Raw genomic sequence first — 225,838 nt, forward strand, 5'->3', positions numbered from 1 at the left:
ACAAATTTCGCACCGCCGGCGGTGATCCGAACCGTCGGTTTTTGCGGCGCCGTTTCGGTGTCATTCATGTCGGACATGACAATCCAGCCTCCAGCGATGACGCCAACAATCAAAATAAGAAACTGGGGATTCATGAACGGCTCCTGAAAATTGATGACCTCACATAAACGTTGAAAATTGACCATAAGTTGACAGCCGGCGTGCAAAGTCGTGACGAAACTCAAAGTAAAGTCGGCGGAATGCCGTCGCCGCGCGACGCAACGGTATCTGGACCTTGCGCGCAATTTGCGTCATATCGGGAGGCAAGCAATCGGGAGACCTCGATGGGTATCGGAAACTCAATTCTTCGCGTCTTTACATGGTGGAACGGGCAGACCCTGAACACCCAGATTTTCACATGGCGCAAAGGTGTGAAAGTCGGAGAAGATTCGCAAGGCAACGTGTTTTACAAGAACGCCGACGACAGCAAGCGTTGGGTGATTTTCAACGGCGAGGTCGAGGCGAGCCGGGTGGATCCGGATTGGCACGGATGGCTGCACCGGACGTGGGACGAACCGCCCACAAAGGCCCCCTTGGCGCATAAGCCTTGGGAAAAGCCGCATCACGAGAACCTGACCGGCACCGCGCTGGCCTATGCGCCTGCAGGATCGATCCGCCGGGCAGATCCGGTGGAACGAAGCGACTACGAGGCGTGGAGCCCCGAATAACAAAAAATGCGGAGCAGGCAGGATGTCCCATAATACGACAGAGGTAATAGTCGGGGGAGCCGTACTTGCGGCGGCCTGCGCTTTTGCCGTTTACGCAAGCCAGGCAACCGGTTTTGGCCGGGGATCGTCAGGTTATGAGTTGAGCGCCAGTTTCCGGTCACTTGAGGGGGTCACGGTTGGCACCGATGTGCGTCTGGCCGGGGTCAAGGTTGGCACCGTGACCGACATGGTCCTGAACCCCGAGACCTATCGCGCCGAAACGACCTTTACCGTGAACAAAAACATCGAAATTCCGGATGACAGCTCGGTGATCGTCTCCTCCGAGGGGCTGCTGGGCGGGAATTTCGTCGAAATCATGCCGGGTGGTTCGCCATTTTATTTCGAACCGGGCGATGTGATGGAAGACACGCAAGGCGCCGTCAGCCTGATTTCCTTGCTGATCAAATTCGTCGCCGGTGACGGAGAGCAGACCGAGTGATCCGCGCTTTTGCCACGTTCCTGCTGTGCCTGGTTGTCCCAGTGCCCCTGTCCGCTCAGGATCAGGTGGTTTCCGGGCAGGGGGCGGTGCTGCGGGGATTGGACAAGGTCAACGGCCAAACGGTTGATGTCGAAATTCTTTCCGGCGGCGGCCGGTCGGTCTTTGGGCTTGAGGTCGAACTGGCCGACTGCCGGTATCCCGTCAACAACCCGACAGGGGATGCGTTTGTCTATCTGACGATCCGTGAGAACGGTTCGGACGACATTCGCTTTCAGGGGTGGATGATCGCCACGGCCCCCGCTTTGAACGCCTTGGATCACAGCCGTTACGATGTCTGGGTCTTGCGCTGTATCACGTCCTGAGGGGACGGTGTCGCAGGCCGTGTGAAATCGGCCTGACGGGCGATGGCGCGCTCCAATTGCAGATGATAAGCGGCGCGGGTGATTTCCTGCCCCCCGAGCGAGGCAAGGTGCGGGGTCAGGAACTGGGTGTCAAACAGGGTAAACCCGCCCGCGATCAGTCGGTGCACCAGATAGGCCAAAGCGATTTTTGACGCGTTGGTGCGACGTGAAAACATGCTTTCACCAAAGAACGCCCCGCCCAGAACAACGCCGTAAACCCCGCCAACCAGGTCGGCGCCTTCCCACAGTTCAAGGGAATGCGCGCTGCCTTTGTGATGAAGGGTCAGGTAATGCGCGCGGATTTCGTCGTTGATCCAGGTTTCCGCGCGCTCGGCGCAGCCGTCCACCACGCCGGAAAAATCCGTATTGATATCAACGCGGAACGCATTGCGCCGGATGGCGCGTGCCAGCGATCTGGAAATGTGAAACCCGTCCAGCGGCATCACCCCGCGGCGTTTCGGGTCGACCCAGAAGATTTCGGAATCGTCACGATGCTCGGCCATCGGAAAGATGCCGATGGAATAGCCGTGCAACAATAGGTCTGGCGTCAAATTCATCACGAACCGGGCAAGATCACAGGATGCAGCGTAGCAGGCTGAATCCCCGGGTGAAGCCTCAGGATCAGGCTTCGCCCAGATTGGTTTCCAGCCAATGCTCCAGCCAGTGGATGTTATAGTCGCCGCTGAGAATGTCCTGTTCGTTCAGCAGGGCGTGGAACAGGGGCACCGTCGTGTCGACACCGTCCACGATCAGCTCGGACAAGGCGCGCTGCAGACGGGCCAGCGCCTCGGGTCGGTCGCGGCCATGCACGATCAACTTTCCGATCAGGCTGTCGTAATAGGGCGGGATGGAATAGCCGTCATACAGTGCCGAATCCATTCGCACGCCCAGACCGCCGGGGGCGTGATACTGGGTGATCTTGCCGGGGCAGGGCGAAAAATTCGGCAGTTTCTCGGCGTTGATCCGCACTTCGATCGCGTGACCGTTGATGGTCAGGTCGTCCTGGGTAAAGGACATCGGCAACCCTTCGGCAACGCGGATTTGTTCGCGCACCAGATCGACGCCGAAAATCGTCTCGGTCACCGGGTGTTCGACCTGCAGGCGGGTGTTCATTTCGATGAAATAGAATTCGCCGTTTTCGTACAGGAATTCGATCGTGCCCGCGCCGATATAATTGATCTTGGCCACGGCGTCGGCGCAGATCTTGCCGATGCGGGCGCGCTCCTCGGGGCTGATCGTGGGGCCGGGGGCCTCTTCGAAGACCTTCTGGTGGCGGCGCTGCAGGGAACAGTCGCGTTCGGCCAGATGCACGGCATTGCCCTTGCCATCGCCAAAGACCTGAACTTCGATGTGGCGCGGCGTGGTCAGGTATTTCTCGATATAGACTTCGTCGTTACCAAAGTTCGATTTGCCTTCGGCGCGGGCGGTCTGAAACGCTTTTTCCATATCGGCCGCGGTTTGGGCGACCTTCATCCCCTTGCCGCCGCCGCCGGCGGTGGCCTTGATGATGACCGGATACCCGATTTCCGCGCCGAGGCGCTGTGCGGTTTCAAGGTCCGGCACGCCACCGTCGCTTCCGGGAACGCAGGGGACGCCAAGGGCCTTCATGGTGTCCTTGGCGGTGATCTTGTCACCCATCATCCGGATGTGTTCGGCCGTCGGGCCGATAAAGGTGATGTCGTGATCCTCGACGATCTGAACGAAGTTGGCGTTTTCCGACAGGAATCCGTACCCGGGGTGGATGGCCTGTGCGCCGGTGATTTCGCAGGCCGAGATGATCGCCGGCACCGACAGATAGCTTTGCGGGCTGGGCGGCGGGCCGATACAGATTGATTCGTCTGCCATGCGCACATGCATCGCATCGCTGTCTGCGGTCGAGTGGACCGCGACCGTGGCAATGCCCATTTCACGCGCCGCGCGCACCACGCGCAAAGCGATCTCACCGCGATTGGCAATCAGGATTTTGTCAAACATCTGAATGCCTTATTCGATGATCACAAGGGGGGTGCCATATTCCACGGCGGCGCCGTCCTCGACCAGGATACGTTTGACCGTACCGGCGCGGGGGGCGGGGATGTGGTTCATCGTTTTCATCGCCTCGACGATTAGCAATGTATCGCCCTCGGCCACGGTGCTGCCAACGCTGATAAAGCTGGGCGCACTGGGTTCGGGCTGCATATAGACGGTGCCAACCATGGGCGAGGTCACTGCGCCGGGGTGGCTGGCGGGATCATCTGTGGCCACTGCTGCCGGTGCAGCGGCAGGCGCGACTGAAGGCGCGGCCGGGGCGGCGGCAATGGCAACGGGCGCTGCGGCGGCGACCGGGGCAGGGGCCATGCGGCTGACCCTGACATTCAGGCTGTCGTCTTCGCCGTATTCGCGTTTGACCTGAAGTTCCGTCAGATCGTTTTCACGCAGCAGTTCGGCCAGAGCCTTGATGAACGCCACGTCCGTGTCGTGTTTTTTTTCTGTCATGAGGTCCTCGACCGGTTCTGCTGTGCCCATCTAAGCGCGGGCTTACTCTGATTTCTGCTTATAGGCCATGGTTGGGCCTGTGAAAAGCGCCGTTGGGTGTCCTGTGACATGGGGGGGCGCGGAGATTTGCGAGGGGCAGGCGACTGCATGCGGTTGTGTCGCGCAAACTGGCCGCATTAGAGTGCCTCAGGGCAAAGGCCGGGGAGGGCCGAAGGAATGAATCTGGCGGTCTGGCTGCATCGGCAGGCACTGGCGAATCCGGAACGTCCGGCCTTGTATCTCGGGCGGGACATGGTGGCCGATTACGGAACCTTTCATCGGGGCGCCGGGGCGCTTGCGACGTGGTTGCAGGACCAGTGCATCGCGCCAGGGGATCGGGTGGCGATCTTCATGAAAAACTGCCCCGAATATCTGATGGCGGTCTATGGCATTTGGTACGCGGGGGCCGTGGCGGTGCCGGTCAACGCCAAATTGCATGGGCGCGAGGCGGCGTTCATCATTGAGAACTCTGGCGCGTTGATTGTGTTTGCTTCATCCGGGCTGGACGGATCGCTGCACGAGGCGGGCGTGACTGTTCGGGTGTGTTCGACACAGGGCGCCGACTTTGAGCAGGCCCTGCAATGTGATCCAGTGGCGGGTCCGGTGACGCGCGCGGGAGATGATCTGGCGTGGCTGTTTTACACGTCGGGCACGACAGGGCGGCCCAAGGGCGTGATGATCACGCACAGGATGCTGACGGTGATGTCGCTGGCCTATCTGTCGGACGTGGATCAGGTCAGCCCCCAAGACAGTATCCTTTACGCGGCCCCGATGAGCCACGGGGCTGGGATATACAACATGATCCATGTGCTGATGGGCGCGCGTCACGTGTGCCCGGTGTCTGGCGGATTTGACGAGGCCGAGATTTTTGATCTGTCACGCCATTTTGGGCGCGTGCAGATGTTTGCCGCGCCCACCATGGTCCGTCGCATGACCGATGTGGCGAAACAAACGGGCGAAACCGGCACAGGCCTGCGGACCGTGGTTTACGGCGGCGGGCCGATGTACGTGGCCGATATTGTCGACGCGGTGGATGTTTTCGGCCCCAGGTTCGTGCAGATTTACGGGCAGGGCGAATGCCCCATGGGAATCAGCGCCCTGTCGCGGGCCGAAGTGGCGGACCGCAACCACCCGCGGTGGCGCACGCGACTGGCAAGTGTGGGTCGGGCGCAGGCCCCGGTCGAGGTGCGCATTGGCGATGCGCAGGGGCAGGTTTTGCCGGCAGGTGAAATTGGCGAGATCATGGTGCGCGGCGATGTCGTCATGCCGGGGTACTGGCAGAACGACGAGGCAAACCGGAAAACGCTGATCGACGGCTGGCTGATGACGGGTGACATGGGGTTCATGGACGGTGAGGGCTATGTCACCATGCAGGACCGCTCCAAGGACATGATCATCTCGGGCGGATCAAACGTCTATCCGCGTGAGGTGGAGGAAGTCCTGTTGCAGCATCCCGAGGTAAGCGAAGTCTCGGTGGTCGGACGGCCTCACCCCGATTGGGGCGAAGAGGTTGTGGCCTTTGTCGTGGGTACGGCAGGCACAGCGGAACTTGATCAGCTGTGCAATGAGAATATTGCTCGCTTCAAACGACCCAAGCTATACCTGCATGTCGATGAATTGCCGAAGAACAATTACGGCAAGGTTCTGAAAACAAAGTTGAGACTAATGGTTCCGCCCACATAGTTTCCCGTTTCTAAAGAAAACAGAATGCCCCGAAATTGGATTGAGGCCATATGGCTCCCATAAAGCGATACTTGAATATGTCTGAGCCCGCTCTTCAGTTCGAATGTCCCCTCAGGGCGTCATTGCCGAGCTCAAATTGGCAGACTCCGCAGCCCCGGTTGACGTTGGTACGTTGGTCAGGACAGGACTGGCATCCCAATCCCGTGCTGAAACACGGATATAGTAGGTCGCACCGGAATTGGTGTTCAATGTGATTTCGGGTTTAGCCTGCAATGCGGTCATCAGGCCGACATTGAACAAATGAACGTAAGTTTCTGCCCTGATCTGTACGGGGCCTGCAGGGACATCAGCAACACGTTTGGTATTTATTCCCATGTGAGTGATCGGTGAACCGTTTACCGACACTGTGTAAAGATTTGCAGATCCTGCGAATTGTCCTGTGCGGTAAAGGACCAAACGTGCCTTGCCCGTTGAGATTTGAGCCGGCACGATTTGTTCAACTGTTTCAGTTTCGCATGCTGCTAACAGAAGACATGCTGAAAAGACGGCAATCACTTTTTTTAACATCAAACATCCTCCAAAAATCGATGGATAGGGTCCCAATGTGTGCAGGATACGGCATAGGAGCCTTATCGGAATTGACGCAAGTTAACGTCGCTTTGGCTTATCCACGTCGGCCCTTCGATGTTAAATGCCGTGAGAACGGGCTGGAGGTTCAGCTCATTTTTGCTTCCCGAGCCTGTTGCTCGAGAAGCTCCATGATCTTGATTTGCATCGCCGACGGCGGTGCCGTGTTTTGATCGTGAGGATGGTCGCGGTGTTGCGCATCGGATGTGTCGCTACTCGCAGCTGGCGGCGTGACCTGCTGCGTGGACGCGGCGGCCTGCGCGTCTGCGGGCAGGGCGGCGGGGTGCCCTGTGGTTTGGGGTGCCATGATCGGTACGCCGTATGTGATATGCATCGGAATGCTCCAAGTCTTGGTCGACGGAGCCCTCACCCGGCAATGAAGCTGCCGGGAAAGTGTTAACAAAAGAAAAAGGCGAGCCTTAGTGCCCGCCTTTTTGCGATTTGGATTTGCCTAAAACTGGCCGGATCAAATGGCCAGGTATTCGGCGCGCAGTTCCTCGTTCTCCAGAACTTCGGCGGCTGTGCCGTCAAAGACGATTCCACCGGTGTCCAGAATGACGGCGCGGTCGGCCAATTCCAGGGCCCGCACGGCGTTCTGTTCGACGATGACCGTGGTGATCCCCAGTTCCTTGATGGTGATCAGGGTCTTTTCGATCTCATCCACGATCACCGGCGCCAGACCTTCGTAAGGTTCATCCAGCAACAGCACCTTGATGTCCCGGCACAGGGCCCGCGCGATGGCAAGCATCTGCTGTTCACCGCCCGACAGGGTCACGCCTTCTTGCTTGCGGCGTTCGCCCAGACGCGGAAACAGTTCGTACACCCGTTCGATAGACCAGCCGATGGGCGGGGCGATCTGGGCCAGTTGCAGGTTTTCCTCGACCGTGAGGCCGGGGATGATGCGGCGATCTTCGGGCACCAGGCCCAGACCGGCGGCCGACGCCTCGTAGCTGGTCATATTGTGCAGCGGCTTGTGATCCAGCCAGATTTCACCGTGCTTCAGTTCGGGGTCGGCCAGACGGGCAATGGTCCGCAAGGTCGAGGTTTTTCCCGCGCCGTTCCGCCCCAGAAGGGCAAGGATTTCGCCTTCGTGGACGTTAAAGCTGATGCCCTGGACGATATAGCTTTCACCATAATAGGCATGCACATCCCAGATCGAAAGAAAGGCCGGGGCGGTGGTCGCCTGGTTTGCGTTCTTGGAAAAGTCCGGTTTGACGTTCATCTTGGTCTTCTCCCTTTATGCGCTTTCGCCAAGGTACGCTTCGCGCACTTTGGGATGGCCTTTGATGTTTTCGGGCGTGTCTTCCACCAGCGGAGTGCCCTGCGCCAGAACGGTGATCCGTTCGGCCAGCGAGAACACCACATGCATGTCGTGTTCGATGATGGCGATGGTGATGTCGCGCTCTTCCTTGATCTGTTTCAGCAGATCGATGGTGTTGTTGGTGTCGGCCCGCGCCATACCGGCGGTGGGTTCGTCCAGCAGCAACAGGCGTGGTTCCTGACTGAGGCACATGCCGATTTCCAGGCGACGTTTGTCACCGCGCGACATGGAGCCCGCGTGCATGTGACGCTTGTCAGCCATGTTCATGTCCACCAACATTTGTTCGGCGCGTTCGATGATGTCCTTCTGACCGGCCATCGAGGTCAGCGCGTTCATTTCGAACGACCCGTCCCGTTTGGCAAAGCAGGGGATCATCATGTTTTCCATCACCGTCAGATCGGTGAAGATTTCCGGCGTCTGGAAAACGCGCGAAATGCCCATCTGGTTGATCTCGTAAGGCGCACGTCCCAGAACGGACTGCCCGTCGAACATGACCGATCCGGTGTCCGGGATCAGCTTGCCCACAAGGCAGTTCAGCAGGGTGGATTTGCCCGCGCCGTTCGGACCGATGATGGCGTGCACGGTGTTTTCGGCAACCGAAAGGTTCACGTTGCCCAAGGCCTGCAAACCACCAAAGCGTTTATTGACGTTCTTGACTTCAAGGATACCCATCTGTCTGTCTCCTTATTCCGCAGGCTCGGTGGAACCGGCCGCTTTGTCATCGGAACCGGCGTTTTTGCGATTGCGCAACCAGTTGCCAATTCTCTGGCCACCTTCGACAAGGCCACCGGGCAGGAAGATCACGACCAGCATGAACAGCAGGCCCAGTGTCAGGTGCCAGCCTTTACCGATGAAGGGGTGGACGATGAACACCATGGCGTCTTCAAGTCCGTCGGGCATGAATGCGAACCACTGGTGCAGGACCGTGTCATTGATCTTGGAGAAGATGTTTTCGAAGTACTTGATGAACCCCGCGCCAAGGATCGGGCCGATCAGCGTACCGGCGCCGCCAAGGATGGTCATCAGAACAACCTCACCCGAGGCCGTCCACTGCATCCGTTCGGCACCGGCAAGCGGGTCCATCGAGGACAGCAGACCGCCGGCCAGACCGGCATACATGCCCGAAATCACGAACGCAGCCAGAGTGTAGGGGCGCGTGTTCAGGCCGGTATAGTTCATCCGCTGCTGGTTCGATTTGACCGCACGCAGCATCATGCCAAAGGGTGAGCGGAAGATGCGGATCGCAAGATAGAAGCTGGCCAGCATGATGATGGCGCAGACGTAGTAGCCCGCGTTGAAGGTGAACAGCCAGTTGCCCAGTTCCAGCTGGTAGCTGCTGCGCATCGCCATACCAAAGAGGTGGGGCACGTCAGGCGCATTGGCCGAGGCAAAGATTTGCGGGTCCGAGTTATAGACTTGAAGACCTGTTTCACCGTTGGTCAGGTTATAGCTGGAACTGGGGTTGCCCAGAACCGAATAGGCCAGATTGTAGGACATCTGCGCAAAGGCCAGTGTCAGGATCGAAAAGTAGATCCCCGAGCGACGCAGGCTGACAAAACCGATCAGCACCGAAAACAGCCCGGCAACGATGACCGACAGGATGATCGACGGGATCACGTTGTAGCTGAGCAGTTTGAACATCCACACCGCAGCGTAAGAGCCCACACCGAGAAAGGCCGCGTGACCAAAGCTGAGATAGCCGGTCAGGCCAAAGAGCAGATTGAACCCGATCGCCAGGATCCCGAAGATCACGAAGCGCTGCATCAGGTCGGGATAGCCCGCGTTGAACTGCGCCATGGCGCTGCCTTCGGGGAAGGGGTTGAGAATGAACGGCGCGAACAGTGCCAGCACGGCCACGATGATCAAAAGTGTAGTGTCTTTTTTGTCGAGTCCGAGCATCGCTTAGTCCTCCATCACGCCCTTGCGTCCCATCAGGCCACGGGGCCGGGTCAGCAAGATGACGATCGCAACAAGGTAGATAATGATCTGGTCAATGCCGGGCAGGATCGCTTTGATCTCGTTCATCGAAGCGAAGGCCTCGAGAATACCCAACATGAACCCGGCAAGTACGGCGCCCGGAAGGCTGCCCATTCCGCCGACAACAACCACCACGAAACTGAGCACGAGGAAATCCATGCCCATGTGATAGTTGGGTGAGTTGATTGGCGCATACATCACCCCGGCCAGACCCGCCACCGCGGCGGCGATGGCAAACATCAGTGTAAAGCGGCGGTCGATGTTGATGCCCAGCAGGCCAACGGTTTCGCGGTCGGCCATGCCGGCGCGCACCACCATACCGAAGGTCGTGAATTGCAGGAACGCAAAGACGGCACCGATGATGACAGCGGCAAATGCGAAATAGACCATACGCCAGTAGGGGTAGATGATCGCGTTCGGATCAAAGCCCAGCAGAACGCCAAAGTCGAAAGATCCTCGGAACGCGTCGGGGGCGCCGGTCGGGATCGGGTTGGCGCCGTAAAAATATTTCACGATTTCCTGCAGAACGATGGCCAGGCCAAAGGTCACGAGGATCTGATCAGCGTGCGGACGTTTGTAGAAGTGTTTGATCAACCCGCGTTCCATGACGTACCCGACCACCAGCATGACCGGAATGGCCAGAAGAATGGCCAGAGGCACGGACCAGTCGATGATGGCAGCGCCAGTCTCGGGGCCGAACCAGGCTTCGACATAGGGGGTTTTGACCTTCATCGCGTTGCCGAGAAAGTCTTTTTGCGTCTCATCAACGGTTTCAAAGCTGAGATTCAGCAAGCGCTGCATCGTCACGGCACAGAAGGCACCGACCATGAACAGCGCGCCATGCGCAAAGTTGACAACGCCAAGCGTGCCAAAGATGAGAGTCAGGCCCAACGCAATCAGCGCATAGGCCGAGCCCTTGTCGAGCCCGTTCAGAATTTGGAGGATAATCGCGTCCATCGGTCCCCACCTTTGGGTTGATCAGGGTGGAATTAGGTAAGAACCGGCCGGTGTTTTGTCACAAAGGCGTCCGGTTCAAGAGAGTGCCCGGCCACGCGTGCGGCGCGGCCGGGCCAAGTCCTGGGCGACTTAGGCGCCCGGGTTGCACTTGCCGAGTTCGCCACCGGCGAACATCGGGTGATCCGGTGCATATGTAACCTGAGCGGCAGGTGTCACTTCGACAACTTCCAGCAGGTCGAACTCGGACGTCGGGTTTTCTTTACCGCGCACGACCAGAACGTCCTTGAAGCACTGGTGGTCTTCGGCACGGTACAGTGTTTTGCCGTTGCCCAGACCGTCGAATTCGAAGCCTTCCAGCGCTTCGACGATACCACAGGGGTTGAAGGTGCCCGCGCGTGTCGCCGCGTCTGCATAGAGCAGGGTCTGGCAATACACGGTGTGAGCAGCCTGCGACGGCGGGAAGCCGTACTTGGTACCAAAGGATTTCACGAATGCTTTGGAGCCTTCGTCCTGCAGCGACCAGTGCCAGTTGGTCGAACCGTGAATGCCTTTCACGTTTTCGCCGGCACCTTTCGCCATCAGGCGCGAATAGAGCGGAACAACGATTTCGAAGTTCTTGCCGTTCACCTGCTTGTCGCGCAGACCGAACTGAACCGCATTGGTCAGCGAGTTGACCATGTTCCCGCCATAGTGGTTCAGAACCAGAACGTCAGCACCGGAGTTCAGAACCGGAGCGATATAGGACGAGAAGTCGGTCGCGGCCAGCGGCGTGCGCACGGCGTTCACGGTTTCCCAGCCCAGAGCTTCGGTCGATGCTTTGATCGACTCTTCCTGGGTCCAGCCCCAGGTGTAGTCGGCGGTCAGATGATAGGCTTTACGGTCGCTGCCATAAAGGCTCTGCAGAACCGGAGCCAGTGCGGCGCCCGACATGTATCCGTTAAAGAAGTGACGGAAGCCATTGGCTTTCTTGTCTTTACCGGTGGTGTCGTTCGAGTGGGTCAGACCCGCCATGAAGATAACGCCAGCCTCTTGGCAGAGACCCTGAACGGCGATCGCAACACCCGACGAGGAACCGCCGGTGATCATGACTGCGCCATCTTTTTCGATCATCGACTTGGCCGATGCGCGGGCTGCGTCCGATTTGGTTTGAGTGTCACCTGTAACGAATTCGACTTTCTTGCCCAGGATGCCGTTGCCCTGCAGTTCTTTCGAGCTGAAGGTGCTCAGCATGCCGCCGTCGCCGCCACCGTTCAGGTGCTCAACAGCCAGCTCATAGGCGCGCAGTTCGTCGGCGCCTTCGTCGGCATAAGGGCCGGTCTGGGGTACGTTGAAACCCAGCGTGACGGACGACCCTGTAGGTTCGTTCAGATAAGCGGCCGCGGATGACGCGGTGAAAATGGTCGGCAGAGCGACGCCGGCACCGGCAAGTGTACCGGTCTTCAGCACGCCACGACGTGTGACATCAGATTTGGACATTAAAATCCTCCCATTGCGTGAAACGCACTGCGCGGCTCCTCGTAATCGCGCAGTGCAGGCACGTTTGTGCAAATTCACTATGCGGCATTACCAGAAAACCACGCAATAAACCCCTTGATGGTCACAATATTTTTGTAAATAAATACACAAGCAGTGTGAGGGATCTGTAAATTGCATTATGTTGCAATGCAGAAACTCGTTGAAATAAAGTGAAAAAAGGGCCTGCCCGACATGGCGCGTGACACTCTGACCGGCAGCCGTATCCGGGAACGACGATCAATTGCGGGTTTGCGGCAAGCCGACCTTGCGCGACAAATTGGCATTTCAGCTTCCTACCTCAATCTGATCGAGCATAACCGCCGCAGAATCGGCGGAAAACTCTTGGTCGACATCGCCCGGGTTCTGGGGGTCGAGCCTTCGATGCTGACCGAAGGCGCCGAGGCTGCGTTGATCGCGACGCTGCGCGAGGCAGCCGCCGATGCCGGCGCGGTCGCGGCGGAAACCGACCGGGCCGACGAATTTGCCGGTCGCTTTCCGGGCTGGGCCGAGGTTCTGGCTCTGGGGCACCGCAGGATCGCATCGCTGGAACGCACGGTCGAAACTCTTTCCGACCGGTTGGCGCATGACCCGCATCTGGCGGGTTCCCTGCACGAGGTTCTGTCCACCGCCGCGGCAATCCGCTCGACCGCTTCGATTCTGGCGGAAACCGGCGAGCTGGAGCAGGAATGGCGCGACAGGTTTCACCGCAATCTGAACGAGGACAGCCGTCGGCTGGCCGAAAGTAGCAAGGCGCTGGTGACGTATCTGGACGATACGGACAACGGCGATGACCAACGTGGCATACCCCGCGAAGAAGCCGAAGCGTTTTTTGCGGCCCACGGATATCACTTTCCCGCTTTGGAGACGGGGGAAAGTGACCCTGATACATTGGTCAAGTCGGCACCGGGGTTGGCCTCGGGTGCGGCGCGCCACATCGCGCGCGAGTTGCTGGCGATATATGTCGCGGATTCGCGGGCCTTGCCCTATGAGCCGTTTCTGGAGGCGATCAACCGACTGGGGCCGGACCCGATGGCGCTCGCAACCGAGTTCGAAGCCGAGCTGCCGACGGTGTTGCGCCGGTTGGCAGCTATGCCCGAAGGAGCCTTGCCATTCGAGGCCGGGCTGGTGGTCTGTGACGCCTCTGGCAGCGTTCTTTTTCGGCGGCCCATCAACGGGTTCTCGGTTCCGCGCTTCGGATCACCCTGTCCGCTATGGCCGCTGTTTCAGGTGCTGAGTCGTCCCTTGGTTCCGGTGCGCCGCAGGATCGTGCAAATGGGGCGTACGGGGGCCCAGTTCGATTGTATGGCATTGGCCTGGCCGCAGCGCGTCACGAGCTTTGACGAGGAGCCGCTGTATCATGCGACCATGCTGATCCTGCCGGTCCAGCAAGCGGATGAAACCGAAGGCGACGTACGCGCAGTTGGGAGCAGTTGCCGCGTGTGCCCGCGCGTCGGATGTCACGCCCGCCGCGAGCCGTCCATTTTGCGGAAAGAATTTTGACAGGGATGCAACTGCGCGGCTAAGCTGATTGAAAGGCATCTGAAAAACGGTGCTGAGGCGTAGCGTGGACTGCGCCTTATGGGGGAGGAAGAGCGATCAATGAACCGGCATGTTCTGCTGATCGAGGATGAACCAAACATTATCGAGGCCATTCGTTTCCTGCTGACCCGTGACGGGTGGCATGTGGATACGCATGAAGACGGCAGTGACGCGGTTGAGGTGATACAGGCGGCAAAGCCTGATCTGGTGATTCTGGACATGATGTTGCCCGGCAAAAGCGGCATGGAAATCCTGCGCGAACTGCGGGATATTCAGGACCTGGCGGCTTTGCCGGTGCTGATGCTGACGGCGCGCGGTCAGTCCCGCGACCGGGACATGGCCGAAAGGGCTGGTGTCAGCCGGTTCATGACCAAACCGTTTTCAAACACCGAAGTGCTGACCGCCGTGCGGGATCTGGTGGCGCAGGCATCGCGCCCATGACCCAGGAGGGCAACGACCTGCCGGGTACCAAGCCCGGATCGCAGGCCCTGTTTCTTGAACGGCGTGGATACCGACGCCGCCGGTTGATGGATGCGGCGCGGCTTTTGCCTATTCTGGGGACAGTCCTGTTCATGATCCCCTTGTTGTGGCCCAGATCCGGCGGCGGGGATGACATCGCCGAACCGGGGGTCAGCACGTCCGGGGCCTATCTTTACGTCTTCGTTGCCTGGGGTGGCCTGATCGCCTGTGCCGCCGTGTTCGGATACATTCTCCGCCGCTGGGGCGAGGCAGACGGGCCACAAGGGCCGGGGCAGGGCTAATGGCGTCGCTCAACCTTCTGGTTCTGGTCTGTCTTGGGTATGTGGCCCTGTTGTTCGCAGTGGCCTTTCTGGCCGATCGGGTGGCGGCCCGTGGGCGCAGCACCTGGTTGCGCTCACCGCTCGTCTACACGTTTTCCCTGTCGATTTATTGCACGGCGTGGACGTTTTACGGCGCCGTTGGATACGCGGCGCGGTCCGGTCTTGAATTCGTGACGATCTACATCGGGCCGACGCTTGTGATGATCGGCTGGTGGTGGGGCCTGCGCAAACTGGTTCGGATCGGGCGCAGTCAGCGGGTGACCTCGATCGCGGACCTCATTTCGTCACGCTATGGCAAATCGAACACGCTGGCCGTCTGCGTGACCTTGCTCGCGGTGATCGGGATCACGCCTTATATTTCCCTTCAACTCCAGTCGATTACGCTGTCTTTTTCAATCTTTGCCGAAGCAGACCCCAACAGCGGATATGACGAAGGGGCCAGCGTGTTCTGGGTTGCGGCGGGACTGGCGGTCTTTGCCATTCTGTTCGGCACCCGGAACCTGGATGCGAACGAACGCCACCACGGTGTGGTCACCGCCATCGCGTTAGAAGCGGTGGTCAAGATGGTGGCCCTGCTTGCGGTGGGGATATTCGTCGTCTGGGGCATCGCGGGGGGCATTCCCGAAACGCTGGCGCGGATCGATGCATCCGAGATCGGACACTGGCAGGTCAATGGCGGGCGCTGGGCGGCGATCACTTTCCTGTCGGCGGCGGCCTTCGTCTGCCTTCCGCGGATGTTTCAGGTGATGGTCGTCGAAAACGACGACGAGCAGCATTTGCGCACCGCCGCTTGGGCCTTTCCGCTTTATCTGTTTCTGATGAGCCTGTTCGTGGTGCCTATCGCGGTTGTCGGCCTGGACCTTATGCCAGCCGGGGCAAACCCCGACCTTTTTGTTCTGACCGTTCCGCTGAGCCAGGGACGCGAAGGGTTGGCGATGCTCTCGTTCCTGGGCGGGTTCTCGTCGGCCACGTCCATGGTGATCGTGGCTGCAATGGCCCTGTCGACGATGGTTTCGAACCATATTGTCATGCCAATCTGGCTGTCGTCGCGGGGCACAGGGGCCTCGGTATCGGGCGATGTGCGCAACTTTGTCTTGCTGGCGCGGCGGATCTCGATCGGCGTGATCATGGCGCTGGGCTGTTTTTACTACGAACTGTCGGGCGGCGGGACGGCGCTGGCCTCGATCGGACTGATTGCTTTTGCAGGGATCGCCCAGATCCTGCCGGCGCTGGTCGGGGGATTGTTCTGGCGCGGGGCCACGCGGGTCGGGGCCTTGGCGGGTCTGATCACCGGGTTCGTGGTCTGGTTCTATGTTTTGCTGCTGCCGGGGCTGGGCACCGGCGTGATGCCGGAAACGATCATGCAGAACGGCCTGTTTGGCTGGTCGTGGCTGCGGCCACAGGCATTGTTCGGCATCTCAGGGCTGGATCCGATTGTGCATGCGGTGATGTGGAGCCTGTCGCTGAACACGCTGGCGTTCTGCGCCGCGTCGCTGATCAGTTTTCCCAATCCGGTCGAACGGCTGCAGGGGGCGCAGTTCGTCAATGTGTTCGACCATACCGCAGGTCTGCGCGGGTGGGCCGGTTCGGTTGCCCAGACCGAGGACCTGATGGTGATGACGCAGAGGATTTTGGGCTCGGAAGATGCGCGCGCCCTGTTCCATAGCGAGGCCGCGCGGCAGGGCGGGCACGGGGAATTGCCGGAACCGACGCCCGAATTCCTGGAAAAACTGGAACGGCAATTGGCCGGGTCGGTCGGCGCGGCCACGGCGCATGCGATGATTGGGCAGATCGTCGGAGGCAGTTCGGTGTCGGTTCAGGACCTGCTGGCTGTCGCCGACGAAAGCGCGCAGATGCTGGAGTATTCAAGCAAGCTTGAGGCACAGTCGGAAGAATTGACCCGGACCGCCGGGCAGTTGAGGGAAGCCAACGAGAAGCTGACCCAAATTTCGGTACAAAAGGATTCCTTTCTCAGCCAGGTCAGCCATGAACTGCGCACCCCCATGACGTCGATCCGCGCGTTTTCGGAAATCCTGCGTGATGCAAACGGGTTGGAGACACAGGAAAAGCGCCGCTATGCCACGATCATTCATGATGAGGCATTGCGGCTGACCCGTCTGCTGGATGATTTGCTGGACCTGAGCGTCCTTGAAAGCGGGCAGGTCAATCTGAACATGCGCAGCGGGTCGCTTGAACATGTGCTGGATCACGCGGTTTCCGCGGCATTGGCGGGGTCGCAGGGGCCTTTGCGGGTCAAGCGGCGGCGCCTGAACGAAACGGTACATCTCTATTCCGATCTCGACCGGTTGGCGCAGGTGTTCATAAACCTGATCGCGAATGCCCAGAAATATTGCGATGCGTCCGATCCCGAACTGTCAATTGACGTCCATCAGGACGGCGGCGTTCTGGTGGTGGATTTCATCGACAACGGTAGTGGTGTTCCAGTCGACGCGCAATCGATGGTATTTGAGAAATTTGCCCGCGTCAGTGCGGAAAAGGCCGGCGGCGCGGGGCTGGGGCTGGCGATCTGCCGCGAGATCATACAGCGGCTGGGCGGGAATGTCTCGTACCTCAGGGGGCAGGGCGGTGGCGCGTTTCGCGTAACCTTGCCAATGGCGCGGGAAATGGCAGCGCAATAGAAGTCTGTAAAGGCATTCGTAACCAACCTTGCATAGACCTGAGCCTGAAAGGGCCAATGTCAGCAGGTCGGAACCGCATGGAAGCCAAGGCATCAGACACCGCACTTCAGCGCAAGATGGCCGCCGGGCGCGACGGCACGCGCAAAACCGGTCGGTCGGCACTGCGCGCGCTCAGACTTGGCTTGGCGCGCAGCGCGGCAGATCTGTTCGACATGCCGCTGTCGGTGATCGGCGCGGTCCAGACGCGCAGTGCGCAGGACGCCCTGGCTGAGCATCTCAGGGATGATCGTCTGTTGCTTTTGCTTGACGGGCCGGACGGGCGCGTGGGCGGGGCCAGTGTGGATCGCGGCGCGCTGGCGGCGCTGATCCAGCAGCAGACCACCGGGCGCGTTCTGGGCGGCGATCCGGGGGAGCGTCCGTTTACCGCGACCGATGCGGCAATGGTTGCGCCGTTGATGGATGAAATGCTGGCCCGGGCCGGCGGCATCGCGGACAGCGCGTTGGACCGGAAATGTCTGGACGGATACCGCTTTGGGGCGCGGGCCGAGGATATGCGCAGCCTGATGCTTGCGGTCGAGGCTGAACGGTTTCGCGTATTTGACCTGACACTCGAATTTGAAGGTGGCCTGCTGCAGGGCGCGATCTGCCTTGTCCTGCCTGATATCGAGGCGGGGCAGGTGTCAGGTCAGACTGAAACGGTTGATGCCGGGCCTCGTCTGGAACAGTCCCTGTCGACGGCGCGGGCGAATCTGATGGCCGTGGTCGGGCGCCTGCGCCTCTCATTGTCCGATCTGGGCAAGATGCAAGCGGGTGACATCCTGCCGCTGAACCGACAGCGGCTGGACCAGGCAGAACTGATTGCGATCGATGGGCGCAGGGTCGCCGCGGCGTGTCTGGGGCAGTCGGGCGGCCTGTGGGCCGTTCGCCTGAACGAGGTCGCGGCAGTGCAGACTGCGCCGCAGACAGCAGGGCGGATGGAATTTCAGGCGCTGATCGACACCCCGGGCATCCCGGCGTCGGCACATGCGGATGATACAACTCACGACTTACCGCCAGCACGGCTGGAAGAGATATGGCCGACGCCCGATCCTGTCGGGGCGGCTGCGGATGTCGACGGGTTGACCGGACTACAGAATGAAGAGACCGAAAGCGATTTTCTCAACCTGAGCCCGGAAGATGCTGCCGCCGAAATTTCGGAACTGGCCGGGCTGTCCCTTGAAGACGAGGGGCAGGTCCCCGCATTTGACGATGTCAACTGACCGCTGAACGAAAAACGCGCCGGGCTGGACCCGGCGCGCATCATGACTTTCGTTTTATCTCAACCCTGTGACCGGGCCAGTTGCTCCAACGTAGGGCGCAACCCGTCCAGCTGATATCCGGCGTTTGCAGTCGCGGCCAGGATATCGTCGGTCGCCATGTCGCCTGCCTGACCCAGCGCCCAGACCACTGAACACCGCGTGCCCGAGGCGCAATAGGCCAGCACCGGACCGTCGGCAGTGTCGATCAGTGCCCGCTGCCTGGCCACGTTTTCCGGGGTCATGGTCTGATGTGTCAGTTCCAGAACCTCGAATGTCAGACCCGCAGCCCGCGCCGCCGCGCCAATGGCGTCTGCCCGATGGCTTGGCGGGACTTCGGCATCCGGGCGGTTGCAGATGATGGTGGTAATCCCTTCAGCTGCAATTGCGGGGATATCCTCGACCGCGATTTGCGGCGAGACCTGATAGCGGGGGGACAGTTGACGTGCTTGCATGGCGCACCCTTACGCCGCCACGGCAAGCCTGTCCAGCGTCCGGCCCACTGCTGGCGCCGCGCCCATGCCAACCAGCATCGCGGCCATGAACACAAGACCACCCGCACCACCATAGCTGAGCGATGCAACTGCGGGTCCCGGGCACAATCCGGCCAGTCCCCAGCCCATGCCAAAGATCACCGATCCGGTGACCAGACGGCGGTCAAGCTCGGGGCGGGGCAGGGCAGGAAACTCTCCCCCGGCGGCAGGTTTGCGGCCATGGGTCAGGCGCCATGCGATGAACATCGGTATGATCGCGCCGCCCATCACAAAGGCAAGCGTCGGGTCCCAGTCGCCGAACACGTCCAGCCATCCCTGAACCTTGGTCGTGTCGGTCATACCGGACATGAAGAGACCGGCGCCAAACAGGCTGCCGGAAAGAAGCGAAAAAATAATCCGCATCAGATCAGCCCCCAGACATGGCGCAGCAGCGCCAGGGTCAGACCACCGGCGAGGATATAAAAGACGGTCGCGACCATGCCGCGCAACGAGAGCCGCGAAATGCCGCACACGCCGTGGCCCGACGTACAGCCATTGGCAATCCGCGATCCCACCCCGACCAGCAGGCCGGCAACAATGATGACCGCGTAATTGCTGGTCACGTGCGTTGCGATGTCGACATTGTAAAGCGGTGTCATGATGATCGGCAGTACAATCACACCTGCCAGAAAGGCCAGGCGTTCAAGGGCGGTGTTCCATCCCGTTCCATCGACGAGCCCGCCGATGATACCGCTTGCTCCCATGATGCGGCCGTTCCCCAACAGGTAAACGGCCCCCGCAAGGCCGATGACGAAACCGCCAACCAAGCCCCATATCCAATCCTGTTCCATCAGGTCTGTCCTTCAGTTGTTCGCGCTTTTTTTGTTTGTGAGTGGTGATCTTAGTGATCAGATCTTGTTTACGGGCAGCTTCAAAAATACGTCGCCCTGATCGTCCGGATCGGGCATGTTGCCGGCCCGCATGTTCACCTGCAGCGAAGGCAGGATCAGGCGCGGCATCGGCAGCGTGGCATCCCGTGTGTCGCGCATCCGGGTAAATTCCTCGATGCTGCGACCCTGGCCAATGTGGATATTCAGGGCTTTCTGTTCGCCCACGGTGGTTTCCCATGCATAGTCGTCCCGACCGGGGGCCTTATAGTCATGGCCTACGAAAATGCGGGTTCCATCCGGCAGGGCCAGAATCTTCTGGATGGATTTGAAAAGCGTCTCGGACGATCCGCCGGGAAAGTCGCAGCGCGCCGTGCCGAAATCGGGCATGAACAGCGTGTCGCCGACAAAGGCCGCATCGCCGATGACATAGGTCAGGCAGGCCGGGGTATGACCCGGGGTGTGCAGCACGTCTCCGCGCAGCTGACCGATGTGGAAACTGTCGCCTTCCTTGAACAGCGCGTCGAACTGTGACCCGTCGCGCTGGAATTCGGTGCCTTCGTTGAACACTTTGCCGAACGTGTCCTGCACGATCGTGATCCTATCACCGATCCCGATCTGGCCACCCAGCGCCTGTTGCAGGAAGGGGGCCGCCGACAGGTGGTCGGCATGGACGTGGGTTTCGAGAATCCATTCGACGCTCAGCTTTTCAGCGCGCACATATTCGATGATCCGGTCAGCCGAGGACGTGTCTGTCCGCCCCGATGCGTGATCGAAATCCAGAACGCTGTCGATGATGGCGCAGGCGCTGCCCTGGGGATCGCGAACGACGTAGGAAACCGTGTTGGTCGCCTCGTCAAAAAAAGCTTTGACCGTGGGTGTCATGGAAGGGTCTCCTTCTGCTTGGCAAGACATATATTGTTTTATGCATATGTTGCAAGCATCATTTCGTTCCCGGATTGACGTGAATCAAGGTTTGGATTGGTGAATCATGCGACTCTTGCGCTAAATTCGCCAATTGAATGAGCAGTTCGGCGCAAATCCGCGTTGTCCGGGCTGCTTCTGGGGCAGATTCGAGAAAACGTCATATGCCTGTGGTACAAAGTGAATCGACAGGAGAGCATAAAATAATGGGAGACCCTGATGGACGATAAGATGCTGCTGAAAGCCGCCGAAAAACTTGCAAACGAGGTTTCGACCGCCAGCCCCAAGAAACGCCTTGAGTTGCAGCCCGAGTTGAATCGGGTCGTTGAACACATGATCGCGCAGGGCATGCATGTTCCGCCGCGCGTGCGTGATCTGAACACCGTTCTTTTGGAAGAAGCTATCGAAGACCGGTTTGACAATATGCCGGTCTGATCAGCCGAGGATCACACCCACAACCACCAGCATCAGGCCAATGGCCGACAAAAGGAATGCGCCCAGATTGATGGGCAGCACCGAAGCAACCGCAGCGCGCAGGTCCTCATCACTCAGGCCTGCGCGTTTTGCCTTTGTCACCTTGAGAATGCACCAGAGCACACCAACCAGCCCGATAACCGACATCGCGGCACCGCCCCAGATCATCATTTCGAACATGTGATACCTCGTTCCGGGTCATTCAGGGCGCCTTTCGTGGCGCGGGACGGCGAGCTGGCGCACGGCCACGGCCCGGTCCGGGCCTTAGCGGATCGGTTCGTCCGGTGCAAGACCGGGGCAGGGGGGCTTTCCCACCTTGCGGCGCGGACTTGGGGGCGGTATCCGGGAGGCCGCAAGCCAATCACCATTCAGACGGAGCCCTTTCATGAGCGATACCAACACCGACGCCAGCTATCGTGTGACCGCAGACGAACTGCGCCAGTTCATCGAACGGATCGAACGGCTGGAAAGTGAGAAAAAGGACCTCGCCGAGCAGCAGAAAGAGGTGATGGCCGAGGCCAAGGCGCGTGGCTATGATACCAAGGTGATGCGCAAGGTCGTGGCTCTGCGCAAGCGCGACAAGGACGACATCGCCGAAGAAGAAGCGATCCTGGAGATGTACAAGGAAGCGCTGGGCATGTGACCCGCGGGCGGCTTTCGGGCCGCCTCAGCCCGTCCCGACATCGGTGCGGGCGACAGAGACCGATTTGATCACTGCAAAAACCGATTTTCCGGGCGCCAGGTCAAGCGCATCCGCAGATCTGCGGGTGATCCGCGCCAGCAATCTATCCTCGCCACATTGCATCTGAGCCACCACGCCGGGCCCGCTGCCTTCGCGCAGGACGATGATCTGGACGGGCAAGATGTTCAGGGCCGACAGGCCCTCGGGGGAGGTGCGTGACAGGATCACGTCATGGGCCAGAATGCGTACCCGGGTACGCGTGCCTACCGCGTTTTCCATCCGGGGCAGAAACAGCCGTCCGCCGGAAATTGCCAGTTCCGTCAATCCGTCGGCATGGTGTTTGGCGATGCGGGCCGGCAGAACTGCCCCTGCCTCGCGCACGCCCAGTTGGCGCACCATGTCCGGATCGGACAGCACCTGTTCGGCCGGACCTGACCGGGCAACGCGCCCGTCTTCAAGCACGACAACCGTCGTTGCCAGACGCGCAACCTCGGAAACCGAGTGGCTGACATACAGGATCGGAAGATCGGTATGATCGCGCAACCGCTCCAGGTAGGGCAGGATTTCGGCCTTGCGGGCCGCATCCAGCGCGGCCAGCGGTTCGTCCATAAGCAACAGGCGCGGACGCGACAGCAGCGCCCGCCCGATGGCGACCCTCTGTTTCTCGCCCCCGGACAGGGCGGCGGGTTTGCGGTCGAGCAGGTTCGTGATGCCCAGCAGGTCGGCGACGTCATCAAGGGTGGGGCCCGTGGCGTCGGCCGGGGCGAATTTCTGACCATAGATCATGTTGCGCCGCACCGTCATATGCGGAAACAGGCGGCCATCCTGAAAAACATACCCCATGCGGCGCTGCCACGGGGGCAGGCACAGGTCCTTAGCGCTGTCGAACAGGGGTTTGCCCGCCAGCATGATCCGTCCGGTATCGGGGCGCAACAGCCCTGCCAGCGCATTGACGACGGTGGTCTTGCCGGTTCCGGAGCGGCCAAAAAGGGCGGTGATCCCGCCCGGGGCCTCAAAAGCCACGTCCAGCGTGAAATCGCCCTGGTTGTGGGTGATGTCGAGTGACAGGGTCATGTCCCGGAAATCCGTTTTGCCGCACGGCGCGCCAGCAGTTCGGACGCCAGCAAGGCCACCATGGCCACCACGACCGACACGATGACAAGCCGCGCAGCCGGGCCTTCGCCGCCCGGCACCTGCAGAAAGGTATAGATGGCCGAAGGCAGCGTTTGGGTCTGGCCGGGAATGTTGGAGACAAAGGTAATGGTCGCGCCAAATTCACCCATTGCCTTGGCAAAAGCCAGAACCGCGCCGGTGATCAAGGCGGGCAGGATGAGGGGCAGGGTGACGGTGAAAAACACTGCGGAACGGCGCGCGCCAAGGGTCGCGGCGGCCTGTTCAAGCTTTGGGTCGACGGCCTCGACCCCCAGCCGGATCGCCCGCACCATCAGTGGAAACGCCATGATTGCCGCCGCCAGAACTGCGCCTGTCCAGCGAAAGGCAAGGACCAGGCCAAAGGTCTCTTCCAGCCAATGGCCCACCATGCCGCGCCGCCCGAATGTCAGCAGCAACAGGTAGCCCGTGACCACCGGCGGCAGGATCAGCGGCAGATGGACCAGTCCGTTCAACAGCTGTTTGCCGCGAAACTGCCAGCGTGCAAGCGCATAGGCCACCAGGATACCCGGTGGCAGCGCCAGCAGCGTCGCCCAGAACGCCACTTTCAGCGAGAGGGCAACCGCCTGCCATTCCTCGGGGCCCAGCCAAGTCGTCATTCACCGGCTCCGATCACGCCAAACCCGTGTGCGCGAAATATCCCGGCCGCCGCAGGCCCTGTGAGAAAGTCAAAGAAATCGCGCGTTTCGGCTGTGTCGCCATCGCGCAAGATCGCCGCCGGATAGCGGATTGGCGGGTGGGTTTCAGGTGCAAAACTGTCGATGACGTGCACGCGCGGATCGGCAAGCGCGTCGGTGGCATAGACAATGCCAAGCGGCGCTTCGCCCATCGCGACAAGCCGCAAGGTGGCGCGCACATTGTCGGACTGGGCAATGCGTGTGCGCACGTCCTCCCACAGACCAAGGAATTCCAACGCCGCTCGTCCATAAATGCCAGCAGGAACCGCATCGACCAGCGCCATCGCCAAACGCCCGTCCTGACCCAGCGCAGCCGCCAGATCCGGATGCGCCGACAGTCTGAGCGTTGTATCAGTGCCGGGGGCCGCGATCAGAACCAGCCTGTTGGTCAGCAGATTGACGCGGGTGTCATCGACAAGAGCACCATCTGCCTCAAGGGTATCCATCCATGCCGCATTGGCCGAAATGAACACCTGCGCCGGAGCCCCATACTGAATCTGGCGTGCCAGTGCGGAACTGCCCCCATACGAGATTTGCACCTGGTTCGGGCTGTCCGCAAGGTAGCGGTCGGCCACGTCATCCAGCGCGGTCTTGAGGCTGGCGGCCGCAAACACTGTCACGGTCGGCTGCGCATCAACCGCAGACCCAAACAACGCCAGGCACAGCACAAGAGGCTGAAGAAACCGGCGAAATCCGGGACTGGTCATTCTGGGGCACCTCACGATCTGTCCGCACATAGGTATCGCAAGGGCCCGAACCCGGATGCAAGCGGTTTCGGGTCGCAGGTCAGGGGGCGATCATCTGTATGTCGGACATCTGCAGTATCCGTTCGACATCGGCGTCATAAAGCTCGGTCATCATCTCGATCAGTTCGTCCGTCCAGCCCGGGAGGTCCAGTTCCTCGACGATGGCGTCTTCGATGGCGTATTTGTCCAGAAAGGTGGCGATCACTTCGCGTTTCTGAATTTCATCCAGATTTCGGTGCGTGTGCAGATAGGTGCGGAATCGGCGCATGCCTTCTTGGGTCATGATCGTGCTTAAAAGATCAAAGCCGCCAATGATTTTTTCACCATCCCCAAGACCGGCCATCTGGCGAATGATCTGGGCCCAGATCATCGGCGTGTCTTCGTTGCACCAGACCGTGATCGGCATGTCCGGCACGGCCTCCCTGATCCGCTCGAGCATTTTGGACCAGCGCAGCTTTTGCAGGTTCAGCCCGGACAGGAGGCTGCTGATATGCATTTCCGGGGCTTTGCCCAGAACATTGGGAATGAAGGTGGCCGGGTTGCATATGGCAAAATACAGCTCGATCTGATCGCCCTCGAACAGCTGGTCGATCTGCTGCAATCGCAGGGGGGCCAGTGGATAGAACTGATCCTGCCCCAGGGCAAATCGCGGAGACCCGAAGAAATGAGCGTTCGACAGGATCATCCGGTCTGCGGTTTCATCGTCCAGGATCGCGTCAATCAGAACGTCACGGGCACCCGGGGCGGCATCCGCGGATTCCAGCGCGCTGAACGTGTCCTTCAGAAGGGTTCGGTATTTGCCAGGACCAGGGACCGAAACACCCCTGCCGGAAAAATCTTCCTTGTTGCGCAAAAGGCATTTCAAAAGGCGGTCATCATCAGTGTGATGCGCGCCGGGATGAATGATGACCTTCATGCCTGCCGGATTTTACCCTAAGCCCAGTGTGAACCTTGGGGTTAGCGTTTTGGCGCAGGGCAGTCAAACGGCTTGGCCCGGCTCCTGGTCCGCGGCGGGATCGACGTTGAGACACCGGGCCATGATGCGGAGCTGCAAAATTCGGTCTTGCAGCCGCGCGCCGAAGCTATTAATCGGACGCTAAGGCCCCTATAGCTCAGCTGGTAGAGCAACTGATTTGTAATCAGTAGGTCCGCGGTTCGAGTCCGTGTGGGGGCACCATTCATTATTTTTTCAAGGGTATGCATCCCTAGCGAAAAGCATCCGCCCGAACTTTGCCTTTTGCTTGGTGTCGATGGTTTATGGGAAATTGTTCGCGGATGTTGCTACCTAATACTCGAAAACAGCCTGTTCAACGAGCCAAGGAGTTTGTTTAAACGACTGCTGTCTAACCCAACCGTCCTTGTTGTCATTGGATGGAAACGAGCTCCCAACCGCTACGAGACAGGCTCAACAAATTACACGATGCCCTTGCGCGGAAGAGTAGTCGAACGACGGGGCGACTGTCGACCGCGCTATTATGACAAATGAATTGAATACCCACAGATCACATTCAGCATTGGGAAATCTGATCCAACTCGAATTTGCTGAGGAAACTACCACGGGCATGCCGGCCGCGTAACGTCATAGGCCCGTGGCGCAGACGGGCAAGTGTGACAAAGGTTGGCTTTTGTCGATTTCCCAGCCAATTATTTGTGGTCAACATGAAAGCAAGAGGCCAGATCCGGTCGTGCACTCAGCCTACGTGCATCTGATCGGGGCGCCATGCTTCAACAAGGGAAAACGACAATGACGCGACACGGTGGTCAACTTCTGGTCGAAAGCCTCGTCGCGCTGGGCGCGCGAAAAAGCTTTGGTGTGCCGGGCGAGAGTTATCTTGCGGTGCTTGATGCGCTGCACGATACGCAGGGCAAGCTGGATTTCGTGCTGTGCCGGAACGAGGGTGGCGCGTCTTTCATGGCTGCGGCCTATGGCAAGCTGACAGGTATTCCCGGCGTCTGCCTTGTGACCCGCGGGCCCGGCGTCACCAATGCCTCGATCGGCATTCACACCGCGACGCAGGACAGTTCGCCAATGCTGGTCTTCGTGGGGCAGGTCGGCACGGACATGAAGGGGCGCGAGGCGTTTCAGGAAATCGATTACCGCGCGATGTTTGGTACGGTCGCGAAATGGGCCGTCGAGATCGACGATGTTGACCGGATCCCTGAAATCCTTGCGCGCGCTTGGAAGACGGCGACGACGGGTCGCCCCGGCCCGGTGGTCATCGCGCTGCCCGAAGACATGTTGACCAGCCATACTGACGCGGCGCCCCTGCGGGGCCCGGCGGTGTATCCCGAACCCGAACCCGCCGCGCAGGCGGTGTCACAGGCGCGCGATATGCTGTCAGGGGCCGCGCGCCCGCTGATCCTTTATGGCGGGTGCAACTGGACGGCTGAGGGTAGTGCCGACATGCAAAAATTTGCAGAAGCTTCGGATATCCCCGTGGTTTCGGTGTTCCGCTATCAGGATCAATACGACAACTTTTCGCCCACCTTCTGTGGCGAGGCGGGTGTCGGCATGGTGCCGTCGGTCAAGAAGCTTATCGCCGACGCGGACGTTATCCTGGCCGTGAACAACCGGTTCGGAGAGAATTCCACAGATGGATATACCTTGCTTGACGTGCCGCTGCCGAAACAACGACTGATCCATGTTCACGGGTCGGATTTGGAACTGGGCAAGGTCTATCAGCCCGACCTGGGTATTCAGGCAGGGCCAAACGCGTTTGCCAGCGCGCTGGCTGCGGCACCGGTATCGGGGGATTGGGCGGCGTGGCGTGCCGAAGGGCACGCGGCCTACGAAGCCGGGTTTGATCTGGGCGATCTTCCGTCGCCAGTGGACATGGGCAAGGTCACGGCGCATCTGCGCGACGTGCTGCCCGAGGATGTGATCCTGACAAACGGCGCGGGAAATTTCACCGTCTGGCCCAATAAATTCTTCAAGTTCGGGCCCAAAGCGCGCCTTCTTGCGCCGCAATCGGGCGCGATGGGGTACGGCCTGCCCGCCGCCGTGGCCGCAAAGGTGGCCCACCCGGACAGGACAGTCGTCTGCTTTGCGGGGGATGGCGATTTTCAGATGAACTGTCAGGAGCTGGCCACCGCCGCGCAGGCAGGCGCGCAGCCCATCATCCTGATCCTGAACAACGGAATCTATGGCACGATCCGCGCGCATCAGGAACGCCACTACCCGGAGCGGGTATCAGGAACCGACATGGTGAACCCGGATTTCGCGACGCTGGCCAAGGCATATGGATTTCACGGCGAACGGGTTGAGACTACCGATGATTTCGCCGCTGCCTTCGCGCGGGCGCAGGCCTCAAAGACGGGCGCGGTGCTTGATCTCAACATTTCTCCCGAGGCGCTGACGCCGCGGGTCACGCTGTCTCAGATGCGCCAGGCAGCGTTGAAAGCGAAAGAAAAGGTATGACTCTGTCTCGGGGCATCCGCCTTGGTGCTGACATCGGCGGCACTTTTACCGACATTGCGCTAGATGTGCGCGGGGTCATGCATTCGGCGAAAGTGCTGACGGATTACACGGCCCCTGAACAGTCGATCCTTGACGGAATCGCCATCGTGACCGAACAGGCGGGCGTCAGCCTGCCCGAGGTCGACATCATCATTCACGGCACAACACTGGCCACCAATGCGCTGATCCAGCGGCGCGGGGCACGGACGGCGCTGATCACGACGGACGGGTTCCGCGATGTGATCGAGATGCGGACCGAGAACCGCTTTGCCCAGTACGATCTGGACATCCAGTTGCCGCCGCCGCTGATCCCGCGCGAGGACCGGTTTGCGGTCAAGGGGCGGATCGGTGCGCAGGGGCAGGAATTGCAGCCCCTGGACGAAACGGCATTGGAAAAGCTTGCCGAAAAGATCAAGACCGAAGGGTTCGGGGCCGTCGCCATTGGGTTTATCCATTCCTACCTGAACGGTGCGCACGAACAGCGGGCGCGCGAGATTCTGGAGGCCAAGCTCGACCTGCCGATCTCGATCTCGTCCGAGGTCAGCCCGCAGATGCGCGAGTTCGAGCGGTTCAACACGGTCTGCGCCAACGCCTATGTGCGCCCACAAATGGAATCCTACCTTGCGCGGCTTCAGGTCCGGCTCAAGGAGATGGGCGCGACCTGTCCGGTCTTCATGATCCATTCCGGCGGCGGGTTGATCTCGGTTGAAACAGCCTCGGCCTTTCCGGTGCGCCTGATCGAATCCGGCCCTGCGGGCGGTGCCATCTTTGCGGCCGACGTGGCGCAGCGTTTCGGGCTGGACAAGGTCGTCAGCTATGACATGGGGGGCACCACCGCCAAGATATGCCTGATCGAGGATTTTCAGCCCCAGACCGCCCGCAGTTTCGAGGTGGCACGCACCTATCGTTTTGCCAAGGGATCGGGCATGCCGATCTCCATTCCGGTGATCGAGATGATCGAGATCGGGGCAGGGGGCGGGTCGATCGCCTGGGTCGATGCCATGGGACGTATCCAGACCGGACCAGAATCCGCCGGGTCCGAACCGGGCCCCGCCTGTTACCAGCGCGGCGGCCACCGTCCCGCGATCACTGACGCCGATCTGGTTCTGGGCAAGATTGACCCGGACGATTTCGCGGGTGGAAAGATCAAGCTGTCGGTGGATGCAGCCCGCATAGCCATCGCCGGCGGCTTCGGTGACAAACTGGGCCTTGATCCGCTGGCCGCAGCCTTTGGCATCGCCGAGGTGGTGGACGAGAACATGGCCAACGCCGCCCGTGTGCACGCCGTCGAGAACGGTAAGAATATCGGCGATAACGTGATGATCGCATTCGGGGGTGCCGCCCCGCTACACGCCGCACGGCTGTGTGAAAAGCTGTCCATCGACATGTGCCTGATCCCGCAGGGTGCCGGCGTCGGCTCGGCCATCGGGTTTCTCAAGGCACCGTTCGGGTACGAGGCGCTTGCCTCGCGCATTGCGGGGTTGAGCGGGTTTGATCCGCAAGGCACCAACACGATGCTGGACGCGTTGAAAGCCACCGCTGAAAGCTTTGTAAGGGCAGGGACCGACGGCAAGATCGAGCGCGAGGTCACGGCCTTCATGCGCTATGCCGGGCAGGGCTGGGAAATTCCCGTGCCGTTGCCGGATCGTGCCTTTACCGCCGCGGACAAGGACGTGATCGAACAGGCGTTTCGCGCGCGCTATGCGCAGTTTTTCGGCCGCGCGGTCGAAGGGCCGGAGATCGAGTTCGTCACATGGTCGGTCAAGGCGCAGGACATTCGCCCGGCACCAGAAAAGGTGACGCTGACCAAAGATGGCGCAGGGGGCGACGTTGCCTTGACCCGCGCGGTGTTCGATCCGGCGACCGGAACCGAACTGGCCACGACGATTGTCGAACGTGACGCCCTGACACCTGGCGCACGGATATCTGGGCCCGCCGTGATCGTGGAAAGCGAAACCTCGACCGTCGTCACCTCGCCCTTCGATGCCGTGATCCAGCCCGACGGCACGATCCTGTTGATCCGGAAAGGACGCTGAGATGTCTCATGTCGATGAAATCCGCATGCAAGTGATGTGGAACCGCCTGATTTCCGTGGTCGAGGAACAGGCGATGACGCTGCTGCGCACGGCCTTTTCCACCAGCGTGCGCGAGGCGGGCGATTTGTCTGCCGGGGTTTACAACGCCAAGGGTGCGATGCTGGCCCAAGCGGTGACCGGCACGCCGGGACACGTGAACACGATGGCCGAGGCGGTCGGCAACTTTCTGGAGGCGATCCCGCGTCAGAACATGTTCCCGGGCGACACCTATGTCACCAACGACCCGTGGCTGGGGACGGGGCACCTGCATGACATCACGATGGTCACGCCGGTTTTCAACGGAGATGAATTGATCGGGTTCTTCGCCTGCACGGCCCATGTGGTCGATGTGGGCGGGCGCGGCTTCGGGGCGGATGGTAAATCGGTCTACGAGGAAGGCATCCAGATCCCGATCATGAAATTCGCCGAACGCGGCGAGGTGAACGAGGTTCTGGTCAGTCTGTTGCGCGCCAATGTGCGCGAGCCGAACCAGGTGGTCGGCGATTTCTACTCACTTGCGGCCTGCAACGACGTTGGGCTGAAACGTCTGCTGGAAATGCTGGATGAAATCGGCCTGCCAAATCTCGACAAGCTGGGCGATTTCATCCTGTCGCGGACCCGTGCGGCAGTGATGGAGCGGATTGCGGACCTGCCTAGGGGCAGTTGGTCAAACGAGATGCTGACCGACGGTTACGATGAGCCGATCAAACTGGTGGCCAAGGTGACCATAGAAGACACCCGCGTGCACGTTGATTTCGACGGCTCCTCACCGACAAGCCGCTGGGGCATCAACTGTCCGATGATCTACGCCAAGGCCTATGCCTGTTACGCGATCAAATGCGTGGTCGCGCCGGACATCCCGAACAATGCGGCATCGCTCGCAGCGTTCGAGGTTTCGTCGCCGGTGAATGTCGTGAATGCCGAGCGGCCCGCGCCGGTGAGTCTACGCCATGTCATCGGCCACATGGTGCCCGACGTGGTCCTGGGCGCGCTGGCGCAGGCCCTGCCGGGGCAGATCCAGGCCGAAGGGGCAGGTGCGCTGTGGAACATCCACATCTCTGCGCGGCCCGCGCCGGGGCAGCAGGGGCGCCGGTCCGAGGTGCTGATGTTCAACTCGGGCGGCATGGGCGCGCGGCCGGGCCTTGACGGGCTGAGTGCGACCGCCTTCCCCTCGGGGGTGCACACGATGCCCATCGAGGCGACCGAACATACCGGCCCCATTGTGATCTGGCGCAAGGAGCTGCGCCCGGATTCGGGCGGCGACGGCGAATTCCGCGGCGGTTTGGGCCAGACGATCGAAATCGCTCCGGCGGCGGACCACGAGTTCGAATTTTCGGCCATGTTCGACCGGGTTGGAACACCGCCACTTGGGCGGGATGGCGGACAGCCGGGGGCCACGGGCAGCGTTGCGCTGGATGACGGGACCCGGCTGCGCCCGAAGGGCTGGCAATTCGTGCCCGCGGGGAAACGCCTTATCCTCAATGCGCCCGGCGGCGGTGGCTTTGGGGACCCGGCCAAACGCACGGCGCAAAGCCGGGCCGAGGATCTGCGCAAAGGTTACGTCACAGACGGCGGAAAGTGACCTTCGCCGCGTCTGAGGCCGAACTGACGGACACCGTCCCCCGGATCGCCCAAGGGTTTCGGAAACGAGAAGTGCCCGCTGAGCAGAGCCTTCAAGCGGCTGCTGATCGTGAAATGACGCACCCACTATGGGCCAGGCACACTTGCAAGCTGGATCGATTCAGGCGATGACCCAGCGGATTGCATAGGCGAGGGCGGTCGGCGCCAGAACGCTGGCCGGCCATATCCCGATAATCCACAGGACCCGCATCCAGATCGTTGACGGTGCCATCAGTGATACCCTTGGGACGGATCGACCTTTCCGCGGAAAGCCTAATAGGCATAAGCATGATGATTGCATAGGCCAGGGGGAAGACGGAAAACCGTCCGCCGCCCTCGAGAACCAGCCAGGGTCTCAGCTGTGAATCCGTCAGGCATCGCTCAGCGACCCAATAAGATATATTTTGTGTATAATTAAATAATCCTGAAGTTAAAATGTAGCTCGAAAATGCACTGTTGTTTGTAGTGTTCTGTCGCGGCGGCGCAGTAGCACCACTACTGAGTTGAATACGACGGTCTCGCGGAGGCTCGGTATCAAAAGGCGACTTCGTTCCTCTTGTTAAAAGCGCTAATTAATTTATAGCTTTTTGGCTAGGAAAGGGGACGCATGTGAAGCTGACCAGTTACACGAATTTCGCGCTCAGGACATTGCAGCTCGCGGCGCTGCGCGCCCCTGATCTGGTGCGGGTCGATGATGTCGTGCAGGTCCACGGACTGGCACGGCCGCACATCGTCAAGATCGTTCACGATCTTGGAAAGGCCGAGTATCTGGATACGGTGCGGGGAAGGGGCGGCGGTTTCCGGCTTGCACGACCCCCCGAAGACATTCGTGTCGGCGATGTTGTCAGAATGACCGAGGGGCCGCTGGACCTTGTCGAATGTTTCAATCCGGAAAAGAACACTTGCCCGCTGGTTGGGGTGTGTCGTCTTTCAAAAGCGTTGCAGCAAGCCACACGCGCCTTCATGGCTGTGCTGGATGACCTGACCATTGCCGACATTGCTTCGAACAAGGGCGATTTGCTTGCCAGAATTCAGCCTCTGCAGGATGGGATCGTTGCACCTAAGAGAAGCCGAACATGACGGATACCGCATGGATCGAACGTTTTCAGGGCCTGAATGCGCTGCGGGACGACATCAAGAAAACTCTGGTCAAGGAGAGCAAGATTGTCACGGTGCCGGCTGGCACGACAATTTTCGGACCGGGTGCTGTTCCTGACAATCTCCTGTTGTTGCTGGACGGAGTCGTAAGGGTGCAGCAAACCTCGGAAAGTGGTCGCGATATCGTTCTCTACCGGGTTGAAGCGGGGCAAAGCTGTGTTCTGACGACCGCCTGCCTTTTGGCCCACGAGGCGTATTCCGCCGAAGGTATATCGGAAACCGAAGTTCGGGCAGTTGCCATTCCGCGCAAGGTTTTTGACCGTTTGGTGTCGGCATCCGACGATTTTCGGGATTTCGTGTTTGCGGCCTATGCGCGCCGCATCACCGATCTTTTACGTGTTATCGACGATGTCGCCTTTGGCAAGATCGATGTGCGATTGGCCGAACGTCTGCTGTCGCTCTCGGGGGCGTCCGACCATGTACGGGCGACGCATCAGCAACTGGCCACGGAACTCGGGACTGCGCGAGAGGTGATTTCGCGCCAGTTGCTGGATTTTCAGAAACGCGACCTGATCGCGCAGTCGCGCGGGCAGATCGAAATCCTAAACCGTGGCAAGCTGAGCGCGCTTGCTGCCAACTCATAGGTCGGTCTGTTGAGGGGGGCAGGGTTGACCGATGAGTAAACACCGCCAGCCAGTGGCGACCACGACATGGTCCCCGCGCGACCGGGACGGCATGCATCAGGCCCGTACCCGAGCGGTATTTCGGCAGGTCATCGCCCAATCTGGGGCGGTGAGAACTCTCTTGGTGACTTTGTCACTGAGCGGCAGGATTTAAAGTTATACATGACATCCATCTTTTGATTCTCGATGACCAGCGCGATCAATATTTCGACCTGTCCGCCCCGGTTTTGCCTGCGGCGGTCCTTGTGACGGAAAGGAAACGCCTGGTCATGCGTGGCGCAGACAGTTTTGCCCACGGTCGTAACACCGGCGGTCCTGCCGCCAGAGCAGCAAAGGCGATCTGCGTCATGGGAATGCAGGTCGCCGCCCAACACAAATTAGGAGATCACGATGACATCCTACCCGGTCAACATGGACATCAAACCCGAAGTGAGTGCCTTTTTCGATGAGGCGACGAACACGATCAGCTATGTGGTGAAAGACCCAAGCTCGAACTCTTGCGCCATCATCGACAGCGTCATGGACATCAACTATGCGGCGGGCCGGATCACCTATGATCACGCCGATGCGCTTGTCGATCATGTCCAGAAGAACGGCCTGAACCTTGAGTGGATCATCGAAACGCACGTGCATGCGGACCACCTGTCGGCGGCCCCCTACATTCAGCAAAAACTGGGCGGCAAGATCGGGATCGGGTCCAAGATCATGGTCGTGCAGGACACGTTCGGCAAGATTTTCAACGAAGGCACTGAATTCCAGCGTGACGGCAGCCAATTCGACGCATTGTTCGAGGATGGCGACACTTACATGGTCGGCAACATGCAAGCCTTTGCCATGTACACGCCCGGCCACACGCCCGCCTGCATGGTGCATGTGATGGGCAATGCCGCCTTTGTCGGAGATACGCTTTTCATGCCGGATGGTGGTTCGGCGCGCGCGGATTTCCCGGGCGGGGACGCCGCGACGCTGTATGACTCGATTCAAAAAGTGCTGAGCCTGCCCGACGACATGCGGCTCTTCATGTGCCATGACTATGGTCCGAACGGGCGCGACATTCAGTGGGAAACCACTGTGGGCGACGAGAAAGCCCACAACATCCACGTTGGCGCTGGCAAGACCAAAGAGGATTTTGTCAAGTTCCGTACCGAACGCGATGCGCAACTGGACATGCCCAAACTCATCATCCCATCGCTGCAGGTCAACATGCGCGCCGGAGAAGTGCCGACCGACAAGGACGGCAAGCCAATGTTGAAAGTTCCGTTGAACGGACTGTGATTCAAGGTAGGAACCCCAATGGAACTCAAGCGTATCTCACCTGACCTGACGGTCAGCCCGCAAATTCATGCAGACGACGTGGCCCAGCTGAAAGCAGACGGTTTTCGGTCGATCATCTGTAACCGGCCAGACGGAGAAGGCGCGGATCAACCCAATTTCGAAGAAATCGAACGGGCGGCCCAGGCGGCGGGTCTCGAAGCGCGATACTTGCCGATTGAATCGGGGCTGGTGCGCGACGAAGATGCGGATGATTTCGGGGTCGCCATGCGTGAACTGCCCGGCCCGGTTCTTGCTTATTGCCGCACCGGTACGCGCTCGACCACGCTGTGGTCGCTGAGCCAGTCCAAGATCAAACCGATGGCCGAAATCCTGGCGGCGACAAAGGCCGCCGGATACGATATGAGCGGTGTGGCCCGTCGCATTGCAAACGGCGGCAAGACACCGACCGACACCGGCGATGCCAAATTCGACATTGTCATCGTTGGCGCGGGGGCCGGTGGCATTTCGGTCGCCGCAAGCCTGCAGTCACGCAAATCCGACCTGAGCATCGCCATCATCGATCCGGCGGATATCCATTACTATCAGCCAGGCTGGACAATGGTGGGCGGCGGTATTTTCGATGCCCAGGATACCGCCAAGACGATGGGGTCGCTGATCCCGCGCGGGGTAAAATGGATCAAGGCCGCCGTCGCCGCGTTTGAACCGAAAAATGACGCCGTGATCCTGGATGGCTGTCGGGTGCTCAAATATGACCGCCTGGTTGTCTGCCCGGGACTCAAGCTGGACTGGGACAAGGTCGAAGGTCTGGAAGAGACCCTTGGCCGCAATGGCGTGACGTCGAATTATCGTTATGATTTAGCGCCTTACACTTGGCAGCTCGTGCAGGATATGAAGAGCGGCCGCGCGATCTTTACGCAGCCGCCGATGCCGATCAAATGCGCCGGCGCCCCGCAAAAGGCGCTTTACCTTTCGGCCGATGCCTGGAACCGAAACGGGGCGCTGCAGAATATCGACATTCATTTCAACAATGCCGGTGGGGTGCTGTTCGGGGTCAAGGATTATGTGCCCGCCCTTGAGCAGTACATCGATAAATACGGCGTGACGCTAAACTTCTTCCATGATCTCGTGTCGGTCGATGGTGCTGCCAAAAAGGCCGTATTCGAGGTCAAGAAACCGGATGCCGAGCCGACAAAGGTTGAAATGGAATTTGACATGATGCATGTCTGTCCGCCTCAGACGGCCCCTGATTTCATCCGCGTTTCGCCGCTTGCGGATGCGGCGGGGTGGGTCGATGTCGATCAATCGACGCTGCGCCACAAGACCTTTGAAAACATCTGGTCCCTCGGGGACGTGATGAACGCACCGAACGCCAAGACAGCCGCTGCTGCCCGCAAGCAGGCACCGGTGGTCGCCGACAACATCGTTGCCGACATCGAAGGCGGCTCGGTCGTTGCACAATACGACGGCTACGGGTCATGCCCGCTGACCGTCGAACGCGGCAAGATCGTTCTGGCCGAATTCGGATATGGCGGAGCGCTCAAGCCAAGCTTTCCCAAGTTCCTGATTGACGGAACCAAACCCACCCGGGCCGCCTGGTTCCTGAAGGAAAAGCTGCTTCCGCCGATCTATTGGAAGGCCATGCTGCGCGGTAAGGAATGGATGGCAAAACCCGAACCCCTCAAGGTCGCATCCAAATAATCCGCAAGACCCTTTCCGGTTCCGGGAACAACATTTGGCGGACGAGACCTGCGTGTCTGGTCCGCCAACTCTTTTTTCGAAGATGAGACCATGATCGCAAAACTCCGCAAATATGCCCCCGTATTCGAATGGGGTCGGCAATACGACCGAAACGCCTTTTCGAATGACATGATTGCCGCCGTCATCGTGACGATCATGCTGATTCCGCAATCTCTGGCCTATGCCTTGCTTGCAGGTCTGCCGCCCGAGGCGGGTATCTATGCGTCGATCGCTCCGATCATTCTCTACGCGATCTTCGGGACCAGCCGCGCGCTGGCGGTCGGGCCGGTTGCGGTGGTGTCCTTGCTGACCGCGTCGGCGGTGGGGCAGGTGGCCGAACAGGGGACCGCGGGCTATGCCATTGCGGCCCTGACCCTTGCCTTCCTGTCGGGTGGTTTCCTGTTGCTTCTCGGTGTTCTGCGGCTTGGCTTTCTGGCCAATTTCCTCAGCCATCCGGTGATTGCGGGGTTCATCACGGCCTCGGGCATCCTGATCGCGACCAGTCAGCTCAAGCACATACTGGGGGTAAGTGCGAAAGGTCATAACCTGATCGAAATGGTGGGGTCGATCTTTGCCCATCTTGGCGAGACGTCCTTTATCACGGTTATCATCGGAGTCGTGGCGACCGCGTTTTTGTTCTGGGTGCGCAAGGGCCTGAAACCCATGTTGAAGGACATGGGGGTCAAGCCGCTCATGGCGGATATCGCCACCAAGGCGGGACCTGTCCTTGCCGTGGTCGTGACCACGCTTGTGGTCTGGGTCCTGGGTTTGGACAAACATGGCGTGAAGATTGTCGGTGAGGTCCCTCAGAGCCTGCCGCCCCTGACCATGCCGGGCCTGTCCCCCGATCTTCTTGGGTCGCTTCTGGTTCCGGCGATCCTGATCTCGATCATCGGTTTTGTTGAATCGGTGTCGGTGGCCCAGACACTGGCCGCGAAAAAGCGCCAGCGCATCGATCCCAATCAGGAACTGATCGGCCTTGGCGCGGCCAACCTGGGGGCCGCGTTCACTGGTGGCTATCCGGTGACCGGCGGGTTCGCGCGGTCAGTCGTGAATTTCGACGCCGGGTCGGAAACACCAGCCGCCGGTGCGTTCACGGCCATCGGTCTGGCCATCGCGGCCGTGGCCCTGACGCCGCTGGTCTATTATCTGCCCAATGCGACGCTGGCCGCGACCATCATTGTCGCTGTCCTCAGCCTTGTTGATTTTTCGATCCTGAAGAACACCTGGGCCTATTCGAAATCCGACTTTGCCGCTGTTACGGCCACCATTCTGCTGACGCTGGGCATGGGGGTCGAGATCGGTGTCGCCTCGGGCGTGATCCTGTCGGTTCTGTTGCACCTCTACAAAACTTCGCGGCCCCATGTGGCCGAGGTGGGTCTGGTGCCCGGAACGCAGCATTTCCGAAACATCAACCGGCACAATGTCGAAACCGATCCCAGCATTCTGACGCTGCGCGTCGATGAAAGCCTCTATTTCGTGAATGCCCGCTTTCTCGAGGATCTGGTGCAGAGCCGGGTCACTGAAGGTTGCGAAATCAAGGACGTCGTTCTGATGTTCTCGGCCGTGAACGAGGTGGACTTTTCTGCGCTCGAAAGCCTTGAGGCGATCAGCCATCGACTGAAGGACATGGGCGTTCGCCTGCACCTGTCCGAGGTCAAAGGCCCTGTGATGGACCGGCTCAGGGCATCGCATTTCATCCGTGAACTGAACGGCAAGGTGTTCCTGTCGCAATATGACGCCTGGATGAAACTGCGACCGATGGGCGACGCCAAACACGCGGGCGAGTGACGGGGGTCCGCATTGCAGGGGGATCACCGCCTGCAATGCGCCCAAGCCCGGGGCAAGAGCCCTTCGTCCAACCGGATCACGTGTCGAACAGCCTGGAGTTTGTGTTGAGAAAGAACTGCGCGAAAATCGGGCCGCTGGCCGCTCCGATTGCACGCGCCTCAGCGCCGATCACGCCCTCTTCTATGCGCGGCAGGATCAGGCCGCGGCTGTCTTCGATGGGCAGTTTTTCGCGGATGCTGGCCACCAGACGCTGGCGCACATCACCGGGGAAAGCGCCATCTATCACAATCGCCTCAAAATCGATCACGGCACAGGTCGACAGACAGGCCTGCGCGATCTCGATGGCGGTCGCGTCGATCCAATCGGTGACATAGCGCTCGATCTCGGACCAGTCCTGGGGTTGCTGCCACAAGATACGCGGGTCGAGCCCGGCGTTCTGCAGCCGGGTTTCAAGCAGGTGAATGGAGGCGACATCGATCAACTGACGTGTTCGCCCCTGATCGTCGCCCACACGAATAGAGCCGAGCGCACCGGCGTTGCCCCGGTTGCCTTCGTAGACGGATTGATTGATGACGATGCCGCCGCCAATGAAGGTTGAAACAAAGAAATACGCGTAGTCGCGAAACTCCTTGCCGCGGCCATACGCATGTTCGGCCCAGCAGGCGCTGGTTGCGTCGTTGACCATGAAGACGGGAAGGTCGGTGAATTTTGCAATTTCCCGTTCGAAATCGACATCCTTCCAGGACAGGAATTCCTCGATGGAATTGCTGTCGGATGCCCCCCATTTCCATATTTCGAACGGCAGTGCGACGCCAATCCCGCAGAGCTTTTTCAACCCGGCGGCACCAAGGGTTTTGGCGGCGTCTTGAAATCCCTGTCGTATGAAACGGAACACCATGTCGGGAATGGCGACATCGTATTGCATCCGTTTTTCAAACAGGACTTCACCACTCAGGTTCATCAGGAACAGTTCACTGCTGCGCCGGCCCAGTTTGCACCCGATGGAGAGAACGCCATTGGGGTTGAGCGCCATCGGGATGGACGGTTTTCCGATCTTCCCCTTAAGCGGTTTGCCCTTTTTTACCAGGCCGTCGGTTTCAAGTTTGCGCAGGATGACCGAAACGGTCTGGGCCGACAAGCGGGTGCGCCGGGCAATGTCGCTGCCCGGCATCTCGCCATGGCGCTGCAGAACGGAAAGGATCAGGCGCTCATTGTGGTTGCGGACCCCCTTTTGGTTCACGCCATTGCTGAGGGCGGTGATGATCGCGGTGTCGTTCATAGGTCCATCGAATGTGATTCTGTCAGGCAGGGTGCAAGCTCGAGATTAATAAATCAAGTTTATTTATTAATTGACAGCTTAGCAGAATCGCATGATTAGTTGAGGCATTCGGCGCGCAGATATTTACAGCCGATTGGATATTCTGGGAGGAGACCATGAAGAAACTTATTGCCGGAACGGCGCTCGGACTGATCGCCATGGCGGGCGCGGCATCTGCTGCTGGACATTCGGTTTCAGCGTGTCTGATTACCAAGACCGACACCAACCCGTTTTTCGTCAAGATGCGCGAAGGCGCCGAGGCAAAAGCCGCCGAGCTGGGCATCACGCTCAACTCCTATGCGGGCAAGATTGACGGGGATCACGAAACCCAGGTTGCAGCGATTGAAACCTGCATTGCCAACGGGGCCAAGGGCATCCTGCTGACGGCGTCGGACACGTCGTCGATCACAACCGCGGTTCAGCAGGCCCGGGATGCGGGCATTCTGGTGATCGCGCTGGATACGCCGCTTGACCCGATTGATGCGGCCGACATGACCTTTGCCACGGACAACTTTCTCGCGGGTGAACTGATCGGCAAGTGGGCCGCCGCCGCCATGGGCGACGCTGCCGCAGATGCCAAAATCGGCATGCTGGACCTGGCTGTCAGCCAGCCCACTGTTGGCGTTCTGCGTGACCAGGGCTTTCTTCAGGGTTTTGGCATCGATCTGGGCGACCCGAACAAATGGGGCGACGAAACCGATCCGCGCATTGTTGGAAATGACGTGACCGCAGGCAACGAAGAGGGTGGCCGCAAGGCGATGGAAAACCTTCTGGCCAAGGATCCGATGATCAACGTGGTCTACACCATCAACGAACCTGCAGCCGCCGGTGCCTATGAGGCGCTGAAATCCATCGGTCGCGAGAACGACGTTCTGATCGTCTCGGTCGATGGCGGGTGCCCGGGTGTGCAAAACGTCGCCGACGGCGTGATTGGCGCGACGTCTCAGCAATACCCGCTGCTGATGGCGTCCAAGGGGATCGAAGCGATTGCCGCCTGGGCCAAGGATGGCACCAAGCCAGCCGCAACCGACGGCAAGGACTTCTTCGATACCGGTGTTGCGCTGGTGACGGACAAGCCTGCTGACGGTGTGGAGAGCATTGACTCGGTAGAAGGCAAGTCGCTCTGCTGGGGTTGATCCTGAACCCGGCCTGAGGGCACCATAAAGGGGCGGGGCGGTGAACGCCCTGCCTTTCCAGCATTCCGCGACCCGGGTCATGGCATCTGGAAACATAGGGGGAATCCGCGATGTCCACATCGGACAATTTCGAAGCCGCAGCCGCGAACGCTGCTGGTGATATCGCTCAGTTTGAAGATGAGAACCAGGGGCTGATCGGCCGTTTCCATCACGCATTGCATACGACACCGGCGCTTGTGCCGCTGATCGTTCTGGTGGTTTCGATCGTGATTTTCGGTGTTCTTTTGGGGTCAAAATTCTTTTCACCCTTCGCCCTGACCCTGATCCTTCAACAGGTTCAGATTGTCGGCATCGTCGCCGCAGCACAAAGCCTGGTGATCCTGACCGCAGGCATCGACCTGAGCGTGGGGGCGATTGCGGTGATTTCCTCGGTGGTGATGGGGCAATTCACCTTTCGCTATGGCCTGCCGGTCGAGATCGCTGTTATTTGCGGGCTGATCCTGGGAACGGCCATCGGCACGCTGAACGGGTGGCTGGTGGCGGTGATGAAGCTGCCGCCGTTCATTGCGACACTGGGCATGTGGCAGATCGTTCTGGCGGCCAATTTCCTGTATTCGTCCAACGAAACCATCCGCAGTCAGGATATCGCGGCCAACGCGCCGCTGCTGCAATTGCTGGGCAACAAGTTCAATATCGGCGGGGCCGTCTTTACCGTTGGCGTTGTGTTCCTGGTCGGGCTCGTCCTCGTTCTGGCCTATGTTCTCAAACACACGGCCTGGGGGCGTCATGTTTACGCGGTGGGCGATGATCCCGAGGCTGCCGAACTTTCGGGTGTCAACGTCAAGGCCACGCTGATTTCCGTTTACGGATTGGCCGGTCTGATTTGCGCCTTTGCGGGATGGGCGCTGATTGGGCGGATCGGGTCGGTATCGCCCACGTCGGGCCAGCTTCTCAACATCGAAAGCATCACGGCGGTGGTGATCGGGGGCATATCGCTGTTTGGCGGGCGTGGCTCGATCCTGGGGACGTTTTTCGGGGCCCTCATCGTCGGGGTCTTTACGCTGGGTCTGCGCCTTCTTGGGGCGGATGCGCAATGGACCTTCCTTCTTATCGGCCTGCTGATCATCGCGGCTGTGGCGGTGGATCAGTGGATCAGAAAGGTAGCAGCCTGATGGAACCGATTTTACAAGCGCGCGGTCTGGTCAAACGCTATGGCCGGGTGACGGCCCTCGATCATTGCGATTTCGATCTGATGCCGGGCGAGATTCTGGCTGTCATCGGGGACAATGGCGCCGGGAAAAGTTCGCTGATCAAGGCGATCTCCGGCGCGGTGATACCGGACGCGGGCCGGGTGACCTTGGAAGGCAAGGAGATCCGGTTCACGTCGCCGATCGAGGCGCGCGAAGCGGGTATCGAAACCGTCTATCAGACGCTGGCCATGTCACCGGCCCTGTCCATCGCCGATAACATGTTCATGGGGCGCGAGTTGCGCAAACCGGGGTTTCGCGGCGCGGTCCTGCGCCAGCTGGACCGCAAGAAAATGGAAGAGGTCGCGCGCGAAAAGCTGAGCGAACTGGGCTTGATGACGATTCAGAATATCAACCAGGCGGTTGAAACGCTCTCCGGCGGGCAACGGCAGGGGGTGGCGGTGGCCCGCGCGGCGGCGTTCGGCTCCAAGGTGATCATCCTGGATGAGCCGACAGCGGCCCTGGGTGTCAAGGAAAGCCGCCGGGTGCTTGAGCTGATCCAGGACGTCAAATCCCGCGGGATCCCGATCATCCTGATCAGCCACAACATGCCCCACGTGTTCGAAGTGGCGGATCGCATCCATGTGCACCGTCTGGGCAAACGTCTTTGCGTGATCGACCCCAAAGACCATTCCATGGCGGATGCCGTGGCGCTCATGACCGGCGCCAAGGACCCTGAAACAGCCGTCATGGCATAAGGTGGCCGGAATGGACCTCGCGCGTCTCACCGCTCTGATTGGCGATGTGCCTGCAAAGGGGCGCAGGCGCATGGTGGCGCTTGCAGGTGCGCCGGCAAGCGGAAAGTCAACACTCGCCGCCGCCCTGATGGCGCATGATCCGGCGCTGACCGTCGTGCCGATGGATGGGTTTCACCTTGATAACACCCTGTTGGCCCCGCGCGGTCTGCTGGAGCGTAAAGGCGCCCCCGAAACATTCGATGTGGCCGGGCTGGTGCATCTGGTCCGGCGTCTGGCGTCGGGGGAAGAGGCCGTGTTTCCCATATTCGACCGTGCGCTGGACAAGGCGATTGCAGGGGCAGGGGTGATTGATCCGGACTGCGAGACAATTGTCGTTGAAGGGAATTACCTGCTGTTCGACAAACCCGTCTGGCGGGACCTGTCCGCGCTGTGGGATTTGACCATCCGTCTCGACGTGCCGCGCGATGAATTGCACGCCCGCCTGATCGGACGCTGGGAGGGGCATGGGCTGGACCCGGAAACCGCACGGCGCAAGGCGGAAATGAACGATCTGGTGAACGCGGATCTGGTCATGGACTGTTCCTTGCCCAGCGACCTGACGCTGGGTGAGTCCATCCTGCAGTGAGTGCTGCGCGCCCGATTTCAACCTGACTCCGATCCGCGGTCAGATGGCGGGTTGCGCAATCCGTTGGCCGATCAACGGTCTGGGACCGGCCAAAAGGTAAGCCAGAACAGTTGCCACCGCATAGGTAATCCCAAAGGCCACATAGGTCATTTGCCCGCCAGTCGTAGGAAGAACCGGCAGAATGAGGATTGAGGCGCTGACCCCGATCTGCAACAGCAGAACGCAAATGGCACTGCGGGTGTGGAAATAGACGAACCCGCACATCAACGCGACGCCGGTCTGGCTGATCAAAAGGGCAAGCGGATGCAGCCCGGGGACAATGCCATAGTCATAGTAGGACATCGGCATCCACCACGCGGTCCAGAACAGCCCGACAATCGCCGAGGCGATAATGACCGTGTGTCGTTTCGACAGGGCGCCGACCGAATAGCTGACCCAGACGATTTCCCCCACCAGCGCGCCGATGAAAATGTTCAACACAATGCGCGGAGAGGTCACGATGCCCAGCCGCAGGCTGAGGTCGTCAAACGTGGTTTGCGTCAATGCAACCTTGCCCAGCAAGACCACCGCGCAGATGGCCGCCGCCCAGATCAGGCTGAAAACATACCAACCCGGCGAAACGCGCCATCGTGTCAGCGGGCGGAACAGATCCACCACGGCGCCGGTGCCGCGGCTGAGGAAAACCACCAGAACCAATGTCGCGCCCAGCAGGGCAAAGCGGCCATATCCATAGGCCCCGTCAGGCAGCACGCCTTTGACACAGGCGGTCACAAAAAGAGCGTTCACCACCACGATTCCGAAAAGGAAAACAAACACTTCGTATTTCTGCAAAAACGTCCGCATGAAAAATTCACCAGTATGAAGGGCGCAATGACTTGCCGTTACAATACAGGTTTCCTAGCGGATTTCGGCGCTGTTTGCCATATGGTCCGCGTGAAACGGGACCACGGCACCGACCCCGCCAGACGGGGGCGGTGTCACCGTGTCAGCGGACCACCAGCACCGAAATATTGGCGTTTCGCACCACCTTGTTGGCATAGGACCCGACTAGCAGGGTCTGCAGCTCGTTCGGGGGATGGGACGCCATCATGATCAGATCGGCCTCGTACTCCGCAGCCGAGCGCAGGATCGCCTCGGGCACATGTCCGTGACCGACGTGCACCTTGACCTGTGTGTTCCCCGGCGCATGCTCCTTGGCGAAATCGGCAAGGTCGCTTTTCAGCTTTTCCATGGCCTTGCGTTCGAACCCTTCGGGCAGAAAGGTTGAAACCACCCCGGCGCCAATGTCGTGGACGATCCCCAGCAGGTGGACCTCGCCACTGTCCCCGGCATAGTGCACCGCCAAAGGAAACGTCTTTTCCCAGCTTTCGCGATGGTTCAGGTCGATTGGAAGAAGAATTTTCTTGTACATGGTCTTCTCTCCTTTAGGCCATTGCCGGTTCACGTCGCCCGGCGCGGGCGCGCTGCAACATGACGACAAGGGCCAGCAAGATCAGGGCAGGGATGAACATCCAGTATTTCGAGGGTTGATCGATCGGAACCAACACCTCTTCGACCTTCTGATCCCAGTCGAACCCGGCTTCGGCCGCGGGGCTGCCAAAGGCGGCATTGTCGATGATGACCTCTTCGCCGTTGACGATGAAATCAAGCCCAGAGGCGCTTAGGCGGTCCACGCCATTGTCCCCTTCGCCCACCGGCAATAGGGCGGTGAAGGTCACCGGATCCCCGACCGAGTTCAGCCCGCTTACCTTGAGCCGCAATTTTTCTCCCACATCCGCCGTCATCGCCGCCTGCTCCAGCTGGGCGGGTGGCAAGCTTTCATAGGGCGGGGCGACCATGTCCATCCAGAACCCCGGACGGAAGAAGGTAAAGGCGATCAGCAACAGCGCGATGGTCTCATAAAACCGGTTGCGGGTCAGGAACCACCCTTGCGTCGCGGCGGCGAAGAGCAGCATCGCGATTGTGGCGACCACAAAGACAAGTATGCCTTGCCCCCATCCCACGTTGATCAGCAACAGATCGGTGTTGAAGATGAACAGGAACGGCAAGGCCGCCGTGCGCAAGCTGTAGAAAAACGCCACAACCCCTGTGCGGATCGGATCACCGCCCGACACAGCCGCCGCCGCAAAGGACGCGAGGCCAACGGGCGGGGTCACATCCGCCATGATGCCGAAATAGAACACGAACAGATGCACCGCGATCAGCGGCACGATCAGACCGTTCTGCTGACCCAGGGTGACGATCACCGGGGCCAGCAGGGCCGACACGACGATATAGTTCGCCGTGGTCGGCAGCCCCATCCCGAGGATCAGCGACAGGATCGCCGTCAGCACGAGGATGGCCATGATGTTGCCACCCGACAAAACCTCGACCACATCGGCTAGGGACGACCCCACGCCGGTCTGGCTGACCGCGCCGACAATGATCCCGGCCGTCGCCGTGGCGATGCCGATACCGATCATGTTGCGTGCACCGGCGACCAGACCTTCGATCAGGTCACTGAAGCCTTCGCGCATCGCGATCCCGGTGTCGCCCTGACCGCGCAGAATCGCCATCAGCGGGCGCTGTGTGAGCAGGATGAACACCATGAAGGCAGCCGCCCAAAAGGCCGACAGACCCGGCGACAGGCGGTCAATCATCAGCGCCCAGACCAGAACCACGACCGGCAACAGGAAATGCAGCCCCGACCGGATGGTCGGACCGGGCAGGGGCAATTCGGTCACCGGCGCATTGGGGTCTTCCAACTCCAGCGGCTCCTCTTTCGAGGCGATCTTCAACAGACCGACGTAGACCGCGATCAGGAAGACAAAAACCACATACCCGGCATAGGCGCCGAATGCGGGGCGTATCCAGCCCATGCCGTAATAAACCGCAAAGCTGAGTCCGCAGATCACCGCGATGGTAAAGGCCAGGCTGATCAGCCAGGCCACCAGCGGTTTGGGTTCATAGGCGCGCGGCAGGCCCTCCATCCCGGCCTTCATCGCCTCAAGATGCACGATATAGACCAGCGCGATGTAGGAAATTACCGCAGGGACAAAGGCGTGTTTGACCACGTCGAAATAGGGGATACCCACGTATTCCACCATCAGGAAGGCGGCGGCCCCCATGACGGGCGGCATGATCTGCCCGTTCACGGAGGAGGCCACTTCGACCGCGCCGGCCTTTTCCGAGGAAAAGCCGACCCGCTTCATCAGCGGAATGGTAAAGGTGCCGGTAGTGACCACGTTTGCGATGGACGAACCCGAGATGAGCCCGGTCATGGCCGAGGAAACCACGGCCGCCTTGGCCGGACCGCCCCGCATGTGGCCCATCAGGCTGAACGCGACCTGGATGAAATAATTGCCGGCGCCGGCCTTGTCCAAAAGCGAGCCGAACAGCACGAACAGGAAGACGAAGGAGGTCGAAACCCCCAGCGCGATGCCAAACACACCTTCGGTCGTGATCCACTGGTGGTTCACCACCTCGCTCAGGTTGTTGCCCTTGTGGGCGATGATGCCAGGCATGAGTGGGCCGAGGAATGTATAAGCCAGAAACACGGTCGCCACGATCATCAGCGCCGGTCCAAGTGCGCGTCGCGTCGCCTCGAGCAGCAGTAGAATGCCGATCACCGCGACGACATAGTCCTGCAGGATCGGCGCGCCGACGCGCTGCGCAATGCCGTCATAGAAGAAATAGAGATACAGCGCGGCCGCAGCCCCGATGATTGCCAGCGCCCATTCCCAGGGCGGTATCCATGTCTTGGGCGACCCCAGCAGGATCGCGGCGATCACGGTCAGCCCGATCACCGGAATCCACCAGATCGGCACGCCTTCCTTGGCGCCATAGACAAACAGAACAGTCAGCAGCGCGGGGACAAGGACCGCAAGCCCCAGCTGTGCGGGGGTGCGCGCCGCCGGATAGGCCGCAAAGGCCAGAAACAGGGCGAAAGCCAGATGGATCGAGCGGGCTTCGGTGTCGTTGAAGACGCCCCAGCCGATTATGAAGGGGATCGGCGATGCGATCCAGAGTTGAAACAGGGACCAGATCAGGGCGACGATCAGGATGAACGTGCCTATTGCTCCGGACGGAGATCGGCCCCCCGTATCGGAAGAGGCGACAAGTTCGTCGAGTTCTTCCTGAGTAAGCCCACCTTTGCCAGCCGCCTCGTTTTCAACGGCTGCCGCTTCGAACTGATTTTCGTCGCTCATTGCGCTGTCCCTCGCTGAACATGGATAGGGCCTGCACAGGGGATGTTAACCGGCACAAGCCAAAGGGCGGCCCCGCCTGTGCGGGACCGCCTGTGTTCAAGTCATGACGGGCAAGTTACTCGATCCAACCGCGTTCGCGGTAATACTTCTCCGCGCCCGGATGCAGCGGGGCCGACAGACCGTCTGCGATCATGTCCGCCTCTTGCAGATTGGCAAATGCCGGGTGCAATCCCTTGAACCGCTCGAAATTGTCGAATACGGCCTTGACCACGGTATAGACGACGTCGTCGGCCACATCGGCCGAGGTTACAAAGGTCGCCTTGACCCCGAATGTCTGAACATCGTCATCGTTGCCCTTGTAGAGGCCGCCCGGAATGGTGGCCTTGGCATAGTAAGGGTTACCATTCACCAGCTTGTCGATGGCATCACCGGTCACGTTGACCAGTTTGGCATCAACGGTGGATGTCGCTTCCTGAATCGAGCCGTTCGGGTGACCCACGGTGTAAACGATGGCGTCCACCTTGTTGTCGCCCAGGGCTGCTGACTGTTCAGCAGGCTTGAGTTCGGACGCCAGTGCGAAGTCGGCGCTTGATTTGCCCATTGCCTCCAGAACGACGTCCATCGTGGCGCGCTGACCGGACCCGGGGTTGCCGACGTTCACGCGTTTGCCGAACAGATCGTCAAAATTGTTCACGCCGGAATCAGCGCGAGCAACCACGGTGAAGGGTTCGCCATGCACCGAGAACACGGCGCGCAGATTGTCGAATTTGGCGCCTTCGAACTGGGACGATCCGTTGTAAGCGTGGAACTGCCAGTCGGACTGGGCGACGCCCATGTCCATGTCACCTGCCTTGATGGCGTTGATGTTGGCAATTGATCCGCCGGTCGACGGGGCCGTGCATTTCAGACCGTGATCTGCCGAGCCCCGGTTTACGAGACGGCAGATAGACTGCCCGACAACGAAATAGACACCGGTCTGGCCACCGGTTCCGATGGTGATGAAACGCTCCTGCGCTCCGGCCACCTGACCGCTGAGCGCCGCAGCGAACGCAAAGGCGGAAAATTTCCAAAGTTTCATACTGATCTCCCTATGTTTGTTACATTATTGAACAGAGGTTACCGCATCCGTCCGATTTTATGAGGACAGCCTAGCACAAGCTGTTTACGCTACAACTTTATTTGATTTCGACATTGTTCTTCGGTTTGAGAGGGATTGTTGAAAAAAACGAAACGATGCCGATTCAACAGTGGCAAACCGCTTGTTTTTCGCCCGGATCAAAGCCCCGCCCGCGGTGTAAAATCACCTGTCACAGGATGCGATGGCCGCCGAAATCCGGCATCGGGGGCCGGTCGCCCAAACAGAAAATTGTCGTAAATTTAGCGAATCGAGGCAGGGAAGGTCGGTTTTGGAGAGGTTTTTTTAACGCCGTTTGCGCAGTGATCGCCGCAGCTTTAAGCTGATGGAAACACCGGGTCCTGTTTAACATCTCATGCCCGGGCTCACAGGACATAAGGAACCTGAAATGTCCCACGTATTTCCCCGCCATTCCCGGCAGCAACCGCCGGTCGCCGTTGCAGGCGAAGGGTGTTATCTGATCGATGCCTCCGGCAAGCGGTATCTTGACGGCTCTGGCGGCGCGGCCGTGTCCTGTCTGGGGCATGGCGACCAAGAGATCACGGCAGCCATCAAGGCGCAGTTGGACAAGGTGGCCTTTGCCCATACCGGGTTCTTCACCTCGGAACCTGCCGAGGCGCTGGCCGACCTTCTGATTGAAAACGCGCCGGGCAATCTGGACCGGGTCTATTTCGTCTCGGGCGGGTCCGAGGCGACAGAGGCCGCGATCAAGCTGGCCCGTCAGTATTGGGTGGAAAAGGGTCAGCCCCAGCGCGGCAAACTGATCGCCCGCAAGCAAAGCTATCACGGGAACACGATCGGGGCGCTGTCTGCCGGTGGCAACGAATGGCGCCGCGCTCAGTTCGCGCCGCTGCTGCTGGACGTCAGCCACATCGATCCGTGCTATGAATACCGCCTGCGCCGCGACGATGAAACGCCCGAGGACTATGGCCGCCGCGCCGCCGATGCGCTTGAGACCGAGATCCTGCGTCTTGGCCCCGAAACGGTAATGGCCTTCATGGCCGAACCGGTCGTCGGGGCAACGGCGGGGGCACTGGCCCCCGCGCCGGGATATTTCAAGCGCATCCGCGAGATTTGCGACAAATACGGCGTCTTGCTGATCCTGGACGAGGTCATGTGCGGTATGGGCCGCACCGGCACCCTGTTCGCCTGCGAACAGGACGGCGTTGCCCCCGATATCGCCTGCATCGCCAAGGGGTTGGGCGCCGGGTATCAACCCATTGGGGCGATGCTGTGCAGCTCTGAAATCTATGACACGATCGCGTCGGGCAGCGGGTTTTTCCAGCATGGCCACACCTATATCGGTCATCCGACCGCCGCTGCGGCCGGGCTGGCGGTTGTCTCGGCGATTCTGAACCGCGGTTTGCTGGGCCGGGTGCGCGAACAGGGCGACAAACTGGCGGCGCGCCTGTCAGACCGGTTTGGTCAACATCCCCATGTGGGCGACATTCGGGGCAGGGGTCTTTTCCGGGGCATCGAACTGGTTGAAAACCGCGATACCAAGGCACCTTTTGATCCCGCGCGCGGCCTTGCCGGCAAGATCAAGAAAGCCGCGTTTGATGCCGGTTTGATTTGTTATCCCATGTCGGGCACGATTGACGGGCGGCAGGGGGATCACGTTCTTTTGGCACCGCCCTTCATCATCACCGACGCCCAGCTGGACGAACTGACCGACAAGCTGGACAGCGCGATCTCATCCGTCATCTGATCCGAACTGGAAAGGTTCCAATGCAACGATATTTCGTCTTCGCGGCCACCGGAATTCTCGCGATCCTGTCGGCCATCGGGATCATGACCAGCGCGTGGTTCGTGTTGCCGCTGTTCTTGTTCGGTGGATTGTTCCTGATCGGTGTCTATGATGTCGTGCAGACCCGTCATTCGATTTTGCACAACTACCCGGTGATCGGGCACATGCGGTTCCTGTTCGAAGGCATCCGCCCTGAAATCAGGCAATACCTGATCGAAAGCGACCAGGATGAAGAACCGTTTTCCCGCGACAAGCGGTCCATCATCTATCAGCGCGCCAAGGGGGTTGAGGATAAGCGCCCCTTTGGGACGCGCCAGCGGGTTTATGATTCAGGTTATGAATGGCTGACCCATTCGGTGGTGCCGATCCATATTGCCGATCACGATTTCCGCATTCACATTGGCGGACCCGATTGCAAACAGCCCTATGATGCCTCGATCTACAACATTTCCGCGATGAGCTTTGGCTCGCTCTCGGGCAATGCCATTCTGGCCCTGAACACCGGGGCCAGAATGGGAGGCTTTGCCCATGACACGGGCGAGGGCGGGGTCAGCCGCTATCACCGTGAAGGCGGCGGCGATCTGATCTATGAAATCGGGTCCGGGTATTTCGGCTGCCGCACGCCCGAGGGGCGGTTTGACGCCGAAAAATACAGCGAACAAGCCGCACAGCCGCAGGTCAAGATGATCGAACTCAAGCTCAGCCAGGGGGCCAAGCCGGGCCATGGCGGCATGCTGCCCGCCTCCAAGATCTCCGAGGAAATCGCCGAGGCACGCGGCATCCCCATGGGGCAGGATTGCATTTCACCCGCGTCGCATCCCGAGTTTTCGACACCCATCGAACTGATGCACTTCATCGCCAAGCTGCGAGAATACGGACACGGAAAACCGGTCGGGTTCAAGTTGTGCATCGGGCACCGGCGCGAATTCATGTGCATCGTCAAGGCGATGCTGGAAACTGACATCGTACCCGATTTCATCGTGATCGACGGAAAAGAGGGCGGCACCGGCGCCGCGCCGCTGGAGTTCGCCAATCACATGGGCATGCCGCTGGTCGAGGGGCTGACCTTTGCCCATAACACCCTGCGCGGCGCGGGGTTGCGGGATCGGCTGAAACTGGGCGCATCGGGCAAGCTGGTAACCTCGTTCGACATTGCAAAGGCGCTGGCGCTGGGCGCCGACTGGGCCAATTCGGCGCGCGGGTTCATGTTTGCCATCGGGTGCATTCAGGCACAGGCCTGCCACACCAACCATTGCCCCGTCGGCGTGGCGACGCAGGACCCGCTGCGCCAGCGGGCGTTGAACGTGCCCAACAAGTCCGAACGCGTCAGCCGGTTCCACAACAACACGTTGAAAGCCTTGGCAGAAATGACCGGCGCCGCCGGTCTGGCCCATCCCGGCGATTTTCGCCCGCATCACCTTTTGATGCGGGAAAGCGATCGGGACATGGTGACCGGCGAAGAAGTGTATCCCTACCTGCCAGAGGGCTTTCTGCTGCGCGAGGAAGAGGATGAATTCGGCTATCTGGGTCGCTGGAACCGCGCGCGGGCGCAGGCATTTGAACCTTTTGATGTCGTGTGATCGGAGACTGATATGAGCGACCCGCTGATCCTGAACCCCATCCAGGACGAAGTCTGGCCGGACCAGATTTCAGACATGAAATCCGGGTTTGCCGGCGGTTTGAATGTCTATCGCACCATGGCCCATCACCCCGAATTGCTGCGGGCCTGGGCCGGTCTGCGCGATCATATCGTGAACCACACTGCGCTGGGCCCTGAACGGGCCGAAGTCGTGATTCTGCGTGCCGGTTTTCGGCTCGGCTCCAGCTATGAATGGTCCCAGCATGTGATCCGCGCGCGAAAATGCGGGCTGGACGATGCGCGCATCGCGGCGTTGTGCGGTGACGCCGAAAACGTGAACCCCGAAGACGAGGTGATCGTGCGTGCCGTGGATGAATTGATCCTGCACGCCCGGCTGGGCACATCAACGCGGGATGAGCTGGCGGCCCTGACGGGCAAGGCCGGCGTGCTGGATCTGATGGCAACTGTCGGATTTTATTCGACGCTCGGGTTCATCCTGAACACGTTCGAAACGCCGCTCGATGACGATATTGTGGCGCAACTGATCGCGACTCCGTTTCAGGAACCGGACAAGTAACCTGCAAAGACGGCAGATGTGACGGGCGGCATGGCGCCGCGGAACGCCTTGCCCACGCTTGACAAGGTCATGGTGTGCTGTGCAGATGCCCCATCGTTGGTGCCTGAGACGTGCAGGTGAAAAGGGAATGTGACAGGTTCGCAAGGACCCAAGCACAGCCGCCCCCGCGACCGTGACCGGAGAGGTCGCCCGATGCCACTGGCCCAGACCGGGAAGGCAGGGCGATCGCCAGGGACCAAGGCCCTGACATCCGCAAGCCGGGAGACCTGCCAGCGCAAGATGACGTGAACCAGACGGGGTGTTCTGGTGACGGGTCCGCGCCGGATTCGCCTGCTTTGCCCCTGTCCCGAATGATGATGAATGGGCTTGGACGTGAGCGAACGTGACGAAACCGACACCCCGGCAGTGACCGAATTGCTGATCTGCACAACCTGCCGCATGGGCCTGCCCATCGAGGATGACGCCCAACGCCCGGGCGCGTTGCTGCATGACGCGCTCAGCGAAATGGACTGGCCCGCGGGCGTGACCCTGAAGCCGGTCGAATGCCTGTCGAACTGTTCGCAGGGCTGTTCTGTCGTGCTGCGCGGCGGGGGCGGGCGGTGGACCTATGTCTACGGCAAGCTGGATGCCGACATGGCCAAGGTCGTCCATGAGGGCGCAACCAAATATCACGCGACCGCCGATGGGCTGGTGCCCTGGCGCGAGCGTCCCGAACACTTCCGCAAAAACTGTATCGCGCGCATTCCGCCGCAGGAGCTTTGAAACCTATGACCGATCTTGCCAAACTTCCCGTCACCGTGATCACCGGGTTTCTGGGGTCCGGGAAAACGACCCTGATCCGCCACCTGATGCAAAACCCGCAGGGCAAGCGCCTGGCCGTGATCGTCAATGAATTCGGCGATGTGGGTGTGGATGGCGAAATTCTGAAATCCTGCGCCATTCCCGACTGCCCCGAGGAAAACATCCTTGAACTGGCCAATGGCTGTATCTGCTGCACGGTGGCGGATGATTTCATCCCGACGATCGAGGCGCTGATGGCGATGGAGCCGCGCCCCGAGCATATCCTGATCGAAACTTCGGGTCTTGCGCTTCCCAAACCTCTGCTCAAGGCGTTCGACTGGCCCGATATCCGGTCGCGCATTACGGTGGACGGGGTGATCGCACTGGCCGATGCCGAGGCTGTGGCCGCCGGGCGGTTTGCGCCCAACGTGGCGGCGGTGGATGCACAGCGCGCTGCCGATGACAGTCTGGACCACGAGACACCGCTGTCCGAGGTGTTCGAGGATCAGATCTCCTGTGCCGACATCATCCTGCTGACCAAGCCTGATCTGGCCGGGGCCGACGGGGTTAGCCGTGCCAAAGAGGTGATCGCCGCCGAGGCACCGCGCCCGCTGCCGGTGGTCGAGGTTGCCGAAGGTGCGGTTGATCCGCGTGTCATTCTGGGGCTTGGGGCCGCGGCCGAGGACGACATGGATGCGCGCCCCAGCCATCATGACGTGGCCCATGACCACGATCACGAAGATTTCGAAAGCATCGTGATCGACCTGCCCGAAATCACCGATCCCGCCGATCTGACGGCCCGGATCGAAGCGCTGGCCAAATCCCAGAACATCCTGCGGGTCAAGGGATATGCCGCCGTCGCGGGCAAGCCGATGCGCCTTTTGGTGCAGGCGGTTGGTGCGCGGGTGCGCAGCCAGTTTGATCGCAAATGGAAGGCGGATGAACCGCGTCAGGGCCGACTGGTCGTGATTGCCGAACATGACGACATCAACCCGGATGCGATCCGGGCCGCACTGGTCGGTTAAGGCAGGCCGATGCACGTCGTCTTTCGCGAAAGCCACGGGCTGGAGGAAACGGAGACCCCGACCGATCTGGGCCAAAGCCCGGCCGAGTTGGTGGTGCTTTCTTTTTCCGACAGTGACCTTGGGGCTTTTGCGGCAGGCTGGCATCGGGCGCTGAAGGCAGGCAGTGCCTTGCCCACACTGCGCCTGGCCAATCTGGCGGCGCTGAAACATCCGCTGTCGGTGGATACCTATCTGGAACAGACGCTTGAGGGCGCACAGGGCATCCTGATCCGGCTGATCGGCGGGTTGCCATACTGGGCCTATGGCATTCAGCAGGTCGAACAGCTGGCCCGACGCAAGGGTATCGCGCTGGCCGTTCTGCCGGCCGACGGGCGGCCCGATGCGCGGCTGGACGAGGTGTCGACCCTGCCGGTTTCCACGCTGAAACGTCTGGCGCATTTATGCGATACAGGCGGGCCGGTTTCGGCGCAGGCGGCGCTTGCCCAACTTGCTCTGGCGGCGGGTCTTTATGCGGGTCCCGTGCGCGGCAGCAAGGTCTTGCCCCAAGTCGGGGCTTGGACACCCGAGGATGGGGTGATCTGCCCGGTCGCGGCCTTTGACCCGGTCAGCACGAAACCCCGCGTGGTCCTGAGCTTTTACCGCGCCTATCTGAGCGCGGCGGACACAGGGCCGGTCGAGGCTCTGTTTGGTGCGCTACGGACGCGCGGCTTCGATGTGGCAGCGGTGTTTGCTCCATCGCTCAAGGCGCCCGAGGCCGCCGGGTGGCTGGCGCGACAGGTGCGCAGCCTGTCGCCTGATGCGATCATCAACGTGACCTCGTTTTCCGGCAAGGGCGCGAATGGGCAATCGCCTCTGGACGTCGCAGGGGTGCCGGTGTTCCAGATCGCATTGGCCACGTCGACCCAATCGGCCTGGGCCGAGGCCGAGCGCGGGCTGTCGCCCGCCGATCTGGCCATGCACGTCGTCCTGCCCGAGGTCGATGGACGCATTTTCGCCGGTGTCGCCTCGTTCAAGGAACCGGGCGCGCGGGATGAGGTGCTGGAATTTTCACGCTTCGCCCACCAGCCCCAGGCCGAGCGGATCGAGGCGATCTGCGATCGGGTGGCGCGCTGGGTGTCTTTGGCCCGCACCCCCAATGCAGACAAGTCGCCGGTTCTGGTGTTGTCGACCTATCCCGGCAAGGACTGGCAGATGGCCCATGCCGTGGGGTTGGATGCGCTGGCCTCGACCGATGCAATCCTGCGCCAGATGGGCGCGGACGGGTGGGATGCCGCGCCCGGAGCGCCATTGGAACAGTCGCTGGGTGAGGAGCGCATCAGCTGGCCACTGGCTGACTATCTGGCTGCGCTCGAAGGTTTGCCGCAATCCCTGCGCGATGATTTGACAGCCGCTTGGGGGGCGCCGCAGGACGACCCGGCGGTATCGGACGGGCAGGTGCATTTCGCGGCGACGCGCCGGGGCAGGGCGCTGGTCGCGCTGCAGCCCGAACGCGGTGTGCCCGCACAGCGCGAAGATGAGTATCACGATCTGTCGCGCGTGCCGTGCCATGGCTATGTCGCATTTTACCTGTGGCTGCGCGATGCGGTCCGGGCGGACGCGTTGATCCATATCGGGGCGCATGGGACGCTGGAATGGCTGCCGGGGAAATCCGTGGCCCTGTCCGGGGCCTGCTGGCCCGAGGCGCTGATTGGCGATCTGCCGGTGATTTATCCGTTCATCGTGAACGACCCGGGCGAGGCGGCTCAGGCCAAACGCCGGATCGGCGCGGTGACGCTGGGCCATCTGCCGCCGCCGATGAAGGACAGCGGCACACCGGAACGGTTCGTGCGGCTTGAAACGCTGTTGGACGAGTTTTCTAATGCCGACGGGCTGGACCCGCGCCGGCGCAACCGGTTGCAACAGGATATCCGCGACGAGGCACAGGCGCTGGGGGTCGAGGCCGATCTGGGTCTGAACGCCGCCACCAGCCCGGCCGAGGCGATCACCTGCATCGACCGGTTTGTCTGTGACATCAAGGAAAGCCAGTTCGGCGACGGGCTGCATATCTTTGGTCAACTGGCCGAGAGCGCTCCGTTTGATACCGTGGCATCTGCCGAGGGTGAACGCAGCGCATTGGGGGCGGCCCTTTCCGGTCGGCGGATTGCGGCGGGGCCATCAGGCTCGCCCTATCGCGGACGGACAGACGTTTTGCCCACCGGGCGCAACCTGTTCACCACCGATCCGCGCGCGGTTCCGACGCGGTCGGCCTATGCACAGGGCGTGAAGCTGGCCGAGGAACTGGTGCGCCGGCATTTGCAGGACGAAGGCGATTACCCCAAGGGGCTGGTTGTGGACCTCTGGGGCTCGGCCACGATGCGCACGGCGGGCGAGGAATTTGCCATGGCCCTGCATCTGCTGGGGGCCAAGCCGGTCTGGGACGACGGATCGGAACGGGTGTCAGGGGTCGAAATCCTGCCGCTGACCCTGTTGGACCGGCCCCGTCTGGATGTGACCCTGCGGGTGTCGGGCCTGTTCCGCGATGTGTTTCCCACGCTTTCGGCCCTGTTTGCCCAGGCCGTGCGCGCACTGACCGCACGGGACGAGGCGGCGGATTGGAACCCCTATGCTGGCCGCGCGCCCGAAGGCCGCGTATTTGGACCGGCGCCGGGCAGCTACGGGTTGGGCATGGGCGGCTTGGGCGAAGAATTCGACCCTTCCAGCCGCGCTGCCGCCGGTCAGGCCTGGCTGGATGCCAGCGCCTGGGCTCTGGACGGTGACCGTGTTCACCGAGATGCTGAAGGGATCGCCGCGCGGGTAAAACAGGCCGACAGTTTCGTGCATTTGCAGGACCTGCCGGAAACCGATCTTTTGCTTGCGGCGGACTACGCCGTGCATGAGGCTGGGTTCGCGGCGGCCAAGTCGGTGACCGGCGGGGCACGCGCGGCGCTCTATCACCTGGACAATACGGTTCCGGACCGCCCCCGCGCACGGGCCTTGCCCGAGGAAATCGCCCGCGTCGTGCGCGCCCGTGCGGTCAACCCCGCATGGATTTCCGGGATGGAACGGCATGGGTTTCGCGGTGCGGCGGAAATTGCTGCAACGCTTGATCACATGGCGGCGTTTTCCAACCTTGCCGACGCGGTGCAGCCGCATCTTTTCGACCTTTATTTCGACGCTACACTGGGCGATCCGCATGTGTCGGCCTTCCTGCAGCATGCCAACCCACAGGCCTATCGCGCCATGCTCGATCAGTTTTCTGCATTGAACGCCGCCGGTCTGTGGGAGACCCGGCGCAATTCAATCCTTGCGCAACTGGGTGGCGGGGCATGAGCGCGCCGGTGATCAAGGGATGGTGCCCCGGCGCCCATCGTCCGATGATGTCGGGCGACGGTCTGGTGGTGCGGGTCCGCCCCTATCTGGCCCATCTTGAAGCAGCCCAAGTGCGGGGGCTGTGCGATCTGGCGCTGCGGTACGGGAATGGCACGCTGGACCTGACCTCGCGCGCGAACCTGCAAATCCGCGGCATGGCCGCGGGCGATCACATGGCGCTGCTGCAGGAGCTTGACGCGCTGGGGCTGATTGATGCGGACCCGGCGGTGGAGGGGCACCGCAATATCCTGATCGCCCATGACTGGGAGGCGGGCGATCTGACCGAACGGCTTGGCCGCACCCTGTTGGCGCGTCTGCCCGCATTGCCAGAGCTGCCCGAAAAGATTGGCTATGCCATCGACACCGGGGCCAGCGCGCAGCTTCAGGCAGGCTCGGCCGATTTCCGGTTCGAACTGGCCGGGGACGATGGTTTGATCCTGCGTGCCGATGGGGCGGGCCTGGGCAAGCGGATTACCGAAGAAACGGCCATGGACGACCTTGCTGCGCTGATCGGCTGGTTCGTTGAGACGGGTGGCCCGGCGGCCGGGCGCATGGCGCGGCATTTGAAATCCGTGCCTTTACCGGAAGATTGGCAAGATACCGCGCAGCGCGTGGCGCGTGCGCCTTTGGTGCCGGGCGCCGCCCCGGGGGGCGTGGTTCTTGGTGCCGCCTTTGGCCAGATCGATGCAAAGGCGCTGCAATCATTGATGGATACCAGTGGCGCGCAGGCCGTGCGCCTGATGACCCGCCGAATGTTCCAGCTGCGCGGCGTGCAGGTGGATGCCGCACCGGGGTTCGTGACCCGGCCCAATGATCCCATCCTGTTTGCCCATGCCTGTCCCGGCGCGCCGTTCTGCCCGCAGGCCGAAACCGAAACCCGCGATACCGCCACGCGGCTGGCTGCTGCCTTGCCCAATGGCGCGACGCTGCACGTGTCGGGCTGCCCCAAGGGCTGTGCGCATCCGCGCGCGGCGGACGTGACGCTTGTAGGGCGGGCGGGCGCATTCGACCTTGTCTTGAATGGCGCGCCGTGGGATGAGCCGACGCGCCGCGCAATGGACCCTGACCAGATGCCTGACCTGACCGAGTTGACCTGATGCCATATGAATACGAAACCGACGGGGCCGCGATTTACAAGCAGTCCTTTGCAACCATCCGCGCCGAGGCGGATCTGGCCCGGTTCACCCCGGAGGAAGAGGTCGTTGCCGTCCGCATGATCCATGCCGCCGGGATGGTGGGTCTGGAAAAATACACTCGTTTCTCGCCCGATTTTGCCGTGGCGGCGCGGGCAGCGCTGGAAAATGGTGCGCCCATCCTGTGCGATGCGCGCATGGTGAGCGAGGGCGTCACACGTACCCGTCTGCCGGCCGACAACCCGGTCATTTGCACCCTGCATGACGAGGGCGTGCGCGAACTGGCCGCCGAGATGGGCAACACCCGCTCCGCCGCCGCGCTCGAGCTGTGGCGCCCACACCTTGCGGGTGCTTTGGTTGCCATCGGCAATGCGCCCACAGCTCTTTTCCATCTGCTCAACATGCTCGAAGACCCCGGCTGCCCACGCCCTGCGGCCATTATCGGCTGTCCGGTCGGCTTTGTTGGCGCGATGGAATCCAAGGATGCGCTCTGGGTGGCCCAACCAGTGCCCTGCGCCATTGTCGAAGGGCGTCTGGGCGGCAGCGCCATTACCGTGGCCGCGATTAACGCCGTTGCGAGCCGCAAGGAATGAGCGGCGGTGTGATATATGGCGTCGGGCTGGGGCCAGGCGACCAAGACCTGATGAGCGTGCGGGCCGACCGGTTGTTGCGCGGGGCCAAACACGTGGCGTTTTTCCGCAAGGCGGGCCGGTCGGGGCAGGCGCGCAAGATCGTCGAAGGCATGTTGCGCGACGACGTGATTGAATTCCCGATGGAATATCCGGTCACAACCGAAATCCCGCTGGATGATCCGCGCTATAACCAAATCCTGTCAGCGTTTTACGAAGACTGCGTGGCGCATCTGCGCGCGCTGGCCGAAGCGGGCGAGGATGTCGTTGTTCTGTGTGAGGGTGACCCGTTTTTCTACGGCTCTTTCATGCACTTACATTCGCGTCTTAAAGATGATTGCGATGTGCGTGTCGTACCTGCGATCACCGGCATGTCCGGGGCGTGGACAGCCACGGGCCAGCCGATCACATGGGGCGATGATGTTCTGACTGTTCTGATGGGTACCTTGCCCGAGGACGACCTGATCCGTCACATGAAAGCGACCGATGCGCTGGTCGTTATGAAAATCGGGCGCAATATCAACAAGGTGCGTCGCGCCCTTGAAGCTGCGGGTTTGACAGAACGCGCCTATATCATCGAATATGCCACGATGGAGGGACAGACCGTGACCCGGCTGGCCGAGGTGGGGCATAAGGTAACACCTTATTTCTCGATCATCGTGGTACATGGGCAGGGCCGCCGCCCATGACAGGGCGGCTGGTCATAGCCGGGCTTGGCCCCGGTGCGGATGATCTGGTGACGCCGCAGGTCAGCGAGGCGCTGGCGCAGGCCACGGATGTGATTGGCTATATTCCTTACGTGGCGCGGATTTCGCCGCGCGCGGGGCTGACCCTGCACCCGAGTGACAACCGCGTGGAACTGGACCGGTCTCGGCACGCGTTGGAACTCGCGGCGGAAGGGAAGTCGGTTGTGGTGGTGTCCTCAGGGGATCCGGGGGTCTTTGCCATGGCTTCGGCAGTGTTCGAGGCGCTGGAGGACGGCCCCGACGCATGGCGTGACATCCAGATTGACGTTTTGCCCGGGATCACCGCGATGCTGGCGGCCTCGGCGCGGGCCGGTGCGCCGCTGGGGCACGATTTCTGCGCCATCAACCTGAGTGACAACCTGAAACCTTGGGCGCTGATCGAAAAACGCCTTAAGCTGGCTGTCGAGGCGGATTTTGCCATGGCCTTTTACAACCCGCGTTCAAAATCGCGCCCCGAAGGGTTCGGCAAGGCGCTGTCCCTGCTGCAAGAGGCATGTGGCGATGATCGCCCGATCATCTTTGCCCGTGCGGTTTCAACGCCCGACGAAATCATCCGCTGGGTGCCATTGTCCCAAGCCACGCCCGAGATGGCGGATATGCGGACGGTGGTCTTGCTTGGCAACAGTGCGACACGCGTGATTGAGCGCGATCAGGGGCCGGTGATCTATACGCCGCGCTCGGTGCCGGAATGAGCGATCCAGTCCAGAACATCGGCGACACTGTGCAACTCGTTCCGCTGGGGCAAGGCGGGGCGGTCGATCATCAGAACGGGGATGTTCAGGGCGCGCGCGGCGTCGATCTTGGCCCGTGCGCCGATGCCGCCAGCATTCTTGGCGACCAGCAGGTCGATTTTGTGTTTGGCCATCAGGGCGGTATCGTCGGCAACCGTGAACGGGCCGCGCGAAATCACCGTGTGAAAATCGGCGAAAGGCAGTTTACCTTCGGTTGGATCGACCAGCCGCAAAAGGTAAAAGTGATCCGGCGCGGTTGCGAACTGATCCAGATGCATGCGCCCGATGGCCAGCATGACGCGCCGTTTGGCGCCATCCAGCGCGGCCACGGCGGCGGGGATGTCGGGGACCGTGGTCCAGCGATCGCCGGGTTGCGCCACCCACGGCGCCCGGGTCAGCGCGACCAGCGGGATGTTGCAGGCCGCGCAGGCCTCCACCGCATTGCGGCTCATCTGGGCGGCGAAGGGGTGCGTTGCATCGACAACATGGGTGATGCGATTTTCGCGCAGGTATTCGGCCAGGCCGTCGGCCCCGCCAAAGCCGCCGATGCGCGTGGGCAGGGGCTGGCGTTTGGGGCGTTCGACGCGCCCGGCATAGGAAAACGTGCCGCAAATGCCCCGTTCCCCAAGCATATTGGCCAGGGCGGTGGCCTCGGTCGTGCCGCCAAGAACAAGCAGGTTGGGGGCCATGTCTGACACTCCGTGGTTGACCATCATCGGTCTGGGCGAAGATGGCCCGGATGGCCTGAATCCTTCCGCCCGTCAAGCCTTGGACGCGGCAGAAATCGTCATGGGGCCGCCCCGGCATCTGGGACTGCTGCCGGATCTGGCAGGCGCGCGTGTCGAATGGCCGGTGCCGTTCGCCGATGGCGTTCCGCAGTTGCTGAATTATCGCGGGCGCAGGGTCGTCGTGCTCGCCTCGGGCGATCCATTCTGGTTCGGGGCAGGGGCGGTTCTTGCGCGGGAATTACCGACCAGCGAATGGCAGGCCATTCCAGCGTCTTCGGTGTTTTCTCTGGCGGCGGCGCGGATGGGCTGGCCGCTGGAAACCACCCAGTGCATCGGGCTACACGCGGCGCCGTTTGCGCGGCTGCGGGGCGATCTGGCGCCGGGGATGCGCGCGATTGTGCTGTTGCGCGATGGCGCGGCGATAGGTGATTTTGCGCGATGGATCACCGAACAGGGGTTCGGCGACAGCGCGCTGATGGTGATGGAGGCGCTGGGCGGCCCGCGTGAGCGTGTGCGCCAGACGACTGCCGCCGGGTTTGACCTGACCGATGTGTCGCATCCGGTCTGCGTGGGGTTGAGTTGTGCCGGGGCGGGCAGGGTTCTACCGCTGTCCTCGGGGCGGGCAGATGATTGGTTCGACAATGACGGGCAGATCACCAAACGCCCGGTGCGGGCGCTGACCCTGTCGGCACTGGCTCCGCGCCGGGGCGAACATCTGTGGGACATCGGCGGCGGATCGGGATCGATCGGGATCGAATGGGTGCTGAGCGGGCCAACGACCCGCGCCACCGCGATCGAGCCACAGGGCGCGCGGGCCGGGCGCATTGGCGCAAATGCCGCACGGCTGGGCGTCGAGCACCGGTTGCAGGTCGTCGAAGGAACCGCGCCTGAGGCTTTGGCCGGGCTGGAGACACCGGATGCCGTGTTCATTGGCGGCGGGCTGAGCGATGAGATGCTGCACGCGATATGGGCGCAGGTGCCAAAGGGGACACGGATCGTGGCCAATGCTGTCACGCTTGAGGCCGAGGCCACATTGGCGAAATGGCACAATGACAAGGGTGGTGATATGCTGAGGATTGAACTGGCCCAGTCTGCACCGCTGGGCCGTAAACGCGGCTGGAAGGCTGCTTATCCTATCGTTCAATGGAGCGTTGAGATATGAGTGTTGCAGGATTTGGATTTCGCGCCGATGTGACCATGGAAAGCCTGCGCTCGGCGCTGGAACAGGCGCAGGGGGACGAGCCGATCACGGCGCTGGCCGCGCCGCGGGACAAGGCGACGACGCCGGTGTTCATCGAATTTGCGGCGGCGCTGAAACTGCCGGTCGTGGCGGTGGATGCCGGGCAGATGCAGGCGGCGGAAACGGCGACACAATCAACCAAGGTTTTCGAAAAACGCGGCACCGGCAGCGTGGCCGAGGCCGTGGCGCTGGTGGGGGCGGGGTATCATTCGCAGCTGAAGGCGCCGCGTGCGGTATCCTCGGATCACATGGCCACCTGCGCAATTGCCAAACAACAGGAAGAAGAATGACCGTTCATTTCGTCGGCGCCGGTCCGGGCGCGCCTGATCTGCTGACCTTGCGGGGGCGCGACATCATCGCATCCTGCCCGGTGTGTCTTTATGCCGGATCGCTGGTGCCCGAGGCCATTTTGGACCATTGCCCGCCCGGCGCGCGGATCATCAACACCGCGCCGCTTGATCTGGATGCGATCATCGCGGAATGCCGCGCCGCGCATGAGGCGGGGCAGGATGTCGTGCGGCTGCATTCGGGCGATCTGTCCGTCTGGTCGGCCATGGGTGAACAACTGCGCCGGTTGCGGGCCGAAGGCATTCCGGTCAGCGTCACCCCCGGTGTGCCGTCCTTTGCTGCCGCGGCGGCCGCTTTGGGCACCGAACTGACCCTGCCGGGACTGGCCCAATCGGTGGTTCTGACCCGCACGCCGGGGCGCGCCTCGTCCATGCCCGAGGGTGAGAGTCTGAGCAATTTCGCAGCCACCGGCGCGACGCTCGCGATTCATCTGTCGATTCACAATCTGGCCGGCGTCGTCGCCGATCTGGTCCCAGCCTATGGTGCAGAGTGCCCGGTTGCGGTGGTTTATCGGGCTAGCTGGCCCGAGCAGAAGATCCTGCGCGGCACGCTGGGCGATATCGAGGCGCAGATGAGCGCCGAGATCGAGCGCACGGCGCTGATCCTGGTGGGGCCGGCGCTGGCGGGTGAGGGGTTTGACGAAAGTTGCCTCTATTCAACGGATTACGACCGAAGATTCAGGCCAAATTCGGCGACGGGGGCCGTGTGGAAATGACCAATCCACCGGGGTTTCTGGTCTCTGCGCCCAGTTCGGGCACGGGCAAGACCACGGTCATGCTGGGCCTGTTGCGCGCCTTTGCCGAGGATGGTCTGGCGGTGCAACCGTTCAAGAGCGGGCCGGATTATATCGACCCGGCCTTTCATCTGGCGGCGGCGGGGCGGCCCAGTTTCAATCTTGATAGCTGGGCCATGGGCAATGATCTATGGTCTGCCATTTCCGCGCGCCAGCAAGGCGCCGATCTGGTCATCGCCGAAGGGTCGATGGGCCTGTTTGATGGGGTCGCCTATGCGGGCGCGACTGGCCATGGCACCAGCGCGGAAACCGCCGCGCGCATGGGCTGGCCCGTCATTCTGGTGATCGATGTGAGCGGTCAGGCGCAATCGGCGGCGGCAACGGCGCTGGGCTTTGCCAGCTATCGCGATGACGTGAATGTTGCGGGCGCGATCCTGAACCGGGTGGCCAGCCCCCGGCATGAACGGCTGACGCGGCTGGGCATGGAAAAGGTGGGGCTGAAGGTATTCGGCTCGCTCCCCCGCCGGGGGGATCTGGCCCTGCCGGAACGGCATTTGGGGCTGATCCAGGCCGTCGAACACCCTGACCTTGAGGCAGCGATTGCAGGTTATGCCGCGTTCCTGCGCGAACATGTGGATCTGGAGACGATCCGCGCGGCGGCGGGGTCCACAGGGGCGGCCGATACCGGCGCGCGCCTGCCCAAACCACCCGCACAGCGCATCGCACTGGCGCGCGACGCGGCGTTTTCGTTCACCTATCCACATATCCTGGAAGGGTGGCGCGCGGCTGGGGCCGAGGTTTTGCCTTTTTCACCGCTCGCCGACGAGGCCCCGGATGACAGTGCCGATCTGGTCTGGCTGCCGGGGGGATACCCGGAATTGCATGCCGGCCGACTGGCAGCGGCGGAAAAATTCCGCGCCGGGTTGCGCCGTCATGCCGAAACCAAACCCGTTCATGGCGAATGCGGCGGGTACATGGCGTTGGGCGAGGCGCTGATCGACAAAGAGGGCATGCGCCACCAGATGGCGGGGTTGCTCGGTCTTGTGACCAGTTACGAGAAACGCAAATTCCATTTGGGTTATCGTTTGGCACGGCTCAATGCACCGATGCCGGGGTTTGCGGCGGGGGCGGCGCTGCGCGGGCATGAATTTCATTACTCGACCATTCTGGAAGAACCCGATGCCCCCCTGGCCGAAGTCCTAGATGCCGAAGGCGCGCCCGTGCCCGAAACCGGGTCGCGCAAGGGCAATGTGACGGGGACGTTTTTCCACCTGATCGCCGAGGCGCAGGGATGAGCGGGTTTGTCAGCTTTGTCGGCTCGGGTCCCGGGGACCCGGAATTGCTGACGCTGAAAGCGGTGGATCGTCTGAAACGCGCCGATGCGATCCTGTTCGATGATCTGTCCTCGGGGCCGATCCTGTCGCATGCGGCGGCAGGGGCCGATCTGGTCGGCGTGGGCAAACGCGCCGGGCGGCCATCGCCCAAGCAGGACCACGTCAGCCGGTTACTGGTCGATTACGCCAGTTCGGGCGCGCGGGTTGTGCGTCTGAAAAGCGGCGACAGCGGTATTTTCGGCCGCCTTGAGGAAGAGCTGACTGCGCTGCGCGCGGCGGGAATCGAGTACGAGATCATTCCCGGTGTGCCCTCGGCCTGTGCAGCGGCGGCGGCGGCGGGCATTCCGCTGACCCGGCGGCTGACGGCGCGGCGTGTGCAATTCGTGACCGGCCATGACGTGACCGGCCAGCTGCCCGAAGGTATGAACCTGGCCGCGCTGGCCGATCCGGTGGCCACAACTGTTGTTTTCATGGGCAAACGGACCTTTCCGGCACTGGCCGAGCTGCTGTTTGCCAACGGGCTTCCGCCTGACACGCCCGCCTTGCTGGCCGAGGCGGTCAGCACCCCCGATCAGCAACTGGCCCACAGCACCGTGCAAGGGCTGGCCGAGCGGTTTGCCGGAGAACCGGGCAGTGCGCCGGCATTGATCCTTTATGGGGCGCTTGCAGACCCCTAAGCGCCGGTTTCCGCCTTGACGTGGGTTGGGGAGTTGGCCAATGGTCAACTTACGGTGCTCTCGTTCTGGCGAGAGTTAAAAGGGAATAGGGTGAAATGCCCTGACTGCCCCCGCAACTGTAAGCGGTTGCTGTGTTCAAGCGATCCACTGGCCACTGGCTGGGAAGGTGGGACACAGTAAACGCCGCGAGTCAGGAAACCTGCCGTAGGAACAGACACGCCGGGCACCGGCACCAAATCCGCCGGGGTTGGCGGGAAGGAGAACACAAATGCATATCGAACCGGGCATCGTCCATGGCGCAAAAATGGTACTGGCCTATGGCACAGCTGCCGCTGCTGCCGGGTATTCGCTGAAACATATCGCGCGCGATCTGAAGACGCGCGCCTTGCCGTCGTTCGTGGCACGGGCCGGGCTGGCGACAGCCGGAGCCCTGGTGTTCTTTGAACTGTTGCCGCATTTCTCGGCCGGTGTCTCCGAGGTGCATTTTATCCTTGGCACAACCCTTCTTCTGCTTTTGGGCGTGGGTCCTGCGGCAGTTGGTTTGGTTGCGGGTCTGGGCATTCAGAGCATGTTCTTCGCCCCGACCGACATGCCGATGTATTTTGTCAATATCACCACGCTGCTGGTGCCGCTGTTTGCGATCGCCGCACTGGCGCGCAACGTGCTGCCGCGCAACGTGGCCTATGTCGACCTGGAATATCGCGATGTTCTGAAACTGTCGGCGGCCTATCAGGGTGGCGTTGTGGCCTGGGTTGCCTTCTGGGTGTTCTACGGCCAGGGCTTTGGCGCGGAAACCATGGCGTCGGTTGGTGCCTTTGGCCTGGCATACATGGCCGTCATCGTGATTGAGCCGATCATCGATCTGGGCGTTCTGTCGATCGCAAAATCGCTGAAAGGTCTGGAAAAATCCGGGCTGGTTTCGCAGCGTCTCTATAACGCCGCCTGATCCGGCGCGCCGAGTAAAGGAAGGCCCCGGACGCAGATTTGCGCCGGGGCCTTGGTTTTTCGTGCAACAGCTTTTTCTCATTGGTATCGGAACCGGCAACCCCGACCACGTGACGGGGCAGGCGCAGGCCATGATGCGCGAGGCCGATTTGATCCTGATTCCGCGAAAAGGGGCGAACAAGGCCGATCTGGCCGACCTGCGCCGCCAGATTTGCGATCGTGTTCTGACGCGGGGCGAAACCGATATCGTGGAATTCGACCTGCCTAAACGGGATGACAGCGGCGATTACCTGGACGGGGTCGAGGCTTGGCATGATGCCATTGCGCTGGCCTGGCAGGGGGCGATTGCCGCGCATGGCGGCGTGGCGGACAAGGTCGCCTTGCTGGTCTGGGGCGATCCGTCGCTTTATGACAGCACGCTCAGGATCGCCCAGCGGCTTGATCCGATGCCGCAGATCCGCGTGGCGCCGGGGATCACCGCGTTACAGGCGCTGACGGCGGCGCATTCGATCCCGGTGAACGAGATCGGCGCCCCCTTCGTGGTCACGACAGGTCGCCGCCTGCGCGAAGAAGGTTGGCCAGCGGGGGTCGAAACCGCGGCCTTTATGCTGGATGCACAATGTTCGTTCCAGAGCCTGCCGATGCAGGACTACGATATCTGGTGGGGCGCGTTCCTGGGCATGCCCGAGGAACAGCTGATTGCCGGACGCCTGAGCGATGTCGCCGAACAGATCCTCGAAACACGGGCGCGGGCACGGGCCGAACACGGTTGGATCATGGACATATATCTGCTGCGCAAGCGGGGTTCTTGACGGGCCGGGTTGTTCATACCCAGACAGCAACGGATCGCGGCAGGTGAAATACCAGCGTGACTTGCGCCGGTAAATTCAGAATACTCACCACAAACAAAAATAAACACGGGAGACGAACAATGAAAGCGATAAGCTTTGGACTGGCACTTGGCGTATTGGCAGGCACGGTGCAGGCCGCCGAAATGGGTGCGGTGGATGAACCAATTCTCCTGGCGATCAACGAATGGACCGGCCAGCATGTGACCACCCATGTGGCGGGCGAAATGCTGAAAGCTGCCGGGTACAAGGTCGAATATGTCACCGCCGGCATGATGAACCAGTTTCAGGCGCTGGCCGATGGCGACATTCACGCGACGCTGGAAATCTGGTCGTCTAACGTGTCGGACGAATATGCCAAACAGGTGGCCGCCGGCGGGGTGACCGAACTGGGTGATCTGGGTCTGGATGCCAAGGAAGGCATCGCATACCCCGCGCATGTGGCCGAAATCTGCCCCGGTCTGCCCGCATGGGAGGCGCTGAAGGATTGCGCCATGCAATTCGCCACCGCCGACACCATCCCGATGGGCCGTCTGGTCGATTACCCGGCGGATTGGGGCACACCCGGTGCTGACCGGATGATCGGCCTCGATCTGCCATTCAAGGCAGTTCCGGCGGGCTCCGAAGGGGCGTTGATCACCGAATTGCGCGCTTCGACCGAAAAGAAATCGCCGCTGCTGATCACGTTCTGGCAGCCCCATTGGGCGATGTCGGCCTATGACGTGAAATTCGTCGACCTGCCTGTGGGGAACGAGGCCTGTTTCACCGATCCTGCCTGGGGTCCGAACCCGAATGCGGTCAATGATTGCGACTTTGCCCCGTCGCGCATTTTCAAGGCCGGGTGGGCGGGTCTGGCCGACAAGTGGCCCGCCGCCCATGAGATCCTGACCAACTATGAGCTGAGCGTCGAAGCCCAGCAGCCGATGATGGGCGCGATCGACGTCGACGGCGGTGCGGTCGAAGAGGTGGTTGCAGACTGGATGGCCAAGAACGAGGCGGCCTGGCGGCCGGTGGTTGACGCAGCCGTCAACTGATCCGGTTCGACGTGACCCGGAACACAGCAGAGGCCATCGCCTGCCGCAATCTGTGGCAGGTGTTCGGCCCGGATGCACAAAACGCCCTGTCCGCCGCATTGAATGCGGCGGGCGGGGACAGCGCGACCGCCGCCGGGTTGTTGCGCGACAAGGGGCTTATCCCGGCGGTGCAGGATGTGTCGTTTGATGTGGCCCCGGGCGAATTGTTCGTCATCATGGGCCTGTCGGGATCGGGAAAGTCGACGCTGGTCCGGTCTATCTCGCGCTTGTTGGAGCCGACGCGCGGTGACGTGCGGATCGAGGGTGAAGACATCGTTCAGGCCAGTGCGCAGCGCATGATCGAATTGCGGCGCAGCAAGCTGGGCATGGTGTTTCAACACTTTGGCCTGTTTCCGCACATGAGCGTGATCGACAACGTGGCCTATCCGCTGAAGGTGCAGGGGATGGCACGCGCAGCGCGTCATGCCAAGGCGCAGGAGGTCATCGATCTGGTCGGGCTCAGCGGGCGTGAAACCGCGTTTCCGCGCGCCCTGTCGGGCGGGCAGCGTCAGCGTGTGGGCATCGCCCGGTCGCTGGTCGCCGATTGCAGCGTGTGGTTTCTGGACGAACCGTTTTCGGCGCTGGACCCGCTGATCCGGCGGCAGTTGCAGGATGAATTCCTGCAAATCCAAGAAAAGCTGAAAACCACCATCGTTTTCATCACCCACGACATTGCCGAGGCGCTGAAACTGGCCGACCGGATCGCAATCATGCGCGACGGAAAGATCATCCAGATCGGCACCCCGGCCGAGATCGTGTTGAACCCGGCCGATGACTACGTGCGCGAGTTTTCCAAGGATGTGGCCAAGGGACGCCATGCGCGGGTCGCGTCGGTAATGCGCCCGTCCGTGGGGCAGGTGGCGGATGAGGCCGCGCCGGGATTGCGGACGAACATGACGCTGGATGCGGCTCTTGCGGCCTGTATGGCGTCGATGGAGCCGGTGCCGGTGCGCGATGACAGCGGCTCGGTCATCGGCATGGTCGATCCCGCCGATCTGGTTTCGGCGCTGCATGTGGACGACGCATGAGCGTGTCCGAGGCGTCATCGCCCAAGACCGGGCGGTTCGATCTGACACCGGGGCAATGGGCGGCGCTTGTCACGGTGCTGACCGGCGCGCTCTGTCTGGCGCTGGGGCCGGTCCTGCCGTGGTTGATCAACTGGCCTGGGGCTTTGACCCTCCCGGCCAGCGATTGGGTCGGCAGCGGTCTTACTGTCGTGCTTGAGGCGATCAAACCCGTGGCACGGGGGTTTTCCGCTGCGCTGGAATACGTGATGGAGGCGGCCGATTTCGCCTTTTCCGAAACGCCCTGGCCCATCCTGGTCGGGGGTGTCACGGCGATTGGCTGGGTGATCGGTGGGGTTCGGATGGCCGCGCTGGGGTTTGTCGGGCTGGGGTTCGTGCTGATCTCGGGCTATTGGGCCGAAAGCATGAATACGCTGGCTTTGGTCGCGGTGTCGGTGCCGCTTGCCCTTGTGGCGGGGGGTGCGATCGGGATCTTGGCAAACGAATATCCCCGCTTCAAGGCGCCGGTTCAGACCCTGTTGGACGTGATGCAGACGGTGCCGACCTTCGCCTATCTGACGCCTTTGTTGCTGTTGTTCGGGTTCGGGCCGGTGGTGGGGCTGATCGCATCGGCTATTTATGCGGCACCGCCAATGGCGCGCAACGTTCTGTTGGGGCTGGAGCGGGTCCCGCCCGACATTCGCGAAGCCGCAATCATGAGCGGCGCAACTCGGCGGCAGCAATTGTTTCAGGTCGAACTGCCCGCGGCGACCTCGCAGATCATGGTAGGGGTCAACCAGTGTCTGATGGCAGCCCTGTCGATGGTGATCATCGCCGCGGTGATTGGCGGGTTCAACGATATTGGCTGGCAGGTGTTGCTGACCATGCGCAAGGCACTGTTCGGTCAAAGCCTGCTGGCCGGGTTGGTCATCGTGGCCTTTGCAATTGTCATCGACCGGATGAGCGGGGCCTTGTCGCAGGAACGGGACCGGCATGCGCCGGTCGTTGCCTATGCTATCTTTGCGGTGTCGGTCGCGTTTACCGCGCTGGCCTGGTCGCGCATCGGTGATCCGGCCGGGTTCGATTTGCTGACGCCGGTGGCCGAGGCGGTCGATGCCGGGCTGGGCCAGTTCACTGCCGCCAACGGCGCCGCGCTGGACAGTATCAAGAACGGCGCGATGTTCTATGGGCTGCTGCCTTTGCGGATCGGGCTGGACAATGCGGTTCTGCCGTTCACATGGGGGGTTCAGTGGACCCAGATGATGAGCGGCATGTGGTTCGTGGCGGCCTTTGTCGTTGCACTGGGCCTTGCGGTGTCGGGCCGGCTGGTCGCCGGATCGCTGGTGCTGATCGCGGCGGGGGTCCTGGAAACCGGCATTGCGCAATTGCCGTGGCCCTTTGTTCTGGCCGGGGTCGGTGCGCTGGCCTGGGTTGCAGGCGGCTGGCGGTTGGCGACCCTCTGTGTCGGGTTGTTGGCGACGATTCTGATTTCGGGACTGTGGGAACGGGCGCTGCTATCGCTCTACCTGAGCGGTGCGGCGGTCTTTGCCTGCGGCGTCGTTGGGGGCGTTCTGGGATGGTCCAGCGCTGTCAGCCCGATGGTCTGGCGCGTGGTGCGCCCGATCTGTGACATGTTGCAGACCATTCCGTTGTTCGTGTTCCTGATCCCGGTGCTCATGTTCTTTCAAATCGGGGAATTCTCGGCCTTTCTGGCGATCTGTTTCTATGCGGTGGTGCCGATGATCCGGTACACGCGGCACGGGCTGATCAGCACCCCGCCCGACATGGTCGAGGCGGCAACGGCAGCGGGGGCGACAAACTGGCAGATCATGCGCGACATTCGCGCGCCCTATGCCGCGCCCAGCATCCTGTTGGGGCTGAACCAGACGATCCTTTATGCTTTTGCGATGCTGGTGATCGCGGCGCTGATCGGGACGACCGGGTTGGGGCAGTCGATCTATCTGGCGCTGGGCAAGGCGGATGTGGGGCTGGGCATTTCGGCGGGGGCGGCGATGGCCATTCTGGCACTGATCGCGGATCGGTTGGTCCAGGGCTTTGCGACTGAACGGCGTCATGCGCTGGGGTTGGAGTGATCGCGCGGCACTGGGTGGGCCGTTGCATCGCGCGACATCGCCCATATGTTGATTGCGTGTCGGGATCGGGTTGGTATTGTCCATCGCCGTGTCCCGGCTGACCAAAAGGGTGTGAATGATGCAACTTGCCTATGTAATGACGGAAAAGCGTGGTGAGACCGACCGTCTGCTCAGCGCCTTTGCCGAAGGGGTGTTGCAGGGTGGGGCGCAACTGGCCGGGGTTGTGCAGACTAATACCGAATGCAGCGATACCCGCCTGTGCGACATGGACGTGCGGGTCTTGCCCGACGGGCCGGTCATACGGATTTCCCAGTCGCTTGGGCCGGGCGCGCGCGGGTGCCGTCTGGACCCGGCGGCACTGGAGCAGGCGGTTGCGCTGGTGCAGACCGGGCTCAGCGAGAACCCCGAATTGCTGATCGTCAATAAATTCGGCAAGCACGAGGCCGATGGCGGCGGGTTCCGTCCGCTGATCGGGCAGGCGCTGATCGAGGGTATTCCGGTTTTGACCGGGGTGAACCGGATGAATGAAAAGGCATTTCTGGACTTCGCCGACGGGTTGGCCATTCAGGTGGACCCCACCGAAAAGGCGCTGGGCGCGTGGTTCGATCAACTGCGCCAATCGACATCCGAGCCGGCCTGAACCGGACGGCATCCGGTTTTCCCGATTCCGTCGCGTTAGCCGTTTGTCATTTGCAGGTCAGCGGCCAACTTGAACCTATACATTCCCGGCCAGACGTAATAGGTGCCGTCGATTGCCAGTTTTCGGCGCGGGCCGTCCGATAGGTACTGGCCCGTTCCTGCCCAGACAAAACAGAAAATGATATCGTGAAAAAAGCTCTCGCCGACGCGCTCGAAGATCGTGGATATACAACCCTTACTCCTGTTCAGGAGGCTGTGACCGACCCTGACCTGATCGGGGCCGACCTGCTGGTCTCGGCACAGACCGGGTCGGGCAAGACGCTGGGCTTTGGCCTTGCCATTGCGCCGACGCTGCTGGGCGAGGACGAAAGTTTTTCCGAGGCTGCAGCCCCGCTGGCTCTGGTGATCGCGCCGACCCGTGAACTGGCGCTGCAGGTCAAGCGCGAGTTGGCCTGGCTTTATGCCCGGGCGGGGGCGGTTCTGGCGTCTTGCGTCGGCGGCATGGACATGCGGGACGAACGGCGCGCGCTGGCACGCGGGGCACATGTCGTTGTCGCCACGCCGGGGCGCTTGCGCGACCATATCATGCGCGGTTCGATCGACCTGGGCCAGCTGCGAGCGGTTGTTCTGGACGAGGCGGATGAGATGCTGGACCTGGGGTTCCGCGAGGACCTGGAATTCATTCTGGGCGAGGCGCCGGAGGGACGCCAGACCCTGCTGTTTTCCGCCACGGTCCCGAATTCCATCGCCAGCCTTGCAAAGCAATATCAAAAGGACGCGGTCCGGGTCACGACGAAATCCGAAACCAGCCAGCATGCCGATATCGAATATCGCGCCATGCAGGTGGCCGACCGCGATAGCGAGAACGCGATCATCAATACCTTGCGGTTTTACGAGGCGCCAAATGCCATCGTGTTCTGCAACACGCGCGCCATGGTCAACCGCCTGACCACGCGCCTGTCAAACCGGGGTTTTTCGGTTGTGGCCCTGTCTGGCGAACTGTCCCAGAGTGAGCGCACACACGCCTTGCAGGCCATGCGCGACGGGCGTGCACGGGTCTGTGTGGCTACGGATGTTGCTGCGCGCGGGATCGATCTGCCCAACCTCGATCTGGTTGTGCATGCCGAACTGCCCTCAAGCCATGAAACCCTGCTGCACCGCTCGGGGCGGACCGGGCGGGCCGGGCGCAAGGGTGTCAGCGCGCTGATCGTGCCGCCCAAGGCGCGCAAAAAGGCCGAGCGTATTCTGCACTTTGCCAAGCTCAAGGCCGACTGGTCCGAGGCGCCCTCGGCCGAGGTGGTCAAGGCCCGCGATCTGGAGCGGATGCAGGAAGACCCCAGCTGGACCGAGGAGATTGCCGAATCGGATCGCGAAACGGTCGATACACTGGTCGCGCGGTTCACGCCCGAGCAGATCGCCGCAGCCTATCTGCGAATGTATCACACCCAGCATTCCGCGCCCGAGGAACTGTCCAACCCGGATGAAAAGCCGCAACCGCGCCCGGCCTTTGGCCCCAGCGTGTGGTTTTCGGTTTCGGGCGGGCGCAACCAGAATGCCGAGCCGCGCCGGTTGCTGCCGATGCTGTGCAAGGCGGGGGATATCACCAAGGATGATATCGGCGCGATCCGCATTCAGCCCGATGAATCCCTCGTGGAAATTCGCGAAGCTGCGGTTCCAGGGTTTCTGGCGGCCGTCGGACCGGACATGCGTCTGGAGGCGGGGGCCAGCCTGACCCGGCTGTCCCAACCGCCCAGCTTTGCAGGTGGAAAACCCAAAATGGGCGGACCCAAACCGCGCGACGCCAAGCCGAAGAAGCATCGCAAGAGCGACACGCCGGGCACCACGCAGCCGGTGGATTGGAACGACGCGCCAGAGCCGAGGGCAAAAAAGCCCAAACCCGGCACGGCACGTCCCAAGCCCAAGTCCAGACCCGCGCCGGCACCGGAGACCGCGTCGCCAGCCGCCGTCGTCACTCCGGCAGCGCCAAAGCGCAAAACCGAAACGTTGACGGCAAAGCGTCCCGGCAAACCTGGGGGACAACCCAAGGGCCCGCCCCCGCCCAAGGGCAAGGCGAACAGCAAGAAGAACAAGATGCGGGCCAAGATCGCCAAAGCGGCCGGAGGCAAGCCCCGTCGCGGCGGTGACGCGGCGCCCAAGCGTCACAAACCCTGACCGCGTGGGCGCCGCACCCCGGTGCGGCGCTGCCCACGGCAAACTGCACGCGGAAACCAACCAGCTAGGGATGCCGGCACGCTGTGATGTCTTGAAGGAGGGAAAATGGTGGGCGACCCTGGAATCGAACCAGGCGTGCGTCTCCGCGAGGGAGTTACAGTCCCCTGCCACACCTTGCGGCCTGTCGCCCAACGTCGCTTGCGCATTGCGCCCGACGTGAAGGCGTGATTACAAGCGGGCCAAAGGGGCGTCAACAGGAAAATCGGCAGATTTTGCATGCGTGCCTCAGGACGATGCGACCAGAGGTGCAGACGATGAAAAAACCGAAATGGGTGGTCGAAAAGGAACAGGCGCGCAAAGTGGCGGCTGCCGAAACAGTGTGGCTGTTCGGATTGCACGCGGTGCGCGATGCGCTGATGAACCCCAAACGCGAAAAACTGCGCCTGATCGTGACGCGCAATGCGCAGGACAAGCTGGCCGATGCGATTGCCGAGGCGGGAATCGAACCCGAGCAGGTCGATCCGCGCAGGTTTACCGCGCCCATCGATCCCGGATCGGTCCATCAGGGCGCCGCCCTCGAGGTCAAACCGCTGAGCTGGGGATCGCTGGCGGATGTCTGCATCGGTGACGCGGTACCGCGCGTGATCCTTCTGGACCGGGTGACGGACCCGCATAATGTCGGGGCAATCCTGCGCTCGGCCGAGGTTCTGGGCGCCAGCGCGGTGATCGGAACGCGCCACCATTCGGCGCCGGAAACCGGGGCCTTGGCGAAAACCGCCAGTGGCGCGCTGGAGCGCCAGCCCTATCTGCGGGTGCGCAATCTGTCCGATGCCATCGTTGAATTGCAGGGCATGGGATATCTTGTGCTGGGGCTGGATGGTGAGGCCGAACAGACCATCGAACAGGCGGTCAAAGGGCGAACCGATCACCCCATCGCGTTGGTCCTGGGGGCCGAGGGGCCGGGGCTGCGGGCCAAGACCAAGGAAACCGTGGATGCGCTGGTGCGGATCGATGCGGCAGGGACATTTGGGTCGCTCAACGTGTCGAATGCGGCGGCGGTTGCCCTTTATGCCTCGCGCCACTGAGGCCGGGCGCGGGCCATTTCGGGCCCTGAACCTGAAATAAAAGTCACAGGCTGCGGCGCAGATGTTCACATCCGCGTTTAGGGTCTTCTCATGGCTTTGCGGAGTGGCCATTCTAACATCGCCCGGGGAACATCGGGCAGCGTCAGGAGTCATGTGTTTGTTCAGCCGCCGGAAAGTCATCGCCAGTCTGTTTGCCATCGCCTGTGCCGGGTCCGTCGCGGCGGACAGTCCGGTGTTTTATACGTCGTCCGGCGTTGCGCTGGCGGGGTATGACCCGGTGACGTTTTTCGGGCAGGGCAGCCCGCGTCTGGGCAGTGCGAAGCACCGGGTGATGTGGAAAGGCGCGATCTGGCATTTCGCCACGGCGCAGAACCGTGAGTTGTTCGAGGCCAATCCGCGCGCCTATGCGCCGCAATTCGGCGGATATTGCGCTTATGCGGTGTCACGCGGCCATACAGCTTCGCCTGATCCCGAGGCGTGGAAAGTCCATGATGGACGCTTGTATTTCGTGCACAATCGCGACGTTCAGGCGCTGTGGCAGAGCGATCTTGCAAGCAACATCGCCAAGGCAAAAGCAAACTGGCCCGCGGTTCTGTTCGACTAGACCGGGCGCGGAACAATTCACAGCTTTGCGATCTGCCCTTTAAATCGTGGAATGCGCTTCCTAAATCAGTTGGGACCATGGGTTGGAACGCCCATGGATCATTACACTGTCCCTCGTTCCGCACTGGCGTTCAGGGCCACGGCCCTGAACGCTTTTTTCTGGATGCAATGGCGGGTAGTGTGCCGTCATGACTCAGTATTCCGATGACACTCTCAAAAAGATTCTGTCGCGCACCAAGGTGATCGCGGTTGTAGGTGTCTCGACCAACCCGGTCAGGCCCAGCTATTTCGTGGCGCGCTATCTGACGCTGAAAGGGTTCGACGTGGTACCGGTCAACCCGGGCCATGCGGGCAAGATGTTGTTCGGAAAGACCATCGTGGCCAGCCTGTCAGACATTGACCGGCCGGTGGATATGGTGGACATCTTCCGCCGGTCCGAGGCGGTGCCAGCCATCGTCGATGAGGCGTTGGAGGTGTTCCCGGACCTTCAGACCATCTGGATGCAGATTGGTGTGGAACATGCCGAGGCGGCGGCCAAGGCCGAGGCGCGCGGGGTGGACGTGGTGCAGAACAGATGCCCCAAGATCGAATACCAGCGCCTGTTTGGTGAATTGCGCATGGGCGGGTTTGCCACCGGGGTGATTTCTTCGAAACTGTAGGCGCCGAGATCGGGCCGGGGAGGGGGCTGTCTGCCCCCGCCGCCGCTGGCGGCCCCCCGAGAGTTTTACGGGGAAGATGAAGGGTCAGGGCTTGCGCGCGGCTTTTTCAGCGATGCCGCTGGTGCCTTGGCGTCGGGCCAGTTCGGCCAGCACATCGCCCAGGGGCACGTCGCGCGCCGCCAGCATGACCAGCAGGTGATAGAGTACATCTGCCGCCTCGTTCGTCAGGGCGGCGCGGTCGCCTTTTACCGCTTCGACGATGGCCTCAATGGCCTCTTCCCCGAATTTCTCGGCGCATTTTTCCGGGCCCTTGGACAGGAGTTTTGCAGTCCAGCTGCTGTCGGGGGCGGCGGATTTGCGGCTGGCGATGGTTGCGGCCAGTTCTTCGAGTACGCTCATGTCAGCCTCATCGGGATGCCTGCGGCGGCCATGTGTTCCTTGGCCTCGCGGATGGTGTAGTCGCCAAAGTGAAAGATCGACGCGGCCAGCACGGCGCTGGCATGGCCTTCGGTCACGCCCTGAACAAGGTGATCCAGGGTGCCGACCCCGCCCGAGGCGATCACCGGCACGTTGACCGCATCGGCGATGGCGCGGGTCAGCGGGATGTTGAACCCGGCGCGGGTGCCGTCGCGATCCATCGAGGTCAGAAGGATTTCCCCGGCGCCCTTGGCGACGACGGTCTTGGCGAACTCCACCGCGTCGACCCCGGTGGGGCGGCGGCCGCCGTGGGTGAAGATTTCCCATTTGCCGGGCGCGACGGTCTTGGCGTCGATGGCCACGACGATGCATTGGCTGCCGAATTGCTCGGCCGCTTCGGCGACAACGTCGGGGCGGGCCACGGCGGCGGAATTGAAGGACACCTTGTCAGCCCCGGCCAGCAGCAGGTCGCGCACATCCTCGCGCGAGCGCACGCCGCCGCCGACGGTCAGCGGGATGTAACATTGTTCGGCCGTGCGCTGGACCACGTCATACATGGTGCCACGGTTTTCGTGGGTGGCGTGGATGTCGAGGAAACAAATCTCATCCGCGCCGGCGGCATCATAGGCCTTGGCCGATTCAACCGGGTCGCCGGCATCGACCAGGTCGACAAAGTTGACGCCTTTCACGACGCGGCCATCGGCGACGTCGAGGCAGGGGATGATACGGGTTTTCAGCATGGATTGGCCCATCACAGCGGTTCACGGCCTTGTTTATGGGCAAAGCGGGCGGGTTTCCAGAGGATGGGGCCATGTTCGTGAAGGAGGGACTGATGAAAAGACTTGTTTTGGCCGCAACTCTTGCGGCGGCATGGGCCACACCTGGTCTGGCATCCGAGGATGACGTGATCAAACGGCAGGCTGCTGGCGATGTGGGCGCAGTGATGGACGCGCTGGTGAGCGTGGTCGAAGGGGCCGGTGCGACGATTTTTGCCCGCGTCGATCATGCGGGCGGCGCGGAAAGCGTCGGGATGGAGCTTGCGCCCTCGCAATTGTTGATTTTCGGCAATCCGAAACTGGGCACGCCTGCGATGCAGGATTCGGCGCTGGCGGGGCTTTACCTGCCGCTCAAGGTCCTGGTCTACGAGGACAAGGAGGGGCAGGTCTGGTTGGCCTACGAAGACCCCGAGGAAACATTGGACGATCTGGACGGTATCGGTGACGACGCGGCCTATATCGGGAAGATGCGCGGGGCGCTGGACACGCTGACCATCAAGGCGGCGGGGGGCTAACCGGTCTTTTGCGGGCGGCGCGCTGGCGCGGGACGCTCCGGTCAGGATTTCAGGACCGCGAGCGCCTTTTTGAGATCAATCGCGCCATCATAAAGCGCCCGGCCCGAAATTGCGCCGTTCAGCGGGGCACCGCAGTTTTTCAGTGCGACCAGATCGTCGATGGAACTGACGCCGCCGCTGGCGATGACAGGGATCGAAACGGCGTTGGCCAGACCGGCGGTGGCCTGGACGTTGGGGCCCTGCATCGCGCCATCGCGGTTGATGTCGGTATAGATGATGGCAGCGACACCGGCATCCTCGAATGATTTGGCGAGGTCGGTTACCATGACATCGGTTTCCTCGGCCCAGCCTTTGGTCGCGACGCGCCCGTTGCGGGCGTCGATTCCGACGGCAACATGGCCAGGAAAGGCGCGGGCGGCCTCGCGCACGAGATCAGGGTTTTCCACGGCCACGGTGCCCAGGATGACCCGTTGCAACCCCTTGTCGATCCAGCGTTCGATGGTGGCCATGTCGCGGATGCCGCCGCCAAGTTGGGCCGGGACGGGGCAGGCGGCCAGGATCGCCTCGACCGGGGCGGCATTGACCGGTTCGCCCGCAAAGGCGCCGTTCAGATCGACCAGATGCAGCCATTCACAGCCCGCATCCACAAAGGCGCGCGCCTGGGCGGCGGGATCGTCGTTGAACACGGTCGCCTGATCCATTTCACCACGCACAAGGCGCACGGCCTGTCCGTCTTTGAGATCGATTGCGGGATAAAGGATCATGTCGGGCAACCTTTCGCCTGTTTCGGCCGGGATATGGCACAAGCGGGCGCAGGAATGCAACGCGACCCAAGGTCAGTCTTGCCCGACTCGCCATCCCTGCGCCAAGGTGTCGCCAAATGGGAGGACAGAGAATGAAAAACCTGATGATTGGCGCCGTTCTGGCGATGGGTCTGGCCGGCGCGGCGCAGGCCGATCCGGTGGCCGGTACATGGAAAACCGCGCCCGGTGATACCGGCGGGTATTTGCACGTGGCGATTGCTCCGTGCGGCAAGGCCATCTGCGGGACCATCAAGGCCGCGTTCGACAAGGCGGGCAAGAATTCCGGCGATTACGAGCATCTGGGCAAAAAGCTGATCTGGAACATGGGGGCGGACGGCAACGGCAGCTATAGCGGCGGCAAGATCTGGGCGCCCGATACCGACAAGACCTATACCTCGAAGATGGCGCTCAAGGGCAACAAGCTGGTGGTCAAGGGTTGTGTTGCCGGCGGCATGATCTGCCGCGGGCAGGACTGGACCCGGATCAAGTAAGCGATCAGGGGGCCCAGGTCAGAAAGTTCGCGATCATCCGCAGGCCGACGGCCTGGCTTTTCTCGGGGTGGAACTGCATCCCCAGCATGGTGTCGCGGCCGATCACAGCCGTGACATCGCCGCCGTAATCCACATGCGCCAGACGCTGGGCCGGGTCGGTCACGTGGAACTGGTAGGAATGCACGAAATAGGCGTGGTCGCCGGTTGAAATACCGTCGAAAACAGGGTGGTCATGATCGATCACCAGATCGTTCCAGCCCATGTGCGGCACCTTGAGTGCCGGATCGCTGGGCGTGATTTTCACAACCTCGCCGCCAATCCAGTCAAGGCCGGGGGTATCACTGTATTCGCGGCCCCAGGTGGCCATCAACTGCATGCCCACGCAGATCCCCAGAAAGGGGCGGCCGCGGTGTTCGACCGACTCGACCAGCGCATCAAATAGGCCCGAATGGCCGCGCAGGGCGGTCGCGCAGGCCGGAAAGGCGCCATCGCCGGGCAGAACGACGCGGTCGGCGCGTGCCACCACATCGGCGTCGCCGGTTACCACGACATCGCCTGCGCCGACCTCGCGCGCCATGCGCTGAAACGCCTTTTCAGCGGAGTGCAGGTTACCGCTTTCGTAATCGATGATCGCCGTCAGCATCAGATTTCCTTAATCGTGACAGGCCAGATTAGGCAGGCTTGAATCAGAGCGTGCCCTTGGTCGACGGAACCGCGTCGGCCTTGCGCGGATCGGTTTCCACCGCTTCGCGCAGGGCGCGGGCGACGGATTTGAACGCGGCCTCGGCAATGTGATGGCTGTTAAACCCGTGCAGCTGGTCCACGTGCAGCGTGATGCCGCCATGGGTGCTGAGCGCCTGAAAGAATTCGCGCACCAGTTCGGTATCGAACGTGCCGATCTTGGCCGTTGGCATATCGACATTCCACACCAGGTAGGGGCGGCCCGACAGGTCAAGCGCACAGCGCACCTGGGCATCATCCATCGGCAGCAGGCAGGCGCCATAGCGGCGGATACCGCGTTTATCGCCCAAGGCCTGGGTGAGGGCCTGACCCAGCGCAATCCCGGTGTCTTCCACCGTGTGGTGATCATCAATGTGATAATCGCCCTTGGCGTTAATCGTCATGTCGATCAGCGAATGGCGCGCCAACTGGTCCAGCATGTGGTCAAAGAACCCGACACCAGTCTGGTTGTCATATGTGCCCGAGCCGTCCAGATCGATCTGAACGGAAATCTCGGTTTCGGCCGTTTTGCGGGCAATCGTGGCTGTGCGCATGGCTTTGTCCTTTGTGCTCGCGGCCTTATAGGGCGGCACGAAATGTTTTGCCAAGGGACAGATCGCGCAATTCGATCGCCTGTTACCTCGCCTCCCCACCGGTGCGGGGGATTGCGCGCCTTGGCGCCACATGTCAGCTTGGGTGCAAATCCAACCGTGAAGGTTCCCAGATGACCACCTGTGTCTTTGTCCAGATCCGCTGCAAACCCGGAACCACCTATAAGGTGGCCGAGGAAATCGCCCTGCGCGAAATCCACTCCGAACTGTATTCGACAAGCGGCGAATACGATCTGCTGATGAAGCTTTACATCCCCGAAGGCGAGGATGTCGGCAAGTATATCAACGATCATCTGCTGACCATCACCGGGATCGAACGGTCTATGACGACCATGACGTTCAAGGCGTTCTAGGGCGCCTGACTTCTTCTGCAGTTCTGGTGTTTGGAATGGGCCGCGTTGCCCGATCCGTTGGCCTGCGCTGTGCTGCGGCTGAACGCACACAGCATCACTGACGGCCCCGAAGGGCAATATCTGTCACGTGATACCGGTGAAAATTGGAGCGGGCGAGGCGATTCGAACGCCCGACCCTAACCTTGGCAAGGTTATGCTCTACCCCTGAGCTACGCCCGCTTCCTTGGGTGAGGCGGAAATATAAACAACGGCCGCGTTCTGCAAGAGGAAAATCGACCCCGTTTGAAAATTTCTTTCCTTGCGACGGAAACCGGGGGCGCGCGCGTTTATTGTTCAGGAGATCAACAAACGACAGGGACTTTCGTCATGAAATTTCTGGAACTCTCCAAGATGGCGGCGCTGGGTGCGCTGATCTTTGTGGCGCTGATTCTGACCTGAGCGCCCGAGGTCCCGCTCAAGCCAGGCTGCGATCAGCCGGATTCGCAGGGAGGAGCGGGTTCGGGTGACGCCCATTTGACAGAATGCTGCGTTGCAGAGACACTGACGTCATTTCAGACAAGGAGTTTCAAGATGATTACCCCATTTGACGTCTGGGCCCCGATGTTCCGCGCGCCGTTTTCAGGTGATGTGACACAGGAAATCGTGCCGCGGGTATTTTCGCCCGATACCAAGGGCATCCCGGCAATCGAAGCCAAGGTGCAAACAGAAGTCGCCAGCTATGGCAAGCAGCTGGGAAAGATACTCGAGGCGCTGCATGCCCTGTCTGCGGCCACCAAAACGCCCTTGCCCGAGATCGATAAGCTGATCGTCGAGATCGAAGCGGTAAAGGCACGCAGCCGCAGCGAAATTAGGGCCGATGCCGAAGCCGCGCTGGCCCGGTTGCGTGACGTCGACGAGAACGGGTGGCGCGAGGTGATTGGTGCCTCCTGAGACGACGCGGCGCGGTATCTGACACCAGGAAACGCGCCGCGCGGACCGTATGTTCAGGTCACTCCAGTTCGACCAGCAAATCCTTGGCGTCGATCTGGCCGCCGGGCTGGACGTGCACGGCCTTGACCGTTGCGTCGCGTTCGGCGTGGATGCCGGTCTCCATCTTCATTGCCTCGATCGTCAGCAACAGATCGCCCTGTTTGACTTGTGCGCCTGCCTGTGTGGCGACCGTGGCGACGACACCGGGCATTGGCGCGCCGATGTGGTTGGGGTTGCCGACTTCGGCCTTGGGGCGCTGAAGGGTTGTGGATTTGACCAGACGGTTGGGCACGCGGATCACGCGGGGCTGGCCGTTGAGTTCAAAGAACACTTTGACCTCGCCATCCTCGGTCGTCTCACCCACCGCCTGCAGGCGGATTTCCAATGTCTTGCCGGGGTCGATTTCGGCGCTGATCTCCTCACCCGGTTCCATGCCGTAGAAAAACGTGCGTGTCGGCAGGGTCCGCACCGGGCCATAGAGGCGGTGGCGGCCCATGTAATCCAGGAACACCTTGGGATACATCAGGTACCCGTTCAGATCCTCGTCATCGACGTCCTTGCCTTCCAGCTCGGCTGTGACCTTGGCGCGGACCTCTTCCAGGTTCACCGGCGGCAGGTGTTTGCCGGCGCGTTCCAGGTTGGGTTTTTCGTCCTTGAGGACCTTTTTCATGATGCCCTCGGGGAAGCCGCCCGGAGGCTGGCCAAGATTGCCGCGCATCATGTCGACGACGCTGTCGGGAAAAGCCACATCGGTTGCCGGATCTTCGACCTGTGCGCGGGTCAGGCCCTGGCTCACCATCATCAGGGCCATGTCGCCGACCACCTTGGAACTGGGGGTCACCTTGACGATATCGCCGAACATCTTGTTCACGTCGGCATAGGTCTGGGCGACTTCGTGCCAGCGATCCTCAAGCCCGAGGCTGCGCGCCTGGGCCTTGAGGTTGGTAAACTGTCCGCCGGGCATCTCGTGCAGGTACACCTCGGAGGCAGGTGCCTGCAAGCCGGATTCAAAGGCCGCGTACTGGCCGCGCACGGCCTCCCAATAGTCTGAAATCTCGCGGATCGATTTGATGTCGAGCCCGGTGTCGCGGTCGGTATGGCGCAGGGCCTCGACCACGGACCCAAGCGTGGCCTGACTGGTGTTGCCGGAAAACGCATCCATCGCGCAATCGACCGCGTCCACCCCGGCCTCGGACGCCGCGAGGATCGAGGCGATGGCGGCCCCGGCCGTGTCATGGGTGTGGAAGTGGATCGGCAATCCGACCTCTTCCTTCAGCGCCTTGATCAGCAGCTTGGCCGCAGCGGGTTTCAGCAGGCCTGCCATGTCCTTGAGCCCAAGAATATGGGCGCCCGCGTCGCGCAGGTCCTTGCCCATGGCGACATAGTATTTCAGGTCATACTTGGCGCGGTCCGGGTCGAGGATATCGCCGGTGTAACAGATCGCGCCTTCGCAGACCTTGTTGTTTTCGATGACCGCATCCATCGCGACGCGCATGTTTTCAACCCAGTTCAGGCTGTCGAACACGCGGAACACGTCAACGCCGGTTTCGGCGGCCTGGCGGACGAATTCCTTGACCACATTGTCCGGGTAGTTGGTATATCCAACCCCGTTCGACCCGCGCAAAAGCATCTGGGTCATGAGGTTCGGCATCGCCTCTCGCAGGTCGCGCAGGCGCTGCCATGGGCATTCCTGAAGGAAACGATAGGCCACGTCGAACGTCGCGCCGCCCCAGCATTCGACACTGAAAAGTTGCGGAACATTGGCGGCATAGGCGGGTGCGGCCTTGATCATGTCGATCGAGCGCATGCGGGTGGCCAGCAGTGACTGATGCCCGTCCCGCATGGTGGTGTCGGTGATCAACAACTGGCGCTGGGCCTTCATCCAGTCGGCCACTGCTTGTGGGCCCTTTTGTTCCAGCAGGTTGCGGGCGCCCATCATCGGTTCGCCATGCGGTTTGGGCGGCTTGGCCGGTTTCAGATCGGCGGGCGGGCGCGGGCGATCCTTGGTTTCGGGGTGCCCGTTCACGGTGATGTCGGCGATATAGGTCAGAACCTTGGTGCCCCGGTCACGCCGTTTGCTGAATTGGAACAGTTCGGGCGTCTCGTCGATGAACTTGGTGGTGTATTCGTTGTTAATGAACGTCGGGTGTTTCAGCAGGTTCTCGACAAAAGCGATGTTGGTGGACACGCCGCGAATGCGGAATTCGCGCAGCGCGCGGTCCATCCGCGCCACCGCCATTTCCGGGGTGGGGGCCTTGGCCGTGATCTTGGTCAGCAGGCTGTCGTAATAGCGGGTGATGACCCCGCCCGCATAGGCGGTGCCGCCGTCCAGGCGGATGCCCATGCCCGTGGCGCTGCGATAGGCGGTGATGCGGCCATAGTCAGGGATGAAATTGTTCTGTGGATCTTCGGTGGTGATCCGGGTTTGCAGGGCGTGGCCAGTCAGAACCACCTCATCCTGGCTGGCCTTTCCCGTCGCTTCTGCGATGGTCTTTCCCTCGGCGATCAGGATCTGGGCGCGCACGATGTCGATGCCGGTGACTTCTTCGGTCACTGTGTGTTCGACCTGAACGCGCGGATTGACCTCGATAAAGAAGAACTGACCTGATTCCATGTCCATCAGGAATTCAACGGTGCCGGCGCATTCGTAATTGACGTGTTTGCAGATATTGTACCCGAGCTCGCAAATCTCGGCGCGTTGCAGATTGCTCAGATAAGGGGCAGGGGCGCGTTCAACGACCTTTTGGTTGCGCCGCTGGACCGAGCAATCGCGTTCGAACAGGTGGTACATGCCGCCGTGTTTGTCGCCCAGAATCTGGACCTCGACGTGGCGGGCGCGGGTGATCATCTTTTCCAGATACCCCTCGCCATTGCCAAAGGCGGCCTCGGCCTCGCGCCGCCCCTCCAGCACCTTTTCCTCAAGTTCATCCGGACCATAGATCGGGCGCATGCCACGCCCGCCACCGCCCCAGCTCGCCTTGAGCATGAGGGGGTAACCGACCTCTTCGGCCTCTTTTGCGATGGCCTTCATATCGTCGCCCAGAACCTCGGTCGCGGGGATGACAGGCACACCGGCCTCGATCGCGACGCGTCGGGCGCTGGCCTTGTCGCCAAGGGCGCGCATGGTGTCGGCCTTGGGCCCGATAAAGGTGATGCCATTTTGCGTGCAGGCATCCACGAAATCGGGGTTTTCGGACAGCAGACCATAACCGGGGTGGATCGCATCCGCGCCGCTTTCCTTTGCGACGCGAATCATTTCATCAATGCTGAGATATGCCGCAACGGGCCCCAGACCTTCGCCGATGCGATAGGCCTCATCCGCTTTGAACCGGTGCAGGCCCAGTTTGTCCTCTTCAGCAAAGACGGCGACCGTTTTTTTGCCCATCTCGTTTGCCGCGCGCATGATGCGGATCGCGATTTCGCCGCGGTTGGCGATGAGGATCTTGGAAAACTCGGGCATTTGGGTCGCTCCTTGTCTTGGTCGCCTCAGGTCCGGCGCGTCGGATTTGGCCGGAGCAAACGATATGCCGCAGCGCGGCGCAAGTGCAAATCTTGCAGGAGTGTTACAGGCCGCGCGGCTCGATCATCCTGTCAGCTTTACCGTGGGGGGCAATGTGGCAAAGTCGCGTGCGCCCAGTTGCCCCATGTTCGACTGCATATCCCGTTTCAGCATGTCGATCAGATGCGCGGGGCCACCGGCCCCCAGCGCGCCAAGGGCAAAATGGAACGCGCGGCCCAGCATGACGAAATCCGCCCCCAGCGCGAAGGCGCGCAGGATATCGAGCCCGCCTTCGATGCCGCTGTCGAAAATCAGCGGCAGTTTGGTGGCGCTGCGAATGTCGGGCAGAACCTCGATCGCGCCGGGGGCGCCGTCGAACTGCCGCCCGGCGTGGTTGGACACCCACAGGGCATCGGCGCCGACACCCTCCAGCGCCGCGGCATCGCTGGCGCGCATCACGCCCTTGACGATCAAATGCCCTGTCCAGTGATCGCGCAGCCATTTGGCATAGTCCCAATTGGGCGAGGTGCGCAAAAGATAACCCACGTGGGCGGTTGAGGACAGGCTGCCAGAGGTGCTGGCATATTTGTCGAGCCCGCGCATGCGCGGCATGCCATGTCGCGCCGTGCCAATGGCCCAGGCCGGGCAGCGCGCCACCTGCGCCAAAAGGCGCGGGGTCAGCCGCGGGGGAGAGGTCAGACCCGAGCGTGTCTGGCGTTCTCGGCGCGAGGGCACCGGCACATCCACCGTCAGAACGAGCGTCGAAAACCCGGCGTCGCGGGCGCGGGTCAGCATATCCTTGCGGATGTCGACATCCTTGGGCGGATACATCTGGAACCACGCGTTCTGGCCCAGATGGGGGGCCAGGTCCTCGGGGCTGGCGGCGGCGACGGTGCTGAGGCAATAGGGGATGCCCGCCTCTGCGGCGGCCTGCGCCAGCAGCGTTTCGGCCTGCGGCCAGATCAGGCCCGACATGCCGACCGGGGCAATCCCGATCGGCAGGGGAAACTCCTGGCCCAGAAACCGGGTGCTGACATCGGCCTTTTGTTCTCCATGCAGGATCGACGGCAGGAACCCGACCCGGTCCAGCGCCGCGCGATTGCGCGCCTTGGTGGTTTCATTGCCCGTCGCGCTGTCGAGGTACTCCCAGACGAATTTCGGGATGCGCCGCTGTGCGTGGGCCCTCAGATCGGCCAGGCCGGGATAGGTGCTGTGCAGGTCCATGCCCTGCATTTGCGTGCTTTGACAAAGGTTTGTCCAGCCCGTCCGGAACCGGGGGAGCAGGGATGTGCAAGATTGCGGAACATAATGCGAACGTATCTTTAATTCGCCCGCGATCCGGTTTAGGTTTGGGCGCATGAGCAGTTTTGACGATATGGACGCTTTTGAAAGCGCCTCCCTTTCCGCCCGCGCCATGGCCGCGCGGCCCACGCCGTACCTTGAGGGCCTGAACCCGGCCCAGAGGGAGGCGGTGGAATGCGTGAACGGTCCGGTTCTGATGCTGGCCGGGGCAGGGACCGGGAAAACCAAGGCTCTGACTGCGCGGATTGTGCATCTGCTGAACACCGGTGCGGCCCGCCCGAACGAGATTCTGGCGGTGACCTTTACCAACAAGGCCGCGCGCGAGATGAAGAACCGCGTCGGCGCCATGCTGGGCCAGTCGATCGAGGGCATGCCGTGGCTGGGCACGTTCCATGCGATCTGTGTGAAACTGTTGCGCAGGCATGCTGAATTAGCCGGGCTTAAGTCGAACTTCACCATTTTGGACACGGATGACCAGCTGCGTTTGCTGAAGCAACTGGTCGTGGCCGCGAGGATCGACGACAAACGCTGGCCGGCGCGGCAACTGGCCAACATCATCGATGGATGGAAGAACCGGGCGCTGACGCCCGAGAACGTGCCAACGGCGGATGCGGGGGCCTATAACCACAAGGGTGTGGAGCTTTACGCCCAGTACCAGACCCGGCTTAAGGAACTGAATGCGGTCGATTTCGGCGATCTGCTGTTGCATATGGTCACGATTTTCCAGACCCATGCGGACGTTCTGGAGCAATATCAGCGCTGGTTCCGGTTCATTCTGGTCGACGAATACCAGGATACCAACGTGGCCCAGTACCTGTGGCTGCGGCTGCTGGCCGGGGCGCACAAGAACATCTGCTGCGTGGGGGATGACGATCAGTCGATCTATGGCTGGCGCGGGGCCGAGGTGGGCAATATCCTGCGGTTCGAAAAGGATTTCCCGGGCGCGCATGTGGTCCGGCTGGAGCAGAATTACCGCTCGACCCATCACATTCTGGCCGCGGCCAGCGGGGTGATCCGGGGCAATCAGGGCCGTCTGGGCAAAGAGCTGTGGACCGAATCCAGCGAGGGTGAAAAAGTCCGCCTGATCGGTCATTGGGATGGCGAGGAAGAGGCTCGCTGGATCGGGGAAGAGATCGAATCCATGCAGCGTGGTACGCGCGGTATGCGGCAATTCGATCTGGATGAGATGGCCATTCTGGTCCGTGCCAGTCACCAGATGCGCGCGTTCGAGGACCGGTTCCTGACCATCGGTCTGCCGTACCGCGTGATCGGCGGGCCGCGGTTTTATGAACGCATGGAAATTCGCGATGCGATGGCCTATTTCCGCGTTGTCACCAGCCCCGATGATGATCTTGCGTTCGAGCGGATCGTGAACACGCCCAAACGCGGGCTGGGCGACAAGGCGCAGCAGACCATTCAGGTCACCGCGCGCAGCAATGGGGTGTCATTGGTCGAAGGCGCGCGCCTGGCGGTGCAGGGCGGGTTGATCAAGGGCAAGGGCGGGGCCGAATTGGCCAAGCTGGTCGAAGGGATCGCGCGCTGGGGCCGCATGGCGGGCGACAAGGACCTGACCCACATGGAGCTGGCCGAGATCATCCTGGATGAATCCGGCTACACGGCCATGTGGCAGAACGACAAAACCCCCGAGGCCCCGGGCCGGCTGGAGAACCTCAAGGAACTGGTCAAGGCGATGGAAGGCTTTGAAAACCTGCAAGGGTTTCTCGAACACGTCAGCCTGATCATGGACAACGAACAGGGCGATTCCGAACAGAAGGTCAGCATTATGACCCTGCATGCGGCCAAGGGGCTGGAATTCCCGGCCGTTTTCCTGCCGGGGTGGGAGGATGGTCTGTTCCCCTCCCAGCGGAGCATGGATGAATCAGGCATCAAGGGATTGGAAGAGGAACGCCGCCTTGCCTATGTGGGCATTACCCGGGCCGAGGAACTCTGCACGATTTCCTTTGCGGCCAACCGGCGCGTGTTCGGGCAATGGCAATCCTCGCTGCCGTCGCGCTTTATCGACGAACTCCCCGAAGAGCATGTCGAGGTTCTGACCCCTCCGGGCCTGTACGGGGGCGGGTTTGGCGCGGCGGGCATGTCGCCGCCACCCGGATCGTCGGGTCTGGAGACCCGCGCCGCCAGCGCAAATGTCTATAACTCCCCCGGCTGGAAACGGCTGCAGGAACGCTCTGGCCAGCGCGGCATGTCCCAGCCCAGCGAAAGCCGCAACACCGTGATCGATATGAACGCGGTCAGCAGTTTCACCATGGGCGAACGGGTGTTCCATCAGAAATTCGGCTATGGCGCGATCATCGGGGTCGAGGGCGACAAGCTTGAGATCGATTTTGAAAAGGCGGGGATCAAAAAGATCGTTTCGCGCTTTGTTTCCTCAAGCGACGACATACCGTTCTGATCCGCCCGATCCTGCGCGGCTCGTTTTTCATGTGATGAAAAGAAAAACGGCGACGCCAGGGAGGAGGAGGGCGCCGCCGTTCTCATTCAACACCCAGGCACAGGGAGGAGCGGCCCGGGTGTATCGCGTCCGGCCGTTCGACCGGGGTGTAAAAGGCGGCGACATCGGGAGGAGGATGATGTCGCCGCTGAATACAGACTTTCCAGGGAGGAGGAGAGGAAAGCCTGATCTCGAAATTCATTCAGCCCTGAGTGAGGGCCTTGTCCGCAGCCACGACGGCCACGTGTTTCAGGTTCGCGCGGCTCAGGCCGAGATCGTCGAGTTCCCGATCGCTGAGTTCCGACAGCTCGTTAAAGGTCCGTCGGATAAGGTTGCGCCGTGTGAACCAGGTCTTGATCGCTTCGAGCCAAGCAAAAGCATCAAACCCGATGCCTTTTCCAGCTGTGATATGAGTGGTGGCAAATGCCATGATCGTTACCTTGCTTAACTGTGACTGCGTTTCCGACGTCGTCTTTCTGCTATTGAAGATAGTCAAATGCTGCGATTGCACAATAGCCTTCGAAAACAATGCTGCCATGCAGCAAACGCATAGATTCACTGCATAAAATTCAGGCAGAACGCGACGTCACCTTCCATTTCGGTAGCAGAACGTTACGTCACTTTGCACATGATTGCGGCGCAACGCCCAAACAGCGTAGGAGAACGGGATGACCCTGACCCAAGAAAAAATCGAACAGACGCTTGCGCGATTCGAGTTGCCCGATGGCGGAACCCTCATCAGCCGCGATTTGATTCGTGCGCTGACGATCGAGAATGGTGCAGTGCGCTTTGTGATCGAAGCGCCGTCGCCGGAAATCGCCCGGCTGATGGAGCCGCTGCGCGCAGCTGTCGAACAGGCGGTCGCGGCGCTGAACGGTGTCGAAAAGGTGACGGTCGCCCTGACAGCCCATGGCCCGGCGGCGCAGAAGCCGGCGCCCAGTCTCAAGATCGGGGGGCATCCCAAACCGCAGGACGGCCCGACCAAGCCAAGCGGCGTGGACCGCATCATTGCAATTGCCTCGGGCAAGGGCGGGGTGGGTAAGTCGACCGTCTCATCGAACCTGGCCGTGGCGCTGGCGCGGGCCGGGCGCAAGGTGGGTCTTTTGGATGCGGATATATACGGTCCCAGCCAGCCGCGGATGATGGGGGCATCGGGGCGGCCCGCGTCGCCGGATGGAAAAACCATCATTCCGCTCAGGGCGCATGGCGTCACGCTGATGTCCATCGGGTTCATGGTCGAGGAAGCCAAGGCCGTGATCTGGCGCGGTCCCATGCTGATGGGCGCGTTGCAGCAGATGATGGGGCAGGTCGAGTGGGGCGACCTGGATGTGCTGATCGTCGATCTGCCGCCCGGAACCGGGGATGTTCAGCTGACCCTGTGCACCAAGACGCAGCTGACCGGCGCGATTGTCGTCAGCACCCCGCAGGATGTGGCGCTGCTGGATGCCCGCAAGGCGCTGGACATGTTCGGGACGCTGAAAACGCCGGTGCTGGGCATGATCGAGAATATGTCGATGTTCGTCTGCCCCCATTGCGGCGGGGAATCCCATATCTTCGGGCATGGCGGTGTCGCGCAGGAGGCGGACACCCTGGGGGTGCCCCTGCTCGGGATGTTGCCCATCGATCTTGAGACCCGGTTGGCAGGAGATGCGGGAACACCCGTTGCCGCGGGTGAGGGCGCCGTGGCCGAGGCCTATGCCCAGATCGCGGATCGTCTGATCAGGGGTGGCATGGCCTGATCGCGGCGCGCTTTCGTTACACTCTATATATAGCGTGGCCAAAATCGCGCGGCGATTGCGTGGTCAGGATATTGGTCACGGGAAAGCATGGGAGGGATATGGGAAATAGCCCGAATCCCCGTCGATAGAGCCGAATCAATTGGCTTGATCCGCCTGATTTGTCGAATTTGTAGTGAGAATACAAGAACATAGGGTGAACAAAATTCCATGTGTGCCCTGAGGTGTCAATTTTCTGGGAAATCGTGGGAAAAATTTGGGGCGCAATTGCTGACACTATATGTGGTGTTTTGTGACTGCAGGATATCTATTTGAGCCAAAAATTGCCGAAAACTCGATCAAAATCTTGATTCTCACCCCTGTGGATAACTATATTATGTGTGGTTTGCCCGTATAAACCTGTTGATTTCCATGAAATCCCATGGCATCCCTTATTCATCCGATGAGGACGAAACAACAGGGGCACCAAACGACCCCGAATAAAATCAAGCAGGTTTCATACAGGCTTCGACTTCATCAGACCAAGAGATCCGGCGCGCGAGCGAGCAGACATCCCCCCAGGTGGCGCGCGCAGCTGGACACCCCGCAAAGCGGGACGAGGGCGGCGGGTTGATCACTGGCAGCAGATCAACCTGCCGTTTTCTCATTCTGGGGAGCGAAATTTTACGCGGGGGCGCGGACAGAGGACGGGACAGTGAGCCGCAGGTTCAGAGGCGAAAGCCAGCATAAGGTCGATACGAAGGGCAGGGTGTCTATCCCGGCCTCGTTTCGTCGTGTGCTTGAGGCGGGCGATCCCAACTGGAAATCCGGCGAAAACCCCGATTTGGTCATCGTCTATGGCGATCACCGCCGCAATTACCTTGAATGCTATACCATGGACGCGATCGACGAGGTCGACGCCAAGATCGACGCGCTGCCGCGCGGGTCAATGGAGCGCAAAATGTTGCAGCGCCTGTTTCACGGGCAAAGCTTTCCCACCAACGTGGATGAGACCGGGCGGCTTGTCCTTCCGGCCAAATTGCGCGCGAAAATCGGTCTTGAGGGCGAGGCATTCTTTATCGCGGCGGGCGATACCTTCCAGATTTGGAAGCCCGAGACCTATGAATCCGAAGAACTGGCCAAGACCGAGGCCTGGCTGGACGATCTGCCCGACGATTTCGACCCGCTGGTCTATCTTGACGGCGCGCCGCAGGGCGAGGGCTGACGTCATGGCGGCGGCGCACCCCGATGATGCCGATCCCCATATCCCGGTCCTGTTGCGCCCGCTCATTGCGGCGGTCTCGCCCGTGTCGGGCGTCTGGCTGGACGGAACATTCGGGGCGGGCGGATATACGCGCGCCCTTCTTGATGCGGGGGCTGACCGTGTAATTGCCGTGGATCGTGACCCGCTGGCTTTCGAGATGGCCAAATCCTGGGCGGGGGAGTATGGCGACCGTCTGGTGATGCAGGAGGGCGTGTTTTCGAAACTGGATGAATACGCCACCGATCTGGATGGCGTCGTTCTTGATCTCGGCGTGTCCTCGATGCAGCTGGATCAGGCCGAACGTGGGTTTTCCTTCATGAAGGAGGGCCCGTTGGACATGCGGATGTCACAATCGGGCCCGTCGGCGGCCGACCTGGTCAATACCGCCTCGGAAGCCCAGCTGGCCGACATACTGTTTCACTACGGTGAGGAGCGCGCCAGTCGCCGCATCGCCCGTGCCATCCTGCGCGCCCGCGAAGAGGCGCCAATCACCACGACCTTGCGACTGGCCGGCATTGTCGAATCCTGTCTGCCGCGCGCCAAACCGGGTCAGTCACACCCGGCCACCCGCAGTTTTCAGGCGCTTCGTATCGCGGTGAACAACGAATATGGCGAATTGTTTCAGGGTCTTATGGCCGCCGAACGAGCGTTGAAGCCAGGCGGGCAACTGGCCGTCGTCACCTTTCACTCGGTCGAGGACCGGATGGTCAAACGGTTCCTGACGGCGCGGTCTGGCCGCGGCGGGCGGGCCAATCGCTATGCGCCGGAAACCGAACAGGACGCCCCCCGGTTCGAGCTCAAATCCCGCAAGGCGATCGGCCCGGATGAACAGGAACTGGCGGAAAATCCACGCTCGCGTTCGGCCAAGCTGCGCGTTGCGCGCCGGACGGATGCCCCCGCCGGAACAATCGACGCAAAAGACATCGGAATGCCGCAACTGAGAGAGGCGTATTCATGAAAAGCCTGATCTACGTTCTGACCGCATTGGCGGTGATCGGCCTGGCCTTCTGGGCTTATCGTGAAAACTATGCGACGCAGCATGTTCTGAAGGAAACCCAGAAACTGCAGCGCGAAATCGGGGCGGCGCAGGTGCGTTTGGGGGTGTTGCGGGCCGAATGGGCCTATCTCAACCGGCCCGGTCGGCTGTTGGAGCTGGCGGAAATCAATTTCGACCGGCTTGGCCTGTTGCCGCTGCGCCCGGATCAGTTCGGGCGCGTGGACGAGGTCAGCTATCCGCCCGAACCTGTCTTACCGATCACCAACCCGGTGGACGTATCAACCATGTCGCAAGAGGTGGGCCAATGATCCGCACGCCGCTGCGCCCGCTGGCGCGCATCCTGCCGGCCCGGGACAAGGGCGAAAACCCCGACGCGATTGAACGCGAAAACATCCGCCGCCGGCACGAGGAAATGCAGGACCGCTCCCGCGCCCGCGCCGAGGGGCGGCTTTTGGTGCTGGGGCTGTTCTTTTTCGGGGCGTTTTCGGTGGTCGGGGCCCGCATGGGCATGCTGGCCACATCCGAACCTGCCGAACCCCTGGCCAGCGCCACGGGAACCGCCATTGCCGCACAGCGCGCCGATATCGTGGACCGTCACGGGCGCATTCTGGCGACCAACTTTGAAACCCATTCGCTTTATGCGCAGCCGCCGTTCATGGTTGACCCGATCGCGGCGGCCAAGGGGTTGGCCAAAATCTTTCCCGATCTGGAAGAAGAGCGCCTGATCAGGGATTTCACCGGCAAACGCAAATTCGTCTGGATCAAGAAAAAGATCAGCCCCGAACAGAAACAGGCCGTGCATGATCTGGGCGATCCGGGCCTGTTGTTCGGCCCGCGCGAGATGCGCCTTTATCCCAACGGCAGCCTTGCCGCCCATGTTCTGGGCGGGGCGTCGTTTGGTAAAGAGGGCGTAAATGCCGCCGAGGTGATCGGTGTTGCGGGCGTGGAAAAACAGTTCGACGGCTATCTGCGCGACCCAGCCAACGGCGGCCAGCCGCTTCAATTGTCATTGGACCTGACGGTTCAGGCCGCGGCCGAGCGGGTGCTCTACGGCGGTATGAAGCTGATGAATGCCAAGGGCGCAACCTCGATCCTGATGGATGTGCATACGGGCGAGGTCGTCTCGGTCGTCAGCCTGCCCGATTTCGACCCCAACGATCGTCCGCGTCCGCCGACATCGGGGCATGATCCGTCGGTCAGCCCGCTGTTCAACCGTGCGGTGCAGGGGGTCTATGAGCTCGGCTCGACGTTCAAGATCTTCGCCGCCGCGCAGGCGCTTGACCTTGGGCTGGTCAGCCCTGAAACCCTGATCGACATTCGCGGACCCCTGCGGTGGGGCAAGTTCGCGATCAGGGATTTTCGAAACTACGGCAAGGAGTTGTCGGTTTCCAAGATCATCGTGAAATCGTCAAATATCGGGACCGCGCGGATTGCCCAGCAGATCGGCGTAAAGCGTCAAAAGGAGTTTCTCGGCAGCCTTGGCATGCTGGATGCGACCCCGTTTGAAATTGTCGAGGCCGCAGGCGGTCAGCCGTTGTTGCCGAAAAACTGGTCCGAACTCAGCGCCATGACGATCTCCTATGGGCACGGGCTCAGCGCGAGCCCGATGCATCTGGCGGCGGGCTATGCCGCGATTGCCAATGGCGGCCATTACGTCAGCCCCACGATCCTGAAACAGGACGGTCCACAGCATGGGCCGCGGGTTCTGTCGTCCGAGGCGGCCTCGGCCGCACGCGCCATGCTGCGCCGGGTGGTGACCGAGGGCACCGCCAGCTTTGGTGAGGTTCCCGGCTATGCGGTCGGGGGCAAGACCGGCACGGCCGACAAACCAAAGCCCCGCGGCGGGTATTACGAGGACAAGGTGATTGCCACGTTCGCCAGCATGTTCCCGGCCCATGATCCGAAATATGTGCTGATCGTCACGCTGGACGAACCCTCCGAAAACTCGGGCAAGGAACCGCGCCGCACCGCCGGTTGGACGGCCGTGCCGGTCGCCGCCGAGATGATCGGCCGGGTTGCGCCGCTGCTTGGGCTCAGACCAGATATTGAACCCCAACCGCTCACTGGTATAACGCTCACTTCAAATTAACCGGTCGGGCAGGGGGCATATGGGCACGTCGGCGGATATTCCTGCAAAACCACTCAGCCAACTGGCCCTGACGGCCCGTGGGGGCCGCGATCCGATGATCACCGGCCTTGCCGTCGACAGCCGCGAGGTGCGAGACGGTTTCCTGTTCGCGGCCCTGCCGGGCAGTCGCGTGCACGGGGGCGAATTCATTCAATACGCACTGCGCATGGGGGCGGCGGCCGTTCTGACCGATGCGCAAGGCGCCAAGATTGCCGAGACCGAATTGGCCGCTTCGGACGCCGCCCTGATCGTGACAGACGACCCGCGTCAGGCGCTGGCCTTTACCGCTGCGCTGTGGTTCGCCGCTCAGCCAAAAACCATGGTCGCCGTGACCGGCACCAACGGCAAAACCTCGATTGCCACCTTCGTTCGCCAGATCTGGATCGAACTGGGGCATGCGGCGGTCAATCTGGGTACCACCGGGGTCGAAGGCGCTTGGAGCGCACCGCTGGCCCACACCACGCCAGAACCCATCACGCTGCACCGCACGCTTGCGCAGGCCTCGGCGCAGGGCATCACCCATGCGGCGATGGAGGCCTCCAGCCACGGGTTGGAGCAACGCCGTCTGGATGGGGTGCATCTCGTGGCGGCGGGGTTCAGCAATTTCACCCAGGATCACCTGGATTACCACGACACGTTCGAGGCCTATTTCGCCGCCAAGGCCGGTTTGTTCCGCCGCGTCCTGCCGGACGAAGGCACGGCCGTCATCAACCTCGACGATCCGCGCGGCGCCGAAATGCGCGCCGTGGCCGCCGCGCGCGGCCAGCGCGTCATCACGGTCGGGCATGGCAACGGCGATCTGATGCTGTTGGCGCAACGCTTTGATGCGACCGGGCAGGACCTACGATTTTCGTGGGAGGGCAAGCCGTTCCAGACCCGGCTGAACCTGATCGGCGGGTTTCAGGCGGAAAACGTTCTGCTGGCCTGCGGGCTGGCCATCGCCGCGGGCGATAGACCCGAGGATGTGTTCGAAACCCTGCCGCATCTCACCACCGTGCGGGGCCGGATGCAGTTGGCCGCGACCCGCGAAAACGGCGCGGCGGTGTTTGTCGATTACGCCCATACGCCCGACGCGGTGGCCACTGCGCTGGCCGCGCTGCGCCCGCATGTGATGGGGCGTCTTATTGCTGTAATCGGCGCGGGTGGGGACCGGGACGCGACCAAACGTCCGTTGATGGGGCAGGCGGCGGCGGAAAATGCCGATGTCGTGCTGGTGACGGATGACAACCCGCGCAGCGAAGACCCCGCAGCCATCCGTGCGGCGGTGATGCAGGGCGCGCCTGAGGCGACCGAAGTCGGCGACCGGGCCGAGGCGATCCTGCGCGGTGTCGATGCGCTGGGACCGGGTGATGCCTTGCTGATCGCGGGCAAGGGGCATGAAACCGGGCAGATCGTCGGTGACGACATCCTGCCCTTTGATGATGTGGAACAGGCCAGCGTCGCGGTTGCGGCGCTGGACGGGGGGCTGGCATGACACTCTGGACCGCGGCCGAGGCCGCCGAGGCAACAGGCGGCACCGCACGGCGCGATTGGACCGCCACCGGCGTGTCCATCGACACCCGCAGCCTGCAGCCCGGCGACCTATTCGTCGCCCTGCAGGCCGCGCGCGACGGGCATGAGTTTGTGGCCCAAGCGCTGGAAAAAGGGGCCGCTGCCGCACTGGTCAGCCATATCCCCGAAGGCCTGGCCGAGGACGCGCCGCTGTTGATCGTGGAGGATGTGCAAACGGGGCTTGAGGCGCTGGGCCGCGCGGGGCGCGCGCGCACCGCCGCGCGCGTCGTGGCCGTGACTGGCAGCGTCGGCAAAACCTCGACCAAGGAAATGCTGGCGCAAATGCTGGGCGATCAGGGGCGCACCCATGCCAGTGTTGCCAGCTATAACAATCACTGGGGCGTGCCGCTGACACTGGCGCGCATGCCGCGCGATACGGAATATGCGGTGATCGAGATCGGCATGAACCATCCCGGTGAAATCGCCCCGCTGGCGCGTATGGCCCGCCCGCATGTGGCGATGATCACCACCGTTGCCGCCGCCCATCTTGAGGCGTTCGAGAATGTCGAGGCGATTGCCGTCGAAAAAGCCGCCATTCTCGAAGGTCTCGAACCGGGCGGGGTGGCCATTCTGAACAACGATATCGATCAGGCGGCGATCCTGGCCGCCAAGGCAGTCGACTGCAAGGTGCGCGACATTGGTTTTGGTGAGCATGGGTTTGATTTTGTTCTGAAAAAGGTCACCGTTAGTGGGGACTCCACGGTTGTTCAGGCCACGGCGCATGGTCAGCCCCTGCTGTTCAAGCTGGCCACACCAGGGCGCCACTTTGCCATGAACGGTCTGGGCGCACTGGCCGCCTGTGAGGCGCTGGGCGCCGATTTGGCACTGGCCGCGCACAGTCTGGGCCGCTGGACCCCCTATCAGGGCCGGGGCACACGCGAGGTGATCTGCCTTGATCCGGTCGATGCCGACCTGTCGCTGGACCTGATCGACGATGCCTATAACGCCAACCCCACCTCGATGGCCGCCTCTCTTGAGGTTCTGGCCTCAGCCCCCGTACGCGATGACACGGGCCGCGTGTGCCGGGGGCGGCGCATCGCCTTTTTGGGAGACATGAAGGAACTGGGGCCGGATGCCGCAAGCCTGCACCGCGCTCTGGCGGATTTGCCGGCCATGCAGGAGATCGATGTCGTCCACTGCATCGGCCCGCTGATGAAATCGCTGCACCAGTCCTTGCCCGAAGACAAACGGGGGCTGTGGACCGAAACAAGTGCCGACATGCAATCGGCTGTCCCGCGCAAGCTGGACAGTGGCGATGTGGTGCTGGCAAAGGGGTCGCTCAGCATGAAACTCGCCGTCATCGTTGACGCGATCCGCAAAATGGGCCATGGCCGACCCGAGTCCTGACCGGGCCCGAGTGACACAAGATGATGAGTAGGAACCTGTAACATGCTCTATTGGTTGACCGCGCTGTCGGACGGGGGCGATTTTTTCAACCTCTTTCGCTATATTACCTTCCGCGCGGGCGGAGCATTCCTGACGGCCCTGGTGTTCGGCTTCATCTTCGGTCGTCCGCTGATCGCGGTATTGCGCAAGACCCAAGGCAAGGGTCAGCCGATCCGCGATGACGGCCCCGAGGGACATTTCGTGAAGGCCGGAACGCCGACCATGGGCGGGTTGCTGATCGTGGGGGCGCTGACAACGGCAACCTTGCTTTGGGCGCGCTGGGACAATCCGTTCGTATGGCTGGTGATGTTCGTCACGATCAGTTTTGCGGTCATCGGGTTCGCCGATGATTACGCCAAGGTCTCAAAACAGAATTCGGCCGGTGTTCCCGGTAAACTGCGCCTTGCTCTTGGCATCCTGATCGCCGCGGTGGCGGCCTATTGGGCGGCGCAATTTCACCCGGACATGTTGAAACATCAACTGGCGCTGCCGGTTTTCAAGGACACGCTGATCAACATGGGCGTGTTCTATATCCCGTTCTCGGTCTGCGTGATCGTCGGCGCGGCCAACGCTGTGAACCTGACCGACGGTCTGGACGGGCTGGCCATCATGCCGGTGATGATCGCGGCCTCGACGCTGGGTGTCATCGCCTATGCGGTGGGGCGGGTCGACTTCACCGAATATCTGGATGTGCATTACGTGCCCGGCACCGGTGAAATCCTGATCTTCACCGCCGCCCTGTTCGGTGGCGGCCTCGGGTTCCTGTGGTACAATGCCCCGCCCGCCGCGGTGTTCATGGGCGACACGGGCAGCCTTGCACTGGGCGGTGCCCTTGGGGCCATCGCTGTCGTCACAAAACACGAACTGGTCCTGGCCATTGTCGGCGGTCTGTTCGTGGTTGAGGCGCTTAGCGTGATCATCCAGGTTCTTTATTTCAAACGCACCGGAAAACGCGTCTTCCTGATGGCTCCGATCCATCACCATTATGAAAAAAAGGGCTGGGCCGAGCCGACCATCGTCATCCGTTTCTGGATCATCTCGCTGATCCTTGCGATGATCGGTCTGGCAACGCTCAAGGTGCGCTGAGGCATTGCCTCTTGCGGGCGTCGCCCCGATCTGAGCAACATTTGAACACCATGACACAGTCCCTCTTTCATCTTGGCAATAAAACTCCGGGGGTCCGGGGGCAGCGCCCCCGGCGGTCGATCCCATGATCCCGGTCCGTGGGTTTGATGGTGCCCGCGTTGCGGTTCTGGGCCTGGGCCGGTCCGGCCTTGCCACGGCGCGCGCCTTGCAGGCAGGCGGGGCTCAAGCCGTGTGCTGGGACGACAATCCGGCCGCGCGCGCGCGCGCCGAAAGCAAGGGATTTGCCTGCGCCGACCTGATGAAATCAGGGGCATTCGATGATATCGCGTCGCTGATCGTGTCGCCAGGTATCCCGCATCTTTACCCGAGCCCCAACCCGGTGATCTCCGCCGCGCTTGAGGCGGGCGTGCCGGTGGACAATGACATCGGCCTGTTCTTTCGCTCGTTCGCCACACCCGAGTGGGACAATTTCGATGTCGCGCCGCGTGTGGTGGCGGTGACGGGATCGAACGGGAAATCGACCACTTCGGCGCTGCTGCATCATATTCTGTCCTCCGTCGGGCGCCCGACCCAGTTGGCCGGAAACATCGGGCGCGGGGTGCTGGATCTCGACCCGCCCATCGATGGCGAGGTCGTGGTGCTGGAACTGTCGAGCTATCAGACCGATCTGGCCCGCGCGCTGACCCCGGACGTCGCCGTGTTCACCAACCTGTCACCCGATCACCTGGATCGTCACGGCGGCTTGGGCGGGTATTTCGCGGCCAAGCGGCGCCTGTTTTCCGAGGGCGGACCAGACCGCGCGGTCATCGGCGTGGATGAACCGGAGGGGAAGTTCCTGGCCGGGCAGATGTCCGAAGGACCAGCGGACGACCGGGTGATCCGTGTGTCGGTCGATCGCAAGCTGATCGGCCCGGGCTGGCAGGTCTTTGCGCGTAAGGGGTTTCTGTCGGAATATCGCAAGGGCAAACAGGCGGGTTCGATCGATTTGCGCGCCATTGCCGGGCTGCCCGGTGCGCATAATCATCAGAACGCCTGTGCCGCCTATGCGGTGGCGCGTGCCCTGGGCCTGGCGCCGCGGGTGATCGAAACCGCATTGCACAGCTATCCGGGGCTGCCCCATCGCAGCCAGATCATCGCCAAGCAGGATGACGTGACCTTTGTCAACGACAGCAAGGCGACAAATGTGGACAGCGCGGTCAAGGCGCTGAGCGCATTCGGCTCGATCCGCTGGATCTGTGGCGGGCTTGAGAAAGAAGGCGGGCTGGACGCGTTGAAGGACGCAATGGGCCAGGTGGTCAAGGCCTATGTCATAGGGCGCGAAGCGGCGAATTTTGCCATGCAACTTGAGTGCGACAGTGAGGTCTGCACCGACATGGCCACGGCAGTTGCACGCGCCATGGAGGAGGCCCGGCCGGGCGATACCGTCCTTCTGGCGCCGGCCGCGGCGAGTTTTGATCAGTATGACAATTTCGAGCAGCGCGGCGATGATTTCGCGGCTGAGGTGTGCGCGCGTCTGTCCTGAGCAAAATGTGCGCCTGCGGCGCGCGCCTTTTGATAATTCTTGGGGCTTTGCCCCAAACCCCAGAGTTTTCCGGCAAGATGAAGGTAGCTCAGCGGGCTGCAATGGCGGTGCCCGCCGCGTGCCCCGAGGACCAGGCCCACTGAAAATTGTAGCCGCCCAGCCAGCCGGTCACATCGACCGCTTCGCCGATGACATGAAGGCCCGGCACAGTTGAGCATTCCAGCGTTCGTGAAGAGAGAGCGGCGGTGTCGATACCGCCCAGCGTGACCTCGGCCGTGCGATAGCCTTCGGTGCCCGACGGTGTCAGGCGCCACTGGTGCAAGCGGTCGCACAGGGCCTGCAGGGCGGTGTCCGACTGATCCGCAAGATTGCCGGACAGGGCGAGGTCGGGGGCGAGAAAGTCGACCAGCCGCGTCGGCAGGTGACGGGCGAGTTCGGTTTTCAGCGCATGGCGCCCTTGCGTCTGACGTTGCGCGCGCAACTGGTCGAACAGGATGTTTTCGGGGTCGAGATCGACGACGATCTCCTCGCCGTCGCGCCAGTAGGAGGAAAGTTGCAGCACGGCGGGGCCGGACAGGCCGCGATGGGTGAACAACAGCGCCTCGTCAAAGGAGGCGCGGGCGTTGCTGAGGCGGGCAGGCACCGACACCCCGGCCAGGGGTTTGAACCGATCCTGCGAAAAGGTGAAAGGCACGAGGGCGGGGCGGGTTTCGGTGACGCACAGGCCGAATTGACGGGCGACATCATAGGCAAAGCCGGTAGCGCCCATCTTGGGGATGGATTTGCCGCCCGTGGCCAGCACGAGGTTCTGGCAGGTGAGAGCGTGGCGGGTGCCGTCGCGTTCCAGGTCGAGCGCGAAGCCGGTGTCGGATTTGCTCAGGCGGACAACCGAGGTTTGCAGCCACATCTGAGCGCCGGCGCGCTCCATCTCGGTGCGTAGCATGGCGATGATCTGGGTGGCCTTGTCGTCGCAGAATAGTTGCCCGAGGGTCTTTTCATGCCAGGCGATGCCGTGGCGGGTGACCAGGTCGATGAAATCCCATTGCGTATAGCGCGCCAGCGCGGATTTGGCGAAATGGGGATTTTCGGAGAGGAAATTTTCGGGGCCTGCATACATGTTGGTGAAATTGCAGCGCCCGCCCCCCGAGATGCGAATTTTTTCACCCGGGGCGCGGGCGTGATCGATCACCAGAACGCCGGGCCCCGCATGGGCGGCGCACATCATGCCGGCGGCCCCGGCGCCGATGATGATAGTGTTGAACTTCATGGGGCGGGCGTGGCGCGGTTTGCTGCCAAAGGCAAGAGGAAGAGGCTGGCCTGATCGCATTTTTCACTGTAGAGTCCCCGCATGAGACCCCGAAAAGGGGCGTGTGTGAGGCAGTAACGGCGGTAAACCATGACTGAGATGGTGTATGGCGCGGTCCCGGTGCGGGGCGGCGAACCTATTCTTCCAAAATGGTGGCGGACTCTCGACAAGTGGTCGATGTCCTGTGTTTTGATCCTGTTTGCGATCGGCTTGCTGCTGGGGCTTGCAGCCTCGCCGCCGCTGGCGTCGCGAAACGGGTTTGAACCGTTCCATTACGTGCAAAGGCAGGCCGTGTTTGGCGGGGCCGCCCTTGTCGCCATGCTGCTGACGTCGATGATGTCGCCAACGGTCGTGCGGCGCTTGGCGGTTCTGGGCTTCCTCGGGGCCTTTGTCGCGCTGGCGCTGCTGCCGTTTTTCGGCACCGATTTCGGAAAAGGCGCGGTGCGGTGGTATTCCATGGGCTTTGCCAGCGTGCAGCCGTCCGAATTTCTGAAACCGGGGTTCATGGTTGTTGCCGCGTGGATGCTGGCGGCCAGCCAGGAAATCAATGGTCCCCCGGGCAAGATGTGGTCCTTTGCCCTGTGTGTGGCCATCGTTCTGATGCTGGTGATGCAGCCTGATTTCGGTCAGGCCTGTCTGGTCCTGTTCGGCTGGGGTGTCATGTATTTCGTGGCCGGGGCGCCGATGCTGTTGCTTGTTGGCATGGCGGGTCTGGTGGTTCTGGGCGGTACGCTGGCTTATTCCACGTCTGAACATTTTGCCCGCCGCATTGACGGGTTCCTGTCCCCCGATGTCGATCCGACAACACAGCTGGGATATGCTACCAACGCCATTCGCGAGGGTGGGTTGTTCGGTGTCGGCGTGGGCGAGGGGCAGGTGAAGTGGTCGCTGCCCGATGCGCATACGGACTTCATCGTAGCCGTCGCGGCCGAGGAATACGGTCTGATCCTGGTTCTGATCATCATTTCGCTTTATGCGCTGATCGTAGTGCGCTCGCTCTTGCGGCTGATGCGCGAACGCGATCCGTTCATCCGTTTGGCCGGCACCGGTCTGGCCTGTGTCTTTGGGGTGCAGGCGATGATCAACATGGGCGTCGCCGTGCGTCTTCTGCCGGCAAAGGGCATGACGCTTCCGTTTATCAGTTATGGCGGGTCATCGCTGATCGCCGGGGGCATCGCCGTTGGCATGTTGCTGGCCTTTACCCGCACGCGACCCCAGGGCGAGATCGGAGATCTGCTGCGCGGACGGTCGCGATGAGCCAGCCGTTCCTCATCATTGCCGCGGGGGGCACCGGCGGGCACATGTTTCCGGCGCAAGCCTTGGCCGAGGCGATGTTGCAGCGTGGCTGGCGGGTGCGGCTGTCGACGGATGAACGCGGCGCGCGTTATACCGGGGGGTTCCCCCATTCAACCGAGATTGTCGAGGTTCCAAGCGCAACATTTGCACGCGGCGGGCTGCTGGCCAAGGCGATGGTCGCCCCCCGGATCGTTGCGGGCGTTTTGAAAACCACGGCCCAGATGCTGCGCGACCGTCCCGATGTGGTGGTCGGTTTTGGCGGGTACCCGTCGATCCCGGCGCTGGGCGCGGCGACGGTATTGCGGCTACCGCGCATGATCCACGAACAGAACGGCGTTCTGGGTCGCGTCAATCAGATATTCGCGTCGCGTGTGGCGCATGTGGCCTGTGGCGTGTGGCCGACCGACCTACCCGAAGGGGTGGAAGGCATTCACGTCGGCAATCCTGTGCGCAATGCGGTTCTTTGCCGTGCAGGGGCGCCTTACATTCCGCCCGGCGATTATCCGATGTCGGTTCTCGTGATGGGCGGCTCGCAAGGGGCGCGCATCCTGTCGGATGTGGTGCCAAGCGCCATCAGCATGCTGGACCCGGCCTTGCGCAAGCGCGTGCGCATCAGCCATCAGGCCCGGGCCGAGGATCATGATCGCGTTAGTGCCTTTTATACCGAACACGGGATCGAAGCTGATGTTCAGCCGTTTTTCCACGATATTCCCAACCGCCTGAGCGAGGCGCAGCTTGTCATCACGCGATCCGGCGCCTCGACCGTCGCGGATCTGAGCGTGATCGGCCGCCCCGCGATCCTGATCCCTTATGCGGCTGCGGCGGGTGATCACCAGACGGCCAACGCCCGCGGCCTGGTCGAAGCAGGGGGCGCGATCCTGATCCCCGAGAAGCTTTTGAATGCGGCAAGCCTTGCTGAACAGGTCACCACAGTGCTGACACATCCGAAGGCTGCGGTGCAAATGGCCCATGCGGCATTGGCCACCGGCAAACCGGATGCGACCGAACAACTGGTTGCGCTTGTCGAGCATTTGGCACAAAGGGCAGGAACATGAAGGACACAGCTTTCGAAGGAGCGCAGGTGATGAGCCCGGCAACAAAACTTCCCGGCGACGTCGGTCCGATCCACTTTGTCGGGATCGGCGGCATCGGCATGTCCGGCATTGCCGAGGTTCTCTTGAACCACGGGTATGTGGTGCAGGGCTCGGATCTGAAATCCTCCAAGATCACCGATCGTCTGGCCAGCCTGGGCGCGACGATCTTTGAAGGGCAAAAGGCCGAAAACCTGGAACATGCGCAGGTCGTCGTGATTTCCTCGGCGATCAAGCCGGGCAATCCCGAACTGGACGAGGCGCGTAGCAAGGGTCTGCCGGTGGTGCGCCGCGCCGAGATGCTGGCCGAGCTGATGCGCCTGAAATCGAACATCGCAGTGGCCGGTACGCACGGCAAGACGACAACCACCACCATGGTGGCGACCTTGCTGGATGCGGGCAACTTTGACCCCACCGTGGTGAACGGCGGGATCATCCATGCCTATGGGTCGAACGCCCGCATGGGGCAGGGCGAATGGATGGTGGTCGAGGCCGACGAAAGCGACGGCACTTTCAACCGGTTGCCCGCGACCATCGCGATTGTCACCAATATCGACCCCGAGCATATGGAGCACTGGGGAGATTTCGACACGCTGCGCGACGGGTTTTATGAATTCGTCTCGAACATACCGTTTTACGGGCTGGCCGTGTGCTGCACCGATCACGAAGAGGTGCAGCGCCTTGTGGGCCGGATCACCGACCGCCGCGTTGTGACCTATGGGTTCAATGCCCAGGCCGACGTGCGGGCCACCAACCTGCGGTATGAAAATGGCGTGGCCCATTTTGACATCATGCTGCAGGCCGAGGACGAGGTGATCGAAAACTGTACCCTCCCGATGCCCGGCGACCACAATGTATCGAACGCGCTGTCGGCTGTGGCCGTGGCCCGGCACCTTGGCATGAGCGGGGATGAAATCCGAACCGCTCTGGCCGGGTTTGCAGGGGTCAACCGCCGTTTTACCCGCGTGGGCGAGGTGAATGGCGTGACCATCATCGACGATTACGGCCACCACCCGGTTGAAATCGCCGCCGTTCTCAAGGCCGCGCGCCAGGCGACCGAGGGCCGTGTGATCGCCGTGCATCAGCCGCACCGCTACACGCGCCTGCATTCGCTGTTCGATGATTTCTGTGCTTGTTTCAACGAGGCCGATGTCGTCGCCATCGCCGAGGTTTTCGCCGCGGGCGAGGACCCGATCGAAGGCGCGAGCCGCGATGATCTGGTCGCCGGTCTGATCCGCCACGGGCACCGTCATGCCCGCGCCATCGTCTCCGAGGAGGATCTCGAGCGTCTGGTGCGCGAACAGGCGGGACCGGGCGATATGGTGGTCTGCCTGGGCGCCGGGACAATCAGCACCTGGGCCAATAACCTGCCCGACCGGTTGCGGGGCTGAGGGGGGATGGCGCACGTGGATGATATCATCGTGCGCCCGGTTTGCCCCTCCGACCCGAGGGACGTGCGCGTCACCGGCGTCATGCGCCGCACAATCGTGTCACCGCGGGAACGCGCCTGTGTCAGCATCGCTCTATTGTCGGGCAAGGGGCTGAATGCCTGTCGATTTTATGAGAAATTAGGATTTGAAGGTGACAGCAATTGGGGCATGGACCTGCGCCGCGATGCGGCCTGAGCGCCCTGTAGGGAACGCGCTGACACGGAGGGCGCAGTGGCAGACGAACTGAAGCGCGAAATCGGCCCCGGTCTTTTGACGGCCTATGGCGTCGGCGTGATGGTTGGCGCGGGCATCTATGTTCTGACCGGCGCCGCCGCGGGGGCCGCCGGCATGTGGGCCCCTCTGGCCTTTATCCTGGCCGGTCTGGTCGCCGTGCCCTCGGCATTGTCCTTTGCCGAACTTTCCGCGCGTATCCCCGAGGCGGCTGGCGACAGTTCTTATGTCGAAATGGGTTTGAACCTGCACTGGCTGGCGGTTGTTGTCGGCGCGATCAACGTGATCGCGGGCACCGTGGCGGCCGCCGCCGTGCTGCGCGGCGGGGTGGGCTATCTGACCTCGATTGTCGATGTGCCGTTCAACTGGGCGGTGGTGGGCCTGGGCGTGGCACTGACCCTTGTCGCGATCGTCGGCGTTCTGGAAAGCCTTGCCTTTGCCGCCATCCTGACGGTGGTCGAGGTTGTAGGCCTGTGCCTTGTGATCTGGGCCGGGTTCAATGCCCCGGTTGTCGCCGACTGGTCTGTGCCGTTGCCGTCAATCGAATGGTCGGGTCTGGCCGCCGCGACGATATTCGGCTTCTTTGCGTTCATCGGCTTTGACGATATCGTCAACATGGCCGAGGAAACCAAGAACCCGCAGCGCAGCTTGCCGCGTGCAATCCTGTGGGCGCTCGCCATCACGGCGGTACTTTACGCGCTGGTGACGCTGGCGGCGGTGCGGGCTGTCCCACGCGACATTCTGGCCACGTCCGAACGCCCCCTTGCCCTGGTCTGGGAGGCGGGGAGCAGCACAAGCGCCGTTTTCCTGTCGGCCATCGCCGTGGCGGCGGCCCTGAACGGGGTTCTGGCGCAGATCGTCATGGCATCGCGCGTTCTTTACGGGCTGGCCAAGCGGTCGCCTTCGCTGTTGGCCTTCCGCCATACCAGCGCCCGGTTCGGAACGCCGGTTCTGGGCACGCTGATCGTGGCCGCCGCGGTTATCGGGTCGGCGTTGACAATGCCCGTCGTCACGCTGGCCGAGGTGACGACCCAGGCGCTTTTGATCGTGTTCACGGTGGTGAACCTGTCGCTGATCGGATTGAAACGCAAACAGCCTGAAACGCCCTTTGACGTGCCCGGCTATGTGCCCTGGCTGGGCGCTCTTGCCTGTATGGCGACGTTCCTGGCCTCCATCATCGGGGTCTTCGCATGAGCCTGTCCGTCACCCTTGCCGCGATCTGGGTCTTTGCGTCGACCATCGTGGCGCTGCTGCCGATGCGGTTCCAATATGTGCCCGGCTTTGCGCTGCTGGTGGCAGCCCCCGTTCTGATCGGGTTCATGGGCTATCAGCACGGCATCATCGCAGGGCTTGCCGCGCTGGCGGCCTTCATGTCGATGTTCCGCAATCCCCTGCGGTATTTCTGGCGCAAATGGCGCGGTCTTGAAACGGAGTTGCCGAAATGACCCTTTCTCTCATGCTTGCGGCACTGTGGGCGTTGACCGCCAATATACTGGCAATGCTACCCAGCAAGGACTATCACTGGCGCAATGCCTATATCCTGATCGCGATCGGTATTCCCCTTGTCGGTTTTGTGACCTATGAAAACGGCCCCTGGGTCGGGTTGATCGTTTTGATCGCGGGCATGTCCATCCTGCGCTGGCCCGTGATCTATCTTGGCCGCTGGGTGCGCCGCACACTGTTCAGCAAGGATGCCGATGTCTGATACGACGACAAGCCACACGTTGCCCCAAACCCGGGGCAAACTGACCCCGAACCGGGCCCTGTCGGACCTGACCTGGCTGCGCGTGGGCGGGCCTGCGGATTGGCTGTTCCAGCCCGCCGATGCCGAGGATCTGGCGCAGTTTCTGGCCGAACTGGACCCGTCTGTTCCGGTTTTCCCGATGGGCGTCGGGTCAAACCTGATCGTGCGGGACGGGGGGCTGCGCGCGGTCGTGATCCGGCTGGGGCGCGGGTTCAACCAGATCGAGATCGAGGGCGATACCGTCACCGCAGGGGCGGCGGCGCTGGATGCGCATGTGGCGCGCAAGGCGGCGGATGCCGGGATCGACCTGACATTCCTGCGCACCATTCCGGGGTCCATCGGCGGGGCGGTGCGCATGAACGCGGGTTGTTACGGCAGCTACACGGCGGATGTTCTGGTCTCGGCCACGGTGATCACGCGACGCGGGCAGATCATCACGCTGACGCCCGAGGATCTCAACATGCGGTATCGCCAGTCGGATCTGCCCGACGGCGCGGTTCTGATCTCGGCCACCCTGCGCGGTCCGCGCGGCGATGCGGACGAACTGAACGCCCGGATGGAGGCGCAGCTGAAAAAACGGGATGAAACCCAGCCAACCAAGGACCGCAGTGCCGGATCGACCTTTCGCAACCCAGCCGGGTTTTCCAGCACCGGGCAGGCGGATGACGTGCATGACCTCAAGGCGTGGAAGGTGATCGATGACGCGGGAATGCGCGGTGCGCGGCGGGGCGGGGCGCAGATGAGCGAGAAACATTCCAACTTCCTCATCAACACCGGGGACGCCAGTGCCGCAGACCTCGAAGGATTGGGCGAAGAGGTGCGAAAAAAGGTTTACGATTCAAGCGGGATCACGCTAGAGTGGGAAATCATGCGGATCGGTGATCCGTCTTGAATACTTATCCCTGACCGCGAACCCACGCAGGCAATAATCGGGACGCGGACCAAACCGGGGAAAACCTAAGAACACGGGTCAAAAAGACCCGGACATATTGAGGCACTTGCGTTGGGTCAGTCGAGCAGGACACCCCGGACAGTGGCGGTATTGATGGGCGGACCCTCGGCTGAGCGCGAGGTGTCTCTGTCCACCGGACGTGAATGCGCTGCCGCGCTGCGGGACGAAGGATTTGAAGTGATCGAGGTCGATGCCGGCCACGATCTATGTGCGCGTCTGGCCGAGCTTTCCCCCGATGTTGTTTTCAATGCCCTGCATGGTCGCTGGGGCGAAGATGGCTGTGTGCAGGGCATCCTTGAATGGATGGGCATTCCCTATACCCATTCGGGCGTTCTTGCCTCGGCCCTTGCGATGGACAAGCAACGCTCAAAGGTCGCGTACGAGGCCGCCGGCCTGCCGGTCGTGCCCTCGATGATCCGGCCCAAGGCCGAGGTGATGGCGGGCCACGTGATGGAGCCGCCCTATGTGGTCAAGCCCAACAGCGAAGGATCATCCGTCGGGGTCTACCTGGTGCATGAGGCCGCGAATGCGCCGCCGGTCCTGGGGGATGAAATGCCTGACCGGGTGATGGTCGAGGCCTTTGCGCCGGGGCGCGAACTGACCGCTTCGGTTCTGGGGGACCGGGCGCTGACGGTGACCGACATCCTGACCGATGGCTGGTATGATTATAATGCCAAATATAAACCCGGCGGATCGCGCCATGTGGTGCCCGCCGACCTTCCGCGCGAGATTTTTGATCTGTGCATGGATTACGCGCTGCACGCTCATCGCGCGCTGGGCTGTCGCGGCGTCAGCCGGACCGATTTCCGCTGGGATGAAACCCGCGGGGCCAAGGGGCTGGTGCTGTTGGAAACCAACACCCAGCCGGGCATGACGCCCACCTCTCTGACGCCGGAACAGGCGGCGGTGACGGGCATGGACATGGGCGCGCTGTGCCGCTGGCTGATCGAGGACGCATCATGCAACCGGTAAGGCGCAGCCCGAGCGATCCCGCGCCATCGCGGCTCAGCTATCGCATTCAGCGCTGGATGCTGACTCCCGGCATCCGGATGGGGCTGCGCATCGGCATCCCGTTCTGCGCCGTGTTCGCAGCGACAACCCTGTACCTGTCCGATCAGGCCCGGCGAAGCGCAATCACCGATTACATTGCCGACATCCGCGCAAGCATTCAGGAACGCCCCGAGTTCATGGTTGGGCTGATGGCCGTCGATGGCGCTGGCGAGTCGCTGGCGCATGACATCCGCGAAATCATTCCGCTCGATTTTCCGGTCAGCTCCTTTGATCTCGATATCGAAGAAATCCGCGGCCTTGTGTCGGGGCTGGATCCGGTGAAAACGACCAGCGTCCGTATCCGCCCCGGCGGCATTCTCCAGATCGACGTTGTCGAACGCCAGCCCGTCGTTCTGTGGCGGACCCGCGACGGCATCGAAATGCTGGACGAAAACGGCGCCCATATCGATACAATTGCCAGCCGGGTCGACCGCGCGGACCTGCCCCTGATCGCGGGCGAGGGCGCGGATGCGCATGTGCCGCAGGCCCTGTCGCTGATCGCGGCGGCCCACCCGCTGGGCGAACGTCTGCGCGGGTTGGTGCGCGTGGGCGAGCGTCGCTGGGACGTGGTTCTGGATCGCGAACAACGCATTTACCTGCCCGAGGAAAACCCGGTGCGCGCGCTTGAGCGGGTCATCGCCCTCAGCCAGGCGCAGGACATGCTGGAACGGGACGTGGCGGTGGTCGATATGCGCCTGGGCACGCGCCCGACCCTGAGAATGACATCGGAGGCCATACAAGATTGGTGGCGTATTCGCGAAATTAACGGAAACGGGCAAAACAAATGACGGACTTTTATCAGTCTCAGCGTGCCATGCGTCAGATGCGCCAGCAGGCCTTGCAGCGCGGGGTCATCGCAATCCTTGATGTGGGCAGTTCGAAAATCGCCTGCCTCGTGCTGCGGTTCGACGGCACCACCCGCCTGAGCGACGACAATTCCATCGGGGCGCTGGCCGGGCAGTCGGGGTTCCGGGTGATCGGGGCGGCGACCACACGGTCCCGCGGTGTGCAGTTCGGTGAAATCACCGCCATGCAGGAAACCGAGCGCGCCATTCGCACCGCCCTTCAGGCGGCACAGAAAATGGCCGAAACCCGTGTCGATCACGTGATTGCGTGTTTTTCGGGCGCCAACCCGCGCTCTTACGGGTTGGATGCGACGACGGATCTGGAAGGGCAGGTGGTGACCGAGAATGAGGTCGCCCGCGTTCTGGCCGCCTGTGACGTTCCCGAATACGGGGCCGGGCGCGAGGTGCTGCACGCCCAGCCGGTGAACTTTGCGCTCGACCACCGGTCGGGTCTCAACGATCCGCGCGGGCAACTGGGGCAAACGCTGGCGGTGGACATGCACATGCTGACCGTCGACTCGATCGCCATTCAGAACCTCGTGCACTGCATCAAACGCTGCGATCTGGAGCTCGCCGGAATTGCGAACTCGGCCTATGTGTCGGGCATTTCCGCGCTGGTCGAGGACGAACAGGAACTTGGCGCGGCCTGTGTCGACTTGGGCGGCGGATCAACCAGCGTGTCGATCTTCATGAAGAAACACATGATCTATGCCGATTGCGTGCGCATGGGCGGCGACCACGTCACATCCGATATTTCGATGGGCCTGGGTGTGCCCACGTCCACGGCCGAGCGGATCAAGACATTCTACGGTGGCGTGCATGCCACCGGCATGGATGACCGGGAAATGATCGAGACCGGCGGCGATACGGGCGACTACGAACATGACCGCCGCCGGGTGTCGCGGGCCGAATTGATCGGCATCATGCGCCCGCGCGTCGAGGAAATCCTGGAAGAGGTCCGCCAGCGTCTGGACGCCGCCGGGTTCGACCACCTGCCAAGCCAGCAGATCGTGCTGACCGGCGGCGGCAGCCAGACCCCCGGACTCGACGGGTTGGCAAGCCGCATTCTGGGCCAGCAGGTCCGCCTGGGCCGCCCGTTGCGGGTGCATGGCCTTCCGCAATCGGCCACGGGTCCCGGGTTTGCCGGCGCAGTGGGGCTGTCGCTGTTCGCGGCGCACCCCCAGGACGAATGGTGGGATTTCGAAATTCCGGTTGATCGCTATCCGGCGCGCTCGTTCAAGCGGGCGGTCAAATGGTTCCGCGACAATTGGTAAAGGCGCGGGCAACTGGCCGGCAAACACGACGAAAGGAAATGACGGCGACGACTAGGGGTGAGCACAAAATAAGGTGACCATCTTAGGGAACTGTGATATATTTAGTTTTAGGGTCCAAAGAGACACCATCGGCTGATCGAGCAGTCGTCAGTACAACTGTTGATTGCGCTGCGTTTTTTGCGGCGCGCCGAATCCCTGCAACCTGTCCGTTTGCGGAACAGGTGGTATTGCCGTGCCGCAATTCCCCAATATCTTGGCCGCTTGGCGAAATACCGCTAACATGGGTCATTTTTCAGCCATATTTTGTGTTGAAACGCCCTTTTTTGGGTGACGTTAGGCCTTTGTCACGATATGTTTGCCGAAAGGCAGAGCCGCCCGTCAGAGGTGGCAGGACGACGTAAACCGATAAAGACAGGCGGAACCTTAAATGACATTGAATCTTTCGATGCCCGGTCAGGATGACTTGAAACCCCGTATTACCGTGTTCGGCGTCGGTGGTGCGGGCGGCAATGCGGTCAATAATATGATCGAAAAAGAATTGGACGGCGTTGAATTCGTCGTGGCCAACACCGATGCGCAGGCGCTGCAACAAAGCGCCTCGCAGAACCGTATCCAGATGGGTGTGAAAGTCACCGAAGGTCTGGGCGCGGGCGCACGGGCCACGGTGGGCGCAGCCGCCGCTGAAGAAAGCATCGAGGAGATCGTCGATCACCTCGCGGGCGCGCACATGTGCTTTATCACCGCAGGCATGGGCGGCGGCACCGGGACCGGCGCGGCCCCGATCATCGCACAGGCCGCACGTGAGCTGGGCGTTCTGACCGTCGGCGTCGTGACCAAACCCTTCCAGTTCGAAGGCGCCAAGCGGATGCGTCAGGCGGAAGACGGTGTGGAGTCCCTGCAAAAAGTCGTCGATACCCTGATCATCATCCCCAACCAGAACCTGTTCCGGCTGGCGAATGAAAAAACCACCTTTACCGAGGCCTTCTCGATGGCCGACGACGTTCTCTATCAGGGCGTCAAGGGCGTTACCGACCTGATGGTCCGTCCGGGCCTGATCAACCTCGACTTTGCTGACGTTCGTGCCGTAATGGACGAAATGGGCAAGGCGATGATGGGGACGGGCGAGGCGGAAGGTGAAGATCGCGCCATCCAGGCCGCCGAAAAGGCGATTGCCAACCCGCTGCTCGACGAAATCAGCCTGCGTGGCGCCAAAGGTGTTCTTATCAACATCACCGGCGCACATGACCTGACGCTGTTCGAACTGGACGAAGCGGCCAACCGCATCCGCGAAGAGGTGGATCCCGAGGCCAACATCATCGTCGGCTCGACACTCGACACCGCGATGCAGGGCATGATGCGCGTCAGCGTTGTCGCCACCGGCATCGACGCCAGCGAAATGGTTTCGGACGTTCCGGTTCCGCGTCGCCCGATGGCTCAGCCGTTGCGAAAGACGGTTGCAGGCGATGACATCGCCCGCCCGGCCGAAACAGCAGAACCTGTTGTCGCGATGGACGACGTCGAGGCGCCGGTTGCAGAAGAACCCTCGCTGTTTGAGGACATGACCGCCGAAGAGACTGCCCCGCAAGAGGCCGCTCAGGACCTGTTCGAGCAGGAAACGGCAGAGGTTGCGCAAGAAGATGACGGCCTGCCGCCGCCAGCCTATCAGCCCGCGGTTCCCGAATTCGATCCGCATCGCCATGTCGATCAGGACGATGGGTTGGAGGCTTTTGTTGCACCCAAGGCGCCGGCCCCCGGTACCCCTTCGCCCGAAGCGCTGGCCCGTCTTCAGGCAGCAGCACAAAAGGTGCCCACCGCACCGCGTCCAGTCACGGACCCTGTCGCACGCAGCGTTGCGCCGGCAGCCGCCGCAGCCGAGCGCAAGGGATTTGGCATCAATTCGCTGATCAACCGGATGACCGGACATGCGGGCGACACACCCGCTGAACGTCCGGTCGCGCCGGTCCGTCAGCAGCCCACGATGCGCCAGACTGACGCTACGGCACCTGCCCATCCCGAAAGTGAGCCCGAGCAGGATCGCATCGAAATTCCGGCGTTCCTGCGCCGTCAGGCCAATTAACCTGGTAACTTTCCCGGTGAAAAGGACCGCCTTAGGGCGGTCTTTTTTTGTTTAAAAACAATGGCAAAGGCGCGCTGCAGCGGGGTTTTGCCGAATTGTTACATTCATGTTTCAATCGGTTGCAAAGATTGAGTTGAGACTGAAGTCCTGTCCCATTACCTCAGGTGCCAAGCCGACCTTCATGGGTCGACAAAAAAACGCTGAGGCCTATTTTGCAGAACACGCTGAAATCGCCGGTTAGATTTGAAGGGGTCGGATTGCACAGTGGTGCACCGGTCCGCATGATCGTGCGCCCGGCCTCGGCCGGACACGGCATCTGGTTCCGCCGGACCGATATTCAAATTGGCAACGCAATGATCCCCGCCCAATGGGACGTGGTCGATCGTTCGCCGCTGTGTACCCGTCTTGTCAATGAAACGGGTGTGTCCGTTTCGACGGTCGAACATGTCATGGCCGCGCTTGCGGGGTGTGGCATCCACAATGCTTTGATCGAAATCGATGGCCCCGAGGTTCCGATCCTCGATGGCTCCTCGGCGCCTTTCGTGCGCGGTTTCATGGAGCGCGGCGTGCGCCGTCTGGCGGCGCCTGTGCTGGCTTTTGCCGTGGTCAAACCCGTCACTGTCGAAAAAGACGGGGCACGGGCCACCTTGCTGCCGTCCGATCGTCTGGAAATTGAATTCCATATCGATTTCGAAGACGCCGCAATCGGGCGCCAAAGCAAGAAACTGGACATGCGCAACGGCACCTTTGCACGTGAGTTGTGTGACAGCCGCACCTTCTGCCGTCAGTCGGATGTGGACGCGATGCATGAAAACGGCCTGGCACTGGGTGGCACGCTGGACAACGCGGTTGTCGTGGATGGCGATGATGTGCTCAGCCCCGGTGGTTTTCGCCATGCGGACGAGGCCGTGCGTCACAAGATGCTGGACGCCTTGGGTGATCTTGCCCTCGCGGGTGGCCCGATCTTGGGTCACTATATCGGCGAGCGCGCCGGTCATGCGCTGACCAACACGCTGCTGCGTGAACTTTTCCGCACTCCGGGCGCCGTGCGCCCCGTGTTGTGCAACGAAGAACAGGCCGCGCACCTGCCGGGTCAGGGCCTTGTCTGGTCCGAAATCCCCGACGTGGCCTGAAGGGCCGGCATTTCCACTTGGCAAGTGGCGGCCCCTTGATGTCCATAAGGCATTTTGCACCCCAAATTAATGTGCTAGACCGATCTCGCGCGGGGCATGCTCCGGCAGCGGAACGACGAGGGTAGGCGAGTATGACAGGCGGTAAGTCGCGGGCCAGAACAGTTGGCGCATTCGTCCTGATGGCGGTGCTAGCGGCATGCGGTGGCGGCGTCGGGCGCGGCGATGGTGGGGCCAGCACCCGGACCGAGTCGCTTGAGTCCTTTACACCGGATCAGATCTTTGAACGTGGTGAGTTTGAACTGGCGCGTAACCGCACCGAAGACGCCGCCTTTTATTTCGCCGAGATCGAGCGGTTGTACCCCTATTCCGATTGGGCCAAGCGGGCGCTGATCATGCAGGCCTTTGCCCATCATCGCGGGCGGGATTATCCCAACAGCCGGGCCGCCGCACAACGCTATATCGACTTTTATCCGACCGACGAAGATGCCGCCTATGCGCAGTATCTTCTGGCGCTCAGTTATTATGACCAGATCGATGAGGTCGGGCGCGATCAGGGCCTGACCTTTCAGGCGCTGCAGGCGCTGCGCACCGTGATCGAGGTTTATCCCGACAGTGAATACGCCACCGCGGCGATTTTGAAATTCGATCTCGCCTTTGACCATCTGGCGGGAAAGGAAATGGAGATCGGCCGCTATTACCTGAAGCGCGGGCATTATGCGGCGGCGATCAACCGCTTCCGTGTTGTTGTCGAGGATTTCCAGACCACCACCCACACGCCCGAGGCGCTGCATCGTCTGGTCGAATCCTACCTGTCGCTGGGGCTGGACGACGAGGCACAGACCGCCGGTGCGATCCTTGGTCACAACTTCCGGTCCACGGACTGGTACGAAGACAGCTATAAACTGCTCACCAGCCGCGGGCTCAAAATGAAAAGCCGCGGCAATGGCTGGCTGGCCCAGATTTACCGCCAGTCGATCAAGGGCGAATGGCTTTAATCCGCGTGGGGACCGCCCACAGTACAGGCACCACTGATGCTGCGCGCACTTGATATCCGCGACATGCTGATCATCGACCGGCTGGATTTGAACTTCCAGCCGGGTCTGAATGTTTTGACCGGGGAAACCGGGGCGGGCAAATCCATCCTACTTGATTCCCTTGGCTTTGTTCTGGGCTGGCGCGGGCGTGCCGAACTGGTCCGCCAGGGCGCCGATCAGGGCGAGGTGACGGCCGTGTTCGACCTTGCCCCCGATCATCCGGCGCGTGCGGTTCTGGAAAACGCTGGGATCCCGGCGGGCGACGAATTGATCCTGCGCCGCGTGAACATGTCGGACGGGCGCAAGACCGCATGGGTCAACAACCGCCGCGCCTCGGGCGAGGTGCTGCGCGCGCTGTCGGAAACGCTGGTCGAACTGCACGGTCAGCACGATGATCGCGGGTTGCTGAACCCGCGCGGCCACCGCGATCTGCTGGATGCCTTTGCCGGGCTGGACAAGGCCCGCGCCAAAACACGCTCGGCCTGGGGGGCGGTGGGCAAGGCACGCAAACTGGTTGATGACACCCGCGCCGCGCTGGACGCTGTGCGCGCCGAAGAGGAATTCCTGCGCCATTCGGTTGCCGAACTTGATGCGCTGGACCCGCAACCAGGCGAGGATGGAGAGCTCGACAGCCGCCGCCGGATGATGCAGGGGGCCGAACGCATCCGCACGGATGTCGTGCGGGCCGCCGACCTTCTTGGGGGCGAGGGCGCGGATGGCGCGATGAGCGATGCGCTGCGCTGGCTTGACGGGATCGCGGACAAGGCCGACGGGACTCTGGATGCCCCGATTGCCGCGCTCGGGCGCGCCATGGTCGAACTGGGCGAGGCACAATCCGGCGTTGCTCATGCCCTTGAAACCCTGACGTTCGACCCGTCCGAGTTGGAACAGACCGAAGAGCGCCTGTTTGCCATCCGCGCATTGGCCCGCAAGCACGACGTGACCCCGGACGACCTGTCGGGATTTGCCGATACCCTGCGCACCAAACTGGCCGCACTGGATGCGGGCGATGCGGATCTGGCCCGGCAAGAGGCCGACCTGGCCACGGCCGAGGCCGACTATGACGCCGCGGCGACGACGCTGACCAAGTCGCGCAGCGCTGCTGCGGGCAAGCTTGACAAGGCGGTGATGGCGGAACTCGCGCCGCTGAAAATGGAACGGGCGGTATTCGAGACCAAACTCGACGTGGCCGACCCCGGCCCCGACGGGCGTGACACGGTCACCTTTACCGTGGCCACCAACCCCGGCGCGCCGGCCGGGCCGCTGAACAAGATCGCCTCAGGCGGGGAGCTCAGCCGGTTCCTGCTGGCGCTCAAGGTGTGCCTGACGGGCACCGACAGCGGGCTGACGATGATCTTTGACGAAATCGACCGGGGCGTTGGCGGAGCGACGGCTGATGCGGTTGGCCGCCGTCTTGCCGCGCTGGCCGAGGGCGGTCAGGTTCTGGTGGTTACCCATTCGCCGCAGGTCGCCGCGCGCGGCATGCATCACTGGCGGGTGCAGAAACAGGTGGCCAACAACGCTACCCTGTCGACTGTCATCCCGTTGGCCGACCCTGACCGCGTCGATGAAATCGCCCGCATGCTGGCCGGTGACACCATCACGGACGAGGCCCGCGCCGCCGCCCGAGCCCTGCTGGACGGATGAAATACATTCATTCGAAAGATGCGATATGACCCGGTCCGACGACGCCTCCGAACCATCGCTGGACCCGTCGGATTGGGATGCGTTTCGCGCCCGTGCCCATGCCATGCTCGACAGCGCCATCGACAAGATGGAAACCGCGCGATCGGGCCCGGTCTGGCGCGAGCCGACCGATCGGATCAAAACGCTGTTTTCAGCCGATCTGCCGCGTCAGGGGCAGGGCGGCGATGCGGTGCGCGCGGGCATCGAAACCCTACTTCCCTACGGGGTGGGCAATATGCATCCGCGGTTTTTCGGATGGGTCCATGGGGCGGGCACACCGGGCAACATGTTGGCTGAAATCGGCGCGGCGGCAATGAACGCCAATCTTGGCGGGCGCGATCACGGGGCCATGTATGTCGAAAAACAGGTGGTCAACTGGTGCCGCAGCCTGTTCGACTTTCCCGACACCGCCAGCGGGCTGGTCGTGTCGGGCACGTCCATCGCGACCATCATCGCGCTTAAGGCGGCCCGCGACAGGCACTTTGATTTTGCCAGCCGCATTAAGGGGGTAGGGGACGCTAGCCTTGTCGGCTATACATCGTCGCAAACCCATGCCTGTGTGGCGCGCGCCTTTGACATACTGGGTCTGGGGAGCGACGCCCTGCGCGAAATTCCTGTGAACGGCGATTTCGAAATCGACATCGAGGCCCTGACGACTCGGATCGCACGGGACCGGGCCGAGGGGTTCACCCCGTTTGCCCTGATCGGTACGGCAGGGAGCGTTGATGTCGGGGCCATTGACGATCTGGGCGCACTGGCAGATGTCGCTTCGGCGCAAGATCTGTGGTTTCACATCGATGGGGCCTTTGGCGCGATGGGTATCCTGTCCGACGGGCTTCGGCTCCGGTTGACCGGTCTGAACCTGGCCGATTCCCTGGCCTTTGATTTTCACAAATGGATGCATGTGAATTACGACGCGGGTTTTGTCCTGATCCGCCGCGAAGAGGATCATCGCCGCGCCTTTTCCGACCGGCCGCAATACCTGATGGGGGAAACGCGCGGCCTTGCGGCGGGCAACCCGTGGCCGGTGGAATATGGCCCGGAACTGTCGCGCGGGTTTCGCGCGCTCAAGATTTGGGCACAGCTGACCGAACATGGCACCGACAAACTGGGCCGGATGGTGACGCGCAATTGCGATCAGGCCGCTTATCTCGCCCAAATCGTGACCGATGATCCCGCGCTGGAGCTTTTGGCCCCCGTGGCCATGAACATCTGTTGTTTCCGCTATGTGGCGGGGACGGCGGACGCCGATGCGCTGAACACGGAAATCGTTGTTCAGTTGCAAATGCAGGGCATTGCCGCGCCATCGATGACCGTGGTCAACGGGGTCCGCGCGATCCGCGTCAACATCACCAACCATCGCACCACCATAGCCGACCTTGACCTTCTGGTGCGCGAAATTCACCGCATCGCGGCGGACCTTGGGCAAACCTCTGTAGACGGCTGATTTTCCAAGGGGTCTTTCGCCGCCCCACATGCTCGCCTAAACAGGGGGAAACCCCTGACATGAGTCAGCAATGCCCGAACCGACGCCGTCATTCCTCGCCCAGCAAGTTGATCAGGCCGTCACGGCCTGTAAAACCGGGTGGCAAGTGCTGCGCCGTCGTGGCCCCAGTCAGATACAGTTCTGGTTCATTGCCCTTGTCATCGGAATAGCGGCGGGGTTCGCCGCGCTGTTTTTCCGCAAGGGGATCGAGGCGCTTCAGTCCGCGCTCTATGGGACCGAGGATGTGCATTACCTGCATTCCTTTGCCCTGTCGCTGCCGTGGTACTGGATCCTCGCCTTGCCCATCTTTGGCGGCTTGGCGGTGGGGCTGATCCTGCACCGGTTTACCCCCGATGGCCGCGTGCGCAGCGTCGCGGACGTGATCGAAGGCGCGGCGCTGAGCGACGGGCGGGTCGAAACCCGCGCAGGTGTTGCCTCGGCTGCGGCGTCGCTTATCACGCTCAGTTCCGGCGGGTCATCCGGGCGCGAGGGACCGGTGGTACATCTTGCCGGTGTCGTTTCTACCCTTGTGTGCCGCTATATCAACGCCGATGGCATCACCGGACGGGACCTTTTGGGGTGCGCCGTGGCCGCAGCTGTCTCGGCCAGTTTCAACGCCCCCATCGCCGGGGCCCTCTTTGCGCTGGAGGTGGTGCTGCGCCACTTTGCGGTGCATGCCTTCGCCCCCATCGTGATTGCCTCGGTGGCCGGTACGGTCATCAACAGGCTCAGCTTTGGAGACGTGGCCGAATTCACCCTGGCCACCCCCGGCGCGTTGCAGTTTTATGTGGAACTGCCCGCCTTTCTGATCCTGGGGCTGCTGTGCGGTCTGGTATCGGTGCTGCTGATGCGCTCGCTGTTCTGGGCCGATGACGTGGGCAATTACCTGCAGAGGGAAACCGGTCTGCCGCGCTGGCTGCGCCCGGCGGTGGCGGGCGCGGTTCTGGGGGCGTTGGCCATCTGGTTCCCGCATATCATCGGCGTGGGGTATGAAACCACCTATCGCGCTTTGACAGGGGATTTGCTGCTGACGCAGGCGATCGTCTTTGCGGTCCTGAAATCGGCGGCCGTGGCGGTCACCTTTGGCGGGCGCATGGGGGGCGGGGTGTTTTCACCCTCGCTGATGGTGGGGGCGCTGACCGGGCTGGCCTTTGGCCTGATCGCAACAGGACTCCTACCGGATTTGTCGGGCACCCACACGCTCTATGCATTTGCCGGGATGGGCGCGGTCGCGGCCGCGGTTCTTGGGGCGCCGATTTCGACAACACTGATCGTGTTCGAACTGACAGGCGACTGGCAGATCGGCCTGGCGGTGATGGTGTCGGTTTCCATGTCGACGGCGCTGGCCTCGCGTATCGTGGACCGTTCGTTCTTTCTGACCCAGCTGGAGCGGCGCGATATCCACCTGGCCGCCGGGCCGCAGGCCTATCTGCTGGCCATGTTCCGGGCCGGGGCGGTGATGCGCCCCACGACTGATCCGCGCTGCGCGGATCACGACCAATGCTTTGCCATGATTGCCGACGATCTCTGTGTCGATGCCTCGGCCACGCTTGAGGCGGCCATGCCGCTGTTTGACCAGGCCGACGTGGCCTTTCTCCCCGTGGTGACGCGGGACGATGAAGGAAACACCGAAATGGTCGGCGCGTTGTTCCATGTGGACGCGCTCAAGGCTTATAATCGGGCGCTTGCCGCGACGGCTGCCGAGGAACATTCGTAAGGCATGCCGGACGAAAAAAACAGGACAGGCCGCGTTAGCGGCCCGCCTTGTCATGCAGAATATGCAGAAACCCCGACGGTTCAGATCTGCTCGACGGTCACGCCTTCGACCGGATAGAAGGCCATGCAGCCCTTGATCTTGGCCACGTCGTCCTTGGGGTCTTCATAGCTCCAGACCGCGTCGATCAATGTGCCGGACTTGTTGACGATCGAATAATGGGTCGCGTCGCCCTTGTGCGGGCAATGCGTGACCTTGTCACTGCGATCCAGAAACGCCATCGCAATGTCTTCGCGCGGAAAGTAGATCACCGGCGGGTAGTCGCCTTCGCTCAGCTCCAGCGCATTTGTGCTTTCGCCCAGAACGGCACCGCCGGAACGCACGGACCATTTGCCCGAGGCTTTGCGGATTTTGATGTGATCAGACATATTATTTCTCCCTTGAAGGGTTGGTAGTGCCCGAAAAGAATGACCGCCAGATGTCACAATGGCGCACAGGCTGCCTCGAGCCAGTCGCGGCTTTCTTCCTGAACGCGGGGGGCGATGTTTTCCAGCACTTCGGAATGATAGGCATTCAGCCAGCCACGTTCGGCGGCAGTAAGAATTTCGGTGACGATCAGTCGCCGGTCGATGGGAACATAGGTCAATGTGCGCCAGTTCAGGAAATCACGGTCGGCGTCGCCACCGGGCTGGGGCGGGGCCGGTTGCACGACCAAAAGGTTCTCGATCCGGATGCCAAAGGCGCCTTCGCGGTAATACCCCGGTTCATTGCTCAGGATCATCCCCGGCTCCAGGGGCACAGCGCTCAGCTTGCTCAGACGCTGGGGGCCTTCGTGAACGCTCAGATACGCGCCGACGCCATGGCCCAGTCCGTGGTTGAAATCCTGCCCCGCCAGCCACAGGGGCATGCGTCCGATTGCCTCGATGTCGCGGCCGGCCAGCCCCTTGGGCCAGCGCAGCCGTGACATGGCGATCATACCCTGCAACACCCGGGTGAACGCTGCGCGTTCATCCGCGCCGGGCGCACCGATGGGAATGGTGCGGGTGATGTCGGTGGTGCCGTCCAGATATTGCCCGCCACTGTCGAGAACCAGGAGATGCCCGTCCTCAAGGCGACTGTCGGTTTCCTCGGTCACGCGATAATGCATGATCGCGCCGTTGGGGCCGGAACCGGCAATGGTTTCGAAACTGATATCCTGAAGCGCGTTGTCGCGGCGCCGGTATGTCTCGAGCCGGGTCACGACATCGGTTTCACGCAGGCTTCCCACCGGCTGCGCATCCAGCCAGGCCAGCAGGTCCACCATCGCCGCCCCGTCGCGAAGATGCGCGATGGCGCTGCCTTCGATCTCGGCTTCGTTCTTGCGGGCCTTGGGCAGGGCGCAGGGTTCATCCCCGCCCACCGCGCGCGCTCCCAGAGCATCGGCCACGGCCTGCGGCGCGGTGGTCTTGTCGATGCGTACCTTGCCCTGTAGGGCGCGCAGCCTGTCCAGAAACGTTCCGGGCGGATGAACGGTGACCGCATTGCCCAGATGGTCGCCGAGATCGACCAGCTTGCTGTCGGCGATGAACAGATCGACGCGCGCATCGGCGTGCAGAATGCCAAAGCACTGGGCAATCGGATTGCGCGCAATGTCCGAGCCGCGAATGTTGAGCAGCCACATCATCGAATCCGGCAGCGTGATGACGGCGGCATCCTGGCGGGCCTTGCGCAACTCATCTGCCAGCCGCGTGATCTTGTCCGTCGCTGTTTCACCGGCAAATTCAAGCGGGTGCGCCTTGACCGGGTTCATCGGCGGGGGCGGCTGATTGTCCCAGATGCGATCAATCAGATTGTCGGCCTGCACCATATCGATGCCGGTGTCCTTCAGAACGCTGCTCCAGCGTTCGACCTGCGCCACGGTGTGCAGCCAGGGATCAAACCCGACGCGCCCGCCCTTGGGCATCTGGTCCTTCAGCCAATCGGTCAGCGAGACGTCGGGCCAGGGGACCGGCGTGAACACATCGGCCACCTGCGCCTTGACCTGCGTGCGATAGCGCCCATCCACGAATACACCCGCGATATCGCTGAGAACCGCGCAAAACCCGGCGGACCCGGTGAACCCGGTCAGCCACGCCAGCCGCGCATCGCGGTCGGCGACATATTCGCCCTGATGGGCATCGGCACGGGGGACAAGAAACCCGTCCAGCCCCTCGGCCTTGATCTGCGTGCGCAGCGCGGCCAGCCGGGGCGGCCCCTGTTCGGGCCGCGCGCTTACTTCGAATGTCTGGAACACGGGCAGGGCCCCCTTTTGCCTGTCAGCTTGCCTTGAGGATGCCCATGACGCGCGCGCGGGCGCGCGGGTCGCTGTCAAACAGCGCGGCCAGTTGTTCGGTCATGGCCCCGGCCAGTTGTTCCACATCGGTGATGGTTACCGCGCGGTCGTAATAGCGGGTCACGTCATGGCCGATGCCGATGGCCAGAAGTTCGACGATCTTGCGCTTTTCGACCATGGCGATCACGTCGCGCAAGTGTTTTTCCAGATAGGTGGCGCTGTTGACCGAAAGGGTTGAATCATCCACCGGGGCGCCATCGCTGATCACCATCAGGATCTTGCGCGCCTCGCGCCGTCCGGCCATGCGCCGGTGCGCCCATTCCAGCGCCTCGCCGTCGATGTTTTCCTTCAACAGGCCCTCTTTCATCATCAGGCCCAGGTTATCGCGCGTGCGCCGCCAGGGCGCATCGGCGGATTTATAGATGATATGGCGCAGATCATTCAGGCGACCGGGCTGTTGCGGCCGGCCATCGTTCAGCCATGCCTCGCGCGCCTGTCCGCCCTTCCACGCGCGGGTGGTAAAGCCCAGGATTTCGACCTTCACGTTGCACCGTTCAAGTGTCCGGGCCAGAACGTCGGCACAGATTGCGGCAATCGAAATCGGCCGTCCGCGCATCGAGCCCGAGTTGTCCAGCAACAGGGTCACGACCGTATCGCGGAACTCGGTATCCTTTTCGACCTTGAACGACAGCGGAGTCGTGGGGTTGGCAACGACGCGGGCCAGGCGCCCGGCGTCCAGAATGCCCTCTTCCCGGTCGAATTCCCAACTGCGGTTCTGTTGCGCCTGAAGGCGGCGCTGCAGCTTGTTGGCCAGCCGGCTCACCGCCCCCTTGAGCGGTTCAAGCTGCTGATCAAGATAGGCGCGCAGCCGCTCCAGCTCGGCCGGTTCGGCCAGATCCTCGGCGGCGATTTCCTCGTCATGATCGGCCAGGTAGACGCGGTAATCGGGGTCGGCCTCGGACGCGGGTTGCGGGGTGGGGGGCTCAAGCGGGGCCTCGCCATCGGGCATTTCGACATCTTCGCCCATTTCCTCGTCGGCCAGATCGTCCATGCTGATCTGGGCCTCGGCCTGATCCTGCTGGTCTTCCTGGCTTTGTTCGGGGCTGGCCTCGACCTCGCTGTCGTCGCTGTCGTCATCCCCGGTGCTTTCGGGTTCGGAATCGTCCTGTGTGTCGTCCTCGGCCTGGTCCTCCTGATCGTCGTCATTGTTGTCGGGGTCATCGCCCAACTGATCGCCATAGCCGAGATCCTTGATCACCTGACGCGCGAATTTGGCAAAGGCGGTCTGGTCGTTCAGAATTTCGTTCAGATTTCCCAGCGTGTCACCCGCCTGGCTTTCGATAAAGCCGCGCCATAGGTCCATGACGTTCTGCGCGCCGTTCGGCAGGTCACGTCCGGTGGCGAGATTGCGGATCAGATAGCCCGCGGCCACGGCCAGCGGAGCCTCCGAAGCTTCGGTGATCTGGTCATAGCCGCGCCGCGCCGCATCGTTGCCGATCTTGGCGTCGATATTCCCGGCGGTGCCGGGCATGTCGCGGGCGCCCATTGCCTCGCAGCGGGCGGTTTCCATCGCCTCGTACAGGTCGCGCGCCATGTCGCCCGGCGGGGCATAGCGGGCGTGGGTGCCTTCGTTGTGATATTTGCGATGCATGGCCAGCGCGTCGGCCGTACCACGCGCCAGCAGCACCTCATCGCGGCTCATGCGGCGGCTGACCTGGGGCAGGCGCATCGCCTCGCCCGACAGACCCGACGGGTCGACCGAATAGCTGACCGTCAGTTCGGGGTCGTTCGCCATCACCTTGGTGGCTTCGGCCAATGCCTTTTTGAACGGATCGGCCGGGTTGTCGGATGGTTTGCTCACGCCGTTGTCTCCAATTCTGCGAGGCCGCGCGCCCCGGTGGCCAGATCGGCCAACAATGCCACATGCACGTCCAGTGCATCAATCACCGGGTATCCGGTATCCTGCCCATCAAAGGCAAGGTTCAAATCGGTTCCGGCCAGTACAATTGCCTCGGCGCCCTGATCGCGCACCATTTGGGCGCCCGCGTCTATCAGGGCCGCGCGCTGATCGGCGTTACAGACCCCTGCGACGGCCACATCCTGATATATCTGACCCAGCCGTTCGATATCGTCATCCGATGGCGCAACACCTTGGGTTTCGTGCAACTGGCCGTATAGCTTTGTCTTCATCACGACACGGGTGCCCAACAGGCCAACGCGTTTGACCCCTTGCTGCGCAAAATAGACGTCCAGCGGCGCAACGCCCGACACCAGCGGCAGGGACGACAGTGCGACGGTTTCGTCAAAACAGAAATGGCCGCCCAGCGACGTGATCGCCGCGCAATCGGCCCCGGCGGCCTTCAACCGGTCGATCAGCGTGGCATAGATGCGGGCCTGCGCGTCGCGGTCATTGGCCAGATTGTTGCGGATCAGCGTGTACACATCGGCATGAACGATGGTCAGGTCCAGCGGCACGTTCCGCGCGGCCATGGCGGCGGCGAGACGCTGGTAATAGACAATCGTCGCGGCGACACCGATGCCCCCGATCAACCCGATATGCATATGCGCTATCCTTTTACCCGCACGGCCCGAAACCCGCGGATTTTCAATGAATATACGGGCGGGTGCAACCGCCTCAGAACTGAATATAGGGATTAAATCGGATCTGTCAGGGCAGGGGGCGCAATCCTCAGCCCAGCAACAACGCGTTGCAGGCGCCAATGTCCGTCGCAACCCGGTTTCTGGCCCAGGCAGTGCGTTTGGGGTCATCACCGAATGTCAGCGTGTTCAGCAGTTTGGCCAGCGCAAATTTCGCCTCGATCCGTTTGGCCAGCGCCGCGCGGCCCTCACCGGGGGCGAGGACCGAAACCAGCAGCGTTTCCATCGTTGCGCGCCGGCGTTCGGTTTCATCGGCTTCGGGCGCGCCCATCAGCCATTGATGTTCCATCAGGGCAGACAGCCGACCGGTGCAGGTGGCGAATGTCGTGGCAAGGTCCGTGGTCTGGCCCGCTATCCCGGCGGAGGGGGCCATGAGAACCAGAACAAGCGCCCGCAGCATTGTTTTTATTCTGCTCATATTTGCATCTTTGCGTGCAAATATGAGCCTGTCAAATGTGCGTTATGAAAACTTTTTCAGATGCGCAGGCCCCGAAAACGAAAAGGCGGCCACCGTGGTGACCGCCTTGCATTCGCAATATTTGGGTTGGGTTAGCCCAGGCTGACGCTGGCCGCACTTTCGGGGAGCTCTTCGTCAAAGCACCGCTGATAGAATTCGGCCACGGTCTGGCGTTCCAGTTCGTCGCATTTGTTCAGGAACGACAGGCGGAACGAATATCCCACATCGCGGAATATCTCGGCGTTCTGCGCCCATGTGATCACGGTTCGCGGGCTCATCACGGTGGACAGGTCGCCGTTCATGAACGCGGTCCGGGTCAGATCGGCCAATGTCACCATCTGGCCGACGGTCTTGCGGCCTTTTTCTGTGTTGTAATGGGGCGCCTTGGCCAGAACGATGGCACATTCGGCATCGTGGCTGAGATAGTTCAGCGTCGCCACCAGCGACCAGCGGTCCATCTGGGCCTGGTTGATCTGCTGGGTCCCGTGATAGAGACCGGTCGTGTCACCAAGACCCACGGTGTTGGACGTGGCGAACAGGCGGAAATACTTGTTCGGGGTGATGATTTCGTTCTGGTCCAGCAAGGTCAGCTTGCCGTCATGTTCAAGAACCCGCTGGATCACGAACATCACGTCGGCGCGGCCCGCGTCGTATTCATCGAAAACGATCGCAACCGGGTTGCGCAGCGCCCAGGGCAGGATGCCTTCGTGGAATTCGGTGACCTGCTTGCCGTCGCGCAGCTTGATGGCGTCCTTGCCGATCAGGTCGATCCGCGAAATATGGCTGTCGAGGTTCACACGCACGGCGGGCCAGTTCAGGCGCGCGGCGACCTGTTCGATGTGGGTCGATTTTCCGGTGCCGTGATAACCCTGGATCATCACCCGGCGGTTGTGCGAGAACCCGGCCAGAATGGCCATCGTGGTTTCCGGATCGAACTTGTAGGTCGGGTCGATTTCGGGCACCCGGTCCGAGCCTTCGGGAAAGCCCTTGATCGTCATGGGCGTGTCGATTCCGAACACTTCGCGGACCGAAAATTCCTCGGTCGGTTTTGCGTTCATATCCAAAGCGCCGTCAGCCATACCAAATTGTCCTTATCGTCCGGGCCAAATTCAACACGTGGTGCAACATAATGCGGGCAAGGGCAAGGGGAAGCCGGCGGGAAAAGATACTTCGTGGCGCCCGGCAAACCGTCTTGTGGAAAATATTTCCACCTGCTGCCTGCAATACCGACGCCCCAACCAGCGGCCGGGGCGTTTCGAGGGGACGGAGAAGCCCGCCTAGTCCTTGAAGTTGCGGCTGACCTTGATCTGATCCCAGGCCCAGACAACCTCTTGCAGCTGTTCTTCCTGGCTGCGGTCGCCGCCGTTCATATCCGGGTGCAGCACCTTGATCAGCTTTTTATAAGCTTTGCGCACTTCGGCCTTGGTCCAGTTGTCCTTGGCCTCCAGAATATCGACGGCCCGCCGTTCGGTCGGGGGCAGGCGGCGGCCTGACCCGGCACCTTTTCCGGGGTTCTGCGTGGCATTTGCGCCCAGCACCTGATGCGGGTCCTCGATGCCCAGACGGGCCCAGGCGCGGGCCTCGGGGTCGGACATCGGTTTTGTGGCGCGTTCCCAGACCTTGTCCTTGGACTGCTGGGCATTGATCTCGGCCTCGGTGGTGCCGTCAAAGAAGTTCCACTTGAGGTTATACTCCCGCACGTGCTGCTGGCAGAACCAGAAGTAATCATCCAGAACATCCGGCGCCTTGGGCGCACGGAATTTCCCGGCCTCTTCACAGCCTTGATGCTCACACTGGCGCACAGATGTTTCGGACGCACCCGACATGCCACGGCGCCCACGGGGGTTCTTCTTCTTCGCAGTCGACACGGACATGTCGAAACCGAATGGGTCTGATTTTGTCATGGCGCGCCCCTTTTCGACACATCTTTTCGACTCGGAGACAAGAGTTTAGTGTATGATCCGCCAGATAGAAGAGGGAGCGGCAACTTTTTTGCTGCAATTGAGGAAAAATGAGCGTTACAGACGAAATTAAATCCCGACTTGAAACCGCTTTCTCGCCCTCGGTCCTGGACGTCGTCGATGACAGCGAACGCCACCGCGGGCATGCAGGGTACCAGGACGGCGGCGAAAGCCATTTCAACGTGCGCATCCGTGCGGCCGCCTTTGCCGGACAATCGCGCATCGCCCGCCACCGCGCGGTGCATTCCGCGCTGGGCAGCGACCTTGTGAGCCGTATCCACGCGCTGGCGCTGGATATCGACGCGGCCTGATCCGCTCAGGATTTGTTGGTGCTTTGCCGGACGACTTTTTCGATGCCGGTCAACACGCGGTTGCCGGTATCGGGAATGGCCGGTTCGACGACCTGATCTTCCTCTTCCGCGTCGTCATCGCCCGCGGGCTTTCCGTCTTCGGTCATGTCGGCCTCAAAGGCGTCTTCGTCTGCGACGTTCCTATCCGCTGTGGCGGAAGCGGCGGCCACAACCGGTGCGGTGGCAACCGCATCGCCAAAAATGTTTTCGACCAGATCGACCGACAGGGCGCGGCGGAACACCAGAACATTGCGCCAATTGGTGGTTGATCCAGTCAACCCCACGCGTTCGTCGCTGGGCAGCAGTTCTGCGCGTAGATATTCCCAGCCGTCGCTGCCCATATCGTTCAGCACGGTTTCAACAGACAGGGCAAACCGGCCTTCGGCGGTTTTGACACCCTTCGCCTTGAGCCCCTTGGCGGGGGCGGGAACGACCTTGTACTCGTATTTTGGCATTTCAATTTCCTGGCGTGTTAGGCGTGTTCATCCTAACAGGGAATATCCGGCGTGAAAGGGGAAGGTTGACCCCGTTGGACCCGTTACGACGGCCTATCGCTGATCCAGCCCGATCTTGCGCCCAACGCCTTCGGGGAGGGGCAGGGCCGAATGTTCGGCGGCCATGGCGTTGATCCTGTCCATCACGTCCCCGGGGAACGGCGCCACGCGCGGCCCGGATTGATCGATCGACAGGAACAGGGATTCCCCGGTCGCGGCCAGCCAGCCATCTTCGTGATAAAGCTCCTGAAAGCTGTGAATGCGCTTGGCGTCGCAGGCAACGATGTGAAAGCTGGACCTGACCCGGTCACCCTGGTGCAGTTCGCGGATATAGCGGATGTGGAATTCGGCGTTATAGGTCGTCATGCCCCGCGCCTTGGAATAGTCGGGCCCCAGCCCAAAGGTATCCCACACCTGATCGACACCACGATCAAACAGCACCGAATAAAACGCCATGTTCAGATGACCGTTGTAATCGATCCATTCGGGTTCGACGGCCATGGGGCTGGACATGAACGGCGCGGCATCGGCCATGACATTTTACCTTTGTATTCAAAAACTTGGTTCAAATGGTACCCCTGTTCGGACGGACCCGCACAGGGGCGTTTCTTGGTCTTAAAGCTCCAGTTTCGCGGCGACGAGTTCGTTCACTGCCTTGGGGTTGGCCTTTCCGCCGGTGGCCTTCATCACCTGGCCCACGAACCAGCCGGCGAGTTTGGGGTTCACCTTGGCCTTTTCCACCTGGGCCGGGTTGTCCGCGATAATCTGATCCAGGGCGGCCTCGATCGCGCCGGTATCGGTGACCTGTTTCATGCCCCGTTCCTCGACGATCTGCGCCGGATCGCCACCTTCGGTATAGACGATTTCGAACAGGTCCTTGGCGATTTTCCCCGAGATGGTGTCGGCCGAGATCAAATCGATGATCCCGCCCAGCTGCGTCGGAGATACCGGGCTTTCGGTGATGTCGTGATCTTCTTTCTTGAGCCTGCCAAACAGTTCGTTGATGACCCAGTTGGCGGCCAGCTTGCCATCGCGCCCTTCGGCGACAGCCTCGAAATAGGCGGCGGATTCGACATCGGCCGTCAGCACCGAGGCATCGTAATCGGACAGGCCGAAATCGCCGATGAACCGGGCCTTTTTCGCATCTGGCAGTTCGGGAAGCCCGGACTCGATCTCATCGACCCAGTCCTGTTCAATCTCGAGCGGCAGCAGATCGGGATCGGGGAAATAGCGGTAATCATGCGCCTCTTCTTTTGAACGCATGGAGCGGGTTTCGCCCTTGTCCGGATCATAAAGCCGGGTTTCCTGATCGACCTTTCCGCCCGCTTCGACAATCGCGATCTGGCGGCGCGCCTCGACCTCGATCGCCTGCTGGATGAACCGCATGGAGTTCATGTTCTTGATCTCGCAGCGGGTGCCCAGATGGCTGAAATCCTGCGTTTCCTGATATTTTTCATACGCCCCGGGCAGGCAGATCGACACGTTCACGTCGGCCCGCAGGTTGCCGTTCTGCATGTTGCCGTCGCAGGTGCCCAGATACCGCAGGATCTGGCGCAGCTTTGTGATGTATGCAGCGGCTTCTTCGGGGCCGCGAATGTCGGGGCGCGACACGATTTCCATCAGCGCAACGCCGGTGCGGTTCAAATCCACGAAGGACATGTTCGGGTCCATGTCATGGATCGATTTGCCGGCGTCCTGTTCCAGGTGGATACGTTCGATGCGCACCTTGCGCGCCACGCCGGGGCCCATTTCAACCAGGACTTCGCCTTCGCCCACGATGGGGTGATACAGCTGGGAGATCTGATAGCCCTGCGGCAGATCGGGGTAGAAATAGTTCTTCCGGTCAAAGGCGCTGACCAGGTTGATGTCAGCCTTGAGGCCCAGACCGGTGCGCACCGCCTGTTCGACGCAGAATTCGTTGATGACGGGCAACATGCCGGGCATGGCCGCGTCCACAAAGGCGACGTTGGAATTGGGTTCGGCGCCGAATTTGGTCGAGGCTCCCGAGAACAGTTTCGCATTCGAGCTGACCTGGGCATGGACCTCCATACCGATCACCAGTTCCCAGTCGTGTTTCGCACCGGCAATGGTCTTGATCTGGGGCGTTTCGTAAGTCAGGTCCAGCATGGTCTGCGCCTCTTGTCCGCTTGGGTCTGCCGCGTTCTAGGACAGCGCCGCAACAGGGGCAAGAGGGCGCGCGCGATCAGGCGGCGTCAGGCTTGGACGCGGCGACGGGAAAGGTGATGTCGATGCCGCGGTTGATGTCATCGCGGAACATGTCGGAAATCACCTGCAGCGCGAAATCGCGCCCACGCGCGGCAAAGCGCGACAGCGACGTGACGCGCGCACTGTTGTCGAACCCGTCCTGCGCATGCGCCCAGATCAGCGGGTGCACCTCGGTCAGGTGATCGCGGATCAGCCACTCGGCGCAGTCGACGATCTGCATGCGGGGCAGGTCGGCGTCCGTATTGGTGCCCTGACCCTGACGCATGGCGACGGCGCAATAGGCGGCCAGCAGGTTGATCATTTCCTGCTCGGGATGCAGGGAGACAATGTCCTTGATCCCGTCAATGAAGAAATCGGCATCGACCTGCGCACAGGCGCCGTCATCCAGCGCGATGGCGTCGAAACACACCCAGGTATAGCCTCCGGCGCCCCAGATATCCTCGGTCCGCGCGGCGGTGCGGCGGGCTTCGAGGTCAAGTTTCTGATAGGACCCGAACCATGTGGGAAGCAGGTGATACCCCAGCGCGCGCATGTGGCGATAGTTGCCGGGGTTCAGATCGATCAGGTCTTCGTAATCGTCGGCGATGCGCGATTGCGGGTCTTGCTGCCCGGCGAGCAGGGCGCATTGCGCCGTTGCCACCAGCGGGCTGTCCAGTTCGATACTGTTATACGGGGCCAGAATTTCGGCCGCGCGGTCGAAATGGGCGATGCATTTCTGACGATTGATCTCGGGTACCGAAGCATCCCAGCCCGTGCCGCGCCAGGCCCAGCCAAGATCGACATGGGCCAGCGCCACGATGGTCGAGATGATCGGGTCTTTCATGATCTCCTGGCGCACCTCTTCGAGTGCGTCGATCCCCTGGCTCAGCGAGGGCGCGTTTTCGTCGCAACCGTCCATCAGCGCATGTTCGACGGCCAGCACCACGTCGCTGCGGGCGCCGAATGCCATCAGTTCTGCAATCGGTGTGCCGGCCGATGTTGCGGCCCGGGTATGATCAGCGGTGCGAATTTCGTCGGCCAGATCGTCCCAGCGGTCCTGCCGGGCCAGAAACTGACCGCGGTCATGGGCCTCGCGTGCAGATGTATCGTCGCAGGAATCTTCACAGATCGGGATCGATATATTGCCCTTGATCTGCAGTGCAGGAGCATGATGCGCGGCGTCTTCAAACACATGCGGCGTGTCCGAAGAAGATGCTTTGGCTACGAGGGCCGCAATTTTGTCTTTCAGGTGGTCCAGCGCAGAGAAGGTACGTTTCAACATCATTAGTCCGACAGCAACAAGTTTACTCAATTGCTGGATATGATGTTTCAATCGGGCGCAAAAATGGCAGGATCGGGCGGATTCATGACTTTTTCTCAATATATTGGGTGAGTTTTGGAAGGTTGCGCAACTTATGGGCGAATTTGTCTCAAAAGAACGAGAAATGGTGCCGTTCGGTTCGGATATTGCGCGCCTTGAGTTGCATTTCCAGCGCCCGATGGGGCGGCAGGCATTCGTCGGGCAGGCGGATGCGCTTGTCCGAGGTCAGAACCGCGCTGGTGCGCACGGAAAAATCCCATCGGGTGTCCAGACGCACATGATCGATGTCTTCTAGCCGCAGGTCGCCGCCGCGCCGTCCACTGTGCCAGATCACCCGATCCTGCGTCAGCCGCAAACCCGCCGCAGGGTTGGCAAGAACCTCCCACAGCGCGGGCAGGGTGAACAAGCCAATCGCCCCGATCAACCAAGGCGCGGCGTCCAGAAACCACCATGCGGCGAACAACACAGCGTAAGCCGCCGCCAGCGCAAGAATGGCGCGGCGCGACCGGCCCTGCCGTTCAAAGGTGAAATCAGCGACCGCCCGAGACATCCAGCGCCGTGCCCGTCACATAGCTGGCCTGATCCGACAGCAGGAACAGAATGCCTTCGGCGACCTCTTCTGCCGATCCCGTACGCTTGATCGGAACCATGTGGGCCAGCCGTTCGGCGCGGCCGGGTTCACCGCCCTTGGCGTGAATCCCGGTTTCAATCAGGCCGGGGCGGATGGCAGTCACGCGAATGTTTTCTGAGGCGACTTCGTCGCTCAACCCTTTGGTAAATATGTCAATTGCGGCCTTGGATGCGGCATAGTCCACATATTGCCCGCCCGATCCCAACCGCGCCGCGGCGGACGAGACGTTGACTATCGCACCGCCGGTCCCCTGTGCCTGCATGCGCAGAACCGCCTCTTTCGCGACCAGCATTGCGCCGATCACGTTGATGTCGAACATGCGGCGCAGGCGGTCATAGGTGAATTCGGTGACCTTGGCGGTTCTGTCCACCACGCCCGCATTGTTGACCAGCGCATCCAGCCGGCCGAATTCGGCGTCAATTGCGCCGAACATCGCCGTTATCTGATCCGGGTCGGCCACGTCTGCCTGTACCACCAGCGCCCGTGCTCCTGCGCTGCGGACATCGCTGGCGACGGCCTCGGCCCCGGCGCGATCACTGTTGTAGTTCAGGACCAGATCATAGCCGCGCGTTGCGGCCATCCGCGCCGTCGCGGCGCCGATCCCGGCGCTGGCGCCCGTGACAAGAAGGATGCGGTTCATTTCAGGCGCTCCGTTTCAGTGACAGTCCTGAAAGGGATGACAGAAAATCAGCTGATGCGAAAGGCGCGCTTGATGTCGTCGAGCGCCTCGCTTTGCTTGCGGCTCAGCTGTCCGCTGCCTGTTTGTGCCGCCGTCTGGACCAAGGTCATCAACCGCGTAAAACCGTCGGCCCCCGACAGGCGTTTCAACTTGCGCGACAGGCGGGAAATGGCGGCATCCGGCGTTCCGCATTCGGCCACCATCCAGCGGCCCAGAACCGAAAGTTCCTCGGCGTCCTTGGCGCTCACGTCGAATGTCTGCGCCATTTCGCGGGTCAGGGCGGCACGCTGATCGGCGGTGGGCAGATCGTCCAGTTCGACAAAGGCCGAGGCGATGGCAGCCAGCGCGATTTGCGGGTCTTCGATGGATTCCACCGGGTGCAGGTTGGCTTGGCGGCGAAACCCGAAACGGCGCGCGGCAAGGCGCACGTCATTTGCCATGTCCAGCAGATCGGCTCCGACGCGCGCTGTGTTGCGCGCGCGGATCACGAAATAGCCAACGGTAACAATTAGACCCATAAGGGCGATCACAACAGGCATCAAGATACTCCCAAACCGTGTAACACGGTCAGAGTATCCGACGACCTGCACCATTCAAGCCCGCAGCACGCCAGCGCCCCGCAGGCCACGCAAGGCGCGGCTTGCGGGTCACATCCCGCGGTCTCAGGCCCCGGCGATACGGGTGATCATCTCGGTGACGTCGCGCGACAGGTCCGGCTGGGCCAATATGCGATCAAGCTGGGCCTTGATCAGGGCCTGGCGGGACCCGTCGTAGCGGTGCCAGGTCTGGAACGCGCTGCACATGCGCGCCGTGGTCTGCGGGTTCACCGGATCCAGCCGGATCAGCCAGTCGGCCAACAGCGCATAGCCCGCGCCGTCCGCAGTGTGGAACCCGGCATGATTGGCCACCAAAGCGCCCAGCGTAGCGCGGAATCGATTTGGGTTTTTCCAATTGAAGTCAGGATGTTCCGTCAGGTTTTTCGTGATAATTGCCGCCGTGGCCGGTGTCGCCTGGGTGATCTGCAGCATGAACCATTTGTCGATCACCAGCCGGTCCTGTTGCCACTGGTCATAAAAGGCGGCCAGTTCGTCCTGACCCTTTTCCGCAGTCAGCAGACAGGCCAGCGCGTTCAGTTGCAGGGTCATGTTGTCGGCGCTCTGATACTGACGGGCGGCCTCGGTCCCGCCGTCCAGACGTGACATCAGCCCCAGAACCGCGCCTGCCAACGCCCGTTTGCCCGATTGCTCGGCATCCGGCTTGTACGGTCCGTCGATCTGGCAGGCGGCGAACACACGCGGCAGGGTGTCTTGCGCGTGTTGGGCAAAGGCCTGTTTCAGGGTTTCGCGCGCGGTCCAGATCGCATCGGGGTCGGGGATGTGCCCGTCTTCGGCTTGCGCCGCGGCCAGTTCATTGTCCCCCGGCAGCGCAAGCATCAGCGCACGATAGGCCGGGTCGAGCGTGTCATCGCGCAGAACAGCGAGCATGCCATCCAGATAGGCCCCGTCCGGCGCGGCCCCGTTCAGCGCCATATCGTTCAGTGTCGCGCGGGCCAGGGCGCTGCCCGCCTCCCACCTGTTGAACGGATCGGTGTCATGGGCCAGCAGGAACGCGCGTTCGCCCGCGCCCGCGTCCCGGTCGAGGATGGCCGGCGCGGAGAATCCGCGCAGGATGGATGGAACAGGTTTTGCCGCCAAGTCGCTGAAATCAAACGTTTGTGTGGCTTCGCTCATCTCCAGGGTCTCGGTCGGGCGCACCTCGTCTCCGTTGGGTCCCAACAGGCCGACGTCAATCGGAATGACAAGCGGTTCGGGCGCGGCGCTGGCCGCGCTGGGCGGTGTCGTCTGGGTAAAGGTCAAGCGGTACGTGCCGTCTTCCCAGTCTTCGGAGACGGACAGGCGCGGCGTCCCTGCCTGGCTGTACCAGCGTTTGAACTGGCTCAGATCACGGCCCGTGACATCCGCGAAAACCTGCAGCCAGTCCTCGATCGTGCAGGCCTGACCGTCATGGCGCGCGAAATAGAGATCGAGCGCCTCGGCATAGGCGGCATCGCCGACCAGCCGTTTCAGCATGCCGATCACCTCGGCACCCTTCTCATAAACAGTTGCGGTGTAGAAGTTGTTGATTTCCTGAAAACTTTCCGGCCGCACCGGATGCGACAGGGGGCCGTTGTCCTCGGGGAACTGGCGGGCGCGCAGGTCGATCACATCGGTGATGCGCTTGACCGGTTCCGAGCGCATGTCGGATGTGAACTGGGCATCCCGGAACACGGTCAGCCCCTCTTTCAGGCAGAGCTGGAACCAGTCGCGGCAGGTGATGCGGTTGCCTGTCCAGTTGTGAAAATATTCATGGGCGATGATCGCCTCGATCCGCTGGAAATTAACATCCGTCGCGGTTTCGGGGCTGGCCAGCACCGCCGAAGAGTTAAAGACATTAAGCCCCTTGTTCTCCATCGCGCCCATGTTGAAATCATCCACGGCGACGATGTTGAACACGTCGAGATCATATTCACGCCCGTAAACCTCTTCATCCCATTTCATCGATTTCTTAAGGGCTTGCATGCCAAAGCTGCACTTGTGTTCGTCGCCTTTGCGGACCCACATGTTCAGCGCGACATCCTTGCCGGACGCGGTTGTAAAACTGTCGGAATGCGCAACGAGATCGCCCGCGACCAGCGCGAACAGATAGGCCGGTTTGGGCCACGGGTCGTGCCATTCGGCCCAGCCGTCGCCCTGTGCCTTCGGGTTGCCGTTGGACAACAGCACCGGCAGATCGCCGTTGATGCGCACGGTAAAGACGCTCATCACATCCGGGCGGTCGGGGTAATAGGTGATCTTGCGGAACCCTTCGGCTTCGCACTGGGTGCAGTACATGCCGTTGGACATGTAAAGCCCCTCCAACGCGGTGTTGTTGGCCGGATCAATCTCGACCTCGGCCTCCCACACGAACGGGGCGTCCGGAACCGCGCAGCGCAGGCCCTCGGGCGTCACGTCCGGTTTCAGCTCAGCCCCGTCGATGCTGGCCCGGATCAGGGTCAATTGCTCGCCATGCAGGAAAAAATCGCGCCCCGGGGCCTCGGGGTTGGGGCGGAATTCGATCCTGCTCGTCACGCGGGTGGCGTTCGGAGCCAGATCAAACGTCAGGTGGACCGCGTCGGCAACAAAACCGAAGGGCGTGTAATCTTTCAGGTAGATGGTCTTGGGGGCGGCGTCGCGCATGGGGCATGCTCCTGTTGCTTGCGGGGACGTTAGGAAACCTGCCTGCGGGCTGCAAGCCATGGCGCGCGGTTCCGTCAAACAGGATTTGAAGCAGCTGTGGGTGATTTTGGTAAATTAATTTTACCAGAATGTTGCCTATAGGAAACTTTCGTTCTAATCAGCAATCACGTAGGACCAAGGACAGTGTCACGTAAGGGGAGTCACACCAATGAGCGACCGGCAGAACAAGAGCGGGCTGAAAGTGGCCACGCAACTGGTGCAATTCATCGAGGACCGGGCGCTGCCGGGAACTGGTGTCACACCCGAGGTGTTTTGGGTTGGACTGGCGCGCATGGTGACGGATCTCGGCCCGAAAAACCGGGCGCTGCTGGCCAAGCGTGAAGACATTCAGGCAAAGGTCGACGCGTGGCATGTGGACCGCCGCGGGCAGGCACATGATGCGCAGTCCTATGACGCCTTTCTGCGCGATATCGGATATCTGCTACCCGAAGGGCCGGATTTCGACATTGAAACCACCGACGTGGATCCCGAGATCGCCAGCGTCGCGGGCCCGCAGTTGGTTGTACCGATCACCAATGCGCGCTTTGCGCTGAACGCGGCCAACGCGCGGTGGGGGTCGCTCTATGATGCGCTCTATGGCACCGATGCGCTGGGCGACCTGCCGCAGGGCGGTGGCTATGATGCGGCGCGCGGGGCGAGGGTCATTGCCTGGGGGCGCGATTTTCTGGACAAGGCAGCGCCCTTGGCCGGCAGAAGCTGGACCGGGATCAGCGACCTGGTGGTGCAGGACGGCGCAATGCTGGCCGGTGGCGTGGCATTGGACGTGCCGGGCCAGTTCGCCGGTCACCAGGGCGATGCCGCCAGCCCCAGTGCAATTGTTATTAAAAACAATGGCTTGCACATCATCGTTGAAGTGGATGCAAGCAGTGCGATCGGCGCTGCCGACACGGCGGGCATATCAGATATCCGCCTTGAATCGGCGCTTTCCACGATCATGGATTGCGAAGATTCCGTGGCCTGTGTCGATGCCGAGGACAAGGTTGTCGCCTACAACAACTGGCTTGGCCTGATGCGCGGCGACCTGGTGGAGGAATTCGAAAAGGGCGGCAAAACGCTGACCCGTCGCCTGAACCCAGACCTGACCATGACCGCACCGGACGGGTCCGAGGTGACGCTCAAGGGCCGGTCGCTGATGCTGGTGCGCAATGTCGGTCATCTGATGACTAACCCTGCGGTTCTGGACGCCGAAGGGCGCGAAATCGGCGAGGGGCTGATGGATGCGCTGTGCACCGTGGCCATCGCCATGCATGACCTCAAGGCCGCGGGCGGCAATTCGGCCCACGGGTCGGTCTATATCGTCAAGCCCAAGATGCACGGCCCCGAAGAAGTGGCCTTTGCAGATGAGATTTTCACAATGGTCGAGGATATCCTCGGCCTGCCGCAGAACACGGTGAAAATGGGCATCATGGACGAAGAACGCCGCACCAGTGCCAATCTCAAGGAATGTATCCGCGCGGCGAAATCGCGGGTCGCCTTTATCAACACCGGATTCCTTGATCGGACGGGCGACGAAATTCATACCAGCATGGAAGCGGGTCCGATGCTGCCCAAGGGCGAGATGAAATCGACGCCCTGGATCGCGGCCTATGAGGATCGCAATGTCGATATCGGTCTGGCCTGCGGGCTGCAGGGCAAGGCGCAGATCGGCAAGGGCATGTGGGCCATGCCCGATCTGATGGGCGACATGCTGGCCGCCAAGATCGGCCACCCGCAAGCGGGCGCAAACTGTGCCTGGGTGCCGTCGCCGACAGCGGCCACACTGCACGCGACCCATTACCATCAGGTCGATGTGTTTGCCCGCCAGGACGAAATCCGCGCCGGTGGTGCCCGTGGCACGCTGGGCGATCTGCTGACCATCCCGGTGATGTCCGGCCGCAACCTGAGCGATGACGAAATCACTCAGGAAATCGAGAATAATGCCCAGGGTATCCTGGGATACGTGGTGCGCTGGATCGATCAGGGGGTGGGCTGCTCAAAGGTGCCTGACATTCATGACGTCGGCCTGATGGAAGATCGCGCAACCTGCCGGATTTCGTCGCAGGCGCTGGCCAACTGGTTGCACCATGGCGTCGTTTCCAGCGAACAGGTGATGGCCGGGATGAAAAAGATGGCCGTCGTCGTTGACCGTCAGAATGCGGGTGATCCCGCTTATCGGCCAATGGCGCCCGCATTTGACAGCATCGCCTTTCAGGCGGCCTGTGATCTGGTGTTCGAGGGCCGCGTTCAACCGTCTGGATATACCGAGCCGGTCTTGCATGCCCGGCGGTTGGAGTTGAAAGCTGCAGGCTGAGGTGTGACCGGCAACGCACGGACAGATAAGGATAAAAGATGAAAATTTCTCTGCGCAAGGCGCGTACCATCATCCGCAAGACCCTCACAAAAGGGCGCGAAATGGAGCTGAAGCCGCTCTCCGTGGTGGTGCTGGATGCGGGCGGGCATATCATTGCATTCGAACGCGAAGACGGCGCATCGCCCGGGCGGTTCAACATCGCCCATGGCAAGGCCTATGGCTCGGTCATGCTGGGCATGGCGGGCACGGCCCAGATGAACCGGGCCGAACAGCAGGCCTATTTCGTGAACGCCATGAACGGGTTGTTCGCCGGTCAGTTCGTCCCGGTGCCCGGCGGTGTTCTGGTGCGCGACAAGACAGGCGCGGTTATCGGGGCTGTCGGCGTCACTGGCGACACTTCCGATAACGACGCCGCCGCCGCAATGGCCGGGATCGAAGCCGCGGCGCTGATCGGCGAGATCTGAACACCTGACCCGGGCGCCCAAGGCGGTCGGGTTCCCCCCCCTCAAACTGGGCTGTCCTTTGTTGACGTGCTCTTTTCTGTGCGTCTCTGCATCCTGGGATGCGCAGATTGTGTGCATGTACACATGCGCTTTTGTCGCGGTGCAGGGGCAAACTGTTGCAGGCGACGCAGGCGATATATACCTTCGCCAGTGATTCAATTGCTCAGGCCAGAACATGACGCGCCCCGTTATAGGTATCATCGGCAACGTCCATCTCATCAACGATCAGTATCCGGTGCATGCCGGCGGATCGATGAACTCCGAGGCCGTGTCCTCGGTCGCCGGTGGAATGCCGCTTTTGATCCCGGCCGATCCGCGCTTTGTGTCGGTGCCCGAACTGATGGAGGCGTGCGACGGCTTTGTCCTGACCGGCGGGCGCCCCAACGTCCACCCCGAAGAATACGGCGAACCCGAAACCGAGGCGCATGGCGCCTTTGATCGGGCCCGCGATGCGATCGTTCTCCCGCTGGTGCGCGCCTGTGTCGAGCGTGGCCAGCCTTTCCTCGGCATCTGCCGTGGCTTTCAGGAGGTGAACGTCGCCATGGGCGGCACGCTTTACCCCGAAATCCGCGATCTGCCGGGGCGCGACAACCACCGCATGCCGCCCGATGGCACGTTGGAAGAGAAATTCGCCCTGCGCCACGCGGTGACCGTCACCGACGGCGGGCCGTTCCATAAGATTTTCGGCGCGACGCAGGTGATGACCAACACGCTGCACGGGCAGGGGATCAAGGCCCCCGGCAGCCGTATCGTGGTGGATGGCCACGCACCCGACGGCACGCCCGAGGCGATCTATGTTCAGGATGCGCCCGGCTTTACCCTGGCCGTGCAATGGCATCCGGAATGGGATGCGGCCAATGATCCGGTCTCGCGTCCCTTGTTCGCAGCCTTCGGCGATGCCGCGCGCGCCTGGGCCCGTGGCGAGCGGCCCGAACCCCTGAAGAAAACTGGCTGATCCGCGAAGATTCTTGATCCGGCGCAAAGTGGCGGTCGGCTGACTGTGCGATGCTTGACTACTCGCAGTCGGAGAAACCCTGACCATGAAAATCCTGATTTGTTACGCGACGACCGAAGGCCAGACGCGCAAGATCAGCCAGTATTGCGCCAATCAGCTTTTTGCGCTGGGCCACAGCGTTGAATTGCTCAACGTCAGCGATGCCGACGACCTGGATATAGACAGTTTCGATGCGGCGATCCTGGCCGGATCGGTCCACATAGGTCATGTACAAAAGGCGTTGGGCCATTTCGCGGCGCAATTTCACGCGGCGCTGAACGCGATGCCCACTCTGTTCCTGCAGGTGTCGCTGGCCGCTGCGGGCACGGATCCGCAGGAACATGCAGAACTTGAAAAAATCGCCGGGGAGTTCTGTGCCGAGGCAGAATGGATCCCCGGTCAGGTGGTGCAGGTGCCCGGTGCTTTCCGGTTTACCCAGTACGACTTCTTCCGCTCTTGGGCGATGCGCTATATCGCGTCGCAAAAAGGGGAAACTGTCGATCCCAAGGCTGACAAGGAGTATACTAACTGGGCTGCCTTGGGCGATCTCATGCGCGCCTGGGCCCCCGTCGCATGATCCATATGCTTCATCTTGCCGGATAAACTCCGGGGGAGTCGCCCATCGGGCGACGGGGGCTGGCCCCCGTCCTCCCTGTCAATCCGTCACGCCAGCAGATTAAAGGACTTGCTGAAGGGCAGATCGCGCACCCGCTTGCCGGTCAGATCGAACAGCGCGTTGCCAAGGGCTGGCATCGCGGGCGGTGTGCCCGGTTCCCCGGCGCCGCCCAGGTGGGCATTGGTCTCGAAAATCGCCACTTCGGTTTCGGGCGTGTTGTGAATGCGCAGGGCGTCGTAATCGGGAAAATTGCGTTGCTCCACTTCGCCATCGGCAAAGGTGATTTCCCCGAAACAGGCGGCCGACAAGCCATAGATCATGCCGCCGACCATCTGGGCTTCGATGATGCCGCGATCCAGCGCCGTGCCCATGTCACAGGCGATCCACGCCTTGGCGATGCGGATCGATCCGTCCTCGTCCACGACTTCGATCACCTGCGCAACCGGCGTGCCAAAGCTGTAGGTGAACGCCACGCCGCGCCCGACACCTTCGGGGGTTTTTCCGCTCCAGCCCGACATCTTGGCCACCGCTTCCAGGCATCCGGCCGACGGGGCGTGTTCGTCGCGCATCATCTCCAGGCGAAACTCCAGCGGGTCGCGCCCGGCGGCATGGGCCATCTCGTCCAGAAACGTATCATGGAAGAACCCGTTAAAGGAATTGCCGACCGACCGCCAGAACCCGACCGGAATGGTCAGATCGGACAGATATCCGCGAATGCGGTAGTTCGGGATCGCATAGGGCTGGTTGAACGCGCCTTCCACATGCACCTTGTCGGGGCCCGCCGCAGGCAGGTCGGCCAGCCGCGCCAGCGCTTGACGCACCGGCGATTGCGCCGCGATCCGGCCATCGACCATCACCGCGCGCCCGTCCTTCAGCGCCCCACGGAACCGCGCCAGCGCACCGGGCCGATAAAAGTCGTGTGTCATGTCCTCTTCGCGCGACCAGGTCAGCTGCACCGGGGTGCCACGCATCGCGATGGCAACCCGCGTGGCATAGCTGGCAAAGTCCAACTCAGCCCGCCGACCGAACCCGCCTCCCAAAAAGGTGGTATTGACGGTCACCGCCTCGGCATTCAGCCCGGCGATCTTTGCGCAGGTCGTCTGTTGAAAGATCGGGTCCTGATTGCCGCACCAGATCTCCAGCGTTTCGCCGCTATAGAGCGCGGTGGCATTCATCGGCTCCATCGTCGCATGGGCGAGGAAGGGCGCGGAATAGTCTGCCGTGACAACTGTCGCGCCTTCGGGCAGGGTGTCCACATCGCCGTCATCTCGCAGGGCTGAATTCGCGTCCCCCTCAAAAGCCTGTGCGATTTCTTCGAAAATCGCCTCGGTCGTTGCGGGATAGGGGGCCTCGCCCCAGATGATATCGACCGAATCCACGGCCTGTTGGGCCAGCCACGTGTTGCTGGCCACAACCGCGACGCCGGAGCCAAGATCGATAACCTTTTCCACGCCCGGCATGGTTTCGGCGGCCGAGGCGTCGAATGCCTCCATCATGCCGCCCAGCCGGGGATTGATCCGCAGGGCGGCAAATTTCATCCCGCCCAAACGGACATCGATGCCGAACTGCGCGGTGCCGTTGGTTTTGTTGACCATATCCACACGCGGCACGGTCTTGCCCAACAGGCGCCAGTTCCTGGGATCGCGCAGCGCCACCTCGGGCGGGTCGATCTCGGCTGCGGCCACGGCCAGTTCTGAATAGGTCAGCGTGGTGCCATCGGGCGCGATAACCGCGCCGTTCTCCGTCTTCAGCTGCGCCCGGTCCAGTCCAAGGCGCTGGGCGGCTGCCTCTTTCAACGCTTCTCGCGCGGCGGCGCCTGCCTCGCGCATGCGGACGAACCCGTCCTTCATTGACGTCGACCCGCCGGTCATCTGCAGGTTCACGAGCTTGCCCAGAACCCCCAGCGCCTCGCCGACGTTGTGTTGGAAATTCGATATGTCATAGCCCTTGTTGGGCAGCGCATCCCCCATCATGGCCGAGTTATAATAGGCCTTGGCCGCCGGACCGTGCAGAACGCGCACCGCGGCCATGTCCACGTCCAGTTCCTCGGCAATCAACGCGGCCCATGTGGTGTGCACGCCCTGACCCATTTCGGCGCGGGGCGAAATCAGGGTCACGCCCTCTTGATCGATCAGAACAAAGGGGTTCAGCGTTGCCTCGCCCGGTCCGGGTTTCAGCGGATTTGGGGGCTCCTGATTGATTTTGTAGAGCCCGAAACCGACGCCCCCCACGATGGCGGCGGACCCGATCAGAAAGGTGCGGCGGGCGATTTTACCGATGCTGGCCATGGATCAGGCCTCCTTCATCTTGGATGCGGCCGTGTGGATCGCGGCGCGGATGCGGGGATAGGTGCCACAGCGGCACAGGTTGCCCTGCATCGCGATGTCGATATCGTCGTCGGTGGGCTCGGGCGTTTCGGCCAGCAAGGCTGCGGCCTGCATGATCTGGCCCGACTGGCAATACCCGCACTGGGCTACCTGATGTTCGACCCAGGCCTGCTGGAGTAGGGTCATGGTCTCTGGCGTGCCGATCCCCTCGATCGTCGTCACCTCGTCCCAGACATCGGACAGGGCCACCTGGCAACTGCGCACGGGTTCCCCGCCGATCTGAACAGTGCAGGCGCCGCAGGCCGCAACGCCGCAGCCATATTTTGTACCGGTCATGTTCAGCGCGTCGCGCAGGACCCAGAGCAGGGGAACGTCGTCCGGCAGATCGACCTTGTGGGTCGTTCCGTTGATCGTCAGTTCGGTGGTCATCTGAATTCTCCCGCGGTTATGGCGTTTTGACAAAAATAGTCTAAAATGTCAGTTCGGTCAATTGACAAATTTTGGCCAAACTGTCAGGACGAAGGCATGAAAGACGCATCGACCGACCCCAAACAGCAGGCCATTCTTGGCGCAGCCTGGCAAAGCTTTGCGACCTATGGGTTTCGCAAGACGTCGATGGATGACATAGCCCGGGCCGCAGGCATGTCACGCCCGGCGTTGTATCTGCACTATCGCAACAAGGAAGACATCTTTCGCCACCTTGCCCGGCAGGTCTATTGCGACGCTGCCGACACGGTCACGCAGGCCCTGTCAGGTCCGGGAGCGGTGCAGGATCAACTGCTTGCCGCCTTTGTCGGGCAGGGCGGCAAAGCGGTCGAGACGATGCTCAGTTCGCCCCACGGGCTGGAACTTTTTGATTCCACAAATGCCAATGCCCGCGACATCATTAATGAGGGCGAGGCCCGCCTGACCGAGGTCTATGCCGACTGGCTGGCGCGTCAGGCAAAGGCTGGCACCGTTACATTCGACGGCAGCGCGTCCCAGGTGGCCGCGACGATGACGGCCGCTCTGAAGGGAATGAAAACGGACGTGCCGGATTACGCGACCTATTGCGCGCGCGTGCGCACCCTTGCGCAGTTGTTCGGTGATGCACTGGCCACTGCGGGCTGATCCTTTGGCGATCAGTCGCGCGGCGGCAAATCCAGCGACATGGCGAACCGGTCCAGCATGACGCCATCGCGACACACCGTTTCGGGATAGTCCACCCGCCACCGGTTGCGCGCGAAAAACGGGCGCGCCAGGTGGCTGGCATGGGTGGTCATGCGCCGCACCGCGCCGCGGTCCTGTGCATCCTTGATCACCGCCTCGTAGAGGGCCTGCGCCATGCCGCGCCCCATCCACCGGGGCCGCACAAAGGCAAGATCGAGATACCCCGCGCGCGTGGCCGCCATCACACCGGCAATGCCGTCGCCATCGCGGGCGACAAAGGTTTCCATCCCGGCCAGCCGGTCGGGAAAACTGTCGGGCATCCTGTCATGCGGGGCCCAGACGCGGCGCTGGGCGTCGCAATAGTGATGGCGGGCGCCGATATGCACGGCCTCGTGAAAGACCGCGTAGACATCGGGGGCGTCCCCGTCCCGGTATCGGCGTACCTCCAGGGTCACGTCACCGCTTTGCGCGCCATGTAATCCGGGTGATCCCACAGCCGGTTCTGCATGACGTCCGCCAGAATGGCGACGGCGGCGCGGATGTCCTGTTCATCCAGAAACAGCGGCGTGATGCCGAACCGCATGATATCAGGCGCGCGGAAATCGCCGATCACGCCGCGCGCGATCAGCGCCTGCATCGCGGCATATCCCTGTTCGAAATGGAACGATACCTGACTGCCACGCTCGGCCCCGTTGCGCGGGCTGGCCAGCGTCAGCATCGGGCAGGCGGCTTCGACCTCGGCGATGAACAGATCGCTCAGGGCGATGGACCTGGCACGCACATCGGCAATGTCGGCACTATCCCAGACATCCAGCGCCGCCTCGAGCGCGGCCATCTGCAGCACCGGCGGGGTGCCCACGCGCATCCTGTCGATTCCGTCGCCGGGGTGATAGTTCAGATCAAAGGCAAAGGGTTCGCCATGGCCCAGCCACCCCGAAAGCGCCGGCGTGGCCAGTTCGGCCAGATGCGGCGCGACATAGATGAAAGCCGGCGCACCGGGGCCACCGTTGAGGTATTTATAGGTGCACCCCACCGCGAAATCGGCGCCCGCCCCGGCCACGTCCACTGGCAGCGCGCCCGCCGTATGGGCCAGATCCCAGATCGTCAGCGCACCCACCTCATGCGCGCGTCTGGTGAGAGCGGCCATGTCATGCAGGCGACCGGTGCGATAATCGACCTCGGTCAGCATCAGCACCGCAACCTCGTCCGTCAGGGACTCATACAGGTGATCGGGATCGACAAGGCGCAGGTCGTGCCCCTGGGCCAGCATACCGGTCAGCCCCTCGGCCATGTAAAGATCGGTGGGAAAATTGCCGGTATCCGACAGGATCACCCGCCGCTCGGGGCGCAGGGCCAGGGCCGAGGCCAGCGCCTGATAGACCTTGATCGACAGCGTGTCACCAAGGACCACGTGCCCCGGTTCGGCCCCGATCAACCGGCCGATCCGGTCGCCTAGGGCGCGGGGCTGATCCATCCAGCCGGCCCTGTTCCAGCCGGTGATCAGCATATCGCCCCATTCCTCGCCCAGTGTCGTGACGACACGCGCCTGCGCCGCCTTGGGCAGGGGGCCCAGTGAATTGCCATCCAGATAGATCATCCCTTCGGGAAGGTGAAACATGGCTTTGGTCGCTGCGAAATCCGTCATCGGATATGTCCTGTCCACAGGGGCGGGGCAATCAAACCTGACCGCCCGCGATTTCGATGGTCTGGCCGTTGATGCTCTGCGATCCCGGACCGACCAGCCACAGCGCTGCGGCGGCGACCTCTTCGGGTTCGATCAGGCGCTTGTGCCGGTTGGCCTGCACCATGATGTCGCGGGCCTGTTCCTCGCTCACCTTTGCGCGTTTGGAAATGCTGTCGACGTTGCGGGTGATGATGGGCGTGTCCACGTAGCCCGGGCAGATAGCGTTGAAGGTGATCTGTTGACCCAGATAATCCTCGGCCAGTGACCGGGTCAGCCCGATCAGCCCGTGTTTTGACGCCGAATAACAAGCCGCGCCCTGAAGACCCCGGACCCCGGCGATCGATGAAACGGTAAGCACGCGGCCCCAATCGGTCTGGCGCATGCTGGTCAGGCATTCGCGGATCGTCAGGAAAGCCCCGTCCAGGTTGGTCGCCATCATGTTGCGCCAGAACTCCATGGTCGTCTTATGCGCCGCCTTGCCCTCGGCGATCCCGGCGTTGGCCACGCAGATCTGGATGGGTCCGCGGGCCTCAACGGCGGCTGCGATTTTGGCCACGACGTCGGCTTCGTCGCGCACATCCATCGCCATGCCGGTGATCCCGTTCCCGGCGACCTCGTCCAGAACCTCCCGGCGGCGTCCGGTGATGGTGACCTGTGCGCCCTGATCGGCCAGCGCCCGTGCGATCGCCAGTCCAATGCCGGTGCCGCCACCGGTGATCAGGGCGTGTTTCCCGCTGAGTGACATGAATTTTCCCCGTTTGTGATGTTTTGCAGACCCTACCGGTTGCGGCGGCACTGGCAAGCCCCGTCAAAGGCTGCGGTATCTGGTCGCTTTTACTTACCAATTCGATACTGTGAATGTGTGCCGCGAGTCAGGGAGGGATCATGAGACACATAATCGCCAGCGTTTTTGCCACCGTTATCGCCACGTCCTTGGGCGCCAGTGAAGACATCGACGATCAGTATCCGCAGTCCGAGTTGTATTCCAAACCGGTCGAGGTGATCCCGCATGTGTTTTCCGCCATCGGGGCGACCGCGCCGCCGCGCTATGAAAATTCGGGTCACAACAACAACCTGTCCTTCATCGTGACCGACGAAGGTGTGGTGGTTATCAATGGCGGGGCCTCGAGCCGTCTGGCCAAGGCCCTGCATGACGAGATCAAGGCCGTGACTGACCAGCCCGTCGTTCTGGTGATCAACGAAAACGGGCAGGGCCACGCGATGCTTGGCAATGGCTATTGGCGCGATCAGGGGGTCGATATCCTGGCCCATGTGGACGCGGTCGAGGAAACCACCAAGAATGGCGATTTCATCTTTCAGAACATGGAACGCTATAACCGCGACAAGGCCGAAGGCAGCCGCGTGGAACATGCCAACCTGACGTTCGAGGACCGCTATGACATCACGCTGGGCGGGGTGGAAGTTCAGGTGTTGCATCTGGGGCCCGCGCACGACCCGGGCGATGTTCAGGTCTGGATCCCGCAGTGGAGCATCATGATCGCGGGCGATATCGCCTTTCATGAGCGGATGTTGCCGATCTTTTCGCACACCTGCACAAGCTGCTGGCTGGAAACCTGGGAAACCAAGCTGGAACCGCTGAATCCGACTTATGTCATTCCGGGGCACGGGCACCCGACCAATCTGGCGCAGGTGCGGCGTTATACCTATGACTATCTGACGGATTTGCGCGCCAAAATCGGGGCGCATATCGACGAGGGCGGCGATCTGGCCGGGGCCTATTACGTGGATCAATCGCGCTGGGCAAATCTGGATACGTTCGAGGAACTTGCAACCAAAAACGCGGGTCGCGTGTTCGAAGAAATGGAATGGGAATGATACGACACATCTTCATCGCGGCCGCTTTGGCGCTGGCGACACCGGCTTTCGCCGGTGAGCTTGAGGATGAAATCCTCGGGTACATGGATTTTGCCACCTACGAGGCGGGCATCATCCTGCCCGAGCAACTGACCGAGGATGTGTTCGGGTCTGTTCTCTTTGTCGACACGCGCGATGCGGAGCAGTTCGCGGCAGGCACCATTCCCGGCGCCGTCAACATCGAATGGCGTGAGGTTCCGGGCCGTCTGGACGACCTGCCCGAAACGGGGCTTGTCGTTCTGTTCTGCAATACCGGGTCTCTGTCGGCGCAGGCGGCTTTTGCCGCGCGGGTGCTGGGACGCGAAAACGTTCTGGTGCTGCAGACGGGGCGCAACGGATGGCTGGAAACGGCCGCATATAAACCCGAATGACAAAGTGGCTGGACATGCCCCCGGTCTGGCTGGCCGGGTCCATTGTGCTGGCCTGGGCGCAGGCGCGGTTTTACACGGCGGGTCTGCATTTCGGAGGGGCCTGGGCCGATTTCGCCGGTGGCCTTCTGGTGGGGGGCGGTGTCGTGCTGATGCTGCTGGCCTTTGCCGAGTTCCGCCGCCACCGCACGACGGTGATCCCGCACAACACACCCGATGCGTTGATCCAGTCGGGGATATTCAAGCGGTCGCGCAATCCGATCTATCTGGGGGATGCGATGATTCTGGCCGGGCTGATCCTGCGGTTTGACGCTGTTCTGTCGCTGCCACTGATCCCCATTTTTGTCTGGGTCATCGAAAAACGCTTCGTTATACCCGAAGAGAACAGGATGCGCCGGAAATTCCGGGCCGACTTTGCCCGGTACGAACAAAAAGTTCGCAGATGGCTGTGATACTTTGCAATTATTACCCGCGCGATGGCGCGGGTGCTTGCGCATTGACGGTGTGCAAGGTAGTGGAATGCGGAACTGCCGAACCGGCCTTCCGCCGGAACAGACGATGAGGGGACCAATCGGTGAAAATAGGGACACCTAAAGAAATAATCGACGGTGAAAACCGTGTGGCGATGACGCCGGACAGTGCTCTGGCCCTGCAAAAGCTGGGGCATGACTGTGTTATCGAATCCGGCGCTGGCGAAAAAGCCGGGTTTTCGGACCAGCTGTACAAGGATGCGGGCGTCGAGGTGGTAAAAACCGCCGCTGCGCTGTTTAAGGCCGCCGATGTGGTGGCCAAGGTGCGTCCGCCCACCGAGGCCGAGGTCAAGCGCCTGCGCGAAGGCCAGACGCTGATTTCGTTCTTCTATCCGGCAGCGAACGAAGCCCTGATGAAACAGGCTGCCGACAAGGGTGCGACCGTCATCGCCATGGACATGGTGCCGCGTATTTCGCGTGCCCAGAAAATGGACGCCCTGTCGTCGATGGCCAATATCGCCGGTTATCGCGCCGTGATCGAGGCGGGCAACAACTTTGGCCGCTTCTTCACCGGTCAGGTGACTGCCGCGGGCAAAGTGCCCCCGGCCAAGGTTCTGGTTGTCGGCGCCGGCGTTGCCGGTCTGGCCGCGATCGGCACAGCCACCAGCCTGGGTGCGATCACCTATGCCTTTGACGTGCGCCCCGAAGTGGCCGAACAGGTCGAATCCATGGGCGCGGAATTCGTGTTCCTCGACTTTGAGGAAGAACAGCAGGACGGCGCCGCAACCGGCGGTTATGCCTCGGTTTCCAGCCCGGAATTCGCTGCCGCACAGCTGGCCAAGTTCCGCGAACTGGCGCCCGACATGGACATCGTGATCACCACCGCGCTGATCCCGAACCGCGAAGCGCCCGAGCTTTGGACCGAAGACATGGTCAAGGCCATGAAACCCGGCTCGGTGATCGTCGACCTCGCGGCGGAAAAGGGTGGCAACTGCAAGATGACGGTGATGGACGAAAAGATCGTCACCGACAACGGCGTGACCATCGTCGGATACACTGACTTCCCCAGCCGGATGGCGGCGCAAAGCTCGACGCTTTATGCGACCAACATCCGTCACATGATGACCGATCTCACCCCTGAAAAGGACGGCGTCGTTGATCAGAACATGGAAGATGACGTCATCCGTGGCGCCACCATCACCCATGAAAAGGCCGTGACCTTCCCGCCGCCGCCGCCAAAAATTCAGGCGATCGCGGCCAAGCCGAAGGAAAAGGTCAAGGAAAAGACCCCCGAAGAAAAACACGCCGAAGAGGTCGCCGCCTTCAAGGCGCAGACCAAGCAGCAGGTGACCCTGCTGGCTGTCGGCGCGGCGCTGTTGCTTGGTGTGGGCCTTGTGGCTCCGGCCAGCTTCATGCAGCACTTCATCGTGTTCGTGCTGGCCGTGTTCGTCGGTTTCCAGGTGATCTGGAACGTGGCGCACAGCCTGCACACCCCGCTGATGGCTGTCACGAATGCGATCTCGTCGATCATCATTCTGGGCGCCCTGATGCAGATCGGATCGGGATCGTTCCTGGTGATCCTCCTTGCCGCGCTTTCGGTCTTCATGGCCGGGATCAACATCTTTGGCGGCTTCCTCGTGACACGGCGCATGCTCGCCATGTTCCAGAAATCTTAAGGAGTTAGGGGACAATGGAATTCGGATTTACAACGGCGGCCTATGTCGTCGCAGCCGTCCTCTTCATCCTGTCGCTTGGCGGTCTGTCGGGACAGGAAAGCGCCAAGCGCGCTGTTTGGTATGGTATCGTGGGCATGGCGCTGGCGGTTTTCGCCACGCTGATCGGGCCCGGGTCGGGCCTGTGGCTCCTGTCGATTGCGCTGGTCATCGGTGGCGGTTTGATCGGCTATCAACTGGCCACCCGTGTTCAGATGACGCAAATGCCCGAACTGGTCGCGGCGATGCACTCGCTCGTCGGCCTTGCAGCCGTGTTCGTGGGCTATATCGCCCATATCGAACTGGGGCGTGTTCTGGCCATGGACGACACCGCCAAAAAGGCGGTTGAAGGGTTTGCTGCCCTTCTGGCCAAGAAAGAACCGGTCGAAGTCGCCATTCTGCGGGTCGAGCTGTACCTGGGTGTGTTCATCGGTGCCGTAACCTTTACCGGCTCGGTGATTGCCTATGGCAAACTGGCGGGCAAGGTGTCCTCGGCGGCGACAAAACTGCCGGGCGGCCACATGCTGAACGCTGGCGCGGCCGCGATCTCGCTGCTCTGCCTGATCTGGTACTTCAACACAGGTGGGTTGTTGCCGCTGGTGATCATGACGCTGATGGCCTTCTTCATCGGCTATCACCTGATCATGGGGATCGGCGGGGCGGACATGCCGGTGGTTGTGTCGATGCTCAACAGCTACTCGGGCTGGGCGGCTGCGGCGATCGGCTTCAGCCTTGGCAACGACCTTCTGATCGTCGTCGGCGCGCTGGTCGGTTCCAGCGGTGCGATCCTGTCCTATATCATGTGCAAGGCGATGAACCGGTCGTTCATCAGCGTGATCCTGGGCGGCTTTGGCGGCACCTCGGGTCCGGCGATGGAGGTCGAGGGCGAGCAGATCGCCATCGAGGCCGATGGCGTTGCCGCGGCCCTGGAGGACGCCGACAGCGTCATCATCATCCCCGGCTACGGCATGGCCGTGGCACAGGCCCAGCAGAACGTGGCCGAATTGACCCGCCGTCTGCGCGCCAAGGGTAAGAACGTGCGTTTCGCCATTCACCCGGTTGCGGGCCGTCTGCCCGGGCACATGAACGTGCTTCTGGCCGAGGCCAAGGTGCCGTACGACATCGTGCTTGAGATGGACGAGATCAACGATGACTTCCCGGATACGGATGTGGCCATCGTGATCGGATCGAACGACATCGTGAACCCCGCCGCGCAAGAGGACCCCAACAGCCCCATCGCCGGCATGCCGGTTCTGGAATGCTGGAAAGCCAAGCAGGTGTTCGTGTCCAAGCGTGGTCAGGGCACAGGGTATTCGGGCATCGAAAACCCGCTGTTCTTCAAGGAGAACACGCGCATGTTCTATGGCGATGCCAAGGCGTCGCTGGACAAGCTGCTGACGATGATCGACTGATCCCATCGGCAATCGACATTGGAAAAGGCGCCCTTTGTGGCGCCTTTTTTCTTTGAACAGCTGCCAGGGGGGGCGGCTGAACTGACGATCCCGCGGGTCGCAACGTCACATGCCCCGGCAATTGACCGGCGGGGGTATGTTTCCTAGGCCTTTGGGTATCCGGCCCCAGTGATCATTCCAATCCAAAGGATTTCAGATGAGCGAGAACATCGCAGTAAGCTCCCGCGACGGGGTCACCACCCTGACCATCACGCGCGAGGACAAGAAGAACGCGCTGACCCAGGCCATGTACGGTGCCATGGCCGATGCGATCACGGCCTATGGGGCGGAGGATGCGACACGCGCCTTTGTCATCACCGGGGCAGGAGACATGTTCACCGCCGGCAATGATCTGCAGGATTTTGCCATGGGCGCAAAGATCCAGGGCATACCGCCGGTGATCCGGTTCCTGCATGCGATCCGGGACTGTGAAAAGCCGCTGATCGCCGCGGTAAACGGCCCGGCCATCGGTGTCGGGCTGACCATGCTGCTGCATTGCGATCTGGTCTATGCGGCGCAGGCGGCGACATTCTCGGCCCCGTTCGTGCGGCTGGGCCTAGTGCCCGAGGCAGGATCGTCGATCCTGTTGCCGCAGACGGTGGGCATGGCGGTGGCCAATGACATTCTGCTGGGGGGCCGCACCCTCAGCGCGGTGGAGGCGCTGCAACACGGGCTGGTGGCGCGGATGCTGCCGGATGACGGGTTCCAGGACGCAATCGCCGCGATCGCGGCGGGCGTGGCCGCTGCATCGCCCACTGCGCTGCGCCGCTCCAAGGCGCTGATCCGCACGCAACGCGACGTGATTGCCGCCCAGATGGAGGCCGAGGCACTGGCCTTTGCACAGCAACTGGGCTCGCCCGATTTTGCCGAAAGCGTTGCCGCCCTGCGCGAGAAACGCGTGCCGGTCTATCGCTGATCAGGCGCGCCGCCGGGCGTCAGATGAACACCGGATCGGCGGCAACTCATGTGCGCCTTTGGCGCGTGCCATTTGTTTGCGCCGCCCTTTTCGGCGCGGTGCCTCCGGCGTGAGTTTTTTGGGTAAGATGAAGGGATCTGTGGCCGGTATGCGATTGTATTCACATAAGGCACTGATATTAAACATTAAACTTTCATTGTCAGGGATGCTGCGCTATGGTCGTGCGCAAACAAGGATTGCCCATGTCTGTCATTCCCGATCATCCGCTGCGATATGAACTGGCCAACGAACTGCACGCGCGCCCGTTTCCGACCATGGCGACGCCCTGCACCGTAGTGTTTCTGGCGATCAAACAGCCGGACGATGCAGTATCGCGGGACCGGGGCGGGGATCTGGCACATCTGATAAAGCTGCTCGACCGGCATGGCGCGGCACATCCCAAACCGGGTGCAACGCATTATTCGGGGCAGATCGGGCGGCACATCCTGAAATGGGAACAGCATACCGAATTCGTCACCTATACGGCCTTTGTCGAGGGCATCAGTGAGCGGGCCTTTGATCCGCATGATTTCGATGTCTTTCCCGATGAATGGCTGGCGCAGGTTCCCGGTCAGCGGATCACGTCGGTCAATGTGCGGCTGCTGTCCCATCCGGGGGACGACGCGATCGAGTCGGATCTGAACGACTGGTTCGTTCCGGAAAGCGTGGCGGTCGCGCGGGTTCTGGAGGACGCGGCCGTGGTGGCGGGCGATTTCCGGATCGATCCGGCAGGGCATCTGCGGTTCGCGGTCTTTGCCAGCCCGCACACCGGTCAGCGGCGGCTGGGCCGGGTGGTGCAGCGCCTGTGCGAGATCGAGACCTATAAATCCATGTCGATGCTCGGGTTTTCGCGGGCGCGCGCGCTATCGGGGCCGATCGGCAAGATGGACAATCAACTGACCGAACTGATGATCGAGATGACGGGCGACAAGAACCCGTCAGACGAAACGCTGGCGCATCTGCTGTCGATCTCCGCCGAGTTGGAAACCATGGCGGCCCGCTCGTCCTTTCGGTTTGGGGCGACGGGTGCCTATGAGGCAATCGTAAAGGAACGGATCGACGCGCTGCGCGAGGCGCGGTTCAACGGGCGTCAGTTGTTCAATGAATTCATGATGCGGCGGTATCAGCCCGCCATGCGCACAGTGAAATCGACCGAGGCGCGGCTTTCGGCGCTGGCCGACAGGGCGATCCGTGCCGGTGATCTGCTGCGCACGCGGGTCGATGTCGAGCGCAGCGCCCAGAATCAGGCGCTGCTTGAGAGCATGGACCGCCGGGCTGACCTGCAGCTGCGACTGCAGCACACGGTCGAGGGGCTGTCGGTGGTTGCGATCAGCTATTACGCGGTGTCGCTGGCCAGCTACCTTGTCTATCCGCTGACCGAAGCGACGGGGATCAGCAAGGGCATGCTGACCGCCCTCATCACTCTGCCGGTTGTAGGCCTCGTGTGGTGGATGGTGCGCCGGATACGAAAGCAGCTGGGCTAAGCACCGTGTTCAGGATCAGCGCCCCTGCCGCGATCGACGCGATGGCCAGCAGCGCAGCGATACTGAGCGTTGGAACTCCGGCCAGCCCGGCCCCTACGGTGCAGCCGCCGGCCAACACGCCGCCAACCCCCATCAGCGCGGCGCCGGCCAGGTAACGCCCGGTCTGGCGCGGGGCGTCAAAGCTTTGCCAGCGGAAGCTGCCAAAGGTCAGCGCGGCGACCAACGCGCCCAGAAGCACGCCGCCGATCAGCCCGCTGCCAAAGCCCGCCGGAATGGCGGTAGAGGCGAGGACGAAGAACAACCCTTCGGCCGACGGCGCTGTAAAGGACAGGCTTTCCATTGCGATCGGGTCGAATTCGTCAAACAGGATAAAGCCTGTCCCGACCCATCCCAGCGGGACCAGAAGGCCCAAGAGGGCCGCGCCGATCAGAACGCGCGCCCGATTCCCCGAGCGCAGGGCGATGACCAATGCGGCCATGGCGATGAGCGCGGAGATGGCCAACGCGCCGCCGGGCAGGGCGGCGAGCGAGGCGCCGTTGCCGAGGTCGACGGTGAAACCACCCAACGTGGTGCGCAATGGTGCCAGAATGCCCTTCAACGTCGCATGGGCGGTGATGGCAAAGACAACCAGAACCAATGCGGCCCGCAGGTTGCCGGTGCCGGTCAGAACCGTCAGGCGCGACACGCATCCGCGCGTCAGAACCATGCCCGCCCCGAAAAGAAGGCCGCCGATGACAATTGCAGCCACCGGAAGGTCGCTGGCCATGAACCTGTGTTCGCCAAAATCGATCAGTCCAAACCAAACCGCGGCCTGTGTGCCCAGCAGCGCTGTGGCCAGAGCTGTCAGCCAGACGCCAAGCGCGGTGCGTCGGTCCTCGCCCACAAGGGCGCGGCGAAAACAGAACTTTGTGCGCTCGGCCAGAATGCCGAACAGGATGCCCAACCCCAGACCAAACAGAACGCTGACCTGCTGTGCGGTGGTTTCCTCGAAACCAAATGACTCAAACATGATGTATCTCGCGCATTTTCAGAATAATTTCCCAGATGGGGCAGAATATGAGCGCAATCAAGCATTTCTCACTGGGGGTCACGGGGTCAGACCGGAACATTTTCCCGTATGCGGAGGGAGTCGGCGGGCTTCTGTTTCACAGATGTCCAGAATGACGAACGCCCCGGCGGTCGGGGCGTTCGGGATGGTCAGATTGTCCTTATCTGCGCCTCAGCGTCCGCGGATACGCGGGTCCAGCGCGTCGCGCAGACCGTCGCCCAGATAGTTCACGCTCAGCACCGTGAGCGAGATTGCCAGACCGGGCAGCATGACCCGCTCGGGGAATTCGACCATACGGTCGACCGCGTCGGCCAGCATCTTGCCCCATGTCGGGAAATCGGACGGGAAGCCGACTCCAAGAAAGGACAGCGCGCTTTCGGTGATGATTGCGGTCGCCAGACCCAGCGTGGCCGAGACCATGATCGGGCTCAGCACGTTGGGTAGGATGTGGCGGGTGATCAGGTTTCTGTTGGTGGTCCCGATCGACCGGGCGGCCAGCACGAATTCACGTTCCTTCAGCGCCAGAACATCCCCGCGCACGATGCGGGCCGTGGGCATCCAGCTGGTGATACCGATGATCGACACGATCAGGATGAACATGCCGCCCTCGGGCCCGAAACTGGCGCGCAGCGGTTCCCGGAACAGGGTCACCGCCACAAGCAGCAGGGGCAGGATCGGCAGTGACAGGAACAGGTCGGTCAGTCGCATGAGCGGCCCGTCCAGCCGCCGAAAGAATCCGGCCATCACGCCGATCACCGTACCGATGAACAGGGTCAACAACATCGCGGCCCAGCCCACCGCCATTGAGGCGCGCCCGCCAGCGATCAGGTTGGCCAGACCATCGCGGCCCAGCTGATCGGTGCCCAGCGGGTTGGCCCAGTTTGTCTTGGCCTCGCTGTCGATCAGGGCCACGTAGATCGGACGCAGATCGCGGTTGCGGTAGTCGATCTTTTGTGGGTCCACGTTCCAGATGAACTGACCGAACAGGACGGCCAGCGTGATCAGCACCAGAAACCCGCCCCCCAGCAAGGCGCCCTTGTGCTTGGAGAATTGCGACCAGACATCGCGCCACTGGCTGCGCGGCGGATTGGCTGTGACGGCATTGGAGAGATCAGTCATATCGGATCCTCGGGTCAAGCACGCCATACAGGATATCGGCGATCAGATTGAACAGAACGATCAGCACGGCAAAGATGAAGGTCAGCGTCTGCACCATCGGCAGGTCATTTGCGAACAGGGCGGTGATCAGCAACTGGCCGATGCCGTTCACCTTGAAAATCACCTCGGTAATGATGGCGCCGCCAAAGATCGCGGGCATGCCCAGGGCAATCACGGTGACCACGGGGATCATCGAATTGCGCAGCACATGCACCATGACGACCACCGCCTCGCTCAGCCCCTTGGCGCGGGCGGTTCGCACGTAGTCCTGGTTGAGGTTGTCCAGCATCGAGGCGCGCATATAGCGGCTGATCTGCGCCGTGGTCTGGAGTGCCAGAACCATCACCGGCAGGATCATCTGGCGCAGCTGCACCTTGAAGCTGGCCCAGTCGTCGACGACATGGGTGGTGTCATAAACCGAGGGCAACCAGCCCAGGTTGACAGCAAAGATCACGATCATCAGCGGGCCGGTGAAAAACGGCGGGATCGAAAAGCCGATCATAGTGATGAACGTCCCGGCCTGATCAAACACCGAATACTGCCGGTAGGCGGAATAAATGCCGATGGGCAGGGCAATCAGGATACCGACGATATAGGCGGTGCCGACCACCCAGATGGTCTGGGGAATGCGCTGAACCACGATGTCCATCACGGGCGAGCGGGTCTGCCAGCTGATGACACGCAGGTCGCCTTCGGAAAAGGAGGTGCCAAAGAGATAATCGATCAGAACCTGCGGCTCGATCCAGAAGAATTGCACCAGCCATTTCCAGAACCGGATGTGCATCGGCTCCCCCAGGCCCAGGGCCTCGCGCATCTTTTCCTTGACCTCGGGCGGGACGGTCAGGGGCACCTGGGCCATCGGGTCGCCGGGGGCGAGTTCGAGCAGAAGGAAAATGACAAGACTGATGAACAAAAGCGTCGGAATGGCCAGGACCAAACGTCTTATGGTGAAGGTCAGCATGCGCGACGCCTTTGCAGCTTAGTCTTATTATTCTTGTGAGAACCAAAAAATCGTGCCGCCCCCACGGGGCAGGGGCGGCACGGGTTTCAGGTTACGAACCCTGCTTGCGATGCCAGTCGGCAACGTTCCACAGTTCGCTGTCCCAGACGTTCAGGATAACGCCGCCCAGCGAATTGGCATGCGCCGAAACACGGCCACGGTGCACCAGCGGTACAATCGTGTTGGTGTCCTTGGTCAGCATGTTGTTCATCTTGATCGCGATTTCACCGCGCTTTTCGAGATCACCCGTGCGGGCAAGTTCGTCAATCAGGGCGTCATAGGCCGGATCGCAGAAACGGTTGATGTTTTCACCCTGCCATTGGCTGGCTGGCTTGGGCTCGTTTCCGCAACGATAGGCCGCCAGATACTGCTGGGGGTCTGTGCCGTTGAACGTGTTGGCGTACATTTCCACATCGGCATAGAACTTCTGGAAGGTGTCGGGGCTGCCCGGGTCGCCGCCAAAGAAGACCGACGCGTTGATGTTGCGCAATTCGGTTTCAACACCGATTTCGCTCCACCACTGTTTGATCAGAGCCTGGAAATCCTGGCGCACCGCGTTGGTCGAGGTCTGATAGACGATCGACAGGCGCACACCGTCCTTGGCGCGGATGCCATCGCTGCCTTTGACCCAGCCTGCATCGTCCAGCATCTTGTTCGCGCCGGCGATATCCTGGGTAAAGCAATGCTCGTTCTTGGCTGAGTACAGATCAGGGGCAGGGACCAGATCACAGGTCGGCTTACCCGCTTTGCCATAGCCGACTTCGACCAGAAGCGGACGGTCGATGGCCATCGACAGCGCCTCGCGGACGGCCGGATCCGACAGGAACGGGTGCGGTGCGGCAACGGTTGACCGGGTATCGGCGTCCAGCGACGGCGACGGATCAGTCATGTTCATTTCCAGACGCTCGACCAGCGGGCCAAAGCCTGCAATGGCGATACCTTTGCCAGCCTCTTCCATCTTGGCGATGACATCGGGGGCCAGCTGCAGGTTCCAGGCGTAATCGAATTCGCCGGTTTCCAGAACCGAACGGCCCGCCGCGGTCGCATCGCCGCCGCCTTTGAAGGTCAGCGTGGCAAAGGCCGGTTTGTTCGGATCGCGATAGTTCGGGTTCGCCGACATGGTGATCACGTCATTCGGCTTGAATTCATCAACCACGAAGGGGCCGGTGCCGATCGGGTTAAAGTTGGCCTCGGTGCATTCCGGGGCCTTGGCGCCCAGGCAATCCTTGAACTGGTTCATCTGGATGATGGGCGACTGGCCACCCATGAACGGGCCATAGGGGTTCGGCTTGGGTTGATTGAACGTCACCTTGACGGTCAGATCGTCAATCGCCTCGACCGCCTCCACGCCATCAAAGAACGACAGCTGCGCACAGCCACCTTCGGGGTGCATGCAATATTCCGCGGTGAATTTAACATCCGCCGATGTGACCGGCGTGCCATCGGACCACAGCAGACCCGACTTCAGTTTCCATGTGATCGAGGTCAGGTCTTCGCTGACGCCGCCATTTGTGACGGTCGGGATTTCCTCGGCCAGGAAAGGAACCAGCGCGCCGGTTTCGTCGTAACGGCCAAGCGGTTCAACGACCAGAGACGAGGATTCCACGTCCTTCGTACCGCCGGACAGATAGGGGTTCAGAATGGATGGGGCCTGCCAATAAATGATGCTGACATTACCGTCCGAGCCACGCTCGGCCATGGCCATGGGGGCCATGCACGTACCGGCAATCGCACCTAGCAATAGGGCTTTCGTTTTCATGTTACACTCCTTGTTGGACACGTTTGTGTCTCTTTGGTTCCGCTTGACCCGCGGATGAGGGTCGTGCCGATCGGGGGAAATACTTATTACATAAGAAGAAAGCCGCAGATCACATTACGCGCTGCGTCTCGCCCCCCGTTTACGGATACCAGCGTATCGAAACAGAGTTTGAAAAAATTGCAAGCCTTGCCGTCGCGAAAGTGTTTACGGCATTTGACACTGCCCTCGGCCCCGCCTTAGCGTTGGGCTCTGTTTAAAATGGGGGCGGATGTGCTGGATCAGCCAATCGTACAGATCAGGGAACTCAGGGTAGAATTCCAAACAAAAGATGGCCCTGTCGTTGGGGTTGAGAATGTTTCGTTCTCGGTAAACCCGGGCGAAACGGTCTGTATCGTCGGCGAATCGGGATCGGGAAAATCGGTTTCCTCGCTGTCGCTGATGCGTCTTGTGGAATTTGGCGGCGGCAAAATTGCCGGTGGCCAGCTGCTGTTTGACCGAAAAACAGGCACCGATCTCGATTTGGCCCAGACCGATCAGGATCTGATGCGCCAGATTCGCGGAAACGAGATCGGGATGATCTTTCAGGAGCCGATGACCGCCCTGAACCCGGTGTTCACCATCGGCCGTCAGCTGACCGAGGGTCTGCGCGTGCACAAGGGGATGACCCGCGACCAGGCAGAACAGCGCGCGCTGGCCCTGCTGCGCGAGGTGCGCATTCCCGAACCCGAGCGCCGGCTGAAGCAATATCCGCACGAATTGTCAGGGGGCATGCGCCAGCGCGTCGTGATCGCCATGGCCATGGCTTGCGAGCCGCGATTGCTGATCGCGGACGAACCCACCACGGCGCTGGACGTGACCATCCAGGCCGAAATCCTTGCGCTGATGGACCGGTTGAAACGCGAAACCGGCACCGCCGTGATGTTCATCACCCATGACATGGCGGTGGTGGCGCAGATGGCCGACCGTGTCGTTGTCATGTTCCGCGGCAACAAGGTGGAAGAGGGCACCGTCGAGGAAATTTTCGAAAACCCCCAGCACGATTATACCAAGTCGCTTTTGGCTGCCGTTCCCAAACTGGGCGAAATGCGGGGCAAGGCCGCCCCCGAACCGATGAAGCTGATGGGGGTCGAGGGGCAGAAGATCGAACCGATCCCTGGTACGGACGAGGTACTGCTGACTGTCAAGAACCTGACCACGCGGTTTCCGGTCAAGGGCGGTTTCCTGCGCCGCACGGTGGCCAACGTGCACGCGGTCGAGGATATCTCGTTCACGCTCAACAAGGGGCAAACCCTGTCGCTGGTGGGCGAATCTGGCTGTGGCAAATCCACCGCCGGGCGGTCGATCCTGCGGCTGGTCGAACCGCTGTCGGGCGAAATTGACCTTGATGGTGTCGATATCATGAAGCTGGATGCCCCGGGGCTGCGCAAGGCGCGTCTGGATATGCAGATGATCTTTCAGGATCCCTTTGCCTCACTCAATCCGCAGATGCAGCTGATGGACCAGGTGTCCGAACCCCTGCGCAACTACGGCACGCGCTCGGGGCAGGAAATCAAGGACCGCGTCGCGATGCTGTTTGACCGGGTCGAACTGCCGCGCAGCTTCATGCGCCGCTATCCCCACGAACTTTCGGGCGGGCAACGCCAGCGTGTCGCCATTGCGCGCGCCTTGGCGCTGAACCCCAAGCTGATCATCGCGGACGAGGCCGTTTCGGCGCTGGACGTGTCGGTTCAGGCGCAGGTGTTGAACCTGATGATGGAGTTGCAGGCCGATCTGGGACTTTCTTTCCTGTTCATCAGCCATGACATGGCCGTGGTCGAACGGGTCAGCCATCAAGTCGGTGTGATGTACCTGGGCCGGATCGTCGAACTGGGTCCGCGCGCGCGGGTGTTCGAGAACCCGCAGCACCCTTACACTCAGGCGCTGATGAAGGCGGTGCCCATCGCCGACCCGCGCCGCCGCAAATCGGAAAAGGATCTGAACTTCAAACCGATCCCGTCGCCAATCCATGGTCTGGACTATGTGGCCGAACCCTCGGTCTATGATGAGGTTGAGCCGGGGCATTTCGTCCTGACGACCGACAGCGGATACTGAATCATGCCTGAAACCCTCAGTGCGAAGGCCATCATGGACCGGCTGGTGTCCTTTCCGACCGTCAGCCGCGATACCAACCTGCCACTGGTCGATTGGGTCGAGGAATATCTGAACAGCCACGGGATCGAAGCGCACCGCTTTTACAAACCGGATGAGCCCAAGGCGGCGCTGTTTGCCCATGTCGGCCCGTGGGAGGAAGGGGCCGTCGTGTTGTCCGGGCATACCGATGTCGTGCCGGTAGATGGCCAGCCCTGGGACAGCGATCCGTTCGAAGTGATCGAAAAGGACGGCAAATATTTCGGGCGCGGCACCTGCGACATGAAGGGCTATGACTCGATGGCCATCTGGGCGCTGGTCGAGGCGAAAAAGCGTGGCGTCAAACGCCCGATGCAAATTGCGCTCAGTTTCGATGAAGAGGTCGGATGCACTGGTGCCCCGCCGATGATCGAGGCGATGCAGCCGGTCCTGCCCAAAGGATCGGCCGTGATCGTCGGGGAACCCTCGATGATGAAAGCGGTGACCGGGCACAAGGGCGGGCAGGGTTTTACCGTACGGGTGACCGGGTTCGAAGTTCATTCCTCGCTTTTGCCCACGGGCGTCAGCGCCGTGATGGAGGCGGCGCGGATCATCGACTGGATCAATCGTACCAACGCCGAAACCCAGTCCCGGACGCCCACGCCCATAGCCGCCATGTTCCACCCGCCGTTCACCACCATGCATGTGGGCCGCATCCAGGGCGGCACCGCGCGTAACATCACGGCCAAGGATTGCTGGTTCGACATGGAAATGCGGGTCGTTCCCGGCGAGGACAAGGCAACCTGGGCCAAGGCGTTTGAGGATGAGGTGCGCTGCGTCGAACAGGGGATGAAGGCGATCCAGCCCAGCAGCGGGATCGAGATCGAACCGCTGTTCAACGTCGACGGTCTGCGCCCTGAACAGGATGGCGAGGCCGAATCGATTGCCCGCGCCATCACCGGCGACAATGCCAGCCATGTGGTCAGCTATGGCACCGAGGCCGGGCAATTTCAGGCGGCGGGATATTCCGCCGTGGTCTGCGGGCCGGGCGACATTGCCCAGGCGCATCAGCCCAACGAATTCATTACCGTCGCGCAGTTCAACGCCGGGGTTGATTTCATGGACCGGCTGGTCGCGAGATTACAGGAAGGACAGTAAATGCCGATCAAGAACCGCCTTGCCGAAATGCATGATGAAATCACCGGCTGGCGCCGGCATCTGCACACCATCCCCGAACTTCAGTTCGATCTTTCCAAGACCGCAGCCTATGTCGAGGACCGGCTGCGCGAGATGGGGATCGAGGATATCACGACAGGGATCGCGCAAACCGGGATCGTGGCAGTGATCAAGGGCAGGACCGATACCTCGGGCCGGGTTATCGGTTTACGCGCCGACATGGACGCGCTGCCCATTTCCGAGGCGACGGGGCTGGACTATGCCAGCACCCATCCGGGCAAGATGCACGCCTGTGGCCATGACGGGCATACGGCGATGTTGCTGGGCGCCGCGAAATACCTGAACGAGACGCGCAATTTCGACGGTACCGTCGTGTTGATCTTTCAGCCCGCCGAAGAGGGCGGCGGCGGTGGCCGCGTGATGTGCGAAGAAGGGTTGATGGAGCGCTGGGGCATTCAGGAGGTCTATGGCATGCACAACATGCCCGGCCATCCGGTGGGTGAATTTGCCATTCGCACCGGGCCGCTGCTGGCCTCGGCGGATCAGTTCGACATCACCATCACCGGCAAGGGCGGCCATGCCGCCGCGCCGCATCAGGCGGTGGATACAAACCTCGCCGCCGCGCATGTGCTGATCGCCCTGCAATCCATCGCCTCGCGCAATGTCGATCCGCTGGATCAGGTGGTGGTGTCGGTCTGCACCTTCCGCAGCGACAGTGAGGCGCATAATGTCATTCCGCAGACGGTTTTGCTGCGGGGCACCGTGCGGGCCCTGTCGAACGAAGTGCGCGACCTGGCCGAAGAGCGCTTGAAACAGATTGTCACCCTGACCGCGCAGGCCTATGGCTGCAGCGCCGATATTGACTATGAGCGGGGCTATCCGGTGACGGTGAACGCGCCGGACAACACCGATTACGCCGCCGATATTGCCGAGATCGTGGCCGGAAAGGTCGACCGCGACACGCCGCCCATCATGGCGGGCGAAGATTTTTCCTTCATGCTGGAAGAACGCCCCGGCGCCTATATCTTTATGGGCAATGGCGAGGGGGCGATGGTCCATCACCCCGAATACAATTTCAACGACGAGGCGATCCCGGTTGGCTGCAGCTGGTTCGCCGAGGTCGTCGAACGCCGCATGCCCGCGGCGTGAACCAAAGAACAGGAGAATACGAAAATGCCCGTCAAGAACCGCTTTGCCGAATTGCAGGATGAAATCACCGAATGGCGCCGTGACATTCACCAGCACCCCGAAATTCTGTTTGAAACCCACCGCACCAGCGCGCTGGTGGCGGACAAGCTGAAGGACTTCGGCTGTGACGAGGTGGTGACCGGGATCGGGCGCACCGGGGTCGTGGGTGTGATCAAGGGCAAATCCGACACATCGGGCAAGGTGATCGGGCTGCGGGCGGATATGGATGCCCTGCCGATCCATGAACAGACGGGGCTGGACTATGCCTCGAAAACGCCGAACGCGATGCATGCCTGCGGCCATGACGGGCACACGGCGATGCTGTTGGGGGCGGCGAAATACTTGGCCGAGACGCGCAATTTCGACGGCACGGTCGTGGTGATCTTTCAGCCCGCCGAAGAGGGCGGCGGCGGCGGCAAGGAAATGTGCGACGATGGCATGATGGACCGCTGGGGCATTCAGGAAGTGTACGGGATGCATAACTGGCCCGGTCAGCCGATCGGCAGTTTCTCGATCCGGCCGGGCGCGTTTTTCGCCGCGACCGATGTGTTCGAGATCGAATTCGAAGGGCGCGGCGGGCACGCGGCCAAACCACATGATACCGTGGACACCACCGTGATGGCCTCGCAGGCGGTTCTCGCGCTTCAGACCATTGCCAGCCGCAATGCCGACCCGATCGATCAGGTGGTCGTGTCGGTGACCTCGTTTGAAACCTCGTCCAAGGCGTTCAACGTGATCCCGCAGCGGGTCGAACTGAAAGGCACCGTGCGCACCATGAGCGCCGAGATGCGCGACCTTGCGGAAAAGCGGATCGGTGAGATTTGTTCCGGCATCGCGGGTACATTTGGCGGGACGGTCAAGGTCAACTATCACCGCAACTATCCGGTCATGGTCAACCACGAGGAACAGACCGAATTCGCCGCCGACGTGGCGCGTCAGGTGGGTGGTTCCTGTAACGAGGCACCGCTGGTGATGGGGGGCGAGGATTTCGCCTTTATGCTCGAAGAACGCCCCGGCGCCTATATCCTGATGGGTAATGGCGACACGGCGATGGTGCATCACCCGGAATACAATTTCAACGATGAGGCGATCCCGGTCGGATGCAGCTGGTTCGCCGAAGTTGTCGAACAACGGATGCCGGCGGCCTGAGCGATATCAACGGCTTGGCGAAAAAATGTTTCGCGCGCGAAACATTAATTTCCGCTAATTATTTGTTTGGTAAGGGAAAATTAACCTGACAGTGCGCCGTACACGGCTTCGATCCCGGCAGCCTCGGCTGCGGCGCTAAAGCTTTGGCTGGCAATGTCGCGTGCGGCGGTTGCCATGGCGGTGAACCTGTCGGCATCGCCCAGCAGGGCAAGGGCGGTCTCGGCGGCCTGATCGGGGGCCTCTTGCGGGACGATCACGCCGCTGCGTCCCTGGGTCGAAAAGGCGGGGTAATATCCGGCCTCGCTGCCGACAAAGGGCACGCCGCTTGCCATGCCTTCGAGAGGAACCATGCCGTAACCCTCGTACCGGGGCAGTTGCATGACCAAAGACAGGGCGCGCATCACCGCCGGCAGATCGGCGGCGGGGATTTCACCGGGAAACAGGATGCGGTCGGCAAGGCCGGCGGATTTGACCTGCGCCCTGAGCCCGCCCAGAAACCCCTGATGTTCGCGCGCGGAGCGCCCGATCACCAGCGCGGTTGCGCCGGGCAAATCTGGTAGAAGGCGCAGCATGGCCCGCACGAACAGATCTGAACCCTTTTCCGGGCGGATGCGTCCGACGCTGGCAATCCCCATGCTTCCCCCATATCCCAGCGCGGCCCATGCGGCGGCGCGATCAGGGGCGGGATGAAACAGATCGGTGTCCACGCCATGGGGCACCACGGCGCGCACATGGGGCACAAATTCGGCGGCTTTGTCGGTGGTGGCAATCACCGCATCCATGCGCGAGATCAGCCAGCGGGGATAGGCTGAGTGCAGCCGCTGTGCGGCCGAGGTGAACACGATGCGGATCGGCAGGCGCAGCACGTCACGCGCCCAGATGGCCGCGCGCATTTCCGGGTTGCGGCGCACGTGCCAGATCGAAAACGCCTTGCCTGGGGGCGGGATGCGCGACAGGGCGCGCGCCTGTGCGGGGGTGATCGGATCGGGACACCCGGGGAGGGGATGCCCCACAAGGGCAAGATCGTGGGTCTTGACCTGCTGGCGGATCACATTGGCGGCGGTGGCCGACACTCCGGTGAAATTGCGGTTGAAATTGGTGACGAAGAGATCAGGCATGACCATCGTCCAGCGCCAGCGCGGTGCAGAGTGTTTCAACCACGTCGGCAAGGGCCGCTTGCCGGGAGGTGGCGAATTTTCCGGCAGCGGCGCGGGCGGTTTCAAGCAGGGCCGAATTGGTCAGCCAGTTGTCGATCTGCTGGGAAAGTTCCCTGGCCTCCCGGATTCGAACCGCGCCGCCAAGGGCGATCAGCGGGTCGAAGGTTTCGGCAAAGTTGGTCACATGCGGGCCAGTCAGCACAGCCGCGCCCGACTGTGCCGGTTCAAACGGGTTGTGCCCGCCGATGGGGAGCAGTGACCCGCCAAGGAACACGATGGGCGAGAGCGCGTACCACGTACCGGTTTCGCCCAGGGTATCGGCCAGATAGACCTGCGTTTGCGGGGTGATCGCCTCGCCCTTGGTGCGGCGCGCCGTGGTGAGCCCGGCCTCGGCCAGCAATGCTGCAACCTCCTCCCCGCGTTCGGGGTGGCGGGGCACGAGCAGCAGGCACAGGTCGGGGTGGGTCGCAAGCAGGTGCTTGTGCGCTTCGACAACCGTTTCTTCCTCGCCCGCGTGGGTGGAGCTGGCCACCCATGTGGGGCGTCCGGCCAGCGCCGCGCCGATTTTGTCACGTGTGACCCCATCGACCGGCAAAGGGTCGGATGTGGATTTGAGGTTCACGCCGGTGCTGACGCGGCCCGGATCGGCGCCCATGGCCAAAAGGTTATCGGTTGCCTTGCGGTTCTGGGTCAGCATCACGGCGAACTGATCCAGGATGAACCGCGCGGTGTCGGGCCATTTGCACCACCCGCGCACCGATTTTTCCGACAGCCGGGCGTTCAGCAAAGCTAGCCGCGCGCCGCTGGCGCGGGCGGTGACCAGGGTGACGGGCCAAAGCTCGCTTTCGACAAAAACACCGGCAACCGGGCGCCAGTGCTTCAGGAACCGGGCCACCGGGGCCGGGGCGTCCAGCGGCGGAAACTGGTGCCGGGTGCGGGGCGGCAGGCGTTTTGTGATCAGCGCGGCCGAGGTTGCGGTGCCGCTGGTGATCAGGAACTCATGGGTCGGCAAGCGACGGCCCAGATGGGCGATGAGGGTCAGGACCGACAGGCTTTCGCCCACGCTGGCGGCGTGAAACCAGATCACCGGGGCCTCGGGGCGGGGCTCGGTTGCGTGGCCCATGCGTTCGGCGATGCGGTCCCCGGGCAGGCCATGGGCGCGCAGTTTGCGCGCGACCGAGCGATAGGCCAACGGGGCAATCACCCGCGTCGCCATCCGATAGATGCGAAACAGGGGCGTGGGGGCGCCGGAAAGGGGGGGCATCAGCCGCCTGTGTGGCTCATGTGGCGGGACATCTGACCATCGAGCTTCTGGCGGGAATAGTCGAAATCATGGCCCTTGGGCTTGTGCAGGATGGCGGCGCGAATGGCCTCTTCCAGCGGTTCGTTGCTGTCGGGGTTGTCGCGCAGGGCGGTGCGCAGATCGGCGTTGTCCTCTTGCCCCAGGCACATGAACAACTCACCCGTGCAGGTCAGGCGCACGCGGTTGCAGCTTTCGCAGAAATTATGGGTCAGCGGGGTGATGAACCCGATCTTCTGTCCCGTTTCCTCAAGCCGCACGTACCGCGCAGGCCCGCCCGAACTTTCGGCCAGGTCGGTCACGGTGTAATGCTCGGCGTAAGCCGCACGCACGTCTTTCAGCGACCAGTATTGATCTAGCCGGTTTTCGTTGCCGATATCGCCCATCGGCATCACCTCGATCCAGGTGAGGTCCATATCGCGTTCTGCGCACCATTGGGTGATCTGGGGCAGTTCGGGTTCGTTGAACCCTTTCAGTGCCACGGCGTTGATCTTGACCCGCAGGCCCGCGCGCTGGGCCGCGTCGATGCCGCGCATGACCTGGGGCAGGCGGCCCCAGCGGGTGATGTCGGCGAATTTCTGATCGTCCAGCGTGTCGAGCGAGATGTTCACCCGCCGCACGCCCGCCGCATAAAGATCATCGGCGTATTTTTCGAGCTGCGAGCCGTTGGTCGTCAGCGTCAGTTCCTTCAGCGCGCCGCTGTCTAGATGCCGGGTCATCGCATTGAAAAACGTCATGATCCCCTTGCGCACAAGGGGTTCGCCCCCCGTGATGCGCAGCTTTTCCACACCCAGCCCGATGAACGTCGAGCACATGCGATCCAGCTCTTCCAGCGTGAGCAGTTCCTTCTTGGGCAGAAAGGTCATGTTTTCCGACATGCAATAGACACAGCGGAAATCGCACCGGTCGGTTACGGAAACGCGCAGGTAGGTGATCGCGCGGGCAAAGGGATCAATCAAGGGTGCGGACATGACCCAATAGGTAAAGCGCCCACCCCGGCGCGGCAAGGGTGATAATGTGCCGAAGAGGTGGGCTTTGGTCGGGGGGGCATGGTCGGTGAGGGCGGCAAGCAGTAATTCGGGATGCCGCAACGCCCAAAGCCGCCTGCGGCGATCAGCATGCCGTCATGCAGGACACCGCCCAAAGCGGATTTCGCATCAGGATAGAACTTCTTCATGCTGCGACCTTTCTCAGTCCCAGGAGTTCGCGTGCGTGCGCCCAGGTGGCGACCGGGCGTTCATATTTTTCACAGATATCAACGGCGCGCCGCACGAGCGCGGCATTCGAGGGCGCCAGCATATTGCGGTCGAGCCGCACGTTGTCTTCAAGACCTGTACGGGTGTGGCCGCCCTTTGCAATCGACCATTCGTTGATTGTCAGTTGCGCAGGGCCAATCCCGGCGGCACACCACTGCGCATCGGGGGCAAGCCGTTTGAGGGTCTCAATGTAGAAATCGAAGATCGGCTCGTCAGCGGGCATGGAATTCTTCACGCCCATAACGAATTGCACATAGAGCGGCCCCTTGAGCCGTTCGTCCGCTGCCATACGCGTGGCCTGTACGATATGGCCCAGATCAAAGGCCTCGATCTCGGGCTTCACATCGTGGGCCAGCATTTCTGAGGCCAACCAGTCGACCAGGTCGGGGCTACTTTCATAGACACGGGTCGGGAAGTTGTTGGAGCCGACCGACAGCGACGCCATGTCAGGGGCGAGCGATAGCATTCCGCCGCGGTCTCGACCTGCGCCGGACCGCCCCCCCGTCGAAAGCTGCACGATCATGCCCGGGCAGTGTTTTTCCAGGCCCTCCTTCAACCGCGCGAACCGTTCCGGGTCCGATGTTGGCTTGCCCGCGTCATCGCGTACGTGGCAATGCGCGATGCTTGCACCTGCCTCAAAGGCTTCATGGGTGCTTTCGATCTGTTCGGAAATCGTGATCGGTACAGCAGGGTTGTTGTCCTTCGTCGGGAGCGACCCGGTGATGGCGACGCAGATGATACAAGGTGTGTTCATGTCGGCCTCAAACGTCGAAGAAGACGGTTTCGGCATCGCCCTGAAGGCAAATGTCGAAATGATAGGTGCTTCCGTCGGCGTTGGCGATCAGCGTCTCACGTCTATGCGCCTGCTCGACCAGATTCAGGACGGGATCTGCGGCGTTGGCCTTGTCCTCATCCCCGAAATACATCCGCGTATTGAGGCCGATATTGATACCACGCGCCACCAGCCAGAGGTTCAGATGCGGTGCCATCGGCCGGTCGTTCCGACCCATGACGGCGCCCGGCTTGACCGTTTCAAATGAAAACTTGCCTGTTTCGAAGTCTGGGATCACACGGCCCCAGCCCCGAAAACCATTCTCGACCTCGCCCTTGCCGGGATAGACGCCGTCCGCATTGGCCTGCCAGACCTCGATCAATACATCCTTGACCGGCGCACCGGTGCCATCGGAAACGGTACCGGTCACAGTGATCCTCTCGCCCTTGGCATTCGGACCCGAAATGTCGTGGCCCAGTTCCTTGCGGTAGATGCCAAATCCGGCGGCGCCCGGAGCAAGCCCGATATGGACATAGGGGCCAGCTGTCTGCGACGCGGATTCCTTTAGATAATTCAATGCCTGTTCCATGATCAATTCCCCTCGGGCCGGTTTTCAAAGAAGGTCGAGCGCTGCCCGCGCAGAACGATGTCGAACTTGTAGGCAATGCTGTCGAGCGGCACGGTTGCGTTCAAATCCAACGCCGCAACAAGCTGGTCGATGGCGCGCTGATCCGGGATCGTCTTGACGATGGAACATTTGGCGATCAGCGGATCACCCTCGAAATACATCTGGGTGATCAGACGCTGCGCAAAGGCTGTGCCAAAGACCGAAACGTGGATATGTGCAGGCCGCCAGTTGTTGACCCAGTTGCGCCAGGGGTATGCACCGGGTTTGACCGTCCGGAACACATAATACCCCTGATCGTCGGTCAGCGTGCGTCCGCATCCGCCAAAGTTCGGATCAATCGGGGCAAGGTAGGTGTCTTTCTTGTGCCGATAGCGGCCACCTGCATTGGCCTGCCAGATCTCGACCAAGGTGTTCGGAACGGGACGGCCGTGTTCATCCAGTACCCGCCCGTGAACAATTATCCGTTCGCCGATTGGGTCGCCGGATTTCGCATAATTACGGATCAGATCATTGTCCAGAGGGTCGATATCGGAGTGGCCGAAGGTCGGGCCGGTCAACTCGCTGTCTGAATTCTGAAGCGACAGCAGCGCGTTGCGCGGTGAACGGGCAACGCTGGTCTTGTAATCCTTCGTGTAAGCCGGGGGGTGCCACTCCCGATCACGCTGAATGAGTTCTCCGGTTTTCATTGGTCTTGCTCCTCCATCTCGGCATAGGTTTGTTTAGCCAGCTTGATCGCGTGGTTTGCGGCGGGAACGCCTGCGTAGATCGCGACGTGCTGAAAGGCTTCGATCACATCTTGTTTCGTCGCGCCGGTTCTGGCGGCTGCACGGATGTGCATCGGGATTTCATCGAAATTCTTCGTCGCGGCCAGCAAGGCCAGCGTGATCATCGAGCGTTCGCGTTTCGAGATCGCGTCTGACGCCCAAACCGTGCCCCAGGCAGCTTCAGTGATCAGAGTTTGAAACGCTGTGTCAAAATCGGTTTTTGCGGCTTCGGTTTTGTCCACATGCGTATCGCCCAGAACAGATCGACGGGTTTTCATCCCTCGGTCAACGCGGTCGTCCAACATGGAAAGCTCCTGATGTTTTGTTTGTTGTAGCTACGCATAACTGTTCATTTTTGTTCTAAATATTGATATTTATGGAATAAATGATAACATCAGGATTATGAATTGGGATGCTCACCTCCGCCTTCGACACCTGCGGTGCTTTCTTGAAATCGCGCGCGTCGAAAGCGTGTCCATCGCTGCGGATCGGCTTAATGTCACGCAGCCTGCGGTCTCGCGCAGCCTGAAGGAATTGGAAGAGATTTTGAGCGCACAGCTCTTTGACCGGGTCGGGCGCGGACTGCGGTTGAACGAAGCGGGCCGGGTATTTCAAAGCCATGCTGCCGCCTCAATGACCGAACTCATGCGCGGGCACGACCGCTTGGCCAAGGATGGCGGCGCGTCGGTCCGGTTGTCGGTCGGTGCATTGCCGACGGCCTCGACCGATCTTTTGCCGCGCGCCGCCTTGCGGTTTCGCGAAGAAGCGCCAAACGTCCGGTTGCATATTCTGACCGGGCCAAACTGGTTGCTCTTCAACCAGCTTCGCGATGGATCACTCGATCTTGTGGTGGGCCGCATGCCAGAGGGAGAGGCGGCTTCGGGTGTGACGTTCCAGCAGCTTTACGTCGAAGACGTGGTATTGGTGTGTCGCCCCGGTCACCCAATCCTGAAGACGCCGTCGCCAGAGGACAGCGTTGGGCAATTTCCCCTTATCTTGCCGCCGAAAGGGGCCGTGATTTCCGGAACGGTCGACCGATACCTGTCCAGCATTGGTTTGCCGGAAATGCGTGGCGATTTCGAAACCGTCGCCTTGCCAGTCGGGCGGAAGATCGTTCAATCCTCGGATATGCTTTGGTTCATTTCGCGAGGGGTGGTCGCAGAAGAATTGCGGCTGGAAACGTTGCTTGTCGTGGATCTCGCGTCGCCGCTTTTGTCAGGGCCCGTTGGTATCAGCGTGTCGCGTTCCGCGCCGCTGAGTGTCGAGCGAAGCGTCCTGTCTGAATGCCTGATGTTCTGCGCCAGTGGCATGGCGTGATCCCTATTTTCGTGGCATGCCCTTCTGCCGCAAAAGTCGTTTTTGCGCGGCAATCCGGAACGGCGCATTAGGAGCGCCGTAACCGGAATAACCATCGCGCCGTTCCACAATTTCAAAGAACATACCGCCAGCGAAGGGCCTGGAGTAAAACTGGTAGAATGAACCGTCTGCGTCCTCGTCATAGAGGATATTCCCTGCCTTCAACTGGGCCAGCTTGTCCGGGTCAAGGTCAAAACGGGCTGCGAGATCAGCATAGTAGTTGTCCGACATCGGCAGTGGTTTGAAACCCAGCTTGGCCATCGCGGCGCTGGTTGCGAAGATATCGCCGCTTGCCAGTGCGATATGCTGGACGGACGCGCCAAAGCTATCCGCGAGGAAGCCTCCGGCCATTGTGCGGTGCGTTTCCGCGCCGTTCAGCGTGATGCGAAACCCGCCATCCGGCGTTTCAAGCGCCTGACTGCGCACAAGGCCATCCGGATCGACCACATCGACCATGGGTGATTTCTGCATCCGGAAAAGCGTCGTATAGAACAAGGACCAGCTGAGCATTTCGTCATAGCTCATCGTTTGCGCCAGATGGTCGATACGCGTCAGGCCTGCGTCGGCTGGTTCACCTGCGTTCTGCGTGAATTCGACAGACCAGACATCATTCAGCCCGGAGGTCTCGTCGATAAAGTGCAACACACTGCCACTCAGGCCACGGATCGCCGGAATATCAAGCTCGCCTGGGCCAACCGATTGTTTGAAAGTATCAGCGCCAAGAAGCTGCGCACGATCTACGGTGTTGCCGGCGTCATCAACCGAAATTCCGACATCGCAAACGGTCGTGCCATGCACAGTGTAGGCACTGCTGGCATAGCCGGTGGTTTCCCGGTTCACGACGATACGGATATCGCCTTGGGTCCAAAGCGCCAGTTTCTTTGCGATGTGGGTGCCGGAATGCCGGAACCCGAGGGTTCTGAGCATCGCTTCAAGCGCATCAGCCTCATCGCTGCGTGTCGCAAATTCCACGAATGACACGCCGCCAACGGTGGCGCGCGCGGGCATCATGGGTGCATCATCTGTCGCTGCGGGTTCGATGCGCCGCACATCATCCATCAAGGCAACAAGCGATCGGTAACCATCCTTCGCGATCGTCTTGGGCTGCCCGCCGCGGAACTGGTCGTTGAAGATTTCGAGCGAGATTGGCCCTGCGTATCCCGTGGCCATGACGGCCCTCATGAAGTCGGTGACAGCAAGATCGCCTTCGCCCGGCATATTGCGGAAGTGACGGGACCAATAAAGCAGGTCCATCTCGATCAAGGGGGCATCGGCCAGCTGAACGAAGAAGATTTTGTCGCCCGGAATGCGCCGGATCGTTTCGGGGTCGATCTTGCGGGCCAGCGTGTGGAAACTGTCGAGGATCAGGCCGACGTTTTCGTGGTCAGCCCGTCTGACAATTTCCCAGGCGTCCCGGTGGTCGTTGACATGACGCCCCCAAGCCAAGGCCTCGTACCCGACACGCAAACCGCGCTTTGCCGCGCGGTCGCCTAGTTCCGCAAAATCATTGGCAGCGCGGTCAATCCCGCCAAGGGCTTGCGGATGGCAGCTTGAGCAAACCAGAACAAGATCGGTGCCCAATTCCTGCATCAGATCGAATTTGCGTTCCGCGCGATCGAACGCCTTGACCCGCAGGGGTTCTGGCAGGCCTTCGAAATCGCGAAACGGCTGGAACAGCGTGATTTCCAGACCCATCGAGCGGATCAGGTCACCCACTTCGCGCGGTTTTCCATCGTGGGCGATGAAGTCCTGTTCGAAGATTTCGATACCATCGAAGCCCGCGGCCGCAATTGCTTCCAGCTTTTCGACGAGGTTGCCAGAGATTGATACCGTGGCGATGGAGGTTTTCATATGTCGTCCCCTTGGATCGCAGCCCGCAGCGCCGCATGGTCGATTTCTAGACCAGTGAAGATATTCCAAGCATCAACGCCCTGGGCGAAAAACAATTCGTAGCCTGAAATCACAGTGAGGCCAGCGCGCTCTGCATCCTGCAAAAATTGTGTATCGACTGGCGTATAGACTGCGTCAAAAGCCCAAGCAGCGCCCCGCATCGCATCAGCAGGCAATGGCGATCCGCCAATGCCAACCATTCCCAGGGGCGTGCAATTGATGATCCCGTCCGCACCGTCAGCGGCGCCAACCGCGTCACCTGACACCTCGATCCGCGTTTCTGACCCGAGCGCTGCCAGTGCGTCCGCCAGACTTGCCGCCTTGGCAGGATCGAGATCGACGCAACGGATGGCCTGCGCGCCCAACCCAATCAGGCCAAAGGCAACCGCTTTGCCGACGCCGCCGGTCCCGATCAGACAGACCACACCCGGTGGCTCTGTGCCGCGCACCGACCGGTAGGCATTCATGAACCCGGTATAGTCGGTATTGAACCCCTTGGGACCATCGGCATCGAACACAACCGTGTTGACGGCACCAATTGCCCGAACCAGCGGGTCAATCACAGTCACCATTGAGGTCACCACCTCCTTGTAAGGATATGTGACGTTGATGCCGCGGTAGCCCGATGTCCGTGCCTTTTCGAAAACTTCTTCGAAAGACAGCCCCATGTCTTTCGGGATCATGCGGTCGTAGGTAACCTTTTGGTCCGTCAGGCTTCCCGCCGTGCGGTGCAGTCGCGGGGACTTCGATCGGGTGATGTTGTCACCTATCAATCCCAGTTTGAAGCTCTTGGTTGCAGCTGAGGTCATGACGGCACCCTTTTGAATAGGCGGTTCTTCATTGCGGTCCAAACCGGCGTTTGACTGACGAAGATCAAGATCACTGCAACGAACAGAACCAGGGACAACGGGCTGGTGAAAATGCCCTCGAAGAAGCGACCCAGATCTTCGCGTTCCGAGATGATCGCCCGCCGCCAGTTGTCATCAAGCAGGCGCGACAGGATCACGCCCAGAATGACAGGACCAAGCGGATAGCCATAGTGGCGCATGAAATACCCGAAGACGCCAAAGCCGAGCATCCAGTAGACATCGGTGATCGAGTTGTTCACCGCATAAGCCCCCACAATCGAAAGCAGCAGGATCAGCGGAATGATGATCGGGCGGGGCATTTCCACGATCTTGGTGAAGATCTTGATGCCTGTCAGGCCGAAGATCAGCATGAACACATTGGCTGTGAGCAGTGCGCCGACGATGAACCAGAACATGTCGGGCTGATCGACCATCAACATCGGTCCGGGGTTGAGGCCGTGGATAAACAGCGCTCCGATCATGATTGCCGTCACAGCATCGCCGGGGATGCCAAGCGTCATCATAGGGATGAACGCCCCGCCCACGGCGGCGTTATTGGCGGTCTCGGGAGCCACAAGGCCTTCCATCGCGCCTTCACCGAAGGGCACTTCGGGGTCTTTGGTCACGCGTTTGGCGTGGTCATAGGCCATCAGTGCCGCGATATCGCCACCCGTACCGGGCAATGCGCCGATGATTACCCCGATGGACGAGGTTTGCAGCGATAGGGGCAGGTATTTCTTGACCGTCCCGAACGAAGGCACGATGCGGTCGATCTTTTGGCGGACCGATTTCATATTGACGTTCTGAAGTTGTTGCAGTGCCTCGGAGACGCCGAACATCCCGATCATCACGGCGATGAAGGAAATCCCGCCTTCCATGATCTTGAAATCGAAGGTGAAGCGTTCGGCGAATGTCAGCGGGTCACGGCCGATCGCGCCGATAGCGATACCGAAAGCCCCTGCGAAGATGCCCTTGACGAGCGAACCGCTCGAAAGCGAGCCGACGAGCAGGATGCCGAGGACGGCGAGCAACATGTAGTCGCGCGGCTGGAACGTGAGGGCGAACTCGGACACGAAGGGGGCCGCCAGCGCCAATACCAGAATGCCGATCAGCCCGCCGAAAAAGGACATGACCGTGGTGACGCCGATGGCTTGGCCCGCTTCGCCCTTTTTCGCCATTGGGTAGCCATCCATCGCAGTGGCAATGGCCGACGGCGCGCCCGGGATGTTGAGCAGGATCGCCGTGCGCGAGCCACCATAGACGCCGCCCATGTAGATGCCCACCATAAGCGAGATCGCAGGCAGTACGTCCCACGAGAAGGTGAAGGAAATCAGGATCGACACGGCCATCGTGACTGAAAGGCCGGGGATCGCGCCGATATAGATGCCTGCGAAGGTGCCGACCCCGACCAGCAGCAACAGTTGCGGCTGGGAAAAGACAGTAAAAATTGCGAGGATGGTTTCCATGATCAGCCCTTTCCCGACAGAAGGTTGCGGAAAATCTGGATAAACTCGGCCTCGGGGACGATGCCCGCAGGCAAAAGCACGGTGAACACGATGCGGAACACCAGCCAGATCACCAGCAGAGACACGAAGGCGATGGTCAGCGAATAGCCCCAGCTTTTACGGGACAAAAGCTTGAAGGCCGCGACCAGAAAGAGGGCGGCGGTGGGCAGGAACCCCAACGGCTTCAACAGCGCGCCGAACGCGATCAGGAAGCCCACGAAGATGATGACCATCACGGGCAGAATGTCTTTGGCGAGCGTCTCGCTCGCGACTTTGGGCAGCTTCGCGGTGCGCACAGCTACCACAAGCGCCGAAATCACCATCACCAAACTCGTCGCCATCGGAACTGAACCCGGAGACGAGAGCGCCTTGAACCCCGAGATGCCATAGGCGCTGTAGAGCAGGCCAAGGCTCGCCACGGTCAGAAAGATCGCAAAGCCAAGCTCACCCGGTCTGCGTTTTTCGACGTAGCCACCCGGAACCGCGTCCGAAGTACCGTCGTGATGGTCGATATCACCTCTGAAATCAGGATCCATGATCCGCCTCCTCCCGTTGTGTGATCCAGGCTCCTCCCTGGAACGAAAAGACGCCGCCCTGCGGTGGGCATGGGCGGCGTCCTTGGTCGGGCGGCCCCGTGTGGCCACCCGTTCAGTCAACTATTCGCTCACTCGCCTGGGCGCGCGATGCCGAACTCTTCGGGCGATGCTTGGGTCAGGCCCGCATCGTCGAGCAGCCAAGCCGTGCCCTGCTGCCACTTGGTCAGGAAGTCTGTGGCCTCTTGGCCGCTGATGTTCATCATGGTGAAGCCGCGACCATCCATCAGATCGACGAACTCTTGGTTCTCGGCAGCCGTTGCATAAGCAGCGGTCAAAGCCTCAACCACGTCATCGGGCGTGCCGTTCTTGACGAAAACGCCAAAGAAGGGGCCCCATGGCAGGTAGGTCGCGTAGGCAGCGTTTGCATCTGTTGCGATCTGCACATCGGGAAGCGTGGCGTTGGTTGCGGTATCGAAGATCAGGATCGGCTTCATGTTGCCAGCGCGAACGCCTTCGATTGCAGCACCCAGAACGGCGGGCATCACATCAATCGCGCCACCCTGTAGAGCGGTTAGCGCAGGGCCGTCGCCGTCGTAAGGAACGGCGATCACGTCCAGCTCGCCCTCAACGGTGTTCATCATCGCGGTGATGACCGAAGGCAAGCCGCCGGGGCCTGTTGCGCCCATCTTCAACTCGCCCGGGTTTTCGGCGATGTAGGACAACATACCAGCATAATCATCGAACGGCGCGTCGACGTTAGCGACAAGCATCGGTGTGCCGCGGGCCAGAAGGTTGATCGGCGTAAACGCGGTATAATCTTCGTCGCCCAGACCCATAATTTTGTAGAGCATCGGGTTCTCGGCGCCCATCAACAGGGTGTAGCCGTCAGCTTCGGCATCGACGACGTAGTTAAGCGCGATTGCGCCAACCGCGCCTGTCATGTTCTGCATGACGATCGTTCCGCCAAGTGCTTCTTCGGCATGCGGGGTAACGGACCGCATTACAGTATCGGTCGAGCCGCCGGCGCCCCACTGGATGATGCCCTGAATTTCTTTTGCAGGGTATTCTTGTGCGGTTGCTACGGTTGCGCTCAGGCCAAGCGCAACAATTGCGCCAATCAGTTTCCGAGACATCTCTGTCCTCCCTAGGTGTTTTCCAGCCAACGATTCGCTCCTCGTCTCGCCGGTCGTATCTCTTTATGTACCCATGGGTTAATTTGTCAAATAAAATGTACCCAGAGGTTAAATTTATGCTATCCCGATACCAGAATCGAATGACACAAGAGGCATGCAGGATGGATGGAAGCGCGGAAAGCCCGGCCAACAAGCGCAAGACTTCGTGGAAGAAAGATCCGGAGGCCGTCAAGGAGAACATCTTGACGATCGCGACCGAGGAGTTTGCGGCACACGGCCTATCCGGCGCAAACATCAACGAGATCGCACGCAGGACATCGACCTCCAAACGGATGATCTACTACTACTTCGGTGACAAGGAGGGACTTTATTGTGCGGTTCTCGAAGGGGTCTATGGCTCTTTGCGCCGCAGCGAAGATCTTCTGGACGTGGCGGGGCTGGAACCGGTGCAGGCTTTGCGACGGTTGGTTGAAGCAACATTCGATGCGCACGCGAATGCGCCCCACTTTATCCGCCTCGTAATGATCGAGAATATCCATAACGGCGACTACCTGCGGAAGTCGGACATCGTGCCCACGTTGAACCGATCCATCATCGACAAGCTTGAAGAAGTCTGTGCGCGGGGAAAGGCGCAAGGGCTGTTCCGAAAAGGCGCGGACGCGCTTGAGCTGCACTGGCTTATCAGTTCATTCAGCTTCTACAACGTGTCGAACAAGGCCACCTTTTCGGCCTCGTTTGGAAACTCGATCTTTTCAAAGGCACGTCAGGCAATCCTTAAAGAGCGAGCGACGGATATGATCCTGGCCGCTGTTGTCATTGGACATGAACCACAATCCTGGAACTGACATGGACCTGCGAGAGACGTGCGATCTTGTGGTGATCGGCTCTGGTGCGGCCGGTCTGTCGGCGGCAGTCACTGGAGCGCATCATGGATTGAAGGTCGTTCTTCTCGAAAAAGCGCCTGTACTTGGTGGCACAACTGCCTGGTCGGGCGGGTGGATCTGGGCACCGCGCAATCCGCTGGCGGTGCGGGATGGGATTATCGAAGATATCGACGCCCCGCGCCGATATCTGGCCCAGGTGCTGGCAAACAATTTCGACGCGGAAAAGGTGGATGCCTTCCTGACCGCAGCACCGGAAATGGTCGGTTTCTTTGAAGGCCAAACCGCGCTTGAATTCGAAAGCGGCACCCATATTCCCGACACCTACAGTCAATTGGATGACGCAGGTCAGGGTGGGCGTTCGGTAATTGCGGCGCCGTTTGATGGGCGAAACCTTGGCGCGGACATCGCGTTGTTGCGTAGGCCACTGCCCGAAACGGCCTTTATGGGTATGACCATTCAGGCAGGTTCAGATCTGCGCGCCTTCATGACGATGACCCGTTCGGTGCATGCGTTCGGATATGTGGCCAAACGCTTCGCGCGCCACCTCTATGATTTGGCGCGGTACGGGCGCGGGATGCAGCTGCGCAACGGCAATGCGCTGGTTGCGCGGCTGATGGCCTCGGCGCGCGCGACAGGGGTCGACATGCGGACGGGCATGACGGTCAGCGACTTGCTGCATGATGGTGAAAAGGTGACCGGGGTGGTGGTGCAGGATGCGGCCCGCGCTTATGAAATCTCGGCCCGCAACGGGGTAGTCTTGGCAACAGGCGGTGCCCCGCATGACAAAGCGCGGCTGGCCCCATTGTCACGGGGCGGGCTGCCACCCCGCACGCTGGCGACCCCCTACAGCACAGGTTCGGGTGCCAGCCTTGCCGAGGCGGTGGGCGCGGTTTTCGACACCTCCGTCGCGGCGGCATCAGCCTATTGCCCTGTGTCAGAGGTGCCGCAGCGCGATGGTACGGTGGCGCTCTTCCCGCATATCATCGAACGCGGCAAGCCGGGGATCATCGGTGTGCTGCAAAACGGCAAACGCTTCTGCAACGAAGGCAACGGTTACCACGACTATGTGGCCGCTATGCTAAATGAGACACCCGAGGGCGAGGAGCCGCAATCATGGTTGATCTGCACTGAGGGTTTCCAGCGCCGCTATGGCTTGGGCATCTCACGGCCCAGCCCCTTGCCCGTGGGGCCTTATCTGCGGTCGGGCTATATCAAGTCGGGCGCTACGATCGCGCAACTGGCCAAAGCCTGCGGGATTGATCCTGCGGGGTTGGAGGCGACGCTCACCGCATATAACGCCGCCGCTCATCGGGGCGAAGATCCCGCTTACGGGCGGGGCAGCACGGCGTACAACCGCCTTCAGGGCGATAGCGGCCACGGCCCGAACCCCTGCGTTGCTCCCATCGAAAAAGGACCGTTCTATGCGGTGCGCGTGGTCGCGGGCAGCTTTGGCACCTTCGCGGGTATCAAGACCAACGCACATGCACAGGCACTGCGGGCGGACGGGACCATGATCGACGGGCTCTATGCGGCGGGTGCGGATATGGCGAGCGTGATGGGCGGGCATTATCCTGCAGGCGGGATCAATATTGGCCCTGCAATGACGTTCGGATTTATTGCAGGCAGACATGCGGCGAAGGGGATGTGATGCGACCGATATCACTGGCACATCTGACGTTCCTGAATTTGTCGCCGCCGGAGCTTATCCACCTCGCTGCCGACGCAGGTTTCGCCTCAGTCGGCCTACGGTTGATTGCCGTCACCCCAACCACTCCCGGCTATCCGCTGATGGACGACCCGCATATGATGCGCGAGACACTGGCGGCGATGCGTGCCACAGGTGTCTCGGTCAATGACATAGAATTCGTGCGCCTGACGCCGGCATTTGACGCTTCTGCAATGGATCCGTTTCTGTCAGCGGGAGCTGAACTTGGGGCCAAGTATATCGTGACCGCCCCCTATGATCTCGACCTCGACAGGCTCGCTGACAATCTGGCGCAGTTCGCTGAACGTGCTGCCCGTTTCAACATGTCGCCTGTGCTTGAGTTCTTTCCATGGACGAATGTTCCGGACCTAAACTCGGCGCTCAATGTCGTTGCACGAACGCAGGATCCGCATATCGGTGTTCTTCTTGATACGCTGCACTTTGACCGATCTGCCAGCCGTTTGAGCGATATTGCAAAGGCCGATCCGAGCCGCCTGCCATTTATTCACCTGTGCGATGCGATGGTGATGCCTCAATATTCCGAAGAGGCGCTGCTGCACACAGCGCGCGAGGCGCGTCTGATCCCCGGGCAGGGTCAGATCCGGCTTGGTGCCATTCTTGCGCAGTTGCCCCCGGACATTCAGATCGCTTTGGAAATTCCCCTAGTCAATGTAGCCGAAAATCAATCGCAAATCGAATTTGCTAAAAAGATGTTGGCAACAACGCGCGCCCTGTTGGCGAAGAATCCGTCAAATTGATCTGCGGGGCCATCAGGTGCTGAGTAATAATATTACACAAAATTAACTCTGCTCCGATCAGTAACGTCTGCTTTGGGGAAGCGCATTGCAGCATGGACTCTTGCGATGGAGGTCCGCTAAGGGCCATTAGTGAGAACCTATGCGACGCATCGATGGCAGATGCTGCGCCGCATTCTGGGGCTGTAGTGATCCCAATCCAACCGATGCTGCAAGATGCACGAACGTCAGCAATGGCAAGAAATGCCTAATGCGGCCACCGATGTTAACCCGAAAATTTGGCAAGCATTCCGGAAACAATTCTGAATCGTTTCCTCCAAACTCAATCAGCGATCGATTGTGTCCATATCTTTTGAGCGACCCGACGGGTCTTGTTTCATGGCATCCCTTAGGATTGCATGGACTTCCCATCTCTTATGGAGTTTCGCGTAATCGGCTGGTTGACGGGGCGAATACTCGTCGTCCCAAGCCAGCGGGTCCGCGCCGCAAAGCAGCAAATGCTGCACTACCGAAGGAGATGACCACATTGCAGCAGTGTGCAAAACTGTTTCAGCCAATGTAGCAGTTAAATTGATTTCGGCCCCAGCCTTAAGAAGCATATCAATTAGCTTAATCGTCAGGCTCGCTGCATCTTTATCGTTCAGTTTTTCAACGATCTTGCTGTCGTTCTCGACTTGCAAGATAGACTTCAGGGCGGTGAAACCGTCTTCGTCAACATAGTTGACCTGCGGATTCTTACTCAGCACCCACGCCACTGCATCTGGGTTATGGCTATCGATGGCATTGGTTAACCAGCGCCTGCCAAGCCAGCCATCGGTGCCACAAGGAAATGGACTACCCTTGGCAAGCTCATCAAGACGAGAAATATTTCCAGTGCGAAATGCCTCATACGCAGCCTCAAAATTCTGAATTACAAATTCTTCAATGTCGGACATCTGCTGGGCCCTATGGATTTCTCGGTTCTCTGCACAGCCTGTCATAGCACGCTCATCTTCACCCCTAAATGCCGAAAGCATGATCTCAAAATGGGAATTCAGCTGGGAATCTCACACTTTCCTATAGCGGTCTTTGGAGAATTTGCGACGAGCGGCGGCTTCGTCCCGCGTTGTGTGATTTCACGCAAACCTAGATATTGCGCCCTCAGTGAACAGCAGGTTCGACGGGCCGCTTCGCGGCATCTCGAGGTTAGGTTGAGTGTCCGGAATGGGCCGCAACCCGCAGTCCTAAACCGCCGTGCTCACCTTCCCAAAAACCGCCCGGCCTCTTTGCGGGCGAAGGGTTTCATGGCGTCTCCGTGTTGGTCCAGAAACGCGATCACGCGGGGGGCGTCGTGTTTGGAGAAATCGCGCAGCCACCAGGCGATGGCCTTTTGGATGAACCAGTCTCGGTCGGGCACGTAAGATGCCGCCCAGCCAAGCACGCGGTCGCGGATCTCGAGATCCTCGGGTTTGGGGTTGTTCTGTTTGGTCCAGGGCAGGGTGATCACCAGTGCCGCGCGGCGGGTCCACATGTGATTGGACCTTGTCCAGGGCTCCACATCGTCGATCCGTGAGGGATCGGCCACCAGCCGTTTCTGTCCGGCCATGCAGGCGTGATCGGCGATGGCCCAGCTGTCGAAATCGGGCACCCAGCTTTGGATCAGGGACCAGGCGGCGTCATCCGGGCGGATGCGGGCCTGGGTCAGCAGTTTGGCGGCGGCCAGACGCGCCTCGTAGATATTCGTCTGCCACAGGGCATCGGCCAGTGCGACGCGCTGGTCCACGCTCAGACCGCTGCGCCATTCCTTGACCAGATCATTGATCTGCGGGTTGGACAGGCCCAGGTATTGCCGGTCCACCTTGTGATAGGCGGCCATGCCTTTTGCCCGTTCGGGATCGGCAAGCGATTTGAGCTGGTCGAGATAAGGGGAGGGCATGGGCAATCCGTTCGCTGTTTTCACTGCCAGCATAAGGCGGTCTTTCCTCGGTACAAGTTCACTGATACGACGTGCCAGCAATTGCAGGAGAGCGGAATGCACGTTTTCAAAGGCTTTGAAAGAGCGGCGAAGAAACTGGTGCCGGAAACTTGGCGGAAGTACTTTCGTGCATCCCGGTATGAGTTGCTGATACAGCGCAGAGCGCCGGTTGACCTGATCGTACATGTGGGCGCGCATTGGGGCGAAGACGTTGCATTCTATGAAAGCTGTGGCGCCGAGTTTGTGTTGTGGATTGAGGCCGATCCCGACAGCCATGCCGAACTGGCACGTCGCATGGCCCTGCGCAGCGGGCCAACGCGGCATCTGACGGAATGTGCGCTGGTGTCAGCATCCGACAATGAAACGCTGAGTTTTCATCGTTTTAAAGGCAACGGGGTGTCGTCATCGGTCCATCGCGAGACGGACGCGCTGAAGAAACGGTTTCCAAATGCTGGTGAAAGTGGCGAGGTTCTTGAGATGCGTACAAGCAGCCTGCCAGAAATTCTGGCGCGGCATGGTATCGACGTGACCGCAGCTGAAAATCCGATGCTGGCGGTGGACGTGCAAGGACACGAATTTGAAGTGCTCAAAGGACTGGGCGAGGGGCTGCGCCAGTTTGCCATGTGCAAATGCGAGGTCAGCCGCGTGCCTTTCTATGAAGGAGGCGCGGCGTTTCAGGATGTCGATGCCCATATGAAAACGCAGGGTTTTCGGCTGGCCTCACATCTTTACATGCAGGTTCCGCGCCATGGTGATGTTCTTTATGTGCGCCAGTAGCTGACCGGTCAGTCCGCGCCGACCACGCCGGTCGGTTTGCCGTCAATCGTTTCGTTGTTCTTTTCGACCCAATAGGCTCGCAGTTCATCGTCGGATTTGCTTTCCACCCATTTCTGCATGGTGTCGCGTTCACAGACGTAATCCATGAAGGGCACGGCGTAGCCGCAGGAGGTTTGCACCATGTCGACGTCGACATCGAAAATCTGCCGGGCGCTGCGATGGGGCGGGAAATGGGGGGCCAGATCGGCCCAGTTCGCATCGGTGGGGTGCAGCGTGCGCGCGGTTCCGAAACAGCGCAGGATCAGCGGCTGGGTGGTGAAGGAACACCACATCAGCGTCATGCGCGGATGTTCAAGCAGGTGGCCGGCGGTTTCATTGCCGGACCCGGTCAGGTTCATCCAGATGATCCGGTTTGACCCCAGAATGCGCAGGGACTCCATACCCTTGGGCGAAATGTTGACCCGCCCGTCCGGCCCTGCCGAGCCGGAAAAGAACATGTGCTGTGCTTCGATGAATTTCTGGTGCTGCGTTTCGATCCGGTCAAATTGCTTGGCCATATCTCATTCCACCGTCACGGATTTGGCAAGGTTGCGGGGCTGGTCCACGTCGGTGCCCTTGGCCACCGCCGTGTGATAGGCCAGCAATTGCGCAGGCACGGCATAGAGGATCGGGGAGAGCACAGGGTTGACCTGTGGCATGCGGATGGTCGACCAGACGCCGTCCTTAGCCTCGGCGATGCCGGCATCGTCCGAGATCAGCACCACCTTGCCCTTGCGGGCCATCACCTCTTGCATGTTGGACACGGTCTTGTCGAACAGCCCGTCGCGCGGGGCCATGACGACCACGGGCATATGTTTGTCGATCAGGGCGATGGGCCCATGTTTAAGCTCGCCTGACGCGTAGGCCTCGGCATGAATATAGCTGATCTCTTTCAGCTTGAGCGCACCTTCGAGAGCGAGCGGATACATCACGCCCCGCCCCAGAAACAGCACATCGCGCGCCTCGCTCAGGCGCTGGGCGGCGCGTTTGATTTCGTCTTCTTCGTCCAGCGCCGCGTTCAGCAGGGCCGGGATGCCGCGCAGGGCCGAGACATGATCGGCGATTTCCTCGGCGGGAAGGGTGCCCCGGTCGGCGGCGGCCTTCAGCGCCAGCATCAGCAGGACCGACAGCTGGCAGGTAAACGCCTTGGTTGAGGCGACGCCGATTTCGACCCCTGCATAGATCGGCAGGGCCAGATCGCTTTCGCGGGCGATGGAGCTTTCGGGGACGTTGACGACCGACACGATCTGATCGGCCTTTTCGGTGCAATAGCGCAGGGCGGCCAGCGTGTCCGCGGTTTCGCCTGACTGGCTGACGAACAGCGCCAGCGTGCCTTCGGTGATGGGCGGTTCGCGATAGCGGAACTCTGAGGCGACATCGACCTCGACTGGCAGTTGGGCCAGTTGTTCGAACCAGTATTTCGCGGTCAGGCAGGCATAGTAGGCCGTGCCACAGGCCACCATGGTCAGACGTTGGACCTTGGTGAAATCGATGCCTTTGCCGGGCAGTTTCACGTCGGTTCCGCCCGCGGGCAGGTAATGATTGATCGCTTCGCCGATCACCTTGGGCTGTTCCGCGATTTCCTTGGCCATGAAGTGTTTGTGCCCGTCCTTGTCGATCCGGGCGGCGCTGAGCTTGATCTTTTTCACCGGCCGGTTGGCCAGTTCTCCGTTCGCGTCGCGGATTTCAACGCTGGTGCGGGTGATGACGGCGCAATCGCCTTCTTCGAGGTAGGTGATCTTGTCGGTCAGGGGGGACAGCGCAATCGCGTCGCTGCCGACGAACATTTCACCATCCCCATGCCCAATCGCCAGCGGCGAGCCTTTGCGCGCGGCGATGATCAGGTCCTCTTCGCCCTCGAACAGGAAGGCCAGGGCAAAGGCCCCGTCCAGCCGTTCGAGCGTCTTGAACACGGCCTCGGAGGGGGAGGCGCCGGATTGCAGGTAGTGCTGGGCCAGCAGGGCGATGGTTTCGGTGTCGGTATCGGTGGAAAAACTGATCCCGGACTCGGCCAGTTCGGCGCGCAATTCGCGAAAGTTTTCGATGATGCCGTTATGCACCACGGCGACCGATCCGGCACGGTGGGGGTGGGCATTCTTGACCGACGGTGCGCCGTGAGTGGCCCAGCGGGTGTGTCCGATGCCGGATTTGCCCGGCAGCGGGTCGTGCACCAGAAGGTCGCTGAGATTGACCAGTTTCCCGACCGCGCGGCGGCGGTCCAGCGCGCCATTGTTGATCGTGGCGATCCCGGCGCTGTCATAGCCGCGATATTCCAGCCGCTTGAGCGCTTCGACAAGGATTGGGGCCGCTTCGTGGTTTCCCAGAACCCCTACAATTCCGCACATTATGACTGACCTTTTTGTAATTTGGCCTTTTTGGCCCTTAAAATGTCGAACAGTTTCCGCGCCCGGCCGGGTTTGTTTTCCTGCTTGGTGCGCGCCACGGCCAATGCGTCGTCTTCAATATCGCGGGTAATCACCGATCCGGTGGCCGTCATCGCGCCGTTGCCGACGGTGACGGGGGCGACCAGCATCGTGTTCGACCCGATGAAGGCCCCCGCGCCGATCGTGGTCTTGTGCTTCATGAAACCGTCGTAATTACAGGTGATCGTCCCCGCGCCGATGTTGGACTTTTCACCGATCTGGGCGTCCCCGATATAGCTGAGGTGGTTCACCTTTGCTCCGGCTTCGATCTGGGCGTTCTTGATCTCGACGAAATTGCCGACGCGGGTGTTTTCGGCCAGTTCGGCACCGGGGCGCAGGCGGGCATAGGGGCCGATCACCGCACCACGGCTGACGTGGCACCCTTCGAGATGGGAAAAGGCGCGGATGGTGGCGCCGCTTTCGACGGTGACGTCAGGACCAAAGACCACGTTGGGCTCGACCACCGTGTCGCGTCCGATGATCGTGTCAAACGCCAAGTAAACCGTTTCGGGGGCCATCAGCGTAACGCCGTCCTCCAGCAATGCGGCCCGGGCGCGGGACTGAAACACCGCATCTGCCGCGGCCAGGTCGGCGCGGGAGTTCACGCCCAGCGTTTCGGATTCATCACAGGCGATGGCGGTGACCGACAGACCCTGCGCACCGGCAATCTCGACGATATCGGTCAGATAATATTCGCCCGAGGCATTGTCGTTGCCGACCTTGGACAGCAGATCAAACAGGGTGACCGCGTCGCAGGCCAGAAGGCCCGAGTTGCAAAAGGTGATGGCGCGCTGGTCGTCGGTGGCGTCCTTGAACTCGACAATGCGGTCAAGCGTGTCACCTGTCATCACAAGGCGGCCATAGCGGGCGGGATCGGCGGCCTCGAACCCCAGGATCACCACATCATGATGTGCACGGGCGGCGACCATCCGTTCCAGCGTTTCAGGCTGCAGGAACGGGGTGTCGCCATAAAGCACGACGACATCGCCCGTGAACCCGTCAAGCGCAGCGCGCGCCTGATCGACCGCATGGGCGGTGCCCAGCTGTTCGGTCTGCATCACGACCTCGGCGGTTTCGTCGATGTCGCGCGCGGCGGCGGCGACCAGGTCGCCCTCGTGGCCCGCAACGATCACGGTGCGGGACGGGTCAAGCGCACGTCCGGCGCGCATGGCATGGGCCAGCATCGGGGCCTGTGCGATCGGGTGCAGAACCTTGGGCAGGTCCGAATTCATCCGTGTGCCTTTGCCTGCGGCCAGGATGACGAGGGCAATGTCCATCAGTTTTCTCTTTGTATTTTAATTCCGCCCGTTTTATCCGCTGGATACGGCGGCGCAAGCGGCTGAACGATCAAACAAGGTTGCATGTTGCAACTTCATCGGGCGAAAACATGCCGAAACGGGGGTATCTCTTGCGCACAGTCATCTTTGATCTGGACGGAACGCTGGCCGATACATCGGGCGATCTGATCGCGGCGGCGAACGTTTGTTTCCGCGACATGGGGCTGGGGGATGTGCTGAACCCGGCCACGGATGCGGGCATTGCGCTGCGCGGCGGGCGGATGATGCTGACCCGCGGGCTGGAACGTCTGGACCGTTATGACGCGGCAGTGGTGGATCAATACTATCCCATCCTGCTCGAGGCCTATTCGCGCGATATCGACAGGCACACGGTGATCTATCCCGGTGCCATGGAGGCGGTCGAGACGTTGAAAACCCAAGGATATGGCGTGGGCATCTGCACCAACAAGCCCGAACGCCTGGCCGAGGAACTGCTGGCCCGGCTGGGGGTGCGGGACGCGTTTGCCTCGATGGTGGGAGCCGATACGCTGCCGGTGCGCAAACCCGACCCCGAACCCCTGCGCGAAGCGGCGCGGCGGGCGGGGGGCGATCCGGACATGTGCGTTCTGATCGGGGATTCCGATACCGACCGCAACACGGCGCGCGCGGCCGGGGTGCCATCGGTTCTGGTCACGTTCGGGCCGTCGGGCGCGGATATGGCCGCGCTTGAGCCCGAGGCCCTGTTGCACCGGTTCGATGATCTGCCCGGGGTGGTGGCCGGGTTGATCGGCTGAGGTACAAGCAGGCTTGACCGCTCTGGACCGGCACCGCACAAGTATTTCATGAGCGAGACATTCAAAGGCAGTTTCACCCAGCAGGAACCCATCCCCGAAGAGGGGATTGAGGCGGCGCTGAAGGTCATGCGATCGGGACGGTTGCACCGCTATAACGTGGCCGCCGGCGAAATCAGCGAAACGGCCCTGTTGGAACAGGAATTCGCCGCGCTGACGGGGGCGAAATACTGTGTCGCCGTCGCCTCGGGCGGGTATGCGATGGCCACGACGCTGCGCGCAGCGGGCGTGGGACCGGGGGACCGGGTGTTGTCCAACGCCTTCACGCTGGCCCCGGTGCCGGGGGCGATTGCCAGCCTGGGCGCGGTGCCGGTGTTCGTTGGGGTCACCGAAGAATTGACTATCGATCTGGACGATCTGGCGTCCAAGGCGGATCGCGCCGATGTTCTGCTGCTGAGCCATATGCGCGGGCATATCTGCGACATGGACCGGCTGATGCAGATTTGCAATGGCGCAGGGATAAAAGTGATCGAGGATTGCGCCCACACCATGGGGGCCGCGTGGAAGGGCACCCCGTCGGGGCGGCACGGGATTGCCGGGGCATTTTCCTGTCAGACCTATAAACACGTCAATTCGGGCGAGGGCGGGTTCCTGATCACGGATGACGAGGAACTAGCGGCGCGCGCGGTCATGCTATCGGGCTCCTACATGCTGTATGAGAGGCATCTGGCAGCACCGGGGCCAGAGGTATTTGAGCGGTTAAAATACGTCACGCCGAATATCTCGGGGCGGATGGACAACCTGCGCGCGGCGATCCTGCGGCCCCAGTTGCGGGCGCTGGACGAACAGGTGGCGCGCTGGAACGACCGGTATCGCGCGCTTGAGGATGGGTTGCGCGACACCCCCGGCCTGCGGTTGATCGACCGTCCCGAGGCTGAGCAATTTGTCGGGTCCTCGATCCAGTTCCTGCTGCTCGACTGGGCCGCGGACCGGGTACAGGACGTGCTGCGCCGCTGTGCCGCCCGGGGCGTTGAGCTCAAATGGTTCGGCGGGGCCGAGCCGGTGGCGTTTACGTCGCGCTATGACAGTTGGCGCTATGTTGAAAGTGAACCGATGCCCGCAAGTGACCGGATCCTGGCCGGGATCGTGGATATGCGGGTGCCATTGACCTTTTCGCTGGAAGATTGCGCCCTGATCGCCCGTATCATCCGCGCCGAGGTGAGCGCGGTTTTTCAGGGCGGGGCGGCACCAAGCTGAACCGTGGATAGTAATTTGTTGTGATTGCATACCCGATGAAGAAACGCCTGATTGTCCTGATGTTTGTAGTGATCCTGGGCATTCCGATCGGATATTTCGGACGTAGTGCCATGGAGCCGGAGTTTGATCGGGTATCCGAAGCCATTGCCTTGTCCGAGAAATACTGCGTGCCTTTTGCAGGGGGGAATCTGATTGCCCCGGAGCCGCCACTGGTTCGTTTGGAAAAACAGGGCGGGGACGTGTGGGCCGATCCGCAAACACGGTTCATAGTCAACATTTCCGGTCGGACCTGTTCAGTCCGTGATATTCTAGACCTTATGAATGTTGACGAACGAATGGCATTTCAAACGGCAGCAATTAGAATTGTCGAAGATGAGTTTCCCATGTTGCAGGTCGATACCACCCACGGTGTTGATACTTGGGATTTATTCATGAATTGGGATCAGTACCCGCGTGATGACCCGCGCCGTTGGGGCATTTCGCTGTATCGGTTTTCCGAAAGCGGAGGGACATCGGAAACGGCTCTTTCCGTTTCGTTCTTGTCCAGACAGCATTCAGACAGACAATTGAAAGAGTTGGGCGCTGATTGATCCGACTTACCCCCCCGGGTGGATGCCTTTTCTGTCTTCTTCTGAGGCTTTGTTTTCCAGCACCTCGAATCCAGCTGCTTGACCGATCTAGACTCGCGGCGTAGTATTTGAACAGTTGTTCAATAAATCGGGGAGGGGACGCCGTCATGTTTTCAGCGACCATGCAATTTGATCTGGGCGAGGATGTGAACGCGCTGCGCGAGATGGTGCACCGCTGGGCGCAGGAACGGGTGCGCCCGATGGCGGCAGACATCGACAAGAGCAATGACTTTCCCGCCGATCTCTGGCGTGAAATGGGGGAGTTGGGGTTGCTCGGCATTACCGTGTCCGAGGAATATGGCGGGGCGGGCATGTCCTACCTTGCTCATACGGTCGCTGTGGAAGAGGTGGCACGGGCAAGTGCCTCGGTATCGCTGTCTTATGGGGCCCATTCCAACCTGTGTGTGAACCAGATCAAGCTGAACGGCACGCAGGAGCAGAAGTCCAAATACCTGCCCAAGCTGATTTCGGGCGAGCATGTGGGCGCCCTGGCCATGTCCGAGGCGGGGGCCGGATCGGACGTGGTGTCGATGAAGCTGCGCGCGGAAAAGCGCAACGATCATTACCGCCTGAATGGCAACAAATACTGGATCACCAATGGGCCGGATGCGGACACTTTGGTGGTTTATGCCAAGACTGACCCGGAGGCTGGCAGCAAGGGTATGACCGCGTTCCTGATCGAAAAGGACTTCAAGGGGTTCAGCACCTCGCCCCATTTCGACAAACTGGGCATGCGCGGATCAAACACCGCCGAGCTGATTTTCGAGGACGTCGAGGTGCCGTTCGAAAACGTGCTGGGCGAAGAGGGTAAAGGCGTTCAGGTCCTGATGTCGGGGCTGGATTATGAACGTGTGGTTCTGGCCGGGATCGGGACCGGGATCATGGCGTCCTGCATGGATGAAATCATGCCCTATATGGCCGAGCGCAAGCAGTTCGGCAAACCGATCGGGAGTTTCCAGTTGATGCAGGGCAAGATTGCCGACATGTACACGGCGATGAATTCGGCGCGCGCCTATGTCTACGAGGTGGCCAAGGCTTGTGATCGGGGCGACGTGACCCGGCAGGATGCGGCGGCGTGCTGTCTCTATGCCTCGGAGGCCGCGATGACCCAGGCGCATCAGGCGGTGCAGGCGATGGGCGGGGCCGGGTTCCTGAACGATGCCCCCGTGGCGCGGATCTTCCGCGATGCCAAGCTGATGGAAATTGGCGCAGGCACCAGCGAAATCCGCCGCATGCTGGTGGGGCGTGAATTGATGGGGTCGATGGGGTGAGCCATCCCTTACCCGGATTGGGCAGGGACGGGCATTGGGAGGTGCCCGACCGCCTGAATATGGCGGGCCAGTGTTTGAGCTGGCCCGACGACCGGGTTGCGATAATTGATCTGACGGGGCCATCGCGGCGCGATGTGACCTATGGCGCGCTGGGCGAAATGGTTGACGGGCTGGCCCGCCGCCTGATGCGTGAGGTCGTGCCGGGGGACCGGGTGGGCGTGCTGCTCAGCCAGTCACCCTGGTGCGCGGCGGCGCATCTGGCGATCTGGAAAATCGGCGCGATTTCAGTGCCTTTGTTCAAACTGTTCAAGCAGGATGCGCTGCGCAGCCGGGTCGGAGACGCGGGTGCGAAGCTGGTTCTGACCGATCCCGAAGGCGCGGCATTGCTGGGTGATCTGGCGGTTCCGTTGATGGCCGACCAGGTGGGCGAAGACGGCCCGCCCGTGCCCTTTGCCGATACAGGCCCCGAGGATCCGGCGGTTCTGATCTATACCAGCGGGACGACCGGCACGCCCAAGGGCGCGCTGCACGGGCATCGGGTGCTGACCGGGCATTTGCCGGGTGTGGCGATGAGCCATGATCATCTGGGCCAACCGGGGGATTGCCTGTGGACGCCAGCCGACTGGGCCTGGATCGGGGGGCTGTTCGATGTGCTGATGCCGGGCCTTGCGCTGGGCGTGCCGGTGGTGGCCGGGCGGATGGAGAAATTCACGCCCGAAGGCTGCGCCGACATCATCGCACGCGGACAGGTGCGCAACGTGTTCTTTCCGCCCACGGCGCTGCGGATGCTGAAGGCGTCGGATGTGGCGTTGCCGGGGTTGCGGTCTGTTGCGTCGGGGGGCGAGCCGCTGGGCGCGGAAATGCTGGCCTGGGGGCGGCGGGCCTTTGACCTCGATATCAATGAATTCTACGGGCAGACCGAATGCAACATGGTGGCGTCAAGCTGCGGTGTGGATTTCCCGGCCCGGCCCGGATGCATTGGCAAGGCGGTGCCGGGGCATGAGGTTGCGGTGATTGACGCGGCGGGCAATCCGACGGCTGACGAGGGCGATGTGGCCATCCGGCGCGGATCGGCCAGCATGATGCTGGAATACTGGAACCGGCCCGAGGCGACGGCGGAAAAGTTTCGCAGCGACTGGCTGATCACCGGGGATCGGGGCATCTGGGATGGCGACTATCTCCGCTTTGTCGGGCGCGAGGACGACGTGATCACCTCGGCCGGATACCGCATCGGCCCGGCTGAGATCGAAGATTGCCTGCTGACCCATCCGGGCGTGGCAACGGTGGGCGTGGTGGGCAAGCCCGACCCGCTAAGGACCGAGATCGTGAAGGCCTATGTGGTGCGCAAACACGGCGCGGATGTGAGCGCCCGGGAGTTGCAGGATTGGGTTAAGGAGCGGCTGGCAAGCTATTCCTACCCAAGGGAAATATCGTTTTTGGATGCATTGCCGATGACAGTGACGGGCAAGGTGATCCGCAAAGAGCTCAGGGCACGGGCGGCAGCCGAACAGGAGAATGTGAAATGAAACTGACATCCAAGGCATTGCCATCCTCGGAGGGCTTTCAACAGAACCGCGCCGCGCATCTTGAGGCGCTGGACACCATCCGGGAAGCGGCCGAGGCCGCTGCGGCGGGCGGTGGTGAAAAGTCCCGCGCGCGGCATGTGAGCCGGGGCAAGATGCTGCCGCGTGAACGGGTGGCGAACCTGCTGGACCCGGGCTCGCCCTTTCTTGAGGTTGGCGCGACGGCGGCGCACGGGATGTATGGTGGCGCCGCCCCCTGTGCCGGTGTGATCGCGGGCGTCGGGCAGGTTCACGGGCAGGAGGTCATGGTCGTCTGCAACGATGCCACCGTGAAGGGCGGCACCTATTACCCGATGACGGTGAAAAAACACCTGCGCGCTCAGGAAATTGCCGAACAGAACCATTTGCCCTGTGTCTACCTTGTGGACAGCGGCGGGGCGAACCTGCCCAATCAGGATGAGGTGTTCCCCGATCGCGACCATTTCGGGCGTATCTTCTTCAATCAGGCGAACATGAGCGCCAAGGGCATTCCCCAGATCGCCGTGGTGATGGGGTCATGTACCGCCGGGGGCGCCTATGTGCCTGCGATGTCGGATGTGACGATCATCGTCAAGGAACAGGGCACGATTTTCCTGGCCGGTCCGCCGCTGGTCAAGGCCGCGACAGGCGAGGTGGTGAGCGCCGAGGATCTGGGCGGGGGCGATGTGCACACGCGCCTGTCGGGCGTTGCCGATTATCTGGCTGAGGATGACACCCATGCGCTGGCCCTTGCGCGGCGTGCGGTGGCGGGTCTGAACCGGACGCGGCCCCAGACGGTTGACTGGGCCAGCCCCGAAGAACCGGCTTATGACCCCGAGGAAATCCTGGGCGTTGTGCCTGGAGATTTGCGCACGCCTTATGACATCCGCGAGGTCATCGCCCGGCTGGTGGACGGATCGCGCTTTGACGAGTTCAAGGCGCGGTTCGGTGAAACGCTGGTCACGGGATTTGCCCATGTGCGCGGTTGCCCGGTGGGGATCATCGCCAACAACGGCGTGCTGTTTTCGGAATCCGCGCAGAAGGGCGCGCATTTTGTCGAACTGTGCAGCCAGCGCAATATCCCATTGGTTTTCCTGCAGAATATCACCGGCTTCATGGTGGGGCAGAAGTATGAATCGCAAGGGATTGCGCGTCATGGCGCCAAGATGGTGACGGCCGTGGCCGCAACCAAGGTGCCCAAGGTGACGATGCTGGTCGGCGGGTCCTATGGCGCGGGCAACTACGGCATGTGCGGGCGCGCCTATAGCCCCCGGTTCCTGTGGACCTGGCCCAACAGCCGGATTTCGGTGATGGGGGGCGAACAGGCCGCTGGCGTCTTGGCCACCGTCAAACGTGACGGGATCGAACGGGCCGGCGGCACCTGGTCGCCCGAGGAGGAGGCCGAGTTCAAACGCCCGACGCTGGAGATGTTCGAAGAACAGAGCCACCCGCTTTATGCCAGCGCGCGCCTGTGGGACGATGGGATCATCGACCCGCGCAAGTCGCGCGATGTGCTGGCCCTGTCGCTGAGTGCCGCGCTGAACGCGCCCATCGAGCCGACGAAGTTCGGCGTTTTCCGGATGTGAGGAGATAACATGGCACAGTCATTGCAGCAGATCATCGACGCCAACCCGGAGGCGGAAACCTTCCGCTTCGGGGACAGTCCCGAACTCTGCGCGGAAATCCTCGCGCTGGTGCGCAGCGGGCAAAAGACCGGCACCTGCGAGGCGGTCTCGGCCTATGGCAAGGGCGGCGATGCATGGCCCGAACCGGGCCGCCGCGATGTCGCGCTCAACTGGGACGGAACACCCGCCCTGATGATCGAAACGGTCGAGGTGAAAACGCGCAGGTTTTGCGACATGGACGCCGAATTTGTCGCCGCACAGGGCGAATTCCGCGATCTGGACCACTGGCGCGCGGGATATGAGGCCTATTTCCGGCGCGCGGGCACCTTTTCACCGGATATGAAGCTGATGTGCGAACGGTTCAGAATGATAGAGGACTACGCCTGATGTTTGATACGATCCTGATTGCGAACCGGGGCGAGATTGCCTGCCGGGTCATGGAAACGGCGCAGGCCATGGGCGTGCGCTGCGTCGCGGTCTATTCCGATGCGGATGCGGGCGCCAAGCATGTGCAGATGGCCGATGAGGCGGTGCATATCGGCGGGGCGGCCCCGGCGGACAGTTATCTGCGCGGGGATGCGATCATCCAGGCGGCGCTGAAGACCGGCGCGCAGGCGATCCACCCGGGGTATGGCTTCCTGTCGGAAAACCCCGAATTCGTCGAGGCCGTCGTGGCCGCGGGGCTGGTATTCATCGGGCCCAGTGCGGATGCGATCCGGTCCATGGGGCTGAAAGATGCGGCCAAGGCATTGATGGAAAAGGCCGGTGTGCCGGTTGTGCCGGGCTATCACGGAAGCAATCAGGACCCCGAGCATCTGTCGGGCGCGGCGGATGCGATTGGCTATCCTGTCCTGATCAAGGCCGTCGCTGGTGGCGGCGGCAAGGGCATGCGTCTGGTCGAGCAGGCCAAGGATTTCGCCGCCGCGCTGGACAGTGCGCGGGGCGAGGCGAAAACCGCGTTCGGCAACACGGATGTTCTGGTTGAAAAATACGTCGGCAAGCCGCGCCATATCGAGGTGCAGGTCTTTGGCGATGGCACCCATGCGGTGCATCTGTTTGAACGCGACTGTTCGCTGCAACGCCGTCATCAGAAGGTGATCGAAGAGGCCCCGGCGCCGGGCATGTCCGAGGATATGCGCGACACCATGGGCCAGGCGGCTGTGCGCGCGGCCGAGGCGATCGGCTATTCCGGGGCGGGGACGGTGGAATTCATCGTTGACGCCAGCGAGGGGCTGCGCGCGGACCGGTTCTATTTCATGGAGATGAACACGCGCCTTCAGGTCGAGCACCCGGTGACCGAGGCGATCACCGGCGTTGATCTGGTGGAATGGCAGTTGCGCGTGGCCGCGGGCGAGCCGCTGCCCAAGCAGCAAGACGAGCTGTCGATCACCGGCCATGCGTTTGAGGCCCGGCTTTACGCCGAGGATGTGCCCAAGGGGTTCCTGCCCGCGACCGGAACGCTGACGCATCTGGCCTTCCCGCAGGGATGCCGCGCCGACAGCGGCGTGCGCGCGGGTGACACGATTAGCCCGTGGTACGATCCGATGATCGCCAAGGTCATCGTGCATGGACCCACGCGGGATGTGGCGCTGTCGCGCCTGTCGCGCGCGCTGCGCGAAACGCAGGTGGGGGGCACCGTGACGAACCTTGCTTTTCTCGGTGCGCTCGCCGGGCATAACGGGTTTGGCGCGGGCGACGTGGATACCGGGCTGATCGCGCGCGATCTGGATGCGCTGGTGGTTGAACCCCGGCCCCGGGCCTGCCATGCGGTGGCCGCCGCCATGGCCGCGCTGGGCGTCGGGCAGGGCACCTGGGCACAGGGGTTTTCCCTGTGGGCGCCGCTGAAACAGAGCGTGACACTGGACTGGCAGGACACCCCGATCATGGTGAGCCTGAGCGCACAGGGGCCGGACGCGCAGGCTTGGCAGGTCGATGACACGTTGGTCGAGGCGCGCCGGGTGGGCGGCTGTTGGATGCTGGATGGCACCGCCGCCCCCGAGGTTGCTGTTGCGGGAGCGCGGCTGAGCGTGTTTGATGACTATGGGCTTCAGTTTCAGGTGCTGGATCCGCTGGACCGCGCCGCGGGGCAGGTGGGCGATGGCAACCTGATCGAGGCACCAATGCCCGGGCTGGTCAAATCGGTGCATGCCGAGGTGGGGCAGAGCGTGGCACAGGGGGACCGTCTGGCCGTTCTTGAGGCGATGAAGATGGAGCATTCCCTGTTGGCCGAACGCGATGGTGTGGTGGCCGAGGTGTTGGCGCAGGCCGGGGCACAGGTTGAGGCCGGGGCCGCCCTTGTGCGGTTGGAGCCAGAGGACGACTGATCCTTCCCCGTTTGGGGTGGGGCATGAAAACAGGGGAGAGCGATCATGTCAGGCCGAGTTGAGATATTCGAAGTAGGGCCGCGCGACGGGCTGCAGAACGAAAAGCGCGAAATCCCGGTGTCGGAGAAAATCACGCTGGTCGATTGTCTGAGCCGCGCCGGGTTCTCACGCATCGAATGCGCCAGTTTCGTCAGCCCCAAATGGGTGCCGCAGATGGCCGGAAGCGCCGAGGTGCTGGCCGGGATCAAACGTGCACCGGGCGTGCGCTATGCGGCGCTGACGCCCAACATGCGCGGATATGAGGACGCGCTGGCGGCTGGCGCGGATGAGATTGCGGTCTTTGCCTCGGCCAGCGAAGGGTTTTCACAGGCCAACATCAACGCCAGCATCGCCGAGTCGCTGGACCGGTTCGAGCCAATCCTCAAGGCCGCACGCCATATCGACCTGCCGGTGCGCGGATATGTGTCCTGCGTGACCGACTGCCCCTTTGACGGGCCGACGGCCCCGGCCCAGGTCGCGGCCGTGGCCGACCGTCTGTTCGCCATGGGCTGTTACGAGATTTCCCTAGGCGACACGCTGGGCCGGGCAACGCCGGATTCGGTCGCGCGGATGCTGCTGACCGTACGCGACGTGGTGCCGGTGGGCCGTCTGGCCGGGCATTTCCATGATACCGCCGGGCGGGCGCTGGACAATATCGATGCGGCGCTGGCGCTGGGCGTGCGGGTGTTTGATGCGGCGGCCGGCGGGTTGGGCGGCTGCCCCTATGCCCCCGGTGCGGCGGGCAACGTCGCGACCGAATCCGTCGCGGCGCATCTGGAGCGTCTGGGCTATGACACCGGGCTGGATCTGGACGTGATCGCCGAAGCCAGTGCCATGGCACTGGCCATGCGGACCGGAGAGCAGGCGCATGTTTGAAACGATCAGCGTTGAGACCGACGCGCGCGGCGTGGCGACCCTGACGCTGGACCGCGCGGACAAGCACAACGCCATGTCGGGCCAGATGATCGATGAGCTGACGGTCGTGGCCGGCCAGCTTGACGCGAACGACGCAGTGCGCGTGGTTGTTCTGACCGGCAAGGGCAAGACATTCTGCGCCGGGGGCGATCTGGGCTGGATGCAGCAGCAGATGAAGGCCGACGGGCAGACACGGTTTGCCGAGGCCAGCAAACTGGCCAAGATGCTGTTTGCGATGAACACGCTGTCAAAACCGGTCATCGGCGCCATTCAGGGGAACGCCTTTGGCGGCGGTCTGGGCCTGATCAGCATTTGTGACGTGGCCATTAGTGTGGACCGCGCAATGATGGGGTTTACCGAGGCGCGGCTGGGCCTGATCCCTGCCACGATCAGCCCCTATTGCCTGGCCCGCATGGGTGAGGCCAGGGCGCGGCGTGTGTTCATGTCGGCCCGTTTGTTCGACGCGACCGAAGCGGTCGATCTGGGTCTGCTCGCGCGCACCGTGCCCGAGGAGGGGCTGAGCGAGGCCGTGGAATTCGAAGTCGCGCCCTATCTCACCTGTGCGCCCGGGGCCGTTGCGGCCTCGAAACGGCTGGCGCGGTCGTTTGGTCCGCCGATCGATCAGGCCACCATCGACAGAACCATCCGCGCGCTCGTCCTTCAATGGGAGACGGCAGAGGCGGAAGAGGGAATCAGGGCATTTTTCGCCAAGGAAAAACCGACCTGGATCACCGGCGCCGCCTGAGATCGCCGGGGTGACAGGCCGAGTCGGGGCGGCGACCTTGATCGCACGCAAATCTGCCCGATGACGATGCATCAATGCTGCACCTGCACTTTTTCTGACGTTGATGGCCCGGTTGCGGCCATTCTCGCGCTCTTTGAGGGGGTTGGCCCCGTTGACCCCCTGCGCGCACAGGGATAGACACAGCCAAGGTCAACACGCCATTTGACGGCGCGCCCGACGGGCAGCGCAATAAAAGGAGCCCACTCGTGGAAGAGATGTTGCGGGAATACCTTCCCATTCTGGTGTTTTTAGCCGTCGCAATCGGGTTGGGCCTTGTCCTCATCCTTGCCGCGGTTGTTCTGGCGGTCCGAAATCCGGATCCCGAAAAGGTCAGCGCCTATGAATGCGGGTTCAACGCATTCGACGATGCGCGGATGAAATTCGACGTCCGGTTCTACCTGGTGTCGATCCTGTTCATCATTTTCGACCTCGAAATCGCCTTTCTGTTCCCCTGGGCCGTGGCCTTCAAGGATGTGAGCATGGTCGGGTTCTGGTCGATGATGGTGTTCCTGGGCGTTCTGACCATCGGCTTTGCCTATGAATGGAAGAAAGGGGCCCTGGAATGGGAGTGAGCACATCCGCCAATTCAGCGGGCGCCGACCGCGAGGTCGCCACGCAGGCCCTGAATGCCGAGTTGCAGGACAAGGGATTTCTGCTGACCTCGACCGAGGATCTGATCAACTGGGCGCGCACCGGGTCGTTGCACTGGATGACATTCGGTCTGGCCTGTTGCGCGGTTGAAATGATGCACACCTCGATGCCGCGCTATGACGCCGAACGGTTCGGGATCGCGCCGCGCGCCTCGCCGCGCCAGTCGGACGTGATGATCGTGGCCGGCACCCTGACCAACAAGATGGCACCGGCGCTGCGCAAGGTTTACGACCAGATGCCCGAGCCGCGCTATGTGATTTCGATGGGCTCCTGCGCCAATGGGGGCGGGTATTATCACTACAGTTATTCCGTGGTGCGGGGCTGTGACCGGATCGTTCCGGTCGACATCTACGTGCCCGGCTGCCCGCCGACGGCCGAGGCCTTGCTTTATGGCCTGATGCAGTTGCAGCGGAAAATCCGCCGGACGGGGACAATTGTGCGATGAGCGAAGCACTGAAAGAACTGGGCACCCATATCGAGCTGAAGCGCCCCGATTGCGTTCTGGCCTGGACCGTGACCCATGATGAGCTGACCATCGACGTGACCCCGGCCAATATCACCGGCTTCGTCGAGTTTCTGAAAAGCGACAGTTCCTGCCGGTTCTCGTCCCTCGTGGATATCACGGCGGTGGATTATCCCGAACGCGCCAAGCGGTTCGACGTGGTCTATCACTTCCTGTCGATGTACCAGAACCAGCGCGTGCGCCTGCGCGTCAGCATCCGCGAGGATGACATGGTGCCTTCGATCGTGGATGTGCACCCCTCGGCCAACTGGTTCGAGCGTGAAGTTTACGACATGTTCGGCATCCTGTTTTCGGGTCACCCGGATTTGCGTCGCATCCTGACCGACTATGGCTTTCGCGGGTATCCGCTGCGCAAGGATTTCCCGACCACCGGATATACCGAGGTTCGCTATGACGAGGCGCAAAAGCGTGTCGTCTATGAACCCGTGTCGCTGGTTCAGGAATACCGCCAGTTCGATTTCATGAGCCCATGGGAAGGGGCGGAATACATCCTTCCCGGCGATGAGAAGAAGGAGGCCGAGTGATGGGTGGTCTGCTCTGGCTGATCAGCGCGCTGACGACGATTCCGATGCTCAAGCTGTTGCCGCATTTCGGCATCAACAAGTACTGGGCGCTGGCCTGTATCGTGCCGATCGGTGTGCCTCTGCTGGCGTGGTACATGGCGATGAAGCTTCAGGAACTGGAGAAGCTGTAGATGCACGGGCGATTTTCTGACGTTGGGGCGTTTCATTCTACAGCGATGCTTTTTGCGGCGCTGATTTTGATTGCCCTGTTCCTGTTGCCCGCACGCGTCATTCAGAAAAGACATGGCTATCCGGCATGGGTGCTGGTTTTTGGCCTCATTCCCTATCTCGGCCCGAATGTCCTGCTTTGGGCATTCGCGACATCCGAGCTCGGCAAAACTGAAGAGGTCCCGCAATGATGGACGGCTCAAAGTTCGACGACGCCCTGACAGGCGAACAGAAAATTCGCAATTTCAACATCAACTTCGGCCCGCAACACCCTGCGGCGCATGGGGTTTTGCGTCTGGTTCTTGAGCTGGACGGCGAGATCGTCGAGCGCTGTGACCCGCATATCGGCCTGCTGCACCGTGGCACCGAAAAGCTGATGGAAAGCCGGACCTACCTGCAGAACCTGCCCTATTTCGACCGTCTGGATTACGTGGCGCCGATGAACCAGGAACATGCCTGGTGTCTGGCCATCGAAAAGCTGACCGGCGTCGAGGTGCCGCGCCGTGCCTCGCTGATCCGGGTGCTGTATTCCGAAATCGGGCGCATCCTGAACCACCTTTTGAACGTGACCACGCAGGCGATGGATGTCGGTGCGCTGACCCCGCCGCTCTGGGGGTTCGAAGAGCGTGAAAAGCTGATGGAATTTTATGAACGCGCCTGTGGCGCGCGTTTGCACGCGGCCTATTTCCGCCCCGGCGGCGTGCACCAGGATCTGCCGGCCGGCTTGCTGGAAGATATCGAAACCTGGGCGAATGAGTTCCCCAATGTGCTGGACGATATTGACGGGCTGCTGACAGAGAACCGGATTTTCAAGCAGCGCAACTGCGATATCGGCGTCGTGACCGAAGAAGACATTCAGCTTTACGGCTTTTCCGGCGTGATGGTGCGCGGGTCGGGCCTGGCCTGGGATTTGCGCCGCGCGCAGCCCTATGAATGCTATGACGAGTTCGACTTCCAGATCCCCGTGGGCAAGAATGGTGATTGTTTCGATCGCTACCTCGTTCGCATGGAGGAAATGCGCCAGTCTCTGCGGATCATCCATCAATCGATCGAAAAACTGAACGCGCCTGACGGGCAGGGCGATGTTCTGGCGCGAGGCAAGATCACCCCGCCGTCGCGGTCGGACATGAAGACCTCGATGGAAAGCCTGATCCACCACTTCAAGCTTTATACCGAAGGGTTCCATGTACCTGCCGGTGAGGTCTACGCCGCCGTCGAGGCGCCCAAAGGTGAATTCGGTGTCTACCTGGTAGCTGACGGGACCAACAAACCCTACCGCTCAAAAATCCGCGCGCCGGGGTATCTGCATCTTCAGGCGATGGATCACGTCGCCGTGGGGCACCAGCTGGCCGATGTCGCCGCGATTATCGGCACGATGGATGTCGTGTTCGGGGAGATCGACCGCTGATGCGCGCCACGCCCCTTCTTCATCTTGCCAAAAATACTCCCGCCGGAGGCAACCAACGCCGCCACGGGCACAAAGGGTTCTAAGTCATGCTTCGCCGTCTCCACCCCGAGCAACCCGACAGTTTTGCCTTCACGCCCGCCAACCAGGCCTGGGCCGAGGCGCAGATCACCAAGTATCCCGAGGGCCGTCAGGCCAGCGCGATCATCCCGCTGCTCTGGCGCGCGCAGGAGCAGGAGGGGTGGCTGACCCGCCCGGCGATAGAACATGTGGCCGACATGCTGGGCATGGCCTATATCCGCGCGCTTGAGGTGGCTTCGTTCTACTTCATGTTTCAGCTGCAACCGGTTGGTTCTGTTGCGCATATTCAAATTTGTGGAACGACATCCTGCATGATCTGCGGGGCCGAGGATCTGGTCGCGGTCTGCCGCGAAAAAATCGCCGCCAAGCCGCATGAGCTGAGTGCGGATGGCAAATTCAGCTGGGAAGAGGTCGAATGCCTCGGATCCTGCGCGAATGCACCGATGGCGCAGATCGGCAAGGATTACTACGAGGATCTGACCGCTGCGCGAATGGGCGAAATCCTGGATGACCTGGCCGCGGGCAAGGTGCCGCTTCCGGGTCCGCAAAACGGACGTTACGCCGCCGAGCCGCTGAGCGGGCTGACCAGTCTGACCGAATATGACAGCGGCCGCACCCAGTATAACGCCAGCGTGCAACTGGCCAGCGATATCGGGGACACGGTTAAGCGGATCGACGGGACCGAAGTGCCGCTGCTTACGCCCTGGCAGGGCAAGGCGGCCAATGCGCCCAAACCCCCGGCGGCGAAAAAGGCAGCACCGGCCAAGGCGGTCAAACCTGCCGCCGAAACCCCCGCAGACGAAACCGGTGTGACCAAACAGGCCGCCAAAGCCACGTCAAAAGCCAAGCCAAAGGTGACAGCAAAACCGAAAGCGGCAAAACCGAAAGCGGCGGCAAAAGCCAAGTCAGCGGCACCTGTCAAGACGGCAGCAAGCGGGGCAGGGACTAAGCCCAAGGCCCTGAAGGCCGCGCGCGGCGGACGGGCGGATGACCTGAAGCTGATCAAGGGCGTGGGACCCAAGCTGGAAACGCTGCTGAACACGCTGGGTTTCTATCACTTCGACCAGGTGGGCGCCTGGAGCGCGGATGAAATCGCCTGGGTCGATCAGAACTTGGAAGGGTTCAAGGGCCGGGTCAGCCGGGACAACTGGGTTGAGCAGGCAAAGCAGCTTGCGGAAGGCGGCGAAACAGAATTTTCCCAACGCGCGAAAAAAGACGGTATTTATAAGAAATAATGTAGTGCAACGGGAGAATTTCTAAGATGACAAGTAGTACTGATCAAAGCAGCTGCAGCAAACGCTGTTGGAAAATGGCTGCCGGGGCAGGGGTCGTCTTGGCGATACTCCTCTTGCTGTTCGGCACCGGGTTTCTGAAATCGATCGTGATCGGTGTTCTGGCCTTCGCGGTCGTGGGTTTGATCCTGAATTGGCTCTGGTGCTCGGGCTCCCAAGGGACGGCAATAACCACCTCTGCCGCGACGACGCCCACCCCGGCCCCGGCGAAACCCGCCGAACCGGCACCCGCTCCGGCCCCTGCTGCGGCAGCACCGGCGCCGGCGCCTGCCAAGGCTGCTGATCCGGCGAAAGAAACACCCGCACCAAAACCCGCCCCCGCCGCGTCGTCGGAACCGCTGATCAAGCCGTCGACTGCACTGGCCGGTCAGCAAGAGCTGTCCGAGCGCAAGGGAAGCTGGAAATACGAAGGCGGCAGTGCACCGGCCCCGGCGGCCAAAGCGGCCCCCGCCCCCAAAGCGGCAGAACCCGCACCGGCGGCCACCGCCACCGCAGCGGATGCCCCCGCGACACTGAGCGCGGCCCGCGCAGGCGGCGCAGATGATCTCAAGCTGATCAAGGGCGTCGGTCCGAAACTGGAAATCCTGCTCAACACAATGGGCTTTTACCATTTCGATCAGGTTGCAAGCTGGACCGACAAAGAGGTCGCCTGGGTCGATCAGAACCTTCAGGGCTTCAAGGGCCGGGTCAGCCGTGACAACTGGGTCGAGCAGGCCAAGATCCTTGCAAGCGGCGGCGAGACCGAATTCTCGGCGCGCAAGAAGTAGGAGCACTGAGATATGGCATCAGAGCGGGATTCAACGACCAAGGCGGGGCAGCGCGTTGCGCTTGTGATCGCAGGGGTCGGCCTGCTCTGGCTGCTTGCGAATTTTGCAGGGTCATACTGGGGCTGGTCCAACCGGACGCGCGCCTTTTTTGACCTTGCGGCGCTGGCCGGGTTCGGCTGGGCGCTGTGGCAGACGATTAACATCTGGCGGAAACGCCAGGCTGACAAAGGCTAGGCTGATGCTGAAAGACCAGGACCGGATCTTTACCAATCTCTACGGGATGCACGACCGCACCCTGAAGGGCGCGCAGGAGCGTGGCCATTGGGACGGGACCGCCGGGATCATCAAAAAGGGGCGGGACTGGATCATCTCGCAGATGAAAGACAGCGGTCTGCGCGGGCGCGGCGGCGCGGGTTTCCCGACCGGTCTGAAATGGTCTTTCATGCCCAAGGAAAGCGACGGTCGCCCGTCCTACCTGGTGGTGAATGCCGATGAATCCGAGCCGGGCACCTGCAAGGACCGCGAGATCATGCGCCATGATCCGCATACCCTGATCGAGGGCTGTCTGATCGCGTCTTTCGCGATGAACGCGAACGCCTGCTACATCTATATCCGCGGGGAATACATCCGCGAGCGCGAGGCGTTGCAGAACGCCATCGACGAGGCTTACGAGGCCGGACTGCTGGGCAAGAACGCCGCCAAATCGGGGTGGGATTTCGATCTGTACCTGCACCATGGGGCGGGGGCCTATATCTGCGGTGAGGAAACCGCGCTGCTTGAAAGCCTTGAGGGCAAGAAAGGCATGCCGCGCATGAAGCCGCCGTTCCCGGCGGGGGCGGGTCTTTACGGCTGCCCGACAACGGTGAACAACGTGGAATCGATCGCTGTCGTCCCGACCATCCTGCGCCGTGGACCGGAATGGTTTTCATCCTTTGGCCGTCCGAACAACGCGGGCACCAAGCTGTTTGCGATTTCGGGCCATGTGAACAACCCCTGCGTCGTCGAAGAGGCGATGTCGATCACCTTCGAGGAGCTGATCGACAAGCATTGCGGCGGTATCCGCGGCGGATGGGACAACCTCAAAGCGGTGATCCCCGGCGGATCGTCGGTGCCCTGTATCCGTGGCGAGAACATGCGCGAGGCGATCATGGATTTCGATTACCTGCGCGAACAGCGCAGCGGTCTGGGCACCGCTGCGGTGATCGTGATGGACAACTCGACCGATATCATCAAGGCAATCTGGCGGTTGTCCAAGTTCTACAAGCATGAAAGCTGTGGCCAGTGCACGCCTTGCCGGGAAGGGACGGGATGGATGATGCGGGTCATGGACCGTCTGGTGACGGGCGAGGCCGAGGTCGAAGAGATCGACATGCTGCTCGATGTCACCAAGCAGGTCGAGGGGCACACGATCTGCGCCCTTGGCGATGCGGCGGCCTGGCCCATTCAGGGCCTGATCCGCAACTTCCGCGACGAGATCGAAGACCGGATCAAACACAAGCGCACGGGTCGCGTCAGCGCCGTTGCGGCAGAATAACAGCGCCGCACGGCAAGGAGATTGATGATGCGCAAGGTTCTGATTTCGACAGTGGCCCTGAGTGTTCTGGCGGCCTGTGGCGGCACGTCCCGTCTGGATGACGCGCGCGCGCAGCGGCTGGTGCAGATGCCCGGGCCACAGCATTATGCCGAGCGTCGCGTTGCGCGCGAACTGGCGTCGCGCTGTGCGCGGTACGCTTATGACGAAACGCTGGCCAAGGCGATGAGCGAGGCGCGCGCCAAATCCGGCGCGGCAACCGCATTGCAACAGCGCGGGGCCGTCGACCTAGAGGCGGATATCAAACGCCGCTCGCTGGCGGCGCGCTATGGCACGGACTATTCGGCGCTGGACGCCTGTGCGACTTTGGATGGTGAAATCGCACAGCAAACGGCGCTGAGCGTGATGGTTCTGAAAAAAGGCTGAGGCATGAGCGGATCGCAGCAACATCTGGCCGAGTTGAACGTCGGGCGCCTGTTGGCCCCGACCGATGACCCGCGTGTTGCCGAGTTCATGGACAACCTCGACCGGATCAACGGGCTGGGCAAACGGATGCCCGGGTTCGTCTGGATGATGGAAGGGTCGGGCGAGCCGGGCACCGGCAATACCGAGAACAGCATCGGGGACGATCCGCAGTTCGTGGCCAACCTGACCGTGTGGGAGGATGCGCCGAGCCTGGAAAAATTCGTCTGGGGCACCATTCACAAGCAGTTTTACGAACGGCGCCAAGAATGGTTCGAAGTTCTGGGCGATATGCATTTCGTGATGTGGTGGGTGCCGGCCGGGCACAAGCCCACTCTGGACAAAGCGATGGCGCGGCTTGAGCACCTGCGCACCCATGGACCCAGCGCCCATGCCTTTGGCTGGGCCGATCTGGAGCAGGCGGATATGTGGCGCAGCCACGGGTGTTCGCCCGTCGCGGCAGAGTGAGGGTTGGACGGTGACACAGGGTAAAGGAACGGGCAGATGAGGCGGTTCAAATTCGAAGAAGGCGCCGACGTATCCGAAGACATCCGGACCAAGTACGGTTTTGACGGCGACCTGCTCAGGCTCTTTGCCGAGAACAAGGGCGTCGTGGTTCACAAGTGGCATCACTATATCCCGATCTACGAACGCTATTTCGCGCCGTTCCGTGGCACCGATGTGCGGTTCCTTGAAATCGGCGTGAACAAGGGCGGCTCGCTGCAGATGTGGCGCAAGTATTTCGGCAAGGATGCCACCCTGTTCGGGATCGACATCAACAAGGAGTGCGCGCAATTCGACGGGCAGGCCGGCCAGGTCCGTATCGGCAGCCAGGCCGACCCCGAGTTTCTGGACAAGGTGGTCGAGGAAATGGGCGGCGTCGATGTCATTCTGGACGATGGCAGCCATAGGATGCCGCATGTGCGCGCCTCGTTCGAGCATCTTTACCCAAAGCTGGCCGAAAACGGCATCTACATGATCGAGGATCTGCACACCGCCTATCTGCCGAAATTCGGTGGCGGGTATCGCAGCAGTGACAATTTCTTCCGCTTCGCACGTGAACTGGTCGATGACATGCATCACTGGTACCACAAAAAGGGTATGCGCCATCCCGAACTGGGCGCGCATGTGGCCGGGCTCCATATTCACGATTCAATCGCCGTTATCGACAAACAGCCGGTCTATCGCCCGGTGCATTCGCGGGTGGGCTGAAACCGATGAACAGGGGTCTGATCAATTTGGGACACAAGGCGGCGCTGGCGGGCATGCTGCTGGCGCTTGTGGCGTGCGGACAGGCCAGAAACGAACGCATCCTGTTCGAGGGCCAATATTTCCCGGCCAAGACCAGCAAGGTCGGCGATGATCTTTCGCAATTCGTGACCGAGATCGACGATGTGTCCTCATCTCTCGATGGCGCACGCGAGGCGGGGCGCTATGAGGGCACGAAATACTGCATCGCGAATTTCGGCACCTCGCGGATTGACTGGGTCGTTGGTCCGGACACGCCGCCCGAGACGCTGACGATCCGGGACAATACGCTGACCTTCCAGGGACGGTGCCGGGCATGAGCGGGTTTTGGGGCGATAAAACAGGGTTTTCGGGCGTGATATTGAATATCAAGGCCGGTTTGGCATGTTCTGGTCTCTCCTCAAAGGAGAGACCTATCATGACCAGTATCAAGACCCTTACGATTGCCGCCCTTCTTGCCTTTGCCGTGCCGGCGGCTGGTGCGGACGCAAAACCATCCCTGCGCGATGTCCCCGAGATCGAAGACGCCCTGTTTGCCGTTGCGATTGCCGACGAGGTGCGTGATCACTGTGACACTATCCATGCGCGTCTGTTCAAGGCCATCGGCGTGCTGCGCCGGCTCAAGGCGCGGGCCAACGACCTTGGCTATACGGATGATGAAATCCGCAGCTACATCGAATCCGACTCGGAAAAGGCCCGGATGCGATCCAAGGGCAAAAAATTTCTGGCCGCCAATGGCGTGTCCTACTCGAAACCGGAAACCTTCTGCACCTTCGGGCGTGCGGAGATTTCAAAATCCAGCGCGATCGGCGTGCTATTGAAGGCGAAATAGACCATGTCTGACCTCCGCAAGATCAACATTGACGGAACCGAAATCGAAGTTGACGGGGCCATGACCCTGATCCAGGCCTGTGAACAGGCGGGGGTGGAAATCCCCCGTTTCTGTTATCACGAGCGTCTGACGATTGCGGGGAACTGCCGAATGTGTCTGGTCGAGGTCGTGGGCGGTCCGCCCAAACCGGCGGCCTCTTGTGCGATGCAGGTCAAGGATCTGCGCCCGGGTCCCGAAGGCCAGGCGCCGCAGGTCAGGACCAATTCGCCGATGGTCAAGAAGGCCCGCGAGGGGGTGATGGAGTTCTTGCTGATCAACCATCCGCTGGATTGTCCGATCTGTGATCAGGGCGGCGAATGTGACCTTCAGGATCAGGCGATGGCCTATGGCGTCGATTTCAGCCGCTTCCGCGAGCCCAAGCGCGCGGTGGATGATCTGGATCTCGGCCCGCTGGTCGAAACCCACATGACGCGCTGCATCAGTTGCACGCGATGCGTGCGATTTACCTCCGAGGTGGCCGGAATCACCCAGATGGGCCAGACCGGCCGCGGGGAAGATTCGGAAATCACCAGCTATCTGAACGAAACGCTGGATTCGAACCTGCAGGGCAACATCATCGACCTGTGCCCGGTGGGCGCGCTGGTCAGCAAACCCTATGCGTTCACCGCCCGTCCGTGGGAATTGACCAAGACGGAAACCATCGACGTGATGGATGCGCTGGGATCGAACATCCGGGTCGACACCAAGGGGCGCGAAGTGATGCGCATCCTGCCTCGCAACCATGACGGCGTGAACGAGGAATGGATTTCCGACAAGACCCGCTTTGTCTGGGACGGTCTGCGCCGCCAGCGTCTGGACACGCCTTACATCCGGGAAAACGGCAAATTGCGCAAAGCGAACTGGGGCGAGGCGCTGAGCGCCGCCGCCGCCGCGATGAAGGGCAAGAAACTGGCCGGTCTGGTGGGCGATCTTGCCCCGGTCGAGGCCATTTTTGCGCTGAAACAGCTGATCGAGGGTCAGGGCGGTGTTGTTGAATGCCGCACCGACCGGGCCAAGCTGCCCGCGGGCAACCGGGGCGCCTATGTCGGCACAGCGACGATAGAAGATATCGACGATGCCAAGTTCATTCAGCTGATCGGGACCAACCCGCGCGAAGAAGCGCCGGTTCTGAACGCCCGGATCCGCAAGGCCTGGTCGAAAGGGGCCAACATCGGTCTTGTGGGCGAGGCGGTGGACCTGACCTATGACTATGCCCATGTGGGCACGGATCGTGCCGCGCTGGACAGCCTCTTGAACAAGGAGTACGGCGCCGTTCTGGACGCGCCGAGCATCGTGATCGTGGGACAGGGCGCGCTGAGCGAGGCCGACGGCACCGCCGTTCTGGCCGCCGCGATGAAGCTGGCCAAGGAAACCCAAAGCAAGCTGCTGGTTCTGCACACTGCCGCATCGCGCGTGGGCGCGATGGATGTGGGCGCCGTGACCGAAGGTGGGCTCGACGCCGCCATGGACGGGGCCGAGGTGGTTTACAACCTGGGCGCGGATGAGGTGGAAATCGCCGACGGCGCATTCGTGATCTATCAGGGCAGCCACGGTGACCGCGGGGCGCATCGCGCCGACATCATCCTGCCGGGGGCCGCCTATACCGAGGAACCGGGCCTGTTCGTCAACACCGAAGGCCGCCCGCAGCTTGCGCTGCGCGCCGGGTTCGCCCCGGGCGAGGCCAAGGAAAACTGGGCCATCCTGCGTGCGCTGAGCGCGGAACTGGATGCAACGCTGCCCTATGATAACATTGCGCAACTGCGCACAGCGCTGGTCGCCGAGGTACCGCATCTGGCGCAAATCGACCAGGTTCCCGGGAACGAGATGACACCGCTGAAACCCGGCAAGCTGGGCAAGGCGACGTTCCGTCCGGCGATCAGGGATTTCTTCCTGACCAACCCGGTTGCACGGGCCTCGGCGCTGATGGCGGAATTGTCGGCCAACGCCAAGTCGCGTGGCACGGACAAGATTGCCGCTGAATGATGCGGGTGGCGCTCATATCGCCGATGCTGTTGATGGCCTGTGATACGGGGGAAACCGCCGCAAGCGGGCCGTCGAATCTCGAATATCAGGGGGCGGAAGCGACCCCTCTGGACGATGAACTTGTGCAGATAGATGTGACACTGGCCGGGTCGCGCAGGCCGGAAGACGTCATTTCCTATGCACGATGTGCCGTGGCGCAGTACACGCTGAACCGCGGATACGGATTTGCGCGTCATTTGCGCACAAAAATGAACGAAGAGGGTGGCGTGTGGACGGCAGATGCTGTTTACACCATCTCGCCGACGCTGCCCCGTGGTTTGGAAACGATTGACGCCAAAGTTGTCGTGTCCGACTGCGAGGAAAACGGGATACCCACGGTGTGAGGACTTATGGCTGAATTTTTTACCACCACATACCTAGGCATAGCGCTTTTGATTGTAGGTCAAATTCTGCTGTTAGTGGTGCCACTTTTGGTTGCCCTTGCCTTTCTTATGTATGCTGACCGCAAAATCTGGGCGGCCGTGCAGATGCGCCGCGGGCCGAACGTGGTCGGGTTTTACGGCCTGCTGCAAAGCTTCGCGGATTTCCTGAAATACATCGTCAAGGAAGTCGTCTTTCCCGCCGGCGCCGACCGGGCCGTGTTCCTGTTGGCGCCGATGGTCTCGCTGGTCATGGCGCTGATCGCCTGGGCGGTGATCCCGTTCAATGACGGTTGGGTGCTGTCAGACATCAACGTTGCCATTCTCTATGTCTTTGCGGTCTCCTCGCTTGAGGTTTACGGCGTGATCATGGGGGGCTGGGCGTCCAACTCGAAATACCCGTTCCTAGGCTCGCTGCGCTCGGCCGCGCAGATGATTTCATACGAGGTGTCGATCGGGTTGATCATCATCGGTGTGATCCTGTCCACCGGCAGCATGAATTTCGGCGATATCGTGCAGGCACAGGATGGCGATTACGGGCTGTTCAGCTGGTACTGGCTGCCGCATTTCCCGATGCTGTTCCTGTTCTTCATCTCGGCGCTGGCCGAAACCAACCGCCCGCCGTTTGACCTGCCCGAGGCTGAGTCGGAACTGGTGGCCGGCTATCAGGTTGAATATTCGTCGACCCCGTTCCTGCTGTTCATGATCGGGGAACTGGTGGCCGTGGTGCTGATGTGCGCCCTGGTGTCGCTGTTGTTCTTTGGCGGCTGGCTGTCGCCCATTCCGGGGCTGCCCGACGGCATCCTGTGGATGATCCTGAAGATGCTGTTCGTGTTCTTCATGTTCTCGATGGTCAAGGCGATCACCCCGCGCTACCGCTATGACCAGCTGATGCGCCTGGGCTGGAAAGTGTTCCTGCCGTTCAGCCTGGCCTGGGTGGTCTTCGTCTCTTTCGCCGCAAAATTCGACTGGTTTTGGGGGGCTTTTGCCCGCTGGAGCACGGGGGGCTGACATGACACAGATCGATTACACCCGCGCCGCCAAGTATTTCCTGCTGGCGGACTTTGCCAAGGGGTTCAAACTGGGCCTGAAATACTTCTTCGCGCCCAAGGCCACGGTGAACTATCCGCATGAAAAGGGGCCCCTGTCGCCCCGGTTCCGCGGCGAACACGCGCTGCGCCGCTATCCCAACGGCGAAGAACGCTGCATTGCCTGCAAACTGTGCGAGGCGATCTGCCCGGCGCAGGCCATCACCATCGACGCCGAACCCCGCGAGGACGGCAGCCGCCGCACCACGCGCTATGACATCGACATGACCAAGTGCATCTATTGCGGGTTCTGCCAGGAGGCCTGCCCGGTCGATGCCATCGTCGAGGGGCCGAATTTCGAATTTGCCACCGAAACCCGTGAAGAGCTGTTTTACGATAAGGCCAAGCTGCTGGATAACGGTGATCGCTGGGAGGCTGAAATCGCCCGCAATCTGGAAATGGACGCGCCCTACCGATGAGTGAGACCCCCCGCAATCCGTTCGAGGCAATGATGTCTCAGGCCCACGAGATGGCCAAGTCGCTGAACCCGGCGCTCGAGACCTTTTCGCCCAAGGGGTTCGAGGCGCTGTGGCCGACCATGCCCAAAGAGGCGATGGAATTCTGGTTCGGGAATGCGGTCAACAAGGACGGGCTGGATGCCAAGACGCGGCTGTTGCTGACGCTGGCCGGGCTGACGATGCAGGGGGCCCAGGCCGATACCGCGCTGCGCCAGACCGTGCGCCACGCGGTTGCGGCGGGCGCAAGAAAGCAAGAGATCGTGGAAACGATCGGACAGATGTCGGTCTTTGCCGGCATCCCGGCCATGACCCGCGCGCTGGAACTGGCGCAAGAGGCCATGGGCGAGACAGAGGATGACGAGACATGAGCGTTTTTGCCTTCTACCTATTTTCGATCAGCGCGATCGCGGGCGGGTTTTTCACCGTGGTCAGCCGCCAGCCGGTGCACTCGGTCCTGTGGCTGATCCTGGCGTTCCTGTCCTCGGCGGGCCTGTTCGTTCTGCTTGGGGCTGAATTCGTCGCCATGCTGCTGGTCATTGTCTATGTCGGCGCGGTCGCGGTTCTGTTCCTGTTTGTGGTGATGATGCTGGACGTCGATTTTGCCGAGCTGAAGGCCGAGATGGCGAAATACATGCCGTTGGCCTTGCTGATCGGGCTGGTGATCCTGATGCAATTCGTCATGGCCTTTGGTGCATGGGAATCCAACGCCGCCGCCGAAGGCCTGCGCGCGCAGGTCACCCCGGTCGACAAACACAATACCGAGGCCCTGGGCCTGATCCTTTACGACCAGTATTTCCTGCTGTTCCAACTGGCCGGTCTGATCCTGCTGGTTGCCATGATCGGCGCCATCGTTCTGACCCTGCGCCACCGCACCGACATCAAGCGCCAGGACATCATCGCCCAGATGATGCGCGACCCGGCCAAGGCGATGGAACTGAAAGACGTGAAACCGGGGCAGGGGCTGTAAGCCTGTCCTGTTCCCGGATCGCGTCCGGGATGACAATTTCCCGGGCTTGATCCGGGGCGATAATGACCCGGGTCTTAACCGGGAAGAAAAAACCGAGGGACGACATGATCGGACTTGAACATTACCTCACCGTTGCGGCGACGCTGTTCGTCATCGGTATTTTCGGGCTGTTTCTGAACCGCAAGAACGTGATCATCCTGCTGATGAGCATCGAGTTGATGCTGCTGGCGGTGAATATCAACCTTGTGGCGTTTTCCAGCTTTCTGGGGGATCTGGTCGGGCAGGTGTTCACGCTGTTCGTGCTGACCGTTGCGGCGGCCGAGGCGGCGATCGGTCTGGCCATCCTGGTCTGTTTCTTCCGCAACCGCGGCACCATCGCCGTGGAAGACGTCAACGTGATGAAGGGCTGAGCCGACATGGAACAAACAATCCTATTTGCCCCCCTCATCGGGTCGTTGATCTGCGGGTTCGGCTGGAAATTCATCGGCGAAACGGCAGCCACCTGGGTTGCCACGGGCCTGTTGTTCCTGGCCGCGCTGCTCAGCTGGATCGTGTTCCTGACCTTTGACGGCACGACCGAGCATATTCAGATCCTGCGCTTTATCGAAAGCGGTACGCTCAGCACCGATTGGTCCATTCGTCTGGACCGGCTGACGGCGATCATGCTGATCGTGATCACCACGGTGTCGTCGCTGGTGCATCTCTACAGCTTTGGCTACATGGACAAGGATCCACAGTGGAAAGACGGCGAAAGCTATAAGCCGCGTTTCTTTGCCTATCTGTCATTCTTTACCTTTGCCATGCTGGCGCTGGTCACGGCCGACAACCTTGTCCAGATGTTCTTTGGCTGGGAGGGCGTGGGCGTCGCATCCTACCTGCTGATCGGGTTCTATTACCGCAAACCCAGCGCCAATGCCGCCGCGATCAAGGCCTTTGTGGTCAACCGGGTGGGGGACTTTGGGTTCGCGCTTGGCATCTTCGCGTTGTTCTTCCTGGTCGACAGCATTGATTTCGACACGATCTTTGCCGCCACACCGACGCTCGCCGAAACGCAACTGACGTTTCTCTGGGGCGAATGGAACGCGGCCAACCTGATCGCGATCCTCCTGTTCATCGGGGCGATGGGTAAATCGGCACAGTTGATCCTGCACACCTGGCTGCCCGACGCGATGGAAGGTCCGACACCCGTGTCGGCCCTGATCCACGCCGCGACCATGGTAACGGCGGGTGTCTTCCTGGTCTGCCGCATGTCGCCGCTAATGGAGGTTGCCCCGCAGGCGACCACGTTCATCACCGTGCTGGGCGCGAGCACTGCCTTTTTTGCCGCAACCGTGGGTCTGGTTCAGACCGACATCAAACGCGTCATTGCTTATTCGACCTGTTCGCAGCTGGGGTACATGTTCGTCGCTGCGGGCGTGGGCATGTATTCGGCGGCGATGTTCCACCTCTTTACCCACGCGTTTTTCAAGGCGCTGTTGTTCCTTGGGGCCGGGTCGGTCATCCACGCGATGCACCACGAGCAGGACATGATGAACTATGGCAACCTGCGCAAGAAGATCCCCTATACCTTTTGGGCGATGATGATCGGCACGCTGGCCATTACCGGTGTCGGCATTCCGCTGACGCATTTCGGGTTTGCTGGGTTCCTGTCCAAGGATGCGATCATCGAAAGCGCCTGGGCCGGTGGATCATCCTATGGCTTCTGGCTGCTGGTGATTGCCGCCGCGATGACCAGTTTCTACAGTTGGCGCCTGATTTTCCTGACGTTCTTTGGCGAGGCGCGCGGCGACAAGCACACGCATGAGCACGCGCATGAAAGCCCTATGGTCATGCTGATACCGCTGGGGGTTCTGTCGCTTGGTGCGGTGTTTGCCGGGATGATCTGGTACAATAGCTTTTTCGGTCACACCGATCAGGTTGGCAAGTTCTATGGCATTCCGGTTGCCGAGGCCGGTGCGCAGGGCATGGCCCATGGCGAAACCGCGGATCATGGCGCGACGGAAACCCCTGCTGCGGATGCCGACCATGGTGAGGCGACCGATGCAAAGGCCGACGCGGGTGCGCACCATTATGCCTTTACCGGGGAACCGGGCGAGGGGGCGCTCTATATCGCGCCGGACAACCACGTTCTGGATGACGCGCACGCGGCCCCCACTTGGGTCAAGGTCTCGCCCTTCATCGCGATGCTGCTGGGGTTTGCGTTGTCCTACCTGTTCTACATCGTGAACCCGTCAATGCCCAAGCGGCTGGCCGAGAACCAGCAGCCTCTGTACCTGTTCCTCAAGAACAAGTGGTATTTCGACGAAATCTATAATGCGATTTTCGTCAAACCTGCCCTGGGTCTTGGCCGGGCGCTGTGGAAACGCGGCGATGGCAACGTGATCGACGGCTTCCTGAATGGGGTTGCCATGGGGGTCGTGCCCTTCTTTACCCGTCTCGCGGGGCGGGCCCAGTCGGGATACATCTTTACTTATGCCTTCTGGATGGTGCTGGGCATTGCGGCCCTGATCACCTGGATGTCGATTGGAGGGGCACACTAACATGGATAGCCTGCTTTCCATTGTCACATTCATCCCGGCTGTTGCGGCGCTGATCCTGGCCGTGTTCCTGCGGGGCGAAGACGAAGCCGCGCAGCGCAACGCCAAATGGCTGGCGCTGATTGCGACCTCGGCGACCTTCCTGATCTCGCTGGGCATCTATAGCCAGTTCAACCCTAACGACACCGGGTTCCAGTTCGTGGAAGAGGCCGACTGGCTGCTGGGTCTGAAATACAAGATGGGCGTCGACGGTATCAGCGTTCTGTTCGTGATGCTGACCACCTTCATCATGCCGCTGACCATCCTGGCCAGCTGGGAGGTCAAGACCCGCGTCAAGGAATACATGATTGCCTTCCTGATCCTGGAAACGCTGATGCTTGGCGTGTTCATGGCGCTGGACCTGGTGCTGTTCTACCTGTTCTTCGAGGCTGGCCTGATCCCGATGTTCCTGATCATCGGCATCTGGGGTGGGGCAAACCGGATCTATGCCAGCTTCAAGTTCTTCCTTTATACCTTCCTAGGGTCAGTTCTGATGCTGGTGGCGATGGTCGGCATGTATGCTGATGCGGGCACCACCGATGTTGCCGCGCTGCTGAACCACGAATTTGGCAGCGACACATTCAGCCTGCTGGGCATTCAGATCGTGGGCGGCATGCAGACGCTGCTGTTCCTGGCCTTCTTTGCCAGCTTCGCGGTGAAAATGCCGATGTGGCCGGTGCACACCTGGTTGCCGGATGCGCACGTGCAGGCGCCGACCGCCGGGTCGGTGGTTCTGGCCGCGATCCTGTTGAAGATGGGCGGTTATGGGTTCCTGCGGTTCAGTCTGCCGATGTTCCCGGTCGGGTCCGAGGTCATGACGCCGCTGGTTCTGTGGATGTCGGCGATTGCGATTGTCTACACCTCGCTGGTGGCGCTGGTGCAGGAAGACATGAAAAAGCTGATTGCCTATTCGTCGGTGGCGCACATGGGCTTTGTCACAATGGGCATCTTTGCGGCCAATCAGCAGGGTGTTGATGGCGCGATTTTCCAGATGCTGAGCCACGGGTTCATTTCCGCGGCGCTGTTCCTGATTGTCGGCGTGATCTATGACCGGATGCACACCCGTGACATCGACGCCTATGGCGGCCTTGTGAACCGGATGCCCGCCTATGCGCTGGTGTTCATGCTGTTCACCATGGCCAACGTGGGCCTGCCGGGCACATCGGGGTTCGTGGGTGAATTCCTGACCCTGATGGGCACGTTCCAGGCCAACACCTGGGTGGCGGCCGTGGCGACAACCGGGGTGATCTTCAGCGCGGGCTATGCGCTGTGGCTCTATCGCCGGGTGGTGTTCGGCGACCTGATCAAGGAAAGCCTGAAAACCATCACCGACATGACCGGACGCGAGCGCGCGATCTTTGCGCCGCTGGTGGTGATGACCCTGCTTTTGGGCGTTTACCCGTCGCTGATCACAGACATCATCGGCCCGTCGACCACGGCGCTGGTGGAAAATTATGACGCTGCACAGGGGGCCGCCAAGGCCGCCATGCAGCACGCATCGAACTGAGGGGGCCGCAGAGATGATTCAGGCTGATCTGAACGTAATCCTGCCGGAAATCATTCTTGCCGTGTTTGCCATGCTTGCACTGGTCGGGGCGGTCTATACCTCCAAGGACCGGGTTGGTCCGGCGCTGGTCTGGATCACAGCGGCGCTGATGGGCGCGCTGGCAGCCTGGATCGGGATCAATGGCGAGGGCACCAATGTCGTGTTCAACGGCATGTTCCTCGATGACGGGTTCGCGCGCTTTGCCAAGGTTGCAATCCTGCTGTCGGCGGCGGCCATCCTGGTGATGAGCCAGGAATACATGGCGCGTCGCGGGCTGTTGCGGTTCGAATATCCGCTGCTGGTCGCGCTGAGCGCCGTGGGCATGATGATGATGGTCAGCGCTGGCGATCTCATGTCGCTTTACATGGGGCTCGAACTGCAATCGCTGGCGCTTTATGTCGTGGCCTCGTTGCGGCGGGACAGCGTGAAATCGACCGAGGCCGGTCTGAAGTATTTCGTCCTTGGTGCGCTGTCGTCGGGCCTGCTGCTCTATGGCGCCTCGCTGGTCTATGGCTATGCCGGGACCACGCTGTTCTCGGGCATCATCCAGACGGCTGTGCATGGCGAGGTGTCGCTTGGGCTGCTGTTCGGTTTGATCTTCCTGATCTCGGGTCTGGCGTTCAAGGTGTCGGCGGTGCCGTTCCACATGTGGACACCGGACGTCTATGAGGGCGCGCCGACACCGGTGACCGCGTTCTTTGCGACGGCGCCCAAGGTGGCTGCGATGGCCCTGTTCGCGCGGGTCCTGCATGACGCCTTTGGCGGTGCGGTGGCCGATTGGCAGCAGGTCATTGCCCTGCTGGCGGTGCTGTCGATGTTCCTTGGTGCAGTTGCGGCCATCGGTCAGAACGATATCAAACGTCTTATGGCCTATTCCTCCATCGCGCATATGGGCTTTGCCATGATGGGGCTGGCGGCCGGGACGCTTCTGGGCGTGCAGGCGATGCTGATCTACATGGCCATCTATGTCACCATGAACATCGGGACCTTCGCCTTTATCCTGATGATGGAACGTGACGGGCAGCCGGTAACGGACATCCAGTCGCTGAACCAGTATTCCAAACGTGAACCGGGCCGCGCCCTGGCGATGCTGGTCCTGCTTTTCAGCCTTGCGGGTGTGCCGCCGATGCTGGGGTTCTTTGGCAAGTTCTATGTGCTGCGCGCCGCTTATGAGTCGGGCCTGGCATGGTTGGCGGTGGCGGGCGTGATCGCGTCGGTCATCGGCGCGTTCTATTACCTGCGCATCGTCTACTACATGTATTTCGGCGAAGACGGCGAAGAGCTGGATACTAACGGATCGCCGGTTTTGTGGGTGTTCCTTATGGGCGCGGCGGCGGTCATGCTGGTGGGCATCATCAACATGTTCGGCGTCGAGGGCGCAGCAGCCGCAGCGGCGACGGCTCTTGTCAACTGACACGCCTTTGTGGGACGTGCCGGAAACGGCACAGTTCTGGCCGGACGGGTACGGCCGTATCGTGCTGGAGGAAACCGACAGCACGATGGCCGAGGCCCGCAGGTGCATTCCGGAGTTGAGCGGTCCAACCTGGATCATGGCACGGCGCCAAACCGCCGGGCAGGGGCGCCGCGGGCGCCCTTGGGTCAACCCGGACGGAAACTTTGCCGCGACATTGGTGATGCGTCCGACCGGAACACCGGCAGAGGCGGCGCTCAGATCCTTTACGGCGGCGGTGGCGCTCTATTACACGCTGGGCAAACTGATCGACCGGCAAAAGCTGGGCCTGAAGTGGCCCAATGACATTTTGCTGAACGGCGGCAAAGTGTCTGGCATTCTTTTGGAAAGCAGCGGGCAGGGTGGGCAGACCAATTGGTTGTCGATCGGGATCGGCGTAAACCTGATCGCCGCGCCCGATGCAGGGGCGGTCGAACCGGGGGCCGTGCGTCCGGTCAGTGTGGTGGGCGAGGGCGGCGAACGCAGCAGCCCCGAGGATTTCCTGTTCTGGCTGGCCGGGTTTTTCGCCGATCACGAACGACTGTTTCAGGAGTTCGGGTTTGGTCCGATCCGGCGGCTGTGGCTGCGCCATGCCGCGCGGCTGGGCGAAAGCGTCATGGCCCGCACCGGCAACAGCGAAATCACGGGCGTTTTCGAAACGGTGGACGAGGCCGGGCAACTGGTGCTGAACACACCAAAGGGCCGGGTTGGCGTGTCCGCCGCCGAGGTCTTTTTCTGAGGGGGATGAGCCGATGTTGTTGGCAATCGATTGTGGCAATACCAATACGGTGTTTTCGATATGGGACGGAGAAAAGTTCCTTTGCACCATGCGCACGTCGACCCATCACGGGCGGACGGCAGATGCGTACTTCACCTGGTTTTCGACGCTCGTGAAACATTACGGCATCGAACTGGACATCACCGATGTGATCATTTCGTCCACGGTGCCGCGCGTTGTGTTCAATCTGCGGGTCTTCTGCGACCAGTTCTTTGGCTGCCGCCCGCTTGTGGTTGGCAAACCGGAATGCAAGCTTCCTGTTGCGCCGCGGGTCGATGAGGGCACCCGGCCCGGACCGGACCGGCTGGCCAATGCCGTCGGGGCGTTTGACCGTCATGGCGGTAACGTGGTGGTGGTCGATTTCGGCACGGCCACAAATTTTGACGTGGTGGCCGAGGATGGGGCCTATGTGGGTGGCGTGATCGCCCCCGGTGTCAACCTCAGCCTAGAGGCGTTGCACGCCGGTGCAGCCGCGCTGCCGCATGTGGACATCTCGCGACCGGACAGTGTCATTGGCACCAACACCGTGGCCTGCATTCAGTCCGGCGTGTTCTGGGGGTATGTCGGATTGATCGAGGGGCTTACATCCCGCATCAAGGCCGAGTATGGGCATCCTATGAAAGTTGTCGGGACCGGCGGGCTGGCGCCTCTGTTTGCTCAGGGCGAAGTGCTGTTTGACACAATTGAACGGGATCTGACGATGCACGGGTTGACCGTGATCCATCAATATAACAAGGACAATGCTTGATCTTATGAGCAGCAAAAGACTGATCTATCTGCCGTTGGGCGGAGCTGGCGAAATCGGCATGAACGCCTATGTGTACGGCTATGGCGCGCCCAATGACGAACGGCTGATCCTGATCGATCTGGGGGTGACTTTCCCGGACATGGACAGCACGCCGGGGGTCGATCTGATCCTGCCGGATATCACATGGCTGAAAGAGCGTGCCGACCGGCTGGATGCGGTGTTCATCACCCATGCGCACGAGGACCATGTCGGCGCGGTTGCGCATTTCTACGAGGCCCTGGGCGCCCCGGTCTATGCGCGGGCCTTTACCGCCAATATCGCCCGTCGCAAGATGGAAGACCTGGGCCATCCCGATGATGCGATCCAGACCGCCTCGGCCTGGCCCGAGCAGGTGACGGCGGGACCGTTCAAGGTGGGGTTCCTGCCGATGTCCCATTCGATCCCCGAAAGCGCTGCACTGGTCATCGACAGCCCCGAGGGCCGCGTGATCCATTCGGGCGACTTCAAACTGGACCCGACACCCGTGGTGGGCGAACCGTTTGATCCCGACCTGTGGGCGGATGTCTGCAAGGACGGTGTGCGCGCATTGATCTGCGACAGCACAAACGTCTTTTCCCCCGAACCGGGGCGCTCGGAAATCTCGGTGGGACCGGCGATCGAGCAGATGGTGCGCGAAGCGACCGGCATGGTGGTGGCAACCACATTCGCCAGCAACGTCGCGCGCGTCAAAACACTGGCCGAGGCCGGGCAGCGGGCAGGGCGGTCGATCGTCCTGCTGGGCCGGGCCATGCGCCGGATGATCGAAGCGGCGCTGGAAACCGGCGTGCTGAGCGATTTTCCGACCGTCATCAGCCCCGAGAACGCCAAGGAAATTCCGCGCGAAAACCTGATGCTGCTGGTCACCGGCAGCCAAGGGGAGCGGCGTGCCGCCAGCGCTCAGCTGGCGCGCGGCAAATATCAGGGGCTTGAGGTGAAAGAGGGCGATACCTTCCTGTTTTCCTCGAAAACCATCCCCGGCAACGAACGCGGTGTCATTCGCATCATCAACGCTTTCAGCGAAAAAGGCGTGGATGTGGTCGATGACTCGTCTGGCAAATACCACGTGTCGGGCCACGCCAACCGCCCCGATCTGGAGCGGCTGCATTCCATCGTGAAACCTCAGATCGTTATCCCGATGCACGGCGAGCACAGGCACCTTCGCACCCATGCCAAACTGGCCGAGGATGCAGGGTATCAGAGCGCGGTTGCGGTCAACGGGATGATGATGGATCTCTCTGGCAACGCGCCGACCGTGGCTGAATATATCGAAACCGGGCGCACCTATCTGGACGGGTCGGTCATGGTCGGGGCCCTGGACGGGGTCGTGCGCGACCGTATCCGCATGGCGTTGAACGGGCATGTGATTGTCACGGTCATTCTGGATGAAGAGGATGAACCGCTGGGCGATCCATGGTGCGAGATCATGGGGCTGAGTGAATTGGGAAGATCCCGCGCGCCCCTGTCCGAGGTCCTCGAGGAGGATTTGGGTCAGTTCCTGAACCGGGCCAATCCCCAGACGCTGAGCGATGAGGATAAACTGGACGAAGCGTTGCGGCGGATCGTGCGTCAGAGTGCGATGAACGAGATCGGCAAGAAACCCGAAGTAACCGTTGTGATCAGCCGGATGCGCTAGGCGCTTGGGGCGTCATTCTAAAAGTTCTGTGCATTGAAAACGCCGCGTACCAAGGGCACGCGGCGTTTTTTTGTCGTTGACCCGGTCGGGGTAATCGAGGCGCGCTTAACCTGCGCGCCGTTCTTCAAAGCTGAGCGCGATAAAGCTGGGCATGTGATCGCCCATTCCGACAACCTTGTTACCGTTGTTTTTGCCTGACCCACCACGGCTGCGCGAACTGCTGCGCGACGAGGAACGCTCACGCGACTCGGCCGGTTCTTCCGCAGCTGCGGCTTCGGGCTCAGACACCTTGCTTTCGGCCTGTGTGTCGTCTGCTTTTTTATCGTCCGCCTTCTTGGCATCGGACTTCTTCGAAGACGAGCGGCTTCGGCTGGAGCGCGAAGGTTTTTTGGGCTCTTCCTCAGTTTCGCTGACCTCGGGGGCGGCGTCTGATTTGAGCGGGTTCGCAAGGCGCGGGATTTCCGACTGAACCAGCCGTTCGATGTCCGCCAGGTTCTTTTCGTCGCGGGGCACGCAAATCATCATCGCCGTGCCTTCGCGGCCGGCACGCCCTGTGCGGCCGATGCGGTGCACATAGTCCTCGGCATGCGACGGGACATCGAAGTTGAACACGTGGCTGACGCTGGGCACGTCCAGACCGCGCGCCGCAACGTCAGAGGCCACCAGAAAACGCAGTTCGCCGTTTCGGAATGCCTCAAGCGTGCGGGTCCGCTGGGACTGGTCCAGATCGCCATGGATCGGGGCCGCGTCATAGCCATATTTCTTGAGCGATTTCGCGACGATATCCACATCCGTCTTGCGGTTGCAGAAGATGATCGCGTTCTTGCACTTGTCGCCTTCGGAATCGATCAGCCCGCGCAGAACCTTGCGTTTTTCGCTCGCTTCGCGGTCCTTGCGCGACCCTTTGAACATCACCACACCCTGGGTGATGTTCGAGCCCGTGGTGGCCTGGCGGGCCACTTCGATGCGGGCCGGGGCCGACAGGAAGGTGTTGGTGATGCGTTCGATTTCCGGAGCCATGGTCGCCGAGAAAAACAGCGTCTGGCGGGTAAAGGGCGTCAGGCCGAAGATGCGTTCGATATCGGGAATGAACCCCATGTCGAGCATCCGGTCGGCTTCGTCCACCACCATGATCTTTACGTCCGACAGGATCAGTTTGCCCCGTTCGAAGTGATCGAGCAGGCGGCCCGGCGTGGCGATCAGCACATCGACGCCTTTGTCGATCAGCTTGTCCTGTTCATTAAAGGACACACCCCCGATCAACAGCGCCTTGGTCAGCTTGACGTGTTTGGCATAGGTGTCGAAGTTTTCGGCAACCTGCGCGGCCAGTTCCCGCGTCGGGCAGAGTACCAGGCTGCGCGGCATGCGCGCGCGGGCGCGACCACGGGCCAAAAGGGTGATCATGGGCAGCGTGAAGCTGGCGGTTTTGCCGGTGCCGGTCTGGGCGATCCCCAAAACGTCGCGCCCTTCCAGAGCAGGAGGAATCGCACCTTCCTGAATGGGGGTCGGGTTTTCGTATCCGGCCTCTTCGATCGCCTTCAATACCTTGGGGTTCAGGTTCAGTTCTGAAAATTTTGTCATGTGTTTCCGCAGTTTGCGGACACAGACTTGGCCCGCACGTATGGTCAGAGCCGGACCTGTATGGTCCTGTGCTTTTGCACATATCGGCTTGTAACCGTCGCCATAACAAAAACGCGACCTG

General features: G+C 61.5%; 216 protein-coding genes, 3 tRNA genes, 1 pseudogene and 2 riboswitches (1 of these 222 cut by a window edge). Of the genes and pseudogenes, 141 read left to right on the forward strand and 79 right to left on the reverse strand.

What is annotated here, in order from left to right; translation table 11 throughout:
• Window positions 1-134 carry the 5' end (the start) of a hypothetical protein gene (locus tag ACXYMO_RS11415; RefSeq protein WP_458878807.1) on the reverse strand. It extends 238 nt beyond the left edge of the window, so only the first 134 of its 372 coding nucleotides appear in the window; it begins with the start codon at window positions 132-134; the stop codon falls past the left edge of the window.
• 189 nt (window positions 135-323) lie between these two features.
• On the opposite strand from ACXYMO_RS11415, the gene ACXYMO_RS11420 reads away from it, so the two are divergent.
• The 3 genes from ACXYMO_RS11420 to ACXYMO_RS11430 are packed head-to-tail and all read left to right on the forward strand — an operon-like array spanning window position 324 to window position 1,547.
• Window positions 324-707: an NADH:ubiquinone oxidoreductase subunit NDUFA12 gene (locus ACXYMO_RS11420; RefSeq protein ID WP_458878808.1), complete on the forward strand. Its 384-nt coding sequence runs from the start codon at window positions 324-326 to the stop codon at window positions 705-707.
• Between the two features lie 22 nt (window positions 708-729).
• Complete coding sequence (mlaD, locus tag ACXYMO_RS11425) at window positions 730-1,185, forward strand: outer membrane lipid asymmetry maintenance protein MlaD (protein WP_458878809.1); 456 nt, start codon at window positions 730-732, stop codon at window positions 1,183-1,185.
• On the forward strand, window positions 1,182-1,547 hold the full coding sequence (locus tag ACXYMO_RS11430; RefSeq protein WP_458878810.1) for a DUF2155 domain-containing protein: 366 nt from the start codon (window positions 1,182-1,184) through the stop codon (window positions 1,545-1,547). Before mlaD ends, ACXYMO_RS11430 begins: the two co-directional genes overlap by 4 nt.
• On the opposite strand, the gene aat is transcribed toward ACXYMO_RS11430, so the two are convergent.
• The 3 genes from aat to accB form a co-directional block, all read right to left on the reverse strand.
• On the reverse strand, window positions 1,511-2,143 hold the full coding sequence (aat, locus tag ACXYMO_RS11435; protein WP_458878811.1) for a leucyl/phenylalanyl-tRNA--protein transferase: 633 nt from the start codon (window positions 2,141-2,143) through the stop codon (window positions 1,511-1,513). The genes ACXYMO_RS11430 and aat overlap by 37 nt on opposite strands.
• 64 nt (window positions 2,144-2,207) lie before the next feature.
• Window positions 2,208-3,560 (reverse strand): acetyl-CoA carboxylase biotin carboxylase subunit, encoded by a 1,353-nt coding sequence (gene accC / locus ACXYMO_RS11440; RefSeq protein ID WP_458878812.1) that lies wholly within the window; start codon window positions 3,558-3,560, stop codon window positions 2,208-2,210.
• Window positions 3,561-3,569: 9 nt separating this feature from the next.
• On the reverse strand, window positions 3,570-4,061 hold the full coding sequence (accB, locus tag ACXYMO_RS11445; protein ID WP_458878813.1) for an acetyl-CoA carboxylase biotin carboxyl carrier protein: 492 nt from the start codon (window positions 4,059-4,061) through the stop codon (window positions 3,570-3,572).
• A gap of 216 nt (window positions 4,062-4,277) precedes the next feature.
• On the opposite strand from accB, the gene ACXYMO_RS11450 reads away from it, so the two are divergent.
• Window positions 4,278-5,783: a class I adenylate-forming enzyme family protein gene (locus tag ACXYMO_RS11450; protein WP_458878814.1), complete on the forward strand. Its 1,506-nt coding sequence runs from the start codon at window positions 4,278-4,280 to the stop codon at window positions 5,781-5,783.
• 111 nt (window positions 5,784-5,894) lie between these two features.
• Here the strand turns inward: ACXYMO_RS11450 and ACXYMO_RS11455 are convergent, their stop codons facing one another.
• The 7 genes from ACXYMO_RS11455 to ACXYMO_RS11485 all read right to left on the reverse strand — a co-directional run bounded on the left by ACXYMO_RS11455 (window position 5,895) and on the right by ACXYMO_RS11485 (window position 12,141).
• Window positions 5,895-6,350 (reverse strand): hypothetical protein, encoded by a 456-nt coding sequence (locus tag ACXYMO_RS11455; protein ID WP_458878815.1) that lies wholly within the window; start codon window positions 6,348-6,350, stop codon window positions 5,895-5,897.
• A 148-nt stretch (window positions 6,351-6,498) separates the two neighbouring features.
• Window positions 6,499-6,744 (reverse strand): hypothetical protein, encoded by a 246-nt coding sequence (locus tag ACXYMO_RS11460; protein ID WP_458878816.1) that lies wholly within the window; start codon window positions 6,742-6,744, stop codon window positions 6,499-6,501.
• Window positions 6,745-6,876: 132 nt separating this feature from the next.
• Window positions 6,877-7,632, reverse strand: a complete 756-nt coding sequence (locus ACXYMO_RS11465; RefSeq protein ID WP_458878817.1) for an ABC transporter ATP-binding protein — start codon at window positions 7,630-7,632, stop codon at window positions 6,877-6,879.
• A gap of 15 nt (window positions 7,633-7,647) precedes the next feature.
• Window positions 7,648-8,403: an ABC transporter ATP-binding protein gene (locus tag ACXYMO_RS11470; protein ID WP_458878818.1), complete on the reverse strand. Its 756-nt coding sequence runs from the start codon at window positions 8,401-8,403 to the stop codon at window positions 7,648-7,650.
• A 12-nt stretch (window positions 8,404-8,415) separates the two neighbouring features.
• Window positions 8,416-9,630: a branched-chain amino acid ABC transporter permease gene (locus ACXYMO_RS11475; RefSeq protein WP_458878819.1), complete on the reverse strand. Its 1,215-nt coding sequence runs from the start codon at window positions 9,628-9,630 to the stop codon at window positions 8,416-8,418.
• Window positions 9,631-9,633: 3 nt separating this feature from the next.
• On the reverse strand, window positions 9,634-10,665 hold the full coding sequence (locus tag ACXYMO_RS11480; RefSeq protein WP_458878820.1) for a branched-chain amino acid ABC transporter permease: 1,032 nt from the start codon (window positions 10,663-10,665) through the stop codon (window positions 9,634-9,636).
• Between the two features lie 129 nt (window positions 10,666-10,794).
• Complete coding sequence (locus ACXYMO_RS11485; RefSeq protein ID WP_458878821.1) at window positions 10,795-12,141, reverse strand: substrate-binding protein; 1,347 nt, start codon at window positions 12,139-12,141, stop codon at window positions 10,795-10,797.
• Window positions 12,142-12,372: 231 nt separating this feature from the next.
• Between ACXYMO_RS11485 and ACXYMO_RS11490 the strand changes: the two genes are divergently transcribed.
• From ACXYMO_RS11490 to ACXYMO_RS11510, 5 genes are all read left to right on the forward strand, one after another.
• Entirely contained in the window at window positions 12,373-13,680 is a 1,308-nt protein-coding gene (locus ACXYMO_RS11490; protein WP_458878822.1) for a short-chain fatty acyl-CoA regulator family protein, read from the forward strand.
• A 99-nt stretch (window positions 13,681-13,779) separates the two neighbouring features.
• Window positions 13,780-14,160: a response regulator transcription factor gene (locus ACXYMO_RS11495; protein ID WP_458878823.1), complete on the forward strand. Its 381-nt coding sequence runs from the start codon at window positions 13,780-13,782 to the stop codon at window positions 14,158-14,160.
• Window positions 14,157-14,480, forward strand: coding sequence for a hypothetical protein (locus ACXYMO_RS11500; protein WP_458878824.1), 324 nt, complete (start codon window positions 14,157-14,159; stop codon window positions 14,478-14,480). The genes ACXYMO_RS11495 and ACXYMO_RS11500 overlap by 4 nt, the downstream gene beginning before the upstream one ends.
• The gene (locus ACXYMO_RS11505; RefSeq protein WP_458878825.1) at window positions 14,480-17,158 is read left to right on the forward strand and encodes an ATP-binding protein; all 2,679 of its coding nucleotides are present in this window, start codon (window positions 14,480-14,482) and stop codon (window positions 17,156-17,158) included. The genes ACXYMO_RS11500 and ACXYMO_RS11505 overlap by 1 nt, the downstream gene beginning before the upstream one ends.
• A gap of 77 nt (window positions 17,159-17,235) precedes the next feature.
• The gene (locus tag ACXYMO_RS11510; RefSeq protein ID WP_458878826.1) at window positions 17,236-18,417 is read left to right on the forward strand and encodes a FliM/FliN family flagellar motor C-terminal domain-containing protein; all 1,182 of its coding nucleotides are present in this window, start codon (window positions 17,236-17,238) and stop codon (window positions 18,415-18,417) included.
• 59 nt (window positions 18,418-18,476) lie between these two features.
• Here ACXYMO_RS11510 and ACXYMO_RS11515 read toward each other — a convergent pair whose 3' ends face one another.
• Genes ACXYMO_RS11515 through ACXYMO_RS11530 form a run of 4 tightly spaced genes read right to left on the reverse strand, consistent with a single transcriptional unit; the run spans window position 18,477 to window position 20,698 of the window.
• Window positions 18,477-18,908, reverse strand: coding sequence for a protein tyrosine phosphatase family protein (locus ACXYMO_RS11515; RefSeq protein WP_458878827.1), 432 nt, complete (start codon window positions 18,906-18,908; stop codon window positions 18,477-18,479).
• Window positions 18,909-18,917: 9 nt separating this feature from the next.
• A complete protein-coding gene (locus tag ACXYMO_RS11520; RefSeq protein WP_458878828.1) occupies window positions 18,918-19,349 on the reverse strand; it encodes a DUF6691 family protein in 432 nt (143 codons plus the stop codon).
• Window positions 19,349-19,777, reverse strand: a complete 429-nt coding sequence (locus ACXYMO_RS11525) for a YeeE/YedE family protein (RefSeq protein WP_458878829.1) — start codon at window positions 19,775-19,777, stop codon at window positions 19,349-19,351. The genes ACXYMO_RS11520 and ACXYMO_RS11525 overlap by 1 nt, the downstream gene beginning before the upstream one ends.
• Window positions 19,778-19,834: 57 nt before the next feature.
• Window positions 19,835-20,698 (reverse strand): MBL fold metallo-hydrolase, encoded by an 864-nt coding sequence (locus tag ACXYMO_RS11530; RefSeq protein ID WP_458878830.1) that lies wholly within the window; start codon window positions 20,696-20,698, stop codon window positions 19,835-19,837.
• A 258-nt stretch (window positions 20,699-20,956) separates the two neighbouring features.
• On the opposite strand from ACXYMO_RS11530, the gene ACXYMO_RS11535 reads away from it, so the two are divergent.
• Complete coding sequence (locus ACXYMO_RS11535) at window positions 20,957-21,172, forward strand: hypothetical protein (protein WP_458878832.1); 216 nt, start codon at window positions 20,957-20,959, stop codon at window positions 21,170-21,172.
• Here the strand turns inward: ACXYMO_RS11535 and ACXYMO_RS11540 are convergent, their stop codons facing one another.
• Window positions 21,173-21,391 (reverse strand): hypothetical protein, encoded by a 219-nt coding sequence (locus tag ACXYMO_RS11540; protein WP_458878833.1) that lies wholly within the window; start codon window positions 21,389-21,391, stop codon window positions 21,173-21,175.
• Window positions 21,392-21,596: 205 nt separating this feature from the next.
• Between ACXYMO_RS11540 and ACXYMO_RS11545 the strand changes: the two genes are divergently transcribed.
• Window positions 21,597-21,854 carry a DUF2312 domain-containing protein gene (locus ACXYMO_RS11545; protein WP_458878834.1) on the forward strand — a complete coding sequence of 86 codons (258 nt, stop codon included), beginning with the start codon at window positions 21,597-21,599 and terminating at the stop codon, window positions 21,852-21,854.
• A gap of 24 nt (window positions 21,855-21,878) precedes the next feature.
• On the opposite strand, the gene modC is transcribed toward ACXYMO_RS11545, so the two are convergent.
• From modC to ACXYMO_RS11565, 4 genes are all read right to left on the reverse strand, one after another.
• Window positions 21,879-22,967: a molybdenum ABC transporter ATP-binding protein gene (gene modC / locus ACXYMO_RS11550; RefSeq protein WP_458878835.1), complete on the reverse strand. Its 1,089-nt coding sequence runs from the start codon at window positions 22,965-22,967 to the stop codon at window positions 21,879-21,881.
• Window positions 22,964-23,662: a molybdate ABC transporter permease subunit gene (modB, locus tag ACXYMO_RS11555; protein WP_458878836.1), complete on the reverse strand. Its 699-nt coding sequence runs from the start codon at window positions 23,660-23,662 to the stop codon at window positions 22,964-22,966. Before modB ends, modC begins: the two co-directional genes overlap by 4 nt.
• On the reverse strand, window positions 23,659-24,447 hold the full coding sequence (gene modA, locus ACXYMO_RS11560) for a molybdate ABC transporter substrate-binding protein (RefSeq protein ID WP_458878837.1): 789 nt from the start codon (window positions 24,445-24,447) through the stop codon (window positions 23,659-23,661). Before modA ends, modB begins: the two co-directional genes overlap by 4 nt.
• 79 nt (window positions 24,448-24,526) lie before the next feature.
• The gene (locus ACXYMO_RS11565) at window positions 24,527-25,402 is read right to left on the reverse strand and encodes a hypothetical protein (RefSeq protein ID WP_458878838.1); all 876 of its coding nucleotides are present in this window, start codon (window positions 25,400-25,402) and stop codon (window positions 24,527-24,529) included.
• 185 nt (window positions 25,403-25,587) lie between these two features.
• Between ACXYMO_RS11565 and ACXYMO_RS11570 the strand changes: the two genes are divergently transcribed.
• From ACXYMO_RS11570 to ACXYMO_RS11610, 9 genes are all read left to right on the forward strand, one after another.
• Window positions 25,588-25,663 (forward strand) — tRNA-Thr (locus tag ACXYMO_RS11570).
• Between the two features lie 567 nt (window positions 25,664-26,230).
• Window positions 26,231-27,904, forward strand: a complete 1,674-nt coding sequence (locus tag ACXYMO_RS11575) for a thiamine pyrophosphate-dependent enzyme (protein ID WP_458878839.1) — start codon at window positions 26,231-26,233, stop codon at window positions 27,902-27,904.
• Window positions 27,901-29,979: a hydantoinase/oxoprolinase family protein gene (locus tag ACXYMO_RS11580; protein ID WP_458878840.1), complete on the forward strand. Its 2,079-nt coding sequence runs from the start codon at window positions 27,901-27,903 to the stop codon at window positions 29,977-29,979. The genes ACXYMO_RS11575 and ACXYMO_RS11580 overlap by 4 nt, the downstream gene beginning before the upstream one ends.
• A gap of 1 nt (window position 29,980) precedes the next feature.
• Complete coding sequence (locus ACXYMO_RS11585; RefSeq protein WP_458878841.1) at window positions 29,981-31,600, forward strand: hydantoinase B/oxoprolinase family protein; 1,620 nt, start codon at window positions 29,981-29,983, stop codon at window positions 31,598-31,600.
• A 647-nt stretch (window positions 31,601-32,247) separates the two neighbouring features.
• Window positions 32,248-32,718, forward strand: a complete 471-nt coding sequence (locus ACXYMO_RS11590; protein ID WP_458878842.1) for an Rrf2 family transcriptional regulator — start codon at window positions 32,248-32,250, stop codon at window positions 32,716-32,718.
• Entirely contained in the window at window positions 32,715-33,380 is a 666-nt protein-coding gene (locus ACXYMO_RS11595; protein ID WP_458878843.1) for a Crp/Fnr family transcriptional regulator, read from the forward strand. Before ACXYMO_RS11590 ends, ACXYMO_RS11595 begins: the two co-directional genes overlap by 4 nt.
• Before the next feature lie 429 nt (window positions 33,381-33,809).
• Entirely contained in the window at window positions 33,810-34,694 is an 885-nt protein-coding gene (locus tag ACXYMO_RS11600; RefSeq protein WP_458878844.1) for an MBL fold metallo-hydrolase, read from the forward strand.
• A gap of 18 nt (window positions 34,695-34,712) precedes the next feature.
• Complete coding sequence (locus ACXYMO_RS11605; RefSeq protein ID WP_458878845.1) at window positions 34,713-36,392, forward strand: bifunctional protein tyrosine phosphatase family protein/NAD(P)/FAD-dependent oxidoreductase; 1,680 nt, start codon at window positions 34,713-34,715, stop codon at window positions 36,390-36,392.
• 90 nt (window positions 36,393-36,482) lie between these two features.
• Window positions 36,483-38,222 (forward strand): SulP family inorganic anion transporter, encoded by a 1,740-nt coding sequence (locus tag ACXYMO_RS11610; protein ID WP_458878846.1) that lies wholly within the window; start codon window positions 36,483-36,485, stop codon window positions 38,220-38,222.
• 76 nt (window positions 38,223-38,298) lie between these two features.
• Here the strand turns inward: ACXYMO_RS11610 and ACXYMO_RS11615 are convergent, their stop codons facing one another.
• Complete coding sequence (locus tag ACXYMO_RS11615) at window positions 38,299-39,501, reverse strand: ROK family transcriptional regulator (protein WP_458878847.1); 1,203 nt, start codon at window positions 39,499-39,501, stop codon at window positions 38,299-38,301.
• A gap of 155 nt (window positions 39,502-39,656) precedes the next feature.
• On the opposite strand from ACXYMO_RS11615, the gene ACXYMO_RS11620 reads away from it, so the two are divergent.
• The 4 genes from ACXYMO_RS11620 to ACXYMO_RS11635 all read left to right on the forward strand — a co-directional run bounded on the left by ACXYMO_RS11620 (window position 39,657) and on the right by ACXYMO_RS11635 (window position 43,246).
• Window positions 39,657-40,676: a substrate-binding domain-containing protein gene (locus tag ACXYMO_RS11620; RefSeq protein WP_458878848.1), complete on the forward strand. Its 1,020-nt coding sequence runs from the start codon at window positions 39,657-39,659 to the stop codon at window positions 40,674-40,676.
• 110 nt (window positions 40,677-40,786) lie between these two features.
• Window positions 40,787-41,848 (forward strand): ABC transporter permease, encoded by a 1,062-nt coding sequence (locus tag ACXYMO_RS11625; protein WP_458878849.1) that lies wholly within the window; start codon window positions 40,787-40,789, stop codon window positions 41,846-41,848.
• Window positions 41,848-42,621 carry an ATP-binding cassette domain-containing protein gene (locus ACXYMO_RS11630; protein ID WP_458878850.1) on the forward strand — a complete coding sequence of 258 codons (774 nt, stop codon included), beginning with the start codon at window positions 41,848-41,850 and terminating at the stop codon, window positions 42,619-42,621. The genes ACXYMO_RS11625 and ACXYMO_RS11630 overlap by 1 nt, the downstream gene beginning before the upstream one ends.
• 10 nt (window positions 42,622-42,631) lie before the next feature.
• The gene (locus ACXYMO_RS11635) at window positions 42,632-43,246 is read left to right on the forward strand and encodes a nucleoside/nucleotide kinase family protein (protein WP_458878851.1); all 615 of its coding nucleotides are present in this window, start codon (window positions 42,632-42,634) and stop codon (window positions 43,244-43,246) included.
• 39 nt (window positions 43,247-43,285) lie between these two features.
• On the opposite strand, the gene ACXYMO_RS11640 is transcribed toward ACXYMO_RS11635, so the two are convergent.
• The 4 genes from ACXYMO_RS11640 to ACXYMO_RS11655 all read right to left on the reverse strand — a co-directional run bounded on the left by ACXYMO_RS11640 (window position 43,286) and on the right by ACXYMO_RS11655 (window position 48,511).
• Window positions 43,286-44,089: a hypothetical protein gene (locus ACXYMO_RS11640; protein WP_458878852.1), complete on the reverse strand. Its 804-nt coding sequence runs from the start codon at window positions 44,087-44,089 to the stop codon at window positions 43,286-43,288.
• 142 nt (window positions 44,090-44,231) lie between these two features.
• The gene (locus ACXYMO_RS11645) at window positions 44,232-44,657 is read right to left on the reverse strand and encodes a universal stress protein (protein ID WP_458878853.1); all 426 of its coding nucleotides are present in this window, start codon (window positions 44,655-44,657) and stop codon (window positions 44,232-44,234) included.
• Window positions 44,658-44,670: 13 nt separating this feature from the next.
• Window positions 44,671-47,433, reverse strand: a complete 2,763-nt coding sequence (locus tag ACXYMO_RS11650) for a TRAP transporter permease (RefSeq protein WP_458878855.1) — start codon at window positions 47,431-47,433, stop codon at window positions 44,671-44,673.
• Window positions 47,434-47,548: 115 nt separating this feature from the next.
• On the reverse strand, window positions 47,549-48,511 hold the full coding sequence (locus ACXYMO_RS11655; protein WP_458878856.1) for a TAXI family TRAP transporter solute-binding subunit: 963 nt from the start codon (window positions 48,509-48,511) through the stop codon (window positions 47,549-47,551).
• A 445-nt stretch (window positions 48,512-48,956) separates the two neighbouring features.
• Here ACXYMO_RS11655 and ACXYMO_RS11660 point away from each other — a divergent pair, with 445 nt between their 5' ends.
• From ACXYMO_RS11660 to cobJ, 10 genes are all read left to right on the forward strand, one after another.
• Window positions 48,957-50,276: an aspartate aminotransferase family protein gene (locus ACXYMO_RS11660; protein ID WP_458878857.1), complete on the forward strand. Its 1,320-nt coding sequence runs from the start codon at window positions 48,957-48,959 to the stop codon at window positions 50,274-50,276.
• A gap of 20 nt (window positions 50,277-50,296) precedes the next feature.
• A complete protein-coding gene (locus ACXYMO_RS11665; RefSeq protein WP_458878858.1) occupies window positions 50,297-51,895 on the forward strand; it encodes an FMN-binding glutamate synthase family protein in 1,599 nt (532 codons plus the stop codon).
• A gap of 12 nt (window positions 51,896-51,907) precedes the next feature.
• Window positions 51,908-52,471, forward strand: a complete 564-nt coding sequence (locus tag ACXYMO_RS11670) for a carboxymuconolactone decarboxylase family protein (protein WP_458878859.1) — start codon at window positions 51,908-51,910, stop codon at window positions 52,469-52,471.
• Window positions 52,472-52,551: 80 nt separating this feature from the next.
• Window positions 52,552-52,759: riboswitch (cobalamin riboswitch) on the forward strand.
• Between the two features lie 84 nt (window positions 52,760-52,843).
• Window positions 52,844-53,233, forward strand: coding sequence for a DUF1636 family protein (locus tag ACXYMO_RS11675; RefSeq protein ID WP_458878860.1), 390 nt, complete (start codon window positions 52,844-52,846; stop codon window positions 53,231-53,233).
• A 5-nt stretch (window positions 53,234-53,238) separates the two neighbouring features.
• Window positions 53,239-54,276: a cobalamin biosynthesis protein CobW gene (gene cobW, locus ACXYMO_RS11680; protein ID WP_458878861.1), complete on the forward strand. Its 1,038-nt coding sequence runs from the start codon at window positions 53,239-53,241 to the stop codon at window positions 54,274-54,276.
• A gap of 9 nt (window positions 54,277-54,285) precedes the next feature.
• Entirely contained in the window at window positions 54,286-57,585 is a 3,300-nt protein-coding gene (gene cobN, locus ACXYMO_RS11685; protein WP_458878862.1) for a cobaltochelatase subunit CobN, read from the forward strand.
• Window positions 57,582-58,721 carry a cobalamin biosynthesis protein CobG gene (locus ACXYMO_RS11690; RefSeq protein WP_458878863.1) on the forward strand — a complete coding sequence of 380 codons (1,140 nt, stop codon included), beginning with the start codon at window positions 57,582-57,584 and terminating at the stop codon, window positions 58,719-58,721. Before cobN ends, ACXYMO_RS11690 begins: the two co-directional genes overlap by 4 nt.
• On the forward strand, window positions 58,721-59,350 hold the full coding sequence (locus ACXYMO_RS11695) for a precorrin-8X methylmutase (protein WP_458878864.1): 630 nt from the start codon (window positions 58,721-58,723) through the stop codon (window positions 59,348-59,350). The genes ACXYMO_RS11690 and ACXYMO_RS11695 overlap by 1 nt, the downstream gene beginning before the upstream one ends.
• Window positions 59,347-60,075: a precorrin-2 C(20)-methyltransferase gene (locus ACXYMO_RS11700; RefSeq protein WP_458878865.1), complete on the forward strand. Its 729-nt coding sequence runs from the start codon at window positions 59,347-59,349 to the stop codon at window positions 60,073-60,075. Before ACXYMO_RS11695 ends, ACXYMO_RS11700 begins: the two co-directional genes overlap by 4 nt.
• Window positions 60,072-60,824 carry a precorrin-3B C(17)-methyltransferase gene (cobJ, locus tag ACXYMO_RS11705; RefSeq protein WP_458878866.1) on the forward strand — a complete coding sequence of 251 codons (753 nt, stop codon included), beginning with the start codon at window positions 60,072-60,074 and terminating at the stop codon, window positions 60,822-60,824. Before ACXYMO_RS11700 ends, cobJ begins: the two co-directional genes overlap by 4 nt.
• Here the strand turns inward: cobJ and ACXYMO_RS11710 are convergent.
• A complete protein-coding gene (locus ACXYMO_RS11710) occupies window positions 60,797-61,552 on the reverse strand; it encodes a cobalt-precorrin-6A reductase (RefSeq protein ID WP_458878867.1) in 756 nt (251 codons plus the stop codon). The two genes, cobJ and ACXYMO_RS11710, sit on opposite strands and share 28 nt — an antisense overlap.
• Here ACXYMO_RS11710 and cbiE point away from each other — a divergent pair.
• The 12 genes from cbiE to ACXYMO_RS11770 all read left to right on the forward strand — a co-directional run bounded on the left by cbiE (window position 61,551) and on the right by ACXYMO_RS11770 (window position 74,697).
• On the forward strand, window positions 61,551-62,753 hold the full coding sequence (cbiE, locus tag ACXYMO_RS11715; RefSeq protein WP_458878868.1) for a precorrin-6y C5,15-methyltransferase (decarboxylating) subunit CbiE: 1,203 nt from the start codon (window positions 61,551-61,553) through the stop codon (window positions 62,751-62,753). The genes ACXYMO_RS11710 and cbiE overlap by 2 nt on opposite strands.
• Window positions 62,750-63,121 carry a cobalamin biosynthesis protein gene (locus ACXYMO_RS11720; protein WP_458878869.1) on the forward strand — a complete coding sequence of 124 codons (372 nt, stop codon included), beginning with the start codon at window positions 62,750-62,752 and terminating at the stop codon, window positions 63,119-63,121. Before cbiE ends, ACXYMO_RS11720 begins: the two co-directional genes overlap by 4 nt.
• Window positions 63,118-63,894 (forward strand): precorrin-4 C(11)-methyltransferase, encoded by a 777-nt coding sequence (gene cobM, locus ACXYMO_RS11725; protein ID WP_458878870.1) that lies wholly within the window; start codon window positions 63,118-63,120, stop codon window positions 63,892-63,894. The genes ACXYMO_RS11720 and cobM overlap by 4 nt, the downstream gene beginning before the upstream one ends.
• Window positions 63,891-65,207 (forward strand): cobyrinate a,c-diamide synthase, encoded by a 1,317-nt coding sequence (locus ACXYMO_RS11730; protein WP_458878871.1) that lies wholly within the window; start codon window positions 63,891-63,893, stop codon window positions 65,205-65,207. The genes cobM and ACXYMO_RS11730 overlap by 4 nt, the downstream gene beginning before the upstream one ends.
• A complete protein-coding gene (cobA, locus tag ACXYMO_RS11735; RefSeq protein WP_458878872.1) occupies window positions 65,204-65,923 on the forward strand; it encodes a uroporphyrinogen-III C-methyltransferase in 720 nt (239 codons plus the stop codon). Before ACXYMO_RS11730 ends, cobA begins: the two co-directional genes overlap by 4 nt.
• A 35-nt stretch (window positions 65,924-65,958) precedes the next feature.
• Window positions 65,959-66,144, forward strand: a riboswitch (cobalamin riboswitch).
• A gap of 47 nt (window positions 66,145-66,191) precedes the next feature.
• Window positions 66,192-66,869, forward strand: coding sequence for an energy-coupling factor ABC transporter permease (locus tag ACXYMO_RS11740; protein ID WP_458878873.1), 678 nt, complete (start codon window positions 66,192-66,194; stop codon window positions 66,867-66,869).
• Window positions 66,870-66,930: 61 nt separating this feature from the next.
• Window positions 66,931-67,680 carry a precorrin-6A synthase (deacetylating) gene (cobF, locus tag ACXYMO_RS11745; protein ID WP_458878874.1) on the forward strand — a complete coding sequence of 250 codons (750 nt, stop codon included), beginning with the start codon at window positions 66,931-66,933 and terminating at the stop codon, window positions 67,678-67,680.
• 119 nt (window positions 67,681-67,799) lie between these two features.
• Window positions 67,800-68,750, forward strand: a complete 951-nt coding sequence (locus ACXYMO_RS11750) for an ABC transporter substrate-binding protein (protein ID WP_458878875.1) — start codon at window positions 67,800-67,802, stop codon at window positions 68,748-68,750.
• Between the two features lie 11 nt (window positions 68,751-68,761).
• Window positions 68,762-69,817 (forward strand): quaternary amine ABC transporter ATP-binding protein, encoded by a 1,056-nt coding sequence (locus ACXYMO_RS11755; RefSeq protein ID WP_458878876.1) that lies wholly within the window; start codon window positions 68,762-68,764, stop codon window positions 69,815-69,817.
• Window positions 69,814-71,886 (forward strand): ABC transporter permease, encoded by a 2,073-nt coding sequence (locus ACXYMO_RS11760; protein WP_458878877.1) that lies wholly within the window; start codon window positions 69,814-69,816, stop codon window positions 71,884-71,886. Before ACXYMO_RS11755 ends, ACXYMO_RS11760 begins: the two co-directional genes overlap by 4 nt.
• Window positions 71,887-72,004: 118 nt before the next feature.
• Window positions 72,005-72,526: a DUF2478 domain-containing protein gene (locus ACXYMO_RS11765; RefSeq protein WP_458878878.1), complete on the forward strand. Its 522-nt coding sequence runs from the start codon at window positions 72,005-72,007 to the stop codon at window positions 72,524-72,526.
• Window positions 72,527-72,711: 185 nt separating this feature from the next.
• Entirely contained in the window at window positions 72,712-74,697 is a 1,986-nt protein-coding gene (locus ACXYMO_RS11770; RefSeq protein ID WP_458878879.1) for a DEAD/DEAH box helicase, read from the forward strand.
• 106 nt (window positions 74,698-74,803) lie between these two features.
• Here the strand turns inward: ACXYMO_RS11770 and ACXYMO_RS11775 are convergent.
• Window positions 74,804-74,887, reverse strand: a tRNA-Tyr gene (locus ACXYMO_RS11775).
• Window positions 74,888-75,011: 124 nt separating this feature from the next.
• Here ACXYMO_RS11775 and rlmB point away from each other — a divergent pair.
• From rlmB to ACXYMO_RS11790, 3 genes are all read left to right on the forward strand, one after another.
• Window positions 75,012-75,782: a 23S rRNA (guanosine(2251)-2'-O)-methyltransferase RlmB gene (rlmB, locus tag ACXYMO_RS11780; RefSeq protein ID WP_458878880.1), complete on the forward strand. Its 771-nt coding sequence runs from the start codon at window positions 75,012-75,014 to the stop codon at window positions 75,780-75,782.
• Between the two features lie 151 nt (window positions 75,783-75,933).
• Window positions 75,934-76,386 (forward strand): YHS domain-containing (seleno)protein, encoded by a 453-nt coding sequence (locus ACXYMO_RS11785; RefSeq protein WP_458878881.1) that lies wholly within the window; start codon window positions 75,934-75,936, stop codon window positions 76,384-76,386.
• 187 nt (window positions 76,387-76,573) lie between these two features.
• Window positions 76,574-77,044, forward strand: coding sequence for a CoA-binding protein (locus tag ACXYMO_RS11790; protein ID WP_458878882.1), 471 nt, complete (start codon window positions 76,574-76,576; stop codon window positions 77,042-77,044).
• An 84-nt stretch (window positions 77,045-77,128) separates the two neighbouring features.
• Here the strand turns inward: ACXYMO_RS11790 and ACXYMO_RS11795 are convergent, their stop codons facing one another.
• Together ACXYMO_RS11795 and hisF are read right to left on the reverse strand one after the other, a co-directional pair.
• Window positions 77,129-77,443, reverse strand: coding sequence for a phosphoribosyl-ATP diphosphatase (locus tag ACXYMO_RS11795; protein ID WP_458878883.1), 315 nt, complete (start codon window positions 77,441-77,443; stop codon window positions 77,129-77,131).
• Window positions 77,440-78,201, reverse strand: coding sequence for an imidazole glycerol phosphate synthase subunit HisF (gene hisF, locus ACXYMO_RS11800; protein WP_458878884.1), 762 nt, complete (start codon window positions 78,199-78,201; stop codon window positions 77,440-77,442). The genes ACXYMO_RS11795 and hisF overlap by 4 nt, the downstream gene beginning before the upstream one ends.
• A gap of 92 nt (window positions 78,202-78,293) precedes the next feature.
• On the opposite strand from hisF, the gene ACXYMO_RS11805 reads away from it, so the two are divergent.
• Window positions 78,294-78,752, forward strand: a complete 459-nt coding sequence (locus ACXYMO_RS11805) for a DUF302 domain-containing protein (protein ID WP_458878885.1) — start codon at window positions 78,294-78,296, stop codon at window positions 78,750-78,752.
• 41 nt (window positions 78,753-78,793) lie between these two features.
• Here ACXYMO_RS11805 and hisA read toward each other — a convergent pair whose 3' ends face one another.
• Window positions 78,794-79,516 carry a 1-(5-phosphoribosyl)-5-[(5-phosphoribosylamino)methylideneamino]imidazole-4-carboxamide isomerase gene (hisA, locus tag ACXYMO_RS11810; RefSeq protein WP_458878886.1) on the reverse strand — a complete coding sequence of 241 codons (723 nt, stop codon included), beginning with the start codon at window positions 79,514-79,516 and terminating at the stop codon, window positions 78,794-78,796.
• A 131-nt stretch (window positions 79,517-79,647) separates the two neighbouring features.
• On the opposite strand from hisA, the gene ACXYMO_RS11815 reads away from it, so the two are divergent.
• Window positions 79,648-80,046 (forward strand): DUF2147 domain-containing protein, encoded by a 399-nt coding sequence (locus ACXYMO_RS11815; RefSeq protein ID WP_458878887.1) that lies wholly within the window; start codon window positions 79,648-79,650, stop codon window positions 80,044-80,046.
• 4 nt (window positions 80,047-80,050) lie between these two features.
• On the opposite strand, the gene hisH is transcribed toward ACXYMO_RS11815, so the two are convergent.
• Window positions 80,051-80,689 (reverse strand): imidazole glycerol phosphate synthase subunit HisH, encoded by a 639-nt coding sequence (gene hisH, locus ACXYMO_RS11820; RefSeq protein ID WP_458878888.1) that lies wholly within the window; start codon window positions 80,687-80,689, stop codon window positions 80,051-80,053.
• Window positions 80,690-80,732: 43 nt separating this feature from the next.
• Window positions 80,733-81,320, reverse strand: a complete 588-nt coding sequence (gene hisB / locus ACXYMO_RS11825) for an imidazoleglycerol-phosphate dehydratase HisB (protein WP_458878889.1) — start codon at window positions 81,318-81,320, stop codon at window positions 80,733-80,735.
• Between the two features lie 170 nt (window positions 81,321-81,490).
• On the opposite strand from hisB, the gene ACXYMO_RS11830 reads away from it, so the two are divergent.
• Window positions 81,491-81,730, forward strand: a complete 240-nt coding sequence (locus tag ACXYMO_RS11830; RefSeq protein WP_458878890.1) for an Lrp/AsnC family transcriptional regulator — start codon at window positions 81,491-81,493, stop codon at window positions 81,728-81,730.
• 144 nt (window positions 81,731-81,874) lie between these two features.
• Here the strand turns inward: ACXYMO_RS11830 and ACXYMO_RS11835 are convergent.
• Window positions 81,875-81,949: transfer RNA gene (locus ACXYMO_RS11835), tRNA-Gly, on the reverse strand.
• Window positions 81,950-82,300: 351 nt separating this feature from the next.
• On the opposite strand from ACXYMO_RS11835, the gene ACXYMO_RS11840 reads away from it, so the two are divergent.
• Complete coding sequence (locus ACXYMO_RS11840; protein ID WP_458878891.1) at window positions 82,301-82,660, forward strand: hypothetical protein; 360 nt, start codon at window positions 82,301-82,303, stop codon at window positions 82,658-82,660.
• Between the two features lie 58 nt (window positions 82,661-82,718).
• On the opposite strand, the gene ACXYMO_RS11845 is transcribed toward ACXYMO_RS11840, so the two are convergent.
• Together ACXYMO_RS11845 and ACXYMO_RS11850 are read right to left on the reverse strand one after the other, a co-directional pair.
• Complete coding sequence (locus ACXYMO_RS11845; RefSeq protein ID WP_458878892.1) at window positions 82,719-86,159, reverse strand: pyruvate carboxylase; 3,441 nt, start codon at window positions 86,157-86,159, stop codon at window positions 82,719-82,721.
• 123 nt (window positions 86,160-86,282) lie between these two features.
• On the reverse strand, window positions 86,283-87,431 hold the full coding sequence (locus ACXYMO_RS11850) for an alpha-hydroxy acid oxidase (protein WP_458878893.1): 1,149 nt from the start codon (window positions 87,429-87,431) through the stop codon (window positions 86,283-86,285).
• A 124-nt stretch (window positions 87,432-87,555) separates the two neighbouring features.
• Here ACXYMO_RS11850 and ACXYMO_RS11855 point away from each other — a divergent pair, with 124 nt between their 5' ends.
• Window positions 87,556-89,913 carry an ATP-dependent helicase gene (locus ACXYMO_RS11855; protein WP_458878894.1) on the forward strand — a complete coding sequence of 786 codons (2,358 nt, stop codon included), beginning with the start codon at window positions 87,556-87,558 and terminating at the stop codon, window positions 89,911-89,913.
• Between the two features lie 241 nt (window positions 89,914-90,154).
• Here the strand turns inward: ACXYMO_RS11855 and ACXYMO_RS11860 are convergent, their stop codons facing one another.
• A complete protein-coding gene (locus ACXYMO_RS11860) occupies window positions 90,155-90,490 on the reverse strand; it encodes a DUF1127 domain-containing protein (RefSeq protein WP_458878895.1) in 336 nt (111 codons plus the stop codon).
• A 130-nt stretch (window positions 90,491-90,620) separates the two neighbouring features.
• Between ACXYMO_RS11860 and ACXYMO_RS11865 the strand changes: the two genes are divergently transcribed.
• The 9 genes from ACXYMO_RS11865 (at window position 90,621) to murD (ending at window position 101,601) form a co-directional block, all read left to right on the forward strand.
• Entirely contained in the window at window positions 90,621-91,691 is a 1,071-nt protein-coding gene (locus ACXYMO_RS11865) for an Mrp/NBP35 family ATP-binding protein (RefSeq protein ID WP_458878896.1), read from the forward strand.
• Window positions 91,692-92,382: 691 nt separating this feature from the next.
• Complete coding sequence (mraZ, locus tag ACXYMO_RS11870; RefSeq protein ID WP_458878897.1) at window positions 92,383-92,892, forward strand: division/cell wall cluster transcriptional repressor MraZ; 510 nt, start codon at window positions 92,383-92,385, stop codon at window positions 92,890-92,892.
• 4 nt (window positions 92,893-92,896) lie between these two features.
• On the forward strand, window positions 92,897-93,889 hold the full coding sequence (gene rsmH / locus ACXYMO_RS11875) for a 16S rRNA (cytosine(1402)-N(4))-methyltransferase RsmH (protein WP_458878898.1): 993 nt from the start codon (window positions 92,897-92,899) through the stop codon (window positions 93,887-93,889).
• On the forward strand, window positions 93,886-94,236 hold the full coding sequence (gene ftsL / locus ACXYMO_RS11880; RefSeq protein ID WP_458878899.1) for a cell division protein FtsL: 351 nt from the start codon (window positions 93,886-93,888) through the stop codon (window positions 94,234-94,236). The genes rsmH and ftsL overlap by 4 nt, the downstream gene beginning before the upstream one ends.
• A complete protein-coding gene (locus tag ACXYMO_RS11885) occupies window positions 94,233-96,017 on the forward strand; it encodes a peptidoglycan D,D-transpeptidase FtsI family protein (RefSeq protein WP_458878900.1) in 1,785 nt (594 codons plus the stop codon). The genes ftsL and ACXYMO_RS11885 overlap by 4 nt, the downstream gene beginning before the upstream one ends.
• A 19-nt stretch (window positions 96,018-96,036) precedes the next feature.
• A complete protein-coding gene (locus tag ACXYMO_RS11890; RefSeq protein ID WP_458878901.1) occupies window positions 96,037-97,530 on the forward strand; it encodes a UDP-N-acetylmuramoyl-L-alanyl-D-glutamate--2,6-diaminopimelate ligase in 1,494 nt (497 codons plus the stop codon).
• The gene (locus tag ACXYMO_RS11895; RefSeq protein WP_458878902.1) at window positions 97,527-98,954 is read left to right on the forward strand and encodes a UDP-N-acetylmuramoyl-tripeptide--D-alanyl-D-alanine ligase; all 1,428 of its coding nucleotides are present in this window, start codon (window positions 97,527-97,529) and stop codon (window positions 98,952-98,954) included. Before ACXYMO_RS11890 ends, ACXYMO_RS11895 begins: the two co-directional genes overlap by 4 nt.
• A 42-nt stretch (window positions 98,955-98,996) precedes the next feature.
• Entirely contained in the window at window positions 98,997-100,079 is a 1,083-nt protein-coding gene (gene mraY, locus ACXYMO_RS11900; protein WP_458878903.1) for a phospho-N-acetylmuramoyl-pentapeptide-transferase, read from the forward strand.
• A gap of 124 nt (window positions 100,080-100,203) precedes the next feature.
• Window positions 100,204-101,601: a UDP-N-acetylmuramoyl-L-alanine--D-glutamate ligase gene (gene murD, locus ACXYMO_RS11905; RefSeq protein WP_458878904.1), complete on the forward strand. Its 1,398-nt coding sequence runs from the start codon at window positions 100,204-100,206 to the stop codon at window positions 101,599-101,601.
• Window positions 101,602-101,689: 88 nt separating this feature from the next.
• On the opposite strand, the gene ACXYMO_RS11910 is transcribed toward murD, so the two are convergent.
• Window positions 101,690-102,868: a BaiN/RdsA family NAD(P)/FAD-dependent oxidoreductase gene (locus ACXYMO_RS11910; protein ID WP_458878905.1), complete on the reverse strand. Its 1,179-nt coding sequence runs from the start codon at window positions 102,866-102,868 to the stop codon at window positions 101,690-101,692.
• Window positions 102,869-102,997: 129 nt separating this feature from the next.
• Here ACXYMO_RS11910 and ftsW point away from each other — a divergent pair, with 129 nt between their 5' ends.
• The 17 genes from ftsW (at window position 102,998) to ACXYMO_RS11995 (ending at window position 121,953) form a co-directional block, all read left to right on the forward strand.
• Complete coding sequence (ftsW, locus tag ACXYMO_RS11915) at window positions 102,998-104,164, forward strand: putative lipid II flippase FtsW (protein WP_458878906.1); 1,167 nt, start codon at window positions 102,998-103,000, stop codon at window positions 104,162-104,164.
• Window positions 104,161-105,258: a UDP-N-acetylglucosamine--N-acetylmuramyl-(pentapeptide) pyrophosphoryl-undecaprenol N-acetylglucosamine transferase gene (locus tag ACXYMO_RS11920; protein ID WP_458878907.1), complete on the forward strand. Its 1,098-nt coding sequence runs from the start codon at window positions 104,161-104,163 to the stop codon at window positions 105,256-105,258. Before ftsW ends, ACXYMO_RS11920 begins: the two co-directional genes overlap by 4 nt.
• 29 nt (window positions 105,259-105,287) lie before the next feature.
• Window positions 105,288-106,685: a UDP-N-acetylmuramate--L-alanine ligase gene (murC, locus tag ACXYMO_RS11925; RefSeq protein ID WP_458879080.1), complete on the forward strand. Its 1,398-nt coding sequence runs from the start codon at window positions 105,288-105,290 to the stop codon at window positions 106,683-106,685.
• Between the two features lie 15 nt (window positions 106,686-106,700).
• Window positions 106,701-106,919, forward strand: a complete 219-nt coding sequence (locus ACXYMO_RS11930) for a hypothetical protein (protein WP_458878908.1) — start codon at window positions 106,701-106,703, stop codon at window positions 106,917-106,919.
• Between the two features lie 36 nt (window positions 106,920-106,955).
• Entirely contained in the window at window positions 106,956-108,149 is a 1,194-nt protein-coding gene (locus ACXYMO_RS11935; protein WP_458878909.1) for an APC family permease, read from the forward strand.
• Window positions 108,146-108,400, forward strand: a complete 255-nt coding sequence (locus ACXYMO_RS11940; RefSeq protein ID WP_458878910.1) for a DUF2484 family protein — start codon at window positions 108,146-108,148, stop codon at window positions 108,398-108,400. Before ACXYMO_RS11935 ends, ACXYMO_RS11940 begins: the two co-directional genes overlap by 4 nt.
• Complete coding sequence (locus tag ACXYMO_RS11945) at window positions 108,397-108,660, forward strand: DUF2484 family protein (RefSeq protein ID WP_458878911.1); 264 nt, start codon at window positions 108,397-108,399, stop codon at window positions 108,658-108,660. Before ACXYMO_RS11940 ends, ACXYMO_RS11945 begins: the two co-directional genes overlap by 4 nt.
• Complete coding sequence (gene murB, locus ACXYMO_RS11950; RefSeq protein ID WP_458878912.1) at window positions 108,653-109,591, forward strand: UDP-N-acetylmuramate dehydrogenase; 939 nt, start codon at window positions 108,653-108,655, stop codon at window positions 109,589-109,591. Before ACXYMO_RS11945 ends, murB begins: the two co-directional genes overlap by 8 nt.
• Before the next feature lie 153 nt (window positions 109,592-109,744).
• A complete protein-coding gene (locus tag ACXYMO_RS11955; RefSeq protein WP_458879081.1) occupies window positions 109,745-110,623 on the forward strand; it encodes a D-alanine--D-alanine ligase in 879 nt (292 codons plus the stop codon).
• On the forward strand, window positions 110,611-111,489 hold the full coding sequence (locus ACXYMO_RS11960; RefSeq protein ID WP_458878913.1) for a cell division protein FtsQ/DivIB: 879 nt from the start codon (window positions 110,611-110,613) through the stop codon (window positions 111,487-111,489). Before ACXYMO_RS11955 ends, ACXYMO_RS11960 begins: the two co-directional genes overlap by 13 nt.
• Window positions 111,486-112,820 (forward strand): cell division protein FtsA, encoded by a 1,335-nt coding sequence (gene ftsA, locus ACXYMO_RS11965; protein WP_458878914.1) that lies wholly within the window; start codon window positions 111,486-111,488, stop codon window positions 112,818-112,820. Before ACXYMO_RS11960 ends, ftsA begins: the two co-directional genes overlap by 4 nt.
• A 427-nt stretch (window positions 112,821-113,247) precedes the next feature.
• Entirely contained in the window at window positions 113,248-114,897 is a 1,650-nt protein-coding gene (gene ftsZ / locus ACXYMO_RS11970; RefSeq protein WP_458878915.1) for a cell division protein FtsZ, read from the forward strand.
• A 212-nt stretch (window positions 114,898-115,109) separates the two neighbouring features.
• Window positions 115,110-116,030: a UDP-3-O-acyl-N-acetylglucosamine deacetylase gene (gene lpxC, locus ACXYMO_RS11975; RefSeq protein ID WP_458878916.1), complete on the forward strand. Its 921-nt coding sequence runs from the start codon at window positions 115,110-115,112 to the stop codon at window positions 116,028-116,030.
• Between the two features lie 131 nt (window positions 116,031-116,161).
• A complete protein-coding gene (locus tag ACXYMO_RS11980; RefSeq protein ID WP_458878917.1) occupies window positions 116,162-117,025 on the forward strand; it encodes an outer membrane protein assembly factor BamD in 864 nt (287 codons plus the stop codon).
• Between the two features lie 36 nt (window positions 117,026-117,061).
• A complete protein-coding gene (gene recN / locus ACXYMO_RS11985) occupies window positions 117,062-118,711 on the forward strand; it encodes a DNA repair protein RecN (protein WP_458878918.1) in 1,650 nt (549 codons plus the stop codon).
• 25 nt (window positions 118,712-118,736) lie between these two features.
• Window positions 118,737-120,197, forward strand: a complete 1,461-nt coding sequence (locus ACXYMO_RS11990; RefSeq protein WP_458878919.1) for a pyridoxal phosphate-dependent decarboxylase family protein — start codon at window positions 118,737-118,739, stop codon at window positions 120,195-120,197.
• Window positions 120,198-120,267: 70 nt separating this feature from the next.
• Window positions 120,268-121,953, forward strand: a complete 1,686-nt coding sequence (locus ACXYMO_RS11995; RefSeq protein WP_458878920.1) for a chloride channel protein — start codon at window positions 120,268-120,270, stop codon at window positions 121,951-121,953.
• Between the two features lie 80 nt (window positions 121,954-122,033).
• Here the strand turns inward: ACXYMO_RS11995 and ACXYMO_RS12000 are convergent, their stop codons facing one another.
• The 7 genes from ACXYMO_RS12000 to ACXYMO_RS12030 form a co-directional block, all read right to left on the reverse strand.
• Entirely contained in the window at window positions 122,034-122,378 is a 345-nt protein-coding gene (locus ACXYMO_RS12000) for a DUF427 domain-containing protein (protein WP_458878921.1), read from the reverse strand.
• 53 nt (window positions 122,379-122,431) lie between these two features.
• Window positions 122,432-124,222 (reverse strand): aminopeptidase P family protein, encoded by a 1,791-nt coding sequence (locus ACXYMO_RS12005; RefSeq protein WP_458878922.1) that lies wholly within the window; start codon window positions 124,220-124,222, stop codon window positions 122,432-122,434.
• 22 nt (window positions 124,223-124,244) lie between these two features.
• Window positions 124,245-126,122, reverse strand: a complete 1,878-nt coding sequence (gene cobT / locus ACXYMO_RS12010; RefSeq protein ID WP_458878923.1) for a cobaltochelatase subunit CobT — start codon at window positions 126,120-126,122, stop codon at window positions 124,245-124,247.
• A complete protein-coding gene (locus ACXYMO_RS12015) occupies window positions 126,119-126,823 on the reverse strand; it encodes an aspartate/glutamate racemase family protein (RefSeq protein ID WP_458878924.1) in 705 nt (234 codons plus the stop codon). Before ACXYMO_RS12015 ends, cobT begins: the two co-directional genes overlap by 4 nt.
• Window positions 126,824-126,950: 127 nt before the next feature.
• Entirely contained in the window at window positions 126,951-127,337 is a 387-nt protein-coding gene (locus ACXYMO_RS12020) for a hypothetical protein (protein WP_458878925.1), read from the reverse strand.
• Between the two features lie 131 nt (window positions 127,338-127,468).
• Window positions 127,469-128,455: a cobaltochelatase subunit CobS gene (gene cobS / locus ACXYMO_RS12025; RefSeq protein WP_458878926.1), complete on the reverse strand. Its 987-nt coding sequence runs from the start codon at window positions 128,453-128,455 to the stop codon at window positions 127,469-127,471.
• A gap of 198 nt (window positions 128,456-128,653) precedes the next feature.
• Window positions 128,654-129,280 (reverse strand): DnaJ domain-containing protein, encoded by a 627-nt coding sequence (locus tag ACXYMO_RS12030; protein WP_458878927.1) that lies wholly within the window; start codon window positions 129,278-129,280, stop codon window positions 128,654-128,656.
• Window positions 129,281-129,387: 107 nt separating this feature from the next.
• On the opposite strand from ACXYMO_RS12030, the gene ACXYMO_RS12035 reads away from it, so the two are divergent.
• Window positions 129,388-129,648: a BolA family protein gene (locus tag ACXYMO_RS12035; RefSeq protein WP_458878928.1), complete on the forward strand. Its 261-nt coding sequence runs from the start codon at window positions 129,388-129,390 to the stop codon at window positions 129,646-129,648.
• Between the two features lie 5 nt (window positions 129,649-129,653).
• On the opposite strand, the gene ACXYMO_RS12040 is transcribed toward ACXYMO_RS12035, so the two are convergent.
• The 8 genes from ACXYMO_RS12040 to pepN form a co-directional block, all read right to left on the reverse strand.
• Complete coding sequence (locus ACXYMO_RS12040) at window positions 129,654-130,142, reverse strand: DUF4177 domain-containing protein (RefSeq protein ID WP_458878929.1); 489 nt, start codon at window positions 130,140-130,142, stop codon at window positions 129,654-129,656.
• A gap of 93 nt (window positions 130,143-130,235) precedes the next feature.
• Complete coding sequence (locus tag ACXYMO_RS12045) at window positions 130,236-130,715, reverse strand: thioesterase family protein (RefSeq protein ID WP_458878930.1); 480 nt, start codon at window positions 130,713-130,715, stop codon at window positions 130,236-130,238.
• 81 nt (window positions 130,716-130,796) lie between these two features.
• The gene (gene gatB / locus ACXYMO_RS12050) at window positions 130,797-132,308 is read right to left on the reverse strand and encodes an Asp-tRNA(Asn)/Glu-tRNA(Gln) amidotransferase subunit GatB (protein WP_458878931.1); all 1,512 of its coding nucleotides are present in this window, start codon (window positions 132,306-132,308) and stop codon (window positions 130,797-130,799) included.
• A 76-nt stretch (window positions 132,309-132,384) separates the two neighbouring features.
• Window positions 132,385-133,668, reverse strand: coding sequence for a hypothetical protein (locus ACXYMO_RS12055; RefSeq protein WP_458878932.1), 1,284 nt, complete (start codon window positions 133,666-133,668; stop codon window positions 132,385-132,387).
• 148 nt (window positions 133,669-133,816) lie between these two features.
• Window positions 133,817-134,257, reverse strand: a complete 441-nt coding sequence (locus tag ACXYMO_RS12060) for a hypothetical protein (protein ID WP_458878933.1) — start codon at window positions 134,255-134,257, stop codon at window positions 133,817-133,819.
• The gene (locus ACXYMO_RS12065; protein ID WP_458878934.1) at window positions 134,238-134,978 is read right to left on the reverse strand and encodes an SDR family oxidoreductase; all 741 of its coding nucleotides are present in this window, start codon (window positions 134,976-134,978) and stop codon (window positions 134,238-134,240) included. Before ACXYMO_RS12065 ends, ACXYMO_RS12060 begins: the two co-directional genes overlap by 20 nt.
• 47 nt (window positions 134,979-135,025) lie before the next feature.
• The gene (locus ACXYMO_RS12070) at window positions 135,026-135,556 is read right to left on the reverse strand and encodes a hypothetical protein (protein WP_458878935.1); all 531 of its coding nucleotides are present in this window, start codon (window positions 135,554-135,556) and stop codon (window positions 135,026-135,028) included.
• A 123-nt stretch (window positions 135,557-135,679) separates the two neighbouring features.
• Window positions 135,680-138,232 (reverse strand): aminopeptidase N, encoded by a 2,553-nt coding sequence (pepN, locus tag ACXYMO_RS12075; RefSeq protein ID WP_458878936.1) that lies wholly within the window; start codon window positions 138,230-138,232, stop codon window positions 135,680-135,682.
• A 208-nt stretch (window positions 138,233-138,440) separates the two neighbouring features.
• On the opposite strand from pepN, the gene ACXYMO_RS12080 reads away from it, so the two are divergent.
• The 4 genes from ACXYMO_RS12080 (at window position 138,441) to ACXYMO_RS12095 (ending at window position 142,656) form a co-directional block, all read left to right on the forward strand.
• Entirely contained in the window at window positions 138,441-140,582 is a 2,142-nt protein-coding gene (locus tag ACXYMO_RS12080; RefSeq protein WP_458878937.1) for a malate synthase G, read from the forward strand.
• Window positions 140,583-140,620: 38 nt separating this feature from the next.
• Window positions 140,621-141,046, forward strand: coding sequence for a GlcG/HbpS family heme-binding protein (locus ACXYMO_RS12085; RefSeq protein WP_458878938.1), 426 nt, complete (start codon window positions 140,621-140,623; stop codon window positions 141,044-141,046).
• Window positions 141,047-141,260: 214 nt separating this feature from the next.
• Window positions 141,261-142,040: a gamma-glutamyl-gamma-aminobutyrate hydrolase family protein gene (locus tag ACXYMO_RS12090; protein ID WP_458878939.1), complete on the forward strand. Its 780-nt coding sequence runs from the start codon at window positions 141,261-141,263 to the stop codon at window positions 142,038-142,040.
• Between the two features lie 85 nt (window positions 142,041-142,125).
• A complete protein-coding gene (locus ACXYMO_RS12095; protein ID WP_458878940.1) occupies window positions 142,126-142,656 on the forward strand; it encodes a flavodoxin domain-containing protein in 531 nt (176 codons plus the stop codon).
• Window positions 142,657-142,742: 86 nt separating this feature from the next.
• On the opposite strand, the gene ACXYMO_RS12100 is transcribed toward ACXYMO_RS12095, so the two are convergent.
• Window positions 142,743-144,983: a xanthine dehydrogenase family protein molybdopterin-binding subunit gene (locus tag ACXYMO_RS12100; RefSeq protein ID WP_458878941.1), complete on the reverse strand. Its 2,241-nt coding sequence runs from the start codon at window positions 144,981-144,983 to the stop codon at window positions 142,743-142,745.
• A gap of 3 nt (window positions 144,984-144,986) precedes the next feature.
• The gene (locus ACXYMO_RS12105; RefSeq protein ID WP_458878942.1) at window positions 144,987-145,451 is read right to left on the reverse strand and encodes a (2Fe-2S)-binding protein; all 465 of its coding nucleotides are present in this window, start codon (window positions 145,449-145,451) and stop codon (window positions 144,987-144,989) included.
• 96 nt (window positions 145,452-145,547) lie between these two features.
• On the opposite strand from ACXYMO_RS12105, the gene ACXYMO_RS12110 reads away from it, so the two are divergent.
• The gene (locus ACXYMO_RS12110; RefSeq protein ID WP_458878943.1) at window positions 145,548-146,132 is read left to right on the forward strand and encodes a TetR/AcrR family transcriptional regulator; all 585 of its coding nucleotides are present in this window, start codon (window positions 145,548-145,550) and stop codon (window positions 146,130-146,132) included.
• Window positions 146,133-146,143: 11 nt separating this feature from the next.
• Here the strand turns inward: ACXYMO_RS12110 and ACXYMO_RS12115 are convergent, their stop codons facing one another.
• From ACXYMO_RS12115 to ACXYMO_RS12125, 3 genes are read right to left on the reverse strand one after another with little or no spacing between them, the layout of a single operon-like run.
• Window positions 146,144-146,626, reverse strand: coding sequence for a GNAT family N-acetyltransferase (locus ACXYMO_RS12115; RefSeq protein WP_458878944.1), 483 nt, complete (start codon window positions 146,624-146,626; stop codon window positions 146,144-146,146).
• Window positions 146,623-147,816: a kynureninase gene (kynU, locus tag ACXYMO_RS12120; RefSeq protein ID WP_458878945.1), complete on the reverse strand. Its 1,194-nt coding sequence runs from the start codon at window positions 147,814-147,816 to the stop codon at window positions 146,623-146,625. The genes ACXYMO_RS12115 and kynU overlap by 4 nt, the downstream gene beginning before the upstream one ends.
• A gap of 31 nt (window positions 147,817-147,847) precedes the next feature.
• The gene (locus tag ACXYMO_RS12125) at window positions 147,848-148,600 is read right to left on the reverse strand and encodes an SDR family NAD(P)-dependent oxidoreductase (protein ID WP_458878946.1); all 753 of its coding nucleotides are present in this window, start codon (window positions 148,598-148,600) and stop codon (window positions 147,848-147,850) included.
• Between the two features lie 140 nt (window positions 148,601-148,740).
• On the opposite strand from ACXYMO_RS12125, the gene ACXYMO_RS12130 reads away from it, so the two are divergent.
• The 7 genes from ACXYMO_RS12130 to ACXYMO_RS12160 all read left to right on the forward strand — a co-directional run bounded on the left by ACXYMO_RS12130 (window position 148,741) and on the right by ACXYMO_RS12160 (window position 156,170).
• Window positions 148,741-149,691, forward strand: a complete 951-nt coding sequence (locus ACXYMO_RS12130; protein WP_458878947.1) for an MBL fold metallo-hydrolase — start codon at window positions 148,741-148,743, stop codon at window positions 149,689-149,691.
• Window positions 149,688-150,101, forward strand: a complete 414-nt coding sequence (locus ACXYMO_RS12135; RefSeq protein ID WP_458878948.1) for a rhodanese-like domain-containing protein — start codon at window positions 149,688-149,690, stop codon at window positions 150,099-150,101. Before ACXYMO_RS12130 ends, ACXYMO_RS12135 begins: the two co-directional genes overlap by 4 nt.
• Window positions 150,098-150,550 carry a methyltransferase family protein gene (locus tag ACXYMO_RS12140; protein ID WP_458878949.1) on the forward strand — a complete coding sequence of 151 codons (453 nt, stop codon included), beginning with the start codon at window positions 150,098-150,100 and terminating at the stop codon, window positions 150,548-150,550. The genes ACXYMO_RS12135 and ACXYMO_RS12140 overlap by 4 nt, the downstream gene beginning before the upstream one ends.
• Window positions 150,551-150,672: 122 nt before the next feature.
• The gene (locus ACXYMO_RS12145; RefSeq protein WP_458878950.1) at window positions 150,673-152,244 is read left to right on the forward strand and encodes a Re/Si-specific NAD(P)(+) transhydrogenase subunit alpha; all 1,572 of its coding nucleotides are present in this window, start codon (window positions 150,673-150,675) and stop codon (window positions 152,242-152,244) included.
• A gap of 14 nt (window positions 152,245-152,258) precedes the next feature.
• Window positions 152,259-153,692 carry an NAD(P)(+) transhydrogenase (Re/Si-specific) subunit beta gene (locus ACXYMO_RS12150; RefSeq protein WP_458878951.1) on the forward strand — a complete coding sequence of 478 codons (1,434 nt, stop codon included), beginning with the start codon at window positions 152,259-152,261 and terminating at the stop codon, window positions 153,690-153,692.
• Between the two features lie 196 nt (window positions 153,693-153,888).
• Window positions 153,889-154,647 carry an enoyl-CoA hydratase-related protein gene (locus tag ACXYMO_RS12155; protein WP_458878952.1) on the forward strand — a complete coding sequence of 253 codons (759 nt, stop codon included), beginning with the start codon at window positions 153,889-153,891 and terminating at the stop codon, window positions 154,645-154,647.
• A 242-nt stretch (window positions 154,648-154,889) separates the two neighbouring features.
• The gene (locus ACXYMO_RS12160; RefSeq protein ID WP_458878953.1) at window positions 154,890-156,170 is read left to right on the forward strand and encodes a DUF3422 family protein; all 1,281 of its coding nucleotides are present in this window, start codon (window positions 154,890-154,892) and stop codon (window positions 156,168-156,170) included.
• Here ACXYMO_RS12160 and ACXYMO_RS12165 read toward each other — a convergent pair.
• The 4 genes from ACXYMO_RS12165 to ACXYMO_RS12180 form a co-directional block, all read right to left on the reverse strand.
• Window positions 156,106-157,179, reverse strand: a complete 1,074-nt coding sequence (locus tag ACXYMO_RS12165; RefSeq protein ID WP_458878954.1) for a YeeE/YedE family protein — start codon at window positions 157,177-157,179, stop codon at window positions 156,106-156,108. The two genes, ACXYMO_RS12160 and ACXYMO_RS12165, sit on opposite strands and share 65 nt — an antisense overlap.
• Before the next feature lie 210 nt (window positions 157,180-157,389).
• Window positions 157,390-158,337, reverse strand: coding sequence for an ABC transporter permease (locus ACXYMO_RS12170; protein ID WP_458878955.1), 948 nt, complete (start codon window positions 158,335-158,337; stop codon window positions 157,390-157,392).
• Window positions 158,330-159,337 (reverse strand): ABC transporter permease, encoded by a 1,008-nt coding sequence (locus ACXYMO_RS12175; RefSeq protein ID WP_458878956.1) that lies wholly within the window; start codon window positions 159,335-159,337, stop codon window positions 158,330-158,332. Before ACXYMO_RS12175 ends, ACXYMO_RS12170 begins: the two co-directional genes overlap by 8 nt.
• 91 nt (window positions 159,338-159,428) lie before the next feature.
• Window positions 159,429-161,135 (reverse strand): peptide ABC transporter substrate-binding protein, encoded by a 1,707-nt coding sequence (locus ACXYMO_RS12180; protein WP_458878957.1) that lies wholly within the window; start codon window positions 161,133-161,135, stop codon window positions 159,429-159,431.
• A 270-nt stretch (window positions 161,136-161,405) separates the two neighbouring features.
• On the opposite strand from ACXYMO_RS12180, the gene ACXYMO_RS12185 reads away from it, so the two are divergent.
• Genes ACXYMO_RS12185 through ACXYMO_RS12200 form a run of 4 tightly spaced genes read left to right on the forward strand, consistent with a single transcriptional unit; the run spans window position 161,406 to window position 166,754 of the window.
• Window positions 161,406-163,226, forward strand: a complete 1,821-nt coding sequence (locus ACXYMO_RS12185) for an ABC transporter ATP-binding protein (RefSeq protein WP_458878958.1) — start codon at window positions 161,406-161,408, stop codon at window positions 163,224-163,226.
• 3 nt (window positions 163,227-163,229) lie between these two features.
• Window positions 163,230-164,399 carry an acetylornithine deacetylase gene (argE, locus tag ACXYMO_RS12190; RefSeq protein WP_458878959.1) on the forward strand — a complete coding sequence of 390 codons (1,170 nt, stop codon included), beginning with the start codon at window positions 163,230-163,232 and terminating at the stop codon, window positions 164,397-164,399.
• Entirely contained in the window at window positions 164,400-165,566 is a 1,167-nt protein-coding gene (locus ACXYMO_RS12195; protein ID WP_458878960.1) for a M20 aminoacylase family protein, read from the forward strand. It begins immediately after the preceding gene.
• A gap of 24 nt (window positions 165,567-165,590) precedes the next feature.
• The gene (locus ACXYMO_RS12200) at window positions 165,591-166,754 is read left to right on the forward strand and encodes a M20 aminoacylase family protein (RefSeq protein ID WP_458878961.1); all 1,164 of its coding nucleotides are present in this window, start codon (window positions 165,591-165,593) and stop codon (window positions 166,752-166,754) included.
• Window positions 166,755-166,834: 80 nt separating this feature from the next.
• Here the strand turns inward: ACXYMO_RS12200 and ACXYMO_RS12205 are convergent, their stop codons facing one another.
• From ACXYMO_RS12205 to pcaC, 7 genes are all read right to left on the reverse strand, one after another.
• Window positions 166,835-167,872, reverse strand: a complete 1,038-nt coding sequence (locus tag ACXYMO_RS12205; protein WP_458878962.1) for a glycosyltransferase family 4 protein — start codon at window positions 167,870-167,872, stop codon at window positions 166,835-166,837.
• Window positions 167,865-169,175, reverse strand: coding sequence for a 3-deoxy-D-manno-octulosonic acid transferase (locus tag ACXYMO_RS12210; RefSeq protein ID WP_458878963.1), 1,311 nt, complete (start codon window positions 169,173-169,175; stop codon window positions 167,865-167,867). Before ACXYMO_RS12210 ends, ACXYMO_RS12205 begins: the two co-directional genes overlap by 8 nt.
• The gene (gene moaA / locus ACXYMO_RS12215; RefSeq protein WP_458878964.1) at window positions 169,175-170,182 is read right to left on the reverse strand and encodes a GTP 3',8-cyclase MoaA; all 1,008 of its coding nucleotides are present in this window, start codon (window positions 170,180-170,182) and stop codon (window positions 169,175-169,177) included. Before moaA ends, ACXYMO_RS12210 begins: the two co-directional genes overlap by 1 nt.
• 202 nt (window positions 170,183-170,384) lie before the next feature.
• Window positions 170,385-171,221, reverse strand: coding sequence for a beta-keto acid cleavage family enzyme (locus tag ACXYMO_RS12220; RefSeq protein ID WP_458878965.1), 837 nt, complete (start codon window positions 171,219-171,221; stop codon window positions 170,385-170,387).
• Between the two features lie 7 nt (window positions 171,222-171,228).
• Window positions 171,229-171,828: a protocatechuate 3,4-dioxygenase subunit alpha gene (gene pcaG / locus ACXYMO_RS12225; RefSeq protein WP_458878966.1), complete on the reverse strand. Its 600-nt coding sequence runs from the start codon at window positions 171,826-171,828 to the stop codon at window positions 171,229-171,231.
• A gap of 2 nt (window positions 171,829-171,830) precedes the next feature.
• Window positions 171,831-172,553: a protocatechuate 3,4-dioxygenase subunit beta gene (pcaH, locus tag ACXYMO_RS12230; RefSeq protein ID WP_458878967.1), complete on the reverse strand. Its 723-nt coding sequence runs from the start codon at window positions 172,551-172,553 to the stop codon at window positions 171,831-171,833.
• Complete coding sequence (pcaC, locus tag ACXYMO_RS12235; RefSeq protein ID WP_458878968.1) at window positions 172,550-172,936, reverse strand: 4-carboxymuconolactone decarboxylase; 387 nt, start codon at window positions 172,934-172,936, stop codon at window positions 172,550-172,552. The genes pcaH and pcaC overlap by 4 nt, the downstream gene beginning before the upstream one ends.
• Window positions 172,937-173,033: 97 nt before the next feature.
• Here pcaC and ACXYMO_RS12240 point away from each other — a divergent pair.
• A pseudogene (locus ACXYMO_RS12240) lies at window positions 173,034-173,177 on the forward strand (LysR family transcriptional regulator); the annotation flags it as partial.
• An 87-nt stretch (window positions 173,178-173,264) separates the two neighbouring features.
• Window positions 173,265-173,948, forward strand: coding sequence for a LysR substrate-binding domain-containing protein (locus tag ACXYMO_RS12245; protein WP_458879082.1), 684 nt, complete (start codon window positions 173,265-173,267; stop codon window positions 173,946-173,948).
• A gap of 3 nt (window positions 173,949-173,951) precedes the next feature.
• Here ACXYMO_RS12245 and ACXYMO_RS12250 read toward each other — a convergent pair whose 3' ends face one another.
• The 5 genes from ACXYMO_RS12250 to ACXYMO_RS12270 form a co-directional block, all read right to left on the reverse strand.
• Window positions 173,952-175,838 carry a bifunctional sugar phosphate isomerase/epimerase/4-hydroxyphenylpyruvate dioxygenase family protein gene (locus tag ACXYMO_RS12250; protein WP_458878969.1) on the reverse strand — a complete coding sequence of 629 codons (1,887 nt, stop codon included), beginning with the start codon at window positions 175,836-175,838 and terminating at the stop codon, window positions 173,952-173,954.
• On the reverse strand, window positions 175,835-176,686 hold the full coding sequence (locus ACXYMO_RS12255; protein ID WP_458879083.1) for a shikimate dehydrogenase family protein: 852 nt from the start codon (window positions 176,684-176,686) through the stop codon (window positions 175,835-175,837). The genes ACXYMO_RS12250 and ACXYMO_RS12255 overlap by 4 nt, the downstream gene beginning before the upstream one ends.
• Window positions 176,683-178,191 carry a tripartite tricarboxylate transporter permease gene (locus ACXYMO_RS12260; protein ID WP_458878970.1) on the reverse strand — a complete coding sequence of 503 codons (1,509 nt, stop codon included), beginning with the start codon at window positions 178,189-178,191 and terminating at the stop codon, window positions 176,683-176,685. The genes ACXYMO_RS12255 and ACXYMO_RS12260 overlap by 4 nt, the downstream gene beginning before the upstream one ends.
• Window positions 178,192-178,193: 2 nt before the next feature.
• Window positions 178,194-178,766 (reverse strand): tripartite tricarboxylate transporter TctB family protein, encoded by a 573-nt coding sequence (locus tag ACXYMO_RS12265; RefSeq protein WP_458878971.1) that lies wholly within the window; start codon window positions 178,764-178,766, stop codon window positions 178,194-178,196.
• Window positions 178,767-178,894: 128 nt separating this feature from the next.
• Window positions 178,895-179,929: a Bug family tripartite tricarboxylate transporter substrate binding protein gene (locus ACXYMO_RS12270; protein ID WP_458878972.1), complete on the reverse strand. Its 1,035-nt coding sequence runs from the start codon at window positions 179,927-179,929 to the stop codon at window positions 178,895-178,897.
• A gap of 110 nt (window positions 179,930-180,039) precedes the next feature.
• Here ACXYMO_RS12270 and ACXYMO_RS12275 point away from each other — a divergent pair, with 110 nt between their 5' ends.
• From ACXYMO_RS12275 to ACXYMO_RS12285, 3 genes are read left to right on the forward strand one after another with little or no spacing between them, the layout of a single operon-like run.
• Entirely contained in the window at window positions 180,040-180,744 is a 705-nt protein-coding gene (locus ACXYMO_RS12275; protein WP_458878973.1) for a TetR/AcrR family transcriptional regulator, read from the forward strand.
• A 1-nt stretch (window position 180,745) separates the two neighbouring features.
• Entirely contained in the window at window positions 180,746-182,431 is a 1,686-nt protein-coding gene (locus ACXYMO_RS12280) for an FAD-dependent oxidoreductase (protein ID WP_458878974.1), read from the forward strand.
• Window positions 182,431-183,246: a sugar phosphate isomerase/epimerase family protein gene (locus ACXYMO_RS12285; protein ID WP_458878975.1), complete on the forward strand. Its 816-nt coding sequence runs from the start codon at window positions 182,431-182,433 to the stop codon at window positions 183,244-183,246. Before ACXYMO_RS12280 ends, ACXYMO_RS12285 begins: the two co-directional genes overlap by 1 nt.
• A gap of 323 nt (window positions 183,247-183,569) precedes the next feature.
• Here ACXYMO_RS12285 and ACXYMO_RS12290 read toward each other — a convergent pair whose 3' ends face one another.
• Both ACXYMO_RS12290 and ACXYMO_RS12295 read right to left on the reverse strand, forming a co-directional pair.
• The gene (locus tag ACXYMO_RS12290; protein WP_458878976.1) at window positions 183,570-184,178 is read right to left on the reverse strand and encodes an ankyrin repeat domain-containing protein; all 609 of its coding nucleotides are present in this window, start codon (window positions 184,176-184,178) and stop codon (window positions 183,570-183,572) included.
• Between the two features lie 302 nt (window positions 184,179-184,480).
• Window positions 184,481-185,158 (reverse strand): DNA alkylation repair protein, encoded by a 678-nt coding sequence (locus ACXYMO_RS12295; RefSeq protein WP_458878977.1) that lies wholly within the window; start codon window positions 185,156-185,158, stop codon window positions 184,481-184,483.
• Window positions 185,159-185,254: 96 nt separating this feature from the next.
• Here ACXYMO_RS12295 and ACXYMO_RS12300 point away from each other — a divergent pair, with 96 nt between their 5' ends.
• Complete coding sequence (locus ACXYMO_RS12300) at window positions 185,255-185,974, forward strand: FkbM family methyltransferase (RefSeq protein WP_458878978.1); 720 nt, start codon at window positions 185,255-185,257, stop codon at window positions 185,972-185,974.
• Between the two features lie 8 nt (window positions 185,975-185,982).
• On the opposite strand, the gene ACXYMO_RS12305 is transcribed toward ACXYMO_RS12300, so the two are convergent.
• Genes ACXYMO_RS12305 through glmU form a run of 3 tightly spaced genes read right to left on the reverse strand, consistent with a single transcriptional unit; the run spans window position 185,983 to window position 189,713 of the window.
• Window positions 185,983-186,531 (reverse strand): pyridoxamine 5'-phosphate oxidase family protein, encoded by a 549-nt coding sequence (locus ACXYMO_RS12305; protein WP_458878979.1) that lies wholly within the window; start codon window positions 186,529-186,531, stop codon window positions 185,983-185,985.
• A 3-nt stretch (window positions 186,532-186,534) separates the two neighbouring features.
• On the reverse strand, window positions 186,535-188,358 hold the full coding sequence (glmS, locus tag ACXYMO_RS12310; protein ID WP_458878980.1) for a glutamine--fructose-6-phosphate transaminase (isomerizing): 1,824 nt from the start codon (window positions 188,356-188,358) through the stop codon (window positions 186,535-186,537).
• Entirely contained in the window at window positions 188,358-189,713 is a 1,356-nt protein-coding gene (glmU, locus tag ACXYMO_RS12315; RefSeq protein WP_458878981.1) for a bifunctional UDP-N-acetylglucosamine diphosphorylase/glucosamine-1-phosphate N-acetyltransferase GlmU, read from the reverse strand. The genes glmS and glmU overlap by 1 nt, the downstream gene beginning before the upstream one ends.
• Window positions 189,714-189,844: 131 nt before the next feature.
• On the opposite strand from glmU, the gene ACXYMO_RS12320 reads away from it, so the two are divergent.
• The 38 genes from ACXYMO_RS12320 (at window position 189,845) to ACXYMO_RS12505 (ending at window position 224,136) form a co-directional block, all read left to right on the forward strand.
• Window positions 189,845-190,507: an HAD-IA family hydrolase gene (locus ACXYMO_RS12320; RefSeq protein ID WP_458879084.1), complete on the forward strand. Its 663-nt coding sequence runs from the start codon at window positions 189,845-189,847 to the stop codon at window positions 190,505-190,507.
• A gap of 48 nt (window positions 190,508-190,555) precedes the next feature.
• On the forward strand, window positions 190,556-191,761 hold the full coding sequence (locus tag ACXYMO_RS12325) for a DegT/DnrJ/EryC1/StrS family aminotransferase (RefSeq protein ID WP_458878982.1): 1,206 nt from the start codon (window positions 190,556-190,558) through the stop codon (window positions 191,759-191,761).
• Between the two features lie 35 nt (window positions 191,762-191,796).
• On the forward strand, window positions 191,797-192,351 hold the full coding sequence (locus ACXYMO_RS12330; protein ID WP_458878983.1) for a hypothetical protein: 555 nt from the start codon (window positions 191,797-191,799) through the stop codon (window positions 192,349-192,351).
• A 146-nt stretch (window positions 192,352-192,497) separates the two neighbouring features.
• Window positions 192,498-193,661, forward strand: a complete 1,164-nt coding sequence (locus ACXYMO_RS12335; RefSeq protein ID WP_458878984.1) for an isovaleryl-CoA dehydrogenase — start codon at window positions 192,498-192,500, stop codon at window positions 193,659-193,661.
• A 59-nt stretch (window positions 193,662-193,720) separates the two neighbouring features.
• The gene (locus ACXYMO_RS12340) at window positions 193,721-195,187 is read left to right on the forward strand and encodes an AMP-binding protein (RefSeq protein ID WP_458879085.1); all 1,467 of its coding nucleotides are present in this window, start codon (window positions 193,721-193,723) and stop codon (window positions 195,185-195,187) included.
• The gene (locus ACXYMO_RS12345) at window positions 195,184-196,788 is read left to right on the forward strand and encodes a carboxyl transferase domain-containing protein (protein WP_458878985.1); all 1,605 of its coding nucleotides are present in this window, start codon (window positions 195,184-195,186) and stop codon (window positions 196,786-196,788) included. The genes ACXYMO_RS12340 and ACXYMO_RS12345 overlap by 4 nt, the downstream gene beginning before the upstream one ends.
• Before the next feature lie 9 nt (window positions 196,789-196,797).
• Entirely contained in the window at window positions 196,798-197,214 is a 417-nt protein-coding gene (locus ACXYMO_RS12350; protein WP_458878986.1) for an ASCH domain-containing protein, read from the forward strand.
• Window positions 197,214-199,151 (forward strand): acetyl/propionyl/methylcrotonyl-CoA carboxylase subunit alpha, encoded by a 1,938-nt coding sequence (locus tag ACXYMO_RS12355; RefSeq protein WP_458878987.1) that lies wholly within the window; start codon window positions 197,214-197,216, stop codon window positions 199,149-199,151. The genes ACXYMO_RS12350 and ACXYMO_RS12355 overlap by 1 nt, the downstream gene beginning before the upstream one ends.
• Window positions 199,152-199,196: 45 nt before the next feature.
• Entirely contained in the window at window positions 199,197-200,066 is an 870-nt protein-coding gene (locus ACXYMO_RS12360; RefSeq protein ID WP_458878988.1) for a hydroxymethylglutaryl-CoA lyase, read from the forward strand.
• The gene (locus ACXYMO_RS12365; protein WP_458878989.1) at window positions 200,059-200,850 is read left to right on the forward strand and encodes a crotonase/enoyl-CoA hydratase family protein; all 792 of its coding nucleotides are present in this window, start codon (window positions 200,059-200,061) and stop codon (window positions 200,848-200,850) included. The genes ACXYMO_RS12360 and ACXYMO_RS12365 overlap by 8 nt, the downstream gene beginning before the upstream one ends.
• 245 nt (window positions 200,851-201,095) lie before the next feature.
• Window positions 201,096-201,461 carry an NADH-quinone oxidoreductase subunit A gene (locus ACXYMO_RS12370; protein ID WP_458878990.1) on the forward strand — a complete coding sequence of 122 codons (366 nt, stop codon included), beginning with the start codon at window positions 201,096-201,098 and terminating at the stop codon, window positions 201,459-201,461.
• Window positions 201,452-201,985 carry a NuoB/complex I 20 kDa subunit family protein gene (locus tag ACXYMO_RS12375; protein WP_458878991.1) on the forward strand — a complete coding sequence of 178 codons (534 nt, stop codon included), beginning with the start codon at window positions 201,452-201,454 and terminating at the stop codon, window positions 201,983-201,985. Before ACXYMO_RS12370 ends, ACXYMO_RS12375 begins: the two co-directional genes overlap by 10 nt.
• Window positions 201,982-202,587 (forward strand): NADH-quinone oxidoreductase subunit C, encoded by a 606-nt coding sequence (locus ACXYMO_RS12380; RefSeq protein WP_458878992.1) that lies wholly within the window; start codon window positions 201,982-201,984, stop codon window positions 202,585-202,587. The genes ACXYMO_RS12375 and ACXYMO_RS12380 overlap by 4 nt, the downstream gene beginning before the upstream one ends.
• Window positions 202,587-202,757, forward strand: a complete 171-nt coding sequence (locus tag ACXYMO_RS12385; protein ID WP_458878993.1) for a hypothetical protein — start codon at window positions 202,587-202,589, stop codon at window positions 202,755-202,757. Before ACXYMO_RS12380 ends, ACXYMO_RS12385 begins: the two co-directional genes overlap by 1 nt.
• Window positions 202,758-202,985 carry a hypothetical protein gene (locus ACXYMO_RS12390; RefSeq protein ID WP_458878994.1) on the forward strand — a complete coding sequence of 76 codons (228 nt, stop codon included), beginning with the start codon at window positions 202,758-202,760 and terminating at the stop codon, window positions 202,983-202,985. It abuts the gene before it with no gap.
• The gene (locus ACXYMO_RS12395) at window positions 202,985-204,202 is read left to right on the forward strand and encodes an NADH-quinone oxidoreductase subunit D (protein WP_458879086.1); all 1,218 of its coding nucleotides are present in this window, start codon (window positions 202,985-202,987) and stop codon (window positions 204,200-204,202) included. Before ACXYMO_RS12390 ends, ACXYMO_RS12395 begins: the two co-directional genes overlap by 1 nt.
• Window positions 204,203-204,288: 86 nt before the next feature.
• Complete coding sequence (locus ACXYMO_RS12400) at window positions 204,289-205,515, forward strand: NADH-quinone oxidoreductase subunit E (RefSeq protein ID WP_458878995.1); 1,227 nt, start codon at window positions 204,289-204,291, stop codon at window positions 205,513-205,515.
• A gap of 98 nt (window positions 205,516-205,613) precedes the next feature.
• Complete coding sequence (locus tag ACXYMO_RS12405) at window positions 205,614-206,339, forward strand: endonuclease (RefSeq protein ID WP_458878996.1); 726 nt, start codon at window positions 205,614-205,616, stop codon at window positions 206,337-206,339.
• Window positions 206,340-206,351: 12 nt separating this feature from the next.
• Window positions 206,352-206,573, forward strand: a complete 222-nt coding sequence (locus tag ACXYMO_RS12410) for a DUF5337 domain-containing protein (protein ID WP_458878997.1) — start codon at window positions 206,352-206,354, stop codon at window positions 206,571-206,573.
• Window positions 206,574-206,577: 4 nt separating this feature from the next.
• Entirely contained in the window at window positions 206,578-207,873 is a 1,296-nt protein-coding gene (gene nuoF / locus ACXYMO_RS12415) for an NADH-quinone oxidoreductase subunit NuoF (protein WP_458878998.1), read from the forward strand.
• Between the two features lie 27 nt (window positions 207,874-207,900).
• Complete coding sequence (locus ACXYMO_RS12420; RefSeq protein WP_458878999.1) at window positions 207,901-208,296, forward strand: hypothetical protein; 396 nt, start codon at window positions 207,901-207,903, stop codon at window positions 208,294-208,296.
• A gap of 3 nt (window positions 208,297-208,299) precedes the next feature.
• A complete protein-coding gene (locus tag ACXYMO_RS12425) occupies window positions 208,300-208,800 on the forward strand; it encodes a DUF3291 domain-containing protein (protein WP_458879000.1) in 501 nt (166 codons plus the stop codon).
• Window positions 208,801-208,836: 36 nt separating this feature from the next.
• Window positions 208,837-209,544 carry a class I SAM-dependent methyltransferase gene (locus tag ACXYMO_RS12430; protein ID WP_458879001.1) on the forward strand — a complete coding sequence of 236 codons (708 nt, stop codon included), beginning with the start codon at window positions 208,837-208,839 and terminating at the stop codon, window positions 209,542-209,544.
• Between the two features lie 5 nt (window positions 209,545-209,549).
• A complete protein-coding gene (locus tag ACXYMO_RS12435; protein ID WP_458879002.1) occupies window positions 209,550-209,900 on the forward strand; it encodes a hypothetical protein in 351 nt (116 codons plus the stop codon).
• Window positions 209,901-209,998: 98 nt separating this feature from the next.
• Entirely contained in the window at window positions 209,999-210,412 is a 414-nt protein-coding gene (locus ACXYMO_RS12440; protein WP_458879003.1) for a DUF5333 domain-containing protein, read from the forward strand.
• Window positions 210,413-210,415: 3 nt separating this feature from the next.
• Window positions 210,416-212,434, forward strand: a complete 2,019-nt coding sequence (nuoG, locus tag ACXYMO_RS12445; RefSeq protein WP_458879004.1) for an NADH-quinone oxidoreductase subunit NuoG — start codon at window positions 210,416-210,418, stop codon at window positions 212,432-212,434.
• The gene (locus ACXYMO_RS12450) at window positions 212,431-212,817 is read left to right on the forward strand and encodes a hypothetical protein (protein ID WP_458879005.1); all 387 of its coding nucleotides are present in this window, start codon (window positions 212,431-212,433) and stop codon (window positions 212,815-212,817) included. The genes nuoG and ACXYMO_RS12450 overlap by 4 nt, the downstream gene beginning before the upstream one ends.
• 6 nt (window positions 212,818-212,823) lie before the next feature.
• The gene (gene nuoH / locus ACXYMO_RS12455; RefSeq protein WP_458879006.1) at window positions 212,824-213,864 is read left to right on the forward strand and encodes an NADH-quinone oxidoreductase subunit NuoH; all 1,041 of its coding nucleotides are present in this window, start codon (window positions 212,824-212,826) and stop codon (window positions 213,862-213,864) included.
• Between the two features lies 1 nt (window position 213,865).
• Entirely contained in the window at window positions 213,866-214,360 is a 495-nt protein-coding gene (gene nuoI / locus ACXYMO_RS12460; RefSeq protein WP_458879007.1) for an NADH-quinone oxidoreductase subunit NuoI, read from the forward strand.
• On the forward strand, window positions 214,357-214,767 hold the full coding sequence (locus tag ACXYMO_RS12465) for a carboxymuconolactone decarboxylase family protein (protein ID WP_458879008.1): 411 nt from the start codon (window positions 214,357-214,359) through the stop codon (window positions 214,765-214,767). Before nuoI ends, ACXYMO_RS12465 begins: the two co-directional genes overlap by 4 nt.
• A complete protein-coding gene (locus ACXYMO_RS12470) occupies window positions 214,764-215,366 on the forward strand; it encodes an NADH-quinone oxidoreductase subunit J (RefSeq protein ID WP_458879009.1) in 603 nt (200 codons plus the stop codon). The genes ACXYMO_RS12465 and ACXYMO_RS12470 overlap by 4 nt, the downstream gene beginning before the upstream one ends.
• A gap of 104 nt (window positions 215,367-215,470) precedes the next feature.
• Window positions 215,471-215,776 (forward strand): NADH-quinone oxidoreductase subunit NuoK, encoded by a 306-nt coding sequence (nuoK, locus tag ACXYMO_RS12475; RefSeq protein WP_008553673.1) that lies wholly within the window; start codon window positions 215,471-215,473, stop codon window positions 215,774-215,776.
• Window positions 215,777-215,782: 6 nt separating this feature from the next.
• The gene (gene nuoL, locus ACXYMO_RS12480; RefSeq protein ID WP_458879010.1) at window positions 215,783-217,906 is read left to right on the forward strand and encodes an NADH-quinone oxidoreductase subunit L; all 2,124 of its coding nucleotides are present in this window, start codon (window positions 215,783-215,785) and stop codon (window positions 217,904-217,906) included.
• A gap of 1 nt (window position 217,907) precedes the next feature.
• Complete coding sequence (locus ACXYMO_RS12485; RefSeq protein ID WP_458879011.1) at window positions 217,908-219,449, forward strand: NADH-quinone oxidoreductase subunit M; 1,542 nt, start codon at window positions 217,908-217,910, stop codon at window positions 219,447-219,449.
• A gap of 13 nt (window positions 219,450-219,462) precedes the next feature.
• Window positions 219,463-220,902: an NADH-quinone oxidoreductase subunit NuoN gene (gene nuoN, locus ACXYMO_RS12490; protein ID WP_458879012.1), complete on the forward strand. Its 1,440-nt coding sequence runs from the start codon at window positions 219,463-219,465 to the stop codon at window positions 220,900-220,902.
• Window positions 220,892-221,677 (forward strand): biotin--[acetyl-CoA-carboxylase] ligase, encoded by a 786-nt coding sequence (locus ACXYMO_RS12495; RefSeq protein ID WP_458879013.1) that lies wholly within the window; start codon window positions 220,892-220,894, stop codon window positions 221,675-221,677. Before nuoN ends, ACXYMO_RS12495 begins: the two co-directional genes overlap by 11 nt.
• 13 nt (window positions 221,678-221,690) lie before the next feature.
• A complete protein-coding gene (locus ACXYMO_RS12500; RefSeq protein WP_458879014.1) occupies window positions 221,691-222,464 on the forward strand; it encodes a type III pantothenate kinase in 774 nt (257 codons plus the stop codon).
• A 4-nt stretch (window positions 222,465-222,468) separates the two neighbouring features.
• Window positions 222,469-224,136, forward strand: a complete 1,668-nt coding sequence (locus tag ACXYMO_RS12505; protein ID WP_458879015.1) for a ribonuclease J — start codon at window positions 222,469-222,471, stop codon at window positions 224,134-224,136.
• A gap of 105 nt (window positions 224,137-224,241) precedes the next feature.
• Here ACXYMO_RS12505 and ACXYMO_RS12510 read toward each other — a convergent pair whose 3' ends face one another.
• A complete protein-coding gene (locus tag ACXYMO_RS12510; protein WP_458879016.1) occupies window positions 224,242-225,717 on the reverse strand; it encodes a DEAD/DEAH box helicase in 1,476 nt (491 codons plus the stop codon).
• Between the last annotated feature and the right edge of the window lie 121 nt (window positions 225,718-225,838).

Source organism: Arenibacterium sp. CAU 1754, from assembly GCF_054482635.1.

Bases quoted from the DNA above. Each gene is read 5' to 3' on its own strand.
- ACXYMO_RS11420 (WP_458878808.1), top strand. From the start codon at position 324: ATGGGTATCGGAAACTCAATTCTTCGCGTCTTTACATGGTGGAACGGG.
- mlaD (WP_458878809.1), top strand. From the start codon at position 730: ATGTCCCATAATACGACAGAGGTAATAGTCGGGGGAGCCGTACTTGCG.
- aat (WP_458878811.1), bottom strand. From the start codon at position 2,143: ATGAATTTGACGCCAGACCTATTGTTGCACGGCTATTCCATCGGCATC.
- accC (WP_458878812.1), bottom strand. From the start codon at position 3,560: ATGTTTGACAAAATCCTGATTGCCAATCGCGGTGAGATCGCTTTGCGC.
- accB (WP_458878813.1), bottom strand. From the start codon at position 4,061: ATGACAGAAAAAAAACACGACACGGACGTGGCGTTCATCAAGGCTCTG.
- ACXYMO_RS11450 (WP_458878814.1), top strand. From the start codon at position 4,278: ATGAATCTGGCGGTCTGGCTGCATCGGCAGGCACTGGCGAATCCGGAA.
- ACXYMO_RS11455 (WP_458878815.1), bottom strand. From the start codon at position 6,350: ATGTTAAAAAAAGTGATTGCCGTCTTTTCAGCATGTCTTCTGTTAGCA.
- ACXYMO_RS11460 (WP_458878816.1), bottom strand. From the start codon at position 6,744: ATGCATATCACATACGGCGTACCGATCATGGCACCCCAAACCACAGGG.
- ACXYMO_RS11465 (WP_458878817.1), bottom strand. From the start codon at position 7,632: ATGAACGTCAAACCGGACTTTTCCAAGAACGCAAACCAGGCGACCACC.
- ACXYMO_RS11470 (WP_458878818.1), bottom strand. From the start codon at position 8,403: ATGGGTATCCTTGAAGTCAAGAACGTCAATAAACGCTTTGGTGGTTTG.
- ACXYMO_RS11475 (WP_458878819.1), bottom strand. From the start codon at position 9,630: ATGCTCGGACTCGACAAAAAAGACACTACACTTTTGATCATCGTGGCC.
- ACXYMO_RS11480 (WP_458878820.1), bottom strand. From the start codon at position 10,665: ATGGACGCGATTATCCTCCAAATTCTGAACGGGCTCGACAAGGGCTCG.
- ACXYMO_RS11485 (WP_458878821.1), bottom strand. From the start codon at position 12,141: ATGTCCAAATCTGATGTCACACGTCGTGGCGTGCTGAAGACCGGTACA.
- ACXYMO_RS11490 (WP_458878822.1), top strand. From the start codon at position 12,373: ATGGCGCGTGACACTCTGACCGGCAGCCGTATCCGGGAACGACGATCA.
- ACXYMO_RS11495 (WP_458878823.1), top strand. From the start codon at position 13,780: ATGAACCGGCATGTTCTGCTGATCGAGGATGAACCAAACATTATCGAG.
- ACXYMO_RS11500 (WP_458878824.1), top strand. From the start codon at position 14,157: ATGACCCAGGAGGGCAACGACCTGCCGGGTACCAAGCCCGGATCGCAG.
- ACXYMO_RS11505 (WP_458878825.1), top strand. From the start codon at position 14,480: ATGGCGTCGCTCAACCTTCTGGTTCTGGTCTGTCTTGGGTATGTGGCC.
- ACXYMO_RS11510 (WP_458878826.1), top strand. From the start codon at position 17,236: ATGGAAGCCAAGGCATCAGACACCGCACTTCAGCGCAAGATGGCCGCC.
- ACXYMO_RS11515 (WP_458878827.1), bottom strand. From the start codon at position 18,908: ATGCAAGCACGTCAACTGTCCCCCCGCTATCAGGTCTCGCCGCAAATC.
- ACXYMO_RS11520 (WP_458878828.1), bottom strand. From the start codon at position 19,349: ATGCGGATTATTTTTTCGCTTCTTTCCGGCAGCCTGTTTGGCGCCGGT.
- ACXYMO_RS11525 (WP_458878829.1), bottom strand. From the start codon at position 19,777: ATGGAACAGGATTGGATATGGGGCTTGGTTGGCGGTTTCGTCATCGGC.
- ACXYMO_RS11530 (WP_458878830.1), bottom strand. From the start codon at position 20,698: ATGACACCCACGGTCAAAGCTTTTTTTGACGAGGCGACCAACACGGTT.
- ACXYMO_RS11535 (WP_458878832.1), top strand. From the start codon at position 20,957: ATGGACGATAAGATGCTGCTGAAAGCCGCCGAAAAACTTGCAAACGAG.
- ACXYMO_RS11540 (WP_458878833.1), bottom strand. From the start codon at position 21,391: ATGTTCGAAATGATGATCTGGGGCGGTGCCGCGATGTCGGTTATCGGG.
- ACXYMO_RS11545 (WP_458878834.1), top strand. From the start codon at position 21,597: ATGAGCGATACCAACACCGACGCCAGCTATCGTGTGACCGCAGACGAA.
- modC (WP_458878835.1), bottom strand. From the start codon at position 22,967: ATGACCCTGTCACTCGACATCACCCACAACCAGGGCGATTTCACGCTG.
- modB (WP_458878836.1), bottom strand. From the start codon at position 23,662: ATGACGACTTGGCTGGGCCCCGAGGAATGGCAGGCGGTTGCCCTCTCG.
- modA (WP_458878837.1), bottom strand. From the start codon at position 24,447: ATGACCAGTCCCGGATTTCGCCGGTTTCTTCAGCCTCTTGTGCTGTGC.
- ACXYMO_RS11565 (WP_458878838.1), bottom strand. From the start codon at position 25,402: ATGAAGGTCATCATTCATCCCGGCGCGCATCACACTGATGATGACCGC.
- ACXYMO_RS11575 (WP_458878839.1), top strand. From the start codon at position 26,231: ATGACGCGACACGGTGGTCAACTTCTGGTCGAAAGCCTCGTCGCGCTG.
- ACXYMO_RS11580 (WP_458878840.1), top strand. From the start codon at position 27,901: ATGACTCTGTCTCGGGGCATCCGCCTTGGTGCTGACATCGGCGGCACT.
- ACXYMO_RS11585 (WP_458878841.1), top strand. From the start codon at position 29,981: ATGTCTCATGTCGATGAAATCCGCATGCAAGTGATGTGGAACCGCCTG.
- ACXYMO_RS11595 (WP_458878843.1), top strand. From the start codon at position 32,715: ATGACGGATACCGCATGGATCGAACGTTTTCAGGGCCTGAATGCGCTG.
- ACXYMO_RS11600 (WP_458878844.1), top strand. From the start codon at position 33,810: ATGACATCCTACCCGGTCAACATGGACATCAAACCCGAAGTGAGTGCC.
- ACXYMO_RS11605 (WP_458878845.1), top strand. From the start codon at position 34,713: ATGGAACTCAAGCGTATCTCACCTGACCTGACGGTCAGCCCGCAAATT.
- ACXYMO_RS11610 (WP_458878846.1), top strand. From the start codon at position 36,483: ATGATCGCAAAACTCCGCAAATATGCCCCCGTATTCGAATGGGGTCGG.
- ACXYMO_RS11615 (WP_458878847.1), bottom strand. From the start codon at position 39,501: ATGAACGACACCGCGATCATCACCGCCCTCAGCAATGGCGTGAACCAA.
- ACXYMO_RS11620 (WP_458878848.1), top strand. From the start codon at position 39,657: ATGAAGAAACTTATTGCCGGAACGGCGCTCGGACTGATCGCCATGGCG.
- ACXYMO_RS11625 (WP_458878849.1), top strand. From the start codon at position 40,787: ATGTCCACATCGGACAATTTCGAAGCCGCAGCCGCGAACGCTGCTGGT.
- ACXYMO_RS11630 (WP_458878850.1), top strand. From the start codon at position 41,848: ATGGAACCGATTTTACAAGCGCGCGGTCTGGTCAAACGCTATGGCCGG.
- ACXYMO_RS11635 (WP_458878851.1), top strand. From the start codon at position 42,632: ATGGACCTCGCGCGTCTCACCGCTCTGATTGGCGATGTGCCTGCAAAG.
- ACXYMO_RS11640 (WP_458878852.1), bottom strand. From the start codon at position 44,089: ATGCGGACGTTTTTGCAGAAATACGAAGTGTTTGTTTTCCTTTTCGGA.
- ACXYMO_RS11645 (WP_458878853.1), bottom strand. From the start codon at position 44,657: ATGTACAAGAAAATTCTTCTTCCAATCGACCTGAACCATCGCGAAAGC.
- ACXYMO_RS11650 (WP_458878855.1), bottom strand. From the start codon at position 47,433: ATGAGCGACGAAAATCAGTTCGAAGCGGCAGCCGTTGAAAACGAGGCG.
- ACXYMO_RS11655 (WP_458878856.1), bottom strand. From the start codon at position 48,511: ATGAAACTTTGGAAATTTTCCGCCTTTGCGTTCGCTGCGGCGCTCAGC.
- ACXYMO_RS11660 (WP_458878857.1), top strand. From the start codon at position 48,957: ATGTCCCACGTATTTCCCCGCCATTCCCGGCAGCAACCGCCGGTCGCC.
- ACXYMO_RS11665 (WP_458878858.1), top strand. From the start codon at position 50,297: ATGCAACGATATTTCGTCTTCGCGGCCACCGGAATTCTCGCGATCCTG.
- ACXYMO_RS11670 (WP_458878859.1), top strand. From the start codon at position 51,908: ATGAGCGACCCGCTGATCCTGAACCCCATCCAGGACGAAGTCTGGCCG.
- cobW (WP_458878861.1), top strand. From the start codon at position 53,239: ATGACCGATCTTGCCAAACTTCCCGTCACCGTGATCACCGGGTTTCTG.
- cobN (WP_458878862.1), top strand. From the start codon at position 54,286: ATGCACGTCGTCTTTCGCGAAAGCCACGGGCTGGAGGAAACGGAGACC.
- ACXYMO_RS11690 (WP_458878863.1), top strand. From the start codon at position 57,582: ATGAGCGCGCCGGTGATCAAGGGATGGTGCCCCGGCGCCCATCGTCCG.
- ACXYMO_RS11695 (WP_458878864.1), top strand. From the start codon at position 58,721: ATGCCATATGAATACGAAACCGACGGGGCCGCGATTTACAAGCAGTCC.
- ACXYMO_RS11700 (WP_458878865.1), top strand. From the start codon at position 59,347: ATGAGCGGCGGTGTGATATATGGCGTCGGGCTGGGGCCAGGCGACCAA.
- cobJ (WP_458878866.1), top strand. From the start codon at position 60,072: ATGACAGGGCGGCTGGTCATAGCCGGGCTTGGCCCCGGTGCGGATGAT.
- cbiE (WP_458878868.1), top strand. From the start codon at position 61,551: ATGTCTGACACTCCGTGGTTGACCATCATCGGTCTGGGCGAAGATGGC.
- ACXYMO_RS11710 (WP_458878867.1), bottom strand. From the start codon at position 61,552: ATGGCCCCCAACCTGCTTGTTCTTGGCGGCACGACCGAGGCCACCGCC.
- ACXYMO_RS11720 (WP_458878869.1), top strand. From the start codon at position 62,750: ATGAGTGTTGCAGGATTTGGATTTCGCGCCGATGTGACCATGGAAAGC.
- cobM (WP_458878870.1), top strand. From the start codon at position 63,118: ATGACCGTTCATTTCGTCGGCGCCGGTCCGGGCGCGCCTGATCTGCTG.
- ACXYMO_RS11730 (WP_458878871.1), top strand. From the start codon at position 63,891: ATGACCAATCCACCGGGGTTTCTGGTCTCTGCGCCCAGTTCGGGCACG.
- cobA (WP_458878872.1), top strand. From the start codon at position 65,204: ATGAGCGGGTTTGTCAGCTTTGTCGGCTCGGGTCCCGGGGACCCGGAA.
- ACXYMO_RS11740 (WP_458878873.1), top strand. From the start codon at position 66,192: ATGCATATCGAACCGGGCATCGTCCATGGCGCAAAAATGGTACTGGCC.
- ACXYMO_RS11750 (WP_458878875.1), top strand. From the start codon at position 67,800: ATGAAAGCGATAAGCTTTGGACTGGCACTTGGCGTATTGGCAGGCACG.
- ACXYMO_RS11760 (WP_458878877.1), top strand. From the start codon at position 69,814: ATGAGCGTGTCCGAGGCGTCATCGCCCAAGACCGGGCGGTTCGATCTG.
- ACXYMO_RS11765 (WP_458878878.1), top strand. From the start codon at position 72,005: ATGCAACTTGCCTATGTAATGACGGAAAAGCGTGGTGAGACCGACCGT.
- rlmB (WP_458878880.1), top strand. From the start codon at position 75,012: ATGAAAAAACCGAAATGGGTGGTCGAAAAGGAACAGGCGCGCAAAGTG.
- ACXYMO_RS11785 (WP_458878881.1), top strand. From the start codon at position 75,934: ATGTGTTTGTTCAGCCGCCGGAAAGTCATCGCCAGTCTGTTTGCCATC.
- ACXYMO_RS11790 (WP_458878882.1), top strand. From the start codon at position 76,574: ATGACTCAGTATTCCGATGACACTCTCAAAAAGATTCTGTCGCGCACC.
- ACXYMO_RS11795 (WP_458878883.1), bottom strand. From the start codon at position 77,443: ATGAGCGTACTCGAAGAACTGGCCGCAACCATCGCCAGCCGCAAATCC.
- hisF (WP_458878884.1), bottom strand. From the start codon at position 78,201: ATGCTGAAAACCCGTATCATCCCCTGCCTCGACGTCGCCGATGGCCGC.
- ACXYMO_RS11805 (WP_458878885.1), top strand. From the start codon at position 78,294: ATGAAAAGACTTGTTTTGGCCGCAACTCTTGCGGCGGCATGGGCCACA.
- hisA (WP_458878886.1), bottom strand. From the start codon at position 79,516: ATGATCCTTTATCCCGCAATCGATCTCAAAGACGGACAGGCCGTGCGC.
- ACXYMO_RS11815 (WP_458878887.1), top strand. From the start codon at position 79,648: ATGAAAAACCTGATGATTGGCGCCGTTCTGGCGATGGGTCTGGCCGGC.
- hisH (WP_458878888.1), bottom strand. From the start codon at position 80,689: ATGCTGACGGCGATCATCGATTACGAAAGCGGTAACCTGCACTCCGCT.
- hisB (WP_458878889.1), bottom strand. From the start codon at position 81,320: ATGCGCACAGCCACGATTGCCCGCAAAACGGCCGAAACCGAGATTTCC.
- ACXYMO_RS11830 (WP_458878890.1), top strand. From the start codon at position 81,491: ATGACCACCTGTGTCTTTGTCCAGATCCGCTGCAAACCCGGAACCACC.
- ACXYMO_RS11840 (WP_458878891.1), top strand. From the start codon at position 82,301: ATGATTACCCCATTTGACGTCTGGGCCCCGATGTTCCGCGCGCCGTTT.
- ACXYMO_RS11845 (WP_458878892.1), bottom strand. From the start codon at position 86,159: ATGCCCGAGTTTTCCAAGATCCTCATCGCCAACCGCGGCGAAATCGCG.
- ACXYMO_RS11850 (WP_458878893.1), bottom strand. From the start codon at position 87,431: ATGCAGGGCATGGACCTGCACAGCACCTATCCCGGCCTGGCCGATCTG.
- ACXYMO_RS11855 (WP_458878894.1), top strand. From the start codon at position 87,556: ATGAGCAGTTTTGACGATATGGACGCTTTTGAAAGCGCCTCCCTTTCC.
- ACXYMO_RS11860 (WP_458878895.1), bottom strand. From the start codon at position 90,490: ATGGCAGCATTGTTTTCGAAGGCTATTGTGCAATCGCAGCATTTGACT.
- ACXYMO_RS11865 (WP_458878896.1), top strand. From the start codon at position 90,621: ATGACCCTGACCCAAGAAAAAATCGAACAGACGCTTGCGCGATTCGAG.
- rsmH (WP_458878898.1), top strand. From the start codon at position 92,897: ATGGCGGCGGCGCACCCCGATGATGCCGATCCCCATATCCCGGTCCTG.
- ftsL (WP_458878899.1), top strand. From the start codon at position 93,886: ATGAAAAGCCTGATCTACGTTCTGACCGCATTGGCGGTGATCGGCCTG.
- ACXYMO_RS11885 (WP_458878900.1), top strand. From the start codon at position 94,233: ATGATCCGCACGCCGCTGCGCCCGCTGGCGCGCATCCTGCCGGCCCGG.
- ACXYMO_RS11890 (WP_458878901.1), top strand. From the start codon at position 96,037: ATGGGCACGTCGGCGGATATTCCTGCAAAACCACTCAGCCAACTGGCC.
- ACXYMO_RS11895 (WP_458878902.1), top strand. From the start codon at position 97,527: ATGACACTCTGGACCGCGGCCGAGGCCGCCGAGGCAACAGGCGGCACC.
- mraY (WP_458878903.1), top strand. From the start codon at position 98,997: ATGCTCTATTGGTTGACCGCGCTGTCGGACGGGGGCGATTTTTTCAAC.
- murD (WP_458878904.1), top strand. From the start codon at position 100,204: ATGATCCCGGTCCGTGGGTTTGATGGTGCCCGCGTTGCGGTTCTGGGC.
- ACXYMO_RS11910 (WP_458878905.1), bottom strand. From the start codon at position 102,868: ATGAAGTTCAACACTATCATCATCGGCGCCGGGGCCGCCGGCATGATG.
- ftsW (WP_458878906.1), top strand. From the start codon at position 102,998: ATGACTGAGATGGTGTATGGCGCGGTCCCGGTGCGGGGCGGCGAACCT.
- ACXYMO_RS11920 (WP_458878907.1), top strand. From the start codon at position 104,161: ATGAGCCAGCCGTTCCTCATCATTGCCGCGGGGGGCACCGGCGGGCAC.
- murC (WP_458879080.1), top strand. From the start codon at position 105,288: ATGAGCCCGGCAACAAAACTTCCCGGCGACGTCGGTCCGATCCACTTT.
- ACXYMO_RS11940 (WP_458878910.1), top strand. From the start codon at position 108,146: ATGAGCCTGTCCGTCACCCTTGCCGCGATCTGGGTCTTTGCGTCGACC.
- ACXYMO_RS11945 (WP_458878911.1), top strand. From the start codon at position 108,397: ATGACCCTTTCTCTCATGCTTGCGGCACTGTGGGCGTTGACCGCCAAT.
- murB (WP_458878912.1), top strand. From the start codon at position 108,653: ATGTCTGATACGACGACAAGCCACACGTTGCCCCAAACCCGGGGCAAA.
- ACXYMO_RS11955 (WP_458879081.1), top strand. From the start codon at position 109,745: ATGGGCGGACCCTCGGCTGAGCGCGAGGTGTCTCTGTCCACCGGACGT.
- ACXYMO_RS11960 (WP_458878913.1), top strand. From the start codon at position 110,611: ATGCAACCGGTAAGGCGCAGCCCGAGCGATCCCGCGCCATCGCGGCTC.
- ftsA (WP_458878914.1), top strand. From the start codon at position 111,486: ATGACGGACTTTTATCAGTCTCAGCGTGCCATGCGTCAGATGCGCCAG.
- ftsZ (WP_458878915.1), top strand. From the start codon at position 113,248: ATGACATTGAATCTTTCGATGCCCGGTCAGGATGACTTGAAACCCCGT.
- ACXYMO_RS11980 (WP_458878917.1), top strand. From the start codon at position 116,162: ATGACAGGCGGTAAGTCGCGGGCCAGAACAGTTGGCGCATTCGTCCTG.
- recN (WP_458878918.1), top strand. From the start codon at position 117,062: ATGCTGCGCGCACTTGATATCCGCGACATGCTGATCATCGACCGGCTG.
- ACXYMO_RS11990 (WP_458878919.1), top strand. From the start codon at position 118,737: ATGACCCGGTCCGACGACGCCTCCGAACCATCGCTGGACCCGTCGGAT.
- ACXYMO_RS11995 (WP_458878920.1), top strand. From the start codon at position 120,268: ATGCCCGAACCGACGCCGTCATTCCTCGCCCAGCAAGTTGATCAGGCC.
- ACXYMO_RS12000 (WP_458878921.1), bottom strand. From the start codon at position 122,378: ATGTCTGATCACATCAAAATCCGCAAAGCCTCGGGCAAATGGTCCGTG.
- ACXYMO_RS12015 (WP_458878924.1), bottom strand. From the start codon at position 126,823: ATGCATATCGGGTTGATCGGGGGCATCGGTGTCGCCGCGACGATTGTC.
- ACXYMO_RS12020 (WP_458878925.1), bottom strand. From the start codon at position 127,337: ATGAGCAGAATAAAAACAATGCTGCGGGCGCTTGTTCTGGTTCTCATG.
- cobS (WP_458878926.1), bottom strand. From the start codon at position 128,455: ATGGCTGACGGCGCTTTGGATATGAACGCAAAACCGACCGAGGAATTT.
- ACXYMO_RS12030 (WP_458878927.1), bottom strand. From the start codon at position 129,280: ATGACAAAATCAGACCCATTCGGTTTCGACATGTCCGTGTCGACTGCG.
- ACXYMO_RS12035 (WP_458878928.1), top strand. From the start codon at position 129,388: ATGAGCGTTACAGACGAAATTAAATCCCGACTTGAAACCGCTTTCTCG.
- ACXYMO_RS12040 (WP_458878929.1), bottom strand. From the start codon at position 130,142: ATGCCAAAATACGAGTACAAGGTCGTTCCCGCCCCCGCCAAGGGGCTC.
- ACXYMO_RS12045 (WP_458878930.1), bottom strand. From the start codon at position 130,715: ATGGCCGATGCCGCGCCGTTCATGTCCAGCCCCATGGCCGTCGAACCC.
- gatB (WP_458878931.1), bottom strand. From the start codon at position 132,308: ATGCTGGACCTGACTTACGAAACGCCCCAGATCAAGACCATTGCCGGT.
- ACXYMO_RS12055 (WP_458878932.1), bottom strand. From the start codon at position 133,668: ATGTTGAAACGTACCTTCTCTGCGCTGGACCACCTGAAAGACAAAATT.
- ACXYMO_RS12060 (WP_458878933.1), bottom strand. From the start codon at position 134,257: ATGTCTCGGGCGGTCGCTGATTTCACCTTTGAACGGCAGGGCCGGTCG.
- ACXYMO_RS12065 (WP_458878934.1), bottom strand. From the start codon at position 134,978: ATGAACCGCATCCTTCTTGTCACGGGCGCCAGCGCCGGGATCGGCGCC.
- ACXYMO_RS12070 (WP_458878935.1), bottom strand. From the start codon at position 135,556: ATGCCTGTTGTGATCGCCCTTATGGGTCTAATTGTTACCGTTGGCTAT.
- pepN (WP_458878936.1), bottom strand. From the start codon at position 138,232: ATGCGCGACGCCGCCCCCAAGACCATCTACCTGAAAGATTACACGCCC.
- ACXYMO_RS12080 (WP_458878937.1), top strand. From the start codon at position 138,441: ATGAGCGACCGGCAGAACAAGAGCGGGCTGAAAGTGGCCACGCAACTG.
- ACXYMO_RS12085 (WP_458878938.1), top strand. From the start codon at position 140,621: ATGAAAATTTCTCTGCGCAAGGCGCGTACCATCATCCGCAAGACCCTC.
- ACXYMO_RS12090 (WP_458878939.1), top strand. From the start codon at position 141,261: ATGACGCGCCCCGTTATAGGTATCATCGGCAACGTCCATCTCATCAAC.
- ACXYMO_RS12095 (WP_458878940.1), top strand. From the start codon at position 142,126: ATGAAAATCCTGATTTGTTACGCGACGACCGAAGGCCAGACGCGCAAG.
- ACXYMO_RS12100 (WP_458878941.1), bottom strand. From the start codon at position 144,983: ATGGCCAGCATCGGTAAAATCGCCCGCCGCACCTTTCTGATCGGGTCC.
- ACXYMO_RS12105 (WP_458878942.1), bottom strand. From the start codon at position 145,451: ATGACCACCGAACTGACGATCAACGGAACGACCCACAAGGTCGATCTG.
- ACXYMO_RS12110 (WP_458878943.1), top strand. From the start codon at position 145,548: ATGAAAGACGCATCGACCGACCCCAAACAGCAGGCCATTCTTGGCGCA.
- kynU (WP_458878945.1), bottom strand. From the start codon at position 147,816: ATGACGGATTTCGCAGCGACCAAAGCCATGTTTCACCTTCCCGAAGGG.
- ACXYMO_RS12125 (WP_458878946.1), bottom strand. From the start codon at position 148,600: ATGTCACTCAGCGGGAAACACGCCCTGATCACCGGTGGCGGCACCGGC.
- ACXYMO_RS12130 (WP_458878947.1), top strand. From the start codon at position 148,741: ATGAGACACATAATCGCCAGCGTTTTTGCCACCGTTATCGCCACGTCC.
- ACXYMO_RS12135 (WP_458878948.1), top strand. From the start codon at position 149,688: ATGATACGACACATCTTCATCGCGGCCGCTTTGGCGCTGGCGACACCG.
- ACXYMO_RS12140 (WP_458878949.1), top strand. From the start codon at position 150,098: ATGACAAAGTGGCTGGACATGCCCCCGGTCTGGCTGGCCGGGTCCATT.
- ACXYMO_RS12150 (WP_458878951.1), top strand. From the start codon at position 152,259: ATGGAATTCGGATTTACAACGGCGGCCTATGTCGTCGCAGCCGTCCTC.
- ACXYMO_RS12155 (WP_458878952.1), top strand. From the start codon at position 153,889: ATGAGCGAGAACATCGCAGTAAGCTCCCGCGACGGGGTCACCACCCTG.
- ACXYMO_RS12160 (WP_458878953.1), top strand. From the start codon at position 154,890: ATGTCTGTCATTCCCGATCATCCGCTGCGATATGAACTGGCCAACGAA.
- ACXYMO_RS12165 (WP_458878954.1), bottom strand. From the start codon at position 157,179: ATGTTTGAGTCATTTGGTTTCGAGGAAACCACCGCACAGCAGGTCAGC.
- ACXYMO_RS12170 (WP_458878955.1), bottom strand. From the start codon at position 158,337: ATGACTGATCTCTCCAATGCCGTCACAGCCAATCCGCCGCGCAGCCAG.
- ACXYMO_RS12175 (WP_458878956.1), bottom strand. From the start codon at position 159,337: ATGCTGACCTTCACCATAAGACGTTTGGTCCTGGCCATTCCGACGCTT.
- ACXYMO_RS12180 (WP_458878957.1), bottom strand. From the start codon at position 161,135: ATGAAAACGAAAGCCCTATTGCTAGGTGCGATTGCCGGTACGTGCATG.
- argE (WP_458878959.1), top strand. From the start codon at position 163,230: ATGCCTGAAACCCTCAGTGCGAAGGCCATCATGGACCGGCTGGTGTCC.
- ACXYMO_RS12195 (WP_458878960.1), top strand. From the start codon at position 164,400: ATGCCGATCAAGAACCGCCTTGCCGAAATGCATGATGAAATCACCGGC.
- ACXYMO_RS12200 (WP_458878961.1), top strand. From the start codon at position 165,591: ATGCCCGTCAAGAACCGCTTTGCCGAATTGCAGGATGAAATCACCGAA.
- ACXYMO_RS12205 (WP_458878962.1), bottom strand. From the start codon at position 167,872: ATGCCTGATCTCTTCGTCACCAATTTCAACCGCAATTTCACCGGAGTG.
- ACXYMO_RS12210 (WP_458878963.1), bottom strand. From the start codon at position 169,175: ATGCCCCCCCTTTCCGGCGCCCCCACGCCCCTGTTTCGCATCTATCGG.
- moaA (WP_458878964.1), bottom strand. From the start codon at position 170,182: ATGTCCGCACCCTTGATTGATCCCTTTGCCCGCGCGATCACCTACCTG.
- ACXYMO_RS12220 (WP_458878965.1), bottom strand. From the start codon at position 171,221: ATGAACACACCTTGTATCATCTGCGTCGCCATCACCGGGTCGCTCCCG.
- pcaG (WP_458878966.1), bottom strand. From the start codon at position 171,828: ATGGAACAGGCATTGAATTATCTAAAGGAATCCGCGTCGCAGACAGCT.
- pcaH (WP_458878967.1), bottom strand. From the start codon at position 172,553: ATGAAAACCGGAGAACTCATTCAGCGTGATCGGGAGTGGCACCCCCCG.
- pcaC (WP_458878968.1), bottom strand. From the start codon at position 172,936: ATGTTGGACGACCGCGTTGACCGAGGGATGAAAACCCGTCGATCTGTT.
- ACXYMO_RS12245 (WP_458879082.1), top strand. From the start codon at position 173,265: ATGACCGAACTCATGCGCGGGCACGACCGCTTGGCCAAGGATGGCGGC.
- ACXYMO_RS12250 (WP_458878969.1), bottom strand. From the start codon at position 175,838: ATGAAAACCTCCATCGCCACGGTATCAATCTCTGGCAACCTCGTCGAA.
- ACXYMO_RS12255 (WP_458879083.1), bottom strand. From the start codon at position 176,686: ATGACCTCAGCTGCAACCAAGAGCTTCAAACTGGGATTGATAGGTGAC.
- ACXYMO_RS12260 (WP_458878970.1), bottom strand. From the start codon at position 178,191: ATGGAAACCATCCTCGCAATTTTTACTGTCTTTTCCCAGCCGCAACTG.
- ACXYMO_RS12265 (WP_458878971.1), bottom strand. From the start codon at position 178,766: ATGGATCCTGATTTCAGAGGTGATATCGACCATCACGACGGTACTTCG.
- ACXYMO_RS12275 (WP_458878973.1), top strand. From the start codon at position 180,040: ATGACACAAGAGGCATGCAGGATGGATGGAAGCGCGGAAAGCCCGGCC.
- ACXYMO_RS12280 (WP_458878974.1), top strand. From the start codon at position 180,746: ATGGACCTGCGAGAGACGTGCGATCTTGTGGTGATCGGCTCTGGTGCG.
- ACXYMO_RS12285 (WP_458878975.1), top strand. From the start codon at position 182,431: ATGCGACCGATATCACTGGCACATCTGACGTTCCTGAATTTGTCGCCG.
- ACXYMO_RS12290 (WP_458878976.1), bottom strand. From the start codon at position 184,178: ATGTCCGACATTGAAGAATTTGTAATTCAGAATTTTGAGGCTGCGTAT.
- ACXYMO_RS12295 (WP_458878977.1), bottom strand. From the start codon at position 185,158: ATGCCCTCCCCTTATCTCGACCAGCTCAAATCGCTTGCCGATCCCGAA.
- ACXYMO_RS12300 (WP_458878978.1), top strand. From the start codon at position 185,255: ATGCACGTTTTCAAAGGCTTTGAAAGAGCGGCGAAGAAACTGGTGCCG.
- ACXYMO_RS12305 (WP_458878979.1), bottom strand. From the start codon at position 186,531: ATGGCCAAGCAATTTGACCGGATCGAAACGCAGCACCAGAAATTCATC.
- glmS (WP_458878980.1), bottom strand. From the start codon at position 188,358: ATGTGCGGAATTGTAGGGGTTCTGGGAAACCACGAAGCGGCCCCAATC.
- glmU (WP_458878981.1), bottom strand. From the start codon at position 189,713: ATGGACATTGCCCTCGTCATCCTGGCCGCAGGCAAAGGCACACGGATG.
- ACXYMO_RS12325 (WP_458878982.1), top strand. From the start codon at position 190,556: ATGAGCGAGACATTCAAAGGCAGTTTCACCCAGCAGGAACCCATCCCC.
- ACXYMO_RS12330 (WP_458878983.1), top strand. From the start codon at position 191,797: ATGAAGAAACGCCTGATTGTCCTGATGTTTGTAGTGATCCTGGGCATT.
- ACXYMO_RS12335 (WP_458878984.1), top strand. From the start codon at position 192,498: ATGTTTTCAGCGACCATGCAATTTGATCTGGGCGAGGATGTGAACGCG.
- ACXYMO_RS12340 (WP_458879085.1), top strand. From the start codon at position 193,721: ATGGCGGGCCAGTGTTTGAGCTGGCCCGACGACCGGGTTGCGATAATT.
- ACXYMO_RS12345 (WP_458878985.1), top strand. From the start codon at position 195,184: ATGAAACTGACATCCAAGGCATTGCCATCCTCGGAGGGCTTTCAACAG.
- ACXYMO_RS12350 (WP_458878986.1), top strand. From the start codon at position 196,798: ATGGCACAGTCATTGCAGCAGATCATCGACGCCAACCCGGAGGCGGAA.
- ACXYMO_RS12355 (WP_458878987.1), top strand. From the start codon at position 197,214: ATGTTTGATACGATCCTGATTGCGAACCGGGGCGAGATTGCCTGCCGG.
- ACXYMO_RS12360 (WP_458878988.1), top strand. From the start codon at position 199,197: ATGTCAGGCCGAGTTGAGATATTCGAAGTAGGGCCGCGCGACGGGCTG.
- ACXYMO_RS12365 (WP_458878989.1), top strand. From the start codon at position 200,059: ATGTTTGAAACGATCAGCGTTGAGACCGACGCGCGCGGCGTGGCGACC.
- ACXYMO_RS12375 (WP_458878991.1), top strand. From the start codon at position 201,452: ATGGGAGTGAGCACATCCGCCAATTCAGCGGGCGCCGACCGCGAGGTC.
- ACXYMO_RS12380 (WP_458878992.1), top strand. From the start codon at position 201,982: ATGAGCGAAGCACTGAAAGAACTGGGCACCCATATCGAGCTGAAGCGC.
- ACXYMO_RS12385 (WP_458878993.1), top strand. From the start codon at position 202,587: ATGGGTGGTCTGCTCTGGCTGATCAGCGCGCTGACGACGATTCCGATG.
- ACXYMO_RS12390 (WP_458878994.1), top strand. From the start codon at position 202,758: ATGCACGGGCGATTTTCTGACGTTGGGGCGTTTCATTCTACAGCGATG.
- ACXYMO_RS12395 (WP_458879086.1), top strand. From the start codon at position 202,985: ATGGACGGCTCAAAGTTCGACGACGCCCTGACAGGCGAACAGAAAATT.
- ACXYMO_RS12400 (WP_458878995.1), top strand. From the start codon at position 204,289: ATGCTTCGCCGTCTCCACCCCGAGCAACCCGACAGTTTTGCCTTCACG.
- ACXYMO_RS12410 (WP_458878997.1), top strand. From the start codon at position 206,352: ATGGCATCAGAGCGGGATTCAACGACCAAGGCGGGGCAGCGCGTTGCG.
- nuoF (WP_458878998.1), top strand. From the start codon at position 206,578: ATGCTGAAAGACCAGGACCGGATCTTTACCAATCTCTACGGGATGCAC.
- ACXYMO_RS12420 (WP_458878999.1), top strand. From the start codon at position 207,901: ATGCGCAAGGTTCTGATTTCGACAGTGGCCCTGAGTGTTCTGGCGGCC.
- ACXYMO_RS12425 (WP_458879000.1), top strand. From the start codon at position 208,300: ATGAGCGGATCGCAGCAACATCTGGCCGAGTTGAACGTCGGGCGCCTG.
- ACXYMO_RS12430 (WP_458879001.1), top strand. From the start codon at position 208,837: ATGAGGCGGTTCAAATTCGAAGAAGGCGCCGACGTATCCGAAGACATC.
- ACXYMO_RS12435 (WP_458879002.1), top strand. From the start codon at position 209,550: ATGAACAGGGGTCTGATCAATTTGGGACACAAGGCGGCGCTGGCGGGC.
- ACXYMO_RS12440 (WP_458879003.1), top strand. From the start codon at position 209,999: ATGACCAGTATCAAGACCCTTACGATTGCCGCCCTTCTTGCCTTTGCC.
- nuoG (WP_458879004.1), top strand. From the start codon at position 210,416: ATGTCTGACCTCCGCAAGATCAACATTGACGGAACCGAAATCGAAGTT.
- ACXYMO_RS12450 (WP_458879005.1), top strand. From the start codon at position 212,431: ATGATGCGGGTGGCGCTCATATCGCCGATGCTGTTGATGGCCTGTGAT.
- nuoH (WP_458879006.1), top strand. From the start codon at position 212,824: ATGGCTGAATTTTTTACCACCACATACCTAGGCATAGCGCTTTTGATT.
- nuoI (WP_458879007.1), top strand. From the start codon at position 213,866: ATGACACAGATCGATTACACCCGCGCCGCCAAGTATTTCCTGCTGGCG.
- ACXYMO_RS12465 (WP_458879008.1), top strand. From the start codon at position 214,357: ATGAGTGAGACCCCCCGCAATCCGTTCGAGGCAATGATGTCTCAGGCC.
- ACXYMO_RS12470 (WP_458879009.1), top strand. From the start codon at position 214,764: ATGAGCGTTTTTGCCTTCTACCTATTTTCGATCAGCGCGATCGCGGGC.
- nuoK (WP_008553673.1), top strand. From the start codon at position 215,471: ATGATCGGACTTGAACATTACCTCACCGTTGCGGCGACGCTGTTCGTC.
- nuoL (WP_458879010.1), top strand. From the start codon at position 215,783: ATGGAACAAACAATCCTATTTGCCCCCCTCATCGGGTCGTTGATCTGC.
- ACXYMO_RS12485 (WP_458879011.1), top strand. From the start codon at position 217,908: ATGGATAGCCTGCTTTCCATTGTCACATTCATCCCGGCTGTTGCGGCG.
- nuoN (WP_458879012.1), top strand. From the start codon at position 219,463: ATGATTCAGGCTGATCTGAACGTAATCCTGCCGGAAATCATTCTTGCC.
- ACXYMO_RS12500 (WP_458879014.1), top strand. From the start codon at position 221,691: ATGTTGTTGGCAATCGATTGTGGCAATACCAATACGGTGTTTTCGATA.
- ACXYMO_RS12505 (WP_458879015.1), top strand. From the start codon at position 222,469: ATGAGCAGCAAAAGACTGATCTATCTGCCGTTGGGCGGAGCTGGCGAA.
- ACXYMO_RS12510 (WP_458879016.1), bottom strand. From the start codon at position 225,717: ATGACAAAATTTTCAGAACTGAACCTGAACCCCAAGGTATTGAAGGCG.